Genomic DNA, 209,459 nt, shown 5'->3' with positions numbered 1-209,459 from the left:
CACCGGCGGTGCGACCGACCTCGACAACGCGGTCCCGCTCTGCGGGTTCCACCACCGCCGGATCCACCACCCCGGCTTCCACCACCAGATCACCCAAGACCCCAGCGGCCGCAAACGAGTCACCATCCACCGGCGGACATAGCCGCACCGTGAGGCCAGATCGAGACCGACCGGCACGGCTGGCGAGGTGTGCCGCGTGGCCCAGCCACGCGGCATACCTCACCTCACTCGACGGGAGCCATCCGCTCGGCGCGGTTGACGGCGGACAGCACGGCCGTGAGGGACGCCTTGACGATCGAGGAGTGCAGCCCGACACCCCACAGGACGCGGTCGCCCACGGCGCACTCGACGTAGGCCGCAGCCTTGGCGTCGCCACCGGCGGACAGGGCGTGCTCGGCGTAGTCGAGGACGCGGACGTCCACCCCGAGGGTCGACAGCGCGTCGATGAACGCGGCGATGGGGCCGTTGCCGGTGCCCTCGACGGTGACCTCCACGCCGCGGTCGAGCATGGTCGCGCTGATCCGGTCGACGCCGCCCTGCTCGCTGAGCAGCGAGTGGCTGATCGGGGTGAACCGACCCCATGTGTTGACCGCACCGTCGACGGCCGGCAGGTACTCGTCCTGGAAGATCGTCCACAGCTCGGCCGCGCTGACCTCGCCACCCTCGCTGTCGGTCTTCGCCTGGACCACGCCGCTGAACTCGATCTGGAGCCGGCGCGGCAGGTCGAGCTGGTGCTCCGCCTTGAGCAGGTAGGCGACCCCACCCTTGCCCGACTGGCTGTTCACGCGCACGACGGCCTCGTAGGACCGGCCCACGTCGTGCGGGTCGATCGGCAGGTAGGGCACGCCCCAGACGAGCTCGTTGATGGACTTGCCGCTGGCCGCCACCTGGCGCTCCATGTCCTCGAAGCCCTTTTTGATCGCGTCCTGGTGCGAGCCGGAGAACGCCGTGAAGACGAGGTCGCCGCCCCACGGGTGCCGCTCGCCCACCGGCAGCTGGTTGCAGTGCTCCACGGTGCGCCGGATCTCGTCGAGGTTCGAGAAGTCGATCTGCGGGTCGATGCCCTGGCTGAAGAGGTTCATGCCCAGCGTGACCAGGTCGACGTTGCCGGTTCGCTCGCCGTTGCCGAACAGGCAGCCCTCGATGCGGTCGGCGCCGGCGAGGTAGCCCAGCTCCGCCGCGGCGACACCGGTCCCGCGGTCGTTGTGCGGGTGCAGGCTGACCACGATCGACTCGCGCCGCTCGAGGTGGCGGATCATCCACTCGATCGAGTCGGCGTAGACGTTCGGGGTCGCCATCTCGACGGTGGCCGGGAGGTTGATGATCATCTTGTGGTCCGGCGTCGGGTCGATGACGTCGGCCACCTCGTTGCAGATCCGCACCGCGAACTCGAGCTCGGTCCCGGTGTAGGACTCCGGGCTGTACTCGTAGTAGACCGTCGTGTCGGGGATGGTCTCCTCGAGCTTGCGGCACAGCCGGGCGGCCTGGAGGGCGATGTCGACGATGCCGTCCTGGTCGAGCCCGAAGACCACTCGTCGCTGCAGGATCGACGTCGAGTTGTAGAAGTGCACGATGGCCTGCTTGGCACCGCGGATCGAGTCGAAGGTGCGCTCCACGAGGTGGTCGCGACACTGGGTCAGGACCTGGATGGTGACGTCGTCGGGGATCATGTCGTCCTCGATGAGCATCCGCACGAAGTCGAAGTCGGTCTGGCTCGCCGAGGGGAACCCGACCTCGATCTCCTTGTAGCCCATCCGCACCAGGAGCTCGAACATCCGCTTCTTGCGGTCAGGGCTCATCGGGTCGATCAGGGCCTGGTTGCCATCCCGGAGGTCGACGGCGCACCAGCGCGGCGCCTGCTCGATGACTCGGGTGGGCCAGGTGCGGTCGGGCAGGGCGAAGGGGATCTGGTCCTGGAAGGGGACGTACTTCGCGACCGGCATGCCCGATGGCTGCTGGGGGTGGATCATGTTCTCTCGCCTCACGATTCGCTGCAGTTGGCCGTACTCAGGGTCTCAGCCGGCAACGCAAACTCCGCGACGAGGGGCGGCTGATCGGTCAGGCCCCGCCGCGGCGGCGAAGGAGGAGGCGCAGTGAACGCACGGATCGAGGGTATGCCGCGTGGCCGGCATACGTCCAACGTCCGAACCGGCCCGCCCACCATCCGGACGGCCGCGAACCAGACGCAGGCCGGTAGGTTGCCGCCATGATGATCCGACCGGACACCCTCGCGGCCATCAAGGCGGGCGACGTCGACCTCGCCTTCCGGCGGTGGGACCGGCCCCGGGTCGTCGTCGGCACGCGGCTGCGCACGCGCGTCGGGCTGCTCGAGGTGACGAGCGTCGACAAGGTCGCCCCGTCGCGGATCAGCGCCGAGGAGGCCCGGCGCGCGGGTGCCAAGTCGGTCGTCGAGCTGCGCCGGATGCTCGAGGCCAAGGCCGACCGCCCGGTCTGGCGGGTCGGGCTGCGCCACGCGGGCGCCGATCCGAGGGAGCAGCTGCGTGCCTCGGTGCCCCAGGGCAACGAGGTGGCCGCGATCCGCGAGCGCCTCGACCGGCTGGACCGCGCGTCGGCGGTCGGGCCGTGGACGAGGGCGACGCTGGCGATCATCGACCGGCTCCCCACGGTCCGTGCGCCCGAGCTCGCCGCCGAGCTGGGTCGCGACACCCCGAGCTTCAAGCGCGACGTCCGCAAGCTCAAGGAGCTCGGGCTCACCGAGTCGCTCGACATCGGCTACCGGCTGTCCCCACGGGGGGCGGCGGTGGTCGACGCCGAGGCGGGAGCTCCCCGGCTGGACCGGCCGACCGCCCCCGACGGCACTCCCCTGCCCCGCATCGGCGCCCCCGCCACGCGGGCGCTGCGGGCCGAGGGGATCTGGACCCTCGAGCAGGTGCGGGACCGCAGCGAGGAAGAGCTGGCGGCGCTGCACGGCGTGGGACCGATTGCGCTGCGGTTCCTGCGCGAGGCCCTGGCCGAGCGCGGCTGGGCCTTCGCTCCCACCCCCACCCCCGGTTCGACTTAAACGCGCCGGTGATCACGGGCGCGTTTACCTCGAACCGTCGAAGATTCCGGAGTAGGCGTTGAGGGCCGGCTGCCCGCCGAGGTGGGCGTAGAGCACCGTCGAGTCGTTGGGGATCTCGCCGGACGTCACGAGGTCGACCAGGCCCGCCATCGACTTCCCCTCGTAGACGGGGTCGATGATCATGCCCTCCAGGCGACCGCTCAGCAGGATGGCCTCGACGGTCGACTCGACCGGGATGCCGTAGAGGTCGCCGGCCCAGCCCTCCAGCACGGCCACCTCGTCGTCGCGCAGCTGTCGGTCGAGCCCGATGAGGTCGGCCGTGTGCTGGGCGATGCGCCGGACCTGGTCACGGGTCTTGTCGATCGTGGCCGAGGCGTCGATGCCCAGGACCCGGCGCTGGCGACCACCGGCGTCCTCGAGGGTCGCGAACCCGGCGATCATGCCCGCGTGGGTCGAGCCGGTCACGGTGCAGACGACGATGGTGTCGAAGAAGACCCCGAGCTCCTCCTCCTGCTGGGCCACCTCGTAGGCCCAGTTCGCGAAACCGAGCCCACCGAGTCGGTGCTCGGAGGCCCCGGCGGGGATCCCGTAGGGCTTGCCGCCGGAGTCCTCGACCTCGCGCAGCGCGTCCTCCCACGATGAGCGGATGCCGATGTCGAAGCCGTGCGGGTCGAGCCGGGCGTCGGCGCCCATGATCCGCGACAGCAGGATGTTGCCGACCTTGTCGTTGACCGGGTCGTCCCAGTCCACCCACTTCTCCTGCACCAGGCGGCACTTCAGCCCGAGGTGCGCGGCGACGGCCGCCACCTGCCGGGTGTGGTTGGACTGGTAGCCACCGATCGACACCAAGGTGTCCGCGCCCTGCGCGAGGGCGTCCGGCACGATGTACTCGAGCTTGCGGGTCTTGTTGCCACCAAAGGCCAAGCCGCTGTTGCAGTCCTCGCGCTTGGCCCAGACCTGAGCGCCACCGAGGTGCTCGGTCAGCCGCGCCAGCCGGTGCACGGGGCTCGGGCCGAAGGTCAGCGGGTAGCGCTCGAAGTCGTGGATCGACATGGGGATCTCCTGGGCTTGCCGGTGGTGTGGTGGTGTGGGTCAGGTGTCGAGCAGGGGTGCGAGGGTCTGCCAGGTCTGGTGGGAGACCTCGGCGGCCGCCTCCCGGTCCCCCGCCTCGCACAGGTCGATGAGCCGGGCGTGCAACGCCACGGACCCACGACCCGAGAGCGAGCTGAACCGCAACCGCTCCACCCGCCGGAGCACCGGTGTGAACTGGTCGAGGACCGCCGCCAGCGCGGCGTTCCCCGCCGCCGCGACCGGTATGCCGTGCAGCTCGTCGTCGGCGGCGAGCGCGCCGTCCGCGTCGCCGGCCTCCAGGGCTGCCCGGAAGCGCGCGTTCGCGGCACGCATGCGGGCGAGGTCGTCGGCCGTCAGCTGGCCGACGGCCTCGTGGACGGCGAGCCGGTGCATCTGGGCCACCACCGCCTGGGCGTCACGAGCCGCCCGGGTGTCGAGCGAGGCCACCGTGGTCGAGCGGCCCGGAAGGGCGGCGACCAGCCCCGACTGCTGGAGGCGGAGCAGCGCCTCCCGCACGGGGGTGCGGCTCACCCCGAGCCAGGCCGCCAGCTCGTGGTCACGCAGCTGCTCGCCGGGGCCGAGGGTGCCGTCGACGATCGCGTCGCGGACCCGGCGGTGGACGTCGTCGCGCAACAGGGCACGCGAGACCGGAGGCTGCGGCGACGGGACAGGCATGCGATATATTGCATATCACTGGTCTCGTCAGGTCAAGTGCTGCTCACCTGGTGGGCTGCACGGACTGGACTTCATCGAGCTGCTCGATGGACGCGGTGGAGAAGACCGGTGACCAGAGCAGGAACAGCACGGACAACGAGCCGCCGACCGCCGCGACCACCATCGTCGGGGCCAGCCCGATCCACTCCCCGACCAGCCCGCCGAGGACCGCGCCGAGGGGGCGGATGCCGTAGTTGACCGACGAGAAGGCACCGCTGACGCGGCTGCGGACCCCGTCGGGGGTCACCGCGGTCATCAGGGCGTTGAGCGGGATGTCGAGGCACATCACCCCCAGCGCCGAGATGAACTCGACCAGGGCCAGGACGCCGGCCCTCGACCACGTCGGGCCGCCGGCCAGCGGCAACAGCGCGAACGGCGCCGAGAACACCACCGCGCCGACCGCGATGGTGCGACCGAGGCCGATGCGTCGGGCCAACGGACCAGCGAGCACCGTGCCGAGGAGACCACCGGTCGCGCCGATCCCGAGGGCGAGGCCGATGACCCCGGCAGAGAGGCCGAGCTCGCGGCTGGCGAAGAGGATCAGGAGTGCGCCGGCCATCAGGTTGAACAGGTTGATGGTCGTGGCGCAGGCGAGGGAGGCGCGCAGGTAGCGGTCCTTCAGGACCAGGCCCATGCCGTCGCGGGCCCGTCGGAGCAGCCCCGCCTCGTTCGTCGTGTCGACCGGCAGGTCCGGCACCCGCACCCTGCCGATGAGCACCGCGGAGACGGCGAAGGTGACCGCGTCGACCAGCATGGCGACGGGGGCCGTCACGGCCTGGATCAGCCCACCGGCCACCGCCGGACCCGCCACGAACGACGCCGAGCGCGTGCCGCTGAGCAGGCTGTTGGCCTCGACGAACTGGTCGCGCCGGACGAGCGTCACGAAGAAGCTCGGGTAGGACGTCTGGTAGAGCACCTGGCCGGCTCCCGCGAGCAGGGCCACCGCGAACAGCTGCGCCATCGTGATGGCGCCGAGGAAGTGGGCGACGGGCAGGGTCAGCAGGACCACGCAGCGCAGCAGGTCGGCCACGATGAGCAGCCGGCGCTTGCGCACCTGGTGGTCGACCCACGTGCCCACGAACAGCGACAGCAGGTTCGGGGCCCAGACCGCGGCGGTCAGCAGGCCCACCGTCGGGGCGCTGGCGTGCAGGGCGGTGACCGCGATCAGGGGCAGCGCCAGCTCAGTGATCCGGTCGCCGAACTGCGAGACGCCCTGGCCCACCCAGTAGGTCGCGAACCGCCGGTCCCGCCACAGCGCAGCCTTCTGCGTCGCCTCCGTCGCCACGGCGGCTGCAGTGGGGTCGCTCATGACGTCACCTCGGCCTCGGGCAGCACGTAGCGCAACATGCGGACCCGGCGGGATCCCGCGACCGTGGCAGGTCGTCCCTTCCGCAGCACGTAGGGCGCAAGCAGCTCCTCGATCCGCTCCTCGACCTCGGCCAGCTCGTCCGCCGTCAGCTCGATCGTCGTGTTGGACAAACCTGCGGAACGCCGCCAGTCGACCTCGAGCACCGGCTCGACGTCACGCGCCCACCGCTGCGGGAGGTCGGCGGCCTGCTCCATCATCACCCGACCCAGGAGACTGGCGGCGTCGAGGCTGTCCTCGTCGCCGGCGACGAACCGGAAGCCGGACCCCACGGCCTCCCACCAGCGCTGCCGCCCGTCGGCGTCCGGCACGCTCGAGGCGTCTCGGACCAGGCCGTGCTCGGCGAGGTGGCGCAGGTGCCAGCTCACGACCGACGGGGTCGCCCCGACCTGTGCCGCGAGCGCCGTCGCCGTGCTCGGCCCACTGCCCTGGAGACGGCTGAGGATCGCGAGCCGCGTCGGGTGCGCGAGGGCCCGCATCCCCCGAGGGGTGAGCTCGACGTCGCCGTACGGGTTGCTGGTCACGGTGCGCTCCTTCCGCGCCTCCTCCGGTTGGAAGCGAAACTTCCGGATCTCGGGAAGTTTCGCTTCCAACAGGAGCCGGCGCGGGGCGGGACAGATGTGAGAGGACTCTTTCGAGAGGACTCTCTCACAATATCCGCCGGATGTCACCGCGGAAAACCACGTGCGTCCGGACCCGCCCCCCGGCACGATTCCGCCATGGACCTTCCCGACGGGCTGGTGGCCCGCCCCCTGTCCCCGCCCGACGCCCGCGCCGTCTTCGAGATCGTCGCCGCCGCCGAGACCCACGACGTGGGCGAGGCCGCCATCGAGGTCGAGGACATCGAGGGCGACTGGGCCCGCGGCAGCTTCGACCTCGCGACCGAGGCCATCGGGGTCTGGGACGGTGACCGGCTGGTGGCCTCCGGCGAGGTCTTCAAGGGCCGTCGTGCCGACGCCTCCGTGCACCCCGACTACCGCGGGCGCGGCGTCGGCACCTGGCTCGCCAACTGGCTGGAGGACTGCGCCCGCGAGCGCGGCTCGAAGCTGGTCGGGCAGACCGTGCCGGGCGACACCGACCCCGAGGCGTTCTTCAAGGCGCGCGGCTACCGCGAGGGCTGGACGTCCTGGGTGCTGCAGGTGCCGGCAGACCGCCCGATCGAGCCGCAGCCGTTGCCCGAGGGCTACACCCTCCGCGAGTTCGCCGGTCCTGCCGACGGCCGGGTCGCCTTCCAGCTGATCGAGGACGCGTTCAACGAGTGGCCGGACCGCGACCCCTCGACCTTCGAGGACTGGGCACCCCGCGGCCCCCTGCGGCCGGGCTTCGAGCCGTGGCAGATCCGGTTCGTGGTCGACCCGCAGGGCACCGAGGTCGGGGTCTGCTACACGATCCACGCCGGGGCCACCGGCTACGTCGACGCCATCGCGGTGCGCAGCGACCAGCGTGGTCTGGGCTTGGCCAGGGCCCTGCTGGTGGACGCGTTCAAGCGCGCGCGGGACCACGGCGCCACGGTCAGCGAGCTCTCCACCGACTCGCGCACCGGCGCCCTGGGGCTGTACGAGCACGTGGGCATGCAGGTCACCCAGACCTGGCGGCACTGGATGACCGACCTCGAGCCCTGACCTGCGCGCGGTGGTCGCCATGCCTACTCGGGAGTAGCGTGAGGCCAGGGAGGCGATCACATGAGCAGTGACGTCGAGCAGGACCAACCGACCCCGGCCAGCGGCACCGATGCCACCGAGCGCGAGTCGCGTGCCGTGGCCGAGGCGGCCCGCGAGTCGGACTGGAGCCGCCCGAGCTTCGCCAAGGGGCTCTACCTCGGGCACTTCGACCTCGACCTCGTGCACCCGCACCCGCGGGCCACGCCCGAGGACCAGGCCCGCGGCGAGGAGTTCCTGGTCCGGCTGCGCGAGGTGTGCGAGGGCATCGACGGCGCCCAGATCGAACGCGACGCGCTGATCCCCGACGACGTCCTGGCCCGGCTCGCCGACATCGGCGCGTTCGGGATGAAGATCCCCCGGGAGTACGGCGGTCTCGGCCTCACCATGTCCGCCTACGGCCAGGCCCTCATGCTGGTCGGTTCCGCGCACCCGAGCCTGGGCGCCCTGCTCTCGGCACACCAGTCGATCGGGGTCCCCGAACCGGTCAAGCTCGTCGGCACGCCCGAGCAGAAGCAGGCCTTCCTCCCCCGCTGCGCCGCAGGCGCGATCTCGGCGTTCCTCCTGACCGAGCCCGACGTCGGCTCGGACCCGGCCCGGATGGGCAGCACCGCGACCCCGAGCGAGGACGGCACGGCATACCTGCTCGACGGGGTGAAGCTGTGGACCACCAACGGCGTCGTCGCCGAGCTCCTCGTCGTGATGGCGCGCGTGCCCGAGCACGACGGAAAGAAGGGCGGCATCACCGCGTTCGTCGTGGAGGGCACCGCCGAGGGCATCACCGTCGAGCGGCGCAACTCCTTCATGGGGCTGAAGGGCATCGAGAACGGCCTCACCAGGTTCCACCAGGTGCGGGTGCCCGCGGAGAACCGCCTCGGCAAGGAGGGCGACGGCCTCAAGATCGCGCTGACCACCCTCAACGCGGGCCGGCTCTCCATCCCCGCGATGTGTGCCGCGGCCGGCAAGTGGGCGCTGAAGATCTCGCGCGAGTGGTCGGCCGAGCGGGTGCAGTGGGGCCGACCGGTCGGTGAGCACGGTGCCGTGGCCGAGAAGATCGCCTTCATCGCGGCGACGACGTACGGCCTCGAGTCGGTGCTCGAGCTCTCGGCCCAGCTCGCCGACGCAGGCAGCAAGGACATCCGGATCGAGGCGGCGCTGGCCAAGCTCTGGGCGTCGGAGATGGCGTGGCAGATCGCTGACGAGCTCGTGCAGGTGCGCGGTGGGCGCGGCTACGAGACGGCCGAGTCGCTCCGGGCCCGCGGTGAGCGCGCCGTCCCGGCCGAGCAGATGATGCGTGACCTGCGGATCAACCGGATCTTCGAGGGCTCCACCGAGATCATGCACCTGCTCATCGCGCGCGAGGCGGTCGACGCCCACCTCAAGGCCGCCGGTGCCCTGGCCGACAAGGACGCCTCACTGGAGGCCAAGGCCCGCGCCGCCGCGGGCGCCAGCGGCTTCTACGCCAAGTGGCTCCCCCAGCTCGTCGTCGGCAAGGGTGCCGCACCCACCTCGTATGCCGAGTTCGGCGCGTTGGCCACGCACCTGCGGTTCGTGGAGCGGTCCAGTCGCAAGCTCGCCCGGCAGACCTTCTACGGGATGTCGCGCTGGCAGGCGAAGATGGAGTACCGCCAGGCGTTCCTCGGTCGGGTGGTCGACATCGGGGCCGAGCTGTTCGCGATCGCGGCCGCCTGCAGCCGCGCCGAGATGCTGCGTACCGACGACGAGGCGCGCGGCCGCTCGGCCTACCAGCTCGCCGACGTGTTCTGCCAGCAGAGCCGGTTGCGAGTGGAGCGGCTGTTCACCGACCTGTGGTCCAACAGCGACGACGCCGACACCAGGCTCGCCAAGGGCGTGCTGGCCGGCGACTACACCTGGCTCGAGGAAGGGGTGCTCGACCAGAGCGAGGGCACCGGCCCGTGGATCGCGCCGTGGTCGCCAGGGGCGAGCGAGTCCGAGTCGGTCTGGCGCGCGGTGCGCTAGCTGGCCGCTCGCCGATCTTCGGAAGATCCACCGGGTCCTGACCCGGCAGATCTTCCGAACACCGTGCCTAGCGGCGCTTGAGCAGCTCCTCGGCGATCTGCACCGCGTTGAGGGCGGCACCCTTGCGCAGGTTGTCGCCGACGACGAACAGCACCAGGCCCTTGCCCGCGGGCGCGGCCTGGTCGACCCGCACCCGACCGACGTAGACCTCGTCGCGACCGGCCGCCTCGAGCGGGTTGGGCACGTCGGTCACCACGACGCCGGGGGCCTTGGCCAGCAGCTCGAGGGCCCGCTCGGGCGTGATGTCGTCGGCGAACTCGGCGTGGATGGCGAGCGAGTGACCGGTGAAGACCGGCACCCGGACGCAGGTGCCGGACACCAGCAGGTCGGGGATGTGCAGGATCTTGCGCGACTCGTTGCGGAGCTTCTGCTCCTCGTCGGTCTCGAGCGAGCCGTCGTCGACGATGGATCCGGCGAGCGGGATGACGTTGAAGCCCACCGGCACGGCGTAGACGTTCGGGGCCGGGATCTCGACCGCGCGCCCGTCGAGCGCGAGGGCGGCAGGCTCGCCCGCGGCATACCCACCGCGCAGCTGGCCGTCGAGCTCCTGGACGCCCTTGCCCCCGGAGCCGGACACCGCCTGGTAGGACGCGACGGTGAGGCGCACCAGCCCCGCCTCGTCGTGCAGCGGCTTCAGGACCGGCATGGCGGCCATGGTCGTGCAGTTGGGGTTCGCGACGATCCCCTTGGGGATGGTGTCGAGGTCGTCGGCGTTGACCTCGCTGACGACCAGCGGCACGTCAGGGTCCTTGCGCCAGGCCGACGAGTTGTCGACCACGACCGCGCCTGCGGCCGCGACCTTGGGGGCCAGCTCCTTCGACGCCGCTCCCCCGTTGGAGAACAGCGCGATGTCGAGGCCGGAGAAGTCAGCCGTGGCCGAGTCCTCGACCGTGACCTCGCCGCCGGCCCACGGGAGCGTCGTGCCGGCTGACCGTGCGGACGCGAAGTAGCGGATCTCGTCGACCGGGAACCCCCGCTCGGCGAGGAGTGCGCGCATGACCGAGCCGACCTGCCCGGTGGCCCCGAAGACACCAATTCTCATGGGACCAAGGATAGGTCGGCCCGGTCGTGCACCGGTTCAGCGGCTCACGATGTGGCAGAACCTGCGCGCTCAAGGGCAGGATCCGCTGGCGTCGTGCCCACGAGGTCGCCCACGCCTTCACCGGGAGCGGACTCCTCGAAGGTGAGCGTGAAGTCGTCACCGTGCTCGGTCACGCCGGCCACCACGGCCTGCTCGACCGCCGCCACGGCGTACGCACCGCGGACGATCATGGGGTCGTTGCTGAGGTCCCTGACCAGGGCGATGGCCAGCCCGACCATGACGAGCAGGAACGGCAGTGCCGCCACGATCGTGATGTTCTGCAGCCCGGACAACGCGTCCTCACCCCCGACGAGGAGCATCACCGCTGCCACCGCGCCGGTGGCCGCGCCCCAGAAGACCACGGTCTTGCGGCTCGGCGCGAGCGTCCCGCGCTCGGAGAGGGTGCCCATGACGATGGACGCGGCGTCCGCCCCGGACACGAAGAAGATCGCGACCAGCAGCATCACGACGACCGAGGTGATGGTCGACAGCGGCATGTGGGAGAGCATCGCGAAGAGCGTGCCCTCGGAGGTCCCCGCGCCGGCCACGTCGGTGCCGGTGCGCTGCATCTGGATGCCGGCGCCGCCGAAGATGGCGAACCACACGAGTGACACGACACTCGGCACCAGCAGCACGCCGGTGACGAACTGGCGGATGGTGCGACCCCGCGAGATGCGGGCGATGAACATGCCGACGAACGGCGTCCAGCTGACCCACCAGGCCCAGTAGAAGATCGTCCAGCCCGACAGCCACTCCTTCATGGCGTCCCCACCGGCGGCGTCCGTGCGGGCCGACATCATCGCGAGGTCCTGGAAGTAGGAGCCCACTGCGGTGGGGATGAGGTTGAGGATGAACACGGTCGGGCCGACGACGAAGACGAAGACCGCCAGCGCGAGGGCCAGCACCATGTTGATGTTGGACAGCCACTGGATGCCCTTGGCGACACCCGAGACGGCCGAGAGGATGAAGCAGACCGTCAGCACGGCGATGATCGCGACGAGCAGCATGTTGCCCGCCTTGCCGAGCCCGGCGACGATCTCGAAGCCGGAGCCGATCTGCAGCGCGCCGAGGCCCAGCGAGGCCGCAGAGCCGAACAGCGTGGCGAAGATCGCGAGCATGTCGATGACGCGGCCGGCCGGTCCGTTGGTCCGCTGCTCCCCGAGCAGTGGCGCGAACGCCGAGCTGATCAGCAGCGAGCGGCCCTTGCGGAAGACGCCGTAGGCGATGGCCAGCCCGACCAGCGCGTAGATGGCCCACGGGTGCAGGGTCCAGTGGAACAACGTCGTGGCCATGGCGTTCTGCACGGCCTCGGGGTTGCCGGCCGCCCCGGTGCCGGGTGGCGGCGTCACGAAGTGCGAGAGCGGCTCGGAGACGCCGTAGAACATCAGGCCGATCCCCATGCCCGCCGAGAACATCATGGCGATCCACGAGACCGTCTTGAACTCCGGCTGCTCGTCGTCGCGGCCCAGCGGAATCCGTCCGTACTTGCTGGCGGCGAGCCAGATGACGAAGAAGACACAGCCCGACGCCACCAGGGAGAAGAGCCAGCCCATGTTGTGGACGACCCAGCCGAGGCCGGCGCCCGAGGCCGAGCTGAGGGTGTCGGTGCTGAGGAAGCCCCAGAGCACGAACGCGACCGCGATGGCGGCCGTGACACCGAAGACGATGGTGTCGATCTTGCGTGGTTCGTTCGCCTGGTGCTCCACCACGACGGGGTCGAGGGCGGGGTGTTGGGTGTCGGGCAGGTGCTCGAGGGCATCGTGCTCGCCCGAGGCCTCAGCCGGTGCGGCCGGGCCGGTGTTCGTCAGTGTGCTCACAGGGTGTTGGCGCGTGCGGGCGCCGCTCCTTCGGTTCTCGTCAGTTGCGTATCAAACTCGGGTACAGGTCAAAACCGTTGCAACTCAATACCATTGCAACCGACCGCCTACCCTGTCGAGAACGAGCGCCGATCTCAAGTCGCGACGCGGAAGTCAACGACGTACGTCACCGAACCCGTTGTCCCCCAACGGATCGGGGTATGCCGTGAGCCTCACCACACGAGTCCGAAAGCCCCGCCGGCTGGTCAGAAACCCAGCCGCTGCAGCTGCTTGGGGTCGCGCTGCCAGTCCTTGGCGATCTTCACGTGCAGGTCGAGGTAGACCTTCTGGCCGAGCAGCTTCTCGATGCCGATCCGGGCGTTCGTGCCGACCTCGCGCAGCCTCGACCCGCCGCGACCGATGATGATCGCCTTCTGCGACGAGCGCTCGACGAACACGTTGACGCGGATGTCGAGCAGCGGCTTGTCCTCGGGACGGTCGGGCCGCTGCACCATCTCCTCGACCACGACGGCGAGGGAGTGCGGCAGCTCGTCGCGGACCCCCTCGAGGGCCGCTTCGCGGACCAGCTCGGCGATCATCACGACGTCGGGCTCGTCGGTCAGCTGCCCCTCGGGGTAGAGCGGACCGGGAGACGTGGGGAGGTAGGTCGACAGGACCTGCGCGACGTCCTGCACCTGGCGGCCGTCGACGGCCGAGCAGGGCACGATGGCGTCCCAGTTGCCGAGCTGGTCGATGGCGATGAGGTGCTCGGCCAGCCGCTCGCGGTCGACGGTGTCGATCTTCGTCGCGATGGCGACGACCGGGCGACGCCGGTCCTGCTGGATCTCCTTGAGCTCGCGGGCGATGAAACCGTCACCGGGCCCGATCCGCTGGTCCGCCGGCAGGCAGAAGCCGATGACGTCCACCTCGAGCAGGGTCTCGCGCACGACGTCGTTGAGCCGCTCCCCCAACAGGGTGCGGGGCTTGTGCAGACCCGGGGTGTCGACCAGCACCAGCTGCGACGTCGGCGTCGTGACGATGCCGCGGATGGTGTGCCGGGTGGTCTGCGGCTTCGACGAGGTGATGGCGACCTTCTGCCCGACCAGGGCGTTGGTCAGCGTGGACTTCCCCGCGTTGGGCCGGCCGACCAGGCAGGCGAAGCCGGCCACGTACGGGGGTCGCGCCGGCGCGGACGCCGTCTCGGCGGCATACCCATCGGTCGGACCCGAACCATTCGCAGTCATGACACTCCCTCGCGCTCGGGCTCCACCGTAGTGCGCTCGGGGGTGTCGTCGGTCGCCGCGTGGCCGCCATCCGGGTCGGCCACCGCGACGGGCTCGACGATGACGCTGGCGATGCGGTGCCGCCGACCGGCCATCCGCTCGGCGGTCAGCGAGAGCCCGCCGACCTCGCACCTGGACCCGACGATGGGGACCCGGCCGATGGCCTTGCCGATCAGGCCACCGACGGTGTCGACCTCCTCCTCCTCGATGTCGACGCCGAAGAGGTCGGCCAGGTCGTCGATGTCCATCGTCGCGGGGACGCGGAAGGTGCCGTCCCCGAGGTCCTCGACCCCGGGCGCCTCGCGGTCGTACTCGTCGGCGATCTCGCCCACGATCTCCTCGATGATGTCCTCGATCGTCACGAGCCCGGCGGTGCCGCCGTACTCGTCGACGACGACGGCGAAGTGGCTCTGGTCGCGCTGCATCTCGCGCAGGAGGTCGTCGACCGGCTTGCTCTCCGGCACGTAGTGCATGGGGCGCATCTGGGCCGTGACCGGCAGCGTGCCGGCCTCGTGGTCGGCGTTGACCCGGCGCACGACGTCCTTGAAGTAGAGCAGCCCCAGGATGTCGTCGGAACCGTCACCCACGACGGGGATCCGCGAGAAGCCCGACCGCAGGAACAGCGACATCGCCGAGCGCAGCGACTTCTCGCCGTCGATGGTCACCATGTCGGTCCGGGGCACCATCACCTCGCGCGCCACGGTGTCGCCGAGCTCGAAGACGGAGTGGATCATCTCCCGCTCGCCGGCCTCGATGACGGAGCTCTCCCCCGCGAGGTCGACCAGGTCGCGGAGCTCGGACTCGCTCTGGAACGGGCCGTCGCGGTAGCCGCGTCCCGGCGTCACCGCGTTGCCCAGCGCGATCAGCACCCGCGCCACCGGGCCGAGGAAGGTGCGCAACCCGACGATGAGCGGGGAGGCGAGCAGGGCCACCGAGTCGGAGTGCTGCCGGCCCAGCGTGCGTGGTGAGACGCCCACGACGACGAACGAGACGAGCGCCATCACGCCGATGGCGACGAGCAGCCGCCTCCAGAACCCGTCGACGAGGTTGATCGCGCCGAGGGTGATGAGGACGGCGGTGGTCGACTCCGCGACGATCCGCAGGAACGCCGTCACCGACAGGTATGCCGCGCTGTCGCCGACGATGCGGTTGAGGGCCACGGCGCCCGGTCGCCTCTCCTCGAGCAGCTCCTGGGCGCGCACCCGCGACATCCGCCAGAGGGCGGCCTCGGCGGCGGAGAGCAGGAAGGCCGCGCCGACGCTGACGAGGGCGGCGAAGACGAGTCCGGTCATGACGGCACCATCACGGGGTGGGACGCCCGCGACCCGCGAGGAAGGTCAGCAGCAGCTGACGCTGGAGCTCGAACATCTCGCGCTCCTCCTCGGGTTCCGCGTGGTCGTACCCGAGCAGGTGCAGGATCCCGTGCGTGGTCAGCAGCAGGAGCTCCTCCTCGGTCGCGTGACCGGCGTCGGAGGCCTGCTTGGCCGCCACGGACGGGCACAGCACGATGTCGCCGAGGACACCCTCCTCGGGCTCCTCGCCCTCGCGGCCCGGCCGCAGCTCGTCCATCGGGAAGCTCATCACGTCGGTGGGGCCGGGCAGGTCCATCCACTGCACGTGGAGCACCTCCATCGCGGCCTCGTCGACCAGCCGCAGACACAGGTCTGCTCCGGGGTGGACCCGCATCTCGCCCATCACGTAGCGGCTCAGCGCCACCAGCTCGAGCTCGTCGAGCTGGTAGTCGGTCTCATTGAGAACGTCGACGCTCACGCGGCCCTCGACCTTCCGAGCCGGAGACGCGCGGCCGGGACTGCTGGCCACCCGCCTGGTGGTCGTCCCACCGGCCGTACGCGTCGACGATCGCGCCCACGAGACGGTGCCGGACGACGTCCTGCGGCGTCAGCACCGAGAAGTGGATGTCGTCGACGTCGGCGAGGATGTCGCGGACCACGCGCAGGCCCGACTTGGTGCCCTCCGGCAGGTCGACCTGCGTGATGTCACCCGTGACCACCATCTTCGAGCCGAACCCGAGCCGGGTGAGGAACATCTTCATCTGCTCGGGCGAGGTGTTCTGGGCCTCGTCGAGGATGATGAACGCGTCGTTCAGGGAGCGGCCACGCATGTAGGCCAGCGGCGCGACCTCGATGGTGCCGGCGGCCATCAGCCGCGGGATCGACTCGGGGTCGACCATGTCGTGCAGCGCGTCGTAGAGCGGCCGCAGGTAGGGGTCGATCTTGTCGTTCAGCGTGCCGGGCAGGAAGCCGAGGCGCTCCCCGGCCTCCACGGCCGGGCGGGTGAGGATGATCCGGTTGACCTGCTTGGCCTGCAGCGCGGCGACCGCCTTGGCCATCGCGAGGTAGGTCTTGCCGGTGCCGGCCGGGCCAATCCCGAAGACGATCGTGTGGGCGTCGATGGCGTCGACGTAGTGCTTCTGGTTCAGCGTCTTGGGCCGGATGGTCCGGCCGCGGTTGCTCACGATGTTCATCGTCAGGACGTCGGCGGGACGCTCGGTGGTCTGCGCGCGCAGCATGCTAATCGAGCGCTCGACCGCGTCGCGGTTGAGCGGCTGGCCGCCGTCGATCACCAGGAGCAGCTCGTCGATCGTGCGCTCGGCCAGGGCCACCTCGGCGCTCGGGCCGGACAGGTGGAACTCGTTGCCGCGGACGTGGATCTCCAGCTGCGGGAAGGCCCGCTCCATCGTGCGCAGGAGCTCGTCCCGCGGGCCGAGGAGCGTCACCATCTGCACCTGCGGTGGGATCTCGACGGTGTGTGTGGGCATCGGGAGAGCACCCTCGGGCGCGCCCCCCAATGTTTTCTGATGAGTCGGATGGTCAGGATCTGGCATGGTCCGTCCAGTCTACGGTGCGCCTCAGCCGGGCGGCCACGTCATTGACCGCCCGCCGAGCACGTGGACGTGGGCGTGGAACACCGACTGCTGGGCGCCGGCACCGGTGTTGAAGACGGTGCGGTAGCCGCTGGTCGCGACGCCCTCCTGCTCGGCGACGGCCCGCACGGTGTCCAGCACGGCCACCGCGTCCTGCGGTCGCTCGGTCGCGAGCCCGCCGACATCGGCGACGTGGTGGCGCGGGATGACCAGCACGTGCGTCGGCGCCTGCGGGTCGAGGTCGCGGAACGCCAGGGTCGCCTCGTCCTCATGCACGACCGTGGCCGGGATGTCACCCGCGACGATCTTGCAGAACAAGCAGTCCGGGTCGGTGCGCCGCGTCGTCGAGTTGTCCACGCACCCGAGCCTACCCAGGCAGGTATTCCTCCAATGGGAACGAAACCTGCAGCCGACCTGTGCAGGTCTGGTTCCAATGGGTGAGAAACCTGCGATCGGCGCGTCAACCGGCGGGTGGGGGTGCGCGTCTAGGTGGCGTGAGACTGTTGAGTGTGGCTGAGCGCGACCGGGGTGGTGAGGTGCGGCCGAGTGCCGACGAAGCCATCACCGAGCTGTATGCCGCGCACTGGACCGGACTGGTGCGGCTGGCCTGGTTGCTGCTGCGCGACGACCTCGCGGCCGAGGAGGTCGTCCAGGACGCCTTCATCGCGGTGCACCGCCGGTGGGACACCATCCGCGACCACCAGGCCGCGTCCGCCTACCTGCGGCGGGCGGTGGTCAACGGAGCCCGCTCCGGCCTGCGCCACCGTGGCGTCGAGGAGCGCTACGTGACGCGCGAGCAGCAGGGCGGCCCCACGGCATACACCCGGCACACCGAGGCGAGCGCCGAGGACCACGCGCTCCAGTCCGAGAGCACCACCACGATGATCGGCGCGCTGGGACGACTCCCCCAGCGCCAGAGAGAGGTCCTGACCATGCGCTACTACCTCGACCTCAGCGAGGCCGAGATCGCCGATGCGCTCGGCATCTCCGCGGGCTCGGTCAAGGCCCACGCGCACCGCGGGCTCGCGACCCTGCGCGACCGGATGGAGGCGGCGTCATGAGCGATCGCATGGACTTCCTGCACCCCGACTACGAGCCGGGCGAGTTCGACCAGGTGGAGCGCCGGCTGCGCCAGGCGCTGGTCCGCGACGCCGCGCAGGTGCGCCCGTCCAACCGGCTCGACACGATCCTGCACGAGGCCCACGAGCTGGGGCCGGTGACCGCCACGGGTGGCTCGGGTCCGCGGCGCTGGCTGATGCCGCTGGCGGCTGCGGCGGCCGTGGCCGCCATCATCGGTGGCGTCTGGTGGTCCGGCCAGGACGACCGGTCCGGTGTCACGCCGCCGGCCACCAACGCCCCCTCGCTCTCACCGACGCCGTCGACCGCGCCCACGACCAGCTCGCCCACCACGAGCGGCCCGGTGGCGACCGAGTCGGTCACCCTCCCGGTCTACTTCGTCGGACCGGTCGGTGGTGCCGAAGACAAGTACAAGCTGTTCCGCGAGTTCGTCCGGCAGGACCTCCCGGTCGGAGCCACTCCGGCCGAGAAGGCGAAGGCTGCCCTGGTGCTCGCCATCAACGCGCAGCCCTACAGCAACACCGATGGCTACCTCCAGCCCTGGTCGGGGCAGACCATCGGCGACGTGACGGTGGCTGACGGTGCCGTCACCGTGCACCTCGCCAACGCCGGTGTGCCGGAGGCCGTGGTCGGCGACGAGAACAAGCGCCTTGCCGTGCAGGAGCTGGTCTGGACGGCCCAGGCGGCGATCCAGCAGACCCTGCCGGTGCGGTTCGAGGTCGCCGACGGGTCGACGAAGCTGTTCGGGTCGATCTCGACCGACCAGGACTTCACCCGTCCGCCGTCGGACCGGCTCTACGAGGACGTGGCGCCGATCTGGGTCACCTCACCGACCCGTGACCAGGTGCTGCCGGCCAGCAAGCCGGTCACCGTGAAGGGGCTCGCCATCGTCTACGAGGCAACCGTCAACTGGCAGCTGGACCGCGGCACCACCACGGTGTCCTCGGGCCACGCGATGGCGTCCATCGGGGCTCCCATGCAGGGCGAGTACTCGTTCTCGCTCGGCCGGCTCGCCGCCGGCGACTACACGATCCGGGTCCGCGAGCTCAGCGCCAAGGACGGCTCGGTCAGCGCGGAGAAGGCAGTGACGTTCACCGTGAAGTAGGCGGGGTCAGCGCCAGCGACCGGCCGCGCTCAGCACCGCGAGCGCGGCTGGTCCGGCGCTGGAGGACCGCAGGACGGTGTGGCCCAGCCGCACCGTCACCGCGCCGGCCGCCTCGAATTCGGCGACCTCCTCGGGCGTGATGCCGCCCTCCGGGCCGACCACGACCAGCACCTCGCCCGTGGCCGGGAGCACCTGGGCGGCGAGGCTCTGGGTCGCGTCCTCGTGCAGCACGTATGCCGCCGCGGCGCTCCCGACCCGGGTCGCGAGCGCCTTGGTGGTGGCCAGCTCCGCGACGACCGGCACCCTCGCCCGCCGCGACTGCTTGGCGGCCGCCACCACGGTGGACTCCCACTTGCGGCGGGCCTTGTCGGCGCGTTCGCCGCGCCACTGGACGATGCTGCGGGACGCCTGCCACGGCACGACCTCGTCGACCCCGAACTCGGTCGCGGCCTCGATGGCCTGGTCGTCACGGTCGCCCTTGGCCAGGGCCTGCACGAGGACGAAGCGCGGCTGGGCCTCCGGTTCGCGGTCGACCTCGACCACGCTGAGCTCGAGGTCGGCCTTGCCGGCGGCGACGACCGCGCAGGTGAGCCGCAGTCCTGCTCCGTCGGCGAGCATGACCTGCTCCCCCACGCCGATCCGGCGGACGGTGGCCGCGTGCCGACCCTCGGGGCCGTCGAGCACCACCCGGCTGCCCGCGGCGGCGCCGGCGACGACGGCGGGGTCGATGAGGAACAGGGGCAGGGTCACGACGGTCGGCCGCTACTTGGCCTTGAACGCGTCGCGGAGCTTGCCGAACAGCCCGGGGTGAGCCGGGGACAGCCGTCCCTCCGGACGCTCCTCGCCACGCAGGGTCGCGAGCTCGCGCAGCAGGGCCTCCTGCTGCTCGTCGAGCCGGGTCGGGGTCTGCACGTTGGCGTGGATGATGAGGTCGCCCCGGCCGGTGCCCCGCAGGTGGGTGACACCAAGCCCGCGCAGGGTCATCGCGTCGCCCGGCTGGGTGCCCGCCTTGATCTCGAGCTCGTTGGTGCCGTCGAAGGTGTCGAGCTTGACCGTCGTCCCCAGTGCTGCGGCGGTCATTGGGAGCTCGACCGTGCAGTGCAGGTCGTCGCCGCGGCGCTGGAAGGTCTGGTGGGGGCGGACCGCGACCTCGACGTAGAGGTCGCCGGCCGGGCCGCCGCCCTGGCCGACCTCGCCCTCGCCAGCCAGCTGGATGCGGGTGCCGGTGTCGACGCCCGCGGGGACCTTGATCGTGAGCGTGCGGCGGGTGCGGACCCGGCCGTCGCCGGAGCACTCGAAGCAGGGGCTGACCAGCACCTCGCCGTAGCCCTGGCAGGTCGCGCAGGGACGGGTCGTCATGACCTGGCCGAGGAACGAGCGCTGGACCTGCTGGATCTCGCCGCGACCGCCACAGACGTCGCAGGTGCGCCGGGAGGTCCCGGGCTGCGCACCGTCGCCGTGGCACGTGGAGCAGACCACGGCGGTCTCGATGGCGAGCTCCTTCTCGGCCCCGAACACCGCGTCGGCGAGGTCGATGTCGAGCCGGATCAGGGCGTCCTGGCCCCGGCGCTGACGGGACCGCGGCCCGCGCTGGGCCTGGCCGGCGCCGGCGCCGAAGAAGGCGTCCATGATGTCGCTGAACGAGAAGCCCTGGCCGAAGCCGGCGGCCCCGCCCGCATAGGGGTCGGAGCCCATGTCGTAGGACCGGCGCTTCTCGGCGTCGGAGAGCACGTCGTAGGCCTGCGAGACCTTCTTGAACTGCTCCTCGGCCTCGGGGCTCGGGTTGACGTCAGGGTGCAGCGTCCGCGCCTTCTTGCGGTAGGCCCGCTTGATGTCCTCGGGGCTGGCGTCCCTGGACACGCCCAGGTCCTGGTAGTAGTCGTTCAACGAGATGTCCTTGGTGTCAATGGCTCTGAGGTCGGTGGCTCTGGTGTCGGTGGCTCTGGTGTCGATGGTTCGGTGTCGATGGCTCTGGTGTGAGTGGCCCAGACAGTCGGTGGGGCAGGTGGATGCGCGTCACTGCGCGAGGATCCGGGAGACGTAGGTGGCCACGGCCCGCACCGACGCCATCGTCGTGGGGTAGTCCATCCGGGTGGGTCCGAGCACGCCCAACCCCGCGACGAGCTCCGAGCCCGAGCCGTACTCCGTCGAGACGACGGAGGTGGACTGGAGCCCGGCGAACGGGTTCTCGTGCCCGATACGCACCGAGACGGCGTCGGAGGTCTCCCTGGCCGTGCCGAGCAGCTTGAGCAGCACGACGTGCTCCTCGAGCGCCTCGAGCACCGGGCCGATGCTGAGCGGGAAGTCGGTGCCGACCCGCGCGAGGTTGGAGGTGCCCGCCAGCACCACCCGCTCCTCGCGCTCCTCGACGAGGGCGTCCTCGAGCGACTGCACGACGGAGCGGACCAGGTCGCGGTCCGCGGGGTCGAACTCGTCGGCCAGGCTCGCGAGTGACGCGGCGGCCTCCACCAGCCGCTGACCGGCGGCCCTCGCGTTGACCTTGGCGCGGACCAGGCCCAGGAGGGCCTCGCCGTCCGAGGCGGACAGGTCGTGGGGGGTCTCGATGACGCGCTGCTCGACCCGGCCGGTGTTGACGATCAGCACGACCATCAACCGGCTCGGGCCCATCGGCACGAACTCGATGTGGCGCACGGTGGACCGGGTGAGCGACGGGTACTGCATCACGGCGACCTGGCGGGTCAGCGAGGCCAGCAGCCGCACCGTCCGGTCGACGACGTCGTCGAGGTCGACCGCCCCCTCCAGGAACTGGGCGATGGCGGCCCGCTCGGCTGCGGTCATCGGCTTGACGGAGCTGAGCCGGTCGACGAACAACCGGTAGCCCGCATCGGTGGGCACCCGCCCGGCGCTGGTGTGCGGAGCGGCGATCAGCCCCTCCTCCTCCAGCGCGGCCATGTCGTTGCGCACGGTCGCGGCCGAGACCCCCAGCTGGTGGCGGTCGAGCAGCGACTTCGACCCCACCGGCTCGGAGGTCTGGACGTAGTCCTGCACGATCGCGCGCAGCACGGCGAGACGACGTTCCTCGCTCACTCGACACCTCCGTCCGATCAGGTTGGCACTCACGCTCAGCGAGTGCCAAGTCTACGTGGTTCCCGGGCCGGGACCAGCACGGGCGGCGCGCCCGCGCCGCACAGGCGCGTCCGCGGCATACCCTGCCTCGGTGTCCGACCGCTATGGCTCCGATGTCCTGTCCGGTGACTGGAAGGTCCCCCCGCGGGGTCGCTCCCGCGAGGTCGAGGCCGAGACCGGGCTGGTCGTCGAGGACGTCGAGACCGGCTGGTGCGGCGCCGTGGTCCGCGTCGAGAAGGCCGGTGGCATGCGCGTGGTCCACCTCGAGGACCGGCGCGGCCGCACCAAGGGCTTCCCGATGGGACCGGGCTTCCTGCTCGACGGCGCACCGGTCGTCCTGACCCCACCGACCGCTGCCGCTCGCGCCCAGCTGGCCGAGGCGCGGGTGGCCGCCGCCCGCACCGCCTCCGGGTCACGGACCGTCGAGGGCGCCCGCGCCAAGGTGGCGAGCGGGTCGCGGATCTTCGTCGAGGGCCGCCACGACGCCGAGCTCGTGGAGAAGGTCTGGGGTGCCGACCTGCGGGTCGAGGGCGTGGTCGTCGAGCTGCTCGACGGCGTCGACGACCTCGTGGGGGCGATCGCCGAGTTCCAGCCCGGGCCGGGGCGCCGGATGGGCGTGCTCGTCGACCACCTGCTGCCCGGCACCAAGGAGCACCGCGTCGTGCAGGCCGCCGCCCAGGGCCGGTATGCCGCGCACGTGCGGGTGCTGGGCCACCCGTACGTCGACGTGTGGCAGAGCGTGCGCCCCGAGCGGCTCGGGCTCGCGGCGTGGCCGGTCATCCCGCGCGGCCAGTCGTGGAAGGACGGCATCTGCGACCACCTCGGCTGGCCGCACGACAGCCAGGCGGACATCGCCCGCGCCTGGAAGCAGATCCTCGGCACGGTCCGCTCCTACGCCGACCTCGAGCCGACCCTGCTCGCCAGCGTGGAGGAGCTGATCGACTTCGTGACGGAGCCCGGTCACTGAGCCGGTCACCGACGCCTTGGGAGGACGACAGGGTCAGGGTCGGCCCTGACGCACCCCTGAACCCGCCCCGAGCGCACCCCGAAAGCCGTTCTCCCCGCGGGCCGGATGCGTTTCACTGGGGGCAGACACCACGCAGACCACGGAGAGAGCCATGAGCGACCAGCCCCAACAGCCGCAGTCCAACATCCCGCCACCGCCGCACCCGCCGCAGCCCCAGCAGCCGCCGCCGGGTTACGGCGTGGCGCCCCAGCCCATGTCGCAGCAGGACGAGAAGACCTGGGCGACCCTGGTGCACCTCGCGCCGTTCCTGGCAGCGGTGGTGGGCATCCCGTTCCTCGGCCCCTTGATCGTCTTCCTGATCTTCAAGGACCGGGGCCCGTTCGTCCGGTTCCACGCGGCGCAGGCCCTCAACTTCCAGATCATCATCACGATCGCGTTCTGGGTCTTCGGGCTGCTGTCGTTCGTGCTGATCGGGATCCCGTTCCTCATCCTCACCGCGATCGCCTGGGTGGTCTTCTCGATCATCGCCGCGATCAAGGCCAACAACGGCGAGTGGTACCGCTACCCGATGACGCCGGAGCTCGTGAAGTAGTCGCCTGGTGAAGTAGCCGCCGCGGGGATCGCTCAGCACAGGCCGAGGAGTCGTCGCACGGCGGTGTCCGTGAGCAGCCGGCCCTGCCTCGTCAGCACCACCCGCTGACGGCGCAGGGCCGCTGTCGCGTCCACCAGCCCGTCGGCGACCAGCCCGGCGACGGCGACCCGTCCCTCGTCGCGGAGGTCACCGATCGGTAGCCCGTCGACGAGTCGCACGGCCAGCAGGACGCGCTCGTCGTAGCGCTGCTCGTCGGTGAGGGTCTCTCGGCCGTGGGCCGGGCTGAGCCCCTCGCCGACCCGTGCGGCATAGGCGTTGGGGTGCTTGACGTTCCACCAGCGCACTCCGCCGACGTGGCTGTGCGCCCCCGGGCCGATCCCCCACCAGTTGCCGTCGGCCCAGTAGCCCTCGTTGTGCCGGCAGCGGGCGTCGTCGCGCAGCGCCCAGTTGCTGACCTCGTACCAGCCGTAGCCGGCCGACGCGAGGTGGTCGTCGGCGATCTCGTACTTGACGGCCTCGTCGTCGTCTTCCGGCGCGGGCACCTGACCGCGCCGCACCTGGGCGGCGAGCTTGGTGCCGTCCTCGACGACGAGCGCGTAGGCCGAGACGTGGTCGGGCGCGAGCGAGGTGGCGGCGTCGAGGCTGGTGCGCCAGTCGTCCAGCGACTCGCCGGGCGTGCCGTAGATGAGGTCGAGGCTGACCTGGAGCCCTGCGGCGCGCGCGGCCCGCACGGCGCGTTCGACGTTGTCCGGGTCGTGGGTGCGCTCGAGGGTGCGCAGGACGTGGGGCACCGCCGACTGCATGCCCAGTGACACCCTCGTGAAGCCCGCCTCCGCGAGCACCGCGAGCCCTTCGGGCGTCACCGAGTCGGGGTTGGCCTCGGTGGTCACCTCGGCGTCCGGGGCCAGCCCGAAACCCTCGCGGATGCCGTGCAGCATCCGGGCCAGGTCGCCCGCGGCGAGCATCGTCGGGGTCCCGCCACCGACGAACACGGTGTCGACCACGGGGGTGGCACCCAGGACGGTGCGGGCCAGCGCGAGCTCGCGCAGGGCCGCGTCGGCGAAGGTCGCCACGCTCGCGCCGTCGATCCCGAGCTCGGTCAGCGTGTAGGTGTTGAAGTCGCAGTAGCCGCAGCGCACCGAACAGAACGGGACGTGCAGGTAGAGGCCGAACTGGTGGTGTCCGAGGGTCTCGAGTGACGCCTGCGGCAACCGCCCGTCGGACGGTGCCGGGTCACCGTCGGGCAGCGCGCTGGGCATGGCTCCATCCTCTCAGGCGAGCGTCTGTGGCCCTGACACGGCGTGTCTCGGCGACACGCCGGAATGGGGAGGAAGCGGACCCGAAAACCTCGGGAAATTCTCACCAAACCCCTTGTGGGGATGGGGTTGCTCGACTAGAAATACGCCTACGCACTCGCTTCGGCGAGAGCGGCGATCAGGACCTCGGTCTTGATCGGAGGGCCTCGGAAACTCATACTTTCCGAGGCCCTCACCTATTGTTCGACCTCCCCACGTAGGGTCGAGGCCGTGACCACTCCCCGCTGGATCGAGCTCGACGGCGTCGTCAACATGCGCGACGTGGGCGGCCTGCCGACGACCGACGGCGGCGTCGTGGCCACCGGCCGGCTGCTCCGCTCCGACAACCTCCAGGACCTCAGCGCGGCGGACGTCGAGGCGCTCGAGCAGCTGGGGGTCACCGACGTCGTCGACCTGCGCAGCAATGCGGAGCTGACGCTGGAGGGCCCGGGCCCCCTGCGGGCCCGGGACCTGACCCACCACCACCACTCGCTGTTCCGCGACGACGTCCGCGCGGTCACGGCGCAGGAGGCGTTGGTGCTGCCGTGGTCGACGAAGGACCAGGAGAAGGCCGACGCCCAGCCCCGGCTCGACGACGACTACTGGGCCAGCCACTACCTCGGCTACCTCGCCCACCGGCCCGACTCGGTGAGCGCCGCCCTGGCGGTGGTCGCGCGCAGCACGGGGGCGACGATCGTGCACTGCGCCGCCGGGAAGGACCGCACCGGGACCGTGGTCGGGCTCGCCCTCTCGGTGGCCGGCGTGAGCGATGACGACGTCGTCGCCGACTACGTCGCGACCGGCGAGCGGATCGAGCGGGTGATCGCCCGGCTGCTGGCCCGCCCCGCGTACGGCGAGGCGCTCCGCGACCAGCCGGTCGACCACCACCGCCCCCAGCCACAGACCATGCGACGGATCCTCGAGGTGCTGGCCGAGCGGCACGGCGGCGCGGCCGGGTGGCTCCGTGCCCAGGGGTGGTCCGACGAGGACGTCGAGGCCCTCCGGGCCAGCCTGCGCTAGCGGGCCGGCCGGCCGGCATACCGGCACCTGGGCGGTCGGCCAGCCGGGACTCAGCGCGCGGGCTTGTCCGTCACCCAGAGGCGAATGGTGCCCTGCACGACGACGGTGCCGTCCTCACGGGTTCCCTTGACCCGCACCGGGATCTCGACGTCGCCCGGACGCGCCCAGTCGCCCGGGTCGGTCTCGGCCACGCAGGTGATGTCACTCGTCGCCTTGGCGGTGTACTCGACCTCCATGCCCTTCGGGATCCACCGACGGGTGCTCGGGATGGTCGCCTCCGCCAGCGCGCCCATGGCCGCCTCGAGCCCGTTGCAGATCGCGATGACGTGGACCGTGCCGAGGTGGTTCTGCACCCGGTGACGCTTCTTGATGGTCAGCTCGGCGCGGTTGGGGCCGAGCTCGACGAACCGCGGACGAGCGGTGCGGAAGTACGGCGCCGCCTGCTCGAAGACCAGCGAGAACAGCCGCTTGCCCTGCGGGTATGCCGTGAGGCGCCGGTAGAGCGCGTAGGTGTCGACCATGGGACAGACATTACCCGCCGGTAACCTCGCCGGGGCGGGTCCCCTACTTCTTGGTCACCGCGTCGTTCGACAGCGCGGCGATGAAGGCCTCCGGCGGCACCTCGACGCTGCCGATGTTCTTCATCCGCTTCTTGCCGGCCTTCTGCTTCTCGAGCAGCTTGCGCTTGCGGCTGATGTCACCGCCGTAGCACTTGGCCAGGACGTCCTTGCGGATCGCGCGGATGTTCTCGCGGGCGATGATCCGCGAGCCGATGGCGGCCTGGATCGGCACCTCGAACTGCTGGCGCGGGATGAGCTCCTTGAGCTTGCCGGCCATCATCACGCCGTAGGCATAGGCCTTGTCCTTGTGGACGATCGAGCTGAACGCGTCGACGGTCTCGCCCTGCAGCATGATGTCGACCTTGACGAGGTCCGCCACCTGGTCGCCGTCGGGCTCGTAGTCGAGCGAGGCGTAGCCCCGCGTGCGCGACTTGAGCTGGTCGAAGAAGTCGAAGACGATCTCGGCGAGCGGCAGCGTGTAGCGCATCTCGACGCGCTCCTCCGACAGGTAGTCCATGCCGCGCAGCGTGCCGCGCTTCTGCTGGCAGAGCTCCATGATCGCGCCGATGAACTCGCTCGGCGCGAGCACCGTGGCCCGCACGACGGGCTCGGTCACCGAGCTGACCTTGCCGTAGGGGAACTCGCTCGGGTTGGTGACCGTGAGCACCTTGCCGTCGTCCATGGTGACGTCGTAGACCACGTTGGGCAGCGTGGAGATGAGGTCGAGGTCGAACTCGCGCTCGAGCCGCTCGCGGACGATCTCGAGGTGCAGCATGCCGAGGAACCCGATGCGGAAACCGAAGCCCAGCGCCGCCGAGGTCTCCGGCTCGTAGACCAGGGCCGCGTCGTTGAGCTTGAGCTTGTCGAGCGCGTCGCGCAGGTCGGGGTAGTCGGACCCGTCGATCGGGTAGAGCCCGGAGAAGACCATCGGCTTGGGGTCGCGGTAGCCGCCCAGCGCTTCCTTGGCGGGCTTGGCGGCGTTGGTGACGGTGTCGCCGACCTTGGACTGGCGCACGTCCTTCACGCCGGTGATGAGGTAGCCCACCTCGCCGACACCGAGGCCCTTGGCCGGCGTGGGCTCGGGCGAGCTGACGCCGATCTCGAGCAGCTCGTGCGTCGCGCGGGTCGACATCATCGCGATCTTCTCGCGCGGGTTGAGGTTGCCGTCGATGACGCGGACGTAGGTGACCACCCCGCGGTACGTGTCGTAGACCGAGTCGAAGATCATCGCGCGGGCGGGCGCGTCGGCGTCGCCGGTCGGCGGAGGCAGCTGCGTGACGATCTCGTTGAGCAGCGGCTCGACGCCGACGCCGGTCTTGCCCGAGACCCGCAGGCAGTCCTCGGGCTCGCAGCCGATCAGGCCCGCCAGCTCTTCCGCGAACTTCTCCGGCTGCGCGGCGGGCAGGTCGATCTTGTTGAGCACGGGGATGATCGCGAGGTCGTTCTCCATGGCGAGGTAGAGGTTCGCCAGGGTCTGCGCCTCGATCCCCTGCGCCGCGTCGACGAGCAGCACCGCGCCCTCGCAGGCGGCCAGCGACCGCGACACCTCGTAGGTGAAGTCGACGTGGCCGGGGGTGTCGATCATGTTGAGCGCGTAGGTCGTGCCGTCCAGCTCCCACGGCATGCGGACGGCCTGGCTCTTGATCGTGATGCCGCGCTCGCGCTCGATGTCCATCTTGTCGAGGTACTGGGCGCGCATGTCACGACCGTCGACGACACCGGTGATCTGGAGCATGCGGTCGGCCAGCGTCGACTTGCCGTGGTCGATGTGGGCGATGATGCAGAAGTTCCGGATCAGGTCCGGCGGCGTTGCGTGCGGCTGCAGCGCGGTGCGGGCCATCGGGGACACGGGTGCTTCAAACCTCACGGGCGTCGGGGAAGAACGGAACGGCCCATCCTCCCATGCGACCGGGGGTGTCAGTGACGCAGCATGACGAGCGCCGTGTCGAGGGAGTCGTCCGCCGGGACCTCGACATCCGGCTGTATGCCGCGTCCCTCCCAGTTCTCGCCGGTGAACAGGCTCACCGACCGCGCGACGGGCAGGGTCAGCTCGAGCTGCGGGTGGACGGCCAGCCCGATCCTCGGGTGCGCCCCGCCCCTGGTGGGCTGGCCGACGATCGTGGCCCGCCGCTGCTCCTGCAGGTCGAAGGCGAGCCCCTCGCCACCGGAGAAGGTGTCCGGGCCGACCAGCACGACCACCGGCTTGTCCGGGCCGAACCACCGACCGGGGACCACGGCCGACGTCCAGAACTGGCGGGTGCCCTCCTCCCGCGACTCGATGTCGCTCAGCCGCACCGGTTCGGGTCCGAAGAGGTGGCTGAGCAGCAGGACCACGCCGTCGGGGCTCCCGCCGCGACAGCCCCGCGCGTCCAGGACCAGGGCGTCCGCGTCGGCGACCAGCGACATCGCGGCGGTCATGGCCTCGCCGGCCACGCCGGGGTGCCCGATGACGGGACCGATCTCCACCAGCGCGATGTTGTCGTCGAGCCGCTCGACCCGACGCATGCCGCCGGCCGTGCGGCGGGCCTGGTCGGCCCAGAACGCCTCCAGCTCGGCCTCGTCCTGCTCCCCGACCGCGCCCTCCTCGTGGAACAGCAGCCGCAGGTGCAGGTCGTTCCCGGCAGCGTGGAGGTCGGCCGTGACCAGCTCGGCCAGGCCCTCGGGGCCGGGGCACGCGGCATACCGGCCGGCCTCGAGGTGGGACCGCAGGGTGGCGGCGATGGCGATGCCTCGCTCCGGGAAGACGTAGCGGTCCTCGACCGCCCTGGCCGCGGCAGTGACGGTGGTGGTGAGCTCGTGGGGGTCCATGGCTCCAGCGTGCGGTCCCGGTTGACAAAGCGTCAAAATCCCTTGACGCTTTCGGGGTGGACCGACCCGACTCCCCCGTCGACGCACCCGCCGAGGTGCTCCAGACCACGGACCCCCGGCAGCTCAAGGCGCTGGCGCACCCGCTGCGCAACCGGATCCTGTTCGCGCTCGGGCCGGACGGGTCGACGGTCAGCCAGCTCGCCAAGACGCTGTCGACCAACAAGGGCAACGTGGCCCACCACCTGGCCGTGCTCGAGGGCGCCGAGCTGGTGCGACGGGGCGCTCGACGGCAGGTGCGCGGCGGCACCGAGCAGTACTTCGTGCGGGCGGCCCGGCGGTTGCGGACCCCCGGTGGGAGCCGAGCCGGCCACACGGCCGCCCTCCTCCAGGCGGTCGCCGAGGAGATCGTCGCCTCCCCCACCGACTCGCTGCTCACGCTCCGCCGGATCCGGCTGACCCGGGCCCAGGCGGCAGCGCTGTCTCAGCACCTGGAGCGCCTCGTCGAGGAGCTCCCGGAGGCCGGCTCGCGCGAGCCGGACCAGGGTGTGCTGGTGAGCGTCTTCCGAGCCAGTCCCCGCTGAGACGGGCCGGGCCCGCTTAGGCGGGCTGGGTCTGCGGGGTGCGGCGCGTCGAGCGCTGCAGCAGCGCCGACCAGACCGCGATGCCGATCCCCGCGACGGCGAGGACGCCGCCGACCCGGGAGGGCCACTCGTAGCCGAGCCCGGCGGAGAGCACGATCGACCCGAGCCAGGCGCCGAGGGCGTTGGCGATGTTGAGGGTCGAGTGGTTCAGCGCGGCTGCGAGCGCCTGCCCCTCGTGGGCCACGTCCATGAGCCTGGTCTGGAGCATCGGGACGAGCACGCTCGGCAGGAGGCCCAGCAGGAAGACCGCCGCGAGGGCGGTGGCCATCGACGCCTTCACCGCCGGGCCGAACAGGAAGAGCATCACCGCGATCGTGACCAGCGACGCGTTGATGGCGCGCAGCAGCCCGATCCGCGACACCGGACCGGAGAGGAGGGCACCGACCGTCATGCCCACGCCGTACAGCGCGAGGATCAGCGGGATGGTGGCCCGGCCGAACCCGCCGAGCTCGGTCATGGTGGGCGAGATGTAGGAGAACGTAGCGAACATCCCGCCGAAGCCGACCGTGCCGATGCCCAGCGCCAGCCAGACCTGCGGGCGCTTGAGCGCCGACAGCTCGGAGGCCATGCTCACGCCGCCGTCGGGTGGGCAGTAGGGGACCCAACGCCACACGGCCAGGACGGTGAGCAGCGCGATCACGCCCACCGCGGCATACGGCCACTGCCACCCGTAGCTCTGGCCGATCCGGGTCGTGACGGGCACGCCGACGATGTTGGCGACCGTCAGGCCGGTGATCATCATCGAGACCGCCCAGGTGCGCCGGTGCGCCGGCACCAACGACGCCGCCACGAGGCTGCCGACGCCGAAGTAGGCACCGTGCGGCAGACCCGACAGGAAGCGCGCGACCATCAGCAGCCCGTAGCTGGTGGCGAAGGCGGAGAGCACGTTGGCCACGGCGAAGGCACCCATCAGCCACAGCAGCAGGCGCTTGCGCGGCATCCTTGAGCCGAGCGTGGCGAGCACCGGGGCCCCGACGACGACCCCTGCCGCATAGGCGGAGACCACGTGACCGGCGGTCGGGATGTCGATGCCGACCCCCTCCGCCACTTCGGGCAGCAGGCCCATCGTCACGAACTCGGTGGTGCCGATCGCGAACCCGCCGACGGCCAGGGCCAGCAGGGCGAGGTTGACGTGCGCCGGGCGGATGGCGGCGTCGGCGCCGAGCTCGCTGGACGGGTCGGCGATGGCGTCGGTCACGGCAGTGCAACGACAACGGGTCGGCGGGTCATTCCTCCATGGTGCGCTCAGCGTGGCGGGCTGAGTGCGGATCGCCCAGCCGTCGAGACATAGCATCGGAGCCGACCGCCGACCGCACGAGGGGACCATGTCCGAACCCATCCAGTACGCCTCGCCGCCCATGGAGGCTCCCGCCCACCGTAAGCAGATGCGGTCGCACCTGCGGCACCCCCTGGAGAACCTCTGCCTCGTGGTGGTGATCCTCGGGTCCCTCCTCGTCTGGGCGATCTCGACCTACGAGGTCGTGTCGGCGATCATCGACCGCCGGCAGCCCGACCCGTATGCGGTGTTCTTCCTGGCCGCGCCGGTGATCATCTACTTCATCCGTGGCCAGCTCTATGCCGGGCTGCGGCTGTCCGGGGTGAAGATCTCCCCGACGCAGTACCCCGAGGCGCACCAGATGCTGCTCGACGCGTGCGCCCACTACGGCCTGCCGAAGGTGCCGGACGCCTACGTGGTGCTCGGCAACGGCAGGATCAACGCGGCGGCGTCGGGACATGGCTTCCGGCGGTTCATCTTCGTCTACAGCGACCTGTTCGAGATCGGCGGACAGGCCCGCAACCCCGACGCGCTGCGGTTCATCCTCGGTCACGAGGTCGGCCACATCGCCGCCGGCCACACCAGCTACTGGCGGATCCTGGCGATCAGCGGGTCCCAGTGGATCCCGTTCGTCGGCTCGACGCTGAGCCGCAGCCAGGAGTACACCGCCGACAACTTCGGCTACTCCCTCGTGCCCCACGGCAGCGCCGGGGCGATGTCGACGCTCGCGGCCGGCAAGTACCTCAACCGGACCGTCGACGTGAACGCGCTGGCCGACCGGGCCACCACCGAGAAGGGCTTCTTCGTCTGGGTCGTCAACGCCCTCGCCTCGCACCCCGTGCTGGTCTGGCGCTCCCACGCGCTGCGTGACCGTCGTCGTCCCGGCCGCCTGCTGTGGCGGCCGAAGCACCGCCCGTGACGCCGGAGCTCCCACCAGCGGTCCATGGCTACACCTTCGTGGCGATGGCGGCGATGGTGGCGATGGTGCCGAGCCGCCGCGACTGGCGGTAGGACTCGGGCGAACCCACCTGGGCGTCCGCACCTCGCCACTAGCGTGGCCCTCATGGGGGACACGACGCGTTCGCCGGTCGCGCAGGACAGCTGGGTGCGGCGGCTCGCCAGGTGGCTGACCGGGGCCTATCCGGGTGACTTCAACGGCGTGCCCGAGATGGAGTACTCCCCCGTCGCCGACGGGCGGCCCGACCCCGGCGAGGTGGTCTGGACCTGGGTGCCGTTCGAGGACGACCACCGCAAGGGCAAGGACCGTCCGGTACTGCTCATCGGCCGCGATGGCCGGTGGCTGCTCGGGGTCATGCTGACCACCAAGCTGCGGGCTGGCACCGACCCTCGGCGACGGACACCGTCCGACCGGGTCCCCGTCGGGGTCGGCGCATGGGATCGGCAGCGGCGACCCAGTGAGGTGCGGGTCGACCGCATCATCCGGGTCAAGCCCAGCCGCATCCGGCGCGAGGGCGCGGCGATCGACGCGGTGCGCTTCGCCGCCGTGGCCGAAGGCGTGCGCCGCAACGCCTGAGGTCACCGGGCTCCGGCCCACGTGCCTGGCGCTGTCAGACCCCGGACGTAGACTCGAACACATGTTCGATGCAGCCGTCGTCGCCGAGCCGCTCCGCGAGGAGCTGGCTCGGCTACGGGCGGACGGCCGGCGCCGATCGGTGCCCGAGCTGGTCGCCCTTGCGGAGCAGTGCCAGTCGTTCGCGAACCAGGTTGCTGCGCTGCAGGTGCTCGCCATGGCCCACCTGGCTGCGATCGAGGACGTCGAGCTCGAGGACGGCACGGTGGTCGAGCAGCACCGCGGGCTGGGGCACCAGCGACTGGACGCGCCCGCCCTGGTCAGCGACCAGCTCGGCCTCAGCGACGCGGCCGCCACGAGTCGGATGACTGTCGCAGTGGAGGTCGTCACCCGAGCGCCCTTCCTTCTCGAGGCGATGGCCTCCGGTCGGCTGGATGCCTACCGCGTCGGGATCGTCTGCGAGGAGCTGCGCGAGGCCAGCCCGGAGGTGTGCCGAGAGGTCGGCGCGAGGCTCGAGGGCTCGCTGGGCACGGAGCCGCCCGCGATGCTGCGTCGCCGGGTGCGACGCGTGCTCGGTGCTGTCGACGCCGACCTGGTGCGGGCCAAGGCCGCGCGGGCACGGGCCGCGCGGAGCCTGCGTCGGTGGCCCGGCGACGAACCCGGAGTCGACACGTGGATGGGCAGCTTTCCGGTGGAGCAGGCCCGCAGCGGGTGGGCGGTCATCGACGGCTTGGCACGACAGTACGTCCGCGATGGCCGCGCGAGCGGCGTCGACGAGGCACGGGCCGACGCGTTGATGGACCTGATCCACTCCCGGGCAACGGGCACGTTCGTGGTCCAGCTCGCCGTGCCCGCTGACCGACTCGCATCGGAGGCACCGAGCACGCCAGCCGACGGTGGCTCCGCCGATGCTGCTGCGCGGGCGTCAGGCGCGGTGGCGAGGCTGGCTGGACGCGCGTCGGGTTCGGTCGCGGAGCTGGCTGGGCAGTCGGACGGCCTCGTGACCGTCGCCGGGCTCGGGATGCCGGGCGACACCCACGTCCGTCGTGAGTGGCTGGAGCACGTCGTCGCGACGGAGCCAGCCAATGGCCCTGACTCGACCAGCTCCAGTGACCCCCCTGAGGGCAGTAGCGCGACCCAGGGCACCCGCCGAGGCGTGGTGGCCTGCCACGCTGACACCGGTGCGCTGCTCGCCGTGGACCGCACCACCGCTTCCGGGCGGCCCGGTACGACGGAGTCACCGGCCTACCGACCACCTCCGACGCTGGTCGAGCTGGTCAAGGCACGGGATGGTAGGTGCCGGTTCCCGGGATGCACGGTCAGTGCGGTGTTCTGCGACCTCGACCACGTGCGGCCGTGGCCATCGGGACCGACCGAGGCGGGCAATCTCATCTGCCTGTGCCGCCGGCACCACCGGATCAAGCAGACCGTCCGATGGCGGGTGCGCATCGAGCCTGATGCCACCGTCACCTGGACCGACCCGGCCGGGATGACGCGCACCACCCTGCCCATCGACTTCCTCCAGCTCGAACGCGATGCGCCGCACGACGCCGAGCCCATGCGCGACGGGCACGGGCACGACAAGCACGGGCACGACAAGGACAGGCACGACAAGGACGNCAGGCACGACAAGGACAGGCACGACAAGGACAGGCACGACAAGGACAGGCACGACAAGGACAGCCGCGACGAGCACGGGCACGACAAGCACAGGCACGACAAGGACAGGCACGACAAGGACAGGCTGGGAGCGCCAGTCCATGGGTCGCGCTCGCCCGAGCAGAGCGCAGCGGAGACGAGGCGCGGCGGGTCACCGCCGGCCGACTCACCCCCGGTCGACGAGGTCGGCGCCCACTGGTCGGCGTGGGAGGACGAGCTCGCGCACCACCTGGCCCGGGCCGAACGCGACCGACGCCGAACGGGTCGGCCCAGGTTTCGGGTGAGCCGGCTCCTGCATCGTTGTCGGGAGCACCACCGGAGGGGCGACCGGAGCGGCTCAGCGAGAGCGGGTCCCGAGGAGCCACCTCCGTTCTGACTCCGTCGCCTCAGTCGTGAGCGAGTCGGCTCAGTCGTGAGCGAGACGATTCCCACCAGGCGACAAGAGCCGGACGACGCCCACCACGACGCCGCCCACCACGACGCCGCCCACCACGACGCCGCCCACCACGACGCCGCCCACCAAGACGACCCTCACCAAGACGACTCCCCTCCACAGCCATGGGTCCCGGCTAGCGTGGTGGGCATGGCTTCCCTGCGTTCGCGACTGACCCAGCTCTGGCGACGAGGGGCCACGACGGTTCCGGGTCCGGCTGCGCCACCGCGGACCACGCCGCAGAGCGGCCCACTCGAGCAGGTTCGGTCGACGTACCCGGGCGACTTCACGGGGATCCCTGACCTGACCTACGCCCCGCAGCCTGACGGGCAGCCCGATCCCGGCGAGATCGTGTGGACCTGGGTGCCGTACGAGGAGGACCACCGCCAGGGCAAGGACCGACCGGTCCTCCTCGTGGGACGTGACGGTCGGTGGTTGCTGGCCCTGATGCTGACCAGCAAGGACCACGACCGCGACCACGCGCAGGAGGCCCGGCACGGTCGGCACTGGCAGGACATCGGGACCGGCGCGTGGGACGGGAAGGGCCGCCCCAGCGAGGTGCGGGTGGACCGGATCCTGCGGGTGGACCCGGCAGCGGTACGACGGGAGGGAGCGGTGCTCGACCGCGAGCGGTTCGACGAGGTGGCCGCGGCGGTCCGTGCGGCGACCTGAGGCTGGTCCCTGCGGGTGACCTGAGCCATGGGGGAACGCGAAGGGCCGGCCACCCAGTGGGTGACCGGCCCTTGCTGCCGTGGAGGCGACTCGCGTCAGAGCGAGGCGGCCTTCTTCGCCATGGCCGACTTCTTGTTGGCGGCCTGGTTGGCGTGGATGACGCCCTTGCCAGCGGCCTTGTCGAGCTTCTTGCTGGCGGTCGCGAGGGCATCCTTCGCCGCCGCTGCGTCGCCGGCGTCGACGGCCTTCTGGAACTTGCGGATCCAGGTCTTGAGCTCGCTCTTGACGGCCTTGTTGCGCTCGGTCGCCGTGCGGTTCGTCTTGATCCGCTTGAGCTGGGACTTGATGTTTGCCACAGGTGTGTCTCTCTTGGTTGGTCGGTGGTTGCCGTTAGAGGGCGGCAGAAGCCTCTCGGGACCAGGCGTGGGGCACCTGTGGTTGAGTGGCTCTGGATGAAGCTGCATGCGCGCACGACCATGCGCGCACGCGACGGGTAAATCTACCAGCGAGGGGGCCACTCCCCCAAAACGTCACCGACTGACGTCATCGACCGGTGCGGGCCCGGGTGATCGTGAGCACGGCTCGCTCGACCGCATAGACCGGGTCGCGGCCACCGCCCTTGACCTCGAAGTCGGCGTGGGCGACCGCCTGGATCGCCTCGGCCAGACCCTCGGGGCCCCATCCGGACAGACCGCGTCGGGCCTTGTCGACCTGCCACGGCGCCATGCCCAGGTCGCGGGCCACCTCGGCCGACCGACCACGCCCGGCCGCCCCGACCTTGACCAGCTGGCGCAGCTGTTGGGCGAGCACCGCCACGATGGGCACCGGGTCGACCCCGGTGGCGATGGCGTGCCGCAACAGGCGCAACGCCTCGCCAGCGCTACCGGCCACCGCCGCGTCGGCCACCTTGAAGCCCGTCGCCTCGACCTTGCCCCCGTGGTACCTGGCCACGAGCTCCTCGTCGATCGTGCCGGTCGTGTCGGCGACGAGCTGCTGGCAGGCGGCGGCGAGCTCGCGCACGTCCTTGCCGACGGCTTCGATGAGGGCGCGCACGGCGTCGGGGGTGGCTCGACGACCCGCCGCGCGGAACTCGTGGGTGGCGAAGTCGGTCTTGTCGCGGTCGGACTTGATGGCCGGGGCCTCGAGGACCCTGGCCTGCGACTTCTTGAGGGTGTCCAGCACCTTCTTGCCACGCTGGCCCGACTTGTGGGTGACGACCAGGGTGACGTCGGGCTCGGGCGCGGCGAGGAAGGCCAGCAGGTCTTCCTGCAGCTCGTCGGGCGCCTCGTCGAGGTCGGCGACGACGATGCACTTCGCGCCGCCGAACAGCGACGGGCTCGCGTGCATGCCCAGCGCGCCGGCCTCGTAGGTCTCCGCGAAGAGCCGGATCACCTCGACCTCGGGGTCGACGGCGCGGAGGTCGTCGAGCGTGGCTCCGAGCGCGCGGTCGGCGATGACGGCCTCGGGCCCCGAGATCAGGACGAGGGGCGGGACGGTGCGCGTCGCGGTGGCGGTCACGGGGCACAGCCTCCCATGACGGACCGACAGGTCGGCTCGGTCACCCGCCGGGGCAGTAGGCGTCGCCGGCGGGCAGGTCCGGGTGGATCGGTCCCTGGCGGTCGCCCACCGACCCGGCGGCGGTCCGGCCGGCCCGGACGGCGATGACCTCGGCCAGGATCGCCACCGCGATCTCGCCCGGTGCGTTGGCACCGATGTCGAGCCCGATGGGCGCGTGCACGGTCGCGAGCGCCTCCTCGGCCACGCCGTTCTCCAACAGCCATTCGCGGCGACGTTCCTGGGTGCGGCGCGACCCCATCCCGCCGATGTATGCCGTGCCGGCCTCCAGGCCTGCCCGGATCGCCGGACCGTCCACCCCGTCGTGGTGGCTGGTCACCACGAGGGCGTCGACGCCTCCGGGGACACCGGGGTCGTCCGTCGAGGACGTCACCGACCAGCCCAGCGGTGCCGCCAGCGTGAGGAGGGCCTCGGCCACCGGCCCGTCACCGACGACGTGGAGCCTGCACGTGTCCGTCATCGCGCCAGTATCACCCACCAGCCCGGCTGGCACGGGAGTCACTGGGCCGGCAGCTACTCGAAGGCCAGCGTGGCCGCCCCGGTCGCCTCGAGGCCGAGCCCCTTGAGCCGGGCCGCGACCACATCAGCAGGCAGCTCGAGGCTCTCCGCCAGCTCGTCCACCGACAAGCCGAGCTCCACGCCGTCGCGCAGCTCCTCGTCGGACTCCGCCGTCCAGGCATGACCGGCCGTGACCGCGGTCCGCGCCGACTCGGCGGGCGGCGGTGCGTCAGCCACCGGCCGCGGGTGCTCGGCGGCGGCATCCTCACCAGTCCCACCCATCGTGGTGCCGACCAGGGCACCGGTGATCCCCCGCAGCGCCGGCTCGTGCACCTCCATCGGCGGTGCCGCGGTCTCGTCGAGACGCTTGAGGGCGGCGAGCACCCGCTCGCGGTCGGTGGTCGGCCAGAAGGGAGGCAGCGAGCGCTGGAGGAACCCGGCATACCTCGCGGTCATCATGCGGGAGTCGAGGAAGGCGACCACGCCCCGGTCGTCGGCCCGGCGGATCAGCCGCCCCGCGCCCTGGGACAGCCGCAGCGCGGCGTGGGTGGCGGAGACGGCCATGAAGCCGTTCCCGCCCATCCGGGCGATGGCCTGCGAGCGTGCCGACGACAGCGGGTCGTCGGGTCGTGGGAAGGGGATCCGGTCGATGATGACCAGCTGGCACGCCGAGCCCGGCACGTCCACGCCCTGCCACAGGGTGAGGGTGCCGAAGAGGCACGTGCGCGGGTCGCGGGCGAACTGGCGCACCAGCGTCGTGATCTGGTCCTCGCCCTGGCAGAGGAAACCGATGTCGCCGTCGAACCGCTCGCGCATCGCCTCGGTGGCCTCCTTGGCCGCCCGCATGGAGGAGAACAGCCCGAGGGTGCGTCCGCCCGCCGCCCGCACGAGCGCCTCGATCTCGTCGAGGGTCTGCTCGCTGAGGCCGTCGCGGCCGGGCGCCGGCAGGTGCTGGGCGACGTAGGCGATGGCCTGTTGGGGGTAGTCGAACGGGCTGCCCACGTCGAGGCCACGCCACTGCGGGGCTCCTTCGCCACGCAGCCCCATCGTCCCCGCCACCGCGTCGAACGTGCCGCCGAGCTCGAGGGTCGCCGACGTCATGACGACCGTGCGGTCACCGAAGACCTTGTCCCGCAACAACATCGCAACGCTCATGGGCGCTACCCGCAGCACCGAGCCGCGTCGCTGGTCGCGGCTGACCCAGACGACGTCGAGGTCGCGCTGCTCGAGGACCCGGGAGGAGTTCTCGAACATCTCGTCGATCGCGGCCTGGGCCACCTTGCGGGTCCCGTCGGGCTCGACACCCTTCTCGGGCTTGAGCTCCGACTGCACCTGTCGCGTCGTGTCCCTCACCCGAGCGAGGGCCAGGGACAGCGCGTCGGGTATGCCGTTGAGCTTGCCCTCGGGGAGCTCGTCCAGGACGCCCTGGAGGAAGACCGAGGCGTCGTCCACGGCGTCGGTGGACTCGGCGATGCGGGCCGCCCGCTTGGCCGCCGCCGCGACCATCGAGGGGGTGATCTCGTCGGTGATGGTGGAGGTCACCCGGTCGACCAGCTCGTGCGCCTCGTCGACCACGAGCAGGTCGTGCTCGGGCAGCATCTGCCGGCCCTCGAACGAGTCGATCGCCATGAACGAGTGGTTGGTGACGATGACGTCGCAGTCCTTGGCGGCCTCACGGGACCGCTCCACGAAGCAGTCTGCGAACGCCGGGCACTTGCTCCCCATGCACTCGTGGGCGCTGACGGACACCTGGCGCCAGGCCCGTTCGCTCACGCCGGGCACCAGCTCGTCGCGGTCGCCCGACTCGGTGGTCTCGGCCCACTCCCGCAGGCGGACGACCTCCTGGCCGAGCCGGGACGCCGCCCGGTCGACCTCGCCGACCTCGAACAGCCCGTCCTCGTCGTCGGGGAAGCCACCCTCGAGCTTGTGGGCGCACAGGTAGTTGCGCCGCCCCTTGACCAGCCCGTAGGTCGGGCGCTTCCCGAGGAGCGGGGCGATGGACTCGGCCAGCCGGGGCATGTCGCGGTCGACGATCTGGGCCTGCAGGGCCAAGGTGGCGGTCGCCACGACTGCCGGCTTGCCGGTCTTCTGGGCGTGCATGACGGCTGGGATCAGGTAGGCCAGCGACTTGCCGGTGCCAGTGCCGGCCTGCACCAGCAGGTGCTCGTCGGCAGCCACGGCGTCCTCGACCGCGTGGGCCATCTCGACCTGGCCCGGTCGCTCGACTCCCCCGACTCCCTGGACGGCAGCGTGCAACAGGTCGTCGAGTGAAGCCATTGGGTCAGCGTATGCCGTGGCTCGGGTGGGTGGGTCGACCGTCCCCACCCGAGCCACGGCCCGCCGCGTGATCTCACCTCTCGTGCACCCAACGGGGTGCCGGGACACCGTTCCCCGTCAGGTTGTCGCACGCGACGAACTGGGTCCCCACGCGCTCCGGCGGGCAGAAGTGGGTGGCGGTGGTCGGTGGCGCCGGGGTGTCGATCTGGCCGGGGTCCTGCCGGGCCGCCGCGGGCGACGCGCTGACGGCGACGACGAGGGTGGCAGCGGCGACGACGCCCCAGGCGCGCCGGGTCGAGGTGATGGTGCGGTGCTGGTGCTGGTGTGCGTTCACGGTGTGCTCCTGGTGCTTCGAGAGGTGATCCCTGCTGACTCCTCCACGGTCCGGCGGGAGGCACCTGAGCCACATCGGGAGGACCCCCTGAGAAGCAGCCCCCAACCCCCTCAAATGAGGTGCGTCGAGACCGGTCGTGAGGCCACACTGGGGCCGTGGGACCGTCGGACATCCCCTCGGGGGACGTCTTCGTCGGCAGGGTGGACGAGGTGGGCGAGCTGAGCGCCGCCCTGGCCTCAGCGCGCGCCGGCACCGGTCGGGCGGTGCTGATCACGGGCGACGCAGGCGTCGGCAAGACCCGCCTCGCCCAGCACGCCGCGTCGCGGGCCGAGGACGTCCTCGTGCTCACCGGCACCTGTCTGCCGCTCGCCACCCTCAACGTCCCCCTCCTGCCCCTGCGCATGGTGGTGCGGAGATCCCTCGGCACCGACCCCGCGGAGGAGTTCGACGGCTGGTTGGCCGAACGCTGCGCGGAGCGTCCTGTGGCGCTGGTGGTGGACGACCTCCAGTGGGCCGACCAGGCGACCCTCGACGTGCTCATGTGGGTGGTCGCCGGGCTCCCCGCACGCCGGCTCGCCCTCCTCATGACCGTGCGGCGCGGCGAGGTCGGCCCGGGCCACCCGTTGGCCCGCTGGTTGTCGGACGTGCGCCGGTTGCCGGGCTTCACCGAGCTCGCCCTGGGTCCCCTCGACCCCGAGGAGACTCGGGCGCAGCTCCGGGGGCTCCTCGGCGACGAGCCGCACGACACACTCGTCCGTGAGGTGCACGACCGCACCGGTGGCAATGCGTACCTCAACGAGCTGCTCGTGACCGGTCTGCCCCCGACCGCGACGTGCCTGGACGAAGGCCTGCTCCCCGACACCCTCGTCTCGGCCGTGCTGCGGCCCTGGCACCAGCTCTCGCCACCAGCACGCGAGCTGTCGCGCGTCGTCGCCGTCGGGGGCAGGGTCGCGCGCGGCCAGGCGCTCGAGGACGCGATTCGGCTGGCCGGCGTCGACGAACCGGGGCCACTGCTGCGGGAGTGCGTCGACGCGGGCCTGCTCGAGGCCGTCGACGGTGACGGCTACTGGTTCCACCACCCGCTGCAGGCGGAGGCACTCGAGGCGAGTCTGTCGCACCCCGAGCGCCAGCGGCTCCACGCCAGCTACGCGCAAGCCCTGCAGAGCCGCCTGTCCCCCACCGGGCCAGACCTCGATTCCCTGGTGCTGGTGGCGGACCACCTCCATCGCGCCGACGACGCGGAGGCTGCCTACACCTGGGCCTGTCGTGCCGCGGCCGCCGCCGAGGACGGGCAGGCCTGGGCGAGCCTGGTCAGGATGCTGCGCCGGATGATCGAGGTCCGGTCGCTGGTTCAGCAACCGTCCGAGACACCGACGGACCTCTGGTCGCGGCTGCGCGTCGCTGCGGAGCGCGACGGCGACCTCGACACCGAGCTCGACGCGACCGAGGCGCTGCTGGACGACGGCGACCTGGGCCCGCTGGACGAGGCCGAGCTCGTGGTCCGCCGCCAGCACCTGCGCTTCATGAAGGGTCTCGGCTTCTTCGACCGTGGCGAGCTCGCGCGGGCGACGCAGCTGTCAGCCGCCGAGCCTGGTTCGTGGCAGCACGCCTTCGCCTTGGCCGAGTCGGCGCACGCGGGGCTCTGGGCCGACGACCCCGACGCTCCGGCGCTGGCCGCAGAGGCGCTCACCCGGGCCAGGACGGCCGGTCACCCCCGTGCGCTGGCCTACGCGTTGGCAGCCAACGCCATGCACGCCGTCTACCTCAGCCACGTGGCCGACGCCGAGACCTGGGCGGCGGAGGCCGTGGCGTGCGCCGCGCGGTCCGGCGACGGCTTCGCGTTCGGCCACGCGGCAATGTGGGAAGCGAACTCCGTCGGCGGCAACGCCGACCCTCGCTGGACGGCGCGCGTGGCAGGCCGCCGGCAGCAGCTCATCGAGCTGGGGCTGCCGCACCCGTACATCGCGTGGCTGGCGACGGGCGAGGCCCAGGGCCAGCTCCAGCGCGGCGAGTGGCGCACCTGCCAGAGCCTGCTGCGTTACGCGCTCGGTCGCACCCCTGGGGCCCTCGTCGACGTCGCCGCCCGCCTCCGCGCTGCACAGCTGGCCGCCTTCCAGGGTCGGGTGCGCGAGGCCGAGGGACATCTGGCCCGTGCCGACGAGCTGTTCGGCGAGACCTCAACCTTCCTTCCGTTCGAGTTCGACGCGACCCGCGCCATGGTCCGGATAGCGGCGGGCGACGCGAGGGGGTGCGTCACCGCCGCTCTCGTCGGGACCTCGAACCCCGGCGTGCCACCCACCCAGTGCGAGTGGCTCATGCCGCTGGCGGCCCGTGGCCTCGCCGACCTGGCCGAGGACTGCCGCGACGCGCTCGAGGACCCCCAGCCGGTGCTGGACGAGCTCGACGAGCTCGAGCGCCGGTTCCCGCATCCGATCGCCGACGCCGGCGGGGACGAGTTCTACGACCGGGAGCTGGCTGCCTTCGACGCCCTGTACGCCGCGGAACGCGCCCGGGCCCGCCTCGACCCCGACCGTGCCGACGCCTGGGTGCGGGCCGCCGAGTCCCTGCGCGACCTCCTGCCCTGGGAGGAGTGCTACGCCTCCTGGCGGCTGGCCGAAGCGCTCTTCGACCAGGGAACGACCCATCGAACCGAGGCCGTTGCCGCACTGCGCCGGGCCCACCGGCTCGGCAGGCAGCTGGCGGCACAGCCCGTCCTCGACCAGGTCACCGCACTGGCCCGGACGGCAAGGGTCCCCGTCGCGGACCCCGTCCTGCCGTCCGTGGTGTCGGGGGCGACGGCGGCGGGCACCGACCGCGTCGGGGACGCCGCTCACCTGACCGGCCGTGAACGTGAGGTGCTCGCCCACATCGTGGCCGGGCGCACCTACGGCGAGATCGCCCGCGAGCTCGTGCTCAGCGAGAAGACGGTCAGCTCGCACGTCAGCCACCTCCTGACCAAGACGGGCACCGCCAACCGGATCGACCTCGCGCGCTGGGCGACCCGTCGGGCTCACCAGTAGCCCTGAGGATGGGAGGATGGCCGGCGATGCCTTCCGCCCCGCCGCTGACCCTCGACGCCCTGCTGCCCGAGGGGGCCGGGCCCGACGAGGTGTATGCCGCATTCGAGGGCTGGGCGCGTGACCAGGGCACCCCCCTGTACCCCCACCAGGAGGAGGCGCTGATCTCGCTCCTGGCCGGCGAGAACGTCGTCCTCTCGACCCCGACCGGCTCGGGCAAGTCGCTGGTCGCCACCGGCGCCCACCTCGCGGCGCTGGCCACCGACCGGGTCAGCTTCTACACCGCCCCGATCAAGGCCCTCGTGAGCGAGAAGTTCTTTGCGCTGTGCGAGATCTTCGGGGCGTCCGAGGTCGGGATGCTCACCGGCGACGCCTCGGTGAACCCCGACGCCCCGATCATCTGCTGCACGGCCGAGATCCTGGCCAACATCGCCTTGCGCGAGGGCCCGGACGCCGACGTCGGCCTGGTCATCATGGACGAGTTCCACTTCTACGCCGAGCCCGACCGAGGCTGGGCCTGGCAGGTCCCGCTGCTCGAGCTCCCGCAGGCGCAGTTCATCCTCATGTCCGCGACGCTCGGCGACCTCACCGAGCTCTCGGAGGACCTGAGCCGGCGCACCGGTCGCGGCACCGCCCTCGTGACGGGCACCGAGCGGCCGGTGCCGCTCAGCTTCAGCTGGGTCCTCACGCCTCTCCCGGAGACGATCGAGGAGCTGCTCACGACCCGCCAGTCACCGGTCTACGTCGTGCACTTCACCCAGCAGGCAGCTCTGGAGCAGGCCCAGGCCCTGCTGTCCCTCAAGGGCACCGTCAAGGCCGACCGGGCCGCGATCGCCGAGCGGATCGGCGGGTTCCGGTTCACCGCCGGCTTCGGGCGCACCCTGTCCACCCTGGTCCGCTCGGGCATCGGGGTGCACCACGCGGGGATGCTCCCGCGCTACCGCAGGCTGGTCGAGCAGCTCGCCCAGGACGGCCTGCTCAAGGTCATCTGCGGCACCGACACCCTGGGCGTCGGCATCAACGTGCCGATCCGCACCGTGCTGTTCACCGGGCTGGTGAAGTTCGACGGCTCACGTCAGCGGATCCTCAAGGCACGGGAGTTCCACCAGATCGCGGGTCGGGCCGGCCGGGCCGGCTTCGACACCAGCGGGTCGGTCGTGGTGCAGGCACCTGAGCACGTCATCGACAACGCCCGCGCGATCGCCAAGGCCGGCGACGACCCGAAGAAGCTCAAGAAGGTCCAGCGCCGCAAGCCCGCCGACGGCGAGGTCTCCTGGACCGAGCAGACCTACGACAAGCTGGTCGCGGCCGACCCGGAGCCGCTGGTCTCGCGGATGCGGGTGGACCACTCGATGATCCTCAACGTGGTGCAACGGCCCGGCGACCCGGTGCGCGCGCTGAGCCACCTCCTGCGCGACAACCACGAGACCCCGCGCAACCAGGCGCGGCTGTCGCGTCGGGCCATCACCCTCGGCAAGAGCATGCTGGACACCGGTGTCCTGCAACGGATCTCACCGCCCGCGCCGAACGGCCGGACCATCGAGGTCCGGGGTGGGTTGCAGGACGACTTCGCCCTCAACCAACCACTCGCCCCCCTCGCCCTCGCGGCCTTCGACGTCCTCGACCCCGAGTCGCCCACCCACGCCCTCGACGTCGTGTCGGTCATCGAGGCCATCCTCGACGACCCCCGCCAGGTCCTGATGGCCCAGCAGTTCAAGGCCAAGGGCGAGGCCGTCGCCGAGATGAAGGCCGACGGCGTGGAGTACGACGAGCGGATGGCCCTGCTCGAGGAGGTCACCTGGCCGCGGCCCCTGGCCGACCTGCTCGAGGCGACCTTCGAGATCTTCCGGCAGAGCCACCCCTGGGTGTCCGAGTCCGCCCTCTCCCCCAAGTCCGTCGTCCGTGACATGTACGAGCGGGCGATGACGTTCACCGAGTTCGTCTCCGCCTACCAGCTGGCCCGGTCGGAGGGCCTCGTCCTGCGCTACCTGACCGACGCCTACCGGACCTTGCGCCAGACGGTGCCGGCCGCTCACCGCAGCGAGCAGTTCGACGACCTCTTCGAGTGGCTCGGCGAGACCGTGCGCCAGACCGACTCCTCCCTGCTCGACGAGTGGGAGGCGCTGTCCGACCCCGACGCCAACGAGCGCCTCGAGGAGCTGGAGGGCCTGCACGAGCACGGGGGCACCCGCCCGGCCCGCCCGATCACGGCCAACGAGCGGGCCTTCCGCGTCATGGTGCGCAACGCGATGTTCCGGAGGGTGGAGCTGGCCGCCCGGGACCGGTTCGGCGACCTGGCCCAGCTCGACGCCGCGAACGCGGCCCTTCCCGAGCCCCCGCGTGCGGTCCTCGTCGACGAGGCAGCCTGGGACGAGGCCCTCGGCGCCTACTACGCAGACCACGACAGCATCGCCACCGACTCCGATGCCCGCGGCCCGCAGCTGCTCGCGGTGAGCGCCGTCAACGGCCCTCCGCCCGGCGCCACCGAGCCTGACCGCGACCACCGCCTCTGGGAAGTGCGCCAGACCCTGCACGACCCCGACGGCGACCACGACTGGGTGATCGAGGCAGTGGTCGACCTCGACGCCTCCGACGAGGCGGGCGAGCCGGTGGTGCTGACCACGGGGATGCGCCGCCTCTGACGACGTGCCACGGTCGGACCATGCACCAGGACGAGATCTGGGACGAGACCGCCGCCGCGGAGTACGACACCCCGGGCGAGGGCATGTTCGCCCCCGACGTGCTGGGGCCCATCGTCGACCTGCTCGCCGAGCTGGCCGAGGACGGTGCTGCCCTGGAGCTGGCCGCCGGCACCGGCCGGGTCAGCATCCCCCTGTCCGAGCGCGGGGTGCCGGTCAGCGGGATCGAGCTATCGCGGCCGATGCTCGACCGGCTGCGCGAGAAGGCACCGCACCTGCCCGTCGTCGAGGGCGACATGACGACGACGCGGGTGCCCGGCGAGTTCTCCCTGGTGTTCCTCGTGTTCAACACGATCTCCAACATCCTGGAGCAGTCCGGCCAGGTCGAGTGCTTCCGCAACGCGGCGCGTCACCTGCGTCCCGGAGGCCGGTTCGTCATCGAGCTCTGGGTGCCGCAGCTGCGCTCCCTCCCACCGGGGTCACCGGCTGCCGTGTTCGCCAGCGAGGACGGCTACGTCGGTCTCGACACCTACGACGTGCTGCACCAGCAGGTGGTCTCACACCACTTCCGGTTCGGACGGGGGCGGGAGGCCTCGCACGGGGTCAGCCCGCACCGCTACGTCTGGCCGGCCGAGCTCGACCTGATGGCCCAGCTCGCCGGCTTCACGCTCGAGGGCAGGTACGCGGACTGGGACCGCTCCCCGTTCACCGCGGACTCGCCGTCGCACGTGTCGGTCTACCGGCTGCCCGGCTGAGCCGGCTCAGTCCTCGGTGAGCAGGTCACGCAGGCTGGCGGCCGGCCGACCGGTGAGCCGCGGCACGGCGTCCGAGACAGCGGCGACCTCCCCCGCGGCGATGGCGGTGTAGGTGGACACCCACGCGTCGACCTGCCAGTCGGGCGCACCGTAGGACGCCCGTGAGGCGTACGCCTCCGCCAGCGTCTCGTCGAGGAAGCGCGTGGGGGTGCCGGTCACCTCCGTGATGACCGCCGCCGCCTCGGCCAGCGTGAGGGCCTCGGGTCCGGTGAGGTCGTATGCCGCGCCGGCGTGCGCGGGGGGATCGGCCAGCACCACGGCGGCCACCGCCGCGACGTCGGCGCGGGCCACGGCAGCCACCCGTCCATCACCGGCGGGACCGCGGATCACGCCGTCCTGGGCCATCAGCGGCAGGAAGTCGGCGTAGAAGCTGTCGCGCAGGAACGTGAAGCCCAGCCCCGCCTCGCGGATCGCCTGCTCGGTGGCCCAGTGGTCCCGACCCAGGGTGAAGGTGCAGTCGGGGGCAGCGCCCTGGAACGAGGTGTAGACGATGTGCCGCACCCCGGCCCGCGCCGCAGCTGCGACGAAGGACCGGTGCTGCTCGAGGCGATCGGCCGCCTCGGACGCCGAGACCATGAGCAGCGTGTCGACCCCGGCCAGCGCGCGGGCAGCACCCTCGGGGTCGGCGAAGTCGCACGGCCGCACCTCGTCGCGCGGACCGGCGGTGACCTTCGACGGGGTCCTCGCCAGCAGCACCAAGGGCTGACCGGTGTCGGGGAGCAGCTCGCGGACCCGACGTCCCACGTGGCCGGTCACACCGGTGAGTCCGATCGTCATGGCTCGAGCGTAGACAGCGGCTCGGGCTGCTGCGCGGTCAGGTCAAGGGTCATGAAGACGCTGAACTCGTCGTCGAGGTACGGACCGAACGGCCCGCACGTCGTGAAGCCGTACGCGGCATACATCGTGCGCGCGGGGGCGAGCTCGGCCGGTGAGCCGGTCTCGAGGCTCAGCCGGGCGTAGCCGCGCCGGCGCGCCTCGGTCACCACGTGGTCGAGGAGCGCGGCGGCGACCCCGCGCCGGCGATGGGCCGCTGCGGTACGCATCGACTTGAGCTCCCCGTGGGAAGGGTCGAGCTCCCGCAGCGCGGCGCAGCCGAGCACCTCGGCGCCGTCCCAGAGGCTCCAGAAGGTCAGGTCGGGCGTCCGCAGGCGGTCGAGGTCGAGGGCGTGCACGCTGTCGGGCGGTGAGTAGCGCCGCATGTCCGCCAGGTGCTCCGTGAGGAGGGCGGCAACCTGCGGCGTCTCGAGCCCGCCGAGCCGGATCTCCACCGGGTCGGGCAGGCTAGGCGGCAAAGGCCGCGAGCTCACCGGCCAGGTCGGCGTGCACCCGGGCCTTCACCAGCGTGCCAGTGCCGGTGTGCTCGCTGGAGAGCACCTCGGCCTCCTGGTGCAACCGGCTGACGAGGTCGCCACGGTCGTAGGGCACCAGCACCTCGACGTCGATGGTGGGACGCGGCAGCTCCTCGGCGATCAGGGTCCGCAGCTCCTCGATCCCGGCGCCGGTGCGGGCCGAGACCACGATCGAGTGCTTCTCGTGCCGCTGGATCCGGTCGAGCACCTCGGGGTCCGCGGCATCGGCCTTGTTGACGACGATGACCTCGCGCACCGAGGCGGCGTCGACATCGGCGAGCACGGCCCGCACGGCGCTGATCTGGCCCTCGGGGTCGGGGTGCGAACCGTCGACGACGTGCAGCAGCAGGTCGGCGTCGCCCACCTCCTCCAGGGTCGAGCGGAAGGCCTCGACCAGCTGGGTCGGGAGCTGGCGCACGAACCCGACGGTGTCGGCCAGCGTGTAGAGGCGGCCGTCCTCGGTCTCGGCACGGCGCACGGTGGGGTCCAGGGTGGCGAACAGCTGGTTCTCGACGAGCACGCCGGCGCCGGTGAGCCGGTTGAGCAGCGACGACTTGCCGGCGTTGGTGTAGCCGGCGATCGCGACGCTCGGCACCTCGTTGGCCTTGCGGGAGAGCCGACGGGTGTCCCGGCTCGTCTTCATCTCCTTGATCTCGCGGCGGAGCTTGGCCATCCGGGTGTTGATCCGCCGACGGTCCAGCTCGATCTTGGTCTCACCCGGACCACGCGAGCCCATTCCCTGGCCACCTGCGGCTTGGCCACCGGCCTGCCGGGACATCGACTCACCCCAGCCACGAAGGCGCGGCAGGAGGTACTGGAGCTGGGCCAGCTCGACCTGCGCCTTGCCCTCCTTGGACTTCGCGTGCTGGGCGAAGATGTCGAGGATCAGGGCGGTGCGGTCGATCACCTTGACCTTGACGACGTCCTCGAGCGCGCGGCGCTGGCTGGGCGTGAGCTCGGTGTCGCAGATGACGGTGTCGGCGCCCTCCGCGATGACGATGTCGCGCAGCTCGACCGCCTTGCCGGACCCCAGGTAGGTGCCCGTGTCGGGCTTGGCCCGGCGCTGGACCAGGCCGGCGAGCACGGTGGAGCCCGCGGTCTCGGCCAGGGCGGCGAGCTCGCGCATGGAGTTGTCGGCGTCCTCGGCCGTGCCCTCGGTCCAGACCGCGGCGAGCACCACGCGCTCGAGGCGCAGCTGGCGGTACTCGACCTCGGTGATGTCCTCGAGCTCGGTGGACAACCCCGCGACCCGGCGCAGGGCAGCGCGGTCCTCGCGGTCGTACTGGTCGCCGTCGTAGCCGGCCCCGTCGCGGGGGAGGAACTCGTCCTCGCTCGCCAAGGCGGTGGCCTTCAGGTCAAAGATGTCTGATCGCTTCAGTGTCATGTCCCCTCAAGAATCTCACCCTTTCAACCACCGCGGCGACCACTTTTAGTCCACGACCACCACACGAGGCACACCTGGAGCATCGACCACTGCGACTCACCACGTCCGCTCCGTCTACCGTTGGCCCCGATGAGCACGCAGGACCACTACTTCACGGCCGAGCCGGCCAGCCCCGCCCAGCAGCGCACGATCACCGTGCGCCTCGCTGGACGGACCGTCGAGGTGCGCTCGGCAGCCGGCATCTTCAGCCCCGGCGGCGTCGACCAGGGCACGGCGGTGCTGCTGCGGCACGCCCCCGCACCACCCGCGTCGGGCACCCTCCTCGACCTCGGCTGCGGCTGGGGCCCGATCGCCCTCACCCTCGCGCTCCGGTCCCCGGAGGCCACCGTGTATGCCGTGGACGTCAACGAGCGGGCGCTCGACCTGCTCCGCAGCACGGCGGCGTCGCTGGGACTCGACCGGCTGCACGCGAGCCAGCCGGACGGCATACCCGAGGACGTGCGGTTCGACGCCATCTGGTCGAACCCACCGATCCGGGTCGGCAAGGCGGTGCTGCACGAGCTGATGCTCACCTGGCTCCCCCGGCTGGCGCCGGGCGGCGTCGCGCACCTCGTGGTGCAGAAGAACCTCGGCTCCGACTCGCTGCAACGCTGGCTGGGTGAGCAGCTCGACCCCGCCACGTATGCGGTGTCCCGGTTCACCTCGGACAAGGGTTTCCGGATCCTCGAGGTGCGTCGCTCCGCCAGCTAGACCAGGTCGGTGGTGCCGTCGGCGACGAGGACGGCCGGACCGGCCAGCTCGACCTCCTGGCCGGGCAGCGCGCGCACCCGCAGTCGCCCGCCCGGCACGTCGACGGTCCACGTGTCCGTGACGTCACCGGCCCAGAACCGCGTGGCCAGTGCGGCGGCAGCCGCACCGGTCCCACAGGAGCGGGTCTCCCCCACCCCCCGCTCGTGCACGCGCATGCGGACGTGGCCGGCCCCCATCGGCCGGACGAACTCGACGTTCGTGCCGTACTCCGGCAGTGGGTTCACGACCGGGGGCAGGTGCAGGTCGAGGGAGTCGAGGTCGACGGCCTCAGGCAGGGCCACGACGGTGTGCGGGTTGCCCAGGTCGAGGGTCAACGCCGAGAGCGGTTCGTGGCGCTCGAGGTGGACCAGCGCGTCGAAGCCCTCCTCGTCGGCGATGGCCTGCTGGGCGAGGCGCCATGGACCGAGGTTGACCGCGATCAGCTCCGGTGACTCGAACCGCACCAGCTTGGTGCCGGCCCGCGTCGCGATGGCGAACTCGTCGGCGGTCTCCAGGCCCTCGCGCCGCAGGTAGGTCGCGAAGACCCGCGTGCCGTTGCCGCACATCTCGGCGACGCTGCCGTCGGCGTTGTGGTAGTCCATGAACCAGCGCGCGCCGGCTGCCTGGGCGAGCACGCCGGGCTCGGTGGCGAGCGCCGTCGGGACGACCCGGATCACGCCGTCGCCGCCGATGCCAGCTCGCCGGTCGGCGAGCAGCGCCACCTGCTGAGCCGAGAGGTCGCGGACGCCCTCGAGGTCCGGCACGAGGACGAAGTCGTTCTCGGTGCCGTGGCCCTTGGTGAAGGCGGTCTGGTCAGCCATGCGCACCATTGTCGCTGATGGCAGCCTGCACCACCTCCACCGCCTGCTCCGCCAGGTTCGGGGCGAGGGCGTCGAGCCAGGTGATGCGGGGGTCCGGGTTGAACCAGGACTCCTGGCGACGGACCAGCCGGCGGGTCAGTGCGGTGGTCTCGTCCTGGGCCTGCTCGGTCGTCATCGTGCCGTCGAGCTCGGCGAGCGCCTGCGCGTAGCCCAGTGCCCTCGACGCCGTCCGACCCCTCCGCAGCCCCAGCGTCTCCAGGTGCCGCACCTCGTCGAGCAGCCCTTGCGCCCACATGCGTCGCACCCGCGTGGCCACCCTCTCGTCGAGCACCGCGCGCGGCATCCGCAGCCCCAGCACCACGGTCGGCTGCAGGGAGGTGCGGGTCGGCATGGTGGCCGAGAAGGGCCGGCCGGTCAGCTCGATGACCTCGAGCGCGCGGACGATGCGGCGCGTGTTGCCGGGCTCGATCGCCGCCGCGGCGGCAGGGTCGAGGTCGCGCAGTCGCGTGCCCAGCACAGCGGGACCGACCTCCTCGGCCTCGCGCTCCAGCCGGGACCGGACCTCGGGATCGGTCGGCGGGATCTCGAGCACGTCGAGCGCCGCCCGGACGTAGAGCCCCGAGCCCCCCGCCAGGATCGGGTGGCGCCCCCGCCCCTGGATGGCCGCGAGGTCCGCGCGCGCCGCCACCTGGTAGGCGGCCACGCTGGCCTCCGCCACGACGTCGATCACGTCCAGCTGGTGGTGCGGTATGCCGCGCCGCTCGGCCGGCGGCACCTTGGCGGTGCCGATGTCCATGCCCCGGTAGAGCTGGCTGGCATCGGCGCCGACGACCTCCCCGCCGAGGGCCTCGGCGAGGTCGAGCGCGAGATCGGACTTTCCCGTGGCGGTGGGACCGACGACGCCGACGACCAGTGGCGTCCTCATGGGTGGGAGGTCACCGGTTCAGAGGTCGTGCTCGTGGTCGTGGTCGTCGTCGTGGCCGAACGGGTCGGGGTCCACGCCCGGGAGCCACGAGAAGCCGGGCTTGCCCCAGCCCTGGTTCTTGACCGCCTTGCGGGCCTTCTTGCCCCACCGGTCGTTGAGCCGGTCGACGTAGAGGAAGCCGTTGAGGTGGTCGTACTCGTGCTGCATGCACCGGGCGAACCAGCCGCTCGCCTCGAACGACAGCTCGCCGCCGTCGACGTCGAACCCCGTGACGGTGGCCCGGTCACCACGCTTGAGCGGGAAGCTCTCGCCCGGCACCGACAGGCAGCCCTCGGCCTCGTCGTGCGGGTCGGGCTCGTCGACCGACGGCTTCGTCGCGGTGACGTAGGGGTTGACGATGACTCCGCGCGCGGGCACCCCGTCGTCGTTGTCCATCTGCCAGGTGAAGACCCGCAGCCCGACGCCGATCTGGGGCGCGGCCAGGCCCACACCGTGGGCAGCGTCCATGGTCTCGAACATGTCCGTGACCAGGCCGCGCAGGTCGTCGTCGAACTTCTCCACCGGTTCGGCGCGACGGTGGAGCACGGGCTCCCCGGTGATGACGATGGGGCGAACTGTCATGCGCGGGAGTCTTTCAGATCACCCGCAGCCTGGTTCACCCGCACGACGTGGCTGGCGGTGCCACCGGTCGCCCCACCCCCGGCATGCCCAGCGCCACCGCCGGCTTGCCGGGGACCGGTGCGTCCTGCAGCGCTGCCCACGCGTCGCCGCCCGAGGTGCGACGCACCGCGTAGGTGCCTCCACCGAGGGCCGCGTCGGCCACCAGGTGGTGCGGGGCGCCGTAGGTGACCCCGACCGTCACCAGGTCACCCGGTCGCGGGCGCTCGGCTCCGTCGGGCACCGCGAAGTGGACCAGCCGGTTGTCCCGCGCCCGTCCCGACAGGCGGTGGGTCTCGGTGTCCTTGCGGCCCTCGCCGGTGGCCACCAGCACCTCGACGTCACGACCTTCGACGGTGCGGTTCTCGGCCCAGGAGATCTCCTCCTGGGCAGCGAGCAGGCGTTCGTACCGCTCCTGCACGACGGCCTTCGGCAGCTGGTCGGGCATCGTCGCGGCGGGCGTGCCCGCGCGGATGGAGTACTGGAAGGTGAAGGCGCTGGCGAAGCGCGACGCGCGGACCACCCGCAAGGTCTCCGCGAAGTCGGCCTCGGTCTCGCCCGGGAACCCGACGATGATGTCGGTGGTGATCGCGGCGTCTGGGATCTGCTCGCGGACGCGGTCGATGATCCCGAGGAACTTGTCACTGCGGTAGGACCGCCGCATCGCCTTGAGCACCCGGTCGGAGCCCGACTGCAGCGGCATGTGCAGGCTCGGCATGACGTTGGGCGTCTCGGCCATGGCGGCGATGACGTCGTCGGTGAAGGCGGCCGGGTGCGGGCTGGTGAAGCGCACCCGCTCCAGCCCGTCGATGTCGCCACAGGCCCGCAGCAGCTTGCCGAACGCCAGGCGGTCACCGAACTCGACGCCGTAGGTGTTGACGTTCTGGCCGAGCAGGGTCACCTCGACGACTCCCTGCTGCACGAGCGCCTCGACCTCGGCCAGCACGTCACCGGGGCGTCGGTCGGCCTCCTTGCCGCGCAGGCTCGGCACGATGCAGAACGTGCAGGTGTTGTTGCAGCCCACCGAGATCGACACCCAGCCGGCGTAGGCCGAGTCACGTCGGGTCGGCAGCGTGCTCGGGAAGACCTCGAGGCTCTCCAGGATCTCGACCTCGGCGCGCCGGTTGTGGCGGGCTCGGTCGAGCAGGGCGGGCAGGCTGCCGATGTTGTTGGTGCCGAAGACGACGTCCACCCAGGGTGCCCGCTGCACGATCGTCGCGCGGTCCTTCTGGGCCATGCAGCCGCCCACGGCGATCTGCATGTCGGGGTTCCGCGTCTTGGCCGGGCGCAGCTGGCCGAGGTTGCCGTAGAGCTTGTTGTCGGCGTTCTCCCGCACCGCGCAGGTGTTGAAGACCACGACATCGGCCGCCTCCGGGCGGGCGCCCGAGGGCAGGCTGTTGACGTCGACGTACCCGGCCGTCTCGAGCAGCCCGGCGAGGCGCTCGGAGTCGTGCACGTTCATCTGGCACCCGTGGGTGCGGACGTCGTAGGTCTTGGCAGCGCTCTGGGGCGCGGTGGCGTGCGTCGTCATGGCATCGCCAAGGGTACGTGTCTCAGTCGCGTTGGTGCTCGGGGGCGGCGTGGATGGCCTCGCGGATCACGGCCATCGACAGCTCGGCCGGGTAACCCTTGCGCGCCAGCATGCCGGCCAGCCGTCGCTTCTGCACCAGCGGCTCCAGCCCGTGCATGGACCGCAGCTTCTTGGCGACGAGCTGGGCGGCCCGGTCGCGCTCGGCCTCGGGGTCGATCTGGTCGAGGGTCGCCTTGGCCGTCTCGTCGTCCACGCCCTTGGTGCGCAGCTCGCGCGCCAGCGCCCGCTTGGCCAGCCCCCGACCGGCCTGCTGGGAGCGGACCAGCATCCCGGCGTAGGCCTCGTCGTCGACCAGCCCCACGTCGGTCATCCGGTCGAGCACGGCCTCGGCGACGTCGTCGGGGCAGTTGCGGGTGCGCAGCTTGTCGCGCAGCTGCTGGCGGCTCTTGGGTGACAGGGCCAGCTGGCGCAGCACGATCTGGCGTGCCACGTCGTAGGCGTCCGGCTCACCGTCGCGCGTCTGCAGGTCGGCCTCGGGGTCGCCGGGGATCGGCTGCCACGCCTCGGGTCGCGACCTCGCCGCCGCGACCGAGGACCCACCCGTCGCGGCCAGGGCAGCCTCCATGGCTGCCCTGGCCGCGTCGTGTCGATCAGTCATGTCAGTCGGTCAATCGGTGGGTACGGCTCAGAACTCGACCGGGACCTCGGGCACCGCTGCCTCCGCGGGCTTGTCGACCTGCGGCCCGATGCCGAGCTTCTCCTTGATCTTCTTCTCGATCTCGTTGCCGAGGTCGGGGTTGTCCTTGAGGAACTGCCGGGCGTTCTCCTTGCCCTGCCCGAGCTGGTCGCCCTCGTAGGTGTACCAAGCGCCGGCCTTGCGGACGAAGCCCTGCTCGACCCCCATGTCGATCAGGCCGCCCTCACGGGAGATGCCCTGCCCGTAGAGGATGTCGAACTCGGCCTGCTTGAACGGCGGGGCCACCTTGTTCTTGACGACCTTGACCCTGGTGCGGTTGCCGACCGGGTCGCTGCCGTCCTTGAGGGTCTCGATGCGACGCACGTCCAGGCGCACCGAGGCGTAGAACTTCAGCGCCTTGCCACCTGTGGTGGTCTCCGGCGAGCCGAACATGACGCCGATCTTCTCGCGGAGCTGGTTGATGAAGATCGCCGTGGTGCCGGTGGTGTTGAGCGCACCGGTGAGCTTGCGCAGCGCCTGGGACATCAGCCGCGCCTGCAGACCCACGTGGCTGTCACCCATCTCGCCCTCGATCTCGGCGCGCGGCACGAGCGCGGCCACCGAGTCGATGACGATGATGTCGATGGCGCCGGACCGGATCAGCATGTCGGCGATCTCGAGCGCCTGCTCACCGGTGTCGGGCTGGCTGACCAGCAGGGCGTCGGTGTCGACGCCCAGCTTCTTGGCGTAGTCGGGATCGAGGGCGTGCTCCGCGTCGATGAACGCCGCGATGCCACCGGCGCGCTGCGCGCTGGCCACGGCATGGAGTGCCACGGTCGTCTTGCCCGAGGACTCCGGGCCGTAGATCTCGACGACCCGGCCCCGCGGGAGGCCGCCGATGCCGAGCGCCACGTCGAGGGCGATCGAGCCGGTCGGGATCACGTCGATCGGGGGTCGGACGTCGTCGCCGAGCCGCATGACCGCGCCCTTGCCGAACGACTTCTCGATCTGCCCCATCACGCTGTCGAGGGACTTTGCCTTCTGGTCCACCGTTGCGGAGTTCGCTCCAGACATCTTGGCCACCATTCCTTCTTTCTTTCGAGTCGGGCGCGCCTGCCTTCGACCCTCGGGCAGCTGCTCTGCTTAGGGTCAGACGCTAGGTGTCGGCACCGACAGCCGTCCGGGTCGCTCGCACGACCTGTGGACGGTGGCTCTGTGGCAGTTCCACCTGGGGATGAACCTACCGAACACCTGTTCGAAATCCGGCATCCGACACGCGACACGCCGCGACCGAGCTAGCCCCGGCCCGACCGGCGCATCGGCGTGTGCGGGATGCCGTCGTCGAGGAAGCCACGGCCGCTGGGAGCGAAGCCGAACGCGGCATACCAGTCCACGAGGTGCGACTGCGCGTCGAGCACCACGGTCCGGTCCCCGGCCAGGTCCAGGGCGGCCCGCACGAGGCGCGCGGCGAGCCCCTGGCCGCGCGCCGACGGCACCGTGGCGACCCGGCCGATGCGCAGCGCGTCGCCGTCGTCGAGCAGCCGCAGGGTCGCCACCGGCACGCCGTCCTGCTCGATCCACAGGTGTCGGGTCAGCGGTTCGAGGTCACGGCCGTCGAGGTCGAGGTAGGGACAGTCCTGCTCCACCACGAAGACCTCCGACCGCAGCGCCCAGAGCCGGTAGGCGGTCAGCGGGTCGAGGTCGGCGAACCCGGCCGTCCGGACGTCAGGGTCCGAGCCCCGGTCCCCGGTCGACGACGTCATGAGAGCAGCAGCTTCTCGAGCCGGCGGGCCGTGCCCACCACCCCGATGGCGCCGAGCACGACGAGGTAGCCGACGTGGGCCAGCACGCCCCAGCCGACCTCCCCGAGCATGAGCGCCCGCTCGAGCGCCACCCCGTGGTAGAGCGGCGTGACCCGCACCACCCACCGCAGCGCCTCGGGGTAGGTGGAGAGCGGGAAGAACGTCGCGGAGAACAGGAACATCGGCTGGATCGCGAGGGTGATGTAGTCGAAGTGCACCCACGACTTCATGAACGTGGTGGCGAACATGCCGAGCGCGGCGAACGCGAAACCGATGAACACCGCGGCCGGCAGGGCCAGGACCGCCCACCAGGAGCCCACGGCCCCCGCCAGCAGGGCGACGACGAGGAACGCCGCGGAGTAGAGACCGCCCCGGATCAGCGACCAGGCGATCTCACCGACGGCGATGTCGCGCGGACCCATCGGCGTGGCCAGCACCGCGTCGTAGAGCTTGGCGTAGCGCAGCTTGAAGAACACGTTGAAGGTCGAGTCGAAGACGGCGCCGTTCATGGCGGAGGCCGCCAGCAGGGCCGGGGCGACGAACTGGGGGTAGGACACCTCGGCGCCCGAGTCGGTCGTGACGGTCTGCACGAGCGCCCCGATCCCGATGCCGAGGGAGAACAGGTAGAACACCGGCTCGGCGAACCCGGTGACCAGGGCGACCCACCCGTGCCGGAACGACGTGATGTTGCGCTCGACGAGCATCCGCGCGAGACCGGCCCCGGCCGGCATGGGCACGAGGGTGGTGAGCCGGGTCGTGGTCGGGGCGCTCACGGGACCAGCCTCGCGGCGAAGGAGCGCTCGGCGAGCCACCAGCCGACGGCGACGTAGACCGCGAGGACCGCCACGTGACCGACGAACGGTCCCAGGGCCACCGAGGCCGTCGCCACGTCGCGGCAGGCCTCGACCCCGTGCCACAGCGGCGTCACCCAGGCGATCGGCTGCATCCAGCCGGGGAGCTGCTCGACCGGGAAGAACGTGCCGGAGAAGAGCATCAACGGCGTGACCACCCAGCGGAACAGGATGTTGAAGCCGTCGTCACCCTCCTGCCGCGCGGTGAACGCGAAGATGGGGGTGGTGAACGCCAGGCCGGTGAGGATCGCGATCGGCAGGCAGAAGACCGCCATGACCGACCGGAACCCGCCGAACAGGGCGGCCACGCCCATGAAGATCGTCGTGGCGGTGGTCAGGTGGGCCGCCACCGCGAGGAAGTGGCCGCGCAGCACGTCGCGCACCGACATCGGTGACGCGAGCATGGCGTGGTAGCCCATGTTCCACTTGATGTAGCCGAGCACCTGGTAGGTCGACTCCCCCATCGCCACCCACATGGTCTGGGTCGCGACGATCGCCGGCACGACGAACTGCAGGTAGGGCAGCCCGTCGACGCCACCCACCCGGTCGTTGACCAGCGACCCCAGCCCGACGCCCATCGCCAGCAGGAAGAACAACGGCGACAGGAACCGGCCGATGATGCTGCCCCGCCAGGTGCGCCGGTAGACGGTCAGGAAGTAGGAGAAGACGGCGAGCATCCGCTCGGCGGTCGACAGGGGCTGCCGGGGTCCCGGCCGGGCCCGACTCCCTGCGCCTGCGTCGGTGCCTGCGTCGGAGGGCAGGGGCGTGGCCATGGCCATCAGTCGACCAGCGTCCGGCCGGTCAGGTGCAGGAACACGTCCTCGAGGGTGGCCCGGCGCACCAGTGCCGACAACGGCTCGATGCCCCGCGAGTGCACCACCGCGGCTGCCTGGTCACCGTCGTCGGCGTAGACGAGCAGCCGGTCGGGCAGCACCTCGACCCGCTCGCCGATCCCGGTGACCTGCTCCGCGACGTCCTGGTGGTCCTCGGCGTCGAAGCGCAGCTCGAGCACCTCTCGCGTGGAGTACTCGTCGATGAGCGACCTGGGCGACCCCTCGGCGACGATCCGCCCGTGGTCCATCACGACGAGCCGGTCGCACAGCTGCTCGGCCTCGTCCATGTAGTGGGTGGTCAGGACGAGCGTCACCCCCGACCGCTTGAGCCGGAAGAGCCTGTCCCACAACACATGTCGGGCCTGCGGGTCGAGCCCGGTGGTGGGCTCGTCGAGCAGCAGGATCTCGGGAGAGTTGATCAGCGACCGGGCGATGGTGAGGCGTCGCTTCATGCCCCCGGAGAGCGGCTCGACCTTGTCGCGGGCGCGGTCGGTGAGCTGGGCGAAGTCGAGCAGCTCGGCGGCTCGGGTGCGGACCTCCTTGCGGGACAGGCCGAAGTAGCGGCCGTAGACCCAGAGGTTCTCCTCGACGGTGAGCTCCTCGTCGAGGGTGTCGCGCTGGGGGCAGCTGCCGAGCCGGGCGCGGATGTCGGGGCCGTGGCGGGCCGGGTCGAGCCCGAACAGCCTCAGCTCGCCACTGGTCACCGGTGAGACGCAGCCGACCATCCTCATCGTGGACGACTTGCCCGCCCCGTTGGGGCCGAGGAACCCGAAGCACTCCCCCTTGCGCACCGCGAAGTCGATGCCGTCGACCGCGGTGAAGTCCCCGAACCTCTTGGTCAGCCCGGTGGCGCTCAGCAGGGTCTCGTCCTCGGTCACTGTCGCCACGCTACCGAGGACCACTGACGGCGCTCATCCCGTTTTCAGGCGTGGGCGAGCTCGTCGACCAGCAGGCGAGCCAGCTCAGCCGCGGGCAGGCTGCGCAGTCGCGCGTGGCCGGTGCCCGCCCAGAGGTTGACCAGCTCGGCCTCACCGGTCGCCCTGCCGTGCGCCCGCAACGGGGCGGTGAGGTGGTGGACGTGCGGGTATGCCGCGGGGGCGGCCTCCGTGAACAGCTCGGTCCACGTCGTGGTGAGGGCGCGGGCACTGCGACCGGTGAACGCGCGGGTCACCGTGGTGCCGCTGCGGTGGGTGAGCGCGTGCCGGTGCACCGGCGCCGTGCCCGCTTCGGGGCAGCCCAGGAACGCGGTGCCGAGGGCGACCGCGGTGGCCCCGGCCCGCAGCACGTCGGCCGCCTCGGTCCCGGTCATCACCCCGCCGGCTCCCATGATCGGCAGGTCGGTGCGCCGGGACACCTCCGTGAGGAGGGGCAGCAGCTCGAGCTGGGGGTCGCCGGTGTCCACCGGGCCGCCCCGGTGACCGCCGGCCTCCCACCCCTGCACCACGAGCCCGTCGACCCCGAGCGCCTCGGCCCACTCGACCTCGGACGGCTCGTTGACCGTGACCCACACCGCGGTGCCCGCCTCCTGCAGCCGGCCCACGACGTCCGCCGGGGGCCACCCGAACGCGAAGCTCACCAGGGCCGGCGCGGCCTCGACCAGCAGGTCGACCTTGGCGGCGAAGGAGTCGTCGTCGTACCGGGGCGTCCCCAGCTCGACGCCTGCTGCGGCGGCCCACGGAGCCAGCGACGCGGCATACGCCAGGGCGTCCTGCTGCATCGACGGCAGGTCAGGGGACGGCGCGAACACGTTGACGCCGAAGGCAGTCGGCGTGACGGCGCGCAGCTCGGCGACGTCGGCGCGCAGCCGCTCCGGGGTGAGGTAGGCGCCGGCGAGGAACGGGAACACCCCGCCCTCCGCGGCGGCCGCGGCGAGCGCGACGGTCGCCGGGCCGCCGGCCATCGGTGCGAGGACCAGGGGGTGGGCCGACCAGTCGACCGAGCTCACCGCGCGGGCCGTCGCTCGATCCCCAGCCGGCGCGACTCGGGGACGTCCATGGCGTCGCACAGGGCCAGCCAGACCCGGCGCGGGCTCTCCCCCGCGTCGAGGGCCTGCGCCACGGTGCGGTCACCGAGGACGCCCAGCACGTGGTGCTGGGCGAGCGAGCTGGCGTAGGTCTCGCCGAACTCGTCGTTCATCAGGTTCCAGAAGTGGCTCAGCCGCACGGCAGGAGTCTAGGCCGGGGCCGAGGTCGGGACGCACCGGTGTCGGCGCCGGGTGAGAGGCTGTCACCCTCATGGCAGCAGACGTGCTCGACAGGTTCTCCCCCGCCACCGCGGAGTGGTTCAGGAGCTCCTTCACCGCGCCCACCGCCGCGCAGGCGGGCGCCTGGGAAGCCATCTCCTCCGGACAGCACGCCCTGGTCGTCGCCCCCACCGGTTCGGGCAAGACGTTGTCGGCGTTCCTCTGGGCGCTCGACCGGCTGGCGGCCGAGCCGCCCCCGGCCGAGAAGCTCAAGCGCTGTCGCGTCCTCTACGTCTCTCCCATGAAGGCGCTGGCCGTCGACGTCGAGCGCAACCTGCGCTCACCCTTGGTCGGCATCGGCCACGCGGCCACCCGGCTGGGCGTGCCGCCACCCGACATCACCGTCTCGGTGCGGTCCGGGGACACCCCGGCAGGTGAGCGGCGAGCCTTCGCCCGCACCCCCACCGATGTGCTGATCACGACGCCGGAGTCGCTCTTCCTCATCCTCACCTCGCAGGCCCGCGAGGCCCTCGCCGGGGTGGAGACCGTCATCCTCGACGAGGTGCACGCCGTCGCCGGCACCAAGCGCGGCGCCCACCTCGCGCTCACCCTCGAGCGGCTCGACGCCCTGCTCGACGAGCCCGCGCAGCGGATCGGGCTCTCCGCCACCGTCGAGCCGGTGTCCGAGGTCGCCCGCTACCTCGCCGGTGGGCGCCCCGTCGAGATCGTCCGACCACCGTCGACCAAGGAGTGGGACCTCGAGGTCGTGGTCCCCATCGCCGACATGTCCGCGCTCGGTGAGGTCATCGAGGGCGACCTGTCCGGGCCTGCGTCCGGGGCCGAGCGCCGGGCCTCCATCTGGCCCCACGTCGAGGAGCGGATCGTCGACCTCGTGTCGTCGCACCGCTCGACGCTGGTCTTCGCCAACTCGCGCCGCCTCGCCGAGCGCCTCACCGCCCGGCTCAACGAGATCTGGGACGAGCGGCTCGAGACCCTCCGCGAGGCGCAGGGCGACGAGCCGCCCTCGGCGCCGCGGCCCGCCGGCCTGCGCACCCCGGCCCAGCTGATGGCCCAGTCCGGCGCGTCGTCCGGCGCCCCCGCCGTGCTGGCCCGCGCGCACCACGGCTCGGTCAGCAAGGAGCACCGCCAGCTCATCGAGGAAGACCTCAAGGCCGGCCGGCTGCCCGCGGTGGTGGCGACCAGCTCGCTGGAGCTCGGCATCGACATGGGCGCCGTCGACCTCGTCATCCAGGTCGAGTCCCCACCCTCGGTCGCATCGGGTCTGCAACGCGTCGGCCGGGCCGGCCACCAGGTCGGGGCGGTGTCCCGGGGCGTGTTGTTCCCGAAGTTCCGCGGCGACCTGGTGCAGACCGCCGTCGTCGTCGAGCGGATGCGGGCCGGCGCCATCGAGTCGCTGCGGGTGCCGGCCAACCCCGTCGACGTCCTCGCCCAGCAGATCGTGGCGATGTGCGCCCTCGACGAGTGGACCGTCGACGACCTCGAGTCCGTGGTCCGCAAGGCGACACCGTTCGCCGCCCTGCCGCGCTCGATCCTCGAGTCGGTGCTCGACATGCTGTCGGGGCGCTACCCGAGCGACGAGTTCGCCGAGCTGCGCCCGCGGATCGTCTGGGACCGCGTCACCGGGGTCCTCACCGGCCGGCCCGGCGCCCAGCGCCTCGCGGTCACCTCCGGTGGCACCATCCCCGACCGCGGTCTGTATGCCGTGTTCCTTGCCTCCAGCGAGGGCGCCGGCCGGCGCGTGGGCGAGCTCGACGAGGAGATGGTCTACGAGTCGCGGGTCGGCGACGTCTTCACCCTCGGGACCTCGACCTGGCGGATCGAGGACATCACCCACGACCGCGTCCTGGTGACGCCGGCGCCGGGGCTGCCCGGGCGGTTGCCGTTCTGGAAGGGCGACCAGCAGGGCCGTCCGGCCGAGCTGGGCCGGGCCGTGGGGGCGTTCGTCCGGGAGGTCGTGGGGCTGTCGCCCGCCCGGGCCCGGGCCCGGGTCGAGGCCGCCGGGCTCGACGAGTGGGCCGCCGACAACCTGCTCGGCTACCTCACGGAGCAGCAGGAGGCCACCCGGCACGTACCCGACGACCGCACGATCGTCGTGGAGCGGTTCCGCGACGAGATCGGCGACTGGCGGGTGGCGGTGCACTCGCCGTTCGGTGGGCAGGTCCACGCCCCGTGGGCGCTGTGCGTCTCGGCGCGGATGCGAGAGCGCTACGGCGTCGACGTCCAGGCGATGCACGGCGACGACGGCATCGTGTTCCGGCTGCCCGACCTCGAGTTCGAGGACGACGGCGGCTCCGGTCGCGGGGTGGGCGCCGAGCTGCTCGAGCTGGTGCGGCTCGACGCCGACGACGTGCACGACCTGGTCACCTCCGAGATCGGCGGGTCTGCACTGTTCGCGGCCCGGTTCCGGGAGTGCGCGTCGCGAGCCCTGCTGCTCCCCCGCCGCCGTCCCGACCGTCGGCAACCCCTGTGGCAGCAACGCCAGCGGGCCGCCCAGCTGCTCGAGGTGGCCAGCCAGTACGCGTCGTTCCCGATCGTCCTCGAGACGGTGCGCGAGTGCGTCCAGGACGTGTTCGACGTGCCTGGTCTGACGGCGTTGATGCGCTCGATCGAGTCGCGCGAGGTCACCCTGGTCGATGTCGAGTCGAGCCAACCCTCGCCGTTCGCCCGGTCGCTGATGTTCGGCTACGTGGCGCAGTTCCTCTACGAGGGCGACTCGCCGCTCGCCGAGAAGCGCGCCGCCGCACTCGCCCTCGACCCGACCCTGCTGGCCGAGCTGCTCGGCCGCGGTGAGGGGCTCTCGCTGCGTGACCTGCTCGACCCGGCCGAGGTGACCCGCACCGAGTCCGAGCTCCAGCGGCTCGTGCCCGAACGCGCCTGTCGCGATGCCGAGGACGTCGCCGACCTGCTGCGGGTGCTGGGTCCGCTGCCCCTCGACGCGATCCGGGCGCGCTCCAAGGACGACCTGACCCACCAGGAGATCGGGGGCTGGCTGGTCGAGCTCGAGGGCGCCCGCAGGGTCATCCGGGTGCGGGTCGCGGGTCAGGAGCGCTGGGCGGCGATCGAGGACGCCGGGCGGCTGCGCGACGCCCTCGGCTGCTCGCTGCCGGTCGGCATCCCGCAGACCTTCATGGAGTCGGTGCCCGACCCCCTCGGCGACCTCGTCCGGCGCTACGCCCGCACCCACGGCCCCTTCCCCGCCGCGTCGGTCGCGGCGTGGTGGGGCGTGGGCCCGGCTGTGGCCCTCGACGCCCTGCGGCGGTTGGTCTCGTCCGGCCGGGTGGTGGAAGGCGAGCTGCTCCCGACCGAGAACGGCGGGGGCATCCACGGCCTCGACTACTGCGACGCCGAGGTCCTGCGGCTGTTGCGACGGCGTTCGCTGGCCGCCCTCCGGGCCGAGGTGGAGCCGGTCCCTGCCGTCGAGCTCGCGCGGTTCCTCCCCCAGTGGCAGTCCGTCGGCGGGGGGCTGCGTGGTCGCGAGGGGCTGGTGCGCGCGATCGAGCAGCTCGCTGGAGCGGTGCTGCCGGCCAGCGCGCTCGAGAGCCTCGTCCTGCCCTCGCGGGTCGTCGACTACTCCCCGGCCCTGCTCGACGACCTCACCAGCAGCGGAGAGGTGCTGTGGCGCGGCCACGGTTCACTGCCCGGCGACGACGGCTGGGTGTCACTGCACCTCGCCGACACCGCCCACCTGACGCTGGCGCCGCTGACCGACCGGGCGCCCAGCGAGACCGAGCAGGCCGTGGTCGATGCCCTCGCCGGCGGCGGCGCGTACTTCTTCCGCACCCTGGCCGACGCCGTGGGCAGCACCGACGACGAGCAGCTCCTCGCCGACCTCTGGGCGCTCACCTGGGACGGTCGGGTCACCAACGACACCCTCACCCCGCTGCGCGCGCTCCTCTCGGGGGGCCGCACCACCCACAAGCGCAGCCGCTCGGGTCCGCGCACGACGCGGTATGCCGGTCGGCGCGGCTCACTGGGCGCGCTGTCCGGCCAGCGCGGGCTCGGACGGCCCGCCCTGCCGACCCGGACCGGCCCGGCGGCCGGCGCCGGGCGCTGGTCGCTGCTCCCCGAGGGGGAGGCGGACGCCACCGTCCGCGCCTACGCGACGGCAGAGGTGCTGCTCGACCGCTACGGCGTGGTCACCCGTGGCTCGGTCGTGGCCGAGGAGGTGCCCGGCGGGTTCGCCGGGGTCTACCGCGTGCTGGCCGCTGCCGAGGAGTCCGGGCGGGTGCGACGCGGCTACTTCGTCGAGTCGCTCGGGGCCTCGCAGTTCTCCACCACCGGCGCCGTCGACCGGCTCCGGGCCGGTGCCCGACCGGTCGGTGACGAAGCCAACCGGAGCGTCCCCGCCATGGTCCTGGCCGCGACCGACCCGGCCAACGCCTACGGCGCCGCGCTCCCGTGGCCGGACCGCGCGATCGGGCCCGAGGGCGCAGACGACGACGCCCAGGGCACCGGCAAGGACACCGGCAAGAGCTCCGGCAAGCGTGGTCACCAGCCGGCGCGCAAGGCCGGGGCCCTCGTCGTGCTCGTCGACGGTGAGCTCGTCCTCTACGTCGAGCGCGGCGGCAAGACGCTGCTGTCCTGGACCGACGACGTCCAGTCCCTCCAGGGGGCCGCCGACGCCCTGGCCCTGGCGGTCCGCGAGGGCGCCCTCGGACGACTCACCGTGGAGAAGGCAGACGGGGGCTCGGTCCTCGGGTCAGACCACCCGCTCGCGTCGGCGCTGGCCCATGCGGGGTTCCACGCGACCCCCCGCGGGTTGCGGCTGCGGCGATGACCACGCCGAAGCCCGGAGGTATGGGCTGCCGTGCCTGAGGGCGACACGGTCTGGCGCACCGCCCATCGGCTCCACCAGGCACTCGCCGGAGCCGAGGTCGTCCTCTGCGACCTGCGCTTCCCCAGCCTGGCCACGCTCGACCTGCGCGGGGCGAGCACGCTCGAGGTGGTCAGCCGCGGGAAGCACCTGCTCCACCGGTTCGACAACGGCATCACACTGCACTCGCACCTGAAGATGGAGGGACAGTGGCGGGTCGAGGCGCCGGCCGACACGCCCCGGTGGCTGCGTCGCGACGACCTGCGCGCGGCGGTAGGCAGCACGTCGTGGAGCGCGCTCGGGCTGCGCCTCGGCCTGCTCGAGGCCGTGCCGACCAGCGCCGAAGCCACCCTCGTCGGGCACCTCGGACCCGACCTGCTCGGCCCCGACTGGGACCTGACCGCGGCCGTGGCCAACCTGCGCGCCTCCACCGACCCGATCGGGGCGGCCCTGCTCGACCAGCGCAACCTGGCCGGGATCGGCACTCTGTGGGCCGCCGAGTCGCTCTTCCTGTCGCGCCTCGGGCCGTGGACCCCGGCCGCCGAGCTCGACCAGGCCGACCTCGAACGGCTGGTCACCCGGGCGCAGACCCTGCTCGACCAGGCCCGCCACCACGCCGTGCAGTCGAGCACCGGCAACCGGCGGAAGGGCGAGGAGAACTACGTGCACGGCCGGTCGGGTCGCCCCTGTCGCCGGTGTGGCACCACGGTCCGGGTGGCGATGATCGGGCCGGCCGGACGGGAGCGGACGATGTTCTACTGTCCCGGCTGCCAGCACGGGCTGGGGCCCACCGACGACGGCCGGCCGCAGCGACCGCTCGGGTCGACCGCAGGACGAGCGACGCCCTACCGCCGGGCCTGACGGACCGCGGCGGAGGTCAGGCGGCCGAGGCGGAGACCATGGCCGATGCGGGCAGCGGCAGTGAGACGGGCGCGGTGAGCGCCTCGGTCTCGGCAACCCGCTCGGAGACCTGCCCGAGCACCTCGGACAACGGCAGGTGCAGCGCCCCGCAGATCGAGGCCAGCAGCTCGGAGGAGGCTTCCTTCTCGCCACGCTCGACCTCACTGAGGTAGCCGAGCGAGACGGAGGCGGCGGCGGACACCTCGCGCAGGGTGCGCCCCTGGGTCTGGCGTTGCTCACGGAGCACGTCACCAAGTTCACGACGAAGCAGAATCATGACGCCTCCTTCACTGCTCGAGCCTGGTACTTCTCATGGCGTGGCCACGGCGATGGTGCGGACCGTGGGCACCAACGTTACCCCGAGGCCCTGACGCTTCGCGCGCAGGATTCGCAGAACACGCGGTACGAGGAGGTCAACCGTCCACGGGCCGAGAATCTTCCGTCCCATTCACCCCATCCGCCACGATCTCGGCGACCAGGTCGAGGGCGGCCTCGACGGTGCCGGCCCTGATGGTCGCGCGATCGCCGGCCAGCGACAGCTCGCGGACCTGGACGCGACCCTCCGCGGCGACCGCGACGAACACCGTCCCCACCGGGTGGCCGTCCTGCGGATCCGGACCGGCGACACCGGTGGTGGCGACGCCGACCTGGGCGCCGAGGACGCGGCATACCCCGGTCGCCATCTGGCGCGCCACCTCGGCCTGGACCGCGCCGCCGGTGGCGAGCAGGTCGGGGTCGACCCCGAGCACCTGCGCCTTCAGCTCGGTCGCGTAGGCGACCACGGCCCCCCTGACCACCGCCGAGGCGCCGGGCACGTCGGTCAGCGCCGCGCAGACCAGGCCGCCGGTGAGGGACTCCGCGGTGGCCACGGTCCGTCCCGCCCCGACCAGTGCGGCCACCACCTGCGACGGTGTCGTCGTCATCCCTGCCGGGCCGCGCGGCGGGCTCGCTTCATCGCCGAGCGCTCGCTGGTCTGGCGCAGCCGCAGGGCCTTGACCGCGATGTCCAGTCCGGTCACGACGGTCACCGTCACCGCGAGGGCCACGATGACGTCGGCCACCGTCGTCCAGGTGTCGGCGCCCGAGAACGACGCCAGCGGCAGCGTGAAGAGCAGCAGGCCGAAGAACTGCAGGGTGGTCTTGACCTTCCCGCCACGACCGGCCGGCATCACCCCGTGCCGGATGACGAAGAACCGCAGCACCGTGACGCCCCACTCGCGCACGAGCACGAGGAGCGTGACCCACCACGGGAGCTCGCCGAGGATCGACAACCCCACGAACGCCATGCCCATCAGCGTCTTGTCGGCGATGGGGTCGGCGATCTTGCCGAAGTTGGTGATCAGCCCCCGACGCCGGGCGATGTCACCGTCGATGCGGTCGGTGAGGGTGGCCACGACGAAGACACCCGCTGCGGCCCAGCGCATGCCCGGCCGGTCTCCCCCGTCGAAGAGCAACAGCCAGGCGTAGACCGGGACGAGCAGGATCCGGGTCACGGTGAGGGCGTTGGCGATGTTCCAGGAGCTCGGCGGCGGCACCGCCACGGGGGCGGCGGCCGGGTCCGGAGCCGGGGCGGACTCGCTCAGCATGGCGCGGCCAGCAGGTCGATCCCCTCGGTGCCGGTGACCACCGCACGCACGATGTCGCCCACGGCGACGTCGGGGAACTCGGCCGGGTCGAGCAGGGTGACCCCGTCGACGTCGGGCCCCTGGTGGGCGGCTCGGCCGACCACCGAGGTCTCGTCGTCGTCCGCCCCGTCGCTCGGCACGGACTCGACGAGCACGTCCACGTGCTCCCCGATCCGCTCCTCCGCGCGCTGGAGGTTGAGCTCCTCGATCAGGGCGGTGAAGCGCGAAACGCGTTCTGCCACCACGTCTTCGGGCAGCTTGTCGCCGTAGGACTCCGCCTCGGTGCCGTCCTCGTCGGAGTAGCCGAAGACACCCACCACGTCGAGGCGGGCCGCCACGAGGAACGCCTCGAGCTCGGCCAGGTCGGCCTCGGTCTCCCCGGGGAAGCCGACGATGACGTTGCTGCGGATGCCGGCCAGCGGGACTCGGGCGCGGACCTCGTCGAGCAGCCCGAGGAACGCCTCGCGTCCGCCGAACCTTCGCATCGAGCGCAGCAGCGGAGCGGAGGCGTGCTGGAAGGAGATGTCGAAGTAGGGGACGACACCGGGCACGGACGCCATGGCGTCGAGCAGCCCGGGGCGGATCTCGGCCGGCTGCAGGTAGCTGACGCGGACCCGCTCGATCCCGGGGACTGCGGCGAGGTCGGGCAGGATCTTCTCGAGCAACCCGAGGTCACCGAGGTCCTTGCCGTAGGACGTGGAGTTCTCGCTGACGAGGAAGAGCTCCTTGACTCCGCGCTCCCCCAGCCAGCGGGCCTCGGCGATGATGTCGTGCGGCCGGCGCGAGACGAAGGCGCCGCGGAACATCGGGATGGCGCAGAACGCGCACCTGCGGTCGCAGCCGCTGGCGATCTTCAGCGGCGCCCAGGGGCGTCCGTCGAGCCGGGCCCGGATGACGCGCGGGCCGGAGGCCGGGACCGGGCCGTCGATCGTGACGTCGACGGGCTCCGCCGAGGGCTGCTCGGGCGATGTGGGGTCGGCGGTGTTGCCGTGGCCCGGGAGGGCCACGCCGGCCGAGCCGTCCTGGCGCTGCACCGGTGACAACGGGAGCAGCTGGCGACGGTCGGACGGCACGTGCGAGGCGGGGGCGTGCCCGTCGAGGATGGCCCGCAGGTGGGTGGACATGTCGACGTAGGAGTCGAAGCCCAGCACCGCGTCGGCCTCGGGGAGCTCGTCGGCGAGCTGCTGCCCGTACCGCTCGGCCAGGCACCCGACGGCCACGACCTTCTGCGTCCTGGCGTGGCCCTTGCGGGCGGAGGCCTCGAGGAGCACGTCGATCGAGTCCTTCTTCGCCTGCTCGACGAACCCGCAGGTGTTGACCACCGCGACGTCCGCGTCGTCGGCGTCGTCGACCAGGAGCCACCCCTCGGCCGCCAGCCGGCCGGCGAGCTCCTCGGAGTCGACCTCGTTGCGGGTGCATCCGAGGGTCACCAGGGCGACGCTGCGCTGCGCTGTCGGGGTGCCCTGTGCCGTCGAAACCATGGGCCCACTCTACGGGTGGGTAGCGTGGCGTCATGACCGCCACAGCCGATGCGACCAGTGCCCGGATCAGCGCCCTCCTCGCCCGTCACCCTGTGGTGGACGGCCACAACGACCTCCTGTGGGAGGCGCGCGAGAAGGTCGGGTACGACTTCGACCGGCTCGACATCGAGGCCGGCGGCACCCCGACCCACACCGATCTCCCCCGCCTGCGCGAGGGCGGGGTCGGCGGACAGTTCTGGTCTGTCTTCGTGCCGGCCTCCCTGAGCGGTGACGACGCGGTGAGCGCCACCCTGGAGCAGATCGACGCGGGCCACCAGATGGTGGCGAGGTATGCCGGTCAGCTGGCTTTCGCGCGGACCGCCGACGACATCGAGGCGGCGTGGGAGTCCGGACGGATCGCCTCACTGCTCGGCGCCGAGGGCGGCCACTCGATCAACAGCTCGCTCGCGACGCTGCGGATGCTGCACGTCCTCGGCGTGCGGTACCTGACGCTGACCCACAACAGCAACGTCGCCTGGGCCGACTCCGCCACCGACGAGCCGGTCCACGGCGGCCTGTCGGCGTTCGGCGTCGAGGTGGTGCGGGAGATGAACCGGATCGGCATGCTCGTCGACCTCAGCCACGTGTCGGCCGACACCATGCGGGATGCCCTGCGGGTCGCGGAGGTGCCGGCGATCTTCAGCCACTCCTCGGCGCGGGCGGTCTGTGACAGCCCGCGCAACGCGCCCGACGACGTGCTGGAGTCGTTGCGCGACAACAACGGGGTCTGCATGGTCACGTTCGTGCCGACCTTCGTGAGCCCGCAGGCCGCCGCGTGGCGGCAGGAGCTGAACGACCACGCGGCCGGGGAGGGCATCACGCCGGCGGACGCGGCCTACACCGCGTTCTACGACGACTACGCGGCCGCGCACCCGACGCCGACGGCCACGCTGGCCGATGTCGTCCGGCACGTCGAGCACGTCCGCGAGGTGGCCGGGGTCGACCACGTCGGGCTCGGTGGCGACTACGACGGCGTCGGCACCCTGCCCGAGGGCCTCGAGGACGTCACCGGCTACCCCCGGCTGCTCGCCGCACTGGCCGACCGGGGCTGGTCCGACGACGACCTCGGCAAGCTCACCAGCGGCAACATCGTGCGGGTCCTGCGTGACGCCGAGGCGGGCGCCAGGGCGCTGCAGGAGCAGCGGGGCCCGAGCCTCGCCACGATCGCCGAGCTCGACCGCGCCCAGGGGTAGCGGGGATCAGTTGCGCCAGCGGGTGATCGTCAAGCCGACCACGCGCGCGATGATCAGCGCGACGTACATGACGCCGGCCACCTGCTCGATGATGACGACCGACCGGGCCAGCGGCAGCACCGCCGTGACGTCGGACAGCCCGACGCTCGTGAGGTTGGCGAACGACAGGTAGAGCAGCTCGAGGAAGGTCCGGTGGCCCTCCCCCTGGTAGGCGGTGAACGACCCGGGGTAGACCACCTGCACGGCCATGAAGAGGTGCGCGAACATCCACGAGACCACCGTGAAGTTGGCGCCCACCGCGAAGATCTCGTCGCGGGTGACCCACGAGTCGTCGAAGAGGTAGCGGATCAGCCCGTAGCCCGTGTAGCCGTAGAAAGCCGCGTGCAGCAGGGCGGACCAGAAGACGACCTGCTGGTTCGTGGGGGCGAACCCCTCGGCGATGGTGAGGGCGACGACCGGGATCCCGAGCACGACCGCCACCCAGGTCAGCGCTGGGGTGGCGCGCACGGCATACACGGCGATCGACAGCACGAAGACGCCGAACACCCCGATGAGGGTGCGCCCCAGCGGGGTGTCACCCGCGAACGGGTAGGCGAGCACCTCGAGCAGCTGGGCTGCGAGCAGCACCCCGCTCGGGTGTCCCTTGACGGCACCGAACCATTCACGCATGGCGCCCACCCTAGGGGTGGCCGCCACCGGGACGGCTCGGTGCCGGGTCAGGCGGTGACGACCCGGACCCGCAGCGTGCGGGCCGCGACCACGGCCGCCAGGGTCGCGGTGGTCGCCATGACCAGCGCCATCGGGACGGCCGAGCCGGAGCCCATGACGCCGATCAGCGGAGCAGCGGCGCCCCCGATGACGAACTGCGACGCACCGAGCAGGGCCGCCGCGGTACCGGCCGCCTCACCGTGCCGGGTCAGGGCGAGCGCGGGGGTGTTGGGCAGGGTCAGGCCGCAGGCGAACAGCAGGAACCACAGCGGCACCAGGATCAGCGCCAGGCCACCGAAGCCCGTCGCGGCGGACCCGAGCAGGAGCAGGGCGGCGGTGGCCCCGATCGACACCCCGGCCCGGACCAGCTGGCGGGGCGCGAACTTCTGGAGCAGGAACGGGTTCAGCTGCGAGCCGGTGAGGAAGCCGAGGGAGTTGATGCCGAAGGCCAGCCCGAACTGGGCGACGCTGAGGCCATAGATGTCCTGCAGCACGAACGACGATCCGCCGATGTAGGAGAACAGCGTGGCGAACATCAGGCCGCTGATGAGGACGAGGCCGACGAAGGTCCGGTCGCGCAACAGGCTGGCGTAGGTGGCGAGCACCGGGCGGAAGGCCAGCGGGCGACGCCGCTCGACGGGGAGGGTCTCGCGGAGCGCGAGGCTCGCGAGCGTCACCATCAGCACCCCGGCGACGGCGAGGATGACGAACACCCCGCGCCACGACGTCAGCTGGAGGATGAAGCCACCGAGGGTCGGTGCGAGCACGGGCGCCAGACCCATGACGAGCATCAGGCGGGAGAGCATCGTCGCCGCGGCGGAGCCGGCGAAGAGGTCACGGACCATCGCCATCGACACGACCGCGACAGCCGCGTTGCCGAGCCCCTGGATCGCGCGGCCGGCCGTGAGCAGCTCGATGGACGGCGCGAACGCACAGAACACCGACGCCGCGATGTGCAGCGCCAGTCCGGCGATCAGCGGGCGACGGCGGCCCACCGCGTCGGCGAGCGGACCCACGAGCAGCTGGCCCAGGCCCATGCCCAGCAGGATGCCCGTGAGCGTGCCCTGGACGGCGGACTCGGAGGCTGCCAGGTCGCGGGTGATGGAGGGCAGCGCCGGCAGGTAGGTGTCGATGGTGAGCGGCCCGATGGCGATCAGGGCACCGAGGACGAGGACGAACCGCACGTAGGACCGCCCCGTCGGCGCCACGGTCGCGGCGGGCGCAGTCGGTGCGGTCGGCGCAGTGGGTGTGGGAGAGAGAGGGGCAGTGGTCGTCTCGGGGGCGGCAGTCACCCTTGCGCAACGACCTGGGGCACGGGATGCATTCCATCCCGTGCCCCAGGTCTCGCAATGTGTGCAGGGTCACCGCGAAGGCCGCAACCCCGGGCTGCTCAGTCCCGGCCGGTCAGCTCCCAGGCGTCCACGGACTCCTCGACCTCGTCGAGCCCGTCGTAGGCCCGGGCCACCGGGTCGTTCGCGTAGCGCGGATCGGGCTCCGCGGCATACCCGGTGGGGACCTCGTCGGTGCGGTCGACGGACTCGTGGGTGGTGGACGGCGTCCCGGAGAGCGCGTCCACGTCGAACACCGGCTCGGGGTCGGCGATCTCGTCGCCGCGCATCAGCGCCAGCGTCATCGGCAGGTCGTCGGGCTTGACCAGCACGTCGCGCGCCTTGGAGCCCTCGGAGGGACCCACCACGCCACGCGACTCGAGCAGGTCCATGAGCCGCCCGGCCTTCGCGAAGCCGACGCGCAGCTTGCGCTGGAGCATCGAGGTCGAGCCGAACTGCGTGGTCACGACGAGCTCGGTGGCCTGCAGCAGCAGCTCGAGGTCGTCACCGATGTCGTCGTCCACCTGCTTCTTGGCGGCGACCACGGTGACGTCGTCGCGGTAGTCGGGCTTGAGCTGGCCGGTGACGTGCTTGACCACCTGCTGGATCTCCGACTCGGTGACCCAGGCGCCCTGCACGCGCATCGTCTTGGAGGCACCCATCGGCAGGAACAGCGCGTCACCCTGGCCGATCAGCTTCTCCGCACCGGGCTGGTCGAGCACGACCCGGCTGTCGGCGAGCGAGGACGTCGCGAACGCCATCCGCGACGGCACGTTGGCCTTGATCAGGCCGGTGACGACGTCCACGGACGGGCGCTGGGTCGCGAGCACGAGGTGGATGCCGGCGGCGCGGGCGAGCTGGGTGATGCGGACGATCGACTCCTCGACGTCCCGCGGTGCGACCATCATCAGGTCGGCTAGCTCGTCGACGATGACCAGCAGGTAGGGGTACGGGTGGATCGTCCGCTCCGACCCGGGCAGCGGCTTGACCTTGCCGGCCTTGACCGCCTTGTTGAAGTCGTCGATGTGCTTGAACCCGAACTGGGCGAGGTCGTCGTACCGGGTGTCCATCTCGCGGACCACCCAGGCCAGCGCCTCGGCGGCCTTCTTGGGGTTCGTGATGATCGGGGTGATGAGGTGGGGGATGCCCTCGTAGGCGGTGAGCTCCACCCGCTTGGGGTCGACCAGGACCATCCGCACCTCGTCGGGCGTCGCCCGCATGAGGATCGAGGTGATCATCGAGTTCACGAAGCTCGACTTGCCCGCGCCGGTGGCGCCTGCGACGAGCAGGTGGGGCATCTTGGCGAGGTTGGCGATGACGTAGCCGCCCTCGACGTCCTTGCCGACCCCCATGACCATCGGGTGCTCGTTGCCCCGCGCCGCCTGGCTGCGCAGGACGTCGCCGAGGCTGACCTTCTCGCGGTCGGCGTTGGGGATCTCGATGCCGATCGCCGACTTGCCCGGGATCGGGGAGAGGATGCGCACGTCCGCCGACGCGACGGCATACGCGATGTTCTTGGACAGTGCGGTGACCCGCTCCACCTTCGTGCCGCGGCCGAGCTCGACCTCGTAGCGGGTGACCGTCGGACCGCGGCTGAAGCCGGTGACCTGGGCGTCGATGTCGAACTGCTCGAGCACCTGGCTGAGCGACTCGACGACGCGGTCGTTGGCGGCGCTGCGGGTCTTGTGGGGCGAGCCGGGCTCGAGGATCGCGTTGTCGGGCAACGTGTAGGTGATGTCGCCGGCGAGCGCCAGCTGCTCCACGCGCTGCGGCAGCGGCGTCGTGGGCGGGGCCTCGAGGGCGGCCTTGACCTCGATCACGGGGCTCTTCGCCGGAGTCGACTCCGGGGCGAGGACGCCGGGACTGGTCGGGCGCTTCTCACCGGGACGGAACCGTCGGCCATCGGGGGCCACCAGGGCAGCCTGCTCGAACGCCTCGTCGCCCTCGAGCGGGCCCTCCGGGTCGATCACCCGGCGGCGACGCTTCGGCTTCTCCTCGGCGACCTCCTCGGGCGCGGAGGCTCCGTCGTCGAGGTGGCCACGGTGCAGGAGGTGGTCGCGCAGCTCGGTGAGGCGCGTCGGGATCATGTGGACCGGGGTCGCGGTCATGACCAGCAGGCCGAAGAAGCCCAGCATCAGCAGGATCGGCACGGTGCCGTAGACCGACACCGCCGCCTCCAGCGGGCTGGAGGCCAGGAAGCCGATGATGCCGCCACCGTCACGCATGCCGTCGGCGCCCTGGGGCGGGGTCGGGATGTCCGCGGCGACGTGGGCCAGGCCGGCGGCTGCGAACGCGAGCGCACCCAGGCCCACCCCGATGCGGGAGTTGGCCGAGTCCTCCTGCGGCGCGCGCAGGAAGCGGATGCCCAGGAAGAGCAGGGCGAGCGGCACGGCATACGCGACGCGCCCGAAGGTGCCCGCGACGACGGCGTGCACGATGTCACCGAGCGCGCCCTCGAAGGCCCACCACTCACGGGCGGCCACGAGGATCGACAGCCCGATGAGGAAGAACCCGAGCCCGTCACGGCGATGCTCGGGCTCGAGCTCACGGGCGCTGGTGCCGACCCGGCGCACGGCGCCACCGGCCACGTGCGCCATGCCCATCCAGGTGCCCCGGACCGCGCGCAGGGGCAGCGGCAGCCCGCCCCCCTTGGTCTTGCCACGGGCGGAGGTCTTGCGGGGTGCACTGGTCTTGCGGTTGGCGGGGCGTGTTGCGCTGCCCCGGCTCCCGGTCGAGCGCGACCCTGCTGCTGATCGTGCGGAGGTGGACGGACGTGTCGCCATGCTCCGCAGGCTACGCGAAGGTCACACCGGAAACACGCGTCACACGCGTATCACTGCCGGGCAATCTGCCCCGGCCGCCCCTCATCCGAACGGTCGACATCTGGTCGCGATTGGGTCGCACGGGCCGCTTTCCCCTTACCAAGAGGTGACCGCAGGTGACACGCTCAGCAGTGCGTCTGGCGGGGCCTGCGCCGACGACCAGCAATGGTCGTCGGCGCAGGCGCGCATCGAGGGGGAACCGGTCGCGGGGACCGGCCAGGCCGACCCCCCGCCAGGCCACGGAGCCGACCGCTCGAGTCCGCGCGGTCCATGTCTCAGATGACGGGAACCTGCGCCCACAGGGTGGCTCGTCCCCGTGTCGACGCCCTACCCTCGACACCAGGTCATGAGTGTCAGCGCGAAGCCCCGGCTTGCTGACCAGCAACCCTCCTCCGCGGTGGGGTGCTCCGGGTGACGACCGGGCCGTCTGCACCCGCAGCCGGCAAGCGCGGACCCGTGAGCACTCTCGGGTCCCACCCGGACCAGGAGCACCCCTCATGTCGATCGCGAGCACCCCGCCCCCCGCCTTCCGCCGGAGCGCGCCCCTCGCCCACGCCCGCACGCACCTGCGCCCCGTGCCGGACGCGCGCACGTGGGGCGAGGTCGGGCCGCTGCCCGCCGTCGTCTCCGAGGCGCTGCCGGTGCCGACCCTCGACGGCACGGTGGACTACGCCAACTTCGACCACGCCGCCTCGACCCCGGCCCTGGTCAGCGTCAAGGCAGCCGTCGACAGCGCGCTGCGCACCTACTCCTCGGTGCACCGCGGCAACGGCTGGGCCTCCCGCGTGACCTCCTCCTGGTACGAGCAGGCCCGCGCCGAGGTGCGCGCCTTCGTCGGGGCGCGCGAGGGCGACGAGGTCGTCTTCACCCGCAACAGCACCGACTCGTTCAACCTGCTGGCCCGCTGCCTGCCCCGCGACACCCACGTCTTCGTCTTCGAAACCGAGCACCACGCGGCCCTCCTGCCGTGGGCGCCCAAGCGGACCCACCGCCTCCCGGTGCCCGGGAGTGTCGGCGACGCGGCGGTCCTGCTGCGGACGGCGCTGCGTGAGCACCCCGGCCGGCACAAGCTGGTCGTCCTCGCTGGTGCCTCCAACGTCACCGGCGAGATCTGGCCGATCCGCGAGCTCGCGGCGATCGCGCGCCGCGGTGGTGCCCGGGTCGTCCTCGACGCGGCGCAGTACGCCCCGCACCGCCCGGTCGACCTCGACGACCTCGGCGTGGACTACCTGGTGCTGTCGGGGCACAAGCTCTACGCGCCCTTCGGCGCCGGGGTGCTGGCCGGCCGGGCCGACTGGCTCGACGCGGCCGCCCCCTACCTGGCCGGCGGCGGGGCCACCAAGGCGGTGACCACCCGTGGGGTCGTGTGGCAGGACGGTGCGGCCCGCCACGAGGCCGGCAGCCCCAATGTCATCGGCGCGGTCGCCCTCGCCGCGGCCTGTCACAGCCTGCGGTCGCACGCCGAGGCGATCGAGGCCCACGAGGCCGCCCTCGGGAAGCGACTGCTCGACGGCCTGGCCGCCATCGACGGCGTCGAGACCTACTCGCTGTTCGCGGCCGACCACGAGCGGGTGGCCGTCGCGACCTTCACCGTCGACGGCGTCGAGTCGTCGCTGGTCTCCGCCGCCCTGTCCGCAGAGCACGGGATCGGCGTCCGGGACGGCAAGTTCTGCGCGCACCTGTGCGTCGACGCCCTGCTCGACGACCCGTATGCCGCGGCGTCCACGACCGCGGTCCGCGCCAGTGTCGGCCTGGCCACGACGGCCGAGCACGTCGACCGGCTGCTCGCCGCCGTGGCCGAGCTCGCCGAGCACGGCCCGCGGGCCGAGTACGTCGAGGGACCGCAGGGCTGGGTGCCGGTCAACGACCCGCGCGCCCTGGACGTCGCCCGCCCCTGGTAGCCGCCCCCGCGGCATACCTAACCTCATCTTTATCGGGTGACCCGATAAACGTCGGCTTCACCCCGGAACCGTTCCGTGGTGAAGCCGGCGTTTGTCCCTAGACCCGATAAAGGTGATTCGCGGGCTAGGCCTGGATGACGACCGGGATGATCATCGGGCGGCGCCGGATCTTGCCGCCGACCCAGCCGCCGATGGCCCGGCGCATGACCTGCTCGAGCTGGTGGGAGTCGGTGACGCCGTTGCCGGTCGCCTCCGCCAGCGCCTGCTCGATCTTGGGACGCACCTGGCTGAAGATCTCGTCGTCCTCGGCGAAACCGCGTGCCTGGATCTCCGGGCCCGCCGCGATCTTGCCGGTCGCGGCGTCGATCACGACGATGACGGAGATGAAGCCCTCGTCGCGCAGGATGCGACGGTCCTTGAGCAGCGCCTCGTCGAACTCGCCCACCGACGACCCGTCGACGTAGACGTAGCCGCACGGCACGGCCCCGACGATGCGGGCGACGCCGTCGACCAGGTCGACGACCACCCCGTCCTCGGCCAGCACGACCTGCTCACGCGGCACGCCGGTCTGGACGGCGAGCTCGGCGTTGGCGACCAGGTGGCGCCACTCACCGTGCACCGGCATCACGTTGCGGGGCTTGACGATGTTGTAGCAGTAGAGCAGCTCGCCGGCGCTGGCGTGGCCCGAGACGTGCACCTTGGCGTTGCCCTTGTGCACGACGTTGACGCCGAGTCGCATGAGCCCGTTGATGATGCGGTAGACGGCGTTCTCGTTGCCCGGGATCAGGGACGAGGCCATCAGCACCGTGTCGCCCTCGCCGACGTCGATGCGGTGGTCGCGGTTGGCCATCCGGGACAAGGCGGCCATCGGCTCACCCTGGGACCCGGTGCAGATCAGGACGACCTGGTCGTCGGGGAAGTTGTCGAGCTTCTTGACGTCGACGAGCACGCCGTCCGGCACGTGGAGGTAGCCCAGCTCGGCCGCGATCCCCATGTTGCGGACCATCGAACGACCCACCATGGCGACCTTGCGGCCGGCCTGCTCGGCCGCGTTGAGCACCTGCTGGACCCGGTGCACGTGCGAGGAGAAGCACGCCACGATGATCCGGCGCTCGGCGTCGCGGAAGACCTTGTCGATGGCCGGCGCGATGTCCTTCTCCGGCGTCGTGAACCCCGGGACCTCGGCGTTGGTCGAGTCGGTCATGAACAGGTCGACGCCCTCCTCCCCCAGCCGGGCGAAGGCGCGCAGGTCGGTGAGGCGGTTGTCCAGCGGCAGCTGGTCCATCTTGAAGTCGCCGGTGTGCAGGATCGTGCCGCCGGGCGTCCGCACGAACACCGCGAGCGCGTCGGGGATCGAGTGGTTGACCGCCACGAACTCACAGTCGAAGACGCCGAGCTTCTCGCGCATCCCCTCCTTCACCCCGAGGGTGTAGGGGGTGATCCGGTGTTCCTTGAGCTTGGCCTCGATGAGCGCCAGCGTCAGCATCGAGCCCACGACCGGGATGTCGCGCTTCAGCTTGAGCAGGTAGGGGACGGCACCGATGTGGTCCTCGTGGCCGTGGGTCAGCACGATCGCCTGGATGTCGTCCAGCCGGTCCTCGAGGTACTCGAAGTCGGGCAGGATCAGGTCGACGCCCGGGTGGTGGTCCTCCGGGAAGAGCACCCCGCAGTCGATGACCAGCAGCTGTCCTTCGTGCTCGATGACCGCCATGTTGCGGCCGACCTCGCCGAGCCCACCGAGCGCGATGATGCGCACGCCGTTCTTGGGCAGCGGCCGGGGCAGGTTGAGCTCGGGGTGGGGATGACTCACAGCAGGCCAGACTCCTTGAGACCGGCGCGCAGGATGTCCAGGTGCTCCGGTGGTGACTCGACGAGCGGCAACCGCACCGTCGCGTGGTCGATGACGCCGAGCTCGACGAGCGCGGCCTTCGCCATGATCGCACCCTGGGAGGTGCTCATGATGGCGTCGACGGCGGGGACCAGCCGTCGGTGGATGTCGCGGGCGGTCGCGAGGTCGCCGCGGTCGACGGCGGCGACCATCGCGGCATACTCCTTGCCGGCCACGTGGCCGACGACGCTGACCGTGCCCACGGCACCCAGCGCGAGCCAGGGCAGGGTGGTCGCGTCGTCACCGGAGAAGTAGAGCAGGTCGGTCTCGGCCAGCACGTGCGTCGAGGCCCACGGGTCACCCTTGGCGTCCTTGACGGCCACGATGCGGTCGTGGGCGGCGAGCTCGACGAGCGTGGCGGTGTCGAAGGGGATGCCGGTGCGGCCCGGGATGTCGTAGAGCATGACCGGCAGGTCGGTGCTGTCGGCGACCGCGAGGCAGTGCGCGACCAGCCCGGGCTGGGTCGGCTTGTTGTAGTAGGGCGACACGAGCAGCAGCCCGGTCGCGCCGGCGTCGACCGCACGGGCAGCCATCTCGACGCTGTGCGCGGTCGCGTTGGAGCCGACCCCGGCCACCACAGCGGCGGCCCCGTCGACGGCCTCGGCGACGACCCGGACCATCTCGATCGACTCGTCGTCGCTGAGGGTGGCGGCCTCACCGGTCGTGCCGTTGACGACGATGCCGTCGTGGCCGTGGTCGAGCAGGTGGGCGACCAGACGGCGGGTGCCCTCGAGGTCGAGGCTCCCGTCGGCCTTCATCGGGCTGACCATGGCGGTCAGGACGCGGCCGAACGGGGACGAGGTGCTCATACCTGCAGGCTATCGCCCCGCCGAGCAGGCCCCGCGCAGCGGACACCGACCGGGACCCGATTTGGCGGGAAGGCGACGCCGCGTGGCGCCAACGCCGCGTCGGCACGGCGATGTCACCGGCCGGCGTTACGCTGCCTCCGTGCAGCAGTACCTCGATCTCCTCGACCACGTCATGACGACCGGCACGGACAAGTCCGACCGCACCGGCACCGGCACCCGTTCGGTGTTCGGCTACCAGATGCGCTTCGACCTGTCCGAGGGCTTCCCGGTGCTCACGACCAAGAAGCTCCACCTCAAGTCGATCATCGGCGAGCTGTTGTGGTTCCTCCGGGGCGACTCCAACGTCAAGTGGCTGCAGGACCGTGGCATCACCATCTGGGACGAGTGGGCCGACGAGAACGGCGACCTCGGGCCGGTCTACGGCTACCAGTGGCGGTCCTGGCCGACCCCCGACGGCCGGCACATCGACCAGATCGCCAAGGTCATCGAGTCGATCCGCACCAACCCGGACAGCCGGCGCCACATCGTGTCCGCCTGGAACGTCGCCGACGTCGACTCGATGGCGCTCCCCCCGTGCCACACGATGTTCCAGTTCTACGTCGCGAACGGGCGGCTGTCCTGCCAGCTCTACCAGCGCTCGGCCGACATCTTCCTCGGCGTCCCGTTCAACATCGCGTCCTACGCCCTGCTGACGATGATGGTGGCGCAGGTCTGCGACCTCGAGCCCGGCGACTTCGTGCACACCCTCGGCGACGCCCACCTCTACTCCAACCACGTCGAGCAGGCGACCCTCCAGCTCACCCGTGAGCCGCGACCGCTCCCCACCATGCGGATCACCCCGGGCAAGGACATCGACCAGTTCGACCTCGACGACTTCGAGCTGGTCGGCTACGACGCCCACCCCTCGATCAAGGCGCCGATCGCGGTCTGAGCCCGCCGTCCCAGCCGGGTCCTGCGGGGGCTGTCGATTAACCTGTGCGCCATGACCAACGTGACGCTCATTGCCGCGGTCGGCCGCAACGGCGTCATCGGGGCCGACAACGACATGCCCTGGCACCTGCCTGAGGACTTTGCGTTCTTCAAGCGCACCACGATGGGCCACCCGATGGTGATGGGGCGCAAGACCTTTGACTCGATCGGCCGCGTGCTCCCCGGGCGACGCACGATCGTGGTGACCCGCCAGGCCGACTGGAGCCACTCCGAGGTCGAGACCGCGCACTCCCTCAGCGAGGCGCTGTCACTGGCCGGCCCGGCGGACGAGGTGTTCGTCTGCGGTGGTGGGCAGATCTACGCCGAGGCGATGCCCTGGGCCCGTCGGCTCCTCATCACCGAGGTCGACCAGTCCCCCGAGGGCGACGTGCGCTTCCCCGAGATCGACCCGGAGGAATGGCAGGAGGTCGCGCGCGAGACCCGCGACGGCTTCAGCTGGGTCACCTACGAGCGCAGCTGACCGCCCGGCTGGCGGCCCACGGGCGGCCATCCCCCGAATGGCAGGATGCAGGCCATGGCACCGCAGCACGACCACTCCCACGACCCTCAACACAGCCACTCCCCGGGCCCGCTCGCGGACGCGAGCGTGCGGGTGGCCCGCGAGACCGACGCCCCCGCCGTGGGCCTGGTCCAGGCGGTGGTGTGGCGCGAGGCGTATGCCGCGGTGCTGCCCGAGGAGGTCCTCGCCACCTTCGAGCCACAGGCCTTCGCGTCGGTCTGGCGCCAGTCCCTGGCGTCCCCACCCCAGGGCGTCTACCGGTTGCTGGCGGCGTGCGCCGGTGACCAGGTGGTCGGGTTCGCCTCGATCGGGCCCAGCCAGGACCCGGACGCCTCGCCCGAGACCGGTGAGCTGTCCGCGCTCGGCGTGCACCCCGACGCCCGCCGGGTCGGGCACGGCTCCCGGCTGCTGAACGCGGTCGTCGACACCTTGCGCGGAGCCGGCGCCACCCGGATGCACACCTGGGTCCTCGCCTCCGACGAGGCGACCCGCGGGTTCCTGCTGGCCGGTGGGCTCGGTCCCGACGGCGCCTTCCGCGACCGGGTGATCTCGCCCGACGGCGACACGGCCCGTGAGGTGCGGCTCGTCGCCGACCTGGACACTCCTGCCCCGTGACCCGCGACTCGCGGGTCCTGCGGCAGGCCTTCTCGGTGGCCGTCGCGACCGGCGCCTACGGCATCAGCTTCGGCGCGCTCTCGGTCGCTGCCGGACTGTCGGTCCTCCAGACGCAGGCGCTGTCACTGCTGCTCTTCTCCGGTGGGTCGCAGTTCGCCCTCGTGGGCGTCCTGGCGGCCGGCCCCGCCGGGGCACCCGCTGCCGTCGCCGCCTCCAGCCTGCTGGGCGTGCGCAACGGCCTCTACGGCCTCCAGGTGTCGAAGATGCTCGACGTCCGCGGTTGGCGCCGGGTCGCCGCGGCACAGCTGACCATCGACGAGTCGACGGCGGTCGCGGTGGGACAGCGCGACGAGGCCGCAGCACGCACCGGTTTCTGGGCCACCGGCCTCGGTGTCTTCGTCTGCTGGAACCTGATGACCCTCCTGGGTTCCCTGCTCGGCGACGCGCTGGGCGACCCCCGCCGGTACGGGCTCGACGCAGCGGCCGCCGCGGCGTTCTGCGCCCTGCTGTGGCCACGGCTGCGATCGGTCGACGCCTGCGCCATCGCCGCCCTGGCCGCGCTCGTGGCGGTGCTCGTCGCGCCCCACGCGCCGTCCGGCATACCCGTGCTCGTCGCCGCGACCACCGCCCTCCTGGCCGGGGTGTGGCGCCGCGCCCACCACGACCCGCCACCGCCGCACCACTGGGAGCACGAGGGCGAAGGGGCCGCCGCGTGAGCACCTGGACGGCCGTCCTCCTGGCCTCGGCCCTGGCCTTCGCCCTCAAGCTGTCGGGCTATGTCGTGCCGGCCCGCTGGCTCGACGGCGACCGCACGACCCGGATCACGTCGGCGCTGCCGATCGCGCTGCTCGCGGCCCTCGTGGGCGTGCAGACCCTGACCGACACCGACGGTTCGATCGCCGTCGACTCGCGGGTGGCCGCCGTGGCGGTCGCGGTCGTGGCACTCGTCCTCCGGGCCCCGTTCATCGTCGTCGTGGTGCTGGCGGCCGCTGTCGCGGCCGGCCTGCGGCTACTCGGCCTGCCCTGACCTCACGGCCACTCCCGGGCGTCCTCCTCGAACCGGTCCCCCGTCTGGATGCCCACCACGCAGAACACCACGCCGCCGGGGTCGGCCATGATCACGTAGCCGTCGCGGCGCTCCAGCACGGTGGCACCGAGCGCCTCCAGCCGGGCCACCTCGGCCGGGATGTCGTCACTCTCGATGTCGAGGTGGACCCTGGGCTGCCCCTCGTCGAGGCGCTGGACCTCGAGGTTCAGCGACCCGATCTCCCCCACGCTGGCGTACGGCCCGTCGGGGACGGGACGGACCCCCTGGACCCCGGCCCAGAAGGCCAGCGCCGCGTCGTGGTGCTCGCCGGGGTGGTCGACCAGGACGATGCCGATGCGCGAACGGTGCATACCACCACGGTATGCCGCGCAGGGGCCGCTGGCGCCCCGGTCACCCCACCCGGCTCGCGCGCCAGGCCCGCACGGCGGCTCGGTAGTGCCGCTGCTCCCCGGCCCGGTCACCGGCGACCCGGCTCGCCTCGGCCTGCTCGAGCTCGGCGCCCCAGGCCCCCTCGGCGCCGTGCTCGCGGGCCTGCGCCAGCATCGCCGAACCGTCCCTGGCCAACCGCACCAGCGGCACCATGGCGAGGAGCGCGACCACCGGGATGAGGATGACGGCCAGCCCGAGGAGCACGGGGACCGGTCGTCCGTCCCGGACCAGCTCGACCCCGCGCCACCCGATCGTGGCGGAGTAGAAGCCCAGGACCACGAGGAGGACGAGGGCGGTGACCTTCTCGCGCACTCAGTCGTCCAGGCCGAGGTAGTGCTCGAGCCCGACGGTGAGGCCGGGGTGGGCACCCACGTGGCGCACCCCTTCGAGGACCCCGGGCATGAACGACGTGCGGTCGAAGGAGTCGTGCCGCAGCGTGAGCATCTCGCCCTCGCCGCCGAGCAGGACCTCCTGGTGGGCGACCAGGCCGCGCAGCCGCACCGAGTGCACCGGGATGCCGTCGACCCGGCCGCCCCTGGTGCCGTCGGGGTCCTGGGTGGTGGCGTCGGGCACGTCGCCGAGCCCGGCGTCCGACCGGGCCGCCGCGATGAGCTGGGCGGTGCGGGCGGCGGTGCCCGAGGGGGCGTCGACCTTGTTGGGGTGGTGCAGCTCGATGACCTCGACCGACTCGTAGAACCGGGCGGCCTGCTGGGCGAACCGCATCATCAGGATCGCCCCGATGGCGAAGTTGGGCGCGATGAGGACCCCGACCTCGGGGTGCGCGGCCAGCGGCTCCCGCAGCGAGTCCAGCTTCGCGTCGTCCCAGCCGGTGGTGCCGACGACCACGTGGACGCCGCGCTCGACGCAGTGCGCCACGTTGCCGGGCGAGGCGGCCGGGACGGAGAACTCCACCACGACGTCGGCCCCGCCGAGGTCACCGAGGTCGTCCCCCTGGTCGAACGTCGCGACGAGCTCGAGGTCCGCCGCGGCGGTGACCGCCCGGCACACCTCCGCGCCCATCCGACCCGCCGCACCGACCACGGCCACCCTGGTCGTCCCCACGTTGCTCTCGCTCACGGTGCCAGCCTAGCGACCGTCCACCCGACGGCAGCGGGCCCGGTGCTGATGGCACCGGACCCGCTGAACCGCTGGGTGATCCCTCCTACGTGGCCTACTGCACGAAGGCCTTGAGGCCGAGGACCACGGGGTCGTGGTCGGACGAGCGGTACGGACCGGACTGGTAGAAGTCGGTCGAGTGGTAGTTGTACCGGCTGTACTCCAGCGCCACCGACTCACCGGAGTTGATGTTCCAGTGGTCGGCCCCCGTCGACATCCGCAGGGCGTAGTCGTTGACGAGGATGTGGTCCAGCGAGCCGGACAGGCCACTGAAGGAGTACGAGTAGCTGGACGGGTCGAACGTGCTCCCGACATCGGTGTAGCCGGCCCGGTACAGCACGTCGAGCGGGTCCTCCATCGTGTAGGAGTTGTAGTCGCCGGCCATCACGACGGCCTTGGCGCCGTACTCCGCCGCGACCCCGGGCACCCAGTCGCGCAGGGCCTGGGCCTGCAGGATGCGGCTGGTCACCGAGGCGCCCTGGCCGTCCCCGGTGTCCTCGTCGCCCGGGAAGGGACCGGCCGAGCCCTTGGACTTGAAGTGGTTGACGACGAAGAGGAACTTGTCGGCCTTGGCGGTCTTCTTCTTGAAGGTCTGGGCGATCGGCTCACGGGCGTTCCCGAACGCCTGCGTCGGCCCACTCTGGTCACCCAGGGCGCGCGACCGGTCGACCCGCATGACCTTGGCCGGCTGGTAGATGATCGCGCTGGTGATGAAGTCCTGGTCGTCGGCCGACGGCAGGTCCGTCGACGACGGGACGAACGCCCAGGTGCCGGCCCCCACCTTGGCGTTGAGGGCTGCCACGAGGGCGGCGAGCGCAGTGTCACGCGGGTGGCCGAACTTGGCCGAGTTCTCGATCTCCATCAGCCCGACGACGTCGGCGTCCAGCGCGGTGATCGCCGACACCTCCTTCTCGGTCTGGCGAGCCAGGTCACCGGCATCCCAGGCACCACGGCGGTCGCAGCCGTCGCGCACCGTGACGCCGTTGTCGTCGCGGTCGTAGTAGGCCAGGCAGGTGGGGTCCTGGTCACCCAGGTCGGTGAAGTAGTTGAGGACGTTGAACGAGGCGACCTTCAGGTCGGCCGTGCCGAGCTGGTCGATGTCTGCGGTGTCCGGTGCCGCGGTGCGGGTGTTCTGGAAGCTCACCGGCGACGTGGCGTTGTCGGGACCGACGACCTGGGCCGTGGGCTGGAAGCGCCACAGGCTGAAGCGGTAGTCGACGACGACGGGGGCACTGAAGCTCGCCGCCTCGCCGACCCGGACCGGCTTGGTGTTGGACACGTAGGCCGGGGTGAGGTCAGCGTTGAGCAGGCACGGGATCGGCCGGGTGCCACACGTCGAGGTGGAGAAGCTGCTCGCCGTGAAGTTGCTCGACGCGCCGTCGTCCAGGGTGACTGCACGCTTGGCGTTGTCGGCCACGACGGCCGCGGCCTCCGGGCTGCCCGGGGCGCCGACCTCGGTGTTCTGGAGCAGCGGGTGGTCACCCACGGCCAGGCCCACCTCGCCGAACTGGTTGGTGCCGAAGGTGTTGGTGACGGTGTAGTCGCCGGTCGGCTGGAACAGCATCCCCTCGAGCGACTCACGACCGGCATCGGTGGTGGGCCACGGCACCGTGAGTGCCTGCACGGGGCTGAAGTCCTCGCCCGCGTCGACGATGTCCGCACCGGCAGCGGTCACCTCGGTGAGCCCGCTGAACTCGCTGACCTTGCCGGTGACCTCGACGTAGTTGCCGACGACGGCGTCAGCGTCGAGCGGGGTGGAGCTCCCGGACTGGAACACGAAGACGCCGTCCGAGGCACCGGACGCGCTCGGCTCGGGGCCGGTGCCCTGCGTCTGCAGGTAGAAGCCGTGGAAACCGCCGGTCGGGTAGGCGGCCGTGACGACACCCTTGACGATGACGTTCTGGCCGACCAGCGGCGAGGTGGAGCCAGTGCCCTGGACCTCGGCGATGGTCTTGGGGACCGGGGTGCCGGGAGGCGGCGGGGTGCCTGCACCCGGCGTCGGCGTCCCGACCGTGAAGTCGGTCGCGTTGTTCGCCGTGTTGCTGCTCGTGCTGTTGCGCGACACCGAGGTCGCGTTGGCCGTGCCCGGGGCGGCGCCCGCGCCGGCCCAGTCGTTGGCCGTGCCGTAGCCGACGAAGTCGACGACCTGGGGCAGGTCGGAGCAGGCGTCGGTGCACGTGGTGCCGGGCAGGGCGGTCTGGGTGTCGACCAGCGCGACCTTGCCGGCGCTGCCGCTGAGGTTGATGCCGCCGTCGACGTCGGCGGTGATGGGGGCGCCGTTGGCCCCGCTGGCGCCACCGACGACGACCCGACCGCCGGCCGGGATCCTGACGCCGGTCAGGTTCGTCTTGGTCGACCAGCTGGTTCCGGCCGCCGACGCGTACTGCACCGACCAGGTCGACAGGTCGACGGCCGCGGTGGTCTTGTTCACCAGCTCGATGAAGTCGCGGTTGAACGTGGCGCCGGAGTTGCCGCCGCCGCCGTACACCTCGTTGATCACCACGGCTGCTCCCGGCGACGGTGCGCCCAGCGCACTCGTCGGGGCCACACCGACAACTCCAGCAGTGAGGGCGATCGCGCCCACCGCTCCCATCACGTGCTTGCGGGGTACGCGCACAGCAGTCCTCCAACAGCGAACTCAGGATTGGCAGCCCCAGGACGGTGGTCCGGGCCGTCGAGCATCACATCACGAGGACGGGGAATGCGGAATGTCTGGAATGGGTCAGGAAGGTAAAGTTCGGGTCAGATTCTGCGAGAGGTCAGGGCGCGGTCAGCGAGCGATCGCCTCGAGCTCTACCTCCGGGTCGGCCAGCTGGTCGCGGTCCACGACCGTGCGCGAGCGGATCAGCGCCTTGATGCCGTCGCCGACGTCCCACACGTTGACGTTCATGCCGGCCACCACGCGGCCCTCGCGCAGCCAGAACGCGACGAACTCCCGGTCGGCCAGGCTCCCCCGGACCACCACGTCGTCGTCGGGGCCCCCCAGCCCGTGGTACTCCATGCCGAGGTCGTACTGGTCGGTGAAGAAGTAGGGCAGCTCGGGCTCCGGGCCGTCCTGGTCGAGCATCGCGGCAGCCACGACGTCGGGCTGGTTGAGCGCGTTGGCCCAGTGCTCCACCCGCACGCGGTGGCCTAGGAACGGGTGCTCGACGTTGGCGAGGTCACCTGCGACGAAGATGTCGGGGTCGCTGGTGCGACCGACCGCGTCGGCGCTCACCCCGTTGTCGACCGCGAGGCCGGCCGCCTCGGCGAGCGCCACGTTGGGGGCCGCGCCGATGCCGACCACCACGGCCTCCGCGGGCACGACGGAGCCGTCGGCGAGCCGGACCCCGCTCGCAGCGCCGTCCGAGCCCTCGATCGCCTCGACGGTGATCGAGGTGCGCAGGTCAACCCCGTGCTCGCGGTGCAGGTCGGCGAAGACCTGGGCGACCCGTGACCCGAGCACCCGCACCAGCGGCAGCTCCAGGCTCTCGAGCACCACGACGTCCGCGCCCGCCTCGCGCGCGGCCGACGCCACCTCGAGGCCGATCCAGCCGCCCCCGATGAACACCAGCCGCGCGCCGGGCTGCATCAGCGCGCGGATCCGGTCGCTGTCCTCGATGGTCCGCAGCGACAGCACCCCACCGAGGTCGTGGCCGGGCAGGGTGAGCGTGCGTGGCGAGCTGCCGGTGGCCAGCAGGAGCCGGTCGTATGCCGTGCGCTCACCGTCCGCGGTGACGACCTCCCGGGCGTCGCGGTCGATCGCCGTGACGGTGGTGCCGGTGCGCACCTCCACGTCGTGCTCGGCATACCACTGACGGGTGTGGACGTAGGCCTCGTCGAGGCCCTCGCCGGTCTTGAGGTAGCCCTTGGACAGTGGCGGGCGCTCGTAGGGCAGGTGCTCCTCGGTCCCGAAGACCACGATGGACCCCTGGAAGCCGCGCTCCCGCAACGCCTCCGCGCCCTTTGCCCCGGCGAGCCCGGCACCGACGATCACGAACCTGCGCTGGTCAGCCATACCCTCATCCTCTGCGCAGGTGCACCGGTGGCGCCAGCCGGGACAGCGCCACCGCGCCCGCGAGCAGTCCCACGTCACGGAGGGCGACGTCGTAGTAGTCGCCCAGCGTCAGGAGATCCACGATGATGCCGGCCAGCCAGGCCGCGACGACGAGGCCCCCGAGTCGCGGTGCGAGGGCGACGAGGAGCCCGGCCACGACCTCGGTCACACCGACCGCGTACATCGCCTGTTGCGCCGTCCCCGGCACCAGGTCGTCGATCCACGGCGCGAGGTAGCCGGGCCAGTCGGTCAACAGGTTGGTGAACTTGTCGAGGCCGAAGAGGATCGGCGCGACGGTGAAGGCGGTCCGCAGGAGGAGGAAGGCCTGCCTGGCTCCCGCTGGAGCCGCGACGGCCTCGGGGGCTGGTGCTGCGGTGGTTGACCGGGTCGTGTCCATGAGTTGCTCCCACTTTCTTCTATCGGAGTGATATTTTGACTTTACGACCGCGCCACCGAATTAGTCAATGAATCTGTCTTTTAGAAGAACCCAGGGAGAGGCCCATGACCACCAGTGACGACCTGACCGTCCTCGGGGCGCTCGCCGAGCCGTCGCGACGGGCGCTCTACGACCACGTCGCCGCGGCCGATTCCCCGGTCAGTCGCGAACAAGCCGCGCAGGCGGTGGGGCTGCCGGTCCACTCGGCGAAGTTCCACCTCGACCGGCTGGTGGAGGAGGGCCTGCTGGACGTCGAGTTCAAGCGGCTGTCCGGCCGGTCCGGCCCGGGCGCCGGCCGGCCGACCAAGCTCTACCGCCGCTCGGGTCGCACGCTCGACGTCTCCCTGCCCCCACGACGCTACGACCTGGCCGGGGCCATCCTCGCCGAGGCCTTCGACGCGGTGACGGTCACGGGCGGGGCGCTCCGCGACGCGGTCGCGACGGCCGCCGCCACGACCGGGCGGGAGCTCGCGGCGCAACCCCCAGCGCCACGGGCTCGTCGCCCGCTGGCCAGGGTGGCACAGCTGTTGGAGCGGTACGGCTACGAGCCGCGCCTCAGTCCGGACGGCACCGAGCTGGCCCTGGACAACTGCCCCTTCGACCGACTGGCCAGGGAGCACACCGACCTCGTGTGCTCGCTGAACCTCGCCCTGGTCGAGGGCGCCGTCGACGGGCTGGGCTGCCCCGAGGTGCGCCCTCGGCTCGACCCGACCCCGGGGCACTGCTGCGTCCGGGCCACCACGACCACCTCGACCTGACCGGCACAACAGCAAGCGGGCCGGCCCACCGAATGGTGGACCGGCCCGCTCGTCATGTGTTTCAGTCGATCAGCCTGCGGCGTCCTCGGACGTGGCCGGGGCCGCGCCCTCCGGGGCGTCGCCGCCACGGTCGCTGTCGCCCCGGTCGTCGCCACGCCCGCCACGACGGCGGTTGCGGCTGCGACCACCCTCGCGACGCTCGCCACGGTCCTCGCGGGGTGCCTCGTCGGCGCTGGCCTCGGAGGCCGGGGCCTCGTCGGAGTCGCCAGCCTCGGCGTCGCCACCCTCACCCTCGGCCAGGACGGCCGCCAGGGAGAGCTTGCCGCGCGGGTCGATCTCCTTGAGCTCGACCTGGACCTTCTGGCCGACGGCCAGGACGTCCTCGACGGCCTCGATCCGCTTGCCACCGACGAGCTTGCGCACCTCGGAGATGTGCAGCAGGCCGTCCTTGCCCGGCAGGAGGGAGATGAACGCACCGAACGTCGTGGTCTTCACCACGGTGCCCAGGAAGCGCTCGCCGATCTCCGGCATCTGCGGGTTCGCGATGGCGTTGATCTGCGCACGGGCCGCCTCGGCCGAGGGGCCGTCGGTCGCACCGATGTAGATCGTGCCGTCGTCCTCGATCGAGATCTGGGCGCCGGTCTCGTCCTGGATCTGGTTGATCATCTTGCCCTTCGGCCCGATGACCTCGCCGATCTTGTCGATCGGGACCTGCACCGAGATGACGCGAGGAGCGAAGGGGCTCATCTCGTCGGGTGCGTCGATGGCCTCGTTCATGACGTCGAGGATGTGCAGGCGCGCGTCGCGGGCCTGGGTGAGCGCGCCGGCCAGGACCGACGCGGGGATGCCGTCGAGCTTGGTGTCGAGCTGGATGGCCGTGACGAACTCGCGGGTGCCGGCGACCTTGAAGTCCATGTCACCGAACGCGTCCTCGGCGCCGAGGATGTCGGTCAGCGCGGCGTACTGCGTCTCACCGTCGACCTCGTCGGACACCAGGCCCATCGCGATGCCGGCGACCGGGGCGCGCAGCGGCACACCGGCGTTGAGCATCGAGAGGGTGGACGCGCAGACCGAGCCCATCGACGTCGAGCCGTTGGAGCCGAGGGCCTCGGACACCTGACGGATCGCGTAGGGGAACTCCTCGCGGGTCGGGAGCACCGGCATGAGCGCACGCTCGGCGAGCGCTCCGTGACCGATCTCGCGACGCTTCGGCGAACCCACCCGACCGGTCTCACCGGTGGAGTAGGGCGGGAAGTTGTAGTTGTGCATGTAGCGCTTGCGCGTCACCGGCGACAACGTGTCGAGCTGCTGCTCCATGCGGAGCATGTTCAGCGTGGTGACACCCATGATCTGGGTCTCGCCACGCTCGAAGATGGCCGAGCCGTGCACGCGCGGCAGGACCTCGACCTCGGCGCCCAGGGCGCGGATGTCGGCGAGGCCACGGCCGTCGATGCGGACCTTGTCGCGCAGGATGCGCTGACGGATCAGCTTCTTCTGCACGGACCGGTAGGCCGCGGACAGCTCCTTTTCGCGACCCTCGAACTCCGCGGCGAGCTTCTCCTTCATGGAGTCCTTCAGCTCGTCGATCCGCTCCTCGCGCTCCTGCTTGCCGGCGATGGTGAGCGCCTGCGCCAGGTCGTCCGAGGTCGCGGCCTCGACGGCGGCATACGCGTCGTCCTCGTAGTCGAGGAAGATCGGGAACTCCTGGACCGGCTTGGCGGACTTGCTCGCCAGCTCGGCCTGGGCTTCGCAGAGGACCTTGATGAACTTCTTGGCGGCCTCGAGGCCCTCGGCGACGACCTCTTCGGTCGGGGCCTGCTTGCCCTCGTTCTTGACCAGGTCCCAGGTGGACTCGGTGGACTCGGCCTCGACCATCATGATGGCGACGTCGTCACCCGCGACCCGGCCGGCGACGACCATGTCGAAGGTCGAGCGCTCGATGTCGGAGAAGTTCGGGAACGCGACCCACTGGCCGTCGATCAGGGAGACGCGGACGCCACCGATCGGACCGGAGAAGGGCAGACCCGAGATCTGCGTGGAGGCACTGGCCGCGTTGATGGCGAGCACGTCGTACTGGTGGTCGGGGTTGAGCGCGAGCACCGTGATGACGACCTGGACCTCGTTGCGCAGACCCTTGGTGAAGGTCGGGCGCAGCGGGCGGTCGATCAGGCGGCAGGTGAGGATCGCGTCGGTCGACGGACGACCCTCGCGGCGGAAGAACGAGCCGGGGATCTTGCCCGCGGCGTACATCCGCTCCTCGACGTCGACCGTCAGGGGGAAGAAGTCAAAACCCTCGCGAGGGGACTTCCCGGCGGTGGTGGTGGAGAGGAGCATCGTGTCCTCGTCCAGGTAGGCGGCGACTGCGCCACCGGCCTGCTTGGCCAGGCGTCCGGTCTCGAACCGGACCGTGCGGGTGCCGAACGAACCGTTGTCGATGGTTGCTTCGGCGAACTGGATCTCTGGACCCTCCATGGGCCCTCCTTCTCTTCAGTTGAGAGTTCTGTCTCTCATACGACCCTGTGCATCGTCGTTGTGCACGGGTTCTTCTTCGGGGTGGTGCTGTTCTTCGGGTGGTGCTCTCGGGCGGCACGGGTGCCACCCTCATGCGAGAGGGACGGTCCTCGTGGTGAGGACCGTCCCTGTCGAATGCTTAGCGGCGCAGACCGAGGCGCTTGATCAGCGAGCGGTAACGCTCGACGTCGACGCTCTCGAGGTAGCGCAGGAGCCGGCGGCGCTGGCCGACCAGCAGCAGCAGGCCGCGCCGGCTGTGGTGGTCGTGCTTGTGCTGGCGGCTGTGCTCGGTGAGGTCGAGGATGCGCTGCGTAAGCATCGCCACCTGGACCTCGGGGGAGCCGGTGTCGCCCTCGTGCGTGGCGTACTCGGACATGATCTTCTGCTTGACGTCTGCGCTCAACGGCATGGGTCGGCACTGCTCCTTCGTGTGATCGTTGCGCGGTGCGCCAGGGCTGGTTCACCTGGGCTCTCTGAATCCGCGGCCGGTCTACGGCGGTCCCAAGGCTACCAGCGGCGTGCTGCACCCCCCTAATCGCCGGTGCCGCCGACACGGTCAGCTGCGCGCGACCGCCAGCTCGCGCTCCGGCTCGGGGCTGCGAAGGGCTGCGCGCGCGTGGAGGACGTGCCTGGCCGGGCGCTCGACCAGCACGTGCATCAGCCACGCGGCGGCACCCAGCGCCAGCACGAGCGCGACGACGGCCAGACCCGCCGACCACCAGGCGTCGTCACCCCACTCGCGCAGCCACGTCACGACCGGCCGCATCAGGTAGTGCGTCATGTAGAGGCAGTAGGACGCCTCCCCCGCCGCGACCATGAGTGGGGTCGACAGCCAGGCGCCGACCCACCCGCCGGCCGAGGCCACGACGGCGACCACGAGCCCCATCACCGGAGCCATCCAGTAGTCGCCCGACGAGAGCGCCGGCACGAGCGCGACCGCCACCACCACGAGCGGAAGCACCGGCGCCAGCCGACCCAGGGCCAGGCCACCGCGCACCCACGCCAGGCACAGGAACATCCCGGCGACGAACTCCCCCAGGATCCGCACGTAGAACATGTGCTCGAGGTTGCCGTTGGGCAGGGCGAGCCCGGCGAAGACGGTGAGCATCGCGGCATACGAGAGGACGGCGAGCAAGAGCGAGGTGCGCGCCTGCACCACCCGCGCGACGAGCACGAACAGCAGCGGCGCGAGGAGGTAGGCGAACCATTCCGACGCGATCGACCACGCGGGGCCGTTGAAGCTCGGGCGGTCGTTGAACCAGTTGTGCACCATCAGCACGTTCTGCCCGTATGCCGCGGGCGTGCGACGGTGCCCTCCCTCACCGGTGCCGAGGGTCCCCATCGCGACGGCCATCGCCAGGTCGATGTTCAGCGCGACGAAGTGCACCGGCCACACGCGGGCGAACCGGTTGCGCACGAAGGAGGAGGCCGACCCCCGCGAGAAGGTGCGCATCGAGTCGGCGTAGTTGTACGCGAGGATGAAGCCGCTCAGGGGGAAGAAGAGGTCGACACCGAGGTACCCGGCCCGCATGAAGGTGTCGGCGGGCAGCGTCCACGGCGCGAGCGCCTCGAGGTCGGCGCGGTAGTGGAAGAGCACCACCCACGTGGCGGCCAGCACGCGCAGTCCGGTCAGCGCCGGGAGCGGGGAGCGACGCTCCGGGGTCCCTGGCGTCGTCGTGGCGGAGGTCAGGAGCTGTCCCCGGACGTCCACTCGTCGGCGCGGATCGCGTAGATGGCCAGGTCGGTCCACCGTTCCTTGAACCAGGACCCCTGCTCGAAGTACGCCTCGCGCCGCATGCCGAGCCGCTCGCAGATCCGCGACGACCCGGTGTTCTCCGGCTCGAGCTGCGCCCAGACCCGGTGCGCCCCGATCTCCGTGAACGCGACCTCGGCCAGCGCGCGGGCCGCCTCGGTGGCGTAGCCCTGCCCCTGCACGTCGGGCGTGAACACCCAGCCGAGCTCGACCTGCTTGCCGTCGGAGCCGTCGAGCCCGTTGAGGGCCAGCATGACGTCGCCGATCACCCGTCCGCCGAGGTCGACCGCGAGCGTGAGGTGGGTGCGCTTCTCGTCGACCAGGCCGGCCGTCGTCGAGTGGGCGACGAGGTCGGACACCTGCTCGCGGTCCCGTGGCTCCCCCGGGATGTACCGCACCACGTCGGGCTGCGACCGGTAGGCGTGCACGTCGTCGACGTCGCGCGGCAAGAAGCTGCGCAGCACGAGTCGCTCGGTCGTGATCGGCAGGCTGACGCGCGGCATACCGGGTCCTCCGAACTGTCCGCGGACGGACGGTGGGGTGCGGTCAGAGGTTGATCATGTGGCCGGCGATGCCCTCGACGGCTTCCTTGACGGCCTCCGACAGGGTCGGGTGGGCGAAGACGTTGCGGGCGACCTCGTCGGCGGTGAGGTCCCACTTCTGGGCGAGCGTCAAGGCGGGCAGCAGCTCGGTGACGTCCGGGCCGATCAGGTGGGCGCCGATGATCTCGTTGTGGGTCGCGTCGGCGACCACCTTGACGAAGCCGACGGCGTCGCCGAGGCCCATCGCCTTGCCGTTGGCCGAGAACGGGAACTTCGCGACCTTGACGTCGAAGCCCTTCTCCTTGGCCTGGGCCTCGGTGTAGCCGAACGACGCGATCTGCGGCTGGCAGTAGGTCGCCCGCGGGATGAAGTCGTACTCGACGGGCATGGTCTCCGCGCCCGCCATGGTCTCGGCGGCGACGACGCCCTGGGCCTCGGCGGTGTGGGCCAGCATGAGCTTCCCGGTCACGTCGCCGATGGCGTAGACGTTGTCGATGTTGGTGCGGCAGTGGTCGTCGATGACGATGGCGCCCCGCTCGGTGGCCACGCCGAGCGCCTCGAGGCCGTAGCCCTCGAGGCGCGGCGCGAAGCCGATCGCCTGGAGCACCTTGTCGGTCTCGATGACCCCCGAGTCGCCGCCGGCCGCCGGCGAGACGGTGACCTTGACCTTCTCGCCGCTGTCGTCGATCGACTCGACCTTGGTGGACAGCAGGACGGTGACACCGAGCTTCTTGTAGTGCTTGAGCAGCTCCTTGGAGACCTCGGCGTCCTCGGTCGGCACCATCCGGTCGAGGAACTCCACGATGGTGACGTCGACCCCGAAGTTCTTCATCACGTAGGCGAACTCGACGCCGATGGCCCCCGAGCCGGCGATGACGATCGAGCCGGGCAGCTGGTCGGTGAGGATCTGCTCCTCGTAGGTCACGACCCGGTCGGACAGCGAGGTGCCGGGGATCAGGCGGGTGGTGGCTCCGGTCGCGATGATCAGCTTGTCGAAGGTGACCGTCTGCTTCTCGCCCGAGCTCAGCGCCACGTCCATCGAGGTGGGGCTGGTCAGGGTGCCCCAGCCGTCGATCTCGGTGATCTTGTTCTTCTTCATCAGGAAGTGGACGCCCTTGACGATCCCCGCGGACACCGCGCGCGAGCGGGCGTGGGTCGGGCCGAACGACATCGTGGCGTCGCCCTCGATCCCGAACTTGTCCTTCTCGTGGGTCAGGATGTGGCTGAGCTCGGCGTTGCGCAGCAACGCCTTCGACGGGATGCAGCCGACGTTGAGGCAGACCCCGCCCCAGTACTTCGACTCGACCACTGCGGCCCGCAGGCCCAGCTGGGAGGCGCGGATCGCCGCGACGTAACCGCCAGGACCAGCACCGAGAACTACGACATCGAAGTCAGCCATGCGCGCCAGCCTACTGACTCGTCCGACGAGTCCCCACTTCGCCCGTGCCTAGCGCAGGGTGCGCAGGACGTCGTGGATGGCGCGAGCCGCGGGGGCCGCGGCCTCGGCGCCGGTCCCGCCCTGCGAGACCACGACCGCGACGGCGTACCTCGGTCTGGTGGTCGGCGCATAGGACACGAACCACGAGGTGTCCTGCTGGTCGAACGCCTCGGCGGTGCCCGTCTTGCCCGCCACCGGCCACTGCGCCAGCGGGAAGCCGGCAAAGGCACCCCGGGCCGTGCCGTGCGTGACGACGCCGCCGAGCGCACCGCGCAGGAAGGCGAGGGTGCCGGGCGGGAACCGCACCGTCCCCGCCTTCACCGGCGCCACCTTCCGCGTCGCCCCACCGGGCGTGACGAAGGCCCGCGCCACCTCCGGCTTCCAGAGCGTGCCGCCGTTGGCGATCGCGGCGTAGACCTGGGCCATCTGGAGCGGGGTCACCGTGATGTCGCCCTGGCCGATCGCGAAGTTGGCGGCGTCCCCGGCCCGGAACTGGAAGCCGGTCTGACAGTTCTCGACGGCCAGCTGCTTGAGGTATGCCGCGCGGCTGGGGTCCGTGGCAGCCACCTCCGGGTAGCCGGACCGGGCCCGTCTGCAGGTGTCGGCCCTGGTGTCGGCCCACTGGCTCTGCTTCCACTGGCGGTCGGGGATCCGGCCGGCCTGCTCGCCGGGCAGGTCGATGCCGGTCCTGCGGCCGAGCCCGAACCGGTCGGCCATCTCGACGAACGGGTCCTGCGCGTCGGACTTCGCCGCGAGGCCGCCCTGCGCCAGCCACGACCGGTAGGCGAAGTCGTAGAAGATCGTGTCGCAGGAGACCTCGATGGCCTTGCGCAGCGGGATGGGTCCGTAGGCCCGCGACTCGAAGTTGGCGAACCTGCGGTTGCCGATCGTGTAGCTGGAGGTGCAGTTGTACGTGCCGCCGAGGGAGTTTCCTGCCGCGACTGCGGCCGGCAGGCTGACCACCTTGAACGTCGAGGCCGGTGAGAACGCCGCCGAGGTCACCCGTGAGACCAGTGGTGTGCCGGCCTTCGGGTCGGTGAGCCGGGCGAGCTCGGCGGCGCCGAGGCCACCGGTCCACACCTGCGGGTCGTAGGACGGGTAGCTCGCCGCCGCCACCACCGCGCCGGTGGTGACGTCGAGGACCACGGCGGCGGCCGAGTCGGCCCGGTCGCCCCGCTTCCGGGCGTTGGTGACTGCGGTGGCCAGGGCCTGCTCGGCGGCCGACTGGACGCGGGCGTCGAGGTTGGTGACGAGGTCCTGCCCCGGCACCGGGTCGGCGTGCGCGAGCTGGCTCGTGACGATCCCGCGGGGGTCGACCGCGACGGTGGTCGTGCCCGGCGTGCCCCGCAGCTGCTGGTCGTACTGCTGCTCCAGGCCGGAGCGGCCGACGAGGTCGAGGTCGCCGATCGCGCCCTTAGACGTCCTGACGTCGTCGGCGTCGGAGCGCCCCAGGTACCCGAGGAGGTGGGCGGCGTTGACGGTCCGCTCGGCGGGGTAGTCCCGCACGGGCTCGGCGGAGACGCCGACGCCCGGGTAGCGGTCCGGGCGCTCGAGGAGGCTGAGGGCCTTGCGGGGATCCACGCCGCTGACCAGCGGGATGGGCACGTAGGCGGAGCCCGCCCAGCAGACCGGCGCGGGCGGCGCTCCCGCGACGCCGCACAGCTGGGTCCGCCCCCACAGCTGCTCGAACGGGGCGCCCACGACCTTCGCCACCCGCCCGACGAGGTCACGGCCACCGTCGGCGGAGTCGACGAGCACGGCCCGGTCGACCGTGACGACGGTCTCGGTGGTGTTGTCGACCAAGGGCGTGCCGGTGCGGTCGAGGATCCTGCCCCGCACCGCCGCTTCGGTCACGGTGCGCGTGTTGACCGTGGCCGCGGCTGCCCGGTAGTCCGCGTGGCCGGCGATCTGCACCTGTCCCAGCCGCCCGAGCAGGGCGCCCATGAACGCCAGCACGACCAGGGCCAGCACCCAGACCCGCGGCGAGTGGTCGGCGCGGGTGGCCGGGAGCCTCATCCTCGACCCCTGGCCAACCGCTGCTCGCAGCGCACCAGGACGGGGACGAGGACCGCGCACAGGAGGACGGTCAGGAGGAGCTCCACGCCCACCACCGGCCACTGCACCGGCGCACCGGTCAGGGCCGCGACGGCCAGCCGCCCCGTCGTGACCACCACCGCGGCAGACGCACCGACGGTGGCGATCCAGCCGAACGGTGTCTGGCCCTCGCGGCGGCCCGCGCCGGCGACGAGGCCGGCCGCGGCATACAGGAGGGCTGCGGTGCCGAGCACCGCGGAGCCGGGGGGCATCAGGTCGACCAGCCAGCCGCCGACCAGCCCGAGGATGGCTCCGCGGGACGGCCCCACCCAGAGCGCCCCGGCCACGACGACCGGGAGGACGAGGTCGGGCAGGGCGAGCTGCGTGCGCGCCGAGAGGACGACCGAGGTGACGGCCGCGAGCAGCAGGAGCAGGCTCCGGAAGGTCAGCGTCAGCGACGGCAGCGGCACGGCCTCACCCCGTCGCCGTGCTGGGGGTGCGTGGCGTGGTGCGCGGGCCGGTGAGCAGGACACCGACGACGTCGAGGGTGGTCAGGTCCACGGCGGGCCGCACCGACGCGGTCGGCGTGAGGTCACCGGGCGCCTCGTCGACGTCCTGCACCGAGCCGACCTGTAGACCTGCCGGGAAGGGAGAGCCACCGACGCTGCCCAGGGTGGTCACGGCATCGCCGCTCCGCACCGTGCCGCGCTCGACGACGGTGAGGCTGAGCTGCCCGGCAGGGCGGTGCTGGGGACCGCGAGCGCCGCTGCCCACCGAGCCCAGCGTGCCCGCTGCGCCGACGCGGACGCCGACGACCAGGTCGGCACTGCCGACGAGGAGCACGTCGCAGGTCCACGGCGACACCGCCACGACGCGGCCGACCAGCCCCTCGGCGGCGACCACCGACAGGTCGGTCCGCACCCCGTCGCGGGCCCCGAGGTCGAGGGTGACGCGCTCGGGCCCGGCAGCCCCCTGGCGCCCGACGCCGACCACCCGAGCCGGCAGGAAGGTGCTCCCCGCGAGGTCGGGCGCCCCGGAGAGGGCGGCCAGCTCACGGGACTCACGGGACTGAGCGACGAGCTGGTCGCGCAGCACCCCGGCGCGGGCCTCGGCCGCGCCGACACCGGCGGCGTCGGCGCCCGGCGACAGGAACCGCTCGACCGGTCCGAACGCCGCACCCCCTGCGGCCCGCAGCTGCCCCGCTCCCGGGCCGCCTGCGACGTCGACCCCGAGCAGGACCAGGGTCAGGGCCAGCAGCACCACGAGGAGCCGGCGGCGAGAGGTGTCACGCATCCGTCACCTGCGCCGGTCAGAAACGGCGGGTGTCGATGAGGACCCGCTCCAGTGTCGAGAACTCCTCCACGCACCGCCCGGAGCCGCGCACGACGGCCCGCAACGGGTCGTCGGCGACCCGCACCGGCACGCCGAGCTCGTGGCGGAGCCGCTCGTCCAGCCCACGCAGGAGCGCTCCTCCGCCGGTGAGCGTGACGCCGTTGTCGAGGATGTCGCCGGCGAGCTCGGGCGGGCACACGTCCAGGGTGGCCCGCACCACGTCGACGATCTGCAGGACCGGGGCCTCGATCGCGCGGCGCACCTCCTGGCTGGTGATCGTCACGGTCTTCGGGAGCCCGCTCACCAGGTCGCGACCCCGCACCCGGGTGCTGGTCTCCTCGCTGAGCGGGAACGCGGAGCCGGCCGCCACCTTGATGTCCTCGGCGCTGCGCTCGCCCAGCAGCAGGGAGTACTCGCTCTTGACGTGCGCGATCACCGCCTCGTCGATCTCGTCGCCGCCGACGCGCACCGACCTGGCCGTCACGATCCCGCCCAGGCTGATCACGGCGACGTCGGTCGTGCCGCCCCCGATGTCGACGACCATCGAGGCTGACGTCTCGTTGACCGGGAGGCCGGCCCCGATCGCGGCGGCCATCGGCTCCTCGATCACGTAGACCCGGCGAGCGCCCGAGCGCACCGCCGCGTCCTCGAGGGCCCGGCGCTCGACCCCGGTGACCTCGCTCGGGACGCACACCACCATCCGCGGGCGGACCAGCCGCGACGGGCGGACCTGGTCGACGAAGTACCGCAGCATCTGCTCGGTGACATCGGCGTCCGAGATGACGCCGTCGGCCAGCGGGCGCACGGCCCGGACGTGCCCGGGCGTGCGCCCGAGCATCTCCTTCGCCCGGGTGCCGGCGGCGATCAGCCGGCCGGTGCCCGCCTCGACCGCCACGACCGAGGGCTCGTCGAGGACGACGCCCCGACCGCGCTCGTAGACGAGGGTGTTGGCGGTGCCGAGGTCGATGGCCAGGTCCCTGCCCATCGTCATCCAGCCGCGCGCACCGCTCCTCACGCCGCGATGCCAGGTCGGCGGCTCCCCGCGATCGGGGAGCCGCGCCCGAGCCACCCCGAGGATGGTGCGGGTGTGACTGGTGTGACCAAGACTCGCCTCGGTCGAGGTGAACCCGCAGGTGATCACCGGCGGGTTCACCTCGAATCGGCGGGTGTGCCGCGGGGGTCCTCAGGCGGCCAGGGCCGCCGCCTCCCGGACCGGCTGGGCCACCTCGCGGGGCTGGCGCATCGCGGCCCGCAGGCGCCAGGCGGCGAACACGGCCACCAGGCTGATGGCCACGTGCAGGCCGATGAACAGGCTGCCCAGCCCGGCGCCGAGGACCACCCCGGCGACCAGTGGCCCCACGGCCGAGAACCCGGTCTGCAGCGCCGTGAACATGCCGAGGGTGGTGCCTACCAGCCCGGACGGGGCCAGGCTCGCGGTCAGCGGGTTGAGCACCGGCGCGTACATCGTCTCGCCGACGGCGAAGATGCCGAAGGTCGTCACGAACAGCGCTGCCGAGAGCTCGGGGCTGAGCGACGCGGCGGCCAGCACCAGCCAGGACACGGTCCAGATCGCGCCCACGCCCATGAGCAGGGTGGCGCCACTGCGCTTCGCCGTCAGCCGGACCACGAGCATCTGGAGGGCGATGATGACGACGCAGTTGACCGCCGCGGCCAGGCCGATGGTGGTCTCCTGGACGTGCAGGACGGTGAGGGCGTAGGCCGGGAGGCCCGACTCGAACTGGGCGTAGAAGCCCAGCGCCAGGGTCACCGTGATGAGGGCGGTCCACCGCAGCGCCGGGATCGCCCAGATGGCCCGCAGCGCCTCGCGCGGGCTGGTCGACCCGACGCCCTGGGAGGTGAGGCCGGGCTCGTCGACCGAGCCGACCGGCATACCCCAGCGGCGGGCACCGGCCGCGACGAGCAGGACACCCGAGACGAGGAAGCCGACGGCGGCGGCGGCGAACGCCGGCCACATGCCGGTGGCGCGGTCGAGGTCGACGACGTAGCCGGCCGCGAACGCGCCGACCGCCATGCCGAGCGCCTGCCCGGTGAACTGCCACGCGAAGACCTTGCGGCGGTCCGCCCCGCCCACCCAGCGCAGCACGAGGACGGACTGGGCCGGACCTGCGGCGGTGATGCCGAGGCCGAAGACGAACATGCCGACGAGGAAGGAGACGGGACCGTTCGCCCAGATCAGCGACGCGGCTCCCGCTGCGGCCACGACCTTGGCGGCCACGGCGACGGTCACCGGTGAGATGCGGTCGGCCAGCCGCCCGCCGACGGGCGCGGCGAGCAGCGCGCCCACCGAGAACAGGCTCGACGCGGCGGCCGCGACGAGGGCGCCCCAGCCACGCGTGGTGGCGGCGTAGGCGTACTGGTAGGGCAGCACGGTGCCCCAGCCGAGCATGGCTACGGCTGAGGCGATGATCAGGAGGCGGGCGCGCATGGGAGGTCACAGTTCTTCGAGTCCGAATATTTCGATATCGAAATCTTAGCAGTCGAAAACTTAGCATGTGAAGATGGAGCCATGCCTCCCCGCGGAAAGCGCGCCCCGAGCGCCCAGGAGCAGTACCAGGAAGCCGTCGCGACCTACGTGGCGGCCGGCGGTGACGAGTCGGTGCAGCGGGTCATCACGGCGGTGAACTCGATGAGCCGCAAGCTCGAGCAGTGGTACACCCGCCAGCTGGTCGACCTCGACCTGTCGCACGGCGAGTGGTCGGTCGTGGCGCAGCTGGCCACCGCCGACGGCGCCCCCATGACACCGAGCCGCCTCGCCGACGCCAGCAACGTGGCGGCGTCCTCGATGACCCACCGGCTCGACAAGATGACCGAACGCGGCCTGGTGCGCCGCTCCCCCGACCCCGACAACCGCACCCGCGTGCGCGTCGAGCTCACCGACCAGGGCTGGGAGCTGTTCGGTGCCGCCGTGCGCGAGGCGAACGTCGTCGAGTCCGACGTCCTCGCGGGCCTGACCCGCAAGGAGCGCAGCCAGCTGGCCGCGCTCCTCGAAGTGGTGATCAGCAGGCTCGACGACCTCGAGACGCCGTAGGACCTAGAGGTTCGGGAACCAGATCGCGATCTCGCGGGCGGCCGACTCCGGGGAGTCAGAGCCGTGGACGATGTTCTCCTGCACCTTCTTGCCCCAGTCGCGGCCGAGGTCGCCGCGGAGCGTGCCGGGCAGCGCCGCGGTCGGGTCGGTGGCACCGGCCAGGGCCCGGAAGCCCTCGATGCAGCGGTTGCCCTCGATGACGATCGCGGTGACCTGGCCGCTGGACATGAACTCGACGAGCGGCTCGTAGAACGGCTTGCCCTCGTGCTCGGCGTAGTGCTTGGCGAGCTGCTCCCGGGTCGGCGTGGTGATCGCGAGCGCGGCCAGCGTGTAGCCCTTCGCCTCGATGCGGCGCAGGACCTCGCCGGAGAGGCCGCGGGCGAACCCGTCGGGCTTGACCAGGACAAGGGAACGTTCGGTCTGAGTCGTCACGGCGCCAGCCTACCGAGCCGCAGAGGCCCGGTCCCGCTCGGCCACCTGGTCCTCGACCCGCCGGCACAACACCAGCGAGCCCACCCACAGCACGAGGAAGATGACCCCGACGCCGATCATCGCCGGCACCACCACGGCGCTCGCGAAGGTGAGCACCTGGATCAGCCAGCCCAGCGTGACGCCCCACGGGCGCCGCATCAGCCCGGCGGCGAGGAAGCACAGCAGCGCCAGCCCGACCCCGGTCCACAGCCACGCATGGCTGCGGCTGTCACCCTCGGCGCTGGCAAGCCCGCGCGCGACCAGGGCCCCCAGGAACACGACGACTCCCTGGCTGCCCAGCACGGTGGCCAGCATCCGCCAGGTGAACGTGCCGAGGGACCCGTAGAAGACGATCCCCTTCATCGACCACCCCGGCCGTTGTCACGGAACCTCGTGACCAGCCAGAAGACGACCGCCACCACGAGGACGAGCACCACGAGCTTTCCCATGCCTCGAGCGTATGCCGTGCGGTCACGGCCGCGTGCAGGCACCGGAACGGCGTACTGTCAGAGCACGGAGTCATTCAGGCTTCCTAGCGCTGGGAGCACAGCCATGGCCGACAAGTCACCTCGACAACACCTGGCCAAGAAGGCGGGCAAGTCCATCAAGGAGAAGCGCGCCGAGAAGCACGCGAAGGCCGACGCGAAGACCCACCTCGACGTGGGCCAGATCGGCAAGAAGTAGCGCACCGGATCGGCACGTCGCCTCACCCGGCAAAGGTCGGCTCCACCCCGGAACCGTTTCGGGGTGGAGCCGACCTTTATCGGGTCACCCGATCAAGGGGGGACGCGTGGGGTCTCCCGGTCAGACCTCGGTGGCGCCGAGCAGCATGCGCACCTCGGCGGCGGTCGTCACCGAACCGGTGGCGAGCACTCCCCCGCCGACACCGCCCTCGTCGGCCAGGCCCGCTGCGGTGTCGAGGGCGTCGGGCAGGTCCTGCACCACCGTGACGCGGTCCTCGCCGAAGATGTCGACCGCCAGCTCGCCGAGCTCGTCGGGGCGCATCGCCCGCGGTGAGGTGGTCCGGGAGACGACGACGTGGTCGAGCACCGGCTCGAGGATCTCGAGCATCTCGGTGGCGTCCTTGTCCTTGAGGATCGCCACCACCCCGATGATCCTGGCGAAGTTGAAGGAGTCCTCGAGGGCGGCCCGCAGCGCGAGGGCGCCGGCGGGGTTGTGCGCCGCGTCGACCAGCACGGTGGGCGACCTCCGCACGATCTCGAGGCGCCCCGGTGAGGCGACGGCCGCGATCCCCGCCCGCACGATGTCGGGCTCGAGGCGCTGTTCGCCGCCGCCGAGGAACGCCTCCACGGCCACGATGGCGAGCACGGTGTTGTGGGCCTGGTGGGCACCGTGCAGGGGCAGCAGGAGGTCCTCGTAGTCGCCGCTGAGGCCGCGCACCGAGATCTGCTGCCCACCGACGGCGACTTCTCTCGTCAACAGACCGAAGTCGTTGCCCTCCAAGGCGATTCGTGCACCCACCGCTTCCGCCCGTGCCGCCATGATCTCGGTGACCTCGGGCTCCTGGACGCCGATGACGGCCACGGCGCCGGCCTTGATGATGCCGGACTTCTCGTCGGCGATGGCCTCGACGGTGTCGCCGAGCATGCGGGTGTGGTCGAGGCTCACCGGGGTGACCACGGCGACCTGGCCGTCGGCGACGTTGGTCGCGTCCCACGCCCCGCCCAACCCGACCTCCACGATGGCGACGTCGACCGGCGCATCGGCGAACGCGGCATACGCGATGGCCACCAGCATCTGGAAGTAGTTCATCCGCGGACGCCCGGCCTCCGCGGACTGGGCGTCGACGAGCTCGACGAACGGCAGCACCTCGTCGTAGGCGGCGATGAACCGCTCCGGGCTGATCGGCACCCCGGACAGGGCGATCCGCTCGCGCATCGAGTGCAGGTGCGGCGAGGTGAACCGCCCCGTCTTCAGCCCCATCTCGCGCAGCAGCGAGTCGATGATCCGGGTCGTCGACGTCTTGCCGTTGGTGCCGGTCAGGTGGATCACCGGGTAGCTGCGCTGGGGGTCGCCGAGAAGGTCCATGACCGCACGGATCTGGTCGAGGGACGGCTCGATGTCGGACTCCGGCGCGCGGGCGTCGATCGCCTGCTCGACCTCACGGAGCCGTTTCATGACCTCGAGGTTGTGCGCGGCCTCGCGCTGGGCGGCATCAGGGGCGGGCATGCCACCCATCCTCCCGCAGTGACCACCCTCGACGCGAAACGGGCAGCGGTCCCGGAGGACCACCGCCCGTCTCGTCCAGCCGGGTCAGGGCCGGGTCAGAGCTTCATCACCTTGATGCGCACCGGCTCGCCGTCACCGACCGTGGCACCGACGACGTCGGCGCGCTCCGGCAAGGCGTCGAGCTGCGGCGCCGACCCGAACTGGCTGGCCAGCGTCTCCTCGACGATCAGCGTCTGGTGTGCCACCGTCGCCTCCCAGACCGCCTGGGAGCCCGTGACCGTCAACGAGATCCGGTCGGACACGTCGAGCCCGCCGTCGCGCCGTGCCTGCTGGACGGCCCGGACGATGTCGCGCGCCAGGCCCTCCTGCGCGAGCTCGGGCGTGACGAGGGTGTCGAGGACCACGACGCCACCGCCGTCGGGCAGCAGGGCCCGGCTGTGCCGCTCGTCCTTCTCCCCGAGGAAGGCCTGCTCGAGGGTGAACTCGCCCTCCTGCAGCACCATCCCGCCGGCCTGCACCGTGCCGTCCTCGTCCACCGTCCAGTCGCCGGACTTCGAGGCCTGGATGACCTTCTGCACCTCGCGACCGAGTCGGGGCCCGGCCACCCGCGCGTGCACCGTCAGCCGCTGGTCGACCGCGAACGCAGCGGCCGCCGGGTCGCTCTCGTCGATGAGGGTGACCTGCTTGACGTTGACCTCGTCGGCGATGATCGGCGTGTAGGCCTGCAGGGACGCGGCATCGGCCACGACCACGGTGAGGTCACCCAGCGGCAGGCGGGTGCGCAGCCCGTCGGCCTTGCGCAGCGACGAGGCGACGGAGCAGACGTCGCGGACCCGGTCCATCGCCGCAACGAGCGCGTCGTCAGCAGGCAGGTCCGAGGCCTCCGGCCAGTCCGTGAGGTGCACCGAACGGCCACCGGTCAGGCCCCGCCAGATCTCCTCGGTCACCAGCGGGAGCAGCGGCGCCGTCACGCGGCACAGCACCTCCAGCGCGGTGTAGAGGGTGTCGAACGCCTGCGCGGCACCACCGCCGGCTGCACCGCCGGTCGCTCCGGTGTCCCAGAACCGCTCGCGCGAACGCCGCACGTACCAGTTGGTCAGCACGTCGAGGAAGCCGCGCGTCGTCTCGCAGGCCGAGGCCACCTCGTACCCGTCGAGCTGGGTCGTCATGGTCTCGACGTACTGGCGCAGCTTGGCCAGCAGGTAGCGGTCGAGCGGGTCGGTGGACGCCGTCGACCACTTCGCCTCGTACCCGGCCCCACCACCACTGCCACCCTTCCCCCCAGTGCCACCAAACGCGTTGGCGTACAACGAGAAGAAGTACCAGGTGTTCCACAGCGGGATGATCACCTGGCGCACCCCGTCCCGGATGCCCTGCTCGGTAACGATGAGGTTGCCACCGCGCAGGATCGGGCTGCCCATGAGGAACCAGCGCATGGCGTCGGCCCCGTCGCGGTCGAACACCTCGCGGACGTCGGGGTAGTTGCGCAGCGACTTCGACATCTTCTGGCCGTCGGACCCGAGCACGATCCCGTGGCAGATCACCGAGCTGAAGGCCGGTCGGTCGAACAGCGACGTCGAGAGGATGTGGAGCATGTAGAACCAGCCGCGGGTCTGCCCGATGTACTCGACGATGAAGTCGGCCGGGAAGTGGTGCTCGAACCACTCGGCGTTCTCGAACGGGTAGTGCACCTGGGCGTAGCTCATCGAGCCGGAGTCGAACCACACGTCGAGGACGTCCTCGACGCGACGCATCGTCGACTGCCCGGTCGGGTCGTCCGGGTTGGGCCGGGTCAGCTCGTCGACGAACGGGCGGTGCAGGTCGACCTGGCCGTCGGCGCTGCGGGGCAGCCGGCCGAAGTCGCGCTCGATCTCCTCGAAGGACCCGTAGACGTCGATCCGCGGGTACTGCGGGTCGTCGGACCGCCACACCGGAACGGGGCTGCCCCAGAAGCGGTTGCGGGTGATCGACCAGTCGCGGGCGTTGTCGAGCCACTTGCCGAACTGGCCGTTCTTGATGTGGTCGGGGGTCCAGTCGATCTGCTCGTTGAGCTCGAGCATGCGGTCCTTGAACTTGGTCACCTCGACGAACCAGCTCGACACCGCCTTGTAGATCAACGGCTGCCGGCAACGCCAGCAGTGCGGGTAGGAGTGGTCGTAGGTCTCCCGGCGCACCAGGACGGTGCCGTCCGTGACCGAGCCGTGGTCGGCCTCGCCGCGGGTGGCGGCCTTGAGGTGGTCGATGATCGGCAGGTTGGCGTCGAACACGAGCATGCCCTCGTACTCCGCGACCGGGAAGGTGAAGCACCCGTCCGGGCCGACCGGCATGACCGGCTCGATGCCCTCGCGGTCGGTCACGATCTTGTCGTCCTCGCCGAAGGCGCCGGCGCTGTGCACCAGCCCGGTGCCGTCGCCGGTCGTGACGAAGTCGGCCTCGACCACGCGGTGGGCGTTCTCGTGGCCCTCGTAGTAGCTGAACGGCGGCGTGTAGGAGCGGCCCAGCAGGTCGCGGCCCTTGAGCCGCTCGACGACGAAGGACTCCACGTCGGACTTGGGGTCGCCGAACAGGTCCCGCGCGTAGCTGGGCAGCCGCTCCGCACCGATGACGTAGCGCTCGGTGCTGCCGGTGGGCAGGGCGGACTCCACGACGACGTAGTCGATGTCGGGGTGGACCATCACCGCGAGGTTCGACGGCAGGGTCCACGGCGTGGTCGTCCAGACCAGGGCCAGCTCGCCGGTGGACAGCCGGACGCCGACGGTGACGGCCGGGTCCTGGCGCATCTGGTAGACGTCGTCGTCCATCCGCAGCTCGTGGTTCGACAGCGGCGTCTGGTCGTTCCAGCAGTAGGGCAGGACGCGGAAGCCCTCGTAGATCAGGCCCTTGTCGTGCAGCGACTTGAACGCCCAGATGACCGACTCCATGTAGTCGGGGTTGAGCGTCTTGTAGTCGTTGTCGAAGTCGACCCAGCGGGCCTGGCGCGTGACGTACTCACGCCACTCCCCCGTGTACTTCAGCACCGACTGGCGGCACTTGGCGTTGAACTCCTCGATGCCGATCTCGAGGATCTCGTCCTTGGTCTTGATGCCGAGCTGGGCCATCGCCTCGAGCTCGGCGGGCAGGCCGTGGGTGTCCCACCCGAACCGGCGCTCGACCCGGCGACCGCGCATCGTCTGGTAGCGCGGGATCAGGTCCTTGACGTAGCCGGTGAGCAGGTGGCCGTAGTGGGGCAGGCCGTTGGCGAACGGCGGGCCGTCGTAGAAGACGAACTCGTTGTCGCCGTTGGTGCCGGCCGACCGGTTCTCCACCGACGCGATGAAGGTGCCGTCCTCGTCCCAGTACTTCAGGATGCGCTCCTCGATCTCCGGGAAGCGCGGGGACGCGGGCACGCCCGAGGGAGTGCCCGGGGCGTCGCTGGAGACGGTGTCGCTGGAGACCTTGGGGTAGGTCATGGTGTCGGCGGTCCTCACATCACTCGTGTTCTCACACGAGGACGACGTCGCCGGGTTTCCCGACGGCACCGCGGTGCCACCTCGCTTGCCGTGCCCCGCGTGCTCCGCACGCGGCATACGGCCGCTCTTGCCGAAGGTTGTGACGGACCCACCCGTCCGGTTCTAGTGAGCCGGGTGCCCTGCGTATGCCGCGGGGCGCCCTGCCGTTCTTCCGGAGGCTCCCCGGTGATGGCCGGTTCGACGCCTGTGCAGCCCAGTCTAGCCGTCCGTGACGAACGGCACGTGCGCACGACGGGAGGACGCCCTCCAGCGGTGTAGTCTGAGCGGCGTTGCCCTGAGGTCCCGACCGCATGGCAACACCCACGACGCGACACCAGGGGAAGCCGGTCAGATGCCGGCGCTGACCCGCAACCGTAGGCCGCCTGAAACGCGGCAAGCCGGAACACCTGGTACGCGAAGCGGCTCCATTTCCGTCGAGGTACGCGGGGCGGAGCCCGGACACCCAGTCCGAGGCCGCCCCCCGATGTCGCTCCAGCGACGTCGGGGGTCTTTCACGTTCTGGTGCCGGTGCACCCGTCGCGACACCGTTCGCATTGAAGAGGCACCATGCACCGCACCCTTCGCACCGCCCGTCCGGCGGCTGCCCTCGCCCTGGCCCTGGCGGCCACCCTGGTCGTCCCCGGCGCGGCGTTCGCCGGCACGACCGAGCCGACCGGCACGAGCACCGGCAGCACGAGCACCACCACGCCGTCGACGACGACCACGACGGCCACCGAGTCGCCCACGACGACGACACCGCCGACCACCGGCACCGCGACGACGAGCACCGAGTCGTCCACGACGTCGACGACCCCGCCCCCCGCCACGACGACGACCGCGTCGAAGCCGAAGACCGCCGCGAAGGCCAAGGCCCCGGCCGCGTCGAAGGAGCGGATGCCGTTCGGCGCCAGCTCCTCGATGCGGGCCGCCCTCGTGCCGGGTGACAGCTCGGACCAGGCCGCCTACGCCGCGGGCTTCGTGGTCCGCACCCTCGCCGCGCGCGACGACCACTACAACTACCCTGCCTCGACCTTCTTCGATGGCGGCAACACCATCGACGCGATCCTCGCGCTGGACGGGGCGGGCGCCGGGCTCGACCAGGCGGATGCCACCACCGACTACCTCGCCGCCCACGTCAACGACTACGTCGGCTACCCCGACCCGCCCGGCTCACCCACCGCCGAGACCTACGCCGGCCCGCTGGGCAAGCTCATCGTCGGCGTGGTCGCCCAGGGCGGCGACCCCACCGACTTCGGCGGCCAGGACCTGGTCGCGCGGCTCGAGGGCCTGATGACCGTCGACGGCCGGTTCTCCGACAAGTCCAACTTCGGTGACCCGACCAACCCGAGCGGCGACTACTCCAACACCATCGGCCAGGTCCTCGACATCATCGCCCTCGGTCGCGCGACCGGCTCGGTCCCGGACGCGGCTGGCGACTACCTCCTCGACCAGCAGTGCTCCGACGGCGGGTTCCGCGGCAACCTCGACGTCGCGGGTGCCGCCTGCACGAGCGACGCGGATGCCACTGCCTTCGCCGCCCAGGCCCTCGTCGGCCTGCTGGGGGCGGACGACCCGGCCACGCTCGACGCACTCGACTGGCTCTCGTCGCGCCAGGCGCCCAACGGTGGCTTCCTCAACCAGGACGGCCAGTACAACGCCAACACCGCCGGTGTCGCGGCGCAGGCCTTCGCCGCCGGTGGCCTCGACGACGAGCTCGCGAGTGCCCAGGAGTTCCTGGCCTCGCTCCAGTTCGACTGCTCCTTCGCGGTCGGCCTGCGCGGCGGGATCGCCTTCACCGCAGCCGACCACGCCACCCTCAAGGCAGCCCCGACCACGACGGCTGCGATCGACCGTGCGCTGCGGGCCACGCCCCAGGCCACCCTGGGCCTGGCCGGCGACTCGCTGCTGACGGTCAGCGCGGACGGCGCCGCGGCCACCGCGCCGACGCTCGACTGCCGCACCAGCACGACGACCACCACGTCGCCCGCGACGTCGACGAGCACGTCCTCGGCTCCCTCGACCGGTAGCAACGACCCGGCTGACCCCGGGTCGGCCACGCCCGGGTCGCTGGCCCTCACCGGCACCGACGTGGCGGCGATGAGCCTGTTGGGCACACTGCTCCTGCTGGCCGGGGTCGGCGCCATCGTGCTCGCCCGGCGCAAGGGCGTGCACGCCTGATGCGGCTCGTCGCGCGCTTCGTCGCCGTCGCCGGTCTGGTCCTCGCCGGTGGCCTCGCCCTCCCGGGCGGGGCCGCCCAGGCGGCGGCCTGCAGCAACACGACCGGCGTGACGGTGGTGATCGACTACGGCTCGAGCAGCAGCACGCTCTGCGCCGCGGACGACACCTCCGCCATGAAGGTGCTCAAGAAGGTCGCCACGGTCGTCAGCCCGGTCCAGTACCCGGGCACGGTGGTCTGCAAGATCAACAGCGTCCCCTCCGACCAGTCCTGCCAGCGGATGCCTCCGGCGAGCGCCTACTGGGCGTTCTTCCACGCGCCCCGCGGAGGTTCGTGGACCTACAGCAGCTCCGGCGTGGCGGACTACGACCCTGCGCCGGGCAGCGTCATCGGGTTCGCGTTCGGCTCCGGTGGGGCCCCCAGCAGCCCCCCTCCCGCCAAGGCTGCCCCCAAGCCGTCGCCGTCGCCCAGCCCGTCCTCGTCGTCGAGCCGGCCGCCGGCGCCCAAGCCGAAGCCCGCGAGCACCACTCCCCCGCGTCCCAGCAGCTCGAGCAGCTCGGCCGGCGCGAAGCCCGGCACCACCTCGGCCGCCGGCTCGGTGACCAGGCCCGGCCCGAGGCCGTCGACCACGGCGCCGGGCAGCACGACCACCACGGCGCCGAGTGGCACCACCACCGGCACGACCCCCTCGACGGACTCGACCGGCGACGGCGCGAACGCCGCAGCGGCCCGGGCGGACTCGACCGACTCGGGCTCGCCGACCACCCTGTTGGCCGGTCTCGGCCTGGTCGGGCTGGTCGGCGCCGGCGCGGCATACCTGGCGATCCGTCGCCGAGCCGCCAGCTGAGGCTCGTGCGCACGGCAGGCTCCCCGCTGGCCCGACACCTCCACCCGGTCGCCTGGTGGGTGTGGGCGATCGGGCTGGCGGTGGCCTGCTCCCGCACCAGCAACCCCCTCCTGCTCCTGCTCGCCGTGACCGTCGCCTGCCTCGTGGTCGCGGCCAAGCGCGGCAGCTCCCCGTGGGCGCGGGCGTTCCGGCTGTACCTCGTGCTCGGGGCGGTGATCATCGTCCTGCGGGTCCTGCTGCACGTCGTGGTCGGCTACAAGCTCGGCAGCACCCGCCTCTACACCCTGCCCAGTGTCGAGCTGCCCGGCATCACCCTCCTCGGCCCGCTCTACCTCGAGGGCCTGCTGGCCGCGGCGGTCGAGGGTCTGCGGCTGGCCAGCCTGATCGCCTGCATCGGCGCAGCCAACGCGCTGGCCAACCCCAAGCGCCTCCTGCGGGCGCTGCCGAGTGCGCTGCACGAGATCGGCACCGCCGTCGTCATCTCGGTCACGGTCGCACCGCAGCTGGCGGAGAGCGTCCAGCGGGTCCGGCGCGCCCGGGTGCTGCGGGGCGAGGGTGGCACCGGCCTCCGGTCGGTCGGCCGGGTCGCGCTGCCGGTCCTCCAGGACACCCTCGACCGGTCACTCTCGCTCGCCTCGGCGATGGACTCGCGTGGGTACGGGCGCCGGACCGAGCAGTCGCCGGCCACGCGGCGGGTCACCGCCGCCCTGACCCTCACCGGGCTGCTGGGCGCCGGTATCGGGATGTACGGTCTGCTCGACAGCACCGCACCGGCGGTCATCGGCCTCCCCATGCTCGTCCTCGGCCTCGCCCTGTCGGCGATCGGCCTGCGGGTGGGCGGCCGCAGCGTGCAGCGCAGCGTCTACCGGCCCGACCCGTGGTCGCTGCCCGAGTGGCTCGTCGCCGCCTCGGGCCTGCTGGCCACCGTCCTCGTCGTCGTGCAGTCCGCCCGTGCGCCGGGCACCCTCGTCCTCCCCGTCGACCCGCTTGCTGCCCCCGCGTTGCCGCTGCTGCCCGTCCTCGGGATCCTCGTGGCCGCCCTCCCGGCGTTCGTCGCCCCCGACCCGCCGGTGGCCCGGCGAGGAGAGCCATGAGCGGCCCCGTCGACCCGCACGCCCCCGTCGTCTTCGACCGCGTCACCATCCGGTATGCCGATCGCCCTCGTCCCGCGCTCCGCGCGGCGTCGTTCGCCCTCCAGGAGGGTGAGCTCGTCGTCGTCACCGGCCGAACGGGCTCGGGCAAGTCGACCCTGCTGGGCGCGGTCAACGGCACCGTCCCCCACTTCACCGGTGGCCACCTCTCGGGCCGGGTGTCGGTCTTCGGCCGGGACACCCGCAACCACCGGCCGCGGGACCTCGCGGGCGTGGTCGGCGTCGTGCGCCAGGACCCGTTGGCAGGCTTCGTGACGGACACCGTGGAGGAGGAGCTCGCCTACACGCTCGAACAGCTGGCGCTCGACCCGGCAGCCATGCGCCGCAGGGTGGAGGAGGTGCTCGACCTGCTGGGCATCGCCGACCTGCGCGACGCGCCGTTGCGCGACCTCTCGGGCGGGCAGCAGCAGCGGGTGGCCATCGGGTCGGTGCTCACGGCCAGCCCGCGTCTCCTCGTGCTCGACGAACCCACCTCGGCCCTCGACCCGACCGGCGCCGAGGAGGTGCTCGCGACGCTCTCGCGGCTGGTGCACGACCTCGGCCTGACCGTCCTGCTCTCGGAGCACCGGCTGGAGCGGATCGTCGGGGCGGCCGACCGGGTCATCGAGGTGCACGACGACGGCACGGTCAGCGACGGCCGACCGAGCGACGTCATGGCCACCTCGGCCCTCGCGCCACCGGTGGTCCACCTCGGACGCTGGGCCGGCTGGGACCCGCTGCCCCTGACGGTCCGGGATGCCCGGCGTGCAGCGACTGGACTCCGCGCCGACCTTTCCCGCAACCTGGGCGCCCCGGGGGGTGCTCAGGTTGCGGGAGTGGAGACACACCCCCTGGGACCTGAGCGCCTCATCGCCTCGGCCGTCTCGGTCACCCACGGCACTGTGGCCGCGGTGCGCTCGGTGGACCTGTCCCTGCGCGACGGTGAGCTCGCAGTCCTCATGGGCCGCAACGGTTCTGGCAAGTCCTCGTTGCTCTGGGCCCTGCACGGCAGCGGCACCCGCAGTGACGGTGCGGTCACCGTCGTCACGGCCACCGGCGCACGGGTCGACCCCGCCGCCGAGGCTCCGCGCACCCGGCGCGGCCACGTCGGGCTTGTCCCCCAGAGCGCCCCGGACCTGCTCTACCTCGACTCGGTGCACGCCGAGTGCCAGCAGTCCGACCACGAGTCGGGAGCCGCACCGGGCGCAACGCGCGCCACGCTCGATCGGCTCGCACCCGGCATACCGGACGACCACCACCCACGCGACCTGTCCGAGGGGCAGCAGCTGGCCCTCGTGCTCGCGATCCAGCTCTCCGCGTCTCCGGGGGCGCTGCTCCTCGACGAACCCACCCGGGGGCTGGACTACCCCGGCAAGGCGGCCCTGGCCACCGTCCTGCGCGATCTCGCCGCAGGGGGGACCGCGCTGGCGGTGGCGACCCACGACGTGGAGTTCGCCGCCACGGCGGCCGACCGGGTCGTGGTGCTGGCCGAGGGGAAGGTCGTCGCGGACGGGCCGGCCACCGACATCCTGTGCGACTCCCCCGCGTTCGCACCACAGGTGGCCAAGGTGCTCGCCCCGGCGCGAGTGCTGCGCCTCGACCAGGTGCTGGGCGCCGCCACCAGGCTCGGGGCACCCTGATGGCCACCCCGATGCGCGCCATCGCCCTGCGTCCGCGCTCCACGGCGGCGCTCGTCCTGGTGTCCGTGGCCGGGCTGCTGGCCTTCCTCTGGCCGCTCTTCGCGACGGCCGGCTCGCGGCTCGGCCAGCACGCCGACGCCCCGCTGGTCTTCGCGCTCCTGCTGCCGCTGCTGATGGCGGTGGTGCTGTTCGAGATCAGCGAGGGTGGCCTCGACGTCAAGGCCGTGGCGATGCTCGGCGTGCTGTCGGCGGTCGGTGCTGCGCTGCGCCCGCTGGGCGCCGGCACGGCCGGGCTCGAGACGGTCTTCTTCCTGCTCGTCCTGGGCGGCCGGGTCTTCGGTCCCGCCTTCGGGTTCGTGCTCGGCTCGACCACGCTGTTCGCCTCCGCGCTGGTCACCGGTGGGGTCGGCCCGTGGCTGCCCTACCAGATGCTCGGTGCCGCCTGGGTGGGTCTGGGCGCCGGCCTGCTCCCGCGGGTCCCCCGGCGCTGGGAGCTGCTCCTCCTGGCCGGCTACGGCGCGGTGGCCGGGCTGCTCTACGGGGTGGCGCTCAACTTCTCGTTCTGGCCGTTCGCCAGCGGGTTGGCGAGCGACCTGTCGTTCGTCGCGGGTGCCCGACCGTGGGAGAACCTGCGCCGGTTCGGGCTCTTCTCGCTGGCCACGTCGGTCTGGTGGGACCTCGGGCGCGCGGTCACCAACGTCGTCCTCATCGCCGTCACCGGGCGGGCTGTCCTGGGCACGCTGCGCCGGGCCTCGCGACGGGCCGCCTTCGACGCCGACGTGGAGTTCGCCGACGTGGAGCTCGCCGACGCCGACGAGCCGGCCACGCGGCATACGCTGCACGGGTGAGCACGCCCACCTCGCTGCCCATCCGCACCGTCACCGACCCCGACGTCAAGGCGACCTACGCCGTCGACCAGTCGGTGGGCGCGGTCGCCCCGGCCGACTTCGAGGTCGTCCGCGCGCGGGACCTCGGTGACGTCGTCGAGGTGATGCGGTGGGCCCACGAGACCCGGACGCCGGTCGTGCCACAGGGCGCGCGCAGCAGCCTGAGCGGCAGCTCGGTGGCGATCGAGGGTGGCGTCGTCCTCAACACGGAGGGCCTCGACACGATCACCACGGTCGACCCGCTCGAGGGCCTGGCCGTGCTCGGGCCGGGCGTCGTCACCAAGGCGCTCAAGGACGCGGCGGCCGCCGAAGGGCTCTTCTACCCACCCGACCCCGCCAGCTCGGCGTTCTGCACGGTCGGCGGCAACGTCGCCACCAATGCCGGCGGCCTCTGCTGCGTGAAGTACGGCGTCACGGCCGACTACGTCCGCGCCCTCCAGGTCGTGCTGCCCGGCGGGGAGGTCATCCGCACCGGCCACCGCACCGCGAAGGGCGTGGCCGGCCTCGACCTCACCGGCCTGTTCGTCGGGTCGGAGGGCACGCTCGGGGTGGTCACGGAGGTCACCACGCGCCTGGTGCCCGCGCCCGACCCTGCCCTCACCGTGCTGGCGACCTTCGACTCGCTCGACGCCGCCTCCGTGGCGATCGTCGCCCTGCGCCGCGAGCGGCACGTGCCCTCGCTGGTCGAGCTGCTCGACCGGGCCGCGGTGGCGGCCGTCCAGGCGCTCGCGGACTACGGCTTCCCGCAGGACTGCGCGGCGGTGCTGCTCGTGCAGTCCGACCGCCCCGACCACACCGGCGAGGACGTGCAGCGGTATGCCGCGTTGCTCACCGACGCGGGGGCCGTGGACGTGGCCGTGGCGGACGACCCGGCCGAGGCCGACCTGCTGCTCGCGGGCCGTCGGGCGCTCAGCCCGGCCCTGGAGGCCAAGGGCCCGCGCTACCTCGAGGACGTCTGCGTCCCCGTGGGTCGGCTGACCGACCTGATCCGCACCGGTCAGGGCATCGCCGCCACCCACGGCGTCGAGATCGTGATGGCCGGCCATGCCGGGGATGGCAACCTGCACCCGAGCATCTTCTTCGACCCCGCCGACCCGACCAGCCGGCAGCGGGCCCACCAGGCGTTCTCCGCGATGGTCACGGCGGCCCTGCAGATGGGCGGCACGATCACCGGCGAGCACGGGGTGGGCACGCTGAAGGCGCCGTGGCTCGCGCAGGAGCTCGGCGAGCCCGAGCTCGAGCGCCAGCGCGCGGTGAAGGCGCTGTTCGACCCACGCGGAATCCTCAACCCCGGCCGGGTCTACTGGTCCTGACCGAGTCACACCTTTATCGGGTCTAGGGACTTCGTTGACCCTCGCACGACTTCGCAACCGGGGTGAAGGTCAACGTTCCTGCATGACCCGATAAAGCTGGGGCTCGGGGGTGACTGGTAGAAACAGGGCCATGAGCAACCTCGAACTCGACCGCAGTGAGGCCTGGTTGACCCGCGAGGAGCTCGACGCCGCCCGCGAGCGGCTGCCCATCCTCTACGTCGACGCGGTCCCGGTGCGGGTCGACGAGCGCGGGGCCGTGAGCGCGGTCGGTCTGCTCCTGCGCGCCTCCGACGGGGCGATCAACCGCGAGCTCGTCTCCGGCCGAGTGCTCTACCACGAGCGGGTCCGCGACGCCCTGATCCGGCACATCGAGAAGGACCTCGGGCCGATGGCCCTGCCCCAGGTCCCCGCCAGCCCGCAACCCTTCACTGTGGCGGAGTACTTCCCGACACCCGGTGTCACGCCGTTCCACGACCCTCGCCAGCACGCGGTGTCGCTCGCGTTCGTGGTGCCGGTGGCCGGTGACTGCCAGCCGCAGCAGGACGCCCTCGACCTCGCCTGGCTGACCCCCGATGAGGCCGTCGCGCCCTCGCTCCTCGAGGAGATGGACGGCGGGCACGGTGTGCTCCTGCGCCAGGCGATGGCTCACCTGGGACACCCGCTCTGAGCGCGGCCGGGCCCGGCCGAACCAACCTTTGTACGGCTGACGTCGCCGGCTGCGCGACCACATTCGGCCAACATCGGCCGAACGGATGACGCGTCTTCGCACGCAAGAGGACGAAACTGGGTACGTGCCGGGGGAAATCGCCACATACCTCCACGGCGCCCAAGGGGGCGTCGCGGACGATTTCGCACGCCTCCACGCGGCCACCAACCCGGTGCTGCTGCGCTACCTGCGGGTGACGGCCGACGGCGACCACGCCGAGCTCGCCCGCACGGCCTGGGCGGCGGCGTTGCCCCAGCTGCAGGTCTGCCCTCCTGACGACGACGCCTGGCTCGAGCTGGTCGTGGGCGCTGCCCGCACCGCCGTGCTGGCCGGCGACGGTGCCTCCTCGCTGGCACCAGCAGGTCCGTCGGAGGCTCCCTCCGACGTCGAGCCCGAGGCCCTCGGCCGGGCCATCGCGGCGCTGCGCGCCTGCCCGCCTGCGGAGGCGGAGGTCCTGGCCATGGGTGCCGTGGCCAACCTCGGCCGCGAGGCCGTCTCGCGACTGACCGGCCTCGAGCCCAACACCGTCCTGGCCCTCGTGCGCCAGGGCCAGCAGCACCTGCCCGTGACGCTGGAGGTGCTGATCGACTCCCTGCGGGTGCCGGCGACTCCGGGCGAGCTCGCCGACCTGCCCTTTGCCGCTGGGCTGTTCGCGGCGGGGTTCCCCGTGGTGCTCAGGCCAGTGGCCCCGGCCGCCCTGGCTTCGGCTCGGGCACCAGCGACACCGGCTCCGGTGGGCCCGTTCGGCGCCGCAGCCACCGCGGGACCGGCGCTGGTGCCGGTCGGGGCGCTCCAGCAGCCGTCGGTCGTCGACATCCACAGCCTGCAGTCGTCCGCCCCCGCCAGCGCCCAGCGGACCCTCGGCACCCCCAGCCGGTCGGCCCGGACCGCCGCCGCCGCAGCCGCGTGGCTGCTCGCCGTCGGCGGCATCAGCACGGCCGCGGCCATGAGCGGCCTGCTCAGCGTCGCCATCGACGGCATCCTGGGCCGGGACCGCGGTCCACTCGTCACGGCCGACGGCCCGGTGGTCCCCGGCCCGCTGCCCTCCACCCCGGGCGACACACCCTCGCCCGGACGGGTCCCCACCCCCACGCCGACGAAGCCCGCCACCGGCCCGACCGACTCCGGCGGAGGTCAGGACGGCAGTGGCGGCACCGACGAGGGCGTGAGCCCGCCTCGCGGGACCGGGGTCCAGGTCGTGGTCGCCGTCTTCCACCCGAACCCCCAGACGCCGTCGACGCCCGTCGACACCCCGACCCCCACGCCCACCGAGCCGCCCGTCACGCCCACCGCTCCGGAGGTCCCCACCCCGCCGAAGCCGCGGCCACCCGTGGTGCCCGCGGGCAACGGAGAGGGCAACGGGAACGGCAAGGGCCAGGCCATCGGGAAGGGCAGCGGCAACGGCCGGGGCAATGGCACCGTCAAGCCGGCCGTCGCCGGGAACGGCCACGGCAAGGGCCACCCCAAGCACCACGGCAAGCACCTCGCCAAGGGCCACGAAAAGCACCACGGCAAGCACCTCGCCAAGGGCCACGCCAAGCACCTGACCAAGGCGCAGGCCAAGGCCAAGGCGCAGGCCAAGGCGCACGGCAAGGGCCACACCAACCAGGGCAAGCGCTAGTCCGCTCGCCGCTGCGACCCCGCCAGGGCGGCCTGCCTCAGTGGCTGCTGCGCCGGCGCCGGTCGGCCCGGTCCATCTCCTCGGCCTCGTCGACGGAGGGTGCGGTGCCCCCGAGTCGGACCGGCAACAGGTGTCGCTCCGCGTCCGGCCAGTGCGGGTAGCGGTCCTGGTCGGCGTGCAGCTGGGCCTCCATCGCCGCCCGCACCCGAACCGTGGCCAGGCCCGGCTTCTCGTCGGCGCCGACCACGATGGGTGCGCCGACCGTGATGAGCAGGGGTATGCCGTGCCGGCCCATCTTGCGCGGCTGGCCCTTGGTCCAGACCCGCTGCGAACCCCAGATCGTGACCGGCAGGATCGGCACGCCGGCCTCTTGGGCGAGGCGGACGGTGCCGGACTTGAAGGCCTTGAGCTCGAAGGACCTGGAGATGGTGGCCTCGGGGAAGACGCCGATGATCTCACCGCTGCGCAGCGCGTCGCGCGCGGCGTCGAACGACCCCAGACCGGCCTCGCGGTCGACCGGGATGTGCTTCATCCCCCTCATCAACGGGCCGGCCACCGGGTTGGACCAGATCGACTTCTTGGCCATGAACCGCACGTAGCGCCCGGCCTTCACACCGACCAACCCGGCATACGTGAAGTCGAAGTAGCCGGTGTGGTTGATCGCCATCACGGCACCACCGTGACGCGGCACGTGCTCGGTACCGGTCATCGTGATCTTGAGGCCCTGGGCGGCGAACAGCGTTCGGGCCAACCCGATGACCGGGGTGTACACGGGTTCCATGCCGCAACCCTATGTGGTGGTCGTCGACGGCCCCTAGGGGTGAGCCCGCGGCATACCCGTATCCCGTTGGTCACCACTGGTGAGGGGATGGGAAGATTCACGCCATGACCGATGCACCCACCACGTCCGGCGCCGCCACGATCCCCGACAAGCCCTCCATCGAGGGACTCGAGGACAAGTGGGCGCAGGTATGGCGGGAGCAGGGCACCTACACCTTCGACCGCGCCACGGCGCTCGCCCGGGGGCGTGAGTCGGTCTTCTCGATCGACACTCCCCCGCCGACCGCCTCGGGTTCCCTGCACATGGGGCACGTGTTCTCCTACACGCACACCGACTGCATGGCCCGGTACAAGCGGATGCAGGGCCTGGAGGTCTTCTACCCGATCGGCTGGGACGACAACGGCCTGCCGACCGAGAAGCGGGTCCAGAACTACTACGGCGTGCGGGGCGACGCGTCGCTGCCCTACGTCGAGGGTTTCGAGCCGCCGCACCGCGGTGACGCCAAGAGCCTCAAGGCCGCCGACACCTTGCCGATCTCCCGGCAGAACTTCATCGAGCTGTGCGACGAGCTGACCGTCGAGGACGAGAAGGCCTTCGAGTCACTGTTCCGCCGGATGGGCTTCAGCCTCGACTGGGACATCAGCTACCGCACCATCGACGACCACTCCCGCGCCACCGCCCAACAGGCCTTCCTGCGCAACCTCGCCCGCGGTGAGGCCTACCAGTCCGAGGCGCCCGGACTCTGGGACGTCACCTTCCAGACCGCGGTCGCCCAGGCCGAGCTCGAGGCCCGCGACTACCCCGGCGCCTACCACCGGGTCGCCTTCCACGGCGCCGACGGCCCGATCCACATCGAGACGACGCGGCCCGAGCTCATCCCGTCCGCGGTCGCGCTGATCGCCCACCCCGACGACGAGCGGTATGCCGCGCTGTTCGGGACCACGGTCCGCTCACCGTTGTTCGGGGTCGAGATCCCGGTGGTGGCCCACCCCGCGGCCGAGCCCGACAAGGGCGCCGGCATCGCGATGTGCTGCACCTTCGGCGACCTCACCGACGTGCTGTGGTGGCGCGAGCTGCAGCTGCCGACCCGGTCGGTGATCACCCGGTCCGGACGCATCCAGGCCGAGACGCCCGAGTGGCTGGCCGGCAGCCCGGGTGAGCAGCTGTTCGCCGAGCAGGTCGCGGGCAAGACCACCTTCAGCGCCCGCGAGGCGATCGTCGCCGCCCTGCGCGAGTCCGGCGACCTCGACGGGGAGCCCACCCCGACCCAGCGCAAGGCCAACTTCTACGAGCGCGGGGAGAAGCCGCTCGAGATCGTCACCTCGCGGCAGTGGTACATCCGCAACGGTGGCCGCGACGCCGACCTCAACGCCGAGATGATCGAGCGCGGCCGGCAGGTCGACTTCCACCCCGCCTTCATGCGGGCCCGCTTCGAGAACTGGGTCAGCGGTCTCAACGGCGACTGGCTGGTCTCCCGCCAGCGTTTCTTCGGCGTGCCGATCCCGGTCTGGTACCCGCTCGACGACCAGGGCGAGCCGGTCTGGGACAAGCAGCTCGTGCCCTCCGAGGACCAGCTGCCCGTCGACCCGGCCGCGCAGGCGCCCGAGGGCTACGACGAGTCGCAGCGCGGGCAGGCCGGCGGCTTCGTCGGCGACCCCGACATCATGGACACCTGGGCCACCTCGTCCCTGACCCCACAGATCGCCGGGCGCTGGCGCGATGACCCCGAGCTGTTCGCGGGGGTGTTCCCGATGGACGTCCGCCCGCAGGGGCACGACATCATCCGCACCTGGCTGTTCTCCACCGTCGTGCGCTCGCACTTCGAGTTCGGCTCGGTGCCGTGGCGCAACGCCGCGCTGTCCGGGTGGATCCTCGACCCCGACCGCAAGAAGATGAGCAAGTCCAAGGGCAACGTCGTGACGCCCGAGGACGTGGTCAAGGAGCACAGCACCGACGCCGTCCGCTACTGGGCGGCCTCGGGCCGGCTCGGCGCCGATGCCGCCTACGACACCGGGCAGATGAAGGTCGGCCGACGACTGGCCATCAAGATCCTCAACGCCACGAAGTTCGCGCTCAGCTTCGGTGAGGTGGATGGCGACCTGGCTGCTGCGGTGACCAACCCGCTCGACCGCGCCGTGCTCGCCCAGCTCGGCGACGTCGTCACGAAGGCGACCGCGGGCTTCGAGGCGTGGGACCACACCCGTGCGCTCGAGGTCAGCGAGACCTTCTTCTGGACGTTCTGCGACGACTACCTCGAGCTGGTCAAGGACCGCGCCTACGGCGGGCAGGGCGACGGCGAGGCCGCGTCCGCGCGCGCTGCGCTGCGCATCGCCCTCGACGTGCTGCTGCGGCTGTTCGCGCCGATGCTGCCCTACGTCACCGAGGAGGCCTGGTCGTGGTGGCACGAGGGCTCCGTGCACCGGGCCCCGTGGCCGACGGCTGCTGACGCCGCAGCCGGCGACGGGGGCGACCCCGCACTCCTGGCCGCCGTGGGCGAGGCCCTGGCCGGTGTCCGCAAGGCCAAGTCCGAGGCGAAAGTCGGCATGCGCGCCGAGGTGGCGTCGATCGTGCTGGCCGGACCGGGTGGGTGGACCGACCACGTCCGGCTCGCCGAGACCGACCTGCGGGCGGCCGGCCGGATCACCGGGACGGTCGACTACGCCGAGGCCGAGACTCCCGAGGTGCGCGACGCGGAGCTGATCCCGGTGGCGAAGCCGAAGGCCTGAATCCGACGGGTTCCGTTGGGCTGCACCGCGATCCACGGCACGTCCCATCCGGCGATCCGCAGCTCACGGCTGGCGAACCTGCCCTCGTCCAGCAGGGTCACCTGACCCGTCGCCGGGTCGTAGACGTCGAGCACCCGGTCGCCGTCACCCGGGAGGACCAGCGTGACGTGGCGCGGCAGCAGGCCGTTGCCGATGTAGAGCAGGGCCGGCTCGCCGTCGGCGACGACCTCCACGAGGCGCGCGTGCGCGTCCCGCAGCGCGCGCCGGGTGAGCTGCCGGAGCACCCGCAGCTCGTAGTCGGTCCCCCGCCGCGACGCCCCGAACTCGAGCTCCTTGCGAGCACCCCAGGGTGGGGTGCCCAGCGACCGGGGCCACGGGACGTTGAGCCGGCCGCCCCCGGAGAACAGCCGGTTGGTGCGCCCCATCACGACCCGCTCGTATGCCGCGAAGCGCTCCTTCTCGGTGGCGCCGGGTGGGGCGTCGGCCCGTGGGCCCTCACCGGAGGTGATCCACCGCGCGAAGACGGGGTTGACCAGCATCCTGGCCACCGTCAGGCAGGCCGAACCACACGTCACCGGGGACTGCTGGACCGGCCCGATGTCACCGCTGCGCAACCGGTACCCCGAGGACATGGCCTCATCCTCGCGGGTGACGCCGCAAACTTCCACCAACGGCGCGCGCGGTCACCAGCGGGTCGACCGCCCGGCCTGGGCCAGGAGCCGGGCGGCAGGCGTCGCCCAGTCCGACAGCTGGACCGGTTCACCGAACCGAATCGGCCGGTCGGCGTCGGTGATGTGGTCCCGGGCCACCGGCCACAGGTCCATCGCCAGAGCAGGGGGGATCGAGCGGGGCCGGCCGATCGACTCGGCGACGTCCCAGCCGTGCAGGGCGATCTCCAGCGCCCCGACCGCACCGAGGAGCTCCCGCGACAGGCTCAGGTCACCCAGCCCCACCGGGCCGGCCGGCACGTCGTCCTCGGGATGCCACTGCGCGAGCAACCCCCGCGCCCGGTGGCAGATGCTGTGGAGCAGGTCGGCGCCCTCGGTCGGCGGGACGGGCGGCACGAGGCTGAGCGAGGTGGCCCGGGCCGCCGCGGCCATGGCCTCCAGCGAGTCGTCCATGTGCGTGAGCAGGTCGTGGAGCAGCCACCCCCGGCACGGGGTGCGCCGCCCCAGGTCGGCCTCGGTCACCAGGACCAGGCTGGTCCGGGTGTAGCTGATCGCCCGCTCGAGCAGCTCGACGGCCCGCGGTGGCCGGCTGTGGCCGGCCGCGCTGGACACCTGCTGCCTCACGTCGGGCCGGAGTAACCGGCCGGGAGCGAGGCGGGCAGGCCGAAGGTCTCGAAGAGCGTCAGGTCGAAGAAGGCGGCGACGTGGCTGACCCCACCCGAGGCGTCGAGGGTGAGCACCTGGAGGTGGAAGGGGGTGAACGTGCCGTCGGGCTGGCGCATGTAGAGGCCGAAGGCCGGCTGGCCGTTGGCGCGGGTCGCCACCATCGGCATGTCGTGGCGTTCGCCGGGGCACTGGGTGTCGATGAGGCGGCCGATGTTCTCGGCGCCGGTGTACCAGCCGGTGAACGGCGGCATCTCCCAGACGGCGTCACGGGTGAGCATCGCGACGATGGCGTCGACGTCCTTGTCCCAGAACGCCGCGACGTAGCGGTCGAGCATTTCCTGCTGCTCGGCGTCCAGCTCGGCGGGCACCTCGTCCTGGCTGACCTTCGCCTTGGCGATCTGGGCGTGCGCGCGCTGCAGGGCGCTGTTGACCGCGGCCTCGCTCGTCTCGAGCGCCTCGGCGACCTCGGAGGCCTTCCAGCGCAGGACGTCGCGCAGGATCAGCACCGCGCGCTGCCGGGCCGGCAGGTGCTGCAGGGCAGCGACGAAGGCCAGCCGGATGCTCTCGCGCTGCGCGACGATCGTGGCCGGGTCGCTCGCGTCGCCCGCGACCAACGGGTCGGGCGCCGGCTCCAGCCAGGACACCTCCGTCGACTCCACGAGCCGGTCGGCGGCGTCGCTGGAGGGCGTACCCAGCCCGGCCGGGAGCGGCCGTCGGTCCTTGCCCTCGAGCGCCGTGAGGCACACGTTCGTGGCGATCCGGTAGAGCCAGGTCCGCACCGACGACCGGCCCTCGAACGCCGCGTAGGCGCGCCAGGCGCGCAGGTAGGTCTCCTGCACGAGGTCCTCGGCGTCGTGGATCGACCCCGTCATCCGGTAGCAGTGCGCGGTCAGCTCGCGCCGGTAGCCGTCGGCGGCCTCCGGGAAGTCCTGCACGTCCACCCGCTCGCGCACCTCGGTCATGGGGTCCTCCTCCGTCGTCCGACCACTGGGCCAGCCCTGCCCACCCTGCCCACCTTGGCACACCCGTGCGACAGCCACACCGGTGCGACCTGGCTCCAGGGCACGTGACACCAGGCCACGTGACACCAGCGCTACAGGGACAGACCGGTCCTCCTCCGAAAACTCATCGGTCCGTAACGAACTGTGTGCGATCTGCCGGGTTCGCTCGACTCCACTGGCGCCGTTGCTAGGGTCGACCATCGTGAACCAGCGTGGTGTGGCCGTGGGTGTGGGGGCAGGGGCGACGCTGCTGCTGGCTGCCTGGGTGTCCGCTGCGGGGCCGGTCGGCGTCTTCGCGCGCAAGGACTTCTCGGGCAAGGAGTCGGGCACACCGGGCAAGGACTTCGGCGACGTCACCGCCCCGCCGAGGAGCGGGAACGGCCTCAAGGGCGCGGACGTCCGGCACGCCGACCCGTGGACCGTCACCCTGGTCGAGCTGGCCCTGAAGCTGCTCCTGGTGGTCGTCGTCGTCATCGTCCTGGTCGCCATCGGCCGCGCCCTCCTCGACCGCTGGCGCGCCCGCGAGGTCACCGCGGACCAAGAGGCCGCGGTCGACGTCGTGCCGGAGGTGCTCCTCGAGGCCGCGCTCGAGGGAGAGCGCCAGCTGTCACGGGGCACGCCGGCCAACGCCGTGATCGCCGCCTGGGTGGCCCTCGAGGACGCCTGTCGCGCCGCCGGCGTCCGGGACGACGACTCCCGCACCGCAGCCGAGCTCCTCACTGCGGTGCTGCGCTCGCACCGCGTCGACCGCGCGCCCCTCGACACGCTCGCAGCGCTCTACCGCGAGGCCAGGTTCTCCACCCACCCGATCGGCGAGGACCAGCGCACCACGGCCCGGGAGGCCCTGGTGCAGGTGCAGTCCGATCTGCGACGCACCATGGCGCGGCTCGCCCCGGAGAGGACCGTCAGCCGGTGATCCGCCGTCTCGCGGGTCTCTCACCCGCCCAGCTCTTCCTCGTCGTCCTCGGCGTCACGGTGGCCATCGGCGCGCTCGCGGTGTCGGTGTCGGCGCTGGGCAACGTGGGCATGCTGATCGCCTCCGCCGCGCTGCTCGCGGCCCTGGCCATCGTGGCCCAGTGGCTCTGGCAGGCGCGCCAGCCGACGGACTGGGACAACACCTTCACCGAGGCCGCTGCGCCCCGCGGCGTCGACTCCCGCATCAGCCGGCTCGCCGGCGACGTGCGCGAGGCCGGCACCGGCGCCCCCGTCGCGAGCGCCCGCCTCCACGCGACGCTCAGCAGCCTGGCCACCGAACGGCTCCGCAGCCGCGGCGACGGGACCCTGACCGACGGCGCGGCGGTCCTGGGTCCCGACCTCGCGGCATACCTCGCTGCACCCCCGACCACCCGCCTCACCGCCGCACAGCTCGCGGCGTTCACCACCACCCTGGAGGAGCTCTCGTGACCCTGACCCTCGACGAGGTCGCCGCCCGCGCGACCGCCATCCTCACCGAGGTCGAGCGCGCCGTCGTCGGCAAGCGCCGGAGCCTGGAGATCGTGCTCTCCGGCATCCTCGCCGGCGGCCACGTGCTGATGGAGGACTTCCCGGGGCTGGGCAAGACGCTCGCGGCGCGGTCGTTCGCGCAGGCGCTGGGGCTCGACTTCGCGCGAGCCCAGTTCACGCCCGACCTGCTGCCCAGCGACCTGACCGGGTCGTTCCTCTACGACCAGCGCAGCCACGAGTTCACCTTCCGCAAGGGGCCGCTGTTCACCGGGCTGCTGCTCGCCGACGAGATCAACCGGACGCCCCCCAAGACCCAGTCCGCGCTGCTCGAGGCGATGCAGGAGGGGCAGGTGACCGTCGAGGGCGAGACCTTCGTGCTGCCCAAGCCGTTCCACGTGCTGGCCACGGCGAATCCTGTTGAGTACGAAGGGACTTACCCCCTTCCCGAGGCCCAGCTCGACCGCTTCCTGCTGCGGGTGAGCTTCGGCTACCCGACCCCGGCCGACGAGTGGGAGGTCCTCCAACGACGGATGGCGCGCCAGCAGGAGGCCCAGGTCGTCGCCAGCGTGACCGACGGGGCCGGCCTCATCGAGATGCAGCGGGCCGTCGAGACGGTGACCGTCGACGCGGGTGTGGGCCAGTACTGCGTGCGACTCGTCGGCGCGACGCGCACCCACCAGAACCTCCTCATGGGTGCCTCGCCGCGCGCCTCGCTGGCGCTGCTGCTGACGTCCCGCGCGTATGCCGTGCTGCGCGGCCGCGACTACGTCACCCCCGAGGACGTCAAGGCGGTGGCGCACGCTGCCCTCGACCACCGCGTCACCGTGCGTCCCGAGCTGTGGATGAACGACGTCTCCGCGGCCAGCGTCGTCGACAGCGTGCTGTCCTCGGTGCCGATCCCGGCGGCCACGGAGACCGGCCCGCGGACTGGTTTCGAGCGTCCGTGACCACCTCACCCGGGCGCCGGCTGGAGGCGCGCTGGCGCGTGACCTCGGCCCACCTCCGGGCGCTGTTCCTGGGGCTGCTGCTGGCGGGGATCGGCGTCCTGCTGCGTCGGCCCGACGCCCTGGTGATCGGTGCCCCGCTGCTCGTCGTCGGGCTGTGGGCCACCGCCAGCCGCCCCAGGTCCGCGCCGACCGTCGTCGCCAGGCTGGTCCACCCCCTCCTGCGGGAGGGGCAGGCGACCAGGTGGCGGGCCACGATCTCGCCCGGCCCTGGCATCGAGGAGGCCGGGCTCGCACTGCTGCCGACCCCGCACACCGAGTACACCCCGGGGCACCGCACCACGGCGACCGCCTTCGCCCGTGACGACCAGCCCCGCTCGCTCGAGGTCATCTGCCGGAGCACGCGATGGGGTCGGCGACCCCTGGGGCCCGCGATCCTCGCCGTGAGTGGGCCGTTCGGCGCCTTCCGGTGGGAGCCACCGGCGGTGTCCCTGCCCGCCATCCCGACCGTCCCCCTCCCCGACACGTTCTCGGCCCGGGTCCCGGTGCCCCACCCCGACGGCCTGGTGGGCCAGAACCGCTCGCACCACCAGGGTTCCGGTGGCGAGCTCGACCAGATCCGGCCGTTCCGGTTCGGCGACCGGCTCCGGCGGGTGCACTGGCCGGTCTCGGTCCGCACCGGCGAGCTCCACGTCACCGCGACCCATGCCGACCAGGACACCGAGATCCTCCTGCTGGTCGACGCCATGCACGACATCGGGCAGAGCACCGGCATCGAGGGGTCGAGCAGCAGCCTCGACAACGCCGTCCGCGCCGCGGGCGCGATCGCGGAGCACTACCTGCGCAGCGGCGACCGGGTCGGGCTGCTGGTGCTCGGCTCCCGCGACACCCCGCACGTCACCGCGGCCGCCGGGAGCAACCACCTGCGCCGCCTGCTCGACGTCCTCGCCCGCGTCACCGTCGCCGACGGCACGGTCAGCGACGAGAAGCGGCTCCGGTCCCAGCTGCGCCACCACGTCTCGGCCGGCACGCTTGCGATCGTCCTCACCCCGGCCGTCTCCCCCGAGGTGCTGGCCCACGCGGTCGCGCTGGCCCGACGCGGCATCTCCGTCGTCACGGTCGACACGCTGCCCGCCGAGCTGGCCTCCCCCGGCATCCCGCAGGAGTCGCTGGCGCAGCTCGCCTCGACCGCCGACGAGCACCCGACCGAGACCCGGTTGGCCTGGCGGCTGCGGCTGCTCGAGCGGCACCGGGAGATGACCAGGGCGCGCGAGGCCGGCGTACCGATCGTTCCGTGGGCCGGCCCCGGCACGCTCGACCTCGTGCTGCGCGACCTGGGCCGGCGGTCACGGGCGCCGAGGGTCGTGAGCCGCTGATGTCGCGCTCCCAGCTGGTGCTGCGCGGTCTGCTGACGGTGGCCTCGCTGACCTTCCTCGCCCTCACCCTCGCCTGGTCCCCCCACCCGATCGTCGTGCTGGCAATCGGCATCGTCGCGCTCACCGTGTACGCCGCCGTCGAGCCGGACTCCGGGCTCGTCACCGTCCTGCTCGGGGCGCAGGCACTGCACTGGGCGGCGGCCGTCCCCGTGCCGACCACCACCGGGGCGTGGGTGGCCCTGCTCGGCGCCGCGTGGTCGGGACTGGTCCTGCACCTCACCGCCAGCCTCGCGGCCAGCCTGCCGGGTCCGGCCCCCGTCCCCGTCCCGAGCCTGCGCCGCTGGGCCCGTCGTGGTGCCGTCGTGGCCGCGGCCACGGTGCCGGTGTGGGCGGTGGCGCTGCTCGCCGGGCAGGAGAGCGCCCGGGGTCAGGTCTCCCTGACGTATGCCGCGATCGCCGCCATCGCGCTGCTCGCGTTCGCCACCTGGCTGCTGAGCCGCGAGGACCGCCCCCGCCCCTGACCCACCCCGACTTCTGGCCACCCATGCCGCTCCGGGGTGCCGAAAAGGGGCGCACACCCGGCACCGGTGGCCAGAGCTGGGTGCCACACCAGGGCAGACGTGAGGGGCCGTCCGGCGAACCGGGCGGCCCCTGGCGTCTGGGCTGGGGTCGAGCTCTCTCAGGCGGAGCGCTTGCGGGTGCGCTTGGGCTCCTCGTCGCGCCGCACGATGGTCGGCAGCACGTTGTCGAGGACGACCTCACGGGTGACGACCACGCGGGAGATGCCCTCGTCGCTCGGGACGTCGAACATCACCGGCATGAGCACCTCCTCCATGATCGCGCGCAGGCCGCGGGCACCCGTGCCGCGCTTGAGGGCCTGGTCGGCGATGGCCTCGAGGGCGTCGTCGGTGAACTCGAGCTCGACGTTGTCGATCTCGAACATCTTCTTGTACTGCTTCACCAGCGCGTTGCGCGGCTGCGACAGGATCGTCACGAGCGAGGCCTGGTCGAGCGGGCTGACCGTGGTGATGACCGGCAGGCGCCCGATGAACTCGGGGATGAGCCCGAACTTCATGAGGTCCTCGGGCATGACCTCGTGGATCGAGTCGGCCAGGTCCTTGGGCGTGTGGAGCTCGGAGCCGAAGCCCAGGCCCTTCTTGCCGTTGCGCGACTCGATCAGCTTCTCGAGGCCGGCGAACGCACCACCCACGATGAACAGCACGTTCGTGGTGTCGATCTGGATGAACTCCTGGTGGGGGTGCTTGCGACCGCCCTGCGGCGGGACCGAGGCGGTGGTCCCCTCGAGGATCTTCAGGAGCGCCTGCTGGACGCCCTCACCGGACACGTCGCGGGTGATGCTCGGGTTCTCGGACTTGCGGGCGATCTTGTCGACCTCGTCGATGTAGATGATGCCCGTCTCGGCCTTCTTGACGTCGTAGTCAGCGGCCTGGATCAGCTTGAGGAGGATGTTCTCGACGTCCTCGCCGACGTAGCCGGCCTCGGTCAGGGCGGTGGCGTCGGCGATCGCGAACGGGACGTTGAGCATGCGGGCGAGGGTCTGCGCGAGGTAGGTCTTGCCACAGCCCGTGGGGCCGATCAGCAGGATGTTGGACTTCGCGATGTCGACCGACTCGGCGTCCTTCTTGCCGGCCGTCTCGCCCGCCTGGATCCGCTTGTAGTGGTTGTAGACCGCGACGGCCAGCGCGCGCTTGGCGACGTCCTGGCCGATCACGTAGTTCTGGAGGAAGTCGAAGATCTCGCGGGGCTTGGGCAGCTCGTCGAGGCCCAGCTCGGAGGACTCGGCCAGCTCCTCCTCGATGATCTCGTTGCACAGGTCGATGCACTCGTCGCAGATGTAGACCCCGGGGCCGGCGATGAGCTTCTTGACCTGCTTCTGGCTCTTTCCGCAGAACGAGCACTTCAGCAGGTCGCCGCTCTCTCCCATGCGTGCCACGCGACGTCCTCCGGTCTGTCTGACGAACCTGTCTGACGAATCTGCCCGACGGTGTGCGGTCCACCTCGGACCGGCAACGCCCCGACGCTACAGCGCAGGACACCGCCTTCGCTCCATTGAAACGGTCGAGTCGCCGGTTCGTCGCGCTTGTCCGCTGAGGGCGGACAACACGCCGCAGGGGCGCCGCGACCCGTCCTCACTCCCTGCGGTGACCACGCTGGACCACGACGACCAGGGCCACTCCCAGCCCGAGCGCGAGGGCCAGCCCGCCGAGCAGGGGGACCAGCCAGGCCCGGTCCGACCCCGGGGCGACGGCGCCAGGAGGCTGCCCGCTCGGGGACTCGGGCAGCGCCTGCGCCGGGGCCTGCCCCGGACCAGCCACCGCCTCGACCTCCCCCACGAGACGGGTGCCGGCCGGCGCCGTGCCACCGCAGAGGTTGGCCCACAGCTCCTCCCCACGCTCCTGCGCGAACACGACGTACTCGCGGCCCGGCTCGAGGCCCTTCAGCCCACAGCTGGCGCCGTCCGCTGCCGAGCCGACCCAGGTGGTGGGGGCCACCGTGCCCCGGTAGACCTCCGCGACCGTGAACCGATAGCTGCGCGCGGGTGCAACGGAGGACGGTTCGGCCAGCCCCGCTGGCTCCGCGACGTCCTCGAGCGTGCCGCGCAGGACGACGTCGGACCGGTCCACGAGCTGCGCCGGCGTCGCGGCGGCGCACGAGCACGCCCACGCAGGGGCCGTCGGCAGCACCAGGAGGGCGGCGAACACCAGCGGGACGACCAGCAGCGCGCGCTTCATGACGGTCGGACGCACCCCACCAGTGTGCCGTTCCCCACCCCGGGACGCAGGTATGCCGCCCGCTCTGGCGAGCGGGCGGCATACCTGGTGGCGCGGTGTCGGGGACGTAGCCCGGGGCGGGTCAGTCCGCGAGGGTGCCCTTGCGCGAGAGCAGGACCTCGTCGATCAGGCCGTACTCGACGGCCTCGGCCGCGGACAGGATCTTGTCGCGCTCGATGTCGTTGCGGACCTGCTCGGGGGTGCGACCCGAGTGCTCGGCCCAGGTCTCCTCGAGCCAGGTGCGCATCCGCAGCACCTCGTTGGCCTGGATCTCGATGTCGGATGCCTGGCCGTAGTCGCCACCGACCAGCGCGGGCTGGTGGATGAGGATCCGGGCGTTCGGGAGGGCGAACCGCTTGCCCTTGGCGCCGGCCGACAGCAGCACCGCGGCAGCCGAGGCGGCCTGGCCGATCACGAACGTCTGCACGTCGGGCTTGATGTACTGCATCGTGTCGTAGATCGCGGCCATCGCCGTGAACGAGCCACCGGGGCTGTTGATGTACATCAGGATGTCGCGGTCGGGGTCCTGGGACTCCAGCACGATGAGCTGCGCGATGACGTCGTCCGCGGACGCGTCGTCGACCTGCACGCCGAGGAAGATGATGCGGTCCTCGAAGAGCTTGGTGTAGGGGTCGAGCCGCTTCATGCCGTAGGAGGTGCGCTCCTCGAACTGGGGCAGGATGTAGCGGCTGGACGGACCCGGCACCTGCAGGCCGCCGCGGCCGGCCGAGTGCATCGAGGGGTTGATGTTGGCGTTCATGTGTCGATCCCTCACTTGTCCCCGGTGACCGGGTTGTCGTCGCTGCCACTGCGGCCACCGGCCTGGGCGGCGCTGCTGAACACGTGGTCGACGAAGCCGTACTCCTTGGCCTCCTCGGCACTGAACCAGCGGTCGCGGTCGGAGTCCTTCTCGATCTGTTCCTTGGTCTGACCCGTGTGCTCGGCGATCAGCTCGGCCATCTGCTTCTTCACGTAGAGCATCTGCTCGGCCTGGATCTTGATGTCCGAGGCCGTGCCGCCGATGCCGCCCGAGGGCTGGTGCATCATCACGCGGGCGTGCGGCGTGGCGTAGCGCTTGCCCTGGGTGCCGGCCGACAGCAGGAACTGGCCCATCGACGCGGCCATGCCCATCGCCACGGTCGCGACGTCGTTGGGGATCCACTTCATCGTGTCGTAGATCGCCATGCCCGCGGAGATGGAGCCGCCGGGGCTGTTGATGTAGAGCCAGATGTCCTTGCTCGGGTCCTCCGCGGCGAGCAGCAGCAGCTGGGCGCAGATCGCGTTCGCGTTGTCGTCGCGCACGTCGGAGCCGAGGAAGATGATCCGCTCCTTGAGCAGACGGTTGTAGATGTGGTCGTCCAGACCACCCTGCGGGCCCTCGCCCGCGCCGTGAATCTCGTTCACCATGTCTCCATCACTTGAGGTCCTTGCCTGTCAGTGACCCTAACGCGGTCATGGTGGGCAGAAGTCCCCGATCCGCTCCATGTTCGCCCTGAGCGCACAGGACTCAAGTGCGGGGCGGGCCGGCGTCCGGACCGGTATGCCGTCCGGCCGGGCCCCGCGGCGAACTCCCTCAGCTGGTCGCGTGGCCGCTGCGTGCCGACTCCTCGGCCGGCTCACCAGCCGAGTCTGCGGCCGAGTCACCAGCAGCGTCGCCCGAGGGCCGGCCGGCCAGCTCACGGGTCGCCGGGATGACCAGCATGGCGAGCGCCACGATGACCGTGACCACCGCGAGCGAGCGCAGCACGGTGAAGCGGTCGCCGAGGAAGCCGAGCAGTGGCGGACCCGCGATGAAGGCGGTGTAGCCGATCGTGGCCACCACGGACATCCGGGCACCGGCCCGCGCCGGGTCGTCGGCGGAGGCGGAGATCCCGACCGGGAAGCCCAGGGAGGCACCCACACCCCAGATCGCGGCACCCACGTAGGCCACCGGCGCGTTGCCGAAGATCACCAGCACCGAGCCGAGGGCAGCCATCGCGAAGGTGGCCCGCAGCACCGGCACCCGGCCGTGCCGGTCGAGCAGCCGGGTCCCGAGGATCCGGCCGAGGGTCATGAAAGAGAGGAAGACCGCGAAGGCGAGCACGCCGGCCCAGTTGGGCAGGTCGTGACCCTCGACGAAGCCGACCGCGATCCAGTCGTTGGCGATGCCCTCGGTGAACGCGGCCGCGAGGACGACCAGGCCGATCATCAGGGTGCGCGGCTCGAGCCAGGCCGACCGCGGCGCGACCACGGCGGCGTCGTCGACGACCTGCGCTGCGTCGGTGTCGACCTCGACGTCGCGCGGGAGGAACGCCCGCAGCGCCCACGCGGCGACGAGCACGGTCACCACGACCGCGCCGAGGAGGTGCGGCACCAGGGTCACGCCGGACCACGACATCAGCGCCCCGACGAGCGCGGCGCCGACGGTGCCACCGGAGAAGGCGGCGTGGAAGTGCGGCATGACCGTGCGCCCGAGCAGCCGCTCGACGGCAGCGCCCTCGAGGTTCATCGCGACGTCCCAGAGGCCGACCCCGATGCCGAGGAAGAACAGGAAGAGCGCCATCAGGGGCCGCGACTTCGCGACGTCCACCGCGACTCCGATGCCGGTCAGCCCGATCGAGGCCACCACCACACCCACGACCACGGCCCGGGCCGCCCCGATCCGGTCGGCGACCCGCCCGGCGAACGGGAGGGTGAGCACCGAGCCGACGGAGGCGGCGAAGAGGGTCAGGCCCAGCTCTCCGGCGGAGAGCCCGAGCGCCGCCTTGCTGTCGGCGATCCGCGACGCGAAGGACGAGAAGGTGATGCCGGCGAGCGCGAAGACCACGAAGACGGCGTTGCGGGCGGCCAGCACCCGGTGCTGGGGAAGGGCGAGGGAGGAGGTCGTCACGGAGGTGCTCTCGGCGGTCGGTACGGAGGGAATCTGCGGATCGAATCGATTCGGTCGAATCGATTCGATAGTCTGTCGTCCATGAGCCGTCCGCGTCAACCTCGTCCCACCCTGCGCGCCGTGGCGCAGGCCGCGGGCGTGTCCACGTCGACGGCCTCGCTCGCCTTCAGCGGCAAGGGCCCCGTGGCACCGGAGACCGTCGCCCGCGTGCGCGCCGCCGCGGAGGAGCTCGGGTACGCCGGGCCGGACCCCCTCGCGTCGTCCCTGCGGCAGGGGCGCTCCGGCGTGGTCGGCGTCGTCGTCGAGGGCCGGCTGCTGCACGCCTTCCGCGACCCCTTCGCCGTCAGTGTCCTCGACGGGCTCTCCCAGGTGCTCGACGAGATCCCCGCCGGCATGCTGCTCATCGCCCAGCCTGCGGGCACCCCGGAGCGGGCCATCACCCAGCTGTCCGCCACCGCCCTCGACGCGGTGGTCTTCTCGCTCTGCGGTCCCGACACGAACCCGGCGGTCGATCACCTGGCCGCCCGCGGCATACCGATGCTCGGGGACGGCTCACCCGCCGACCCGCGCATCACCCACCTCGCCCTCGACAACCGTGGCGCCACGGTCGAGCTGGGCCGGCACCTGGAGTCGCTGGGTCACCGCCGGGTGGCGCACGTGATGATGCCCCTGCGACACGACTCCGTGACCGGACCGGCCAGCCTGGCGGACGTCGCTGCCGCCGAGTTCGCCGACACCCGCGACCGGGCGCTCGGCTTCCTCGACGTCTTCGGCGATGCGGGCGGGGTGCCGAGCGCGCCCTCCGGCCTCGTCCAGACCTCGATCCCCGACGTCGAGCAGGGCGCCATCGCCGCCCGCCTCTTGCTGGACGTTCCACAGGCCCAGCGACCGACGGCCGTCGTCGCGCAGTCGGACCTGCTCGCGATGGGGGTGGTCCGGGCGGCCGAGGAGCTGGGGCTCCGGGTGCCCGACGACCTGAGCGTGACCGGGTTCGACGGCGTGGAGCTGCCGTGGTTCCCCGGCACGCTGACGACCATCGACCAGCACGGCGGCGCCAAGGGTCGGCTGATGGGCGAGATGCTGCGCAGCCTGCTCGACGGTCACCGGCCCGACGACGCCGTGCAGCGCACCGACCTGCGGATCGGCACGACCACGGCACCGGTCGGCTAGGTCACCCGGACGCGGTCAGGACCGCAGGATGCTGACGCTCTGCTGGGCCTCGGCGGTCTCGCCGTCGGCCTGCTCGGCGAGCTCGGCCTGGCGCTCGGCCTCCCGCTCGGCCTCGGCGGCCTGCGCCGCCTGGACCGCCTTGGTGGCCTCGGACGGCTCGGCCACGACGTGGACGGTGATGTAGCGACCCTTGTCGTCCACCGTCACCGCGGCCTGGAAGTCCATCAGGCTGTCGGTGCACGACACGAAGTGGGCCTCCCAGGCCGTGTCGGCCGCCACGGTCTGCCACAGCCGCTCCAGGCCCATGCCGGCCTCCCACGGGAGGACGCCGTCGGCGCAGCGGCAGACCCCGATGACCAGCTGGTCGACGTCGTCGGTGTGGCCGAGCTCGACATCGCCGAACAACCGGCTCTCGGTCAGGGCAGCCTGCAGCGCGTTCCGCAGGTGGGTGGCGAGTGCGGAGTCAGCCGGGCTGGCATTCTCCTGCACCGCGAGCCGCAGCTTGTTGAAACTCGTGACGTCCATGCCTCATGGTCGGGCGCGGCGGGGCTCCAGGAAATCACCCAAATGCAGTAGGTCGCGTCCCCGGGAGGGGACGCGACCTACTGTTTGTTGCTGGATGACCTCGTTCGGGTCGGTCAGACGGAGCGCTCAGGCGTGGTCGTGACCCTCGTGGTCACCGTGGTCGTGGTCGTGGTCGTGGTCGTGGGCGTGGTCGTGGCCCTCGTGGTCGTGCTCCGAACCGCCCTCGAACAGCTGCGAGGCGACGTCGGTGGCGGTGACCTCGTTGAGGTCGACGGGCTGACCGGCCGTGTCGACGACCTTGGCCTGCTCGAGCACCGCGGCCAGCGCCTTGCGACGAGCCACCTCGGCGACCATCGCGGGGACCTGGCCCTGCTGGTCGATCGCCTGGGCGAACTGGTTGGGGTCCATGCCGTACTGCTGGGCGGACATCACGAGGTACTCGATCAGCTCGGGCTGCTCGACCTTGACCTCGGTCTTCTCGGCGATGGCGTCGAGCAGGAACTGGGCCTTGAGGGCCTTGCGCGTGTTGGCGTCGACCTCGGCGCGGTGCTCGTCGTCCTCGAGGCGGTTCTCGCCCTCGAGGTGCTGGTTGACCTCTGCCTCGACGACGCCGTCCGGCACGGGGATGTCGATGGTCTCGAGCAGGTGCTCGAGGACCTTGTCGCGGGCCTGGACGCCCTGCTCGAACTTGGCGGCCTGGTCGGCCTGCTTGGTGACGTCCTCGCGCAGCTCCTTGAGGGTGTCGAACTCCGACGCCAGCTGGGCGAAGTCGTCGTCCAGCGCGGGGAGCTCGCGGACCTTGACCGACTGCACGGTCACGACCACGTCGGCGTCCTCGCCCTCACGGTCACCGCCGGCGAGCGGCGCGGTGAACGACTTGGTCTCCTCTGCGGCCATCCCGGTGAGGGCCTCGTCGAGCCCGTCGAGCATGTTGCCCGAGCCGACCTCGTAGGAGACACCCGTGACCGAGTCGATCTCGTCGTCGCCGATGCTGGCCTTGAGGTCGATCGAGACGAAGTCGCCGTTCTCGACGGTGCGCTCGACGCCCTTGAGGGTGCCGAAGCGCTCCTGCAGCGCGATCAGCCGGGCCTCGACGTCCTCGGGGGACGCCTTGGCCTCGTCTACCTCGACCGTGATGCCGCTGAAGTCGTCGGGCAGCTCGACGTCGGGGCGCACGTCGACCTCGACGGTGAACTTGAGGTCCTGCCCGTCCTCGGCCGGCACCTCGGTCACGTCGACCTCGGGCTGCCCGATGGGGCGGACCTTGTTCTCCTCGACGGCCTGGCCGTAGAACTGCGGGAGGGCCTCGTTGACGGCCTCCTGCAGGACCGCGCCGCGGCCGACCCGCTGGTCGATGATGCGCGAGGGGACCTTGCCCTTGCGGAAACCGGGCACCTGGATCTGCGAGCCGATGGTGGCGTAGGCGGCGTCGAGGCTCGGCTTGAGCTCCTCGAACGGCACCTCGACGGTCAGCTTGACCCGGGTCGGGTTCAGGGTCTCGACGGCACTCTTCACTGCGGGATACTCCAAGGTCGTGGGGGGCGTGGTGCTGGTGGTGGTGCTGGGGCGTGGTGCGTGCCTGCGGTGCGGAGCACCACCGGTCACCTCGCGACGGGGCAATGCGAAGGCCCGCTGCGCCGGCTTCAACAGGCGGCGACCGGGCCAAAACCTCATGGTAGCCGGTGTGCGCCCACGCTCCGAACCGGCGGCCCACCAGCCCGAGGAGTATGCCGCGGAGCATGCCGCGCGGGACCACCGCCACATCGCCGGCCGAAGTGCCCATGACATCCGTCACGACTTTGTGTCAAGGGTCTCCCCGGCGCTTCCCAATTCTTCGCCAGCCGGGAGGTTGGGCACCGAAATCCATTGCCAGACAATGCTTTCGGAGTGAGTCTTCCACGGGTGAGGCGGTAGTGGCCGCCTCCTTCCACGTCAGGAGACACTTCGTATGCGCACGCAGATCCTCTCTGTCGCGTTGGCGGCCTCGGCATCCCTGGGGCTCGTCACGACCGCGGTCACCGCCGCTTCGGCAGCCCCCTCCCCCAAGGCGCACGCCCAGCGCGTGTGCGCGACGCCGAGCTCACCGACCGTCGCGGCGTGCCACGCCCTGAAGCTGGTCGACCCCGACGGCCGAGCGGTCAGCCCAGCGGGACAACCGGTCACCCCGAACGCCATCTCCGGCAAGACCCCCGCGGACATCCAGAGCGCCTACAAGGTGACGGGGCTGTCGGCCGGCGGACGCACCGTCGCGATCGTCGACGCCTACGGCTACCCGAACGCCGAGCGCGACCTCGGCATCTACCGCGCCCAGTGGGGCCTGTCGGCCTGCACCACGGCCAACGGCTGCCTGCGCATCATCAACCAGACCGGCGGCACGTCGCTGCCCCGCTTCAACGTCGGCTGGGCCGGCGAGCAGGCCCTCGACCTCGACGCCGTGTCGGCGACCTGCCCGAGCTGCAAGATCGTGCTGGTGCAGGCCAACAGCGCCAGCCTCACCGACCTCGGTGCAGCGGTGAACACCGCGGCCACGCAGGCCGGTGTCGCCGCGATCTCGAACAGCTACGGCGGAGGCGACCTTGCCGACGGCTCGTACGGCGCGGCATACAACCACCCCGGTATCGCCGTGACCGCCTCGACCGGCGACAACGGGTACCAGGGCGGCAGCTTCCCCGCGTCATCGCACTACGTCACCGCCATCGGCGGCACCTCCCTGGTCAAGGACTCCAGCGCCCGCGGGTGGTCGGAGACGGCCTGGAGCGGCGCCGGCTCCGGCTGCACCACCCTCAACGCGGCGCCGGCCGGCCAGACCTCGGCGATGACCAGCTGCAGCGGTCGTGCCATCGCGGACGTCTCGGCCGTGGCCGACCCGGCGACCGGACTGGCCACCTACGCACCGACCACGAAGACCGCCTCGTCGTGGGCGCAGTACGGCGGCACCAGCCTCTCCTCGCCGATCGTCGCCTCGGTCTACGCCCTCAGTGGCAACACCGCCGGTTACGCGAACACGCTCCCCTACGCCAACCCGGCGGGACTGTTCGACGTGACCTCGGGCTCCAACGGGACGTGCGCCTCCTGGTGCACGGCGAGGTCCGGCTGGGACGGCCCGACCGGGCTCGGCACCCCGAACGGCACCTCGGCGTTCTGACCTGACCGGTCAGTCACACCGCCGGCCCCGGGGACGACCCCCGGGGCCGGCGGTGTACCCCAGGGCACCTGCGTGTCCGGCGCTCCGGTCCTGCCGAAACCTTCCGTTCACGCCCGTTGGTGAGCAGTTGGTTGACCTTGGACAAGGCTGGGACGGCAGACCTTTGGCGCAGCCGCACCCCGCACCTAGCATGTGCCGAACGGCCAACGGCGGCCGCTGTTCGGCGCCCCCACTCCACGGACGTCGAGTGGACGAATAGGGGTTAGCGCTGTGCCGTCAGTCCAGTACTCGACGCCGCATCGGGTTGCGGCTCCTCGACGAGGTTTCCTCGTGCTGGTCGTCGCCCTGACCTCGGTCGTCACGGTCATCGCTCCCGCGGACCGGGCGCTGGCGGCCGCGGTGCCGCCCTCGGGCACCCCCGCCTCCCACCCGACCAACGGCCCACCGGCACCCGCCCCGGCCGTGGCCCCGGTCCACCCGCCCTCCGCTGAACAGAAGGACGCCAGCGACACCCCCGCGGCGCCCGAGGCGGCCGCCGCCTCTGCGGACGTCTCCATCGTCAAGACCGTCTCGCCGCCGGTGCTGGTGCCGGGGTCGACGGTCACGTACACCCTGACGGTCGACAACGACGGCCCGTCGGCGGCCACCGACGTCACCGTCGAGGACGTGCTCGATGTCGCCCTCAGCGGGGCGACGTCGACGACGACCGCCGGCACGTGCGACGCCGTGGGCACGGACAACACGCTGCGGTGCTCGCTGGGCTCCCTGGACCCGGACGACGACCCGGTGACGATCAGCGTCATCGCGCTCCTCGACGGTGACCACGTGGGGACGATCTCCAACACCGCGAGCGTCGAGAGCGCTACGCCGGACCCCGATCCCGCCGACAACACGGACACGGTGACGGCCACGACCGGCCCGAGCGCCGACCTGTCCCTGGTGAAGTCGGTCAGCCCCCGCGCTCCCGTTGCCGGCACGAGGGTGGCCTACACGATCAGGGTGCACAACGCCGGTCCGATGACCGCCCACGGCGTCACGGTGACCGACCTGCTGGACGCGGACCTGCTCGACGCGTCCGTGACCACGACCGTGGGCAGCTGCGCCCCGATCAGCACCGACCACACGGTCGCCTGCGCGCTCGGGTCCCTCGCCGACCGACAGACCGCCAGGATCACCATCAGGGCGACCGTCGCCGGAGGCGCCCGGGGCGCCCTCACCAACACGGCGTCGGTGTCCTCCCCCACCCGCGACCCCGATGAGGCCGACAACGCCGACACGGTCTCGACCCCGGTCGTCGTCGACACGGACGTGAGTCTCCTGAAGAGCGTCTCGAGCTCGACCGCCGAGGTGGGCGACGACGTCGTCTTCAGGCTCAAGGTCTCCAACGCCGGACCGTCGACCGCCCGCAAGGTCGTCGTCACCGACCTCCTGCCTGCAGGGCTGCGGGTGTCGCGAACCCCCGTGGCCGACGATGGTGAGTGCTCGGTCTCCGGACCCAGGGTCACCTGCCGCCTCGACGAGCTGGCGGCCGCTGCATCCACCGAGATCCGGGTGACCGCAACGGCGCTCGCCGCAGCGGGGGGCGAGTCCCTGACCAACACGGCCCGCGTGGTCACGCCGTCCAACGACCGGGTCGGCACGAACGACCAGGACTCCGTGGTGCTGGCGGTCGCCGCCCCGGAGCCTCCGCCACCGGCGGCCTCACCCGATCCACCGGCGGCGTCGCCCACGCCGCCCGCGGTCACCGACCGGTGCCCCTCGTGCCCCCCCGAGCTGGCCGTCACGGGAGCCGACCCGGCGCCCGAGACCGCCCTGGCGCTGGCCATGCTGCTGGCCGGGCTGCTCCTCACGTGGACCGCCCGCCGTCGTGGGGCGCTCCTCGCGCACGCGGACCGACCGCCGTCTACGTTGAGGTCATGGCTGCACAGACCCCGCCCAGCACCCCCGACCTGCCGCCCGAGTGGGACGTCATCGTCGTCGGCGCCGGCCCCGTGGGTGAGAACGCCGCGGACCGGGCGCACAAGGCCGGACTCACGGTCGCGCTCGTGGAGAAGCACCTCGTGGGCGGCGAGTGCAGCTTCTACGCCTGCTCCCCGAGCAAGGCCCTGCTCCGCCCGATCCACGCGACGCGCGCCTCCCAGCGGGTGCAGGGCTCCGAGGGGGCACGCGTCGACCCCGCGGGGGTGCTGGCTCGCCGCGACGCGTGGGTCAACCGGATCGGCACGACCGACACGTTCGACGACGGCGGCCAGGTCGGCTGGCTCGACCACGTCGGCATCACCCTGCTGCGCGGGGAGGCCCGCCTGACCGGTGAGCTCGCGGTCGAGGTCGACGGGAAGCCGTACCGGGCCCGACGGGCCGTCGTGCTCGCGACCGGCACCACCTCGACGATCCCGCCGATCCCCGGGCTGCGCGAGGCGCGCCCGTGGACGAACCGGGAGGCGACCACGAGCCGGCGGATCCCCGACCGGTTGGCCGTGCTCGGGGGCGGCGTGGTCGCGTGCGAGCTCGCCCAGGTCTACGCGGCGCTCGGGTCGGCGGTCACCATCATCGAGCAGGCCGACGGGATCCTCGGCCGCCACGAGGAGTTCGCGGGAGACGCGGTCGCCGAGGCGCTGGAGCGCGACGGCGTCGACCTCCGCCTGGGGACGCGAGCCGAGTCCGTCTCGCGACTGGGGCCCACCGGCGAGGTGACCGTCCAGCTGTCCGACGGCACGAGCGTGACCGCGGACGAGCTGCTCGTCGCCGTGGGTCGCACACCCGCCACGAGTGGCCTCGGGGTGCAGGAGGTAGGCGGCGAGCTCGACGACGCGGGCTTCGTCCGGGTCACCGAACGCATGGAGGTCGAGGGCATCTCGCCGGACCACCCCTGGTTGTATGCCGTGGGCGACGTCAACGGGCGAGCCCTCCTCACGCACATGGGCAAGTACCAGGCCAGGGCCGTCGGGGACCTGCTCGGTGCGCGCGCGGCCGGCCGTGAGCCGGACCCGCGGACCACCGTCCCCTGGGCCACCGGCGCCGGGTCGCCCCAGGTCGTCTTCACCGACCCCGAGGTTGCGGCGGCCGGGCTCACCGAGGCCGAGGCTCGCGAGCGTGGCCTGACCATCCGGATGGTCGACCTGCCGATGGACTCCGCGGCCGGCGCCGGACTCCAGGCCGAGGGCTACCAGGGACAGGCGAGGATCATCGTCGACGAGGAGGCCGGCGTCCTCGTCGGGGCGACCTTCGTCGGTCAGGACGTCGCGGAGCTGGTCCACGCCGCCACGGTGGCGATCGTCGGCAAGGTGCCGCTGACGACGCTCTGGCACGCAGTGCCGTCCTACCCGACGATGAGCGAGATCTGGCTGCGCCTGCTGGAGGAGTACGGCGTCTGAGCCGGGCGACGGAAGATCTCCGTCGGCGAGCGGAGCTCTCCGTCATCCGTACGGCCCACGAGGACGTTTCGCGAGGTACGGTCCGAATTTGACCCCGGCGACCGCACGCGGGGGAAGACCTCCGAAGGGAAACACCATGCGACTTCGCACTCCCCTGCGCCTGGGCGTCCTGACCGCGGCAGCAGCCCTCGCGTTGCTCGGTGGTGGGACGGCCGCCACCGTGAACGCCGCGGCCGTGACGTCACCGGGGGTGGCCGCGTGCCAGCCCGGCGGCAACCACAGCGGCGCCCGGGTCAAGGCCGGCAGCAAGGCCGTCGAGCCCGCGCTCTACCCCAAGAACGAGGCCAACGCCTACGGCGTGCTCACGAACCTGCCCACCCTCGCCGACGGCAGCGTGCGCATCGACACCGTCTTCCACATGGTCGACAAGGATGCCTTCACCACCGCGGAGAAGGCCCGGTGGCAGACGCTCATCGCGGCCCAGCTGAAGGTGCTCAACGACTCGTACTCGGGGGCGACCGCCACCGGTGCCGCCGACACCCCCTTCCGCTTCCGACTGGTCGACACGACGTGGACGACCAACCCGGCGTGGTACACCGCGGTGCCCGGCAGCAACGCCGAGCGGGAGATGAAGCGGACGCTGTACCGCGGCGACGCCACCACCCTCAACGTCTACGGGACCCAGGGTGGCGGGCTGTTGGGCTGGGCCTACTTCCCCAAGGGCTACAACCACGGCCGCGACTACATCGACGGCGTGGTCATGATGGCCGAGTCGATGCCCGGAGGGACCGGGCTGGGATACCCGCAGTACACCGGGGGCGACACCCTCACCCATGAGTCCGGCCACTGGCTGATGCTCGAGCACACGTTCGCGCACGGCTGCGCAGCCAACGGCGACTGGGTGGCCGACACCGCACCCGAGGCGATCCCGCAGTTCGACTGCCCGATCGGCGCGGACACCTGCGCCGCCCCCGGGGTCGACCCGATCCACAACTTCATGGACTACACGCAGGACTCGTGCATGAACATGTTCACGAAGGGTCAGGCGGACCGGATGAGCGACGCCTGGCAGCAGTTCCGCGCCAGAGGCGGCAAGAGCTGACCCTCCTGGGCACCGTCAGCGAGGGCCCGCACCGGACGTCGGTGCGGGCCCTTGGCTGACTCTGGAGCGGGTGACGAGAATCGAACTCGCGTAGCTAGTTTGGAAGACTAGGGCTCTACCATTGAGCTACACCCGCGTGGACCGACAGACCCCCGGAGGGGCGGCTGATCCGAGGCGTTAGCCTAATGCCCGCGATCGTGTGACCTGAAATCGGCACACCATCGACGGGGTATGGCGCAGGTTGGTAGCGCGTCCGCTTTGGGAGCGGAAGGTCGCCGGTTCAAATCCGGCTACCCCGACACAGGGCTCGGTCAGCGCGGGGTGGCCCGGAACTCGCTGACCCGACGGCCCGCGGCCAGCCCCTTGGCCTCGAACCCGTCGGTGGGTCGCCACGGCGGCCGCTCCCCCTCCTTGACGTCGAACCCCCCGTGCGCCGCGAGCTCGGAGCGCACGTGGGCGGCATACCCGTCGTGGTCGGTGGCGAGCAGGAGGTGGCCACCGGGGGCGAGCCGATCGGCCACCAGGTCGAGGGTCTGTCGTGAGACGAAGCGGCGCTTGGCGTGCTTGGCCTTGGGCCACGGGTCGGGGAAGAAGACGTGCACCGCGGCGAGGGAGCCCGGGAGCACCCGGTCGGCCAGCAGCAGGACCGCGTCGCCCTGGTGCATCCAGACGTTGCCGAGCCCCCGGCGCTCCGCCTCGGCCAGCATCCGGGCGAGCGCGGGCGTGAAGACGTCGACGGCGAGGAGGTCGTGCCCCGGGTGGGTGGCCGCGTAGGCCAGGGCGGCGGCGCCGTGACCGCAGCCGACCTCGAGCACGACGGGTGCGGTCCGCCCGAACGCCTCCTCCGGCACGAGCGGACCGTCGGTCGGGACCGAGTGCGCGGGGGCGAGGGTCTGCATGCGCTCGACGGTGAGCGCCGACAGCCGTCCCCGGCGGGCGTTGTAGGACCGCACGCGTCCCTCGGTGTCCACCGCCCCAGCCTAGGGACCGGACGACGTCCCCTGACCCCGGCCTGCGGAGTGGCTGCCGACACCCTCCCCGTCCCGACCTGCGACCCACGGGTCGATAACCGACGCTTATGTAACCCATAATGTGGGCATGCGCATCTCCCGCTTCCCCAACATCGTCGACGACGTCACCGTCCGCCTCATCGCGGGCGTCATCCTGGTGCTCGCCGTCGTCGCCCTCGCGGCGCACCAGTGGTGGCTGTATGCCGTGCTCGCGACGGACTTCGTGCTGCGCTCGGGCTGGGGACCGTCGGCCAGCCCGGTGGCGATCCTCGTCAACCGCTGGATCCGACCCCGGGTGTCGGCCGCCCCGCGCTACACGGCCGGGCCCCCCAAGCGCTTCGCCGCGACCGTCGGGGCCGTCTTCACCCTGGCCGCGACGATCCTCTGGCTGGCCGGGACGAGCCTGCCGGTCATCCTCATCGGCGTCGTCATGGTGGTCTTCCCCGCGCTGGAGTCGCTCGCCGGGATCTGCGTGGGGTGCATCGTCTTCGGCTGGTTGATGCGACTCGGCCTGATCCCCGAGTCGGTCTGCCTCGAGTGCGCCGACATCACCCGCCGCGCGGCCCAGCGCCAGGCGGCGGCCGCAGGGGCCCCCGCGGGTTCGCAGGCCTGACCACGACCGGGCCGGCGCCCACCCGACGCAGGCTCGGGCTCAGCGGCGCCAGACGAGGACGGCCGCGCGGTCGTCGGTCTCGCCGGCCCGGGCCGCGTTGCACACCTTCGCAGCCATGCCCTCGAAGCCCTTGCCGATCATCCGCTCCGCCGTCCCGAGCATCCGGTCGATGCCGTCGCGCAGGTCGCGGTTGCGGACCTCGATGACCCCGTCGGTGTAGAGGAGCAGCGCGTCGCCACGGCCGAGCTGGCCGCGGATCCGGGGGAAGGCCAGCCCCTCGGTGACGCCGAGCACTGGGCCCTCGTCACCCTCGAGGACCTCCCACCGGCCCGAGCCGGCCGAGAAGCGCACGCCCGGGGGGTGACCGGCCGACCCCAGGCTGTACTCCCCCGTGGTCAGGTTGATCATGGCGTGCGCCGCGGTCGCGAAGCCCTCGTCCCACGCCTGGCGCAGCAGGTAGGAGTTGGCGGCCGGCAGGAAGGTGTCGTAGGGCAGCGACCCGAGGAGGCCCCCGAACGCCCCGGACAGCAGCAGTGACCGCGTGCCGGCAGCGATGCCCTTGCCCGAGACGTCGACCAGCGCGAGCTCGAGGACGTCGTCGTGGCGGCTGGTGACGAGGAAGTCGCCGGAGAACGAGTCACCGTACGCGGACAGGACGGACAGCTCGGCGCCCCACCCGCTCGGCAGCTCCGGGAGCTCGCCCTGGGTGCGCAGCCGGTCGCGCAGGTCGACCAGCATCGACTCCCCGAGGTTGCCCTGCACGCCCAGGCGGGCCCGCGAGGCAGCCACCCAGAACATGATGATCATGACGAGCGTCAGCACGCCGTACGCGGCCAGGATGCCGGGGGAGGCGTCCCGGTCCAGCACCGTGTAGGCCCCGGCGATGAGGATCGCGACGTCGACCGCGGCCAGCACCTTCGGGGTGAGGAAGAGGCCCGCGAGGACGGCCACCGGGACGTACGCCGAGAAGGGGACGTTGTCGGGCCACAGGGACATGGACCAGCAGAGCAGCGTGTTCGCAGCGATGACGCCCGCCGCGGTCGCCGCCTGGCCCCAGCGCACGAACCTGTACCGACTGCGCTGGACCCGGGACATGACGGATCGCCGAGCGAGAAAAGTCCTCTCGACAACCACTGTGAAGTTCCTTCGGCAAGGCAGGGTGCGGGCACCCTTGTGCGTCTGCGGGATGGGTCGACCCCTATCCGACCCGCCGCCAGCGTAGTGGGAGGTCAGTGGGTGCGCGCCAGATCGGTGGAGATCAGGCGGCGAGTCAGGCCTGCGGCGGCAGCGTGCCGGACTCCTCGTAGGCGCTGACCATGTCGATCCGGCGCTGGTGCCTCGGCGCACCGGAGAACGGCGTCGCGAGGAACGCCGCCACCATCGCCTTGGCCTCCTCGACGGTGTTCATCCGGCCCCCGATCGAGATGACCTGGGCGTTGTTGTGCTCCCGAACGAGGGTCGCGAGCTCGGCGTTGTAGCACAGGGCCGCGCGGATGCCGGCGACCTTGTTGGCCGCCATCTGCTCTCCGTTGCCCGAGCCACCGAGCACGACACCCAGCGAGTCCGCGTCAGCGGCGACGGCCTCGGCTGCACGCAGCACGAAGACGGGGTAGTCGTCCTCGGGGTCGAGGGTGTGCGGCCCGTGGTTGGTCACGTCGTGGCCCTCGGCCTCGAGGAACGAGACCAGCTCACCGAGCAGCTCGTATGCCGCGTGGTCGCCGCCGATGTGGACGCGCATCTGGTGCTCCTCCGTCGAAGTCTGCTGTGTCGCCAACAGCGCGCAGCGATCCTATTGCGCCCTGCAGCCCCCGTCTCTCAGTCGCTGCGTGGGTCTGGCTGCTGCGTGGGTCTAGCTGCTGCGTGGGTCTAGCTGAAGATCGGGCCGACGGTCCGCGACCGCTTGAGCTCGTAGAAACCGGGGGTGCCGGCCACCAGGACGCAGCCGTCCCAGAGCCGACCCGCAGCCTCACCCTTGGGGGCGGGTGAGACGACCGGACCGAAGAAGGCCTCGCCGTCGACCGCGACGACCGGCGTGCCGACGTCGTCACCGACCAGGTCGATGGCCCGCTGGTGGCTCGCGCGCAGCTCTGCGTCGACCGCGTCGGACTCGGCGAAGTCGGCCAGCTCCCAGGGCAGCCCGACCTCTTCCAGGGCAGGGCCGATGACCTTGGCGTAGTCCTTCTCGTCACCGAGGTGGATGCGCGTGCCCATGGCGTCGTAGAGGGGCCTGATCACCTTGTCGCCGTGGTCGCGCGCCGCGGCGATGATGACCCGCACCGGGCCCCAGGCTCGATCCATCATCTCGCGGTAGCTGTCGGGGAGGTCGCGACCCTCGTTGAGGACCGCCAGGCTCATCACCGACCAGGTCACGTCGACGGGACGGACCTCCTCGACCTCCATCATCCAGCGGGACGTCATCCACGCCCACGGACACAGGGGGTCGAACCAGAACTCGGCGGACGTACGGGTCTCGGACACAGGGGTGGCAGTCACACCCACAATCCTGCCACTGCCCTCCGGGAGCCACACCAGCGGTGGTCGCCCGGTGGCCCACCCGTGCGAGGATGGCCGCCGAAACCACTCGACCTCCCTACGTGCAGGAGCACCGTTGCCTGGCATGAACCTCACCCGCGACGAGGCCACCGCCCGCGCCGCTGTCATCGCCGTCGACCACTACGACGTCACCCTGGACCTGACCACCTCGGACACGACGTTCCGGAGCACGACCACGATCACGTTCACGAGCGCCGAGCCCGGCGTCGAGACGTTCGTCGACCTGATCGCCCCGTCCGTGGAAGCGATCACCCTGAACGGCGAGCCGCTCGACCCGGCCACCCACTTCGACGGCGTGCGCGTCCGGGTCCCGGCCACGGCGGAGCGCAACACGCTCACGGTCGACGCCACCGCGGCATACATGAACACCGGCGAGGGGCTGCACCGCTTCACCGACCCGGTGGACGGGGAGGTCTACCTCTACTCGCAGTTCGAGGTGGCCGACTGCCGCCGGATGTTCGCGGTCTTCGAGCAGCCCGACCTCAAGGCGACCTTCGCGTTCACCGTGACCGCCCCGGACCACTGGCAGGTGGTGTCCAACTCCCCCACCCCCGAGCCGACGCCGGTGCGTGCCGGCGTGGCCACGTGGGCGTTCGGCACGACCGCGCGGATGTCCTGCTACATCACCGCGCTCGTCGCCGGCCCCTACGCCGTGGTGCGCGACGAGGTGGAGACCCGCCGCGGCACGGTGCCCCTGGGGATCTTCTGCCGCCAGTCGCTGCTGGAGCACCTGGACGCCGACAACGTCTTCGCCTGCACCAAGCTCGGCTTCGCCTTCTTCGAGGAGGAGTTCGACTGCGAGTACCCGTTCGAGAAGTACGACCAGCTCTTCACTCCCGAGTACAACATGGGCGCGATGGAGAACGCCGGCGCCGTCACCATCAGCGAGATCTACGTCTTCCGCTCGAAGGTGACCGAGGCCCTCGTCGAGCGTCGCGCGCTCACCCTGCTCCACGAGCTGGCCCACATGTGGTTCGGCAACCTCGTGACGATGAAGTGGTGGAACGACCTGTGGCTCAACGAGTCGTTCGCCGAGTGGGCCTCGACCACCTGCCAGGCGGAGGCCACCGAGTGGACCAGCGCCTGGACCACCTTCGGCACCTCCGAGAAGTCCTGGGCCTACCGCCAGGACCAGCTGTCCTCGACCCACCCGATCGTCGCGCCGATCCGCGACCTGCAGGACGTCGAGGTCAACTTCGACGGGATCACCTATGCCAAGGGCGCCTCGGTGCTCAAGCAGCTGGTCGCCTACGTCGGCCGCGAGCCGTTCACCGCCGGTCTGCGGGCCTACTTCGCCAAGCACGCCTGGGGCAACACCCGGCTCGAGGACCTGCTGCGCGAGCTCGAGGCCACCTCCGGGCGCGACCTGGGATCCTGGTCGAAGCTGTGGCTGGAGACCGCCGGCGTCAACACCCTCCACCCCGAGATCGACACCGATGACCAGGGTCTGGTCTCCTCCGCGCGGATCGTCCAGACCTACGCCGAGGGGTTCGAGACGCTGCGTCCGCACCGCCTGGCCGTGGGCCTGTACGACGTCGACGACAGCGCCCCCGGCGGTGGCGCGCTGGTCCGCACCGACCGGATCGAGCTCGACGTCGACGGGGAGTCCACCGACCTGCCGCAGCTGGTCGGTCGCCCGGCCCCCGACCTGCTCCTCGTCAACGACGACGACCTCGCCTACGCCAAGATCCGCCTCGACGAGCGTTCGCTCGCGACCGCCCTGGCGCACCCGCGCGGGTTCCAGGACAGCCTGCCCCGCGCCCTCGTCCTCGGCGCCGCGTGGGACATGACCCGCGACGCCGAGATGTCGGCCCGCGACTTCGCGGCGCTCGTCCTCGCCTCGCTCCCCGGCGAGACCGACTCGACCCTGCTCCGGGTGCTCCTGGGCCAGCTGCAGACGGCGTTGCACCTCTATGTCGCGCCGGCCCACCGCGAGGCGGCGCTCGCGAGCGCCGCCCGCGACCTGCGGGCCCTCGCTGTGGCCGCCGAGCCCGGCAGTGACGCCCAGCTCCAGCTGGTCGGGGCGTATGCCGCGCACCAGCGCGGTGGCGAAGACGCGGCATACCTGCGTGGCCTCCTCGACGGCACGGAGGTGCTGGACGGCCTCGCCATCGACACCGACATGCGCTGGCGACTGCTCACCACGCTCGCCGCCTGTGGCGCGGCGACGACGGCCGACATCGACGCCGAGCTGGCGCGCGACAACACGGCCACCGGGCGCGAGCACGCCGAGCAGGCCCGCGCGTCCTTCCCGACCGCCGAGGCCAAGGCCGAGGCCTGGCGCCGTGGCGTGGAGGAGACCGGTCTGCCCAACTCGATCCTCGAGTCGGTCGCCGCCGGCTTCGCGACGGTGCACGACAACACGCTCCTGGAGCCCTACGTCGAGAAGTACCACGCGATGCTCGACACCGTGGAGGGCAAGGGGTCGCACGCCATCATCGAGATCCTGGTCCGCGGCTTCTACCCCACGGTCCTGGCCGACCAGCGGCTCCACGACGCCACCGAGGCCTGGCTGTTGGCGCACCCCGACGCGCCCGCGGCCCTGCGCCGCCTGGTCACGGAGAACCGCGACCCGATCGCCCGCGCCCTGCGCGCGCAGCAGCGTGATGCCGATGCCTGAGAGGTTCTTGGACGGGTTCAACCTGCATGCCCTGCTCGAGGTCACTCCCCACTCGGCCTGGGACTGGTTCACCGGCCAGCCGTTGGACATCGTCATCACCGTGGTCGCGGCCGTCATCCTCCGCTGGCTGGCGCTGAGATCGATCGGTCGGGTGGTCGCCACGACCCTCGCCCGGTCGGACGCCCGGCGGACCGGCGAGAGCAGCCGGGCGGCACGAGTGCTGGCCCAGGCCACCGGCTCGGCCCACGAGCGGCACCGCCAGCGCACCCTGACCATGGGCTCGCTGCTGCGGAGCATGGTCACCTTCGTCGTCGTCATGGTCACGGTCCTCACGATCCTGACCACGGTGGGGATCAACCTCGGACCGGTGCTCGCCACGGCCGGGGTCGGCGGTGTGGCGCTCGGGTTCGGCGCCCAGAGCCTCGTCAAGGACTTCCTCTCGGGCATCTTCATGATCCTCGAGGACCAGTACGGCGTCGGTGACGTCGTCGACACCGGCGAGGCCATCGGCACCGTCGAGGAGGTCTCGCTGCGAGTCACCCGGCTGCGCGACGGCCAGGGCGTGGTCTGGTACATCCGCAACGGCGAGATCATCCGGATCGGCAACAAGAGCCAGGGCTGGTCCACCGCGATGGTCGACATCCCGGTCGCCTACTCCGAGAACCTCGACAAGGTGATCCCGCTGATCCGCACCGTGGTCCACGAGCTCGACCAGAGCCCCGACTGGACCGACAAGCTGCTGGAGGAGCCCCAGGTCGTCGGGGTCGAGTCGATGACCGGCTCGGTCGTGACGATCCGCGTGATCGCCAAGACCGCCCCCGAGCAGCAGTACGGCGTCTCGCGCGAGATCCGCGAGCGGGTCAAGGCCGCCTTCGACGAGAACGGCGTCAAGGCCCCGGTCATGACGCCCTTCGGCCCCGCGGCAGGCGCCCGATGAGCATCCAGTCGCCCGGTGGCGAGCAGTTCGGCAGCTTCTACGACCAGGTCGGCGGGCACGAGACCTTCCGCAAGCTGGTCCACGAGTTCTACCGGGGAGTGGCCACCGACCCCCCGCTGCGCGCCCTCTACCCCGAGGACGACCTCGGACCGGCCGAGGAGCGGTTCCGGATGTTCCTCGAGCAGTACTGGGGTGGCCCGACCACCTACTCCGACCAACGTGGCCACCCCCGGCTGCGGATGCGGCACCACCCGTTCAAGGTGACCCCTCTGCAGCGCGACCGCTGGCTGCACCACATCATGGCCGCGGTCGACACCCTCGACCTCCCCCCGGCGAACGACCTGCTGCTGCGCGACTACCTCGAGCGCGCCGCCCACTCGATGGTGAACTCGCTCGACGAGGACTGACCCACCGCTCACGGTGCGGGGTGCCGCGTGGCCCGGCCACGCGGCATACCCTCCGGCTCGCGGGTGGTTCCGCTGGGCAAGACGGTGGCAGGCTGGGTTCCCCGAACGCGTTCGATGCGTCAGCATTGTCTCCCGTGACGACGACCCTCTCCACGCACCTCATCCACCCCGCAGCCTCGGCCGACGCAGCCTGGTGGCGGCACGCCGTGATCTACCAGATCTACCCCAGGTCCTGGGCCGACGCCGACGGTGACGGCATCGGCGACCTGCCCGGTGTCACCGCCCGGCTCGACTACCTCAAGGCGCTCGGCGTCGACGCCGTGTGGTTCAGCCCGTTCTACAAGTCGCCCCAGGCCGATGCGGGCTACGACGTCGCCGACTACCGCGACATCGACGACCTGTTCGGCACGCTCGAGGACGCCGACGCGATGGTCGCGCGGGCCCACGAGCTCGGTCTGAAGGTGATCGTCGACCTCGTCCCCAACCACACCAGCGACGAGCACGAGTGGTTCCAGGCGGCGCTCGCCGCCGCACCCGGCAGCCCGGAGCGCGACCGCTACATCTTCCGCGACGGCAAGGGCCCGGACGGCGCCCTGCCGCCCAACGACTGGCACTCGGTCTTCGGCGGCAACGGCTGGACGCGCATCACCGAGGCCGACGGACAGCCCGGCCAGTGGTACCTCCACCTGTTCGACACCAAGCAGCCCGACCTCAACTGGGACAACCCCGAGGTCGGCGACGAGTTCGAGTCGATCCTGCGCTTCTGGCTCGACCGCGGCATCGACGGCTTCCGGGTCGACGTGGCGCACGGCCTCATCAAGGAGAAGGGGCTGCCCGACTACGACGCCGAGCTGCACATCCTCGACGGCGAGGTGAAGCCCGGCGCCCCGATGCCGCCGATGTGGGACCAGGACCCGGTCCACGACGTCTACCGCCGTTGGCACAAGGTGCTGGCCGAGTACGGCGAGCCCGACCGGATCCTCGTGGCCGAGGCCTGGGTGCGACCCCAGGAGCGCGCGGTGCGCTACATCCGCCCGGACGAGATGCACCAGACGTTCAACTTCGACTTCCTGCAGAGCCAGTGGCGCGCCGAGGACCTGCGCGAGGTGATCGAGTCCTCGCTCGCGGCGGCCGACTCCGTGGGCGCCCCCAGCACCTGGGTGCTGTCCAACCACGACGTGGTGCGGCACGCCTCCAGGCTGGGCCTGCCGGTCGGCGAGCGCCGGCCCAACGGCATCAGCGCCGAGGACCCGCAGCCCGACCGGGCGCTCGGGCTCCGGCGGGCGCGGGCGGCGACCACGCTCATGCTCGCCCTGCCGGGTGGGGCCTACCTCTACCAGGCCGAGGAGCTTGGCCTGCCCGACTCCACCGACATGCCCGGCGAGTTCCGCCAGGACCCGACCTTCATCCGCAGCAAGGGCAAGGAGATCGGCCGCGACGGGTGTCGCGTCCCGATCCCGTGGGAGAAGGACGCGCCGTCGTTCGGCTTCGGTCCCACCGACCAGACCTGGCTCCCGCAGCCCGCGATCTACGGCGACTACGCCGTCGACCAGCAGGACGGCGTGGAGGGGTCGACGCTCGAGCTCTACCGCACCCTGCTGCGGACGCGGCGCGACCGCCAGCTCGGCACGGGTGGGCTGCGGTTCGCGGAGGGCTTCGGCGACGAGGTGGTCGCCCTGGTCAACACGGGCCAGGGCCAGGACACCCTCGTCATCGCGAACCTCGGCACCGAGCCGGTGGCGCTGCCCGACGGCGCGACCGTCGTGGTGGCCTCGGGCGACCTGACCGACGACGGCCTGGTGCCGACCGACACGACGGTCTGGGCCGCTCTCTGACGTGACCCTCACCCTCATTCGATGTGAACGCGCCGGGAATCCCCGGCGCGTTCACATCGAACCGGCTGACGGAGTCGGGTCGTGGCACAGAATGGGCGCGTGAGAGCCGCGGACTTCGCCTTCTTCGACGCCCCGACCCCCATCGGGCTGGCGCACCGGGGTGGGGCGAAGCTCGCGGCCAACCTGCACCTCGAGAACACCCTCGCGGCCTTCCGCGAGGCGGTACGGATGGGTTACCGCTACCTCGAGACCGACGTGCACGCCACGGTGGACGGCACGCTGCTCGCCTTCCACGACCTGCGGCTCGACCGGGTCACCGACCAGCGTGGCGTGATCGCCGACCTCCCGTATGCCGCGGTGCGGGTCGCCCGGATCCACGGCACCGAGCCGATCCCCCTGCTCTCGGACCTGCTCGAGGAGTTTCCGGACACCCGGATCAACATCGACGTCAAGGCGCCGGGAGCCATCGAGCCCCTGGCCGAGGTGATCCGTCGACACAGGGCGATCGACCGCGTCTGCGTCGGCTCGTTCTCCGACCGGCGGCTGCGGGCCGTGCGCCGGCTCCTCGGACCGGGGTTGGCCACCGCGACCGGACCGGCTGAGGTGGCCGCCCTGCGCCTGGCCCCCCAGCGGGTCGCCTCGTGGCTGCGCTCCCCCGCGGCCGTCCTGCAGATCCCGACCGGGCACCTCGTCGGCGGTCGTCGCCTCGACCTGGTCACGCCGGGGCTGGTCGAGCGGGTGCACGCGATGGGCAAGCACGTCCACGTCTGGACCATCGACGACGCCGACGAGATGCACCGGCTCTTCGACCTCGGCGTGGACGGCATCGTGTCCGACCGCATCGACACCCTCGCCGACGTCCTGACCGAGCGCGGCGTACCGTTGCGCCAGTGACCACGCCCACCCCACACCCTGCCCCGGAGGGTGTCGAGGATGCTGGTCCGGGCAGCGCACCCGAGGCGCGTGTCGGCGTCTTCCACCCGCGCTACGTGCTGCTGTCCGTCTCCCTGCTGGCGCTGATCACGGTGATCGCCTTCGAGGGCATGGCGGTCTCCACGGCGATGCCGGACGCCGCCCGCGAGCTCGACGCGGTGCGGTCCTACGGGCTCGCCTTCTCGGTCATGCTGACGACCCAGCTGCTCGGCATCGTGCTGGCCGGTGTCTGGTGCGACCGGTTGGGTCCGCTGCCCTCCCTCTTCGCGGGCCAGCTCCTGTTCGCGGCCGGGTGCGGCCTGTGTGGCGGCTCGCAGTCGTTCGGGCCGTTCCTCGCCGGGCGTGGGGTCGCCGGCCTGGGAGCCGGGCTGATCATCGTCGCCGGCTACGTCGTCATCGGCCGGGCCTACCCGGAGTCGTTGCGGCCCAAGGTGTTCAGCGTGATCTCCGCCGCGTGGGTGCTGCCCTCGCTGCTGGGTCCACCGGTCGCCGCATGGGTCACGACGACGTGGTCCTGGCGCTGGGTCTTCTGGCTCGTGGTCGTGCCGGTCGTCGCCGCCCTCGCGCTGGTCTTCGCCCGGCGCGCACAGATCGCAGCCGCCGACGAGGGTATCGACGAGTCGAGCCGCGACCACCGCGAGCACGCCCGGGCAGCGTGGTTCGGGGTGCTCATCGCGGTGTCCGCGGGCGCCCTCCAGTGGGGCACCCACGACCTCGAGCTCAGCTGGTCGACCAAGACCGCGGTCGCCGTCCTCGGTGTGGCGGGGATCGCCGCCACCGCACCGATGCTCCTGCCGCGCGGCACCTGGCTGCTGCGTCGCGGGCTGCCGTCGGTGATGCTGGCGCGCTTCCTGCTGACCTGTTCGTTCTTCGGCACGATCACCTACATCCCGCTCATGCTGGTCAACGAGCGTGGTCAGACCCTCGCGACGGCCGGCACGATCCTGGCGGTCGGGTCGCTCGGGTGGTCCACCGGTTCGTGGGTGCAGGGCCGCGACCGCTGGGCCGGGCGTCGCCACCAGCTCGTGGTCGCCGGTGGCGTGCTGCTGACCGCGGGCCTGCTCGCGATCGTGGCGGTCGCGCAGTTCGCCTGGCCTCCGTGGCTGATCGCCGTGGCGCTCGTCTCCTGCGGCATGGGCATGGGCCTGGGCACCGCGAGCCTCTCGGTGCTCTCACTCACCCTCACGTCGCCTGCCGACCACGGCACGACGTCGTCGTCGCTCCAGCTCGCCGACGTCCTGGGCTCGGTGCTCGGCATCGCCGCCGCCGGCGCGGTCTTCGCGGCCCGGCACACGACCGCCGGCCAGGACGTCCCGGTGTTCGTGAGCATGTGGCTGGGACTCAGCGTCGTCGCCGCCCTGGTCGTGGTCGCCGGTCAGCGGATCAGGACCTGAGCCCGCGGCCCCGGCTCCGCACCGCCGGGACGGCTGGACCGCGCCCGGACTGCAGCGATGACCGCGGCCATGTCGAGGCCTCCCCACCCCCCGTCCACGGTCTCGGCGAACAGGTCGTGCGCCGCATCGGCCAGTGGTGTGGCGACCCCGGCCTGCCGGGCGGCCGAGACCACGAGCTCGGCATTCATGAGCACGTCGGCGGCGCCTGCCTGCACGGCCCAGTCACCCGCGACCAGCTTGGCCAGCTTGGCGCGGGACACCGTGCTCGCCATCGGCCCCTCGTCGACGACCCGTTGCAACACCTCGAGGTCGAGCTCGTGCGCGGCCGCGAAGTGGAACGCCTCGACCAGGCCGGTCACCTGGGTGATGAGGAAGAGGTTCACCGCCAGCTTGGTGAGGAGCGCGCTGCCCACCGGGCCCGTCTCGACGACCGCCCTGCCGAGCGGCGCGAGAAGCGGCGCGACGCGGGACCGCACCGCTGCCTCACCGGCGAGCATGATGACGAGCTGGGCCGCCTCTGCGACCGGTCGCGACCCCGAGACAGGTGCCTCTGCGTACCAGCCACCGGCTGCCTCGACCTCGCGTCCCAGTGCGACCGAGAAGGACGGTGACGTGGTCCCGAGGTGGACCACGGTGCGTCCCCGGACCAGGTGGGTGAGCTCTTCGGTGCCTCTCGGCAACGCGGCGTCCACCCCACTCTCCCCGGCCAGCATGAGCAGGACGACCTCGCTTCGCTCGAAGACCTCGGCCACGTCGACAGCCCTCCGTGCACCCAGGCTCGCGAGGTGGTCGAGCGCCGGTGCCGAGCGGTTCCACACCACCAGGTCCTGACCTGCTGCGAGCAGGTTCGCCGCCATCGGTCGCCCCATAATGCCCAGCCCGATGAATCCGACCGTCATGTCGATCCTCCTGTCCAGGTGTGTCACGACCCTGTCATGACACTTGTCATAGTAGAGCGATCATGACAAGTGTCATAGTGTGGGTCGATGGAGAAGCCGCAGCGGTCCCCACGGGAACGGATGGTCTACGAGGCCGCGCAGGCCATGCGCGAGGACGGTGTCGGAGGCGCGGCCCTGCGGACCGTCGCCACCCGTGCCGCCGCCCCGCGCGGCTCACTCCAGCACTACTTCCCCGGCGGGAAGGACCAGCTGGTGACCGAGGCGCTCGAGTGGTCAGGAGAATTCGCTGCCGCACAGGTCCGCGCCTACCTCCGCGACACACGTCGGCCCAGTCCTTCTGGCATGTTCAACGACTTGGTGCGCCAGTGGGCTGCGGAGCTCGAGGACCGGCAGTTCGCGCGCGGCTGCCCTGTCGCCGCCTCGGTCGTCGACACCGCCAACGCCAACCCGCAGGTACGGGCGGCCGCAGCGGCTGCTCTCGCCACCTGGCAGAAGCCCCTGCGCTCCGGCCTGCGGACCATGGGAGTGCGGCCGGCTCGGGCCGCCGCCCTCGCCACGCTGATGCTCGCAGCGTTGGAAGGAAGCCTGGTCCTGGCCCGCGCCGAGCGGGACACCCACGCGCTTCGGGTGGTGTCCAGGGAGCTCGCGCCGCTGTTGGACGCAGCCCTGCCGTGAGGAGGCTGCGAACGGTCGTGGCGAGCGCCCTGCTGCTCGGCGGCGCCGTGGGCTGCAGCAGCACCCCTGCGCCGGTGCCCATGCCCTCTCCCCGGCCCATGCAGTGGGCGGCCGTGGACCTCCCTGCCGGTGCGCGCCCGCTGCTGGTCCGCGCGGGCGACGGAGTCGTCCTGGTCGCGACCCGCACCGGGGAACGGGCATCGATGTACCGGGTCGACGTGCCGGGCACGGCCGCTCCGGCCCGGTCAGGCTCGAGCCGCACAGCGTCTACGCCCCGGGCGCCCGCTGGGTCGACCTTGCCACCGACGGCCGGCGCGTCCTGGCGCTCGGGCGAGCGTCAGGCGGGGCCCACGGCCTCCCCCGGTGGACCGTGTGGGACGGCACGCCGGCACGCCTCGTCGAGGAACCCCAGCCGTTCGAGACCTTCGGTGGACCACGATCGGGCGGGCTGGCCGCGGTCGGACTCGGCCGAGGAGCTGTGGTGGCGGGGACGTGGGACGACGACGGCCCGGGCCTGGACGCCAGGCTCTGGACGGACACCGCGCCGCACGGGTGGGACCGCGTCCCTGCCGACCCTGCTCTGGCCAGCACCGGCCGCCTCCTGCCCCAGCCTGCGGCAGTCGGCTGGTCAGCCACGCGGCTCCTCGTGGCCGGCTCCGTGACCGACCTGGGCGGAGGTTCGTCCGTCGTCACCCGCGCCACGACGTGGACGGCACCCAAGGTGAGCGGGCCGTGGACGCGCCATGACCTGCCCACGAGGAGCCCCTCGGCCCGCGCCACCAGTGCGGCCTGCGCAGGTGACGCCTGCTGGGTCGCCGGGCTCGACGGGGATGCTCCCGCGGCATGGGAGGTGGCGCCGGCGTCCGTCACCCGATCGCCCCTGCCCGCGGTGCCGACCTCATCGGGCGTGCCTCCAGCCCTTTCCGTGACAGCGGGCTCTGTCTGGGTCGCGGTGGCCGGGCGCGAGGCCGTCGTGCTGGCTCGTCAGGAGGGCAGCGGCTGGGTCGCCTTCCGGGGACCTCCCGGTCGACCGGTGTCGCTGGCCGCGTCACCCGGGCGGCTGGTCCTCGTGACGGGCACGGCGACCGGCACCCGGCTCTGGACGGCCGCGACGGAGTGACCGTGGTGGCCGGTCAGCGGATCAGGACGTGACCTGCGGGCGTTGACAGCCGGGTCCACCGGCCGTGCGCCCACACCGTCATCTCTGCCCCGGGAGCAGCGAACCCCAGCACGTATGCCGCGAAGGCGCCGCCCGCAGGAACCGGCGGGGTCGTGGTCGTCAGCCGCCCCCACACCCGTCGGCGCAGGGCCGTGACGGCCGCGCTCCCCGCGTCCGCAGGGGCGCCCGAGGCGACCTCCTCGATCCCCTGTCGCGCCACGGCATACACCTCGTCGGCGGTGACCGCCCCGACGCGCTCCCACCCGCCACGCGGCGGCGCCATCGCCGCCCAGGCGACGCTGACGGTCACCGGGGGCAGGGACAGGGTGGAGCCGCCCTCGCGGGCGAGGCGGTCGGTGACCGCGGCCAGCGACACCGTGACGTCGAGGTGGACCGGCTCGGCCAGCGGCATCGCCCGCAGGCCGATCACGACCCCCTCGGCCATCAGGCCGCTGCCCGGCAGGACGCCGACGTAGGCGGCCAACGTCTGCCCGGTCGCCTGGAGCCGGATCGCGCCGTCCTCGTCCGCGGCCTTGGCGCGGGCGACGTAGGTGCGCAGGTCGTCGAGGCCCTGCGGGTCGGGGAAGGTCAGCTCCATCAGCGTCGACGCCAGCGGAAGGGCACCGGCTCACCCGAGTGCGCCCTGAGCATGGCCCGCAGCGTGTCGTCCATCCGTCGCGGGGTGCTGGTTGCGAAGTCGTAGAGGACCAGCGTCGTCTCCGCGCGGGCGTAGACCACGTCGCCCTCGCCACCTTCGGCCGACGGCCGCCCGTCGCGCACCTCGTAGGCGAGGTCGAAGCCGGCGCCCCCGATCTTGGTGGCCCACATCTCCACGACGATGGGCGGCACCCGGAACAGCAGGGGCGCGAGGTACTCGATCTCGTGGCGCGCGACGAGGATCCCCTCCGAGAGCACCGACCGGTCCTGGCCGAACCAGTCCTCGAAGCCGATCACGCGGGCGTCCTCGAGCAGCCGGAGGAACTGCACGTTGTTGACGTGGCCATAGGCGTCCATGTCGCTCCAGCGGAGCGGCACGTTGACCCGGTACCGGGCGGTGGGCTCGGTGGAGTCGCGGCGGTCGTCGGGACTCCCGTCGGGGTGCTGGTCGTGGGCCATGTGGACATCCTCGCAGGGCTGTCGGGCCGGCGGCATACGGTGGTCGCCATGGAGACCACCGCGGCACCCGACCTGCACACCCAGGCCACCACCGTGCTGCGGCGCCTGGTCGGCCGCGACGACGTCGACTTCCGCGACGGCCAGCTCGAGGCCGTCGAGGCGCTGGTCGGCCGGCGCCGCCGGGTGCTCGTCGTCCAGCGCACCGGCTGGGGCAAGTCGGCGGTCTACTTCGTCTCCACCGCCCTGCGCCGGGCCGAGGGCGCCGGCCCGACCGTGATCGTGTCGCCGCTGCTCGCGCTGATGCGCGACCAGATCGCCGCCGCGGGCCGGGCCGGGATCCGGGCGGTGACCATGAACTCCGCCAACGCCGACGAGTGGGGGCAGGTCTCGGCGGCGCTGGCGGCCGACGAGGTCGACGTGCTGCTCGTCAGCCCCGAGCGCCTCAACAACCCGCGGTTCCGTGACGAGCAGCTGCCCGACCTGGCCCGCCGGTGCGGCCTGCTCGTGGTCGACGAGGCCCACTGCGTGTCCGACTGGGGCCACGACTTCCGCCCCGACTACCGCCGGATCCGCGACCTGCTCACGGTGCTGCCCGCAGACACCCCGGTGCTGGCGACCACGGCCACCGCGAACGCCCGCGTCGTGACCGACGTGGTCGAGCAGCTCGGGGCCGGCGGCCATGACGTGCTGACCCTGCGCGGCGGCCTCGCCCGCGACTCGCTGCGCCTGGGCGTGATGGCCCTGACCTCACCCGAGCAGCGGCTGGCCTGGTTGCTCGCCCACCTCGACTCGCTCCCCGGCAGCGGCATCGTCTACACCCTCACCGTGTCGGCCGCCGAGGACATCGCCGTCGCCCTGCGCGAGGCGGGCCACGAGGTGCGGGCCTACACCGGCCGCACCGACCCGGCCGACCGCGAGCGCCTCGAGGCGATGCTGCGCGACAACCAGGTCAAGGCGCTCGTGGCGACCTCGGCGCTGGGCATGGGGTTCGACAAGCCCGACCTGGGCTTCGTGCTCCACCTCAGCGCGCCCTCGTCGCCGGTCGCCTACTACCAGCAGGTCGGCCGTGCCGGTCGCGCCACCGAGCGGGCCGACGTGCTGCTCCTGCCCGGCCCGGAGGACAAGGACATCTGGGCCTACTTCGCCTCCGCCTCGATGCCCCGTCAGGAGCAGGCCGACGCCGTGCTGACCGCCCTGGCCGGCTCGGCCAAGGCGCTGTCCACCGCAGCGTTGGAGTCGATCGTCGACATCCGGCGCACCCGGCTCGAGCTCCTGCTCAAGGTGCTCGACGTCGACGGCGCCGTCCAGCGGGTGCCGGGTGGCTGGACCTCGACCGGCCAGCCGTGGACCTACGACGCCGAGCGCTACGCGCGGGTGACCGCAGCCCGGGTGCGCGAGCAGGACCTCATGGTGAGCTACGAGCAGACCGGCAGCTGCCGGATGGAGTTCCTCCAGGAGTCGCTCGACGACGACTCCGCCGCGGCGTGCGGACGCTGCGACTCGTGTGCCGGGGTGTGGTTCCCCACCGACATCCCTGCCGTCGCGGTCACCACGGCGCGAGGTCGTCTCGAGCGGGCCGGGGTCGAGCTGGAGTCGCGGGCGCAGTGGCCGACGGGCATGGACCGGCTCGGTGTGCCAGTGCGAGGGAAGATCAGCCCCGACGAGGCGATGGAGACCGGTCGGGCCGTGGCCCGGCTCACCGACCTGGGCTGGGGTCAGCAGCTCCGGTCGCTCCTGCGAGCGCCCGATGCCGCGGTGCCGCCCGAGCTGTTGCGGGCCTGTGTGCCGATCCTGCGCGACTGGGGCTGGACCGAGCGACCCGTCGCCGTGGCCATGGTCCCGTCCCGCACCCGTCCGCTCCTGGTCGAGTCGCTGGGCCGGGGCATCGCCGAGATGGGCCGGATGCAGTGGCTGGGCGCCCTCGACGCCGTCGACGGTGGACCGGTCGGCGAGGCGGGCGGCAACAGCGCCTTCCGGCTCGCCGGGGTGTGGGGTCGTCTGGAGGTCGGCGCCGAGCAGGCGTCAGGCCTGCGCGGGCTCGACGGACCCGCCCTGCTGGTCGACGACATCGCTAGCTCGCGCTGGACGCTCACCGTCGCGGCCGCCGCCCTGCGCCGTGCGGGTGCCACCGGCGTGCTGCCGTTCGTGCTGGCCCTCGACGCCTGACGCCGGAGGGTTGCCTGCAGCCGTCAGGCCGGCCACGCCTGCCATGCCGTCGAGCGGCACGGTGAAGATCGGCAGGAACACCTGCACGACCGGGCCGATCAGCACGGCATACAGCACGGTGCCGAGCCCGACAACCCCGCCGAGCAGCCAGCCCACGACGAGCACGGTCACCTCGATGCTGGTCCGCACCAACCGGAAGCTGCGCCCGGTGCGGCGCACGAGACCGGTCATCAGACCGTCGCGCGGACCGGGGCCGAACTGGCTCCCGATGTAGAGCGCGCCGGCCAACCCGTTGAGGACGATCCCGCCCACCAGGAGCACGACCCGCAAGACCATCGCGTCGGGCGCCTCGAGCAGCGCCAGCGTCGCGTCGGTGGCCAGACCGATGACGACCACGTTGGCGACGGTGCCCAGCCCGGGCCACTGCCGCAGCGGGATCCACAGCAGCAGCACCGCCACCCCGACGATGATCGTCACGGTGCCGAAGCTGACCGGCAGGTGCTGGGCGATGCCGTAGTGGAACACGTCCCACGGGTCCAGCCCGAGCCCGGAGCGGACCATCATCCCCATCGAGACCCCGTAGAGGGTCAGGCCCACGGCGAGCTGGACCAGCCGACGGGTGGTGCGGCCGGCCCGCAGCTGCTGCCGGGGAGTGAGGGAGGCGAGGGAGGTGCGGGTCATGGTGCCAAGATTGGCCTGCATTGGTCTGTTCTTCCATAGCCAATCGTGAGAAAGTGGTCTGCATGGCGACCCGAGCAATCTCCGCGACCCGGCTGGTGCCGATGCTGGGCGCGGCCCTCGAGACGGCGCCGGCGTACCGCGGGCTCGCCGACGCCGTGCGGCTCCTCGTCGCAGACGGGCGGGTCCCCGTGGGCACCCGGCTGCCCAGCGAACGCGACCTCACCACCGCCCTCGGGGTGAGCCGCACCACCGTCACGCGCGCGTATGCCGAGCTGCGCGACCGCGGGTACCTCACCTCGCGGCAGGGCTCCGGCAGCGTCGTCGCGCTGCCGGGCGACCCGGCCGGGCGACGGCAGGGCACCGCGCTGCACCCGTCGTCCGAGCAGCACGACGGAGGCGTCATCGACCTCACCTGCGCCTCGATGAGCGCCCCGCCGGGGACGGTCGCCGCCTACGAGCGCGCCGTGGCCGAGCTGCCCCGCTACCTCGCCGGCACGGGCTACCACCCACTCGGCCTGATGTCCTTGCGCGAGGCCCTCGCCCAGCGGTTCACCGAGCGCGGGCTGGCGACGACACCCGACCAGGTCATGGTGACCAGCGGAGCCCTCGCCGGGCTCGCCGTGACGGCTCGCGCGCTGCTCTCCCCCGGCGACCGCGTGCTGCTCGAGAGCCCGACCTACCCCAACGCGATCGACACGTTGCGGCGCTCCGGGTCGCGCGCGGTGGCCCTGCCCCTCGACCGCAGCGGCTGGGACATCGGCGCCGCCGAGGCCGCCCTGCGCCAGACCGCCCCGCGTGCCGCCTACCTGATCCCCGACTTCCACAACCCGACCGGCGCGCTCATGCCCGACGCCCAGCGCGCCGAGCTCGGCGACGCCCTGGCCGGCACCCACACGGTCGGGGTCGTCGACGAGACGCTGGTCGACCTCGCCCACGACCCCGACCTCCGCATGCCCCGCCCGCTCGGCGCCCACCACCCGCGCACCGTGACCCTGGGCGGCGCCAGCAAGTCGTTCTGGGGTGGCCTGCGGATCGGCTGGATCCGCGCCCCCCGCGAGCTGATGCCCGCCCTCGTGGGCGCCCGGCTGACCCTCGACCTCGGGGCGCCGGTGCTGGAGCAGCTCGTGCTGACCGACCTGCTCGCGCACCGGGAAGAGATCATCGCGGACCGGCGCGCTGCCATCGTGTCCACTCGTGACGCCCTGGTCGACGCGTTGCGGATTCGCTTGCCGCAGTGGAGGTTCCGCATGCCCGAGGGCGGCCTGTGCCTGTGGGTGGAGCTGCCCGAGGCGTTGTCGACCCCGCTGTGCGCGGCGGCCGACCAGCGCGGCCTCGTGCTGGCTCCCGGGGCCCAGTTCGCGGTCGAGGGTGGCATGGAGCGGTTCCTCCGGTTGCCGTTCACCGGTCACCCGACGGAGGTGGTCGGCGAGGCGGTCGAGCGCCTGGCCCTGGCCTGGGACGACGCGCAGTCGGCCCGGCCGTCGAGGCACGGTGGCTCACCCCTCGTCGCGTGAGCGCGGGCGGCGGCGGCTGACCACCACGCCGACCAGGCAGACCGCTCCGCCGACCAGGGCGAGCGTGCTCGGCACCTCCGACAGGAAGACCCAGGACATCAGCACGGACAGCACGGTCACGAGGTAGCCGAGCGGTCCGAGGCGACCAGCCGGCATACGTCGCAGCGCGTAGGCCCACGTCGTGAAGGCCACCGCCGTCGGGAACGCACCGAGGTAGGCCGCCCCGAGCAGCGCCGACGTGGGTGCATCCTGCGCCTCGCGCACCAGCTCGCCCGCGTACGGCAGGGTGACCACGGTGCCGACCAGGCAGCCGAGCCAGGTGGCCCGCAGCGCGTCCACGCTGCTAAGTGTGACCTTCTGCAGGAGCACCGACGACGCGTAGAGCACCGCGGCCACGAGGGCGAAGGCGATGCCCGCGCCGTCGCGCCGTCCACTGGAGTCCGACGCCATCAGGGCGACGCCCGCGAAGGCCACGGCGCACCCGAGGAAGACCGGTCGCGAGAAGCCCTCACGGAGGAAGAGCCCGCCGCCGAGGGCGATGAGGACGGGGGCGACGTTGACCAGGAGCGCCGCCGTGCCGGCGTCGACGTGCCGCTCCGCGGCGTTGAGCGCGACGTTGTAGCCCGCGAACCAGAGCGCGCCGTACCCCACGACGGGAAGCACCGCGCGCCAACCGCGGGGCAGCAGCGGGCCGGCAGCGCGTCCGGGCCCGAGCAGCACGAACGGGGTGAGCCCGACCGCGGCGACCGCGACCCTGGCGAGGGCCATCGGCCCGGGCGACAGGTGCGCACCGCTGCTGCGGATGACGACGAAGGCCGACGCCCAGAGCACGATGGTCACGAGCGCGGCCCCGGCCGCCCGGGTGGCGGGGCTGACCAGCCGCCGCGGCTGCGCGGTCTCCGGCAGGGTGGCGTCGCGGGGCTCGAGGACTGGACTGGTCGCGGTGGTCACCGGTCAATCGTCGAGGGCGGGGACACATCAGCACAAGCGATGGTTCCTTCACTTCCGTTAAGCATCACTGTATGGTCGGAGCATGCTCGACGTGCATCGCCTCCGTGTCCTGCGCACCGTCGTCGCCACCGGTTCGGTCGGTGCGGCAGCCACCACGCTCGGCTACACCCCGTCCGCGGTGAGCCAGCACCTGGCCACTCTGCAGCGCGAGACCGGCCTGCTGCTCATCGAGCGCAAGGGTCGCGGCATCCAGCCGACCGCGGCGGGCCGCACCCTGGCTGACGAGGCCGGCCGCGTGCTGGAGTCGCTCAGCGGCGTCGAGGGGGTGGTCGGTGACCTGCGCGCCGGTCGGGTGGGGCGGCTCTCGATCAGCTACTTCGCCTCTGCCGGGGCGGCGTGGATCCCGCCGATCGTCGCCGGGCTGATGCAGGAGTTCCCCGAGCTGCGCCTCGACCTGCGGCTCATCGAGCTGCTCGGCGACGGGCACCCCGATCCCGACCTCGAGATCTTCGTCGGCGGTGCCGACGAGCACCTGCGCCCGGGCCGCGCCCAGTCCCGCGTGCACCACCTGCTCGACGACCCCTATGCCGTGGTCGTGCCGACCGACCATCCGCTGGCCCGGGCTCGGAGCGTCCCGCTCGCCGAGCTGGCGAGCGAGCAGTGGGTGGACAACGACTTCAACCGCGGCTTCTGCCGCCAGGTCATCCTCGACGCCTGTGCCGAGGCGGGTTTCAGCCCCGACTTCCGCATCGAGACGCACGACTACCCCACCGCGATCGCCTTCGTGGCGGCCGGCGTCGGCGTCACCGTCCTGCCCGGTCTGGGGGCGACCCGGCTGCCCCCGGGTGTCGTCGCGATCCCGCTCGTGGCACCCACGCCGGTGCGGCACGTCTACGTCGCCGTGAAGGCCTCCGTCGAGCACCACCCGGCCGCCCGGAGAGCCGTCGCACTGCTGCGTGAGCGCGTCACCGCCCCCGCTAGGGTCGAGGCGTGAGCGACGAGAGCACCCCTGACATCGCCCCTGGGTCAGACCCCGACTTCGACCCCCTGGCCGACCTGCTCGACACCCTCGACCTCGAGGAGCTGGGCACGGCCAGGATCACCGTCGAGGGCGTCGGCGACCGCGCCGACTTCGGCGAGTCCGGGGCAACGGTCTTCCTGGGGCGCAGCCAGAAGATGCCCCACGGGCGGGTCTTCGGCGGGCAGGTCCTGGCGCAGTGCGTGATCGCCGCCGGCCGCACGATGCAGGACGTCGACGACGGCGACGGCCCCCGGCACATCCACTCCCTGCACGGCTACTTCATGCGGCCCGGCGACGACACGCAACCCATCCGGTTCGCGGTCGAGCGGATGCGCGACGGCAACTCGTTCTCCACTCGTCGCGTGCACGCCATCCAGGACGGCTTGCCCATCCTGTCGATGATCACGTCGTTCCAGGAGGCCTCCGGGGGCCTGGACCACCAGGACCCGATGCCCGTCGTCCCCGGCCCGGACGAGCTCCGCTCGCTCGCCGACGAGTTCGGCGGCATCGACCACCCGGGTGCCCGTCACCTGGTGAAGCGCCCGATCGAGCACCGCCACGTCGAGAACAACCTCTTCGTGGCGCCCGGGCCCGAGCTCACCGCCCACCAGAGTGTCTGGATGAGGGCGCTGGGGCGGCTGCCCGACGACCCGCTGATCCACGCGGCGGTGCTCGCCTACGCCTCGGACTACACGCTCCTCGAGCCGGTGATCCGCAAGCACGGGCTCACCTGGACCGACCGCCGGCTGCGCCCGGCGAGCCTCGACCACGCGATGTGGTTCCACCGGCCGGTGCACGCCGACGAGTGGATCCTCTACACGCAGGAGTCGCCCTCGGCCTCGGGCGGCCGCGGGTTGGGGATCGGGCGGATGTTCGCCGCCGACGGCACCCTCGTCGCGACCGTCGCCCAGGAGGGCATGGTCCGCGTCAAGGAGTCCTGACCGTGACCGAGGCGGGACCGCGCGACCCGGGCCAGTGGGTGGTCGACGACCTCCGCGCCGACGACCACGAGGCCTGGTCCCGGCTGCACCGCGGCTACCTCGACTTCTACGAGTCCACCCGCCCCGACGAGGTCAGCGCCATCGTCTGGGGCTGGCTGACGGACCCGGCCCACGAGCTCGAGTGCCTGGTGGTCCGCAAGGCAGCTGGCTCGGAACCCGTTGGCATCGCTCACCTCCGACCCTTCATCCGACCGCTGCACGGATCGGTGGCCGGCTTCCTCGACGACCTGTTCGTGGCACCGGGGCACCGTGGCAGCGGAGCCGTCGACGCACTCCTCCGCGGCGTGCAGGAGCGCGCCCGTGAGCGGGGGTGGACCACGGTCCGCTGGATCACCCGGGCGTCGAACACCAGGGCCCGGTCGACCTACGACCGGCTCGCCGTGCAGACCGACCTGGTGACCTACGACCTCGCCGTCGACTGACCCATCCGCACGACTGCCGCGGTGAACGGCGGCAGGTGCACGCCATGGCCCCGGAGCCGGGTCTGTGCCGGCTCCCAGGCGAGCACGACACTCTCGGGTGCTGCGTCGAGGGGCACGGTCCAGCGCGACTCGGCCAGGTTGACGACCACCCGGTGGGCGCCACGACGGACGACGAACCAGCCGGCACCCTCATCGAAGTCGACTGCCACTGACTCCAGGCTTCCGTTGCCGAGGTCGAACTCCTTGCGCCGCAACGCGATCAACGCCTGGTACCACGCGAACATCCGCGCGTGCTCCCCTTCGTGGAGCTCGGCCCAGTCGAGCTGCGAGCGACGGTAGGTCTGCTCGTCCTGCGGGTCCGGCACGTCCTCGGCGGCCCAGCCGTGGGCCTCGAACTCGCGACGGCGCCCTTCGGTGACGGCCCGCTTCATCTCCGGCTCGTCGAAGTCGGTGAAAAACTGGAACGGCGTCGTGGCCGCCCACTCCTCGCCCATGAACACCATCGGCGTGAACGGACCGGTGAGGTAGAGGGCTGCCCCGATGGCCTGGCGACCCGGTGTCACGACCGCGGAGATGCGGTCGCCGACGGCCCGGTTGCCGACCTGGTCGTGGGTCTGCAGGTAGGCGAGGAACCGTCGCCCGTCGACCTTCCGGCGGTCGACCGGGGCACCCCACTCGGCGTCGCGGAAGCTGGACCAGCGGCCGTCGTGGAGGAACGCCCTCGTGAGCGTCTTGGCCAGCACCGCGAGCGGCCCGCCGTCGGGCAGGGCACGGCAGTGACCGGCGAAGTCACCGTAGTAGCCCTGGGTCTCACCGGTCAGGGTGACGTGGAGGGCGTGGTGGATGTCGTCGTCCCACTGGGCGTCCATGCCGAGCCCACCGTCGGCGGTCGGGGTGACGGTGCGGGGGTCGTTGAGGTCGCTCTCCGCGATGAGGTCGAGGGGCCGGCCCAGGCGCGCGCTCAGCGTCGCCACCTCGTCGGCCAGCTGCGCGAGCACGTGCTGGTCGGAGTCGTCCCTGAGCTCGTGCACGGCGTCGAGGCGCAGCGCGTCGACGTGGAAGTCGGCGAACCACCGCAACGCGTTGTCGATGATCCAGCGCCGCACGTGGAGGCTGCCCGGGCCGTCGAGGTTGAACCCGTGGCCCCACGGCGTGGGGTGCGACTCGGTGAAGTAGGGACCGAACCGCGACAGGTAGTTCCCGACCGGCCCGAGGTGGTTGTAGACGACGTCGAGGCACACGCCGAGGCCGAGGCCGTGACACGCGTCGACGAAGCGCTGGAGCGCCGCGGGCCCGTCGTACTCGTCGTCGACCGCCCACGGCCCGACGCCGTCGTAGCCCCAGTTCCAGCGACCCGGCCACGAGGCCACCGGCATCAGCTCGACGACATCGACCCCGAGGTCGACCAGGTGCTGCAGCCGACGCTGCGCAGCGTCGAGGGTGCCCTCGGGGGTGAAGGTCCCCACGTGCAGCTCGTAGACCACGGCGCCGCGCACACCCTCACCGTGCTGCGGCCCGGCCCAGGTCGCGTCGCGCCAGGCGTACCGGCCGGCGTCGAACCAGCGGCTCTCGCCGTGCACGCCGTGGGGCTGCCAGGCCGAGCGCGGGTCCGGGGTCACGTCACCGCCGTCGACGCGGAAGGCATAGTCCAGACACGGGTATGCCGCCGTGCCCGGCTCAGCGGCGGGGGCCTCCCAGCGCCACCAGCCGTCGCCCTTGCGCTCCATCTCCGAGCGCCGCGCCGGGCCGTCGTCGAGCGACCACTCGACCTCCACCTGCTGGGCAGCGGGCGCCCACACGGTGAGCTCGGGCCCGGGAAGGACCGGCTCGCCTGCCGGCTTCGTCGCGGGCGAGGACGTCATTTGTGCGGTGTTCATTTGGGGTCAAGGCTGCCATGCCGCACGAGCAAGGCAACCGGAAGGGCCGCCAGCACCTCGGAGAGCTGTGCTGACCCCCCGGGTCCGGGCGGCACGGGCCGGCCGGTGAGCAGGTCCTCCCACCCACCTTCGGGGAGGTCGAGCCCGGCAGCGCCCCACCCGCCGTCGGCGCGCAGCCGCTCGCCGAGGCGGGTCACCACCGCGACCACTTGGGTGCCGCTCGCGTCGCCCCTCCCCAGGGCCAGGGCGTGCGCGCTCGAGGTGGGGACGGCGGCATACGTGGCGTCCTCGCCGGTGAACCACTCGGGGTGGTCACGGCGCAGTCGGAGGGTGCGTGAGGTGACGAGCAGCTTCTCGTCGTCGAGGTCGCGGGCGGGCTCGCCGGCGTCGAGCCGGGCGAGCCGCTGCCTGCGGGTGGAGTAGTCGACGGGCCGGCGGTTGTCGGGGTCGACGAGGGACAGGTCGACGAGCTCGGTGCCCTGGTAGACGTCGGGGACGCCGGGCAGCACGAGCTGGAGGAGCTTCTGGCCCAGCAGCGTCTCGCGGGCGGCCGGGGCGGCGCGGTCCACCCATCGGCCGACCTGCTCGACGAGGGCGGGCTCGGTGGTCAGGGCCGCCACGAACGTCGCGACGTCGGCCTCGTAGTCGCCGTCCGGGTCGGTCCAGGTGGTGTGCTGCTTGGCCTCGCGGACCGCCTTGGTGGCGTAGGCCTGCAGGCGGTCGTTGTCGACCGGCCAGGCGCCGACGGCGGTCTGGAGCAGGAGGTACTCGGTGGCCGGGTCGAGCCGGCTGCCCCGGTGGGGCGCCGCGAGGTCGCGGGTCGCGCGCACCCAGGCCGCCCACTCCCCCGGCAGCTCGGCGAGGACCGAGAGCCGGGCGCGGACGTCCTCGGACCGCTTGGTGTCGTGCGTGGAGAGCGTCGTCATCGTGGTCGGCCAGCTGGCGAGCTGACGGCTGGCGAACGCGTGCAGCTCGGTCGGGTCGAGGCCGAGGTGGCCGGGGTCGCCGCCGACCTCGTTCAGACCGGTGAGGCGTGCGTAGCGGTAGAACGCGGTGTCCTCGATGCCCTTGGCCATGACCGGGCCGCAGGTCTGCTGGAACCGCACCATGAACTCGCGGTGGGCGGCCTCGGCGGCCTCGTCCAGCTCGTCGAGCGGCGTGCCCTCGGCCAGGAGCGAGACGATCCCCACCGCGTCCTGGTCGGCCTCGGCGACGTGGGTGGCGGCGCGGGCCTCGGCGTGGGCGACCACCTGCAGCTGGTCGTGGTCGTCGGGCTGGCCGGGCACGAGGTAGGCGCGGTAGCGGTCCATCGCCACGAGCAGCGCGCCCAGTCCACGGCGCAGGGCGGCCTGGTCCTCGTCGGGCACGATCTTCGCGAGCAGGCGCATGAGCCGGTTGACCTCGGCCTCCTGGACCTGGGCGACGACCTGCTCCTTGGCGGCCAGCACCAGCTCGTCGAGCTCCTGTCGCTCACCCACGAGCTCGGCGAGCAGGTCGGTCAGCGGCGCCTCGCCCTCGGAGTCGACGAACACCTGCTGCACGCGCAGGAGGGTGTCGTAACCCGTCGTGCCCGCGCAGCGCCAGTCGTCGGGCAGCTGCTCGTGGCCCTCGAGGATCTTCTCGGCGACCACCCACGCGTCGCCGGTGGCGTCGGCCAGCCGGGCGAGGTAGCCCGCCGGGTCGGCCAGCCCGTCGGGGTGGTCGATCCGGAACCCGTCGATCGTGCCGGCACCGAACTCCTCCAGCAGGAGCCGGTGTGTGTGGTGGAACACGTCGGGGTCCTCGACCCTGACGGCGACCAGGGTGGTGACGTCGAAGAACCGCCGGTAGTTGAGCCAACTGCTGCCCTCGCGCCAGTCGCAGAGCCGATAGTGCTGCGCTGCAACGAGATCGGCGAGGTCGAGCGACTCGGTCCCGGACCGGACGGGGAAGACGTGGTCGTAGTAGCGCAGGACCGTCTCGTCACCGTGCGGCCCACCGCCCGCCTCGACGGAGAGCTCGTCGGCGGCCAGCACGGCCTCGAGCGACTGGCCGAGCACCGGCACCAGGACGCGCCCGTCCTCGGCGTCCCAGTCGACGTCGAACCAGTGCGCGTGGTCGGAGTCGCGCCCCTCGCGCAGCAGGAACCACCAGGGGTGGTTGAGCGACGCCGGGGTCGGCGTCGTCATGTGGTTGGGCACCACGTCGACGACCGTGCCGAGGCCGGCCTGCCGGAGGGCGGCAGCCAACAGGTCGAAACCCTCCGCGCCCCCCGCCTCCTCGTTGAGGAACTCGTGGCTGACCACGTCGTACCCGTGCGTCGACCCGGGGGCCGGCGCCAGGATCGGCGACAGGTAGGCGTGTGAGACCCCGAGTGCGGCCAGGTAGTCCGCCTGCTCGGCAGCAGCACCGAAGGTGAAGGCCGGCTGTACCTGCAGCCGGTAGGTCGCGGTGGGCACCACCCGCCCGGCGGCGGGCCGGTGCGGTGCTGCACCCCCCGGCATACCGGTCTGCACCGCGCCCGTCGACGAGCTCATCGGCGCGCGAGCGCCGCTCCGGCCGGCGACCCTGACGGAAGCACTCGAGGACAGCGCAGCACCACGACGCTGCGGCCCTGCGCGGTGATCTTGGCGTCGGGCTTGTACTCCTTCGCCTCGACCTCCTGCGCGGACGTGTCGAGCTCGGTGACCCAGCGGTCGCCATACTCCTTGCCCGGGAGCACGAACGGGAGCGGGTCGTGGTGGCCGTTGAAGATCACCAGGAAGTGGTCGTCGAGGGTCTGCTGCCCGCGGGTGTCGGGCTCGGGGATCGTCTGTCCGTTGAGGAAGACCATCATCGAGCGCGCGTAGCCGTTGGCCCAGGAGTCCTCGTCCATGTGGTTGCCGCCAGGCTCGAACCAGGCGATGTCGCCGACCGCGCTCTCGCCACCGTGGTCGGCCGACCCGGCGAAGAACCGGCGCCGACGGAACACCGGGTGGTCACGACGCAGCGCGACGAGCTTCTGGGTGAAGGAGATGAGGTCGAGCTGGTCCTGGTCGAGGTCCCAGTCGATCCACGAGATCTCGTTGTCCTGGCAGTAGCCGTTGTTGTTGCCGGACTGGGTGCGACCGAGCTCGTCACCGTGCAGGAGCATCGGCACTCCCTGCGAGAGCAGCAGCGTTGCCAGCATGTTGCGCTGCTGGCGCAGCCGGAGCGCGTTGATCTTCTTGTCCTTGGTGGGGCCCTCGACGCCGCAGTTCCAGGAGCGGTTGTGGCTCTCGCCGTCGTTGCCGTCCTCGCCGTTGGCATCGTTGTGCTTCTCGTTGTAGGACACCAGGTCTCGCAACGTGAAGCCGTCGTGCGCGGTGACGAAGTTGATCGAGGCGATCGGCTTGCGCCCGCTGTGCTCGTAGAGGTCGCTCGAGCCGGTGAGCCGCGAGGCGAACTCGCCCAGCGTCGCGGACTCGCCACGCCAGAAGTCGCGGACCGTGTCGCGGTACTTGCCGTTCCACTCGGTCCACAGGGGCGGGAAGTTGCCGACCTGGTAGCCACCGTCGCCGACGTCCCAGGGCTCCGCGATGAGCTTGACCTGGCTCACCACCGGGTCCTGCTGGACGAGGTCGAAGAAGGCCGACAGCTTGTCGACCTCGTGGAACTGGCGGGCCAGCGTCGCCGCGAGGTCGAACCGGAAGCCGTCGACGTGCATCTCGGTGACCCAGTAGCGCAGCGAGTCCATGATCAGCTGCAGCACGTGGGGGTGCCGCATGAGCAGGCTGTTCCCGGTGCCGGTGGTGTCGTAGTAGTGCGCCTTGTCGTCATCGACCAGTCGGTAGTAGGCGGCGTTGTCGATCCCGCGGAAGCAGATGGTGGGGCCGAGCTGGTTGCCCTCGGCCGTGTGGTTGTAGACCACGTCGAGGATGACCTCGATGCCCGCCTCGTGGAGCGCCTTGACCATGCCCTTGAACTCGGCGACCTGCTCCCCCCGCGTGCCGTATGCCGCGTAGCCGTTGTGCGGTGCGAGGAACCCGATCGTGTTGTAGCCCCAGTAGTTGGACAGGCCCTTGTCCCGCAGGGTGAAGTCGTTGACGAACTGGTGCACCGGCATCAGCTCGATGGCCGTGATGCCGAGGCCCTTGAGGTGCTCGATGATCACCGGGTGGGCGATACCCGCGTAGGTGCCGCGGATCTCGTCGGGGATGTCGGGGTGGGTCTCGGTGAGGCCCTTGACGTGGGCTTCGTAGATGACGCTGTTGTGGTACTCGTGCCGTGGCAGGCGGTCCTGGCCCCAGTCGAAGAACGGGTTGATCACGACCGAGAGCATCGTGTGGCCGAGACTGTCCTCGACGTTGGCCTTGGCCGGGTCCTCGCTGGGGGCGTCGAAGTCGTAGGAGAAGAGCGACTGGTCGCCGTCGGGCTGGCCGTCGATCGCCTTGGCGTAGGGGTCGATGAGGAGCTTGTTGGGGTTGCAGCGATGGCCCTCGGCCGGCTTGTAGGGGCCGTGCACGCGGTAGCCATAGCGCTGGCCGGGCTGCACGCCCGGGAGGTAGGCGTGCCACACGAACCCGTCGACCTCGGGGAGCTCGACCCGGGTCTCCGCGCCGTTGTCGTCGATGAGGCAGAGCTCGACCTTCTGCGCCACCTCGGAGAAGAGCGCGAAGTTCACCCCGGTGCCGTCATACGTGGCGCCGAGGGGGTAGGACTTGCCGGGCCAGATTTCCATGCATCGCCTTCGTCGTTGATCAGCCCACGGGGGTGCGGGGCCGGGTGAAGAAGGACGTCGACGGCCTCCAGCGAACCCATTGTGCACGACTCCTCGCCATTCACACGCCAGGTCCACCCCAACCACTAAGCGGTCGCTTAGTACACTCGCCGGGAGACCCACTCGCGGCGCATCCCGGGCGCCACCCACCACCAGCAGGAGTCCCCATGAGCACCCAGCGCGTCGCAGTCGTCACCGGAGCAGCCCGCGGCATCGGGGCGGCCACGGCCCTGCGTCTGGCCCGCGACGGGAACGCGGTCGCGGTCCTGGACCTCGACGAGGCGTCCTGCGCCGGCACGGTCGAGGCGATCGAGGCCGTGGGCGGTCGAGCCATCGCCGTGGGGGTCGACGTCAGCAAGGCCGACCAGGTCGAGGCGGCCGTCGCCCGCGTGGCCGACGAGCTCGGGGCGCCGACGATCCTGGTCAACAACGCCGGCATCATCCGCGACAACCTCATCTTCAAGATGACCGAGGACGACTGGGACGCCGTGATGGGCGTGCACCTGCGGGGGTCCTTCCTGATGACCCGGGCGGTGCAGGCGCACATGTCCGCCGAGAAGTACGGGCGCATCGTCAACCTCTCGTCGTCCTCGGCGCTGGGCAACCGTGGCCAGGCGAACTACTCGGCGGCCAAGGCCGGGCTCCAGGGCTTCACGAAGACCCTCGCCATCGAGCTGGGTCGCTTCGGCGTCACCGCCAACGCGGTCGCCCCCGGCTTCATCCAGACCGACATGACGGCCGCCACCGCCGAACGCATGGGGGTGCCGTTCGAGGACTTCATCAGGCACTCGGCCGCCCAGATCCCGGTGCAGCGGGTCGGCCAGCCCGAGGACATCGCGGCCACCATCTCGTTCCTGTGCTCGGAAGAGGCCGGCTTCGTCTCCGGCCAGGTCATCTACGTGGCCGGTGGCCCGCTCGACTGACCCCGGCAGGATTCGTCCGGTTTGCCCCCCGAGCCGGGGATCCCGCACCTAGACTCCCGCCGTGCCTGAGCCCCTAGCACCGGCAGCGTCCCTGACCGTCGATGCCACTCGTCGACGGCAGATGGTGATGGACCTGTGGGTTCGCGAGGTGCGCCGGAGATGGGCCGCCAGACCGTACTGGGTCCTCATGGCCGGCTTCGTCACCCTGCTCGTCGTGCACCGCTTCCTGGTCGTCGCGGCCGTCGTCGTCGTCCTCCTGGCGGCCCGGATCCTGTGGTGGTGGACCAGGCTCACTCGCACGTTGGGAAGGCGGCTGCCTGACGGCCAGCTCGTGAGCGTCAGCCGCACCGCGGACGACCAGCTGCTGATCCGGGACAGTGACGAGGTGTGGCTCCCCCGCGGTTCGGCCGTCCTCGTGGAGCGCATCGGCAGCATGACCGTCGTCCACGGCCGAGCCATCTCCGCCTACGTCCCGTCGGCGCTGCTCAGCGAGGCGGACGCCGCCTTCCTCGAGGGCCACGGGGCGTCGGCGCCGGCCCATGAGACGACCGAGGCAGCGCCGGACCTGCCCCTCTCGGTCGAGCTCACCCCACAGGTGCAGGCGGCCATGGTGGCCGCCCGACGCAGGTCCTATCTCCGCTCCGGCGAGTTCGGCATCGTGGTCGCGCCGCTCGTCATGCTGGTCGCCCTGTCGGCGTTCCTCGCCAAGCCGGCGACGACACTCCTCGTGGCGGTCGCCTGCTGCCTCCCGATGGCCGTCGCCCTCAACGGCATGCAGAGGTCGTGTGCGGCCCTCCGCCGCGCCTACCCCGTCGGACACACCCTGCGGGCCCGCGTCGACGAGGACGGTCTCGTCCTCACCATGGTCCACGGCGCCTTGCGGGTGCGCTGGGCCGACTACGAGGCCCACCGCCTGGGCCCGCGGGTGGTGGAGCTCCGCACCAGGAAGGGTCGCCCCCTGCGCAACCTCACCCTGCCGCTCGAGCTCTTCACCCCCGAGGCGTTCCAGCTCCTGTGCACGGCCGTCCCGACGTCCTTCTGAGCGCGTCAGACCCCTCCCGAGAGCCCAGCTCTCGGGCGTCCGAGGCGTCGACAAGCCCGAGAGCTGGGATCTCGGGGGGCCTTGACAGTCGGCACTCCCTGGGTTGATAGTTTCCGTATCAGTTAATAAACCGATCGGTTAAGGATCATGGACCACCACGACCAGCTCAGCACCACCTTCGCCGCCCTGGCGGACCCGACGCGACGCGCCATCCTCGAGCGCCTCGCCGACGGTGACGCCACGGTCGGGGAGCTCGCCGAGCCGTTCGCCATGACCCTGCCGGCCATCTCCAAGCACCTCTCGGTGCTCGAGCGGGCCGGACTGGTCGCCAAGGACCGGGACGGCCAGCGACGCAACTGCCGCATCACCGCCACCCCACTGAAGAGCGCGACGTCGTGGCTCGAGGAGTACCGCCGCCACTGGGAGGCCAACCTCGACAGCCTCGACGCCTACCTCAATTCCCTTCAACAGCAGCGCATCCACCAGACTCAGGAGAAGCAGTCATGAGCAACGCAGCCGACACCCACCAGCGCGCCACCATCACCCACGACGGCTGCGAGGTCGTCATCACCCGCACCTTCGCGGCCCCTGCTGCCCTCGTCTACGAGGCGATGACCAAGCCCGAGCACATCCGCCAGTGGTGGGGGGCCGGCCACGGCGAGGTCACCACCTGCGAGGTCGACCTGCGCGTCGGCGGCAAGTGGCACTTCGCCCAGACCACCCCCGGCGGCGACGTGGTGTCGTTCTCGGGCGAGTACCGCGAGCTCGACCCGCCCGGCCGGATGGTGCACACCGAGATCTTCGACAACATCCAGAGCCCGGAGTCGGTGATCGAGTCCACGTTCTCCGAGCAGGACGGGTCCACCACGCTGACCGCCGTGATCACCTACGACTCCCCCGAGACGGTGGAGATGGTGCTCGCCTCGGGCATGGAGGTCGGGATGAACGACTCCTACGACGCCCTCGAGAAGATCGCCCAGGGGCTCGCTGCCTGAGTCAGGCGCCGAGCACGACCAGGCGTCCGGTGCTCTCCCCGGCTCCGAGCCGGGTGAGGGCTCCGGGCGCCTCGTCGAACGGCACCTGCTGCGACACGACCGGTCGCACCAGACCGGCGTCGGCCCAGGCCACGAGCTGGTCGTGCGCCGCGGCCGCGACGGCATGGTCGCGCTGGAGGTACAGGCCCCAGTGCAGCCCGAGGATCGAGTAGTTCTTGACCAGGGCGTGGTTCAGCGCGGGCGCCGGGATCGAGCCGCTGGTGAAGCCCACCACCACGATCCGGCCCTCGAACGCCACCACCTTGGTCGAGGCGTCGTACGCCGCGCCGCCCACGGGGTCGAAGACCACGTCGGCACCCGAGTGCCCCAGCGCGTCCTTCAGGGCGGCCACGAGGTCGCCGGCCGAGCGGTCGAGGACCACATCGGCCCCGGCCGATCGCGCGACGTCTGCCTTGGCTGCGCTGCCGACCACGGCCACGACCCGCGCGCCGAGCGCCTTGCCCACCTGCACCGCCGCCGTGCCGACCCCGCCGGCCGCCGCGTGCACGAGCAGGGTCTCCCCCGCCTCGAGTGCGGCTCGCCGCACGAGCCCCACGTATGCCGTCTGGTAGCCGATCGTCAGCGCGCTCGCCTCGGCGTCGGTGAGGGACACCGGTGCCGCGAACGTCCCGGTAGCCGGCATGAGGCACTCCTGGGCCAGACCTCCGTGCGGCACCGCCGTCGTGCCGACGACCCGGTCCCCGACCGCGAACCCTGCGACACCGTCGCCGAGCTCGAGCACCTCTCCGCAGACCTCGACGCCGGGGGTGAAGGGGAGGTCGGGGCGCACCTGGTAGTGACCGCGCACCATCAGGACGTCGGGGAAGTTGAGCGCCGTGGCCAGCACCCGCACCCGCAGGTGACCGGGCCCGACCTCGGGCAGCGGCGCCTCGACGGCACCCATCACGTCGTCCGGCTCACCCAGCGCGGCGACCTGCCACGCCCTCACGCGTGTGTCCGATCCGCCGAGGCGGCCGGGAGCGAATGACGTTGCGACACTAGAGGTTGCCGCCGAGGGTCACGCCACCGTCGACCACGAGGGTCTGCCCGGTCACCCAGCTCGCGTCCGGTGACAGGAGGAACGAGACGGCCCCCGCGATGTCGTCGGGAGCGCCGAGCCGCTTCATCGGGTAGCGCGCGGCGACCTTCTCCTCGCGACCCTCGTACAACGCCTGCGCGAACTGCGTCTTGACGATCGCCGGCGCCACCGCGTTCACGCGGATCGACGGCCCGAGCTGGTACGCCAGCTCGACGGTGAGGTGGATCAGCGCAGCCTTGCTCACGGCATACCAGCCGATCGTGCCGGTGGCCCCGAGTCCCGCGATGGACGCGACGTTGACGACCGCGCCGGGGCGCTCGCCCTCTCCGAGCCCGGCGGCGATCGCCTTCTGGGTCCAGGCGAACGCGGCCAGCACGTTGACGTCCATGATCTTGCGGGCGACGTCGAGGGGTGCGTCGAGGATCGGGCCGTAGACCGGGTTGATCCCGGTGTTGTTGACCAGGTGGTCGAGCCCGCCGAACGCCTCGTGGGCGAGCCGGATCACCTCGTCCTGGTGCGCCTCGTCCGCGGCGTTGCCCGCGACGCCGAGCGCCCTGGACTCGCCACCGAGCTGCTCGACGGCCTCCGCGAGGGCCTCGGGCTTGCGGGCGGTGATGACGACCCGCGCACCCTCGGCCACCAGTTTCTGGGCGATGCCGAGACCGATGCCCCGGGAGGCGCCGGTGACGATCGCGACCTTGCCGGCGTGGACGCCCGGGCCCGCAGCGTCAGGACCAGCCGTGTCAGGAGCAGCCACGTCAGAGACCGAGGTCTCGGCCGATGAGCTCCTTCATGATCTCGTTCGACCCGGCCCAGATCTTGGAGACCCGGGCGTCGCGCCAGGCGCGGGCCACGCGGTACTCGTTCATGAAGCCGTAGCCGCCGTAGAGCTGGACGCACTCGTCGAGCACGTCGTTCTGCACCTGGGCCGAGAACCACTTGGCCTTGGCGGCGTCGACCGCCGTGAGCTTCTGCTCGGCGTGGGCGGCGATGCAGTCGTCGACGTAGGCCTGGGTGACCTCGAGCTTGGTCTGCAGCTCGGCCATCTTGAACTTGTTGTGCTGGAACGAGCCGACCGGCTGACCGAAGGCCTTGCGCTCCTTGGTGTAGGCGACCGTCTCACGGAAGATCTGGAAGGCGTGCGCGGTGTTGGCCACGGCCGCGCCGACGCGCTCCTGCGGGAGGCGCTGCATCATCGAGATGAAGCCAAGCCCCTCCTCACCGAGCCGGTTGGCGTCGGGGACCCGGACGTCCTCGAAGAACAGCTCGGACGTGTCTGCCTCCTCCTGGCCGACCTTGTCGAGCTTGCGGCCCCGGCTGAAGCCCTCCATGCCGGCCTCGACCATGAACAACGTGATGCCCTTGGCGCCCTTGGCCGGGTCGGTGCGGGCGGCGACGATCACGAGGTCGGCCTGGTAGCCGTTGGTGATGAACGTCTTGGAGCCGTTGAGGACCCAGCCGTCACCGTCACGGACGGCGGTGGTCTTCAGGGCGGCGAGGTCGGACCCGCCGGACGGCTCGGTCATCGCGATGGCGCAGATCAGGTCGCCGTTGGCCATGCCGGGCAGCCAGCGCTCCTTCTGCTCCTGGGTGCCGAGGTCGACGATGTAGGGCGGGCACACGTCGGAGTGGATGCCGAAGCACGACGAGACGGCGAAGTTGAAGCCCGCGATCTCCTCGGCCGCGACGGCGTTGAACCGGTAGTCGTCGGCGCCGGCGCCACCGAACTCCTCCGGGATGTCGAGCTCGAACAGACCCTGCTTGCCCGCTTCCTTCCAGATGTCACGGTCGACCGACTTCACCTCGAGCATCTGCTCGGCGCGCGGCTTGAGCGTGCGCTCGACGAACTCCCGGACCGAGCTGCGGAAGGCCTCGTGGTCGGGACCGTAGACGTTGCGGGGCATGGCTCTCCTTGACGATGACACTGCTGGTGAGGCTGGCTGGCACGCTGGACTCCGGGTAACTAAGCGCTTGCTTAGTGTCCGATGGCTGGGGCATGCTGTCAACCATGTCCATCCCCGCGCGCCCCATCGAACCCGTGGTGGACACCGCCCACCGCCTGCTCGAGGCGGCGGCCGAGGCGTTCGCCGACCGGGGCTTCCACGCGACCACGACCCGCGACATCGCCTCGCGCGCCGGGCTGTCCCCCGCCGGCGTCTACGTGCACTTCGCCTCCAAGGAGGAACTGCTCTACCAGCTGAGCCGCGAGGGCCACGTGGCTGCGCGCGACATGCTGCGCGCCGCGGCCGAGGGGGCGGCGTCCCCCACCGAGGCGCTCCGGGCGATCATGGGCCGGTTCGCCACCTGGCACGCCGAGCACTTCCGCGTGGCGCGGATCGTCCAGTACGAGTTCGCGAACCTCACCCCCGAGCACCGCGACGCCGTGCTCGCCCTGCGCAAGCAGATCGACGCGGTCGTCCGCGACGTCGTGACGGCAGGTGTCGCCAGCGGCGAGTTCTCCGTCGACGACGTCCCCGACACCACCTTGGCGCTGATGTCGATGGCCGTCGACGTCGCCCGCTGGTACGACCCGGAGATCAAGCGCACCCCCGACGCCATCGGCGCGGCCTACGCCGACCTCGGCATCCGCCTGGTCACCGGCTGAGCCACCCGCACCACGCGGACGCCACGGCACGCTGACGCGCGACCCCCGGTCGTCCGGAGGCCGCGCGTCGCCTGCTGCCGGCCGTTCAGGGCTCGACACCGGTGGTCACAGGGCGAGTCGCATGACCGGCCTCGTGGCACCGGTGCGACCGACCTCCACGAAGCCGGCGCGCTCGAAGGTGGTCAGGACCCCGTGGTAGAGCTCGGCACCGCCGACCTTGCCGGACCGTGCGGCCACGTCGACCGGGTGTCCCTCGAGGGTGCGGGCGCCCTGGGCACGGGCCAGGTCGACGGCCGCCGCCAGGAGCGCGGAGGCGACGCCCCTGCGGCGGCGTCCGACCTTGACCACGAAACAGGTCACCGCCCAGACCGACGGATCATCGAGGTCCTCGCCCGTCACCGCGCGCAGGGCCCGGCTCTCGCACAGCCGCGGGTATGCCGTGCGCGGACCGAGCTGCGCCCACCCGACCGCCTCGTCCCCCAGCCGGGCGATCACGCCCTGCGGGCGGGGGTCGTCCCGCACCTGTGCGTGCAGCGCCGCCTTGTTGTCGGCGCTGGAGTGCGTGTAGTCCTTGCCGGTCGTGCGGAAGAACTGGCACCAGCACCACGACGGGTCACCCCGCGTGCCGAACAGCGCGACGAGGTCGTCCCAGTCCCGCTCGGTGAGCGGGGCGGTGACGACCCCGTCGGGGTCCGTGGTCACGCGTCGTGCCGTGGACATGCGTTGCCGGGGAGACCGGTCAGTCGCGGGTCAGCTTGCGGTAGGTGACCCGGTGCGGGCGGGCCGCGTCGGCACCGAGGCGGTCGACCTTGTTGGCCTCGTAGGACTCGAAGTTGCCCTCGAACCAGTACCACTTGGCCGGGTTCTCGTCGTCTCCCTCGTAGGCGAGGATGTGCGTCGCCACCCGGTCGAGGAACCACCGGTCGTGGCTGATCACGACGGCGCAGCCGGGGAACTCCAGCAGGGCGTTCTCCAGCGAACCCAGCGTCTCGACGTCGAGGTCGTTGGTCGGCTCGTCGAGCAGGAGGAGGTTGCCGCCCTCCTTGAGGGTGAGCGCCAGGTTGAGGCGGTTGCGCTCGCCACCGGAGAGGATGCCGGTCTTCTTCTGCTGGTCCGGACCCTTGAACCCGAACTGCGACACGTAGGCCCGTGACGGGATCTCGACCTGGCCGACGTTGATGTAGTCGTGGCCCCCGGACACCGTCTCCCAGAGGTTCTTCTCGGGGTCGAGACCGCCGCGGCTCTGGTCGACGTAGGAGATCTTGACCGTCTCGCCCACCTTCACCGACCCGCTGTCGGCCTCCTCGAGGCCGACGATGGTCTTGAAGAGCGTGGTCTTGCCTACACCGTTCGGCCCGATGACGCCCACGATTCCGTTGCGCGGCAACGTGAACGAGAGCTTGTCGATCAGGACGCGGTCGCCGAACCCCTTCTTCAGGTCCTTGACCTCGATGACCGTCGACCCCAGGCGCGGGCCGGGCGGGATGGCGATCTCGTCGAAGTCGAGCTTGCGGGTGCGGTCGGCCTCGGCGGCCATCTCCTCGTAGCGGGCGAGGCGGGCCTTGGACTTCACCTGACGGGCCTTGGCGTTGGACCGGACCCACTCGAGCTCTTCCTTGAGCCGCTTGGAGAGCTTGGCGTCCTTCTTGCCCTGCACCTGCAGTCGGGCCTGCTTCTTCTCGAGGTAGGTCGAGTAGTTGCCCTCGTAGGGGTAGGCGCGACCGCGGTCGAGCTCGAGGATCCATTGGGCGACGTTGTCCATGAAGTAGCGGTCGTGGGTGACCGCGACGACGGCGCCGTGGTAGGCCCCGAGGTGCTGCTCGAGCCAGAGCACCGACTCCGCATCGAGGTGGTTGGTGGGCTCGTCGAGCAGCAGCAGGTCGGGCTTCTGCAGGAGCAGCTTGCAGAGGGCCACCCGGCGGCGCTCACCACCGGAGAGGACGGAGACGTCCGCGTCCGGCGGCGGGCAGCGCAGGGCGTCCATGGCCTGCTCGAGCTGGGAGTCGAGGTCCCAGGCGTCGGCAGCGTCGATGGCCTCCTGGAGCTTGCCCATCTCCTCCATCAGCGCGTCGAAGTCGGCGTCCGGCTCGGCCATCTCGGCGGAGATGGCGTTGTAGCGGTCGAGCTTCGCCTTGATCTCGCCGGCACCCTCCTCGACGTTGCCGAGAACGGTCTTCTCCTCGTTGAGCTCGGGCTCCTGCATGAGGATCCCGACGGAATAGCCCGGGGTCAGCCTGGCCTCACCGTTGGACGGGTGGTCGAGGCCGGCCATGATCTTGAGGACCGATGACTTGCCGGCTCCGTTCGGCCCGACGACGCCGATCTTGGCGCCGGGGTAGAAGGAGATGGTGACGTCATCGAGGATGACCTTGTCGCCGTGGGCCTTGCGGGCCTTCGACATGACGTAGATGAACTCGGGCATGGGGGCAAGGCTATCGGCCGGGGCCCCCACGCCCGAATCCGCGTCACACCGTCGAGAGCTCCCGTCCGCCGTCCTGTCGAGGCACCTCGCCGGTCGGCTCGACCGCCACCTCGTAGTCGTCCGTCTCGGGATCGTGCTCCCCGGAGGCGCGGCGGGTGGCGAGGTCGCCGGGGTCGTAGGAGGCAAAGTCCTCCTCGACCGCGACCGGTTCACCCTCGAGGGCCGCCATCGCGTCCTGCACGCCCTCGTCAGCCATCCGGTCCTGCGTGTCGAGCTGCGCTCGTGACACGCGGGTCAGCGAGGTGGTGCCCCAGCTGAGGTCGTGACCGACGTTGTAGGCGTCGATCTCGACCGAGGTCGCGTGGCTGTTGTCCTGGCGCAGCCACTGGTTGATCCGGAGCCGGCCGTAGACGACCACGGGCTCGCCCTTGTTGAGCGAGTTCGCGACGTTCGCGCCGAGCGACCGGAACGCCGTCACGTTGTAGAAGCTGGTGCCACCGTCCTCGTACTCGCGCGTCTTGGGATTGAGCCGGCGCACCGTCGACGCCAGGCGGAAGGCCGCGAACGGCACCCCGTGGCGGGTGGTCCGCGACTCGGGGTCGGCCACCACCCGACCGGTCACCGTGATGTAGGACTCGTTCATCTCGCTCACCTCATCTGTGTCGTACCTCAGCTGTCCATGAGCCCCGGGGAGCTGACTCCCTGGGGTACGACGCAACTGTGGTGCGGCCGCCGGGCCCCCGCGACAGTGCGGGCTGTCGCCTGTGGACACACCGAGGGAGCGGGACGACCGGTGGACGAGCGACGCCTCAACGGCGCGAGAACTGCTCCGCCCGGTCGAGTGACTCGCGGGTCCGGCGGTGCCGTTCGAGCACGGCGCGCACCGGGCCGACGATGCGCTCACCGGCCACCTCGGCGACCTTGTCGGTGAGCCGCCGTCGGATCTGCCGGCCCCTGCGTCGTGCGCCCCTGCGCCCGAGGGCGCGGGCCAGTGCGGCCAGACCCAGTCCGACCAGCAGACCACCGACCAGCATCAGCAGCGGGTAGGGCAGCGGACCGAGCCGAGGCGTGTCGATGTCGGGCAGCGCGAGCCATCCCATCACCACGAGCACGGCGAGCCAGCCGAAACCGAGCACCGCGACGAGGGCGAGCACGAGCTGCGCCGCACCGAAGAGCCGCCACCACAAGGGAGCCCGCATCTTGAGGGACGTGCCCACGACTGCCTGGTCGAGCGCGTCGGCGAGCTCGGGGCCTGGCGGCGTCGCCGCGTCGGCGACCGCCTCGGCCCACCGGTTGGGCAGGCCCTCGGCTGCCTGGTCCCCGACCCGTCGGGTGGCCAGCTCGACCGCGGAGCGCGCAGCAGGGGTCGGGGGCGGCAGCGACGAGCGACCGAGCACGGTGCGCACGTCGCCGGCCGTGACGGCGAGCTTCTCCTCGACGGCGTCACGGGTGTTGAGCCGGAGCCGCTTCATCGGGTCGGGGCGCAGCGCGCGGACCCAGCGGGTGAACGGCCAGCCCGTGCGGCCCCAGGCCTGGTTGCGGTAGTCACGCTCGACCGCGGCCACGACGGTGGGGATGCCAGCGGCCCGCGAGAGGGCGTCGACGAGCTCGGCGTCCACCGATTCGGGCAGGGTCGGCTCGGTCGGGGCCACGCCCCCCCGCAACGTGGCGGCGCTGGCCGAGACGTCGGCGAGCAGGCGGTGCTGTGCAGCGTTCTGGGCAGCCACCGCGGTCGCGAGTCGCATCCGCAGGTCGTCGACCCCGACGCCGGTCGTGGCCGAGGTGGTGATGACCTGGAGACCGGGGATCCCGTCGTCCGCGGCGAGCCGCGTGAGGTCCTTGCGGATCTGGCCGGTCGCGTCGCCGATGAGGCGGTCGGACTGGTTGAGGACCACCACGGTCACGGCGTCGTGCGTGGCGAGCACGCGCAGGTAGTCGTCGTGCAGGCGCGCGTCGGCGTACTTCTGCGGGTCGGTGACCCACACGAACACGTCCACGAGCTCGAGCACCCGCTCGGACTCCTCACGGTGGGCGACCACCCGCGAGTCGAAGTCGGGCAGGTCGAGCAGCACCAGCCCGTCGAGGGTCCAGGGGGTGACCCGGGTCGCGTCGGTCGCCCCCGGCGCCACGTGGTGCCGCTGCGACACCGACAGCCAGTCGAGCAGCTCGGTGGCGTCCTCGTCGCCCCAGACCGCGGCCACGGGCCGCGAGGTCGTGGGCCGCCGGGCGCCGACCACGGCGACCTCGGCTCCGACCAGTGCGTTGAAGAGGCTGGACTTGCCCGAACCCGTGGCGCCCGCGAGCGCGACCACGGTGTGGTTGCCGGCCTTGGAGATCCGCTCACCGATCTTGTCGACCACGGCCCGGGCGGCAGCGACCGCGGCAGGGTCGAGCTCGCGACCGCCGGTCTCCACCGCCTGTTCCAGAGCCGCCGACCTGGAGGTCAGCTCCTCGGCACTGACTGCCTTGACCTGCTTGCTGCCCATTTTCAACGGGCTCATCGAACCGCCTTCACCGCTGCTGCCGCGTCGGCCAGGCGTTGCGCCTGGCCGGATCTGGTCTCGACGTCCTCGAGGGCCTGGTCGTAGCGGACCCGCTCCGCGGCATACAGCTCCTGCACGTGCTCGAGGAGGCGCTTGCGCGCCTTGGTCGCCATCTCCCGCACCGCCTGGTCGCCGAAGATCGCCTCGAGCACCTTCTGGGCCAGCACCGCGGTGCCGCCGGCGATGCCCACCTCGGCGCCGATCAGGCCACCGGTGTGCGCGAAGGCCACCAGCATGAGGATCACGCCGATGCCGTTGAGCCCGTATGCCGCGATGCGGGCCGTCGTGCGACGGTCCTTGCCCTCGCCGCGCACCAGCTCGAGCACCTCGCCCTGCCAGTCACGGACCAGCCGCTCCGTGCGCTCCCCCAGGTCCGGGGACGCCTTCGACAGCCCTGTCGTCTCGTCCAACAGCGCATCACCGCCGGGGAGCTTGCGCCACTGGCGGGCCACGGTCGCGGCGGCGCCCTGGCCCTGGGCGTCGATCAGCGCGGCGACACCGGTCTGCAGCGCCTCGCCGAGGTCGCCGGACGGTGGGGCCTGGCCCTTGAGCGCCGCGGTGATCCGGTCGCGGACCTTGGAGATCGTCGACTCGACCTGCTTGAAGAACTCGCCGGTGCCGACGTACTCCTGCCAGCGAGCCAGCACCTCGCCGCGCAGGAGGGTGCCGTCGGTCATGCCGTGCTCGACGTTGGCCAGCGCCTCGCGGTAGGCCGTGTCGGACTCCCGCTGCAGCGCGGCCAAGGCCTGCGCCTGCTGGTGGGTCGCCGTCACGAGCACCGCGGCCCGCTCGTCGAGGCTGCCGAGAGCGCCGTCGAGGGTCTGCTTGACGATCACCGAGCGGGCTCGGGCGTCGCTGGCCAGGGCGGTGAGCCACGAGCGCAGCCGGGCCACGTCGGGCTCGGGCAGGCGCCCCTCGGCCGTCAGGGTCGCCTCCGGGATGCCGAAGATGGGTGCGGTCGACAGGCCCTGGTCGCGCAACATGGACGCGAGGTGGCTGCGGATGTCGGCCATCGCCTCGGGCGGCACGCGGTCGAGGACGATCGCGATGGCGGTGCCGCGCTCGGCGGCTTCGCGCAGCAGGTCCCACGGCACCGCATCCGCATAGCGCGCGGCGGTCGTGACGAAGAGCCAGAGGTCCGCCGCGGCGAGCAGCTGCGCGGCCAGCGCGCGGTTGGCGCTGACCACCGAGTCGATGTCAGGGGCGTCCAGCAGCGCCATGCCCGGCGGGAGGGAGCTGGACGGCACGAGGCGCAGGGCGTTGGCCCCGTCACCCTCGGTCGGCGCGCCGGTGATCCGGCTGAGGGTCGGGAGCACGCGGTCGTCGGCGAACCACCGCTCGTCCTGGGGGTGGTGCACCAGCACGGGGGTCGTGGTCGTCGGTCGCAGCACCCCGGAGCGACTCACCTCGGCGTCGACGATCGAGTTCACCAGGGTCGACTTGCCGGCTCCGGTCGACCCGCCGACGACGGCCAGCAGGGGCGCGTCGAGGGAGCGGAGCCGCGGGATGACGTAGTCGTCGAGCTGCTTCAGGAGGGCGTCCCGGGTCGCGCGCCCGGTCATCGCATCGGGGATGTCGAGAGGCAGCCGGGCCTGCTCGACCTCTTCGCGGAGGATCGACACGGCGCCCAGCATGGACACGGCGTCGTCCCTGGAAATCACACCGCAAGCCTAACGAACTGAATGACCGCGACTGCACGCGACAGACCCGACCGAAGGCATGCGTTCGATAAAGGCAGCCCTAGAAACGGCGGAAGTAGTCGTCGTACCCGCTCGGCGTCGATCCGTCGCCGTCGTCGTCGCGCGGGTGCAGGCGCTCGACCGGCTCGATCAGCTCGACCCCGTCGAGGGTCAGGTCGTCGACATTCGCGTCCGGTGCGGGGGCGGGGCGCCAGCGACGCGGCCGCCGGACCGACGGGTCCGGCTCCTCGTCAGGCGCCTCGAAGTCGACGGGGAGCCGGAGCCACCAGAGCGCCGAGACCGACAGCAGGAAGAGGCACAGCACCGGGAGGGTCGCCCCGGCCGCCAGCACCTCGATGATGCTGGGCCCGGTGTCGATGCGCACCACCCCGTCGTCCGGTGGCGCGTTGGGGTCACCGCGGACCAGCGCCACCACCACCGAGAGGACCAGCACCACGTTGCCCAGGAACACGACCGCCCACAGGCTGAAGACCTCCCAGCGCAGCACCGACGCGTGGCTGACCGGCTGGGCGAAGTGCAGAATGGCGACCAGCCCGAGCAGCACCAGGCACGCGAGCGGGGCGGAGAAGGGGGCCTGCCCGTAGCCGAAGCCGTACATCGCGAAGAGCGTGACACGGTCGAGGAACGGCGGGGCGCCAGTCGGGGTGCCGTCCTCGCCGAAGTTCTGCGCGGTCGACTCGTAGACCTGCCAGCTCTGGAGCGCCCACCCGAGGACGGCCACCACGGCCGCGACCTCGAGGAGCCGAGCGGTGACGAACCACGTGCGCGGCGGTGTCCACGCGACACGAAAAGTCGACAGCGGCATGGCGACCCCTTCCTCCTCGCGCCAATCTATTCCAGCCCGCGCCACACGGAGCAGTCCATGGGGATGCCTCCGACAGAATGGGCCGATGCGCATCTTTGCCGCCGTCGTCCCGCCCGAGTCGGCCCTGGACGACCTCGCGGAGTTCCTCGACCCGCGCCGGGATGCCGGGCCGGACCTGCGCTGGACCGATCCCAGCCTCTGGCACGTCACCACGGCGTTCATGGCCGACGTCCCGAGCCGGCTGGTCGACCCCATGGTCGAAGGCGTCGCGGAGGCGGTGGCGAGCCGCCGTCCCCTCACCGTCTCGATCCGCGGTGGTGGCGCCTTCCCCAACCCCTACGAGGCACGGGTCACCTGGATGGGCATCGACGGGGAGCCGGACGAGCTCGAGTCCCTGGCCGGGCTCGCGCGAGCGGTCCGTCGCGCCTGCAGCCACGTCGGCGCCAGCCCCGAGGGCGGGCCGTTCACCCCGCACCTCACGGTGGCCCGGTCACGCCACCCGTTCGAGGCGACCCGGTGGTTGCGGGTGCTCGAGGGGTATGCCGGTCCGGCCTGGACCGCGGACGAGGTCACCGTGTTCGCGTCGCACCGCGGTGAGGGCCGGGCTCGGCCGCACTACGAGCCGATCGCCGTCGTGGAGCTCTCCGGCTGAGTCCCCCACGGTCACCACTTCTGGCCAGAGGTGGTGGATCGATGGCCGGTTCGGGGCAAGCGATGAGGCCTGGGTGGCCAGAAGTCGCGGTGCTTGGTGCCCCCGGCAGGACTCGAACCTGCAACCTGCGGATTAGAAGGCCGCTGCGCTATCCATTGCGCCACGAGGGCTTGGGCGACGCACAGTCTAGGACGAGCTGGGGGTCGATCCGGGTGCTGCCAGCTGGCGCAGGCGACGAAGGGCGAGCTCGGCGAGCAGGGCCGCCCCGTCGGGGACGATCGAGTCGTCGAAGTCTGCTCGCGGCGAGTGGTTGTCGGGCGCCGACGCGAAGTCGGCTGCCGGGCAGGCGCTGAGGTTGACGTAGGCGCTGGGCACCTCCCGCCCGACGAAGGCGAAGTCCTCCGCACCCATCTCCGGGTTGCGCTGGTGGACGTAGCGGTCCGGGCCGAAGACGTCGACGATGGTGTCCTTGGCGAAGGCGTACTCGTCCTCGTCGTTGACCGTCACCGGGTAGCCCGGGATGTACTCCACCTCGGCGGTCAGGCCGTGCGCCTCGGCCAGACTGGTGGCGAGCAGCTCGATCTTGTCGGCCATCTCGGCGCGGGCCTGCTCGGACAGGCTGCGCAGCGTGGCTTCGAAGACCGCGTCGTCCGGGATGATGTTGTCCTTGGTGCCGCCGACGAACTTCCCGACCGTGACGACCACGGGGTCGAAGACGTCGAACTGGCGCGTGACGAGGGTCTGCAGCGCCACGACGATCTCGCACGCCACCGGGATCGGGTCCTTGGCGCGGAACGGCTGCGACCCGTGGCCACCCTCACCGACCACGCGCACCTTCACCTCATCCGCGGCGGCCATCAGCGGCCCGGGACGCCCGAACCAGGTGCCGAGCGGGTGCTCGGAGGAGTAGACGTGCAGGGCGTATGCCGCGTCGACCCGTCGCCCGGCCACGTCGAGCAGGCCTTCGTCGATCATCGGCTTCGCGCCGCCGGGGCCCTCCTCCCCCGGCTGGAACATGAACACCACGTCACCCTCGAGCTCGTCGCGCAGCTCGTGCAGGATCCGCGCGGCGCCCACGAGCCCCGCGACGTGCAGGTCGTGGCCGCAGGCGTGCATGAGTCCCTGGTGTTGCGAGACGAAGTCGAGCGGCAGGTCCTCGGTCACGGGCAAGGCGTCCATGTCGCCGCGCAGCAGCACGACCGGGCGCTCGGCCCCCACCGGGTCGACGCCCGCGCCGGTCGCGGTGCCCCGCCCACGCAGGACGGCGACGACGGACGAGAGCGACTTGCCCAGCGTGATCTCGAGGTCGAGCCCGTCGAGCGCCTGGAGCACTGCCTGCTGGGTGAGCGGGAGCGACATCCCGAGCTCGGGGATCTGGTGGAGGCGGCGGCGGAGCGCGATCAGGTCCGGACCGATGGCGGAGGCGAGTTCGAGGGTGCGCACGCCCTGCACGCTAGTACGCGCCGAGGAGGTCCCTGCGACTGGCGGTGATGGCCTCCAAGAGCTCACGCTCGGTCTCCAGCGCTCGGGTGTCGGCAGCGCTGTGGTGCATCCGGGCCCGCAGCAGGGCCAGCTCGCTCGCGGAGTCCTGGAACCTGCGCATCGACCGGAGCATGGCCCGACCACCCGACGTCCGGGCCCACACCCGCGCCGATCGGCGACCGTTCATGGTGGACAGCATCTGCACCTCGCTGGGTGACAGCCAGCCCGCGTCGGCGTACTCGCTGAGGTGGCGCCCGATGAGGCGACCCTCCCGTCGCCGGGCCCAGACGACCAGGGCGACGAACGCGATGAAGATCGGCACCTCGACGACGAGGTAGACCGAGAGCATCCCCGCGCCGCCGGTGATGGCGGCCAGGTTCCACACGGCGTGCGAGAGCACGGCCAGGAGGTAGCCACCCACCGGTGCCAGCACCTTGAGGCCGCGGTTCTGCGTGGTGGCGGCGATCCCGATCCCGATCCCGGTCAGCACGGTGAACATGGGGTGGGCGAACGGAGTGAACAGGCAGCGGGCGATGAATGTGCCGGTGAGGGACGCGTCGCCGCCGGAGTCGTAGGCCATGCCGAGGTACTGGATGTTCTCGGTGAACGCGAAGCCCGCCGCGACCACGCCGGCGTAGACCATCCCGTCGATGATCCCGTCGAACTCGCGACGCCGGAACCACCAGATCAGCAGCACGAGCAGGCCCTTGGACGCCTCTTCCACCAGGGGCGCTGAGAAGACCGCCGTCGCGAGCAGGGCGTCGTCCTCGCGACCGGTGGCGGCCTGGAAGGCGATGTTGGCGCCGGTGTTGAAGATGCCGGCGACCAGGGCGGCGACCAACGAACCCCACAGGAACGCCGTGACGAGGTAGCGGACCGGCTCGGCCTCGAACCGGTCGAGCCAGAGGAAGGTGGGGATGACGATGCCCAGCGGGATGGCGGCCAACACCAGGGCGAGCAGCGTGGTCACCAGGCCGAGCGTGCCTCCGTAGTACACGGCGAGCACGACCGCGGCGAGGCCGAACCCGACGACGGTGAGCCCCACCAGGAGCCACCCGCGCAGGCGGCTCCGGCCGGAGGCCGTCGACCCGGCCCCGACGCCCGCGGGCGCGCCCGCGGGCGGTGCCTCCGCGGCATACTCCTGGCCATGTCCCCACGTCATGCCGGGAAGGGTAGTCGAGGAGGTCACGCGGCCGCCCGTGTCACACCGTGGCAATAGGGTGGCCCGGTGACTGCCACCCCCACCGACCGCTCCGTCAACGACCGCATCGTCTGGATCGACTGCGAGATGACGGGGCTCTCCCTCGAGGCCGACGCCCTCATCGAGGTCGCGGCCCTCGTGACGGACTTCGAGCTCAACCAGCTCGGCGACGGCGTCGATGTCGTGATCCGTCCTCCGGACGCGGCACTGGAGCAGATGGACGACTTCGTCCGCACCATGCACACCACCTCCGGGCTGCTCGAGGAGCTGCCAAGCGGCACGACGATGGAGGACGCGCAGGAGCAGGTGCTCGCCTACATCCGCGAGTGGGTGCCTGAGCCGCGCAAGGCCCCCCTGGGCGGCAACACCGTCGGCACCGACCGCAACTTCCTGGCCCGCGACATGGCCGAGCTCGAGGCGCACCTGCACTACCGCATCATCGACGTCTCCTCGATCAAGGAGCTGTCCCGCCGCTGGTACCCGCGCGCCTACTTCGGCTCCCCCAAGAAGGCGGGTGGCCACCGCGCGCTCGCCGACATCCGCGAGTCGATCGCCGAGCTGCGCTACTACCGTGAGGCCGTCTTCGTTGCTCCCCCCGGGCCGGACAGCGAGACGGCCAAGGGCATCGCCGCGCGGCACATCGTCGACCACGGCTGACCACACCACCACGACCAGCCCGCATGCCGCGGCCTCGCCGGCCGCGTCTGCGTCACCTTCCCGGGGTGGTCACGAGCACCGGTCCGGAACAGGTACTATTGGCGTCGCTTCCGCGACCGGCACTGTCCGGTCGTGACGCATGGTGGGCGTAGCTCAGCTGGTAGAGCACCGCGTTGTGGTCGCGGGGGTCGCGGGTTCAAGCCCCGTCGCTCACCCCACACCGAAGGCCCCTGACCGAGACGGTCAGGGGCCTTCGTCGTCCCCGGTCTCCCGGCTCTGGTGCTCGTGCTCACCGCCCGGGAGACTGGCGGCATGTCCGGCTGCTGCGACCCGCATGGGTACGACGAGGTGTTCAGCCCGCGGTTCGCGCGCCGGCAGGCGCGGCGCTACCGCAGGCGCGGGCTGGGCCGGGCGGAGCGCGACATGGTCGAGTTCCTCGCCGGTCGCGGCGTGGCCGGGGCGACCGTGCTCGAGATCGGTGGTGGCGTCGGCGAGATCCAGCTCGAGCTGCTGAAGCTAGGCGCCGCCCGCACGACCAACCTGGAGCTGGTCGCGTCCTACGACGGTCCGGCCGGCGAGCTGGCCCGCGAGGCCGGTCTGGCGGACCGGGTCGAGCGGCGGCTGCACGACATCGTCGAGGCCCCGGACCAGGTCGCGAAGGCCGACGTCGTGGTGCTCCACCGGGTCGTCTGCTGCTACCCCGACTACGAACGCCTGCTGGGAGCAGCAGCCGATCATGCCGGACGGCTCCTGGTCTTCAGCCACCCGCCGCGCAGCCTGGCGGTCCGTGCGTACAGCGCCGCCCAGAACGCCGTGCTGCGGCTGACCGGCCACTCCTACCAGTCGTTCGCCCACCCGCCCGAGGCGATGTTGGCCGTCTTGCGGGACCGCGGGCTGACCGCCGTGCACACCCACCGCGGGCCGGTCTGGCACGTGGAGGGCTTGGAGCGTCGGGCGGCCTGAGACGCAGTGTGCGCCTGGGGCGCCAGGATCGCGAGGCGACCGGTCAGGCAGGATGGTCGGGTGTTCATGGACTCCGAGGGCAAGACCAAGGTCATCCGGATCGGGGTGTGGGTCGCGATCATCGGCCTGCTGCTGGGGGTGCTCAGCTCGCTCGTGATGGCGACCAGCGCTGACGCCCACGCCGTGCTGAGGTCGATCACCCCGAAGGATGGCGCGACGCTGACTGCCGTCCCCACGAAGGTCGTCCTGACCTTCAACGAGCCGATCGGCACGAGCTTCGCCACCGTCAGCGTGGCCGGTCCCGACGGTTCGGTCTCGGAGGGCAAGGCCGTCGTCGACGGGTCGACGGTCACCCAGGCGCTGGCCGACGACCTGCCCAACGGGCGCTACACGGTGTCCTTCCACGTGGTCAGCGAGGACGGTCACCCGGTCTCCGACCGGACCACGTTCTCGGTGGCTGCGGTCGCCACCGCCACCCCGCTGCCGGCTCCCTCGTCGACCTCGACCACGAGCGCACCGCCCACCAGCGAACCGACCACCAGCACGCCTTCGACCCTGCCTGCCGACGACGAGGGAGACGGACGGGCCCTGCGGCTCGGGCTGGCCGTCGGCGTGGCTGCTCTCGCGCTCGCGGGAGGTACTGCCCTCGTGGCCGCGTCCCGGCGCCGATCCGGCGACTGACCCCTCGCCGAACCGGCGCAGGACCCCTCGCCGAACCGGCGAATGAGCCGTCGCGTCAGCCGATTTCACGCCGCCCGCATCGTCCTGCTAAGGTCTCTCCTCGCGCGCCATTAGCTCAATTGGCAGAGCAGCTGACTCTTAATCAGCGGGTTCGGGGTTCGAGTCCCTGATGGCGCACCATTACTGCAGGTCAGGCGACGTGTCCGTCTCTGGGGCCACCCGCAGATCTCGACTTTGATCCGGAAAAAGGTCCGACTTTGAGTCTCGGACGTCATTCTCGATGGCCGCGTCGAGCGCGGCCGCGGCCGCTGGGTTCTTCGATCGGCGACCCATGTACACGTCTTGGGTCAGCGAGGGCCGGGCGTGTCCGAGCTGGTCGGCGATCTGCCGCGCAGACTGGCCCGCGTCGTCCAGGATGGTCGCGGTCGTCTTCCTGAAGCTGTGCGACGTGATCCATGCCAGGGCGTCGGCCTCCGAGGGCTCAGCCGCTTCCTGGGCCAGCGTGACGATCTCGGCCCGACTGCTCCCCCGCAGGTCGTAGAGGTCGATCAGGGTGAGGACTTGGTCATCGTCGAGCCGGACGCGACCGGATTCGATGAGCTCGATGCGGGTCTTCGGCCAGGCAAGTGCTTCCGCCACGTCCGACCTCGACCGCCTTGTCGACCTCCGAGCCTGCGCGAGGGCGACGCCTAGCTGTCCCCGTGCTCGGCTCCCGAACGGCGAACGAGCCTGCCGAAGATCGCGCCGGACATTGTTGGGGTCGCGGAAGTTGCCCAGCGCGTCGCAGAACACCGGCTCGTCGGGCCGGACTCCCTCGGCCCACCTGCGCTCGAGCATGGCCAGGCAGCTGGATGGCAGCTTAAGCACGCGCTCGCCGGCGACTGACTTCGTGCCGATCCGGACCAGCCCTTCGCCCTTGATCCGCGTCACCTGGTGGGTGATCTCCACTTCGCCGACCCCGAGGTCGACCTCCGCCCACAGGAGTCCGAGCGCCTCACCGATTCTTACCCCGGTGGCCAACAGGAAGGCGGTCAGGTCAGGCAGATCGGCGGCCACTGCACGCGGGTCGGCGGCCAGCATGGCGAACCAGGCCGTCCGTTCCTCCTCATCCAAGGCACGAGGTCGGCGCTTTGGCCGGGCAGGGATGCTTCCGACATCACGGACCGGATTGGCCGAGATCGCCCCATTCCGGACCGCAAGGCTCAGGACGCCCGAGATCACCGTCCGCGTCAACTTAGCGGTGGGTGGGCCTACCCGCTTCTTGACGGACTGGATGACGCTGTCCACCAGCGGGGTAGAGATCTCTGCCAGGCGGACATCTGCCAGGGCCGGCAGCACGTGGCCGTCCAGCTTGCGACGGTAGGTCTCCCGAGTACCGGGCGACCGCCGGCCGTCCTCAACCATCTCGCTGATCTGGTCGAACCAGAGCTCGGCGGCGACCGAGAATCGGTCTGTCGACTTGAGCGATCCGCCATGGCGTGCCGCGGCCCGCTGGCGCAGCTTCGTCAGCAGGCTGGCTTCTGCCGCAGATCGAGTGCGGGCCTTGGCTACGACCTCACGGGTGACACCATCGAAGTCCCGGTACATCGCCCGGGCTCGGTAGGACGTCGCCTTACCCTTTCGGGCGGGCCCCACGGGACTAACCCATACCCGACCCCAGGTCCCGAGCTCCAGCGGCGCCCTAGCCATGCTGGCGCCTCACGACGCGAGCTGCTTGCGGCTCTCGACCCACGCGACGACGTCGTCCTGAACGTAGCGCAGGTGCTTGCCCACGCGCAGCCATGGAGGGCCGTGCTTCTCCAACCGCCACTTGTAGAGCGTCTTGACGGGCACACCCAGGTAATCCGCCACCTCTTCAGTGCCCCACAGGGGGCGCGGCTTCGCCGTCTTTGTCTTGAGATCCATGGACCTCTCCATTCCCATCGCGTCGCGCTCGTGGACCAGCGCGACCTCTGATATGACAACGGGAACGAAGGGGCACTATGGGGACTCCGGCCCGCACCACGCGCATATTCCGGACCGTGCAGAGCCTCCCTCAGTCGTAACCGTCGGAGCACAACCGAGGCACAAGACCGACGGTGGTTGAGCGCGATCCGGCACGGCAAAGGGCTGATAGGCCTCTCCTTGCGAAGGGTTCAAGAAACCAGCGCGCGGAATGACGACGTGCTCGGGGCGCGCCACATGGATGCAAGAGTGCAGCGCACGGACCCCGCAGCACAATCGGGGCACATGTGGAGCGCGACGGCCAAGCTGGTTCTGCACCGATAAACAGTGCTCGGTGTGCCGCCCGCTCATCATCGGCTTTGCCGTCCGTCGGTAACCCACGCCGCGATATCCCCACAGACTATCGACGTACGTCGTGGGCAATCGTTGTCCTTCGGCCGTGCTTAGATAGCCAGCCGGCCTCAGCCCAGGTCGATGGTGTAGTCCGGCTCGGTCTTCTCGCGGACCACGTCCTCGGTGATGCCCTCGGCCAGCTCGCGCAGGACCAGTCCGTCGGGGGTGACGTCGAAGACGCTTAGGTCGGTGATGATGCGCTGGACGACGCCACGGCCGGTGTAGGGCAGCGAGCACTCGTCGACGATCTTGTAGGAACCGTCCTTGGCGTTGTGCTCCATCAGCACGATGACCTTCTTGGCACCGTGGACCAGGTCCATCGCGCCGCCCATGCCCTTGACCATCTTGCCCGGGATCATCCAGTTGGCGATGTCGCCCATGGCCGAGACCTACATGGCGCCGAGGATCGCGGCGTCGACCTTGCCCCCGCGGATCATCCCGAAGCTCGTGGCAGAGTCGAAGAAGGAGGATCCGCGGCGCAGCTCCACAACTCTCCTTCGTGCGTGCTCCCCTCAAGGTGACCGGGGGGTCATCGGCCGAACCGCTACTGCTGAACGGGGAAATGGATCAGTTTCCGGTTCAGGAACTCGGCGAAGCCTTCCGGGCCCAGCTCACGGCCGAACCCGGATCGCTTGGTGCCCCCAAACGGCAGCGACGCCCCTCCGCCTTCACGTTCGTTGATCCAGACCATTCCCGCTTCAAGCCGGTTTGCGACGTCAACGGCTACGTCCGGGTTGTTGTGGAAAACGGCCGCGCCCAACCCGTACGGCGAGTCGTTGGCCATGTCCACGGCTGCGTCGATATCAGCCACCCTGTGCACGACTGCAACAGGTCCGAACAGTTCCTCGTGGTAGGCGCGCATGCCGGGCTCAACACCGGTGAGCACAGTGGGAGGGAAGTACGCGCCCGGTCCGTCGAGAGGCTGGCCGCCCGTCTGGGCCACAGCTCCCTTGTCCAGCGCGTCCTGAACCTGAGCGCTGAGTTCGTCGACGGCTTGCTTCGACACGAGAGGGCCGTAGCCAGCATCGTTGGAGGTCGGGTCTCCTGGCTGCATCGCAGCCATCGTGCGCGTGAACTCGGCGACGAAGTCGTCGTACAGATGATCGGCGACGATGAAGCGCTTGCCCCCGTTGCATGACTGTCCAGCGTTGCTCAGTCGCGCCTTCGTGCACTGGAAGGCGACGTCGCTCAGGTCGTCAGTCTCCAGGACGAGGTAAGGGTCGGACCCGCCCAACTCGAGCACGACTTTCTTGAGGTGCTTGCCAGCGAGGCTGGCCACCGCAGCTCCTGCCCTCTCACTGCCGGTGATCGAGACGCCGCGCAGACGCGGGTCGGCGATCACTCGCTCGAGCTGTTCGTGGGTCGCGAAGAGGTTGATGTAGGCGCCCTCCGGAAGTCCAGCCTCACGGAACAACTGCTCAATGAGCAGGGCCGATTCCGGACACTGCGACGCGTGCTTGACCAGGATGACGTTACCCGCGGCCAAATTGGGAGCCGCAAACCTCACGACTTGGTAGTAGGGATAGTTCCACGGCATGACGCCAAGCAGCATGCCGACCGGGGTCTTCCTGACGATGGCGCGGCCACCGGAGGTGCTCTTCCGGACCTCGTCGCCGAGAAACTCCTCGGCGTGATCGGCGTAGTAGATGGGGATGTCGATCCCGTACTGCAGTTCACCCTTGGCGTCCACGACCCGTTTGCCCATCTCCCGCGAGATGACCGTGGCCAAATCGTCGCGCCGCTCTTCTATGAGATCGGCAAAGTTGCGCAGGACCTGCGTCCGCTCCTTCAGGGGCGTCTTCCGCCATTCTTCGTACGCGTTCGCTGAACGGTTCAGGGCGTCGTCCAGCTCAGCTTCGGTCAGCGTCGCGAACTCTGTTTCCGTCTCGCCCGTTACAGGGTTGGTGACGCGGAATGTGCTCATGCGGTTCAGAACCTTTCGGGTATAGCGTTGGACCGAAATGCGTTGACGCTGTTGGGGCGTCGGTAGGGACCGGACTCACTGGTCGTGACGAATGACCGCCGGGGTGAAGTATCCAGCGGTGGAGCCGCCGTCCACACTGTGCACCGCCCCAGTGACGTAGCTCGACTCCTCCCCCGCCAGATGAAGAACGGCCTTGGCCACCTCGGCGGGTTGCGCGAAGCGGCCCAGCGGCACGGTGCCTTGGTAGTACTCCCAACTGTCAGAGTCGCCCTCGAAGATCCGCTCAGCCATGGGCGTCTCGACGAAGCCGGGCGCCACTGCATTCACCCGTATGCCGCGAGGCCCCAGATCTAGGGCTATGGCTTTCATTAGCCCCACGACGCCGTGCTTGGAAGCGCAATATGCGGCGTAGCCCTGGGCTCCGGTGATACCGGCATCAGAGGCGACCATCACGATGGCACCGCGAGTCTCGAGCAGTTCGGGAAGCACCGCGCGGACGGTGTTGAACGTGCCGGTCAGGTTGACGTCGAGGCATCGTTGCCAGTCCGCCTGGCTCAACGACAAGATGTCGTCGACGACTTCGATACCGGCACAGGTAACTGCAGCCGTCAGGGGCCCCCGGTCCATACGCGTCTCTGAGATGGCAGCCGCGAGCGAAGCGGCATTGGTGACGTCAGCTTGGGCTGTCATCACCTGGGGTGACCCAGGTAGCTTGTGCACGTCCTCGATCAGCGAATGCAGACCGGTCTCATCGCGGTCCAACGCGAGCACCTCGTAGCCGCGCTGGGCAGCGAGAACCGCGGTTGCCCGCCCGATGCCCGATGCCGCTCCTGTGACAAGGACGGCACCGGGCGTCGGACCGGTCATCCGGCGCGGACGGGTTCGCCGGTCTGAGTACGCTCCGGCGCCCCGAGCATGGCCCGATACTCCCCCGGCGTAGCCACCGGTCGTCCCGTGACTTCGGCGATCAGCTGACCCATGTGGAGGGCCTGCAGGTTGCTCTGAATCTTGTCCTGGCGGTGGGGGTAGAGCCAGTACGTGTCCTCCATGCCGACGCGGATGTGCAGACCCATGAGGGCGGCCAAGGTTGCGACGTGGGTCGACGCGCGGCCGGCGGCGCAGACCATGATGAAGGCGTCCGGGTCGATGTCCTTGATCGCCGAGACGGTGCGCGTGAGGCCCTCGATCATCTGGCGAGGGTTCTCCATGGGGCTGCAGCCCGGGAGCGCGGGGAGGACGAGCCACACGGCCGGGGTTTGGATCAGGCCCGGCTTGATGAGGAAGCGATCAGCGTTGGAGACGTCCGCGTCGGTGTAGACCGCGATCTCAGGAACTGCACCGGCCTCGTTGATGAGGCGAACCTTTTCGATCATGACCGGCGCCGGCTTCACGAAGAGCGAGTCGCCGATGTACGTGGCCGTGGTGTTGATAGGCGCGGCGTCCAGCAGGCCACTGCTCAGGACCTGCTTCATCAGGTCCCACTCCCCGTCGAGCGCGGGGACCAGGCAACCATCAACCACCAGTGAGGGGAACTCGCTGTGCAGCGGGTCGATGACGTGATGGAACCTCTCCGGTGAGAGGACGTTGTAGCCCTGGTCGTCGCGGACGTGGATGTGGACCGTGCTTGCGCCAGCGCGGGCCACCTCGCGGGCTGAGTTCAGGATGTCATCGGGTGCGATCGGCTGATTCGGGTTCTGGCTGTGCTGGAAGAAGGCGCCGGTGATCGCGACTGAGACCGCGAGCTTCTCGGGGATGTCCCACGGTGTCGAGATGGGTACGTCGTGGTAGGCCGAGTGCTCGAGATCAAGGACGGTTGGCAAGCCGTACGGGCGCCAGATCATCTTCTCGTTTTCGCGGGCGACGCCCTTGCTGACGCGCTCCCAGTCGATGTTGGTCATGGTGATAGTCCTTTCGTAGACGTTCTGGTTCATGAGGAGTAGCCGTTCACCCAGTTGGGCTCGTGCGCGACAGAACGGTCCTGTCTGACCCACGCGGGCTGGCCATAGATGGATTGGCCGCCGTCGACTAAGAGCTCCGCGCCCGTGATCCACGCGGCCCTGGAGGAAGCGAGGAACGCGACGGCGTCCGCGACCTCAGTGGCGTTCCCGAGTCGCCCAAGGGGAGTCAGAGAAAGCAGGCCTTCCCGGACTCCTGGCTCTGCCAGCATGCCGCTGGTCATGGCCGTCTCGACGACCCCTGGCATCACCACGTTGACGCGGATACGGTGCACACCGAGCTCGGCCGCCGCCGACTTGGCCAGGTGGTTCAGCGCTGCTTTGGTGACGCAGTAGGCGCCAACCTGGTCGCCGTGACTCGCAGCGAGGTTTGAGGATATGAGCGTGATCCAGCCACCCCGCCGAGCACTGGCCATCGCCTGAGCTGACACCTGAAGCATGTGGAAGGTGCCGTTGAGGTTGACGTCCACGTGCCTGTGCCACGTCGAGACTGGCATGTCGAGGACTGGGCCGAACTTGGCGTAGCCGGCGTTGGCGACGAGGCCGTCGATTCGCCCGAGGTCCGCGCGGATCTCCGCGATGGCGCTTTCGACTGCGCTCCGGTCGGTCTGGTCCACGGTCATGATTAGGATTTGGCTAAGGCCTAGCTTCTGCCAGCCCGCGTCGGCTTCTTCCAGGGCTCGCGTGTCTCGATCGAGAGCCACGACCTGGTTGCCGTCCGTCGCCAGGGACTGGACAATGCGGCGACCCAGCGCGCCGGCGGCACCCGTGACCACCGCGACGGGGATTTGCCGGTCGGTCTGTTGGGGCGTCACGTGATCAGCCCCACTCGTTGGTCGATGCGCAGCGCCTGCGCCTCCGCCCAAGCGCGAGTCTGCTTGAACGGAAGCGTGTCTCCCCAGGCCAGGGACAGTGGCGTGAGGGCAACTGCTCCATGAGCCAGTGCGTCGAAGTCTGTACCCGGCTCGTCGTGGATCGGCGGGTCGGACTCGTCGTTGACATGGAATGTGAAGAACCCATGTCCGTGTTCGTTGTGACCCTGCTCGAGGCCTCCGCGGCGATAGGCGCGTCGTCCCAATCGCACAACCCGGGTGGCGCTGCTGGGTACCGCACCGGGAACATTCACGTTGACGACCGTCCTGGCAGGGAGGGGATCTGCGCAGGCAGCGAGGGCAAGTTCGGCCGTGATGACACCGGCGGCGTCCCAGTCGTACCCGTCACGATCCACCAACCGGAAGCGTCGGTCGCGGGACTGCTGAGAGACGGCAATGCTGCCAATTCCCAGCAGCGCACCCTCGACGGCTGCCCCAACGGTGCTTGAGTACGTAGTGTCGTCACCGAGGTTGGCGCCTTCGTTGATGCCCGAGACGACGACCTTGACATCCGGCACGAGGTCGCTCATCAAGGCCACACGAATGCAGTCGACGGGTGTGCCATCGCAGGCATAGATCGGGTTGCCGGCGTCGTCGTTGACCTGGTCGAACCGAACGGGTCGACGGAACGTGGCGGCGCGAGATCCCCCGCTCCGGGGTCCGTCCGGTGCCACAGTGACCACACGCAGGCCGACGGCGAGGAGCGCGTCCCGCGCGGCGGCGAGGCCGTCGCTCTGGTAACCGTCATCGTTGGTCAGCAGAACGGTCATGTTCGCACCTCACTGTGGTTTGGCTGGTTACGGAAGGCGTCGAGAGACTCTCGGTCGGGCCGGAGTGCGATGGTTGACGGAACCGTGGTCGGCGTGCCGTTCAGTGCCCACTCCGCGGCAGTCGCTCCGGCGATCGCGCCCATGGTGACGCCGACTCCGCCGAGCCCTGCACAGGTGACGACGGTTGGGTCGCTCTCCGGACCGAGGATGAACCGGCTGTCAGGGCTCAGCGGATAGATGCCGGTCCATCCCGGCTTGAATCCGAGGCCGTCGACCCGGAAGCGCTCCGTCAGGTGCTCCGCGACCTCGTAGAGGTACTCCTCGGAAACCTTCGTCCGGTAGTCGTCCGGATCGGCGACGGCGATGTGGTCGAGCACCGTATAGGTGTGCATGCCTGCGATCAGCGAGTCGGGACCGTCCTGGCGGAAGTAGAGCGCCTCGCCAGCCTGGCCGGGCATATAGAGGTTCACCATGGGAACCACGTAGTCGAGTTGATGAGGGAGCTTGACCTGGACGACCTCATGGACCTGTGGCAGCAACGGGACCGGATGCCCGAGGAGGACTCCCACTTTGCCTGCCCATCCGCCTGCGGCGTTGATGACGAGGTCGAAGGTGTCCACTTCGCCGTCCAGTTGGAGGGCGTGGTGCCCGTCAGGCGTGACGTGGTGACCGGTGACCTTGGTCCGGCTTCGCAGGGTGGCGCCGGACTCTGTGGCCTCGGCGAGCAGCACGTCGCACAACTGTTGACCGTCGAGATGCCCATCATTCGGCCCTAGGAGGCCCCCAACGAGGTCGGTCACATTGAGGTCCGGGACCAGGCGATGCAGGCCATCCCGATCGAGCAAGATTGAGTCGTCGGCTCCGAGCTGGTGCTGCAGGTCGATTACGGCCTGGAGACGGGGAAGCTGGCTTTCATCGGTGGCGACGCGGACATTGCCGATGCGGGACAGATGGAGCCCCCTGTCCCTCTCGAGCCGGAAGAAGAGCTCCCGGGCATGGATTCGGATCTCCACGTCGAGCGGGTCGAGTGTCTGGATGTTGTAGACCCCGGCACTGCGGCCCGATGAACCGGTGCCCGGGTGGTTCTGTTCGATCAGCGTGACGTCAGCGCCGAGCTCGGCGGCGCGCCGGGCAGCTCCGCAGCCTGCTACGCCGGCCCCGATGATGGCGATTCGGATAGCCACGATCACTCCTGCGGGAGGGTTTCAAGGATGTATAGGTTTGCGAGGGTTCCGCCGTCGACGATGAGGTCCACCCCCGTGATGCCGGAAGCCTCGGGCGAGACGAGGTAGGCCACAGCCGACGCGATTTCGTCCGGTGTAAGCAGGCGACGCAGCGGTACCCGGCCGAAGTCGCTGCGCATGTGGGCCAGCATTGCAACGCTGGTGGCTTCGGCAGCCATGTCGGTGAGCGTCCAACCGGGACTGACCGCATTGACCCGGATCCCCTGCGGCGCCAGCTCGACGGCTGCTGCCTTGGTCAATCCGACCAGACCGGCCTTGGCCGCGACGTAACTGGAGAACGGTCCGTCAGCTCCGTAGGCGTCGATGGAGGTGATGTTCACAATTGCGCCGCCAGCTGTCATGCGTGTTGCGGCCTGCTGCGCGACGAAGAACGGCGCGGACAAGTTGATGCCGATGACTCGGTCCCAACCCGCGCGGGTCACGTCGGCGAATGCTGCCTCGTCCGCGACACCAGCGTTGTTGACCAGGATGTCCAGGCGTGGGCTGAACTCGTCGACCTTGGCGAAGAGCTCGCGCAAGCCATCCTCTGTGGAGACGTCAGCCACGACGCCGCGCGCCCGACCATGCACACGGAGGTTCTCGGCGGCCATGTCGACGGAGTCGGCATTACGACCCACGATGACTACGTCGGCACCGTCCTGCAGAAGCCGCAGAGCCATGGCGAAGCCGAGGCCGCGGTTGCCGCCCGTTACAAGAGCCGTCAGTCCGGTGAGTTTCCCCATGTCAGCCAGCCCGACTCGCGGGAGCGGCGATGAGGTCACGGATGCGGACGCGCTTCCCGACCTGGCCGTTGACGAGCTCATGCAGCTCAAGGCCACCCCCGCCGCGGCTGACTCGGCGCAACGCCGTAAAGAAGGCCGACGGCGACAATGTTTCGGGGGCAAGCACTCCTGTCTCGGTGACCTCGCCGTCGATCAGCATCACGAGGCCAGCCGCTGCTGGAACGCCCGTGGCCTCCTCCATCGGGGTGACGGCGCCGGAGGAAAACCGCAGGCCATTTCCGCCGGAGTGGACGTCGATCTGCAGGCCGCTGCCGACTCGGGGGTTGTCAGGACGGGTGTCGCGATAGCTGGAGAAGACAGCGACGGCGGCGTCCAGGGTGCTTGAGGAGATGTCGGCGCGCTTGGGGTCCACGGCATAGGCAAGCGCCCACGCGGTCCGCATGGCGTCGAGGGGAGTAATTGCACCGTGGTTGATGGCGCGCTGCACGGGAAGGAACAACGGAGCCGTCAGAGGCTCTGGATGCGCCAACCGTGCGACGGTCTGCTCCCCGACAGTGCCCGGGAACACGACCATCTTCGTGTCTAGCTCGTCCCATGCCGGCACCGGGTGGGTCGTTCCGTCCGCCTCCACCAGGTTGAAGCAGTGCCAGAAGTGGCGGATCGCCGCGTCGGTGATGTCGGCGACGTCAACGGTCCAGGAGATCTCGACGTCCTCGACCGGGCCGAGATAGTCGACTGCAGCGCGGATCAGGATGTTCGTTGTTCCGGGCGATGAGCCCATGCCGATGACGGCGGTCACGCCGGCGGCTCGGGCTGCCTCGGCCCGCTCCAGCATGGGGAGGGTAACGTCGGCGTCGTCGCAGATGTCCAGGTAGGCCGTGTGGGTTTCGATCGCCGCATCGAGGACCTGGGCGCCGGTGCGGTAGTACGGTCCGGCGAGGTTGGCGACGATGGCGCCCTCTGACAGCAGAGCCTTCAGCGCTGAAGCGTCCTTCAACGGGTCTACCTCACGGGTGGTGATTCCCAGAGCTTCAGTGGCGGCGTGGGTTTCGGTGCGCCACAGGCGGTCGACGGCCAGCCATGTGGAGACGTCTGTTCCTCGAGCGGCGGCGGCGAGCATCGCCTGAGCCTGGGCGCCGCCAGCGCCGATGACAATGACCTGATACTGACGGGAGTTCATTCGTTCTCCTGGAGGGTGGAAAGGATGAGTTGGCGTGCCGCCCTGCGGTCGACCTTGCCGGAGGCGGTGCGGGGCAGAGACTCCATGACGAACCACTTCTCCGGTATGGCGTAATCGGGCAGCTTCGACTCGATCTGATGAACGGTTAACTGCTCATCGAAGGTGGTGTACGGACGGAGTTCGACGGCGGCCGCAATGCGGTTCTGGAGGATGGGATCCTCGATGCCGAATACCGCGGCCTGCGAGATGGCTGAAACGTCTGCGAGGCACGACTCGACGAAGGCTGGAAGGACCTTCTCCCCACCGCGGTTGATGACATCGTCCACTCGACCTGTCAGCCACAGCAGCCCCCGCTCGTCCTGAAAACCCAGGTCGCCGGTTCGCAGCCAAGGGCCGTGGACCTTCGCCGCGGTGAGGTCCGGCCGCCGCCAGTACTCGAGCATTCGCGTGGGTCCGGAAACCCACACCTCACCGACCTGCCCGACCGGGGCTGGGCTGCCGCTGTCCGCAGCAAGCCGCATGTCCACGCCCGGAGCCGGGAAGCCGACCGATTCGCCGTCGGACAGCATGAGCTCGTGCGGCAGGAAGCTGCATGCAGACGTGAACTCCGTGAGGCCATAGCCGTGCACCAATCGCAGTCCCGGCCACCGGTCCATGAGTTCCTTGCTCCATGCGGACGGCATTGGACTCCCGCCGAAAAGGACCACCCGGGCGCGTGAAAGTGCATCGTTGGCGCCGTCCGCGACCATGAGTAGTCGGAGGATGGACGGAACAGCGGTGACGAAGGTGACAGGTTGGCGGGCGAGTGCCGCCGCGGCGTCCGCGGTTCGGAACTTCCGTAGCAGGTTGGTGCGCCCGCCGCACACGAGCATGTGCCCGAGCTGGTCGACGAACCCGGTGTTGTGGAACAGAGGAACCAGCACCAACGTGCTGTCAGCCGGGGAGCTGGCCAAGTAGTCGGCAAAGACAGCTGAGCCGGCAAAGAGGGCGGACGAGCTGATGACTGCACCTTTCGGCTGCCCTGTCGTGCCAGAAGTGAAGCTGATCAAGGCTGCTGCGTCCGGGGCGGACGCATGCGGAGAGGTCAGGTGAGCGCCGTTCGTCCCGCGCGTCAGTGCCGTCAGTTCGAGGACTGACCTGTGGTCATTCATCACCTCTTGGGCAAGGTGCCGATGGTCTTCGTCGTGCAGAACGAGTCGGGCGTCCAAGAGGTCGACCTGTTCGCCGAATTGGGCCGGACTTAGCCGATTGTTGGCCGGCGCGACTACCGCGCCCGCGTGCAGGACCGACAGGTAGGCGACGACCCATGCCACAGAGTTGTGGCCCACGATGACCACCCGCTCGCCCGGGTGCACATGGAGGGCTCGAAGCTGCGCCACGCCGTCCTCGACACGGATTCTCAGGGCGGCGTAGCTGATCGCCTCGCTGCCATCGTCCACAGCCACGGCGTTCGGCTGGACGTCTGCCCAGTGCACCAAAGCTTCGGGGATGGACGAGAACGTCCGCTGGTCGGCCAGGGGCGGACGTGCTCCCCCGTCCATCAGCATCGTGCGTCCGGACGGAGCCGGCGCGCGAGACGCAGGTAGTCGTCAAATGCGCCACTGTCGATGACCTGAGCCGCCTGCCTGATGTTGCGCTTTGCGTGCGCCTCGTAGGTCCATCCGTCCAGCGGTGTCGTCTTGTAGCCGAGATACGGCTCCGCCATGAGGGCCCAGGTGGCCTCGCGGATACCGGCGACGAATCGCATGAGCTCCACGCGGGCTCGCTGGCCGTCGTCAGCGTCAGGGTCGTAGGCCCTCAGAAGTGTTCGGGTCTGCCAGTCATCGAGCTCGGCCTGGCAGCAGAGTGACCCCAGCTCGAAGGCGGTCCATCCGTAGCCTGCGTAGTCGAAGTCCACGAGTCGAATATCGTCGCCGTCGACCAAGTAGTTCTGAGGCACGGAGTCGCTGTGACAAAAGCCCTTGGGCAGGTCGCGGTTGACGAAGAGGGCTTCGATCCGCAGCAATGCCGCAAGCATCTCGTCAAGGCGATCCGGTCGCGGTGCATTGTCGGCGTCCGCGCAGTCGATGAACGTACGCGCATCGTCAAAGGGCGAAAAGATGCGGGACTTCGTGCTGTTGATGTTGAGGCGGCGCCACGCTCCGGCAACCATGGCGAGGTAGCGCTCCTCGCGAAGCAGCTCGGGAGTCAACTGGAACCCTAGGATGAACTCCGAGAGGTAGTCACCGCGAGGCAGTTCGGAGGCCAGGACGCGGGGCGCCAGCCCGTGCTCTGCCGCTTCCTTCTGTGCGGTGATCGCTGCCGCTCGATCCACGCCCCAGCGCGCGGCATCGGCGTCGCACAGCCTCAGGGCGTACCGATTGCTGCCGGACTGCACGACGAGGTTCACGTTGCTTGCCCCGCCCTGCAGCATTGCCAGAGTGACCTCGCCCTGCATGTGGTGGACGGCCTGACGCTCCAGAAAACCAACGGCGTGCTGGTAGACCTCGTCGCTCACGCCGGGCAAGGCCCGGTAGCTGCGTTGCGTCGCGGTCATGTGATCACTCCCTTGGATGCGTGTCGTGTCCGGCTGTTCAGGCCGCGGTCGCTGGCTTCATGGCTACGACGCCCTGTCGGTAACCGCCTTCACGGACGGCGAGCTCCTCGAAAAGGGCCAGGGCGCGGTCGTGACGAAGGACCTCGGGCCCGAACGCTCCGGCAGGGGCGCCGGTCTCGAGCAAAGTAGTAACGGCCGACGCGGCACCTAGGCCGGTGCCACGCGCCATTACCTCGTCGTCGCTGATGGCCAGTGCCCCAAGGACTTCAACTCCCCGCAGGACTTGGACCAGAACCGCGGTGGCGGCGTGTCGCTCGCGGGCCGGCCGGCGTGAGTACCGCTCCCACATCAGCCTCCATAGAAACTCGGCCGGCTCGACCTGCACGCCGCCCACATCGACCTTCACGTCGGTGTAGCCAAAGCCGATCTGGCCAAGCGTGGAGAAGGCCTGGTTCGCCCACTGAGGCAACAAGGCACCCTTGCAGTTGGCGTACTTCAGTTGCGGGTAGTGGCGCGACAGGGTCCGCGGCTCAGGGTGCGCGGTGTCATATGCCTCCACCTCGCCCATGGGCTCCGGGAATCGGTACCGGCCCGCCGTTGAGGAAACGAATCCGGGCGAGTTCTCCCATCGCCCATCGCGCAGGACGGGGCACGGCGAGACCGCCATGTGCAGCATGTGGCGCAGTGGCGCCAAGCCGCCGGGGTCGGTCTCGTGGACCACCCAGGCCACCTGGACGCCGTCTGCCTCCGGGTGGTCGTCAAGAAGCTTGCCTGCCATCCAGTTAGACACGCCGGGTGAGAGGCCTGCGCCGGTGACAAGGGTGACGCCAGCGCGCTCTGCCTCCTCGTGCAGGGCCAAAATGGCGTCGGTGCACTCGATGTCGTCGCCCACGTCGACATAGGAGATCCCGCGGGTCATGGCTGCTCGGGCGACTGCGTCTGAAGCGACAAAGAATGGTCCAGCCAGGTTCAGGACCACGTCAACGCCGTCGAGGGGCAGCGTGTCCGCGAGCACGTCTCCCACCCAGCCCACAATGCGCGAGGGATCCAGCGCCACCGCCGCGTCGACGGACTCCTTGAGGCGGTCACACGCAACAAAGGTCGCACTGGAGTCACTCTCAGCGAGGATCGACAGCGCGCTGCGGCCCATTTGGCCGACTCCTACAACCGCAATTCGAGGCACTGTCTTCTCCAGTTGTGAATGAATGTTCGTTAATATTGGCGCCCGAACTCCAACAGTGTCAACCCCTCGTCGCCTAGGATCTCGCATGAACAAACGTTCACATCCCTCCCAGCGGAAGAGCAGGCGCCATGACCCAGACCGTTGAGCACACTCGTGAGCGCCTCCTGCAGGCCGCCTTGCGGCGGTTCAGCGAGCGGGGGTTCGCCGCCACGACGGTCAAGCAGATCGCCGCCGATGTGGGGTTGAAGGCGCCGGCGATCTACAACCACTATGCATCCAAGGAAGAGCTGCTGGTCGCGGCATCGACCTGGGCGCTGGACGCTTTCCAGAACGACGTGCTCGGTCACGACGACCCCGATTTGAGCGACCTCGATCGCCTAGAGGGACTGGTGAGACGCCACGTGGTCTACCAACTGACGAATCTCGAGGTGGCACGGGCCAACGACCTGATCCTCGACGAGGTCACCATGCAGGAGTCGCTTCCGCAGGGGATGTCGCGCGAGATCCGAGGCCGCATGCGGGTGCATCTCGACCTGACGACGACACTGACGGCGGCCGTGATCGGGTCCACTGCCTATCCCGATGCGCGGACCACGGCCCTAGCCATCACGACGCTCTGCGACCGGGTAAACGTGTGGTACCGGCCGGACGGCCCATTTANCGCCGAGTGAGGTCGCCGACGCCTACTGGGTGTTGGCGAGGCGACTACTCGGCACCTAGGGCGAGCAT

184 protein-coding genes, 5 tRNA genes, 4 pseudogenes and 2 riboswitches are annotated in these 209,459 nt (G+C 71.3%); of the genes and pseudogenes, 75 read left to right on the top strand and 118 right to left on the bottom strand.

Annotation, left to right across the window (positions count from 1 at the left end; translation table 11 throughout):
- Positions 1 to 224: 224 nt before the first annotated feature.
- Complete coding sequence (gene leuA / locus ASG95_RS08520) at positions 225 to 1,970, bottom strand: 2-isopropylmalate synthase (RefSeq protein WP_057377192.1); 1,746 nt, start codon at positions 1,968 to 1,970, stop codon at positions 225 to 227.
- Between the two features lie 236 nt (positions 1,971 to 2,206).
- Between leuA and ASG95_RS08515 the strand changes: the two genes are divergently transcribed.
- Entirely contained in the window at positions 2,207 to 3,022 is an 816-nt protein-coding gene (locus tag ASG95_RS08515; RefSeq protein WP_057377191.1) for a hypothetical protein, read from the top strand.
- 24 nt (positions 3,023 to 3,046) lie between these two features.
- Here the strand turns inward: ASG95_RS08515 and ASG95_RS08510 are convergent, their stop codons facing one another.
- Genes ASG95_RS08510 through ASG95_RS08495 form a run of 4 tightly spaced genes read right to left on the bottom strand, consistent with a single transcriptional unit; the run spans position 3,047 to position 6,697 of the window.
- Positions 3,047 to 4,075, bottom strand: a complete 1,029-nt coding sequence (locus tag ASG95_RS08510) for a 1-aminocyclopropane-1-carboxylate deaminase (protein WP_057377190.1) — start codon at positions 4,073 to 4,075, stop codon at positions 3,047 to 3,049.
- 39 nt (positions 4,076 to 4,114) lie between these two features.
- Positions 4,115 to 4,768, bottom strand: a complete 654-nt coding sequence (locus tag ASG95_RS08505; RefSeq protein WP_057377189.1) for a GntR family transcriptional regulator — start codon at positions 4,766 to 4,768, stop codon at positions 4,115 to 4,117.
- Positions 4,769 to 4,811: 43 nt separating this feature from the next.
- Positions 4,812 to 6,116 carry an MFS transporter gene (locus ASG95_RS08500; RefSeq protein ID WP_057377188.1) on the bottom strand — a complete coding sequence of 435 codons (1,305 nt, stop codon included), beginning with the start codon at positions 6,114 to 6,116 and terminating at the stop codon, positions 4,812 to 4,814.
- A complete protein-coding gene (locus tag ASG95_RS08495) occupies positions 6,113 to 6,697 on the bottom strand; it encodes a helix-turn-helix domain-containing protein (protein ID WP_235543627.1) in 585 nt (194 codons plus the stop codon). Before ASG95_RS08495 ends, ASG95_RS08500 begins: the two co-directional genes overlap by 4 nt.
- Before the next feature lie 195 nt (positions 6,698 to 6,892).
- Here ASG95_RS08495 and ASG95_RS08490 point away from each other — a divergent pair, with 195 nt between their 5' ends.
- Entirely contained in the window at positions 6,893 to 7,795 is a 903-nt protein-coding gene (locus ASG95_RS08490) for a GNAT family N-acetyltransferase (protein ID WP_057377187.1), read from the top strand.
- Between the two features lie 60 nt (positions 7,796 to 7,855).
- Positions 7,856 to 9,811 (top strand): acyl-CoA dehydrogenase family protein, encoded by a 1,956-nt coding sequence (locus ASG95_RS08485; protein ID WP_057377186.1) that lies wholly within the window; start codon positions 7,856 to 7,858, stop codon positions 9,809 to 9,811.
- A 67-nt stretch (positions 9,812 to 9,878) separates the two neighbouring features.
- On the opposite strand, the gene ASG95_RS08480 is transcribed toward ASG95_RS08485, so the two are convergent.
- The 7 genes from ASG95_RS08480 to ASG95_RS08450 form a co-directional block, all read right to left on the bottom strand.
- Complete coding sequence (locus ASG95_RS08480; protein WP_056923509.1) at positions 9,879 to 10,913, bottom strand: aspartate-semialdehyde dehydrogenase; 1,035 nt, start codon at positions 10,911 to 10,913, stop codon at positions 9,879 to 9,881.
- A gap of 44 nt (positions 10,914 to 10,957) precedes the next feature.
- On the bottom strand, positions 10,958 to 12,697 hold the full coding sequence (locus tag ASG95_RS08475; protein WP_057378820.1) for a BCCT family transporter: 1,740 nt from the start codon (positions 12,695 to 12,697) through the stop codon (positions 10,958 to 10,960).
- 317 nt (positions 12,698 to 13,014) lie between these two features.
- Positions 13,015 to 13,992, bottom strand: a complete 978-nt coding sequence (era, locus tag ASG95_RS08470; RefSeq protein WP_057377185.1) for a GTPase Era — start codon at positions 13,990 to 13,992, stop codon at positions 13,015 to 13,017.
- Positions 13,989 to 15,323, bottom strand: coding sequence for a hemolysin family protein (locus tag ASG95_RS08465; protein ID WP_057377184.1), 1,335 nt, complete (start codon positions 15,321 to 15,323; stop codon positions 13,989 to 13,991). Before ASG95_RS08465 ends, era begins: the two co-directional genes overlap by 4 nt.
- A 10-nt stretch (positions 15,324 to 15,333) precedes the next feature.
- Positions 15,334 to 15,801 carry an rRNA maturation RNase YbeY gene (gene ybeY / locus ASG95_RS08460; RefSeq protein WP_056923512.1) on the bottom strand — a complete coding sequence of 156 codons (468 nt, stop codon included), beginning with the start codon at positions 15,799 to 15,801 and terminating at the stop codon, positions 15,334 to 15,336.
- Entirely contained in the window at positions 15,779 to 16,810 is a 1,032-nt protein-coding gene (locus tag ASG95_RS08455; protein ID WP_057377183.1) for a PhoH family protein, read from the bottom strand. Before ASG95_RS08455 ends, ybeY begins: the two co-directional genes overlap by 23 nt.
- Positions 16,811 to 16,900: 90 nt before the next feature.
- A complete protein-coding gene (locus tag ASG95_RS08450; protein ID WP_057377182.1) occupies positions 16,901 to 17,272 on the bottom strand; it encodes a histidine triad nucleotide-binding protein in 372 nt (123 codons plus the stop codon).
- A 152-nt stretch (positions 17,273 to 17,424) separates the two neighbouring features.
- On the opposite strand from ASG95_RS08450, the gene ASG95_RS08445 reads away from it, so the two are divergent.
- Together ASG95_RS08445 and ASG95_RS08440 are read left to right on the top strand one after the other, a co-directional pair.
- A complete protein-coding gene (locus tag ASG95_RS08445) occupies positions 17,425 to 17,976 on the top strand; it encodes a SigE family RNA polymerase sigma factor (RefSeq protein WP_235543625.1) in 552 nt (183 codons plus the stop codon).
- On the top strand, positions 17,973 to 19,097 hold the full coding sequence (locus ASG95_RS08440) for a Gmad2 immunoglobulin-like domain-containing protein (RefSeq protein WP_082592440.1): 1,125 nt from the start codon (positions 17,973 to 17,975) through the stop codon (positions 19,095 to 19,097). Before ASG95_RS08445 ends, ASG95_RS08440 begins: the two co-directional genes overlap by 4 nt.
- 6 nt (positions 19,098 to 19,103) lie before the next feature.
- Here the strand turns inward: ASG95_RS08440 and ASG95_RS08435 are convergent, their stop codons facing one another.
- From ASG95_RS08435 to hrcA, 3 genes are all read right to left on the bottom strand, one after another.
- Positions 19,104 to 19,847 (bottom strand): 16S rRNA (uracil(1498)-N(3))-methyltransferase, encoded by a 744-nt coding sequence (locus tag ASG95_RS08435; protein WP_057377179.1) that lies wholly within the window; start codon positions 19,845 to 19,847, stop codon positions 19,104 to 19,106.
- Between the two features lie 12 nt (positions 19,848 to 19,859).
- Entirely contained in the window at positions 19,860 to 20,984 is a 1,125-nt protein-coding gene (gene dnaJ / locus ASG95_RS08430) for a molecular chaperone DnaJ (protein WP_057377178.1), read from the bottom strand.
- Positions 20,985 to 21,113: 129 nt separating this feature from the next.
- A complete protein-coding gene (hrcA, locus tag ASG95_RS08425) occupies positions 21,114 to 22,145 on the bottom strand; it encodes a heat-inducible transcriptional repressor HrcA (RefSeq protein WP_057377177.1) in 1,032 nt (343 codons plus the stop codon).
- A gap of 130 nt (positions 22,146 to 22,275) precedes the next feature.
- On the opposite strand from hrcA, the gene ASG95_RS08420 reads away from it, so the two are divergent.
- Both ASG95_RS08420 and ASG95_RS08415 read left to right on the top strand, forming a co-directional pair.
- Positions 22,276 to 23,151: a DUF3097 domain-containing protein gene (locus ASG95_RS08420; RefSeq protein ID WP_056923520.1), complete on the top strand. Its 876-nt coding sequence runs from the start codon at positions 22,276 to 22,278 to the stop codon at positions 23,149 to 23,151.
- A gap of 151 nt (positions 23,152 to 23,302) precedes the next feature.
- Positions 23,303 to 23,743: a DUF4870 domain-containing protein gene (locus tag ASG95_RS08415; RefSeq protein WP_056923521.1), complete on the top strand. Its 441-nt coding sequence runs from the start codon at positions 23,303 to 23,305 to the stop codon at positions 23,741 to 23,743.
- A gap of 32 nt (positions 23,744 to 23,775) precedes the next feature.
- On the opposite strand, the gene hemW is transcribed toward ASG95_RS08415, so the two are convergent.
- The gene (gene hemW, locus ASG95_RS08410; protein ID WP_057377176.1) at positions 23,776 to 25,002 is read right to left on the bottom strand and encodes a radical SAM family heme chaperone HemW; all 1,227 of its coding nucleotides are present in this window, start codon (positions 25,000 to 25,002) and stop codon (positions 23,776 to 23,778) included.
- Between the two features lie 267 nt (positions 25,003 to 25,269).
- Between hemW and ASG95_RS08405 the strand changes: the two genes are divergently transcribed.
- Positions 25,270 to 26,058 (top strand): tyrosine-protein phosphatase, encoded by a 789-nt coding sequence (locus tag ASG95_RS08405; RefSeq protein WP_157581844.1) that lies wholly within the window; start codon positions 25,270 to 25,272, stop codon positions 26,056 to 26,058.
- Between the two features lie 50 nt (positions 26,059 to 26,108).
- Here ASG95_RS08405 and ASG95_RS08400 read toward each other — a convergent pair whose 3' ends face one another.
- The 3 genes from ASG95_RS08400 to ASG95_RS08390 all read right to left on the bottom strand — a co-directional run bounded on the left by ASG95_RS08400 (position 26,109) and on the right by ASG95_RS08390 (position 29,426).
- Complete coding sequence (locus ASG95_RS08400) at positions 26,109 to 26,579, bottom strand: hotdog fold domain-containing protein (RefSeq protein ID WP_056923523.1); 471 nt, start codon at positions 26,577 to 26,579, stop codon at positions 26,109 to 26,111.
- A 43-nt stretch (positions 26,580 to 26,622) separates the two neighbouring features.
- A complete protein-coding gene (gene lepA, locus ASG95_RS08395; RefSeq protein WP_056923524.1) occupies positions 26,623 to 28,458 on the bottom strand; it encodes a translation elongation factor 4 in 1,836 nt (611 codons plus the stop codon).
- 77 nt (positions 28,459 to 28,535) lie between these two features.
- Positions 28,536 to 29,426, bottom strand: coding sequence for a S41 family peptidase (locus ASG95_RS08390; protein WP_057377175.1), 891 nt, complete (start codon positions 29,424 to 29,426; stop codon positions 28,536 to 28,538).
- A gap of 56 nt (positions 29,427 to 29,482) precedes the next feature.
- On the opposite strand from ASG95_RS08390, the gene ASG95_RS08385 reads away from it, so the two are divergent.
- A complete protein-coding gene (locus ASG95_RS08385; RefSeq protein ID WP_057377174.1) occupies positions 29,483 to 30,007 on the top strand; it encodes a helix-turn-helix domain-containing protein in 525 nt (174 codons plus the stop codon).
- A 16-nt stretch (positions 30,008 to 30,023) separates the two neighbouring features.
- On the opposite strand, the gene ASG95_RS08380 is transcribed toward ASG95_RS08385, so the two are convergent.
- Positions 30,024 to 31,265: an MFS transporter gene (locus tag ASG95_RS08380; protein ID WP_369820366.1), complete on the bottom strand. Its 1,242-nt coding sequence runs from the start codon at positions 31,263 to 31,265 to the stop codon at positions 30,024 to 30,026.
- A gap of 127 nt (positions 31,266 to 31,392) precedes the next feature.
- On the opposite strand from ASG95_RS08380, the gene ASG95_RS08375 reads away from it, so the two are divergent.
- The 4 genes and pseudogenes from ASG95_RS08375 to ASG95_RS08360 all read left to right on the top strand — a co-directional run bounded on the left by ASG95_RS08375 (position 31,393) and on the right by ASG95_RS08360 (position 35,638).
- Positions 31,393 to 32,262 (top strand): M48 family metallopeptidase, encoded by an 870-nt coding sequence (locus ASG95_RS08375; protein WP_082592439.1) that lies wholly within the window; start codon positions 31,393 to 31,395, stop codon positions 32,260 to 32,262.
- Positions 32,263 to 32,406: 144 nt separating this feature from the next.
- The gene (locus ASG95_RS08370) at positions 32,407 to 32,877 is read left to right on the top strand and encodes a type II toxin-antitoxin system PemK/MazF family toxin (RefSeq protein ID WP_057377173.1); all 471 of its coding nucleotides are present in this window, start codon (positions 32,407 to 32,409) and stop codon (positions 32,875 to 32,877) included.
- Between the two features lie 61 nt (positions 32,878 to 32,938).
- Positions 32,939 to 34,493 (top strand): annotated as a pseudogene (locus ASG95_RS22360) (HNH endonuclease signature motif containing protein); the annotation flags it as partial.
- A 623-nt stretch (positions 34,494 to 35,116) separates the two neighbouring features.
- Positions 35,117 to 35,638: a type II toxin-antitoxin system PemK/MazF family toxin gene (locus ASG95_RS08360; RefSeq protein ID WP_057378816.1), complete on the top strand. Its 522-nt coding sequence runs from the start codon at positions 35,117 to 35,119 to the stop codon at positions 35,636 to 35,638.
- A 95-nt stretch (positions 35,639 to 35,733) separates the two neighbouring features.
- Here ASG95_RS08360 and rpsT read toward each other — a convergent pair whose 3' ends face one another.
- The 5 genes from rpsT to ASG95_RS08335 all read right to left on the bottom strand — a co-directional run bounded on the left by rpsT (position 35,734) and on the right by ASG95_RS08335 (position 40,322).
- A complete protein-coding gene (rpsT, locus tag ASG95_RS08355; protein ID WP_056923530.1) occupies positions 35,734 to 35,994 on the bottom strand; it encodes a 30S ribosomal protein S20 in 261 nt (86 codons plus the stop codon).
- Positions 35,995 to 36,181: 187 nt separating this feature from the next.
- Entirely contained in the window at positions 36,182 to 37,156 is a 975-nt protein-coding gene (gene holA, locus ASG95_RS08350; protein ID WP_056923531.1) for a DNA polymerase III subunit delta, read from the bottom strand.
- 40 nt (positions 37,157 to 37,196) lie between these two features.
- On the bottom strand, positions 37,197 to 37,673 hold the full coding sequence (locus tag ASG95_RS08345) for an XdhC family protein (protein WP_056923532.1): 477 nt from the start codon (positions 37,671 to 37,673) through the stop codon (positions 37,197 to 37,199).
- Between the two features lie 53 nt (positions 37,674 to 37,726).
- Complete coding sequence (locus ASG95_RS08340; protein ID WP_057377171.1) at positions 37,727 to 39,988, bottom strand: ATP-dependent DNA helicase; 2,262 nt, start codon at positions 39,986 to 39,988, stop codon at positions 37,727 to 37,729.
- A 73-nt stretch (positions 39,989 to 40,061) separates the two neighbouring features.
- Complete coding sequence (locus tag ASG95_RS08335) at positions 40,062 to 40,322, bottom strand: hypothetical protein (protein WP_057377170.1); 261 nt, start codon at positions 40,320 to 40,322, stop codon at positions 40,062 to 40,064.
- Positions 40,323 to 40,477: 155 nt separating this feature from the next.
- Between ASG95_RS08335 and ASG95_RS08330 the strand changes: the two genes are divergently transcribed.
- Genes ASG95_RS08330 through ASG95_RS08320 form a run of 3 tightly spaced genes read left to right on the top strand, consistent with a single transcriptional unit; the run spans position 40,478 to position 46,733 of the window.
- Positions 40,478 to 43,342, top strand: coding sequence for a helix-turn-helix transcriptional regulator (locus ASG95_RS08330; protein ID WP_057377169.1), 2,865 nt, complete (start codon positions 40,478 to 40,480; stop codon positions 43,340 to 43,342).
- A gap of 26 nt (positions 43,343 to 43,368) precedes the next feature.
- Complete coding sequence (locus ASG95_RS08325; protein WP_057377168.1) at positions 43,369 to 45,981, top strand: RNA helicase; 2,613 nt, start codon at positions 43,369 to 43,371, stop codon at positions 45,979 to 45,981.
- Positions 45,982 to 46,001: 20 nt separating this feature from the next.
- Complete coding sequence (locus tag ASG95_RS08320) at positions 46,002 to 46,733, top strand: class I SAM-dependent methyltransferase (RefSeq protein WP_057377167.1); 732 nt, start codon at positions 46,002 to 46,004, stop codon at positions 46,731 to 46,733.
- Between the two features lie 6 nt (positions 46,734 to 46,739).
- On the opposite strand, the gene ASG95_RS08315 is transcribed toward ASG95_RS08320, so the two are convergent.
- From ASG95_RS08315 to hflX, 3 genes are read right to left on the bottom strand one after another with little or no spacing between them, the layout of a single operon-like run.
- Positions 46,740 to 47,570: an NAD(P)H-binding protein gene (locus tag ASG95_RS08315; RefSeq protein ID WP_057377166.1), complete on the bottom strand. Its 831-nt coding sequence runs from the start codon at positions 47,568 to 47,570 to the stop codon at positions 46,740 to 46,742.
- Entirely contained in the window at positions 47,567 to 48,061 is a 495-nt protein-coding gene (locus ASG95_RS08310) for a GNAT family N-acetyltransferase (protein ID WP_057377165.1), read from the bottom strand. Before ASG95_RS08310 ends, ASG95_RS08315 begins: the two co-directional genes overlap by 4 nt.
- 13 nt (positions 48,062 to 48,074) lie before the next feature.
- Positions 48,075 to 49,526: a GTPase HflX gene (hflX, locus tag ASG95_RS08305; RefSeq protein ID WP_056923540.1), complete on the bottom strand. Its 1,452-nt coding sequence runs from the start codon at positions 49,524 to 49,526 to the stop codon at positions 48,075 to 48,077.
- A gap of 129 nt (positions 49,527 to 49,655) precedes the next feature.
- On the opposite strand from hflX, the gene ASG95_RS08300 reads away from it, so the two are divergent.
- Positions 49,656 to 50,276: a class I SAM-dependent methyltransferase gene (locus ASG95_RS08300; protein WP_057377164.1), complete on the top strand. Its 621-nt coding sequence runs from the start codon at positions 49,656 to 49,658 to the stop codon at positions 50,274 to 50,276.
- On the opposite strand, the gene dapF is transcribed toward ASG95_RS08300, so the two are convergent.
- The 12 genes from dapF to ASG95_RS08240 form a co-directional block, all read right to left on the bottom strand.
- Positions 50,273 to 51,136: a diaminopimelate epimerase gene (gene dapF, locus ASG95_RS08295; RefSeq protein ID WP_057378815.1), complete on the bottom strand. Its 864-nt coding sequence runs from the start codon at positions 51,134 to 51,136 to the stop codon at positions 50,273 to 50,275. The two genes, ASG95_RS08300 and dapF, sit on opposite strands and share 4 nt — an antisense overlap.
- Positions 51,129 to 52,061 (bottom strand): tRNA (adenosine(37)-N6)-dimethylallyltransferase MiaA, encoded by a 933-nt coding sequence (gene miaA, locus ASG95_RS08290; RefSeq protein ID WP_057377163.1) that lies wholly within the window; start codon positions 52,059 to 52,061, stop codon positions 51,129 to 51,131. The genes dapF and miaA overlap by 8 nt, the downstream gene beginning before the upstream one ends.
- Before the next feature lie 18 nt (positions 52,062 to 52,079).
- Positions 52,080 to 52,682, bottom strand: coding sequence for a peptide deformylase (def, locus tag ASG95_RS08285; RefSeq protein ID WP_057377162.1), 603 nt, complete (start codon positions 52,680 to 52,682; stop codon positions 52,080 to 52,082).
- Between the two features lie 34 nt (positions 52,683 to 52,716).
- On the bottom strand, positions 52,717 to 54,249 hold the full coding sequence (gene miaB, locus ASG95_RS08280; protein ID WP_057377161.1) for a tRNA (N6-isopentenyl adenosine(37)-C2)-methylthiotransferase MiaB: 1,533 nt from the start codon (positions 54,247 to 54,249) through the stop codon (positions 52,717 to 52,719).
- Positions 54,250 to 54,271: 22 nt separating this feature from the next.
- The gene (locus ASG95_RS08275; RefSeq protein WP_235543623.1) at positions 54,272 to 54,907 is read right to left on the bottom strand and encodes a regulatory protein RecX; all 636 of its coding nucleotides are present in this window, start codon (positions 54,905 to 54,907) and stop codon (positions 54,272 to 54,274) included.
- A 27-nt stretch (positions 54,908 to 54,934) separates the two neighbouring features.
- Entirely contained in the window at positions 54,935 to 55,999 is a 1,065-nt protein-coding gene (recA, locus tag ASG95_RS08270) for a recombinase RecA (protein WP_056923798.1), read from the bottom strand.
- Between the two features lie 221 nt (positions 56,000 to 56,220).
- Positions 56,221 to 56,688, bottom strand: a complete 468-nt coding sequence (locus tag ASG95_RS08265; RefSeq protein WP_057377159.1) for a GNAT family N-acetyltransferase — start codon at positions 56,686 to 56,688, stop codon at positions 56,221 to 56,223.
- Positions 56,685 to 57,500, bottom strand: coding sequence for an ABC transporter permease (locus tag ASG95_RS08260; RefSeq protein ID WP_235543621.1), 816 nt, complete (start codon positions 57,498 to 57,500; stop codon positions 56,685 to 56,687). Before ASG95_RS08260 ends, ASG95_RS08265 begins: the two co-directional genes overlap by 4 nt.
- Positions 57,497 to 58,351: an ABC transporter permease gene (locus ASG95_RS08255; RefSeq protein WP_162259379.1), complete on the bottom strand. Its 855-nt coding sequence runs from the start codon at positions 58,349 to 58,351 to the stop codon at positions 57,497 to 57,499. Before ASG95_RS08255 ends, ASG95_RS08260 begins: the two co-directional genes overlap by 4 nt.
- 5 nt (positions 58,352 to 58,356) lie before the next feature.
- Positions 58,357 to 59,298, bottom strand: coding sequence for an ABC transporter ATP-binding protein (locus ASG95_RS08250; RefSeq protein ID WP_200961891.1), 942 nt, complete (start codon positions 59,296 to 59,298; stop codon positions 58,357 to 58,359).
- Positions 59,299 to 59,333: 35 nt separating this feature from the next.
- Positions 59,334 to 60,356, bottom strand: coding sequence for a nitronate monooxygenase (locus ASG95_RS08245; protein ID WP_082592438.1), 1,023 nt, complete (start codon positions 60,354 to 60,356; stop codon positions 59,334 to 59,336).
- Positions 60,353 to 60,574 (bottom strand): DUF3046 domain-containing protein, encoded by a 222-nt coding sequence (locus ASG95_RS08240; RefSeq protein ID WP_056923549.1) that lies wholly within the window; start codon positions 60,572 to 60,574, stop codon positions 60,353 to 60,355. The genes ASG95_RS08245 and ASG95_RS08240 overlap by 4 nt, the downstream gene beginning before the upstream one ends.
- Before the next feature lie 71 nt (positions 60,575 to 60,645).
- On the opposite strand from ASG95_RS08240, the gene ASG95_RS08235 reads away from it, so the two are divergent.
- A complete protein-coding gene (locus ASG95_RS08235; RefSeq protein WP_057377156.1) occupies positions 60,646 to 65,391 on the top strand; it encodes an ATP-dependent helicase in 4,746 nt (1,581 codons plus the stop codon).
- A 30-nt stretch (positions 65,392 to 65,421) separates the two neighbouring features.
- Entirely contained in the window at positions 65,422 to 66,288 is an 867-nt protein-coding gene (locus tag ASG95_RS08230; RefSeq protein ID WP_057377155.1) for an Fpg/Nei family DNA glycosylase, read from the top strand.
- Between the two features lie 16 nt (positions 66,289 to 66,304).
- On the opposite strand, the gene ASG95_RS08225 is transcribed toward ASG95_RS08230, so the two are convergent.
- From ASG95_RS08225 to rimO, 4 genes are all read right to left on the bottom strand, one after another.
- Positions 66,305 to 66,604 (bottom strand): helix-turn-helix domain-containing protein, encoded by a 300-nt coding sequence (locus ASG95_RS08225; RefSeq protein WP_056923552.1) that lies wholly within the window; start codon positions 66,602 to 66,604, stop codon positions 66,305 to 66,307.
- Between the two features lie 136 nt (positions 66,605 to 66,740).
- On the bottom strand, positions 66,741 to 67,250 hold the full coding sequence (locus tag ASG95_RS08220; protein ID WP_057377154.1) for a CinA family protein: 510 nt from the start codon (positions 67,248 to 67,250) through the stop codon (positions 66,741 to 66,743).
- Complete coding sequence (locus ASG95_RS08215; RefSeq protein WP_057377153.1) at positions 67,247 to 67,912, bottom strand: CDP-alcohol phosphatidyltransferase family protein; 666 nt, start codon at positions 67,910 to 67,912, stop codon at positions 67,247 to 67,249. Before ASG95_RS08215 ends, ASG95_RS08220 begins: the two co-directional genes overlap by 4 nt.
- Positions 67,906 to 69,432, bottom strand: coding sequence for a 30S ribosomal protein S12 methylthiotransferase RimO (gene rimO / locus ASG95_RS08210; RefSeq protein WP_057377152.1), 1,527 nt, complete (start codon positions 69,430 to 69,432; stop codon positions 67,906 to 67,908). The genes ASG95_RS08215 and rimO overlap by 7 nt, the downstream gene beginning before the upstream one ends.
- A 32-nt stretch (positions 69,433 to 69,464) precedes the next feature.
- Between rimO and ASG95_RS08205 the strand changes: the two genes are divergently transcribed.
- Positions 69,465 to 70,664 (top strand): dipeptidase, encoded by a 1,200-nt coding sequence (locus tag ASG95_RS08205; RefSeq protein WP_057377151.1) that lies wholly within the window; start codon positions 69,465 to 69,467, stop codon positions 70,662 to 70,664.
- 6 nt (positions 70,665 to 70,670) lie between these two features.
- On the opposite strand, the gene ASG95_RS08200 is transcribed toward ASG95_RS08205, so the two are convergent.
- The 3 genes from ASG95_RS08200 to ASG95_RS08190 form a co-directional block, all read right to left on the bottom strand.
- Complete coding sequence (locus tag ASG95_RS08200) at positions 70,671 to 71,333, bottom strand: ion channel (protein ID WP_057377150.1); 663 nt, start codon at positions 71,331 to 71,333, stop codon at positions 70,671 to 70,673.
- Positions 71,334 to 71,380: 47 nt separating this feature from the next.
- The gene (locus ASG95_RS08195; protein WP_157581842.1) at positions 71,381 to 72,580 is read right to left on the bottom strand and encodes a multidrug effflux MFS transporter; all 1,200 of its coding nucleotides are present in this window, start codon (positions 72,578 to 72,580) and stop codon (positions 71,381 to 71,383) included.
- Between the two features lie 182 nt (positions 72,581 to 72,762).
- The gene (locus ASG95_RS08190; RefSeq protein WP_082592437.1) at positions 72,763 to 75,483 is read right to left on the bottom strand and encodes a DNA translocase FtsK; all 2,721 of its coding nucleotides are present in this window, start codon (positions 75,481 to 75,483) and stop codon (positions 72,763 to 72,765) included.
- Between the two features lie 381 nt (positions 75,484 to 75,864).
- A riboswitch (SAM riboswitch) is annotated at positions 75,865 to 75,977 on the top strand.
- 42 nt (positions 75,978 to 76,019) lie between these two features.
- On the opposite strand from ASG95_RS08190, the gene ASG95_RS08185 reads away from it, so the two are divergent.
- Positions 76,020 to 77,423, top strand: a complete 1,404-nt coding sequence (locus tag ASG95_RS08185; protein ID WP_082592436.1) for an aminotransferase class V-fold PLP-dependent enzyme — start codon at positions 76,020 to 76,022, stop codon at positions 77,421 to 77,423.
- 124 nt (positions 77,424 to 77,547) lie between these two features.
- Here ASG95_RS08185 and ASG95_RS08180 read toward each other — a convergent pair whose 3' ends face one another.
- Positions 77,548 to 79,233: a ribonuclease J gene (locus tag ASG95_RS08180; protein WP_057377147.1), complete on the bottom strand. Its 1,686-nt coding sequence runs from the start codon at positions 79,231 to 79,233 to the stop codon at positions 77,548 to 77,550.
- Positions 79,230 to 80,120: a 4-hydroxy-tetrahydrodipicolinate synthase gene (gene dapA, locus ASG95_RS08175; RefSeq protein ID WP_057377146.1), complete on the bottom strand. Its 891-nt coding sequence runs from the start codon at positions 80,118 to 80,120 to the stop codon at positions 79,230 to 79,232. The genes ASG95_RS08180 and dapA overlap by 4 nt, the downstream gene beginning before the upstream one ends.
- A 139-nt stretch (positions 80,121 to 80,259) precedes the next feature.
- On the opposite strand from dapA, the gene ASG95_RS08170 reads away from it, so the two are divergent.
- From ASG95_RS08170 to ASG95_RS08150, 5 genes are read left to right on the top strand one after another with little or no spacing between them, the layout of a single operon-like run.
- The gene (locus tag ASG95_RS08170; RefSeq protein WP_056923561.1) at positions 80,260 to 81,051 is read left to right on the top strand and encodes a thymidylate synthase; all 792 of its coding nucleotides are present in this window, start codon (positions 80,260 to 80,262) and stop codon (positions 81,049 to 81,051) included.
- A 51-nt stretch (positions 81,052 to 81,102) separates the two neighbouring features.
- On the top strand, positions 81,103 to 81,570 hold the full coding sequence (locus ASG95_RS08165) for a dihydrofolate reductase (RefSeq protein ID WP_057377145.1): 468 nt from the start codon (positions 81,103 to 81,105) through the stop codon (positions 81,568 to 81,570).
- Positions 81,571 to 81,624: 54 nt separating this feature from the next.
- The gene (locus ASG95_RS08160) at positions 81,625 to 82,224 is read left to right on the top strand and encodes a GNAT family N-acetyltransferase (RefSeq protein ID WP_057377144.1); all 600 of its coding nucleotides are present in this window, start codon (positions 81,625 to 81,627) and stop codon (positions 82,222 to 82,224) included.
- The gene (locus ASG95_RS08155; protein WP_057377143.1) at positions 82,221 to 82,940 is read left to right on the top strand and encodes an AzlC family ABC transporter permease; all 720 of its coding nucleotides are present in this window, start codon (positions 82,221 to 82,223) and stop codon (positions 82,938 to 82,940) included. Before ASG95_RS08160 ends, ASG95_RS08155 begins: the two co-directional genes overlap by 4 nt.
- A complete protein-coding gene (locus ASG95_RS08150) occupies positions 82,937 to 83,251 on the top strand; it encodes an AzlD domain-containing protein (RefSeq protein WP_057377142.1) in 315 nt (104 codons plus the stop codon). The genes ASG95_RS08155 and ASG95_RS08150 overlap by 4 nt, the downstream gene beginning before the upstream one ends.
- A 2-nt stretch (positions 83,252 to 83,253) precedes the next feature.
- On the opposite strand, the gene ASG95_RS08145 is transcribed toward ASG95_RS08150, so the two are convergent.
- From ASG95_RS08145 to ASG95_RS08120, 6 genes are all read right to left on the bottom strand, one after another.
- Positions 83,254 to 83,622 (bottom strand): VOC family protein, encoded by a 369-nt coding sequence (locus ASG95_RS08145; RefSeq protein WP_056923566.1) that lies wholly within the window; start codon positions 83,620 to 83,622, stop codon positions 83,254 to 83,256.
- Between the two features lie 40 nt (positions 83,623 to 83,662).
- A complete protein-coding gene (locus ASG95_RS08140; protein WP_056923567.1) occupies positions 83,663 to 84,013 on the bottom strand; it encodes a hypothetical protein in 351 nt (116 codons plus the stop codon).
- The gene (gene dapB / locus ASG95_RS08135) at positions 84,014 to 84,778 is read right to left on the bottom strand and encodes a 4-hydroxy-tetrahydrodipicolinate reductase (RefSeq protein WP_082592435.1); all 765 of its coding nucleotides are present in this window, start codon (positions 84,776 to 84,778) and stop codon (positions 84,014 to 84,016) included. It abuts the gene before it with no gap.
- 94 nt (positions 84,779 to 84,872) lie between these two features.
- Positions 84,873 to 87,434, bottom strand: a complete 2,562-nt coding sequence (locus tag ASG95_RS08130) for an ExeM/NucH family extracellular endonuclease (RefSeq protein WP_235543619.1) — start codon at positions 87,432 to 87,434, stop codon at positions 84,873 to 84,875.
- Positions 87,435 to 87,587: 153 nt separating this feature from the next.
- The gene (locus ASG95_RS08125) at positions 87,588 to 88,814 is read right to left on the bottom strand and encodes an NAD(P)/FAD-dependent oxidoreductase (protein WP_057377140.1); all 1,227 of its coding nucleotides are present in this window, start codon (positions 88,812 to 88,814) and stop codon (positions 87,588 to 87,590) included.
- Between the two features lie 4 nt (positions 88,815 to 88,818).
- A complete protein-coding gene (locus ASG95_RS08120) occupies positions 88,819 to 89,250 on the bottom strand; it encodes a DoxX family membrane protein (protein ID WP_057377139.1) in 432 nt (143 codons plus the stop codon).
- A 104-nt stretch (positions 89,251 to 89,354) separates the two neighbouring features.
- Between ASG95_RS08120 and ASG95_RS08115 the strand changes: the two genes are divergently transcribed.
- Positions 89,355 to 90,047 carry a metalloregulator ArsR/SmtB family transcription factor gene (locus tag ASG95_RS08115; protein ID WP_057377138.1) on the top strand — a complete coding sequence of 231 codons (693 nt, stop codon included), beginning with the start codon at positions 89,355 to 89,357 and terminating at the stop codon, positions 90,045 to 90,047.
- A 69-nt stretch (positions 90,048 to 90,116) separates the two neighbouring features.
- On the opposite strand, the gene ASG95_RS08110 is transcribed toward ASG95_RS08115, so the two are convergent.
- The 10 genes from ASG95_RS08110 to ASG95_RS08065 form a co-directional block, all read right to left on the bottom strand.
- Positions 90,117 to 92,519: a polyribonucleotide nucleotidyltransferase gene (locus ASG95_RS08110; protein ID WP_057377137.1), complete on the bottom strand. Its 2,403-nt coding sequence runs from the start codon at positions 92,517 to 92,519 to the stop codon at positions 90,117 to 90,119.
- Between the two features lie 178 nt (positions 92,520 to 92,697).
- Positions 92,698 to 92,967, bottom strand: a complete 270-nt coding sequence (gene rpsO, locus ASG95_RS08105) for a 30S ribosomal protein S15 (RefSeq protein WP_056923573.1) — start codon at positions 92,965 to 92,967, stop codon at positions 92,698 to 92,700.
- 147 nt (positions 92,968 to 93,114) lie between these two features.
- On the bottom strand, positions 93,115 to 94,269 hold the full coding sequence (locus tag ASG95_RS08100; protein ID WP_057377136.1) for an acyltransferase: 1,155 nt from the start codon (positions 94,267 to 94,269) through the stop codon (positions 93,115 to 93,117).
- Positions 94,245 to 94,814 (bottom strand): GNAT family N-acetyltransferase, encoded by a 570-nt coding sequence (locus tag ASG95_RS08095; protein ID WP_056923576.1) that lies wholly within the window; start codon positions 94,812 to 94,814, stop codon positions 94,245 to 94,247. Before ASG95_RS08095 ends, ASG95_RS08100 begins: the two co-directional genes overlap by 25 nt.
- Before the next feature lie 43 nt (positions 94,815 to 94,857).
- Positions 94,858 to 96,252, bottom strand: a complete 1,395-nt coding sequence (gene lpdA, locus ASG95_RS08090) for a dihydrolipoyl dehydrogenase (RefSeq protein WP_057377135.1) — start codon at positions 96,250 to 96,252, stop codon at positions 94,858 to 94,860.
- Between the two features lie 48 nt (positions 96,253 to 96,300).
- Complete coding sequence (gene mrdA, locus ASG95_RS08085) at positions 96,301 to 98,307, bottom strand: penicillin-binding protein 2 (RefSeq protein WP_082592432.1); 2,007 nt, start codon at positions 98,305 to 98,307, stop codon at positions 96,301 to 96,303.
- Entirely contained in the window at positions 98,304 to 98,795 is a 492-nt protein-coding gene (locus ASG95_RS08080; protein WP_057377134.1) for a hypothetical protein, read from the bottom strand. The genes mrdA and ASG95_RS08080 overlap by 4 nt, the downstream gene beginning before the upstream one ends.
- A 4-nt stretch (positions 98,796 to 98,799) precedes the next feature.
- Complete coding sequence (mreC, locus tag ASG95_RS08075) at positions 98,800 to 99,618, bottom strand: rod shape-determining protein MreC (RefSeq protein WP_057377133.1); 819 nt, start codon at positions 99,616 to 99,618, stop codon at positions 98,800 to 98,802.
- Positions 99,619 to 99,634: 16 nt separating this feature from the next.
- Positions 99,635 to 100,648, bottom strand: a complete 1,014-nt coding sequence (locus tag ASG95_RS08070; protein WP_057378809.1) for a rod shape-determining protein — start codon at positions 100,646 to 100,648, stop codon at positions 99,635 to 99,637.
- 192 nt (positions 100,649 to 100,840) lie between these two features.
- Complete coding sequence (locus ASG95_RS08065; protein WP_056923581.1) at positions 100,841 to 102,103, bottom strand: MFS transporter; 1,263 nt, start codon at positions 102,101 to 102,103, stop codon at positions 100,841 to 100,843.
- Positions 102,104 to 102,184: 81 nt separating this feature from the next.
- Here ASG95_RS08065 and ASG95_RS08060 point away from each other — a divergent pair, with 81 nt between their 5' ends.
- Entirely contained in the window at positions 102,185 to 102,706 is a 522-nt protein-coding gene (locus tag ASG95_RS08060; protein WP_056923582.1) for a MarR family winged helix-turn-helix transcriptional regulator, read from the top strand.
- Between the two features lie 3 nt (positions 102,707 to 102,709).
- Here ASG95_RS08060 and ndk read toward each other — a convergent pair whose 3' ends face one another.
- Positions 102,710 to 103,138 (bottom strand): nucleoside-diphosphate kinase, encoded by a 429-nt coding sequence (gene ndk, locus ASG95_RS08055; protein ID WP_057377132.1) that lies wholly within the window; start codon positions 103,136 to 103,138, stop codon positions 102,710 to 102,712.
- A gap of 9 nt (positions 103,139 to 103,147) precedes the next feature.
- On the bottom strand, positions 103,148 to 103,540 hold the full coding sequence (locus ASG95_RS08050; protein WP_056923584.1) for a DUF4233 domain-containing protein: 393 nt from the start codon (positions 103,538 to 103,540) through the stop codon (positions 103,148 to 103,150).
- A 189-nt stretch (positions 103,541 to 103,729) separates the two neighbouring features.
- On the opposite strand from ASG95_RS08050, the gene ASG95_RS22205 reads away from it, so the two are divergent.
- Positions 103,730 to 103,861, top strand: coding sequence for a hypothetical protein (locus tag ASG95_RS22205; protein ID WP_255358323.1), 132 nt, complete (start codon positions 103,730 to 103,732; stop codon positions 103,859 to 103,861).
- A gap of 120 nt (positions 103,862 to 103,981) precedes the next feature.
- Here the strand turns inward: ASG95_RS22205 and ASG95_RS08045 are convergent, their stop codons facing one another.
- Together ASG95_RS08045 and ileS are read right to left on the bottom strand one after the other, a co-directional pair.
- Positions 103,982 to 105,376, bottom strand: coding sequence for a folylpolyglutamate synthase/dihydrofolate synthase family protein (locus ASG95_RS08045; RefSeq protein ID WP_057377131.1), 1,395 nt, complete (start codon positions 105,374 to 105,376; stop codon positions 103,982 to 103,984).
- Positions 105,377 to 105,462: 86 nt separating this feature from the next.
- A complete protein-coding gene (ileS, locus tag ASG95_RS08040) occupies positions 105,463 to 108,816 on the bottom strand; it encodes an isoleucine--tRNA ligase (RefSeq protein ID WP_056923805.1) in 3,354 nt (1,117 codons plus the stop codon).
- A gap of 377 nt (positions 108,817 to 109,193) precedes the next feature.
- Positions 109,194 to 109,263: riboswitch (cobalamin riboswitch) on the top strand.
- Between the two features lie 159 nt (positions 109,264 to 109,422).
- Between ileS and ASG95_RS08035 the strand changes: the two genes are divergently transcribed.
- From ASG95_RS08035 to ASG95_RS08005, 8 genes are all read left to right on the top strand, one after another.
- A complete protein-coding gene (locus tag ASG95_RS08035; protein ID WP_057377130.1) occupies positions 109,423 to 111,033 on the top strand; it encodes a prenyltransferase/squalene oxidase repeat-containing protein in 1,611 nt (536 codons plus the stop codon).
- Positions 111,033 to 111,878 (top strand): hypothetical protein, encoded by an 846-nt coding sequence (locus ASG95_RS21265; RefSeq protein WP_157581838.1) that lies wholly within the window; start codon positions 111,033 to 111,035, stop codon positions 111,876 to 111,878. Before ASG95_RS08035 ends, ASG95_RS21265 begins: the two co-directional genes overlap by 1 nt.
- Before the next feature lie 5 nt (positions 111,879 to 111,883).
- On the top strand, positions 111,884 to 112,972 hold the full coding sequence (locus tag ASG95_RS08030) for an energy-coupling factor transporter transmembrane component T (RefSeq protein WP_157581836.1): 1,089 nt from the start codon (positions 111,884 to 111,886) through the stop codon (positions 112,970 to 112,972).
- Entirely contained in the window at positions 112,969 to 114,648 is a 1,680-nt protein-coding gene (locus ASG95_RS08025; protein ID WP_056923587.1) for an ABC transporter ATP-binding protein, read from the top strand. Before ASG95_RS08030 ends, ASG95_RS08025 begins: the two co-directional genes overlap by 4 nt.
- Positions 114,648 to 115,496 (top strand): ECF transporter S component, encoded by an 849-nt coding sequence (locus tag ASG95_RS08020; RefSeq protein ID WP_057377129.1) that lies wholly within the window; start codon positions 114,648 to 114,650, stop codon positions 115,494 to 115,496. Before ASG95_RS08025 ends, ASG95_RS08020 begins: the two co-directional genes overlap by 1 nt.
- On the top strand, positions 115,493 to 116,848 hold the full coding sequence (locus ASG95_RS08015) for an FAD-binding oxidoreductase (RefSeq protein ID WP_057377128.1): 1,356 nt from the start codon (positions 115,493 to 115,495) through the stop codon (positions 116,846 to 116,848). Before ASG95_RS08020 ends, ASG95_RS08015 begins: the two co-directional genes overlap by 4 nt.
- Before the next feature lie 130 nt (positions 116,849 to 116,978).
- Positions 116,979 to 117,515, top strand: coding sequence for an NUDIX hydrolase family protein (locus ASG95_RS08010; RefSeq protein ID WP_057377127.1), 537 nt, complete (start codon positions 116,979 to 116,981; stop codon positions 117,513 to 117,515).
- Between the two features lie 124 nt (positions 117,516 to 117,639).
- A complete protein-coding gene (locus tag ASG95_RS08005) occupies positions 117,640 to 119,175 on the top strand; it encodes an RNA polymerase sigma factor (protein ID WP_057377126.1) in 1,536 nt (511 codons plus the stop codon).
- A gap of 37 nt (positions 119,176 to 119,212) precedes the next feature.
- Here the strand turns inward: ASG95_RS08005 and ASG95_RS08000 are convergent, their stop codons facing one another.
- Entirely contained in the window at positions 119,213 to 119,956 is a 744-nt protein-coding gene (locus tag ASG95_RS08000; RefSeq protein WP_057377125.1) for a 1-acyl-sn-glycerol-3-phosphate acyltransferase, read from the bottom strand.
- A gap of 104 nt (positions 119,957 to 120,060) precedes the next feature.
- Here ASG95_RS08000 and valS point away from each other — a divergent pair, with 104 nt between their 5' ends.
- Positions 120,061 to 122,682 carry a valine--tRNA ligase gene (gene valS, locus ASG95_RS07995; RefSeq protein WP_057377124.1) on the top strand — a complete coding sequence of 874 codons (2,622 nt, stop codon included), beginning with the start codon at positions 120,061 to 120,063 and terminating at the stop codon, positions 122,680 to 122,682.
- Here the strand turns inward: valS and ASG95_RS07990 are convergent.
- Genes ASG95_RS07990 through ASG95_RS07980 form a run of 3 tightly spaced genes read right to left on the bottom strand, consistent with a single transcriptional unit; the run spans position 122,613 to position 124,978 of the window.
- Positions 122,613 to 123,314, bottom strand: a complete 702-nt coding sequence (locus ASG95_RS07990; protein ID WP_235543609.1) for a hypothetical protein — start codon at positions 123,312 to 123,314, stop codon at positions 122,613 to 122,615. The two genes, valS and ASG95_RS07990, sit on opposite strands and share 70 nt — an antisense overlap.
- A gap of 51 nt (positions 123,315 to 123,365) precedes the next feature.
- Positions 123,366 to 123,974 (bottom strand): TIGR03086 family metal-binding protein, encoded by a 609-nt coding sequence (locus tag ASG95_RS07985; protein ID WP_082592431.1) that lies wholly within the window; start codon positions 123,972 to 123,974, stop codon positions 123,366 to 123,368.
- A complete protein-coding gene (locus tag ASG95_RS07980; protein WP_057377122.1) occupies positions 123,971 to 124,978 on the bottom strand; it encodes a sigma-70 family RNA polymerase sigma factor in 1,008 nt (335 codons plus the stop codon). Before ASG95_RS07980 ends, ASG95_RS07985 begins: the two co-directional genes overlap by 4 nt.
- 241 nt (positions 124,979 to 125,219) lie before the next feature.
- On the opposite strand from ASG95_RS07980, the gene ASG95_RS07975 reads away from it, so the two are divergent.
- The 5 genes from ASG95_RS07975 to ASG95_RS07955 are packed head-to-tail and all read left to right on the top strand — an operon-like array spanning position 125,220 to position 129,301.
- Positions 125,220 to 125,933 (top strand): DUF4129 domain-containing protein, encoded by a 714-nt coding sequence (locus tag ASG95_RS07975; protein ID WP_057377121.1) that lies wholly within the window; start codon positions 125,220 to 125,222, stop codon positions 125,931 to 125,933.
- A complete protein-coding gene (locus tag ASG95_RS07970) occupies positions 125,930 to 126,421 on the top strand; it encodes a hypothetical protein (protein WP_057377120.1) in 492 nt (163 codons plus the stop codon). Before ASG95_RS07975 ends, ASG95_RS07970 begins: the two co-directional genes overlap by 4 nt.
- Entirely contained in the window at positions 126,418 to 127,407 is a 990-nt protein-coding gene (locus tag ASG95_RS07965; RefSeq protein WP_057377119.1) for a MoxR family ATPase, read from the top strand. Before ASG95_RS07970 ends, ASG95_RS07965 begins: the two co-directional genes overlap by 4 nt.
- Positions 127,404 to 128,780: a DUF58 domain-containing protein gene (locus tag ASG95_RS07960; RefSeq protein WP_056923599.1), complete on the top strand. Its 1,377-nt coding sequence runs from the start codon at positions 127,404 to 127,406 to the stop codon at positions 128,778 to 128,780. The genes ASG95_RS07965 and ASG95_RS07960 overlap by 4 nt, the downstream gene beginning before the upstream one ends.
- Positions 128,780 to 129,301 (top strand): hypothetical protein, encoded by a 522-nt coding sequence (locus ASG95_RS07955; RefSeq protein WP_056923600.1) that lies wholly within the window; start codon positions 128,780 to 128,782, stop codon positions 129,299 to 129,301. The genes ASG95_RS07960 and ASG95_RS07955 overlap by 1 nt, the downstream gene beginning before the upstream one ends.
- Before the next feature lie 158 nt (positions 129,302 to 129,459).
- Here ASG95_RS07955 and clpX read toward each other — a convergent pair whose 3' ends face one another.
- The 5 genes from clpX to ASG95_RS07930 form a co-directional block, all read right to left on the bottom strand.
- Entirely contained in the window at positions 129,460 to 130,734 is a 1,275-nt protein-coding gene (gene clpX, locus ASG95_RS07950; RefSeq protein WP_056923601.1) for an ATP-dependent Clp protease ATP-binding subunit ClpX, read from the bottom strand.
- A 196-nt stretch (positions 130,735 to 130,930) separates the two neighbouring features.
- Positions 130,931 to 131,548: a hypothetical protein gene (locus ASG95_RS07945; protein WP_057377118.1), complete on the bottom strand. Its 618-nt coding sequence runs from the start codon at positions 131,546 to 131,548 to the stop codon at positions 130,931 to 130,933.
- A gap of 106 nt (positions 131,549 to 131,654) precedes the next feature.
- Positions 131,655 to 132,332, bottom strand: a complete 678-nt coding sequence (locus tag ASG95_RS07940; RefSeq protein WP_056923603.1) for an ATP-dependent Clp protease proteolytic subunit — start codon at positions 132,330 to 132,332, stop codon at positions 131,655 to 131,657.
- Between the two features lie 11 nt (positions 132,333 to 132,343).
- Positions 132,344 to 132,979 carry an ATP-dependent Clp protease proteolytic subunit gene (locus tag ASG95_RS07935; RefSeq protein ID WP_056923604.1) on the bottom strand — a complete coding sequence of 212 codons (636 nt, stop codon included), beginning with the start codon at positions 132,977 to 132,979 and terminating at the stop codon, positions 132,344 to 132,346.
- Positions 132,980 to 133,145: 166 nt separating this feature from the next.
- Entirely contained in the window at positions 133,146 to 134,441 is a 1,296-nt protein-coding gene (locus tag ASG95_RS07930) for an MFS transporter (protein ID WP_082592429.1), read from the bottom strand.
- 81 nt (positions 134,442 to 134,522) lie between these two features.
- On the opposite strand from ASG95_RS07930, the gene ASG95_RS07925 reads away from it, so the two are divergent.
- On the top strand, positions 134,523 to 135,611 hold the full coding sequence (locus ASG95_RS07925) for a LacI family DNA-binding transcriptional regulator (RefSeq protein WP_057377117.1): 1,089 nt from the start codon (positions 134,523 to 134,525) through the stop codon (positions 135,609 to 135,611).
- Positions 135,612 to 135,626: 15 nt separating this feature from the next.
- Here ASG95_RS07925 and ASG95_RS07920 read toward each other — a convergent pair whose 3' ends face one another.
- Both ASG95_RS07920 and tig read right to left on the bottom strand, forming a co-directional pair.
- The gene (locus ASG95_RS07920) at positions 135,627 to 136,136 is read right to left on the bottom strand and encodes a hypothetical protein (protein ID WP_057377116.1); all 510 of its coding nucleotides are present in this window, start codon (positions 136,134 to 136,136) and stop codon (positions 135,627 to 135,629) included.
- Positions 136,137 to 136,262: 126 nt separating this feature from the next.
- Complete coding sequence (tig, locus tag ASG95_RS07915) at positions 136,263 to 137,651, bottom strand: trigger factor (RefSeq protein WP_056923607.1); 1,389 nt, start codon at positions 137,649 to 137,651, stop codon at positions 136,263 to 136,265.
- A 433-nt stretch (positions 137,652 to 138,084) separates the two neighbouring features.
- On the opposite strand from tig, the gene ASG95_RS07910 reads away from it, so the two are divergent.
- The 4 genes and pseudogenes from ASG95_RS07910 to ASG95_RS07890 all read left to right on the top strand — a co-directional run bounded on the left by ASG95_RS07910 (position 138,085) and on the right by ASG95_RS07890 (position 143,757).
- Positions 138,085 to 139,281, top strand: a complete 1,197-nt coding sequence (locus tag ASG95_RS07910) for a S53 family peptidase (RefSeq protein ID WP_056923608.1) — start codon at positions 138,085 to 138,087, stop codon at positions 139,279 to 139,281.
- Positions 139,282 to 139,473: 192 nt separating this feature from the next.
- Positions 139,474 to 140,883 (top strand): annotated as a pseudogene (locus tag ASG95_RS22355) (hypothetical protein); the annotation flags it as partial.
- A 314-nt stretch (positions 140,884 to 141,197) separates the two neighbouring features.
- Positions 141,198 to 142,655 carry an NAD(P)/FAD-dependent oxidoreductase gene (locus ASG95_RS22010; RefSeq protein ID WP_056923611.1) on the top strand — a complete coding sequence of 486 codons (1,458 nt, stop codon included), beginning with the start codon at positions 141,198 to 141,200 and terminating at the stop codon, positions 142,653 to 142,655.
- A gap of 136 nt (positions 142,656 to 142,791) precedes the next feature.
- Entirely contained in the window at positions 142,792 to 143,757 is a 966-nt protein-coding gene (locus ASG95_RS07890; RefSeq protein WP_056923612.1) for a zinc metalloprotease, read from the top strand.
- Positions 143,758 to 143,819: 62 nt separating this feature from the next.
- Here ASG95_RS07890 and ASG95_RS07885 read toward each other — a convergent pair.
- A tRNA-Gly gene (locus tag ASG95_RS07885) sits at positions 143,820 to 143,893 on the bottom strand.
- Positions 143,894 to 143,982: 89 nt separating this feature from the next.
- Here ASG95_RS07885 and ASG95_RS07880 point away from each other — a divergent pair.
- Positions 143,983 to 144,056 (top strand) — tRNA-Pro (locus ASG95_RS07880).
- 12 nt (positions 144,057 to 144,068) lie between these two features.
- Here the strand turns inward: ASG95_RS07880 and ASG95_RS07875 are convergent.
- Positions 144,069 to 144,728: a tRNA (guanosine(46)-N(7))-methyltransferase TrmB gene (locus ASG95_RS07875; RefSeq protein WP_056923613.1), complete on the bottom strand. Its 660-nt coding sequence runs from the start codon at positions 144,726 to 144,728 to the stop codon at positions 144,069 to 144,071.
- 127 nt (positions 144,729 to 144,855) lie between these two features.
- On the opposite strand from ASG95_RS07875, the gene ASG95_RS07870 reads away from it, so the two are divergent.
- Positions 144,856 to 145,380, top strand: a complete 525-nt coding sequence (locus ASG95_RS07870; protein WP_056923614.1) for a DUF4395 domain-containing protein — start codon at positions 144,856 to 144,858, stop codon at positions 145,378 to 145,380.
- A gap of 39 nt (positions 145,381 to 145,419) precedes the next feature.
- On the opposite strand, the gene ASG95_RS07865 is transcribed toward ASG95_RS07870, so the two are convergent.
- From ASG95_RS07865 to ASG95_RS07855, 3 genes are all read right to left on the bottom strand, one after another.
- Complete coding sequence (locus ASG95_RS07865) at positions 145,420 to 146,475, bottom strand: PP2C family protein-serine/threonine phosphatase (RefSeq protein WP_056923615.1); 1,056 nt, start codon at positions 146,473 to 146,475, stop codon at positions 145,420 to 145,422.
- A 175-nt stretch (positions 146,476 to 146,650) separates the two neighbouring features.
- On the bottom strand, positions 146,651 to 147,118 hold the full coding sequence (locus tag ASG95_RS07860) for a ribose-5-phosphate isomerase (protein ID WP_057377114.1): 468 nt from the start codon (positions 147,116 to 147,118) through the stop codon (positions 146,651 to 146,653).
- Positions 147,119 to 147,246: 128 nt separating this feature from the next.
- Complete coding sequence (locus ASG95_RS07855; RefSeq protein ID WP_255358322.1) at positions 147,247 to 147,873, bottom strand: DsbA family protein; 627 nt, start codon at positions 147,871 to 147,873, stop codon at positions 147,247 to 147,249.
- Positions 147,874 to 147,988: 115 nt separating this feature from the next.
- Between ASG95_RS07855 and pepN the strand changes: the two genes are divergently transcribed.
- From pepN to ASG95_RS07825, 6 genes are all read left to right on the top strand, one after another.
- Entirely contained in the window at positions 147,989 to 150,553 is a 2,565-nt protein-coding gene (gene pepN, locus ASG95_RS07850) for an aminopeptidase N (RefSeq protein WP_056923618.1), read from the top strand.
- A complete protein-coding gene (locus ASG95_RS07845) occupies positions 150,546 to 151,490 on the top strand; it encodes a mechanosensitive ion channel family protein (RefSeq protein WP_057377112.1) in 945 nt (314 codons plus the stop codon). Before pepN ends, ASG95_RS07845 begins: the two co-directional genes overlap by 8 nt.
- A complete protein-coding gene (locus tag ASG95_RS07840; protein WP_056923619.1) occupies positions 151,487 to 151,897 on the top strand; it encodes a globin in 411 nt (136 codons plus the stop codon). The genes ASG95_RS07845 and ASG95_RS07840 overlap by 4 nt, the downstream gene beginning before the upstream one ends.
- Before the next feature lie 134 nt (positions 151,898 to 152,031).
- Positions 152,032 to 153,732, top strand: coding sequence for a glycoside hydrolase family 13 protein (locus ASG95_RS07835; RefSeq protein WP_235543605.1), 1,701 nt, complete (start codon positions 152,032 to 152,034; stop codon positions 153,730 to 153,732).
- Between the two features lie 99 nt (positions 153,733 to 153,831).
- On the top strand, positions 153,832 to 154,626 hold the full coding sequence (locus tag ASG95_RS07830; protein WP_056923621.1) for a glycerophosphodiester phosphodiesterase family protein: 795 nt from the start codon (positions 153,832 to 153,834) through the stop codon (positions 154,624 to 154,626).
- The gene (locus tag ASG95_RS07825; protein WP_056923622.1) at positions 154,623 to 156,059 is read left to right on the top strand and encodes an MFS transporter; all 1,437 of its coding nucleotides are present in this window, start codon (positions 154,623 to 154,625) and stop codon (positions 156,057 to 156,059) included. The genes ASG95_RS07830 and ASG95_RS07825 overlap by 4 nt, the downstream gene beginning before the upstream one ends.
- Here ASG95_RS07825 and ASG95_RS07820 read toward each other — a convergent pair.
- Positions 156,041 to 156,958 carry an NAD(P)-dependent oxidoreductase gene (locus tag ASG95_RS07820; protein WP_056923623.1) on the bottom strand — a complete coding sequence of 306 codons (918 nt, stop codon included), beginning with the start codon at positions 156,956 to 156,958 and terminating at the stop codon, positions 156,041 to 156,043. The genes ASG95_RS07825 and ASG95_RS07820 overlap by 19 nt on opposite strands.
- Before the next feature lie 87 nt (positions 156,959 to 157,045).
- Between ASG95_RS07820 and ASG95_RS07815 the strand changes: the two genes are divergently transcribed.
- Together ASG95_RS07815 and ASG95_RS07810 are read left to right on the top strand one after the other, a co-directional pair.
- Positions 157,046 to 157,633 (top strand): TetR family transcriptional regulator, encoded by a 588-nt coding sequence (locus ASG95_RS07815; protein WP_056923624.1) that lies wholly within the window; start codon positions 157,046 to 157,048, stop codon positions 157,631 to 157,633.
- A 481-nt stretch (positions 157,634 to 158,114) separates the two neighbouring features.
- Positions 158,115 to 158,753, top strand: a complete 639-nt coding sequence (locus ASG95_RS07810; protein ID WP_157581830.1) for a hypothetical protein — start codon at positions 158,115 to 158,117, stop codon at positions 158,751 to 158,753.
- 13 nt (positions 158,754 to 158,766) lie between these two features.
- On the opposite strand, the gene ASG95_RS07805 is transcribed toward ASG95_RS07810, so the two are convergent.
- Positions 158,767 to 159,390: a hypothetical protein gene (locus ASG95_RS07805; protein ID WP_056923626.1), complete on the bottom strand. Its 624-nt coding sequence runs from the start codon at positions 159,388 to 159,390 to the stop codon at positions 158,767 to 158,769.
- Positions 159,390 to 159,908: a thioesterase family protein gene (locus tag ASG95_RS07800; protein ID WP_082592426.1), complete on the bottom strand. Its 519-nt coding sequence runs from the start codon at positions 159,906 to 159,908 to the stop codon at positions 159,390 to 159,392. The genes ASG95_RS07805 and ASG95_RS07800 overlap by 1 nt, the downstream gene beginning before the upstream one ends.
- 48 nt (positions 159,909 to 159,956) lie before the next feature.
- Between ASG95_RS07800 and ASG95_RS07795 the strand changes: the two genes are divergently transcribed.
- Together ASG95_RS07795 and ASG95_RS07785 are read left to right on the top strand one after the other, a co-directional pair.
- Positions 159,957 to 162,074, top strand: a complete 2,118-nt coding sequence (locus tag ASG95_RS07795) for an ATP-dependent DNA helicase RecQ (protein ID WP_057378807.1) — start codon at positions 159,957 to 159,959, stop codon at positions 162,072 to 162,074.
- A 743-nt stretch (positions 162,075 to 162,817) separates the two neighbouring features.
- Complete coding sequence (locus ASG95_RS07785) at positions 162,818 to 164,269, top strand: PLP-dependent aminotransferase family protein (protein ID WP_056923811.1); 1,452 nt, start codon at positions 162,818 to 162,820, stop codon at positions 164,267 to 164,269.
- On the opposite strand, the gene ASG95_RS07780 is transcribed toward ASG95_RS07785, so the two are convergent.
- Positions 164,252 to 165,220 carry a DMT family transporter gene (locus ASG95_RS07780; RefSeq protein ID WP_235543603.1) on the bottom strand — a complete coding sequence of 323 codons (969 nt, stop codon included), beginning with the start codon at positions 165,218 to 165,220 and terminating at the stop codon, positions 164,252 to 164,254. The genes ASG95_RS07785 and ASG95_RS07780 overlap by 18 nt on opposite strands.
- Before the next feature lie 82 nt (positions 165,221 to 165,302).
- Between ASG95_RS07780 and ASG95_RS07775 the strand changes: the two genes are divergently transcribed.
- From ASG95_RS07775 to ASG95_RS07765, 3 genes are read left to right on the top strand one after another with little or no spacing between them, the layout of a single operon-like run.
- On the top strand, positions 165,303 to 166,214 hold the full coding sequence (locus tag ASG95_RS07775) for a LysR family transcriptional regulator (RefSeq protein ID WP_056923627.1): 912 nt from the start codon (positions 165,303 to 165,305) through the stop codon (positions 166,212 to 166,214).
- Positions 166,211 to 167,182, top strand: coding sequence for an acyl-CoA thioesterase II (locus ASG95_RS07770; RefSeq protein ID WP_235543601.1), 972 nt, complete (start codon positions 166,211 to 166,213; stop codon positions 167,180 to 167,182). Before ASG95_RS07775 ends, ASG95_RS07770 begins: the two co-directional genes overlap by 4 nt.
- Positions 167,183 to 167,184: 2 nt before the next feature.
- Positions 167,185 to 167,664: a GNAT family N-acetyltransferase gene (locus ASG95_RS07765; protein ID WP_235543599.1), complete on the top strand. Its 480-nt coding sequence runs from the start codon at positions 167,185 to 167,187 to the stop codon at positions 167,662 to 167,664.
- On the opposite strand, the gene treZ is transcribed toward ASG95_RS07765, so the two are convergent.
- The 3 genes from treZ to glgX are packed head-to-tail and all read right to left on the bottom strand — an operon-like array spanning position 167,643 to position 174,219.
- Positions 167,643 to 169,541: a malto-oligosyltrehalose trehalohydrolase gene (gene treZ / locus ASG95_RS07760; RefSeq protein WP_235543597.1), complete on the bottom strand. Its 1,899-nt coding sequence runs from the start codon at positions 169,539 to 169,541 to the stop codon at positions 167,643 to 167,645. The two genes, ASG95_RS07765 and treZ, sit on opposite strands and share 22 nt — an antisense overlap.
- A complete protein-coding gene (gene treY / locus ASG95_RS07755) occupies positions 169,538 to 172,057 on the bottom strand; it encodes a malto-oligosyltrehalose synthase (RefSeq protein WP_157581829.1) in 2,520 nt (839 codons plus the stop codon). Before treY ends, treZ begins: the two co-directional genes overlap by 4 nt.
- Positions 172,054 to 174,219: a glycogen debranching protein GlgX gene (gene glgX, locus ASG95_RS07750; RefSeq protein ID WP_056923630.1), complete on the bottom strand. Its 2,166-nt coding sequence runs from the start codon at positions 174,217 to 174,219 to the stop codon at positions 172,054 to 172,056. The genes treY and glgX overlap by 4 nt, the downstream gene beginning before the upstream one ends.
- 206 nt (positions 174,220 to 174,425) lie before the next feature.
- Here glgX and fabG point away from each other — a divergent pair, with 206 nt between their 5' ends.
- From fabG to ASG95_RS07730, 4 genes are all read left to right on the top strand, one after another.
- Positions 174,426 to 175,181, top strand: a complete 756-nt coding sequence (fabG, locus tag ASG95_RS07745) for a 3-oxoacyl-ACP reductase FabG (protein WP_057377109.1) — start codon at positions 174,426 to 174,428, stop codon at positions 175,179 to 175,181.
- A 61-nt stretch (positions 175,182 to 175,242) separates the two neighbouring features.
- Positions 175,243 to 176,223 (top strand): hypothetical protein, encoded by a 981-nt coding sequence (locus ASG95_RS07740; RefSeq protein WP_157581827.1) that lies wholly within the window; start codon positions 175,243 to 175,245, stop codon positions 176,221 to 176,223.
- 147 nt (positions 176,224 to 176,370) lie between these two features.
- Positions 176,371 to 176,730 (top strand): helix-turn-helix transcriptional regulator, encoded by a 360-nt coding sequence (locus ASG95_RS07735; protein ID WP_057377107.1) that lies wholly within the window; start codon positions 176,371 to 176,373, stop codon positions 176,728 to 176,730.
- On the top strand, positions 176,727 to 177,218 hold the full coding sequence (locus ASG95_RS07730; RefSeq protein ID WP_057377106.1) for an SRPBCC family protein: 492 nt from the start codon (positions 176,727 to 176,729) through the stop codon (positions 177,216 to 177,218). The genes ASG95_RS07735 and ASG95_RS07730 overlap by 4 nt, the downstream gene beginning before the upstream one ends.
- Position 177,219: 1 nt before the next feature.
- On the opposite strand, the gene ASG95_RS07725 is transcribed toward ASG95_RS07730, so the two are convergent.
- Genes ASG95_RS07725 through ASG95_RS07715 form a run of 3 tightly spaced genes read right to left on the bottom strand, consistent with a single transcriptional unit; the run spans position 177,220 to position 180,200 of the window.
- Positions 177,220 to 178,206: an NADPH:quinone oxidoreductase family protein gene (locus ASG95_RS07725; protein WP_057377105.1), complete on the bottom strand. Its 987-nt coding sequence runs from the start codon at positions 178,204 to 178,206 to the stop codon at positions 177,220 to 177,222.
- Between the two features lie 49 nt (positions 178,207 to 178,255).
- Positions 178,256 to 179,053, bottom strand: a complete 798-nt coding sequence (locus tag ASG95_RS07720; protein WP_057377104.1) for an SDR family oxidoreductase — start codon at positions 179,051 to 179,053, stop codon at positions 178,256 to 178,258.
- A gap of 1 nt (position 179,054) precedes the next feature.
- Positions 179,055 to 180,200 (bottom strand): acyl-CoA dehydrogenase family protein, encoded by a 1,146-nt coding sequence (locus ASG95_RS07715; protein ID WP_057377103.1) that lies wholly within the window; start codon positions 180,198 to 180,200, stop codon positions 179,055 to 179,057.
- Positions 180,201 to 180,304: 104 nt separating this feature from the next.
- Between ASG95_RS07715 and ASG95_RS07710 the strand changes: the two genes are divergently transcribed.
- Positions 180,305 to 180,901, top strand: coding sequence for a TetR/AcrR family transcriptional regulator (locus tag ASG95_RS07710; protein WP_082593089.1), 597 nt, complete (start codon positions 180,305 to 180,307; stop codon positions 180,899 to 180,901).
- A 105-nt stretch (positions 180,902 to 181,006) separates the two neighbouring features.
- Here ASG95_RS07710 and ASG95_RS07705 read toward each other — a convergent pair whose 3' ends face one another.
- The 6 genes from ASG95_RS07705 to ASG95_RS07680 all read right to left on the bottom strand — a co-directional run bounded on the left by ASG95_RS07705 (position 181,007) and on the right by ASG95_RS07680 (position 188,371).
- Positions 181,007 to 181,603, bottom strand: coding sequence for a GNAT family N-acetyltransferase (locus tag ASG95_RS07705; protein ID WP_057377102.1), 597 nt, complete (start codon positions 181,601 to 181,603; stop codon positions 181,007 to 181,009).
- Positions 181,604 to 181,640: 37 nt separating this feature from the next.
- Positions 181,641 to 183,323, bottom strand: a complete 1,683-nt coding sequence (gene ettA / locus ASG95_RS07700; RefSeq protein WP_056923639.1) for an energy-dependent translational throttle protein EttA — start codon at positions 183,321 to 183,323, stop codon at positions 181,641 to 181,643.
- A 43-nt stretch (positions 183,324 to 183,366) separates the two neighbouring features.
- On the bottom strand, positions 183,367 to 183,966 hold the full coding sequence (ssb, locus tag ASG95_RS07695; RefSeq protein ID WP_057377101.1) for a single-stranded DNA-binding protein: 600 nt from the start codon (positions 183,964 to 183,966) through the stop codon (positions 183,367 to 183,369).
- A gap of 166 nt (positions 183,967 to 184,132) precedes the next feature.
- Entirely contained in the window at positions 184,133 to 185,824 is a 1,692-nt protein-coding gene (locus ASG95_RS07690; RefSeq protein ID WP_057377100.1) for a YfjP family GTPase, read from the bottom strand.
- Complete coding sequence (locus ASG95_RS07685) at positions 185,821 to 187,527, bottom strand: dynamin family protein (protein ID WP_369820365.1); 1,707 nt, start codon at positions 187,525 to 187,527, stop codon at positions 185,821 to 185,823. Before ASG95_RS07685 ends, ASG95_RS07690 begins: the two co-directional genes overlap by 4 nt.
- Before the next feature lie 79 nt (positions 187,528 to 187,606).
- Positions 187,607 to 188,371: a hypothetical protein gene (locus ASG95_RS07680; RefSeq protein ID WP_057377099.1), complete on the bottom strand. Its 765-nt coding sequence runs from the start codon at positions 188,369 to 188,371 to the stop codon at positions 187,607 to 187,609.
- Positions 188,372 to 188,456: 85 nt separating this feature from the next.
- On the opposite strand from ASG95_RS07680, the gene thpR reads away from it, so the two are divergent.
- The gene (gene thpR, locus ASG95_RS07675; RefSeq protein WP_057377098.1) at positions 188,457 to 189,023 is read left to right on the top strand and encodes an RNA 2',3'-cyclic phosphodiesterase; all 567 of its coding nucleotides are present in this window, start codon (positions 188,457 to 188,459) and stop codon (positions 189,021 to 189,023) included.
- Between the two features lie 94 nt (positions 189,024 to 189,117).
- On the opposite strand, the gene ASG95_RS07670 is transcribed toward thpR, so the two are convergent.
- The 3 genes from ASG95_RS07670 to ASG95_RS07660 form a co-directional block, all read right to left on the bottom strand.
- Positions 189,118 to 189,193 (bottom strand) — tRNA-Arg (locus ASG95_RS07670).
- A gap of 16 nt (positions 189,194 to 189,209) precedes the next feature.
- Entirely contained in the window at positions 189,210 to 190,466 is a 1,257-nt protein-coding gene (locus tag ASG95_RS07665; protein WP_057378803.1) for a M20 family metallopeptidase, read from the bottom strand.
- Positions 190,467 to 190,476: 10 nt separating this feature from the next.
- The gene (locus ASG95_RS07660) at positions 190,477 to 191,667 is read right to left on the bottom strand and encodes a PrsW family intramembrane metalloprotease (RefSeq protein ID WP_082592423.1); all 1,191 of its coding nucleotides are present in this window, start codon (positions 191,665 to 191,667) and stop codon (positions 190,477 to 190,479) included.
- Between the two features lie 66 nt (positions 191,668 to 191,733).
- On the opposite strand from ASG95_RS07660, the gene orn reads away from it, so the two are divergent.
- From orn to ASG95_RS07635, 5 genes are all read left to right on the top strand, one after another.
- Positions 191,734 to 192,363, top strand: a complete 630-nt coding sequence (orn, locus tag ASG95_RS07655) for an oligoribonuclease (protein ID WP_082592422.1) — start codon at positions 191,734 to 191,736, stop codon at positions 192,361 to 192,363.
- A gap of 142 nt (positions 192,364 to 192,505) precedes the next feature.
- Positions 192,506 to 192,581: transfer RNA gene (locus ASG95_RS07650), tRNA-His, on the top strand.
- A 94-nt stretch (positions 192,582 to 192,675) separates the two neighbouring features.
- Positions 192,676 to 193,326 carry a bifunctional 2-polyprenyl-6-hydroxyphenol methylase/3-demethylubiquinol 3-O-methyltransferase UbiG gene (locus tag ASG95_RS07645; RefSeq protein ID WP_057378800.1) on the top strand — a complete coding sequence of 217 codons (651 nt, stop codon included), beginning with the start codon at positions 192,676 to 192,678 and terminating at the stop codon, positions 193,324 to 193,326.
- A 66-nt stretch (positions 193,327 to 193,392) separates the two neighbouring features.
- On the top strand, positions 193,393 to 194,007 hold the full coding sequence (locus tag ASG95_RS07640) for a copper resistance CopC family protein (protein ID WP_235544171.1): 615 nt from the start codon (positions 193,393 to 193,395) through the stop codon (positions 194,005 to 194,007).
- Positions 194,008 to 194,111: 104 nt separating this feature from the next.
- Positions 194,112 to 194,187 (top strand) — tRNA-Lys (locus ASG95_RS07635).
- Here the strand turns inward: ASG95_RS07635 and ASG95_RS07630 are convergent.
- From ASG95_RS07630 to ASG95_RS07565, 14 genes and pseudogenes are all read right to left on the bottom strand, one after another.
- Positions 194,188 to 195,594, bottom strand: a complete 1,407-nt coding sequence (locus ASG95_RS07630) for a site-specific integrase (protein WP_057377096.1) — start codon at positions 195,592 to 195,594, stop codon at positions 194,188 to 194,190. It abuts the tRNA gene before it with no gap.
- A gap of 111 nt (positions 195,595 to 195,705) precedes the next feature.
- A complete protein-coding gene (locus ASG95_RS07625) occupies positions 195,706 to 195,912 on the bottom strand; it encodes an AlpA family transcriptional regulator (protein ID WP_057378799.1) in 207 nt (68 codons plus the stop codon).
- A gap of 500 nt (positions 195,913 to 196,412) precedes the next feature.
- A pseudogene (locus ASG95_RS07620) lies at positions 196,413 to 196,832 on the bottom strand (CoA-transferase); the annotation flags it as partial.
- Positions 196,833 to 196,888: 56 nt separating this feature from the next.
- Entirely contained in the window at positions 196,889 to 198,268 is a 1,380-nt protein-coding gene (locus tag ASG95_RS07615; protein WP_057377095.1) for an NAD-dependent succinate-semialdehyde dehydrogenase, read from the bottom strand.
- Positions 198,269 to 198,343: 75 nt separating this feature from the next.
- Entirely contained in the window at positions 198,344 to 199,135 is a 792-nt protein-coding gene (locus ASG95_RS07610) for an SDR family NAD(P)-dependent oxidoreductase (protein ID WP_057377094.1), read from the bottom strand.
- Positions 199,132 to 200,166 (bottom strand): 3-keto-5-aminohexanoate cleavage protein, encoded by a 1,035-nt coding sequence (locus tag ASG95_RS07605; protein WP_057377093.1) that lies wholly within the window; start codon positions 200,164 to 200,166, stop codon positions 199,132 to 199,134. The genes ASG95_RS07610 and ASG95_RS07605 overlap by 4 nt, the downstream gene beginning before the upstream one ends.
- 29 nt (positions 200,167 to 200,195) lie before the next feature.
- Positions 200,196 to 201,038: an SDR family NAD(P)-dependent oxidoreductase gene (locus ASG95_RS07600; protein ID WP_200961888.1), complete on the bottom strand. Its 843-nt coding sequence runs from the start codon at positions 201,036 to 201,038 to the stop codon at positions 200,196 to 200,198.
- Positions 201,035 to 201,865: a 5'/3'-nucleotidase SurE gene (gene surE, locus ASG95_RS07595; RefSeq protein WP_057377092.1), complete on the bottom strand. Its 831-nt coding sequence runs from the start codon at positions 201,863 to 201,865 to the stop codon at positions 201,035 to 201,037. The genes ASG95_RS07600 and surE overlap by 4 nt, the downstream gene beginning before the upstream one ends.
- Entirely contained in the window at positions 201,862 to 203,049 is a 1,188-nt protein-coding gene (locus ASG95_RS07590) for an FAD-binding oxidoreductase (RefSeq protein WP_057377091.1), read from the bottom strand. Before ASG95_RS07590 ends, surE begins: the two co-directional genes overlap by 4 nt.
- Before the next feature lie 2 nt (positions 203,050 to 203,051).
- Entirely contained in the window at positions 203,052 to 203,831 is a 780-nt protein-coding gene (locus ASG95_RS07585) for an SDR family NAD(P)-dependent oxidoreductase (RefSeq protein WP_162259378.1), read from the bottom strand.
- 1 nt (position 203,832) lies between these two features.
- Positions 203,833 to 205,011: a saccharopine dehydrogenase NADP-binding domain-containing protein gene (locus ASG95_RS07580; RefSeq protein ID WP_057377089.1), complete on the bottom strand. Its 1,179-nt coding sequence runs from the start codon at positions 205,009 to 205,011 to the stop codon at positions 203,833 to 203,835.
- A complete protein-coding gene (locus ASG95_RS07575; RefSeq protein WP_057377088.1) occupies positions 205,008 to 206,558 on the bottom strand; it encodes a class I adenylate-forming enzyme family protein in 1,551 nt (516 codons plus the stop codon). The genes ASG95_RS07580 and ASG95_RS07575 overlap by 4 nt, the downstream gene beginning before the upstream one ends.
- The gene (locus ASG95_RS07570; protein ID WP_057377087.1) at positions 206,552 to 207,547 is read right to left on the bottom strand and encodes a phosphotransferase; all 996 of its coding nucleotides are present in this window, start codon (positions 207,545 to 207,547) and stop codon (positions 206,552 to 206,554) included. Before ASG95_RS07570 ends, ASG95_RS07575 begins: the two co-directional genes overlap by 7 nt.
- Before the next feature lie 37 nt (positions 207,548 to 207,584).
- Positions 207,585 to 208,817 (bottom strand): saccharopine dehydrogenase family protein, encoded by a 1,233-nt coding sequence (locus tag ASG95_RS07565; RefSeq protein WP_082592420.1) that lies wholly within the window; start codon positions 208,815 to 208,817, stop codon positions 207,585 to 207,587.
- Between the two features lie 41 nt (positions 208,818 to 208,858).
- Here ASG95_RS07565 and ASG95_RS22350 point away from each other — a divergent pair.
- Positions 208,859 to 209,390: pseudogene (locus ASG95_RS22350) on the top strand (TetR/AcrR family transcriptional regulator); the annotation flags it as partial.
- Positions 209,391 to 209,459 lie beyond the last annotated feature (69 nt).

The sequence above is a fragment of the Phycicoccus sp. Soil803 genome (assembly GCF_001429685.1).
In the GTDB taxonomy this organism is placed as follows: domain Bacteria; phylum Actinomycetota; class Actinomycetes; order Actinomycetales; family Dermatophilaceae; genus Pedococcus.
Note: the sequence above shows the minus strand (reverse complement) of the source record. Positions and strands in the feature narration are given on the sequence as shown.

Bases quoted from the DNA above. Each gene is read 5' to 3' on its own strand.
- ASG95_RS08340 (WP_057377171.1), bottom strand. From the start codon at position 39,988: ATGGCTTCACTCGACGACCTGTTGCACGCTGCCGTCCAGGGAGTCGGG.
- ASG95_RS08125 (WP_057377140.1), bottom strand. From the start codon at position 88,814: ATGGCTGACCAGCGCAGGTTCGTGATCGTCGGTGCCGGGCTCGCCGGG.
- ASG95_RS07890 (WP_056923612.1), top strand. From the start codon at position 142,792: ATGCGACTTCGCACTCCCCTGCGCCTGGGCGTCCTGACCGCGGCAGCA.
- ASG95_RS07805 (WP_056923626.1), bottom strand. From the start codon at position 159,390: ATGGAGCTGACCTTCCCCGACCCGCAGGGCCTCGACGACCTGCGCACC.
- ASG95_RS08320 (WP_057377167.1), top strand. From the start codon at position 46,002: ATGCACCAGGACGAGATCTGGGACGAGACCGCCGCCGCGGAGTACGAC.
- ASG95_RS08160 (WP_057377144.1), top strand. From the start codon at position 81,625: ATGGCACCGCAGCACGACCACTCCCACGACCCTCAACACAGCCACTCC.
- ASG95_RS08120 (WP_057377139.1), bottom strand. From the start codon at position 89,250: ATGGACACGACCCGGTCAACCACCGCAGCACCAGCCCCCGAGGCCGTC.
- ASG95_RS07775 (WP_056923627.1), top strand. From the start codon at position 165,303: ATGCTCGACGTGCATCGCCTCCGTGTCCTGCGCACCGTCGTCGCCACC.
- ASG95_RS08220 (WP_057377154.1), bottom strand. From the start codon at position 67,250: ATGACGACGACACCGTCGCAGGTGGTGGCCGCACTGGTCGGGGCGGGA.
- ASG95_RS08045 (WP_057377131.1), bottom strand. From the start codon at position 105,376: ATGGGTGGCATGCCCGCCCCTGATGCCGCCCAGCGCGAGGCCGCGCAC.
- fabG (WP_057377109.1), top strand. From the start codon at position 174,426: ATGAGCACCCAGCGCGTCGCAGTCGTCACCGGAGCAGCCCGCGGCATC.
- ASG95_RS08265 (WP_057377159.1), bottom strand. From the start codon at position 56,688: ATGACGTCGTCGACCGGGGACCGGGGCTCGGACCCTGACGTCCGGACG.
- ettA (WP_056923639.1), bottom strand. From the start codon at position 183,323: ATGCCCGAGTTCATCTACGTCATGTCGAAGGCCCGCAAGGCCCACGGC.
- ASG95_RS07680 (WP_057377099.1), bottom strand. From the start codon at position 188,371: ATGCCGCTGTCGACTTTTCGTGTCGCGTGGACACCGCCGCGCACGTGG.
- treY (WP_157581829.1), bottom strand. From the start codon at position 172,057: ATGAGCTCGTCGACGGGCGCGGTGCAGACCGGTATGCCGGGGGGTGCA.
- ASG95_RS07795 (WP_057378807.1), top strand. From the start codon at position 159,957: ATGGAGACCACCGCGGCACCCGACCTGCACACCCAGGCCACCACCGTG.
- ASG95_RS08500 (WP_057377188.1), bottom strand. From the start codon at position 6,116: ATGAGCGACCCCACTGCAGCCGCCGTGGCGACGGAGGCGACGCAGAAG.
- ASG95_RS07840 (WP_056923619.1), top strand. From the start codon at position 151,487: ATGAGCATCCAGTCGCCCGGTGGCGAGCAGTTCGGCAGCTTCTACGAC.
- ASG95_RS08205 (WP_057377151.1), top strand. From the start codon at position 69,465: ATGACCGCCACAGCCGATGCGACCAGTGCCCGGATCAGCGCCCTCCTC.
- recA (WP_056923798.1), bottom strand. From the start codon at position 55,999: ATGTCTGGAGCGAACTCCGCAACGGTGGACCAGAAGGCAAAGTCCCTC.
- ASG95_RS08190 (WP_082592437.1), bottom strand. From the start codon at position 75,483: ATGGCGACACGTCCGTCCACCTCCGCACGATCAGCAGCAGGGTCGCGC.
- hflX (WP_056923540.1), bottom strand. From the start codon at position 49,526: ATGACACTGAAGCGATCAGACATCTTTGACCTGAAGGCCACCGCCTTG.
- ASG95_RS07615 (WP_057377095.1), bottom strand. From the start codon at position 198,268: ATGAGCACATTCCGCGTCACCAACCCTGTAACGGGCGAGACGGAAACA.
- miaB (WP_057377161.1), bottom strand. From the start codon at position 54,249: ATGACGACGCACGCCACCGCGCCCCAGAGCGCTGCCAAGACCTACGAC.
- dapA (WP_057377146.1), bottom strand. From the start codon at position 80,120: ATGAGCACCTCGTCCCCGTTCGGCCGCGTCCTGACCGCCATGGTCAGC.
- miaA (WP_057377163.1), bottom strand. From the start codon at position 52,061: ATGAGGACGCCACTGGTCGTCGGCGTCGTCGGTCCCACCGCCACGGGA.
- ASG95_RS08255 (WP_162259379.1), bottom strand. From the start codon at position 58,351: ATGGCCACGCCCCTGCCCTCCGACGCAGGCACCGACGCAGGCGCAGGG.
- ASG95_RS08235 (WP_057377156.1), top strand. From the start codon at position 60,646: ATGGCAGCAGACGTGCTCGACAGGTTCTCCCCCGCCACCGCGGAGTGG.
- ASG95_RS08060 (WP_056923582.1), top strand. From the start codon at position 102,185: ATGCCTCCCCGCGGAAAGCGCGCCCCGAGCGCCCAGGAGCAGTACCAG.
- ASG95_RS07865 (WP_056923615.1), bottom strand. From the start codon at position 146,475: ATGTCCCGGGTCCAGCGCAGTCGGTACAGGTTCGTGCGCTGGGGCCAG.
- ASG95_RS08035 (WP_057377130.1), top strand. From the start codon at position 109,423: ATGCACCGCACCCTTCGCACCGCCCGTCCGGCGGCTGCCCTCGCCCTG.
- ASG95_RS08370 (WP_057377173.1), top strand. From the start codon at position 32,407: ATGGGGGACACGACGCGTTCGCCGGTCGCGCAGGACAGCTGGGTGCGG.
- ASG95_RS08095 (WP_056923576.1), bottom strand. From the start codon at position 94,814: ATGCCGCGCGTCAGCCTGCCGATCACGACCGAGCGACTCGTGCTGCGC.
- ASG95_RS08215 (WP_057377153.1), bottom strand. From the start codon at position 67,912: ATGCTGAGCGAGTCCGCCCCGGCTCCGGACCCGGCCGCCGCCCCCGTG.
- ASG95_RS08050 (WP_056923584.1), bottom strand. From the start codon at position 103,540: ATGAAGGGGATCGTCTTCTACGGGTCCCTCGGCACGTTCACCTGGCGG.
- ASG95_RS07585 (WP_162259378.1), bottom strand. From the start codon at position 203,831: ATGGGGAAACTCACCGGACTGACGGCTCTTGTAACGGGCGGCAACCGC.
- mrdA (WP_082592432.1), bottom strand. From the start codon at position 98,307: ATGAGGCTCCCGGCCACCCGCGCCGACCACTCGCCGCGGGTCTGGGTG.
- ASG95_RS07575 (WP_057377088.1), bottom strand. From the start codon at position 206,558: ATGCTGATGGACGGGGGAGCACGTCCGCCCCTGGCCGACCAGCGGACG.
- ASG95_RS07570 (WP_057377087.1), bottom strand. From the start codon at position 207,547: ATGACCGCGACGCAACGCAGCTACCGGGCCTTGCCCGGCGTGAGCGAC.
- ASG95_RS07990 (WP_235543609.1), bottom strand. From the start codon at position 123,314: ATGTCCTCGGGGTACCGGTTGCGCAGCGGTGACATCGGGCCGGTCCAG.
- ASG95_RS08070 (WP_057378809.1), bottom strand. From the start codon at position 100,648: ATGACGATGGGCAGGGACCTGGCCATCGACCTCGGCACCGCCAACACC.
- ASG95_RS08345 (WP_056923532.1), bottom strand. From the start codon at position 37,673: ATGACGGACACGTGCAGGCTCCACGTCGTCGGTGACGGGCCGGTGGCC.
- def (WP_057377162.1), bottom strand. From the start codon at position 52,682: ATGACAGTTCGCCCCATCGTCATCACCGGGGAGCCCGTGCTCCACCGT.
- ASG95_RS08315 (WP_057377166.1), bottom strand. From the start codon at position 47,570: ATGACGATCGGACTCACCGGTGTGACCGGCCACGTGGGACGTCGGGTC.
- ASG95_RS08010 (WP_057377127.1), top strand. From the start codon at position 116,979: ATGAGCAACCTCGAACTCGACCGCAGTGAGGCCTGGTTGACCCGCGAG.
- rpsO (WP_056923573.1), bottom strand. From the start codon at position 92,967: ATGCCGTTGAGCGCAGACGTCAAGCAGAAGATCATGTCCGAGTACGCC.
- hemW (WP_057377176.1), bottom strand. From the start codon at position 25,002: ATGCCCAGCGCGCTGCCCGACGGTGACCCGGCACCGTCCGACGGGCGG.
- ASG95_RS07910 (WP_056923608.1), top strand. From the start codon at position 138,085: ATGCGCACGCAGATCCTCTCTGTCGCGTTGGCGGCCTCGGCATCCCTG.
- lepA (WP_056923524.1), bottom strand. From the start codon at position 28,458: ATGGCCCGCACCGCGCTGCAGCCGCACGCAACGCCGCCGGACCTGATC.
- ASG95_RS08025 (WP_056923587.1), top strand. From the start codon at position 112,969: ATGAGCGGCCCCGTCGACCCGCACGCCCCCGTCGTCTTCGACCGCGTC.
- ASG95_RS08115 (WP_057377138.1), top strand. From the start codon at position 89,355: ATGACCACCAGTGACGACCTGACCGTCCTCGGGGCGCTCGCCGAGCCG.
- ASG95_RS07815 (WP_056923624.1), top strand. From the start codon at position 157,046: ATGGAGAAGCCGCAGCGGTCCCCACGGGAACGGATGGTCTACGAGGCC.
- ASG95_RS07565 (WP_082592420.1), bottom strand. From the start codon at position 208,817: ATGCGAGATCCTAGGCGACGAGGGGTTGACACTGTTGGAGTTCGGGCG.
- ASG95_RS07940 (WP_056923603.1), bottom strand. From the start codon at position 132,332: ATGAACGCCAACATCAACCCCTCGATGCACTCGGCCGGCCGCGGCGGC.
- ASG95_RS07580 (WP_057377089.1), bottom strand. From the start codon at position 205,011: ATGAACTCCCGTCAGTATCAGGTCATTGTCATCGGCGCTGGCGGCGCC.
- ASG95_RS08275 (WP_235543623.1), bottom strand. From the start codon at position 54,907: ATGACTGATCGACACGACGCGGCCAGGGCAGCCATGGAGGCTGCCCTG.
- ASG95_RS07660 (WP_082592423.1), bottom strand. From the start codon at position 191,667: ATGACGTGGGGACATGGCCAGGAGTATGCCGCGGAGGCACCGCCCGCG.
- ASG95_RS08465 (WP_057377184.1), bottom strand. From the start codon at position 15,323: ATGACCGGACTCGTCTTCGCCGCCCTCGTCAGCGTCGGCGCGGCCTTC.
- ASG95_RS07920 (WP_057377116.1), bottom strand. From the start codon at position 136,136: ATGGACGTCACGAGTTTCAACAAGCTGCGGCTCGCGGTGCAGGAGAAT.
- ASG95_RS08485 (WP_057377186.1), top strand. From the start codon at position 7,856: ATGAGCAGTGACGTCGAGCAGGACCAACCGACCCCGGCCAGCGGCACC.
- ASG95_RS07925 (WP_057377117.1), top strand. From the start codon at position 134,523: ATGAGCCGTCCGCGTCAACCTCGTCCCACCCTGCGCGCCGTGGCGCAG.
- mreC (WP_057377133.1), bottom strand. From the start codon at position 99,618: ATGCGTGACACCTCTCGCCGCCGGCTCCTCGTGGTGCTGCTGGCCCTG.
- ASG95_RS07610 (WP_057377094.1), bottom strand. From the start codon at position 199,135: ATGACCGGTCCGACGCCCGGTGCCGTCCTTGTCACAGGAGCGGCATCG.
- ASG95_RS07630 (WP_057377096.1), bottom strand. From the start codon at position 195,594: ATGTACCGGGACTTCGATGGTGTCACCCGTGAGGTCGTAGCCAAGGCC.
- ASG95_RS08400 (WP_056923523.1), bottom strand. From the start codon at position 26,579: ATGGTCGACACCTACGCGCTCTACCGGCGCCTCACGGCATACCCGCAG.
- ASG95_RS08390 (WP_057377175.1), bottom strand. From the start codon at position 29,426: ATGGACCCCCACGAGCTCACCACCACCGTCACTGCCGCGGCCAGGGCG.
- ileS (WP_056923805.1), bottom strand. From the start codon at position 108,816: ATGACCTACCCCAAGGTCTCCAGCGACACCGTCTCCAGCGACGCCCCG.
- ASG95_RS08375 (WP_082592439.1), top strand. From the start codon at position 31,393: ATGTCCGAACCCATCCAGTACGCCTCGCCGCCCATGGAGGCTCCCGCC.
- ASG95_RS08440 (WP_082592440.1), top strand. From the start codon at position 17,973: ATGAGCGATCGCATGGACTTCCTGCACCCCGACTACGAGCCGGGCGAG.
- ASG95_RS08490 (WP_057377187.1), top strand. From the start codon at position 6,893: ATGGACCTTCCCGACGGGCTGGTGGCCCGCCCCCTGTCCCCGCCCGAC.
- ASG95_RS08510 (WP_057377190.1), bottom strand. From the start codon at position 4,075: ATGTCGATCCACGACTTCGAGCGCTACCCGCTGACCTTCGGCCCGAGC.
- ssb (WP_057377101.1), bottom strand. From the start codon at position 183,966: ATGAACGAGTCCTACATCACGGTGACCGGTCGGGTGGTGGCCGACCCC.
- ASG95_RS21265 (WP_157581838.1), top strand. From the start codon at position 111,033: ATGCGGCTCGTCGCGCGCTTCGTCGCCGTCGCCGGTCTGGTCCTCGCC.
- ASG95_RS07935 (WP_056923604.1), bottom strand. From the start codon at position 132,979: ATGGTGAACGAGATTCACGGCGCGGGCGAGGGCCCGCAGGGTGGTCTG.
- ASG95_RS07800 (WP_082592426.1), bottom strand. From the start codon at position 159,908: ATGGCCCACGACCAGCACCCCGACGGGAGTCCCGACGACCGCCGCGAC.
- ASG95_RS07820 (WP_056923623.1), bottom strand. From the start codon at position 156,958: ATGACGGTCGGATTCATCGGGCTGGGCATTATGGGGCGACCGATGGCG.
- ASG95_RS07845 (WP_057377112.1), top strand. From the start codon at position 150,546: ATGCCTGAGAGGTTCTTGGACGGGTTCAACCTGCATGCCCTGCTCGAG.
- ASG95_RS07710 (WP_082593089.1), top strand. From the start codon at position 180,305: ATGTCCATCCCCGCGCGCCCCATCGAACCCGTGGTGGACACCGCCCAC.
- ASG95_RS07640 (WP_235544171.1), top strand. From the start codon at position 193,393: ATGGACTCCGAGGGCAAGACCAAGGTCATCCGGATCGGGGTGTGGGTC.
- ASG95_RS07980 (WP_057377122.1), bottom strand. From the start codon at position 124,978: ATGACCGAGGTGCGCGAGCGGGTGGACGTGCAGGACTTCCCGGAGGCC.
- ASG95_RS07735 (WP_057377107.1), top strand. From the start codon at position 176,371: ATGGACCACCACGACCAGCTCAGCACCACCTTCGCCGCCCTGGCGGAC.
- ASG95_RS07730 (WP_057377106.1), top strand. From the start codon at position 176,727: ATGAGCAACGCAGCCGACACCCACCAGCGCGCCACCATCACCCACGAC.
- leuA (WP_057377192.1), bottom strand. From the start codon at position 1,970: ATGATCCACCCCCAGCAGCCATCGGGCATGCCGGTCGCGAAGTACGTC.
- ASG95_RS07690 (WP_057377100.1), bottom strand. From the start codon at position 185,824: ATGAGCCCGTTGAAAATGGGCAGCAAGCAGGTCAAGGCAGTCAGTGCC.
- ASG95_RS08325 (WP_057377168.1), top strand. From the start codon at position 43,369: ATGCCTTCCGCCCCGCCGCTGACCCTCGACGCCCTGCTGCCCGAGGGG.
- ASG95_RS08360 (WP_057378816.1), top strand. From the start codon at position 35,117: ATGGCTTCCCTGCGTTCGCGACTGACCCAGCTCTGGCGACGAGGGGCC.
- ASG95_RS08515 (WP_057377191.1), top strand. From the start codon at position 2,207: ATGATGATCCGACCGGACACCCTCGCGGCCATCAAGGCGGGCGACGTC.
- ASG95_RS08225 (WP_056923552.1), bottom strand. From the start codon at position 66,604: ATGATTCTGCTTCGTCGTGAACTTGGTGACGTGCTCCGTGAGCAACGC.
- thpR (WP_057377098.1), top strand. From the start codon at position 188,457: ATGCGCATCTTTGCCGCCGTCGTCCCGCCCGAGTCGGCCCTGGACGAC.
- ASG95_RS22010 (WP_056923611.1), top strand. From the start codon at position 141,198: ATGGCTGCACAGACCCCGCCCAGCACCCCCGACCTGCCGCCCGAGTGG.
- ASG95_RS07870 (WP_056923614.1), top strand. From the start codon at position 144,856: ATGCGCATCTCCCGCTTCCCCAACATCGTCGACGACGTCACCGTCCGC.
- ASG95_RS07715 (WP_057377103.1), bottom strand. From the start codon at position 180,200: ATGCCCCGCAACGTCTACGGTCCCGACCACGAGGCCTTCCGCAGCTCG.
- ASG95_RS08415 (WP_056923521.1), top strand. From the start codon at position 23,303: ATGAGCGACCAGCCCCAACAGCCGCAGTCCAACATCCCGCCACCGCCG.
- ASG95_RS08145 (WP_056923566.1), bottom strand. From the start codon at position 83,622: ATGCACCGTTCGCGCATCGGCATCGTCCTGGTCGACCACCCCGGCGAG.
- ASG95_RS08165 (WP_057377145.1), top strand. From the start codon at position 81,103: ATGACCAACGTGACGCTCATTGCCGCGGTCGGCCGCAACGGCGTCATC.
- ASG95_RS22205 (WP_255358323.1), top strand. From the start codon at position 103,730: ATGGCCGACAAGTCACCTCGACAACACCTGGCCAAGAAGGCGGGCAAG.
- ASG95_RS08000 (WP_057377125.1), bottom strand. From the start codon at position 119,956: ATGGAACCCGTGTACACCCCGGTCATCGGGTTGGCCCGAACGCTGTTC.
- ASG95_RS07605 (WP_057377093.1), bottom strand. From the start codon at position 200,166: ATGACCAACATCGACTGGGAGCGCGTCAGCAAGGGCGTCGCCCGCGAA.
- rimO (WP_057377152.1), bottom strand. From the start codon at position 69,432: ATGGTTTCGACGGCACAGGGCACCCCGACAGCGCAGCGCAGCGTCGCC.
- ASG95_RS08505 (WP_057377189.1), bottom strand. From the start codon at position 4,768: ATGCCTGTCCCGTCGCCGCAGCCTCCGGTCTCGCGTGCCCTGTTGCGC.
- dapF (WP_057378815.1), bottom strand. From the start codon at position 51,136: ATGGCTGACCAGACCGCCTTCACCAAGGGCCACGGCACCGAGAACGAC.
- ASG95_RS08455 (WP_057377183.1), bottom strand. From the start codon at position 16,810: ATGCCCACACACACCGTCGAGATCCCACCGCAGGTGCAGATGGTGACG.
- valS (WP_057377124.1), top strand. From the start codon at position 120,061: ATGACCGATGCACCCACCACGTCCGGCGCCGCCACGATCCCCGACAAG.
- lpdA (WP_057377135.1), bottom strand. From the start codon at position 96,252: ATGGCTGACTTCGATGTCGTAGTTCTCGGTGCTGGTCCTGGCGGTTAC.
- ASG95_RS07955 (WP_056923600.1), top strand. From the start codon at position 128,780: ATGTCGCGCTCCCAGCTGGTGCTGCGCGGTCTGCTGACGGTGGCCTCG.
- ASG95_RS07860 (WP_057377114.1), bottom strand. From the start codon at position 147,118: ATGCGCGTCCACATCGGCGGCGACCACGCGGCATACGAGCTGCTCGGT.
- ASG95_RS08185 (WP_082592436.1), top strand. From the start codon at position 76,020: ATGTCGATCGCGAGCACCCCGCCCCCCGCCTTCCGCCGGAGCGCGCCC.
- treZ (WP_235543597.1), bottom strand. From the start codon at position 169,541: ATGAACACCGCACAAATGACGTCCTCGCCCGCGACGAAGCCGGCAGGC.
- ASG95_RS08200 (WP_057377150.1), bottom strand. From the start codon at position 71,333: ATGCGTGAATGGTTCGGTGCCGTCAAGGGACACCCGAGCGGGGTGCTG.
- ASG95_RS08300 (WP_057377164.1), top strand. From the start codon at position 49,656: ATGAGCACGCAGGACCACTACTTCACGGCCGAGCCGGCCAGCCCCGCC.
- ASG95_RS08480 (WP_056923509.1), bottom strand. From the start codon at position 10,913: ATGAGAATTGGTGTCTTCGGGGCCACCGGGCAGGTCGGCTCGGTCATG.
- surE (WP_057377092.1), bottom strand. From the start codon at position 201,865: ATGACCGTTCTGCTGACCAACGATGACGGTTACCAGAGCGACGGCCTC.
- ASG95_RS08110 (WP_057377137.1), bottom strand. From the start codon at position 92,519: ATGGAGGGTCCAGAGATCCAGTTCGCCGAAGCAACCATCGACAACGGT.
- era (WP_057377185.1), bottom strand. From the start codon at position 13,992: ATGACTGCGAATGGTTCGGGTCCGACCGATGGGTATGCCGCCGAGACG.
- ASG95_RS07785 (WP_056923811.1), top strand. From the start codon at position 162,818: ATGGCGACCCGAGCAATCTCCGCGACCCGGCTGGTGCCGATGCTGGGC.
- ASG95_RS07625 (WP_057378799.1), bottom strand. From the start codon at position 195,912: ATGGATCTCAAGACAAAGACGGCGAAGCCGCGCCCCCTGTGGGGCACT.
- ASG95_RS08020 (WP_057377129.1), top strand. From the start codon at position 114,648: ATGGCCACCCCGATGCGCGCCATCGCCCTGCGTCCGCGCTCCACGGCG.
- glgX (WP_056923630.1), bottom strand. From the start codon at position 174,219: ATGGAAATCTGGCCCGGCAAGTCCTACCCCCTCGGCGCCACGTATGAC.
- ASG95_RS07645 (WP_057378800.1), top strand. From the start codon at position 192,676: ATGTCCGGCTGCTGCGACCCGCATGGGTACGACGAGGTGTTCAGCCCG.
- ASG95_RS08065 (WP_056923581.1), bottom strand. From the start codon at position 102,103: ATGCGCGCCCGCCTCCTGATCATCGCCTCAGCCGTAGCCATGCTCGGC.